This window comes from Candidatus Sodalis pierantonius str. SOPE (assembly GCF_000517405.1).
Lineage (GTDB): Bacteria > Pseudomonadota > Gammaproteobacteria > Enterobacterales > Enterobacteriaceae > Sodalis_C > Sodalis_C pierantonii.
Map to the genome: position 1 here is coordinate 1,900,000 of NZ_CP006568.1, position 230,686 is coordinate 2,130,685.

A 230,686-nucleotide genomic window follows, 5' to 3' on the forward strand; every position below is an offset into this window, starting at 1 on the left:
TAGCGATAAATCGGCACAGATAATTTCATGTGTCGCGCTATCTACTGCCAGATGAAGCTTGCGCCATACTCTGCGCCTCTCAGCCCCATGCTGCCTGACTTTCCATTCGCCTTCGCCGAAGATTTTCAGGCCGGTGCCATCGATGACCAGGTGTGAGATTTCGCCGCGGGTTGGCGTTTTTATGCTGATGTCGACGGTTTTTGCTCGCCGGCTGACCAGAGAGTAATCTGGGCAGCGCAGCGACAGCCCCATCAGTTTAAAAATCGCGTCAACGAAACCCTGTAACGCCCGGAGCGAAAGGTTAAACACGCGCTTTATCATCAGAACCGTGGTAATGGCCATATCGGTGTAGTGAAGCGGCCGGCCACGATGTTCAGGGGGTGTACTCTCAGTCCATGCAGCAATGGCTGACTCATCAAGCCATACTGTCATGTCCCCCCGCTGCCTGAGCGCATTGTTGTATGCGGGCCAGTTGGTGATTTTAAACTTTTGCTTTGCCATGGGGACCTGATGTTGAAACGAATGTAGTGATCAGAGCCGCCAGTCACCTAAAAGTTCGATTTATTCAACAAAGCCGCGCAGAAAGACAAAGCCCGCGAAAGCCGTCAACTTTTCTCGGTGCAGAATCAGTTTCCCTATGGCCCAGAGCAGAAACTGAAATCCTACCTTTTCGATTTCTGCCCGCAATTCGACTGCGTTGATGACCCGTTAGAGGGCGTGGAATTCTAGTGCATCGGCACTATCTGTCATGCGCGCCCGTTCCCGTTTGGCTCGACGCTGGAATGCGTGAATGGGGAAGCGCCGAGCTCGGCGACGTTTGAGCCGGGGGAACGTTTTACGCAAAGGGAATGGGAAATCGTGTTTTTTGCTTTGCATAACCTGACCAGCAAGGAGACCGGACGGCGGCTGGGTATATCTCATCGCACGGTCGAGAACAAGCTTCAGGACATTTACCAGAAGACCGGAACGCATTGTAACAGGGGGCTGGCGATGTACTGCCGCGAAAACAGGACGGACTGCTATATCCCGCCGTCTTTGCTGTCGCCATCGAGCCACGTTCTGAATAACTACGGGGCGCAGTAACCTCGCGCCGAACTGACAGTAATGTAGCATAATGCACTAGCTTTATTTAAAACTGATTTTCAAAAATCAAAATCAATCCGGACAACATATTAGTATGTTGAACGGTCGTATTGAGGTATGACCAATGAAGAATGAGCATGATATTTTATCACCAGACGAATTAGTCCAGTTAACCGGACATCAATATAAATCAAGGTAGTGCCAATGGCTGAATGAGGCGGGGATCTGGTACAAGAAACGACGGGATGGTTCACCAAGTACAACGTGGTATCACATTGCCCATCCGTTGGCATATAGGCAATTTTCAACGGAACAAAAGCTGGATGAACCTAACTTCAGTGCTATGTGAGTTATAATAATGGTTGGCAAACGCAAGAATCCAGCAGATAACGCTCTGCCACCTCGTGTTTATCGGGAGAAAACACAATATGAATTTCATCCGGCTAGCGGTGGGTCAATATCATTATGTCCTCTGGATTCATTAATCCCTATCGTATGGGCCAAATACGAACAGGCAAACAATTATCGCAATGAGAGAAAAACCCTAGAACATGTGATAAGTCAGTTTTTTCTTTCTGCTGATTTTATGGCTCTTGCAGCAGAAACACAAAAAGACTATAAAAGAAATTCAACTAAACTTCTGTCCGTTTTTGGAAAAATGCATCCTGACAATGTTAAGCCTCAACATATCAGAAAATATATGGATAAACGGGGAACTAAAAGCAAAACACAGGCAAACCATGAAAAACACTTTTTATCACGTGTTTATCGCTGGGGTTATGAGCGAGGAATTACTAAGGGGAATCCATGCTCAGGTGTAAGACAATTTAAAGAAGAGGCTAGGGATCGCTACATTACAGATGCAGAATATGAAGCGTTGTATTCCGTTGCTCCCGATACTGTTCGTATAGCAATGGAGATCGCTTATTTATGTTGCGCTCGGCAGAGCGATGTTTTGTCATTGACTAAATCACAGTTGCTTAATGATGGGATTTTCATTTGCCAAGGAAAAACGGGCAAGAAACAGATAAAAGCATGGACTGAACGCTTAAAAAAAGTAATTGACTTAGCCGATAGCCTGCCAACATCACAAGGCGTTAACAGCATTTATGTATTGCATCAACCCAACGGCAACCGTTACACACGTGATGGTTTTAATTCAAGTTGGGCAAAAGCTCGAGCAAAAGCCTCAGCGTTACATCATAAGCTAACATTTGATTTCACCTTTCACGATTTGAAAGCAAAGGGAATATCTGATTTAAAAGGTTCGCTGTCAGAGAAACAAGCGATCTCGGGGCATAAAAGCATCGGACAGACGGCACGGTACAACAGAAAAACAGAAATAGTCCCCGTCGTCGGTGGTCAGAAAAAATGAATTTTTATTCAAATTGAAAAAATGATGTTAGGAATAGCTGATTTTGACACAAAAAAACCGCCTTGACGACGGTGACTAATATAGGACATTTTATTGATTATTATGGTTTTTCTGTTTGGTACCCGGAGCGGGACTTGAACCCGCACAGCCAGAAGCCGAGGGATTTTAAATCCCTTGTGTCTACCGATTCCACCACCCGGGCGTCGGGAAATCTAAACTGGAGGCGCGTCCCGGAGTCGAACCGAGGTGGACGGATTTGCAATCCGCTGCATGGCCACTCTGCCAACGCGCCTCATCTCATCCCTTGTCTTTGTCCTGCAGCGGGCTTTATCGGCGAATTGCCGAATCACTACCATGCAACTAACTGATTATAAAGACAATTCGTTTATTCCGTGTTTCGGAATGGACGCAATTATGGCTTGCCTGAGCAGCGATGGCAAGCCTTTTTTGGCTGGGGACGTTTAGATGGTTACATCACAGCCAACCGGGCAACGCCATAAGAATTGCCGTCTTTTCCTTACCTCGGACAAACCTTAATGATGGGGACAGTGCGACAACAAAACAATCCGTCCGCTGGCCAAGCGCACGACTGACTGGCTTTATTCCATCGCCAATCAGGTAAGTAATAGCTGTTGATGAGAGACCGTCCCTTGCCGACACCGCTTATGTTTAACCAAAGTGACCCCCTACCCCGCCGGAGTTGCCCCGCCAGCGGCCTTACGCCTCGCTGCCTCACGCCGAAGTCCGCGCGGCCAAACGGCAAGGGCAAGAGCGAGATGCCATGGACGCGAAGCTGGATACAAAATGCGAGATACCACATGCTGGATGCCAGGCGCCCGCCATTATCTCCTTAACAGCGAATCTTTGCGCCATGGCAACAATCTGTTTAACCTTGAAATGATAGTTGTCACCACCGGGCATCTCTCTCACCATTGGTATCTCGGGGCATAGCGCTATTCGCTCGGCGTTCGCTGTGCCCTAGGAAAGGATTGGCGTGAGACAACGGGGGGTATTGGGAGACAGAAGCCTTGGGTCTGATGGACAGTGCGTGAACCGGCAGCCGCAAGCGGCATAATATCCTGGGGCGAAACTGAGCGAGCGACAACAAAAAAGGACCCCTATGGGTCCTTTCAACGTCAACCGATGGATGAATGACACCGGCTAACTAAAATTTGGAGCGGGAAACGAGGCTCGAACTTAGAGCCTGTTTAGAAATTTGTGTATTTGCCTGATTTTGATATGTTCAATCCAACATCAAAAACAGGTTAATTTATGGACGAAAAACAGTTGCAGGCTCTGGCTAACGAACTGGCCAAAAATCTCAAAACCCCTGAAGATCTCAGTCACTTCGATCGGCTGCTGAAAAAAATCAGCGTCGAAGCAGCTCTCAATGCCGAAATGACCCATCACCTCGGCTACGATAAAAATCAGCCTAAACCGGGGACCAACGCCCGCAACGGCTATTCCACAAAAACCGTTACCACTGGCGATGGCCCGCTGGCGCTGCGTACTCCGCGCGATTGTGACGGTTCCTTTGAACCGCAACTGGTGAAGAAGAACTAGACCCGGATTACCGGGATGGATAACCAGATTTTATCGTTGTACGCCAAAGGGATGACCACCCGCGAGATCGCCGCCGCGTTCAAAGAGCTGTATGACGCCGATGTCTCGCCGGCGCTGGTCTCAAAGGTCACCGATGCGGTCATGGAGCAGGTTGTCGAATGGCAAAACCGGCCTATGGATGCAGTCTATCCCATTGTTTATCTTGACTATATCGTTCTAAAAGTCCGGCAGGACAGCCGCATCATCAACAAATCTGTGTTCCTGGCGCTCTGGGCATCAACATCGAAGGCCAGAAAGAGTTGCTAGGTATGTGGCTGGCCGAAAATGAAGGCGCAAAGTTCTGGCTGAACGTGCTGACAGAGCTGAAAAACCGCGGCCTGAACGATATCTTTATCGCCTGCGTAGACGGGCTGAAAGGTTTCCATGACGCTATTAACGCGGTGTATCCGGAGGCGCGGCTCCAGCTGTGTATCGTGCATATGGTGCGCAACAGCCTGCGGTTCGTCTCCTGGAAGGACTACAAGGCCGTCACCCGCGACCTGAAAGCTATCTATCAGGCCCCTACGGAAGAAGCCGGCTTGCAGGCGCTGGAAGCGTTCTCCAGTGCCTGGGACATCCGCTACCCGCAAATAAGTCGAAGCTGGCAGGCAAACTGGGCCAATCTGGCCACGTTCTTTTGGGTCCCAACGGACATCCGCAAGTTGATCTACACGACCTAAAACCCGAGAGTCGTTAAACAGCGTGATCCGGCATGTCATCAAAAAGCGCAAGGTGTTCCCGACCGACGACGCAGTGAAAAAGGTGGTGTGGCTGGCGATACAGGCGGCCTCACAGAAATGGACAATGCTTTTGAGGGACTGGCGCATGGCAATGAGCCGCTTTATTATCGAGTTCGGTGACCGCCTGGACGGTCACTTCTGAGAAAAGGCATTTACACAGAATCCGGTACGGGCTCCGAACTCGCGACCCCAACCTTGGCAAGATTGTGCTCTACCACTGAGCTATTCCCGCATGACTCTCAACAACCTGGTTTGCAACCTATCGGCAAACAACCGCGGTTGCTTTCGATGCGATGCATTCTACTGACCTCGACGTATGAGTCAATACAAAAATAGTCATCGCCGACGCGTTTGCTGTTTTTTACAGCGCTTCTCTCAATGCTCGAACAAATCGTGCCGGGCGGCATACAAATATTGGAACATTGACCAGAAAGTCAGCACCGCCGCGATATATAGCGCGACGATACCTATCCCCGATACGATGTCGTCTGGACGCCACAGCAGCGCCACCAGTGCCAGCATTTGCGCGGTGGTTTTCACTTTACCAATCCACGAAACCGCGACGCTGCTACGTTTGCCTATCTCCGCCATCCACTCCCGCAACGCAGAGATGATAATCTCACGGGCAATCATGGTCGCCGCGGGCAGCGTTATCCACCATGAATGAAAATGTTCCGCCACCAGCACCAGCGCCGTGGCGACCATCACTTTATCCGCGACGGGATCGAGAAACGCGCCAAAGCGGGTGGCTTGTTTCCAACGCCGGGCCAGGAAACCGTCAAACCAATCCGTCACCGCCGCCAGGACAAAAATGAGCGCGCAACTCAGCGGCGCCCATTTGAAAGGCAGATAAAAGGCCAGAACAAAGAACGGTATCATGACGACACGGAACAGGGTAAGCCAAGTCGGTATATTCAGTTGCATAGTGCTTTGTTAACTATCTGGCCGGAGTGGAAATAACAAGTATGTTGCTACATTGCCGCTAGTGTTTCAACGCATTAAATATTTTTTCTGCCAAGGCGCCTGAAATACCCGGCACTTGGGCAATTTCCTCCACGCTGGCATTGCGTAACGGCTGCAGACCGCCCATGTACTTCAGCAGTGACTGTCGACGCCGTGGCCCGACACCTTCAATCAATTCTAGCGCACTGGTATTTTTTACCTTAGCACGTTTATTGCGATGGCCGGTAATCGCATGGTTGTGTGAATCATCGCGGATATGCTGAATCACATGCAGGGCCGGCGAATCCGGCGGCAGCGCTATTCCCTCGCCATGGGGTTCCAAAAACAGCGTTTCGAGGCCGGCCTTGCGGTCTACGCCTTTCGCCACGCCGAGCAACACGACGCGCGATTTGTCCCAAGGTACGTCCAACTCCTCGAACACCGCTTTGGCCATACCCAATTGACCTTTACCACCATCGATAATCACCACGTCGGGGATTTTCTTTTCTTCGAGCGCCTTACCATAACGCCGGCGCAGGACCTGATCCATGGCGGCATAATCATCGCCGGGCGTAATACCTTTAATATTATAGCGGCGGTATTCGGCGCGTACCGGCCCGTTGCCGTCAAAGACGACGCAGGAGGCGATGGTCTGCTCCCCCATCGTATGACTGATGTCAAAACATTCCATCCGGTTGACCTGCTCAATACCCAATAGCTCTGCCAGCGCGGCTAAACACTGATGTACCGTCGACTGTTGCGACAGTTTAGTCACCAGCGCCGTCGCGGCATTGGTGCGGGCCAGCTTTAAATAACGAGCGCGGTCGCCGCGCGGCTGCGTCTGGATCTGAATTTTTCTGCCCGCCTGCTCGCTCAGCGACGCCGCCAGCAGCGTTTTTTCAGGCAGCGTGAAATCCAAAAGAATTTCGCCCGGAAGCGAGCGCATCTGACTGCCCTGCAAATAGAATTGGCCGACAAACGTTTGCACCACTTCCGCCAGTTCCGTGCCGGCCGGCACTTTGGGAAAATAACTGCGGCTACCCAAAACTTTCCCCTGGCGGATAAACAGTACATGGACGCAGGCCATACCGGCGTCAAACGACACGCCGATGACGTCCAGATCTTCCCGGTCGCCGGAAACGAACTGTTTTTCCGTCACGCGGCGCACCGCCTGGATCTGATCGCGCGCGCGCGCCGCATCCTCAAAGTTTAGCGCGCGGCTGGCCAGCTCCATCCGCTCCACAAGCTTGTTAAGCACCTGTTGATCTTTGCCTAACAGAAACAAGCGCACATATTCCACCTGCTGCTGATATTCCTCATCGCTGACCAGCCCCTGTACGCAAGGCCCCAGACAGCGACCTATCTGATACTGCAGGCACGGACGTGAACGGTTGCGATACACGCTGTCCTCGCATTGGCGAATGGGAAACAACTTCTGCAACAGGGCCAGCGTCTCTTTTACCGCATAACCATTGGGAAACGGCCCGAAGTAATCCCCTTTCGCATGTTTGGCCCCGCGATGGGACGCGATGCGGGGATGCGCGTCGCTGCTGAGGAAAATGAAGGGATAGGATTTGTCGTCGCGCAGCAATACGTTGTAGCGTGGCTGATACAGCTTAATGTAGTTATGCTCAAGCAGCAGCGCTTCGGTTTCCGTATGGGTAATGGTCACATCAATATGGTGAATGTTTTTCACCAGCGCTTCGGTCTTGCGGCTGGCAACCTGGGCACGAAAATAGCTCGCCAGGCGCTTTTTCAGATCTTTAGCCTTGCCGACATAAATCACCGTACCGGATGCATCATACATGCTATAGACGCCAGGCTGGCTGGTCATGGTGCTCAGGAATTGTTTGGCGTTAAAACTGTCAGTCACTACTTAATAAAATCTCCGTATTGAACAACCCGTGGCGAATAGCCAGATGGGTTAATTTTACATCACCGCTGATGTTTAGTTTACTAAATATCCGGTAACGATAGCTATTAACGGTTTTAGGGCTCAGATTGAGCTGCTCCGAAATATCGGTGACCTTTTGCCCGCGGGTAATCATCAGCATAATTTGGAGTTCCCGTTCGGACAAACATTCAAAGGGGGTTTCCGCCTGCGGCTCCAGCTGACTCAGGGCCATCTGCTGGGCGATATCGGACGCGATGTAGCGTTTACCGGCATTCACCGCGCGAATGGCGCAGATGACCTCGCGCGGAGCGGCGGCTTTGCTCAGGTATCCTGCGGCCCCGGCCTGCATTACTTTAGCAGGTAATGGGTTTTCTGTGTAAATGGTCAGCATGATAACTTTGATATCCGGCGAAAAGCGCACGATTTTGCGCGTGGCTTCCAACCCGCCGATGCCCGGCATATTCATATCCATTAACACGACATTGACGCAATTGTTGCGGCACCACTTTACCGCATCTTCGCCACAGTGTGCCTCGCCAACGACTTTGAAGCCTTTGATATCTTCAAGAATGCGTCGTATCCCTGCGCGCACCAATTCGTGGTCATCAACAAGAAAAACGCTTATCAAAGAGAAATTCTCCAAAAAGAGGGAGTGATGTAAAGCGAATTAAATATTTAAGACTTAATATTACAGCTTTTTAAGTAAATAAAGAAAAATGATTATTCGCTTATACTGGAAAAATTCAGCAGTGTCGCCTGCGCAAGCTCATTTTAGACAGATAGGTTATTGCACCGCAAGGAGATTTCACCAAAATTCCGTCGGGTATTGCCGATTTCCCCTCTTTTGTCACCCCGTCCGCACGTCCATCGCACGCCCTAAATTGTCTAAAAAACGAACAGAACCATATGCAATTTACTTAAAAATCAGTTCATTATGATTTTTCTTTCGATGAGGCAATATTATCATCAATCATTTCATATACATATTTTTAAAGAATAATCATTTATGCCTTATTACTTTTAGCGTACATTCAAACTTAAAAGTTAATTATAATATATTGCCGCTCCGTTTAATCCTCCTCGCCCGGCGAGAGCGGGACATCGGGGCATGAGTGGTGTTTTTTTAACCTGCTGCAATTTGCCGGAGATAAATGACCAACGTCAGTTAAATTTATAAAACAAAACCTGTTATAATCGGCGCACATGGCGTTGACCGCCGACGCGTATGGTACGCCAAGCGCGGCGCCAGTCTTAATAATCACTGATGACGGGGACAATAATGGGCAACGTTGAATTTACCACCGATAGCGAAACCGCGGTACTGGCACAAGAGCTCAACTGCATGAAGGCGATGATGTCGCTGCTGTTAAAAGCCATTGGGCAAGCCGATGCCGGCAAGGTCATCATAAAAATGGAGAAATACATCAGCCAGCTTGATGATCCCGAACAGCAAGCGGTATTTACCAGTACCGTAAAACAGATAACCCACGCTTATCGTCAATAAAGACCCGTCCCGCGCCGCGGGGTCAGGCCGGCTCAGCCGGTCGTGGCGATCGTTTACCCGCTTACCTATCCCGGCGGCACCGTGGTAGACTCATGCCACGGTTCCCCGACTTCATTTATTGTCATGACGCTGCTGTTCAAAGCCCTGCTGGGCGTATTAGTGGTGGTGCTAATCGCGCTGCTGTCCAAAACCCGTAACTACTATATTGCCGGTCTGTTGCCGCTATTCCCCACCTTTGCGCTTCTCGCCCGCTTTGTTGAATAAATCCGAAATTTGTGACGACTTCCTCCCTATCAGGGCGATTGTTACATGATGCGGACGCTGTTTGGCATTCCTAACAGCGTGATCCGGTTAAGCGCTTTGACCATTGCCATAGCCTCACCTACCTGCGCGTCATAGTCATGCAGACTCAGATGACCACCCAGAAGTGTTTTAAACCGGAACATGGCCGTTTCAGCCAGTGAACGCCGGTGATAACCTACTTTCTTTTCCAGGTTGCTGGTTCCGGTCACATCCGATCACTGATTCCGATTTCACCCGATCACTAATTCTGATTTCATCCGATCACTGATTCCGGTCGCCCGATCAGCGATTCCGATTCTGTCCGATCGCTCATCTTCTGTTCCGCCATACTCTGGAGACTTTTAGCTTCCGGGGGCATGGCATGGCACGTAAAAAGAAGAAAGCGAGAACGGAAATGTGCATCTATATTAATGTCTTACGTATGAAATTCGAGCAGCGTCGCTCGAATCGCACTATCGCAGCAGCGCTCGGCATAGGCTGTACTACCGTGCACGATATCCTCGGCCGATTCACGGTAGCTAACCTGGTCTGGCCATTGCCGGCGGAACTGTCCCCCGTCGACCTCGACCGCCTGCTCTATCCCGGCAAATCCGGAAAAGTTATCAATACCTTACCCAGCTGGCTTGATATCGATACCGAGTTAAGCCGCAAGGGCATGACCAAGCAGCTGCTCTGGATGGAATATCAGTCCGCCGTGGGCGGTGATGCCCTCGGTTACTCACAGTTTTGTGCACTGTTCCGATCGGATACGTCGGAATCTGCGACCCTGTACACGATTCTGTGTAATCAGAAGTGACCGTCCAGGCGGTCACCGAACTCGATAATAAAGCGGCTCATTGCCATGCGCCAGTCCCTCAAAGGCATTGTCCATTTCTGTGAGGCCGCCGCTTTGTTGAATAAATCCGAAATTTGTGACGACTTCCTCCCTATCAGGGCGATTGTTACATGATGCGGACGCTGTTTGGCATTCCTAACAGCGTGATCCGGTTAAGCGCTTTGACCATTGCCATAGCCTCACCTACCTGCGCGTCATAGTCATGCAGACTCAGATGACCACCCAGAAGTGTTTTAAACCGGAACATGGCCGTTTCAGCCAGTGAACGCCGGTGATAACCTACTTTCTTTTTCCAGGTATCGTTATTGCCGCTCAGATGCTGATTTGCCACCGCATGGTTACGCTCATGGTATCGAGCTGGCCAATATTGCGCACCACTTCGCGGTGGGATAAGCGGCTTTATTTTTTTCCTCAGCAGAGCATCATGACAGTAACGCGTATCGTAAGCACTGTCAGCCGACGCTTCCCTGATTTTCCGGTGGGTTTGGTTAATCAGCCCGGGCAGCGCCTGCGCATCTGTCGTACCACTTAGCGATAAATCGGCACAGATAATTTCATGTGTCGCGCTATCTACTGCCAGATGAAGCTTGCGCCATACTCTGCGCCTCTCAGCCCCATGCTGCCTGACTTTCCATTCGCCTTCGCCGAAGATTTTCAGGCCGGTGCCATCGATGACCAGGTGTGAGATTTCGCCGCGGGTTGGCGTTTTTATGCTGATGTCGACGGTTTTTGCTCGCCGGCTGACCAGAGAGTAATCTGGGCAGCGCAGCGACAGCCCCATCAGTTTAAAAATCGCGTCAACGAAACCCTGTAACGCCCGGAGCGAAAGGTTAAACACGCGCTTTATCATCAGAACCGTGGTAATGGCCATATCGGTGTAGTGAAGCGGCCGGCCACGATGTTCAGGTGGTGTACTCTCAGTCCATGCAGCAATGGCAGACTCATCAAGCCATACTGTCAGGTCCCCCCGCTGCCTGAGCGCATTGTTGTATGCGGGCCAATTGGTGATTTTAAACTTTTGCTTTGCCATGGGGACCTGATGTTGAAACGAATGTAGTGATCAGAGCCGCCAGTCACCTAAAAGTTCGATTTATTCAACAAAGCCTGAGGCCGCCTGTATCGCCAGCCACACCACCTTTTTCACTGTGTCGTCGGTCGGGAACACCTTGCGCTTTTTGATGGCATGCCGGATCACGCTGTTTAACGACTCGATGGCGTTGGTCGTGTAGATCACCTTGCGGATGTCCGTTAGGTAGGCAAAGAACGTGGCCAGATTGGCCCAGTTTGCCTGCCAGCTTTGACTTATTTGTGGGTAGCGGATGTCCCAGGCACTGGAGAACGCTTCCAGCGCCTGCAAGCCGGCTTCTTCCGTAGGGGCCTGATAGATAGCTTTCAGGTCGCGGGTGACGGCCTTGTAGTCCTTCCAGGAGACGAACCGCAGGCTGTTGCGCACCATATGCACGATACACAGCTGGAGCCGCGCTTCCGGATACACCGCGTTAATAGCGTCAGGGAAACCTTTCAGCCCGTCTACGCAGGCGATAAGGATATCGTTCAGGCCGCGGTTTTTCAGCTCTGTCAGCTCTGTCAGCACGTTCAGCCAGAACTTTGCGCCTTCATTTTCGGCCAGCCACATACCTTGCAACTCTTTCTGGCCTTCGATGTTGATGCCCAGCGCCAGGAACACAGATTTGTTGATGATGCGGCTGTCCTGCCGGACTTTTAGAACGATACAGTCAAGATAAACAATGGGATAGACTGCATCCAGAGGCCGGTTTTGCCATTCGACAACCTGCTCCATGACCGTATCGGTGACCTTTGAGACCAGCGCCGGCGAGACATCGGCGTCATACAGCTCTTTGAACGCGGCGGCGATCTCGCGGGTGGTCATCCCTTTGGCGTACAACGATAAAATCTGGTTATCCATCCCGGTAATCCGGGTCTGGTTCTTCTTCACCAGTTGCGGTTCAAAGGAACCGTCACGATCGCGCGGAGTACGCAGCGCCAGCGGGCCATCGCCAGTGGTAACGGTTTTTGTGGAATAGCCGTTGCGGGCGTTGGTCCCCGGTTTAGGCTGATTTTTATCGTAGCCGAGGTGATGGGTCATTTCGGCATTGAGAGCTGCTTCGACGCTGATTTTTTTCAGCAGCCGATCGAAGTGACTGAGATCTTCAGGGGTTTTGAGATTTTTGGCCAGTTCGTTAGCCAGAGTTTGCAACTGTTTTTCGTCCATAAATTAACCTGTTTTTGATGTTGGATTGAACATATCAAAATCAGGCAAATACACAAATTTCTAAACAGGCTCGTGTGGAGCAGGCCAAAGTTCTTCTTGATGTTTTGCTTGCTATGACTAATCGCAAATCAAAGCATATTAAGTGATGCGCTGGAAACTCCTCATGCTCGCCGCAATGCTTGCGACGATTGCCGCTCTTGCCATCGTGGTGAGACTCCAGTACGTCGAAATCACCCGCCTGAAGCAGGCCAATCAGTCGATGGTCGCCGAGCGTGACGCCGCCCGCGCACAGTTTACCCACTATGAACAAGCTATAGCGTTGTTCAACCAGATAGCCGGAGTGACACAGGATGCACATCAGCAAGCGGTGCAGGACTTCCAGCCGCGTATCATCCAGATACGTGAGGCCATGACGCCTGAGCGCTGTGCTCGTTTGCCTGTCCCTGCTGCCGCTGTTAACCGGCTGCGTACGCACACAGACAAAATACCTGCCCATCCCGCCCGCGCCGATACCGGCCACACTACTCGATGATTGCCCACCGCCGGTTATTCCTGAAAATATGACGTGGGGCGACAGCGTGATACTCAATGAGAAGCTGCTGCTGGCATTGGAGATGTGCAATCAGGATAAAGCTGCGTTGAGACAGGTTGAGGCAATGCGAAAATGACCGAATCCCGCATCTATGGCTCGCGTTGGGATAAAGCCCGTCGTGCCTTTCTTGCCCGCCATCCGCTGTGCGTGATGTGCCAGCAGCAGGGTAAGACGGTGGCGGCGACTGTGGTTGACCATATCACTCCGCACAAGCTGAAAGCGGCGTTGCAGTCCGGTAATACTGTTGCCATCGCGCAGGCACAGGGATTGTTCTGGGACCGGCGCAACTGGCAACCGTTATGCACATTGCACCATAACGCCACCAAGCAACGCATGGAGAAGCGCGGCGGGGGAATGGGGTGTGACCTTCAGGGTATGCCCTTGGATGGAAATCAATACTGGCCGCGGTAAGGTTTATTTAAAAATAAAGTATTCGTCTGAGATTTTATTTATTAGTTTCATTTCGTGATGGAATTAAATAATAAATTTTTCTGTGGAAGCTTCAAATAAAATAACGGTAAGGGGGAGGGATAAAACTCCAAATGAATTAAGCGAATTGACCGCCCTCTAATTTTTATTCTAACGCTAACCCGATTTTTTATATGTTATTCATGTAGATAGCCAATGGAAAATAAACGTACGCGCTCAGACAGCGCCACGGCGGCTATTCAGGCCATGAAAAATGCGTGCGAGGATACTCTCACGCCCCCACCGCATGCGGGTTTGGAGAAAAAAGCCGAACCTTTGTGGCATGACAATATTCGCTCAAAAGCACTGGACAGTTGGACGCCAGCCGACCTCCTGGCGGCGGTAGAGTTGGCGAATAATCAGCTCGAAATCACCCGTTTACGCCATGAATTACGCAAAAAAATGCGTGTTTCGAGCGAAGAGCGTGATGAAAAGGCCCTTGCCCTGTTGCGCAACGATATTGTCACGCTCCAGCGCACCGTACTGGCTCAGCGCCGGGATTTGCAGATCCATTCACACGCCAGCAACGGCGAAACCCGCGATCAGCGCAAGCGTAACGACAATGACCGAAAAGCCCGCAGCATTGTGGACGTGCATCAGGCTGAGGAAGGCAATCTGATCGCCTTCCCGCAACATTGACCGGAGGCCCCCATGACACGCGGCGAGCGGGTGATCGCCTTTATTGAACGCTACATCATCGTTCCCGAGGGGGCACGGCTAGGACAGCCGCTACGGCTGGATGACTTCCAGAAACGTTTCCTGCAGGGGGTCTATGATAACCCCCAGGGTACCGATAAAGCCTATTTGAGCATTGCCCGCAAAAACGGCAAGACGGGGCTGATTGCGGGGTTGCTGCTGGCCCATCTGGTAGGGCCGGAAGCGGTGCAGAATTCGCAGATTATTAGCGGGGCCATGAGTCGGGAGCAGGCGGCGATTGTGTTTAATCTGGCGGTCAAGATGATCAACCTGAATCCTGCCCTTCAACCGTTGGTGCATATTATCCCCAGCGGAAAGCGCCTGGTGGGCAAGCCCTGGAACGTCGAGTACAAAGCACTGGCGGCGGAAGGCAAAACGACGCACGGTCTGTCGCCGGTGCTGGCCATTCTGGATGAAGTGGGACAAATTCGCGGCCCGCAGAGCGATTTCATTGACGCTATTGTTACCGCCCAGGGGGCGCATGAAAACCTGCTGCTTATCGCCATCAGTACCCAGGCCGCCAATGATGCTGACCTGTTTAGTGTCTGGCTGGATGATGCTGCCACCTCGGGCGATCCGCATATCGTTTCCCATGTCTATCAGGCTGACAAAGAGGCGGATTTATCCGATCCGGTGGCGTGGAGGGCCGCTAACCCGGCGCTGGGCACCTTTCGCTCCCTCAAGGACATGCAGCGTTTAGCGGAAATGGCTGCCCGGATGCCCAGTGCGGAAAACACCTTCCGTAACCTCAATCTGAATCAGCGGGTCTCTACCGTCTCGCCCTTTATCTCCCGCTCGGTATGGGAGAGCTGCGGCAAAGCCGTGGAGCCGATTACCGGGCGCTGCTACGCCGGGCTGGATTTGTCTGAAAAGAACGACCTGACCGCTCTGGTGCTGATAGGTCAGACGGCGTCCGGGCGCTGGAGCGTTTTGCCGTTTTTCTGGACGCCCGAAAAACCGCTGCATGATCGGGCGAAGAAAGACAGGGTGCCGTATGACGTCTGGGCGCGCCAAGGTCTGCTTAATACGACACCCGGTGCCAGTGTGGATTACGACGTGGTGGCGCGGGATATCGCGGCGATCCTCGGGGATTACGCGGTGGACGCCATTGCTTTTGACCGCTGGCGTATTGAGATTTTTCGCAAGGCGGCCCAGGACATCGGGCTGAGCCTGCCCCTGAAAGAATTTGGTCAGGGTTTTAAGGATATGGCCCCGGCGATTGATCGCCTGGAATCCCTGTTGCTGAACGGGCAACTGCGCCACGGCATGCACCCGGTGCTGACCATGTGTGCCGCGAATGCGGTGATCAATAAAGGATGCGGCCGGTAACCGCAAGCTGGACAAGGCCAAGGCTACCGGACGTATTGATGGCATGGTGGCGATGGCGGACGGTGCCCTGAACGGTGAAATGGCGGCCTCTGGCGGCGATTTCGAGGACTTTCTTTCGCGACCTCTGAGCATGTAATGACTGAAAAAATGACAGTATCGATTTGCGCACCCATAACGGGCTGTGGGCACGGCTGGCGTCCTGGTTTGTTGGCGGACGCTTGGTAACCCCGGCGCAGGGCTCGCAAACCGGCCTGGTCTCTGCCAGTGGCACGTTGGGCGATTCGCCTGTCATTGATGAGCGCATTCTGCAAATTTCTACCGTCTGGCGCTGCGTCAGTCTGATTTCCACCCTGACCACCTGCCTACCGCTGGACGTTTTCGAGACTGACCGCACGGATAATCGCACTAAGGTCGGCCTGGATAATCCGCTGGCGCGGTTACTGCGCTATTCCCCTAATCCGTATATGACCGCGCAGGAGTTTCGTGAGGCGATGACCATGCAGCTCTGTTTTTACGGCAACGCCTATGCGCTGATTGAGCACAACCGGGCCGGAGACGTGGTCAACCTTATTCCGCTGCTGTCGGCAAATATGGATGTGCTGCTGGAAGGCAGACAGATTATCTACAAATACCAGCGTGACCATGAGTTTGCGCGCTTCAGGCAGCATGAAATTTTCCATCTGAAAGGTCTTGGCTTTAACGGTCTGGTTGGCCTCTCCCCCATTCCCATGCCGCCAAATCCGGCGGCGTGGCGGTGGAGCAGCAGCAGCGAGAATTTTACGCTAACGGCTGCAAGTCGTCCAAAATTCTTTCGGTCGGCGATCATGTATTGAGTGCCGAGCAACGCGACCAGGTTGAAGCCAACTTCCGTGAAATCGCCGGTGGTCCGGTGAAAAAGCGGTTGTGGATTTTGGAGTCAAACTTTGTCGCCCATGATATCGGCGTCAGTCCACAGGATGCAGAGACGATGGCGGCGCGCAAGTTTCAGGTTAGTGAACTGGCGCGTTTCTTTGGCGTCCCGCCGCATCTGGTGGGTGATGTGGAAAAGTCTACATCGTGGGGTACCGGTATTGAGCAACAGAACCTGGGCTTTCTGCAATACACCCTGCAACCCTATATCACCCGCTGGGAGCAGTGTATCCAGCGCTGGCTGGTCAGGCCCGCTGACGTGGGGCGACTGCATGCTGAGCATAACCTCGATGGCTTGCTGCGCGGGGATTCAGCTTCACGGGCCACCTTTATGAAGGCGATGGGGGACGCGGGATTACGCACCATCAATGAAATGCGACGGCTGGATAACTACCCGCCGTTACCCGGCGGTGATGTCGCCACGTGGCAATCGCAAAACGTTCCACTGGATGAATTAGGCCATGCACCCCGCGAACACGGGGTGTTGCGTTAATAAGGGGCAAGGTATGCCGAGCATTCAAAAAACACTCGCCTTTGAACAGGCAGAAATTAAATTTACCGGGGACGTGACCCAGGGGATTTTCGACGGTTACGCGTCGGTATTCAACCACACCGATGCGGATGGCGATGTCTTTCTGCCCGGTGCCTTCAAGAAGGCGTTATCCAACCCGTCGCGTCAGGTCGCCATGTTTTTTAATCACCGAACCTGGGAGCTACCGGTCGGGAAATGGACGGCGCTGGACGAAGATGCCCGCGGTTTGCGGGTCAGGGGCGAGCTCACGCCCGGTCATCGTGGCGCGCAAGATCTGATGGCGGCCATGAAGCACGGTAGTGTGGAAGGGCTGTCTGTGGGCTTTCAGGCTCGGCGTGAGGATTATGACATCAGCCGCACGGGGCGTATTTACAAGAACGTTGCCGCCCTGCAGGAAATCAGCATCTGTACCTTTCCGGCCAATGAACAGGCCAACGTGTCGTCCATAAAGAGCCTTGACGGCATTGACAACATTCGCGATGCGGAAAACTGGCTGAGAGACTCTGCCGGTTTGTCCAAATCGCAGGCCATAGGGCTGATTGCCCGCATCAAGTCGGCCCTTCGGAGCGAGTCTGAAGGCGACACACTCGCCGCGCTGTGTGAGCGCATCAAAGCTTTCCCTCTTCAATTAGGAAAATAATATGTCTGAGTTATCGGATATCCAGAAAGCGATAGAAGACTCGCAGAAAAATATGTCACAGCTGTTTGACGCGCAGAAAAACGAGATCGCGGAAACCGGTCGTGTATCCAAACAATTACAGGACGATCTGATTAAGGTGCAGGAAGAGTTAAAAGCCGCCGGGACCCGTCTGTTTGACCTTGAGCAAAAAGGCGGGCCGGGGGCAGATAACCCGACGGTACAAAAAGGCTTCGCTGAACGGGCAGCGGAAGAGCTTACCCAGTCCTGGAACGGCAGCAAGGGTCACTTTGAGGCGAAAACCTTCAATAAATCCCTGGGCAGTGATGCCGCTTCGGCCGGAACGCTGATCCAGCCTATGCAGGTGCCGGGGATTGTGATGCCGGGATTGCGGCGTCTGGTGATACGCGATCTGCTGGCACAGGGGCGCATTTCCAGTAATTCTTTGGAATATGTGAAGGAAAAGCTGTTTACCAACAGCGCGGCACCGGTCAAGGAGAAGGCGCAAAAACCGGAGTTCGATCTGACGTTCGAGAAGCAGAGTACGACGGTTATCACCGTGGCGCACTGGGTGCAGGCTTCCCGTCAGGTGATGGACTATGCACCGATGCTGCAATCCTACGTCAATAACCGCTTGCTGTACGGCCTGGCGCTGGTTGAGGAAAACCAGTTGCTGAACGGCGATGGCACGGCGGATAACTTGACCGGCATCAATCATGTCGCCACCGCCTATGACACCACGCTAAACGCCAGCGGCGATACGCGGGCCGATTCAGATAGCCCATGCGATTTACCAGGTGAGTGAATCGGAATTTAACGCCTCTGGCATCATCCTGCATCCGCGTGACTGGCACACCATTGCGCTGCTGAAAGACAACGAAGGTCGCTATATCTTCGGCGGACCGCAGGCGTTTACCAGCAATATTATGTGGGGCCTGCCGGTGGTGCCGACCCGTGCCCAGACGCAGGGAACCTTTACCGTCGGTGCCTTTGACCTGGCCTCGCAAGTCTGGGATCGCATGGATGCCGCGATAGAAATCAGCCGTGAAGATCGCGACAACTTCGTAAAAAACATGCTGACCATCCTGTGTGAAGAGCGGCTGGCGCTGGCGCACTACCGTCCTCAAGCGCTGATTAAAGGCAGCTTTACCCCTGCCAGTGGAGGCGGTGGTAAAGGCGGCAAGGGTGGCACCGGCGGCGGTGAGTGATCCACGCTCAGGAGGCGGGCGGGTTATCCCGCCCTGATTATCTATGGCGATTGCCGTAACCGACCTGGTGCCGATTGACGAGCTCAGGACGCATATTGAGTTTGACGCAGAGGACCGCAACGCGCTGATTATCCGCTATGCCCAGGCGGCGTTGGACTACTGCCTGCGTTGGTGTGACGAGCCGCGCTGGAAGACGGCGGCGGATGTGCCCACCCTGGTGGTCTCTGCCCTGCTGCTGGTCTTTGCCGATCTGTTTGAGCACCGTACCCGGCAAAGTGAGGTGCAGCTTTACAAAAACCGGGCGGCGGAGCAACTGCTGTGGCCGTATCACAACTGGCGCGGTCACGGGGAGGATACCTGATGGAGCCGGGACGACTTCGTCATCGCGTTACCGTGCAGCGGGAGTCCGACGCAAAAGACGCCTACGGGCAGTCGGTCGGGTGGGAAACGGTGTACACGCTACCGGCGGATATTCGTGCGATCAGCGGGCGGGATTTTATTGCCGCCAGTGCCGAGCGTACCACGGTGACCACGAAAATCTTTATCCGCTATCACGCCGATATTCGCCCGACGCTGTGTCGACTGGTGCATAAGCCGCCGACCGGACGGGGCGAAGTGTATCGCATTATCGCTGCATTGCCGGATCGGCATTGTCGCCGTCTGGAACTGCTATGTGAAGAGGAATTTCAACGTGTTACTGGCAATTGAACAAGCACTTTCACGCTTATTGGGTGTGAAGGTTTACCAACTGTTGGGGACTCAGCATGATGGCGATTTTGTCACGGTACAGCAGATAAGCGACAGGCCGGTTGATGGCGGTCTGGTGAGTACCGGCCTGGTGATCGGACGGTATCAACTGAGCTTTGTTTCCCGCCGTTTCGAGCGTGTGCTGGCGATGGATAATCAGGTCTGGGCCGCCTGGCGCACGGTAGTGCATGGCGATATAGGCGGATGCCCAGTTCAGTATATCGAGCGTTCGCACCTGTACGACAGCCTGGAGGACAGCAAGTGGTACCGCCGGGTACGTGATTATCTGATTTACCACCCGGAGATCGCCTCATGATGACCGTGAAGGTTGAAGGTCTGGCCGCGCTTGGACAGCAGTTTGAGGCGCTGGGCCGTGATATGTCGACAAAAATCCTGCGGCAGGCGGGCCGGGCGGCATTAGCGTCGGTGCAAGACGATATGCGTCAACATGCCGGTTTTGACGCTGAGAGTAACGATCCTCATATGCGCGACAGCATCACCATACGCAGCAGCACACGCGGGCGGGCACAGCTCACCTTACGGGTTGGCCCCGGTAAAAAACACCGCATGAAAGCGCTGGCACAGGAATTTGGCACCGTGAAGCAGGTTGCGCACCGTTTTATTGGCCCGGCGATGAAATACCAGACATCCCACGTTTTACGCTTGCTGGCGGCGGAAATCCGTCGAGGCATCGAGAATCGGTAGCCTCTGCTACCTCCACCTAAAGAGAGAGTACCCTATGTCAACCAAAACATCCCCTGAGTATTCCACGTTACCGGTGGGTACCGTGGTGAAGTTCGGCGCGGTCGGGGCGGCGGTAACCGCCATGAAAGCGTTGAGAAATTGTCGGGCGATTGGCGCGACCGGTCAAATCGGCGGCTATATCGACTGTACTACATTGATTGATACCAACAAGCAGTTTATCTCCGATTTACCGGAAGGCCTGGAAAAATCCCTGGTGTTTCTTGATAATCCCGAGGATCCAGACTTCTCTGCATTTTTGACAGCAGCGCAAAATCGGGAAACCGTGCAGTTTTACATTGAATTGCCGAATAAACGAACGGCCACCATGATATTGGCGTTATCGGGCTGGGAGATGAATGAAATTAGCGCCCCGGCCAATGAAGCCATTCAGATCACCGTCAAAGGTAAGCAAAACACGCTGACCTGGGGAACAAAGACAACGCCCCCATCTGGCGGCGGTAGTGGTGGTAAAGGCACGGGTGGTGCAGGAGAGGGCGTATGAAGCAGACTGTTTACACCGACAACCTGAAAATGTCGTTGCTCAAACCGCTGAACACGGCGCAGGAATGTGAATTGTTAGGCGGGCGCTATTTTATCCGCCGTATGTCCGCGCTGGCGTTGCTTGAGCAGGAAGAGAAAGCGACGCAGGCGTTTGAGGCGGGGGATATGCGTCAGGCGTCGTTGCTGAACGTGCAGATGCTGCTGGATTGCCTGTGTGATCCGGACGGACAGCCGATCCCCTCCGATGCCCTGCCAACGGCTGATGCACTGATGGCGGCGCACGATAACGGCACGTTGCTGGATGCCATTGCCACGGTCAAACGCCATGCGGTGGGGTCACTGGAGGACGCGCAAAAAAACTGACCGACTCGCCCTGACTCTATTTTCTGTTTCAACTGGCAGAGTGCCTGGGCGAGGCGGATATTCGTAAACTGGCGGCGCTACCCGCCGCTGAGCTTCTTCACTGGCAGGCGTATTTGCTGATACAGGCAGCACCGCGTGACCCCCTACCTGTAAACGAGACTTCCCCCCCCCCCCGGCGCAGCCTGCCGTCTCAAACGTTGAGGCACAATGTGCTGCCGTGATGCGAGCGTTAGGATAACGATGGCAGATGTTGCTTCTTTGGCCGTAGGCCTGTACCTGAACAATGCGTTTACGCCCCAGCTGACGGCGGTTTATCGTCAGGCGGGCGACCAGTCGCGTCGCTTTGTGCGCGGCGTGCAACAGGACACTAAAAAAGCCGAAGTGGCCTACCAGCATCTGGCGTCCACTATTGGCGGCGTGGCCTCGCGACTGGCCGGGCTGGCGGGTGTGGGGTTTGAGCAGCTGAATGCGGCCATTCAGGTGCTGGCCGAGCGTGAAGTCAAGGGCGGACAGGCAGGCACGGCGCTACGAAACGTTATTCTGACGCTTGAAAAAGGCACCGATAAAACGCTGAAACCCTCAGTGGTCGGGCTGGTTGGCGCACTGGATACTCTGGCGAAGAAAAAGCTTTCCACAGCACAGGCGGTCAAGCTGTTTGGGGTGGAGAACATCAATGCCGCCTCCATTCTGGTGGATAATCGCGACAAGCTGGAGGCGCTGACGCATGCGTTGACCGGTACCCAGACCGCGTACGAGCAGTCAGCTATTCGGGTCAACAATCTCAATGGTGACCTGATGGGACTCACCAGCGCGTTTGAAGGGCTGGTTATTCAGGTCGGCCAGTCGGGGAACGGGCCGTTACGCACCGGGATACAAAATATTACCCGCGCCACTAATGCCTTGGCGGATAATTTCACCACCGTGGCATCAGTCGCACTCTATACCCTGATCCCGGTGCTGACCACCCGACTTACCGCAGGCTTGCGGGAAAGCGTCGCAGGCTGGGTCGCACAACAACAGGCGGCCAAAGCCGCCGCGACACAACAGGCCGCAACCGCCCGTGCCACTCTCGAGCAGGCGCAGGCATCAAGACAGCTGGCACAGGAGCAGGCGCGTTATCTGGCGGCCCAGACGGCGGTAAACCGGGCGAACGGTATCCAGCTAAGCTAGCAGCGTGAGCATATCGCATTAAGCCGCACGTTACGCGGATCCCGTCTTGCCGAGGTACGGGCCACCGAGCAGTTAGCGGCAGCCAACGCACGACTGTCCGTCTCGGCGCGGGCGGTCTCGGCGGCAGTGTCCGTGGCACGCGGGGCGCTCTCCCTGGTGGGTGGCCCCCTGGGGGCGGCCATGCTGGCGGGCTCCGCCTTGCTCTATTTTCATCAAAAGGCCAAAGACGCCCGTGAGTCAGCGATTGGGCTGAAAGAGGCGGTGATGAAGACCATCGAGGCGCTGATGGCGCTGTCGTCAAAACAGCTGGATGTCAAGGTGCTGGATTTGTCGGCGCAGTATCAAAACCAAATCACCCAGCGTAACCAGCTGATGAAGGCGGTGCAGGATTACGACAGTCGTCTGGAAGGCCTGAGTGCCTTTGATCCTTTCGGCCAGCGTTCAGGGGTGGAGGCGGATAAAAAACGCGCCCTGGCAGATTTGGAAGCCGTCAATCAAGGGGCACAAACCGTTAAGACTTCGCTGGACAATGCGCACCAGGCGCTTGCGCGTCTGAAGGCAGGGGCGTACGGCCCCGTCAAGCCGAAACAGGCAACACCGCAGGAAACGCTCAAAACGCCCTGGTCCGGTCAGGACAGCCTCACAGAGAAATCGGATCAAAAACGGGCGCGCGATCAGTATCAGCAGTTGCGCCAGGAGATTGAACAAGCTCACGCCGGTAGTTTACAGCGCCTTGCCCTGCAAGAGCAGGCGGCGCAGTCACGGTTGCTGGCGTGCGCCAATGCCGCTGGGGCGGCACAGTCTGACCTCCAGCGCGTGCAGGGGATGCAGGCGGAGAATTATCAGCGGCAGCGCCAGCAGCTGGCTGAGCGCTATTCCCCGGTCAAAACGCAGCTACGCCACGAGCGGGACGCCAGCCGCGAACTGAACGCGTTGTGGGCGGCGCGCTTGCTGAGCGAGCAGGACTACCAAACGGCCCGCCGCCAATTGGCCTATACCCGTACGCAGGCGTTAGTAAAAGCACAGGCCGAGTCTGCCGCCGCCCCCCGTCTTAGTCTTGCCGGTGAGGTTGACCCCGTAATCGCCCTGCAAAACCAGCTGGTCCGGCAACAAAGTCTTCTGGATGCGTACTATGCCAATGGCAGCCTGAGCAAAGCCCAGTACGAAGCGCTGATGCAAAAAACCGCTCAGTACTCGGCGGACGCGCAATATCAGGCCGCATTAGCACTGTATGGCGGCCAAAGCCGGTTGCACAAGCTGTCCCTGTCGCTGGCGGAGACCCTGCGCGAACGGACAACCAATATGTTGACCGGCCTGCTGACCGGGGCCCGCTCTTTCAAGGAGAGTCTGTCGGGGTTGTTTGCCTCACTGGCGCAATCGGTCATCAAAAATCTGGTGGACATGGCGGCGCAGGCGCTTATCACCAAAACACTTCTCTCCTTGTTTATGGGCGGTTTTGGCGGCAACGGGAGTTCTGCGGCCAATGCGTTCAGCAGTGGAGCCTATAACGGGCTGACCCTGAACACTAAAGGCGGCGTCTACGTCTCCCGGAGTCTGAGCGCCTTTAGCGGGCAGGTGGTCAGTCAACCGACGCTGTTTGCGTTTTCCCACGGCGCGGGGCTGGTGGGGGAATCCGGCCCGGAGGCGATTATGCCTATCAAGCGTGGGTCAGACGGTCGGCTGGGCGTGCAGGCCGTGGAGAGGGGCGGACGCGGTGGCGATGTGATTGTGAATATGGGGGGCTTCGTTTTCACTACCGATGAACGCAGTGACAGCGCGGCCGGGGCGGGGATGGATGTTAATGGCATCGCGAACCAATTAAAGCCACTCATTATCAATGTGGTCAATGAACAGGCGGGCAGACAGGGCTCCCCCCTCTGGTATGCCATTAAGGAACGGTAAAGATGGACACATTTAGCTGGCCTGTCAGGGTAAACAGCAGTGAACAACTGAAGGTTGCGACGATTGAAGCGCAATTCGGCGAGGGTTATAAGCAGGTGAGCAGTAAAGGCATTCATGATGTCAGCGAAAGCTGGTCACTGAGTTGTAACGGCGATCGGGAGTCGCTGCTGGCTGTTCGGCATTTTCTGATAAATCACGTGACCCGGGCCTTCTGGTGGGTTAACCCCTGGGGGGAGAAAAAACGCTATCGCGTCAAGTCCGATGCGATCCGGACGCGATTTCTTCACGGCTCTCTGGTGGAAATGGGTTTTACTTTCGAGGAGGCGTTTTCGCCATGAATCTGACGCAGGATTTACAGTCGCTTGAGCCGGGATCGCTGGTTCAGCTGGTCGAAGTTGACGGCACGGCATTTGGTATGGATAGGGTGCTGCGCTTTCATGCCCATAATATCAATGTTGACGGCTGGGCCTCCTTTGCCGGGGAAAGCCTGCCCTCTATCCGCTGGCAGGGCAACGAGTACGATCCGCATCCTTACACCGTGACCGGACTGGCATTAACCAGTACCGGGTCGCAGCCACAGCCCGGGCTGTCGGTGGCGGACGGTTGTCGTCTGACTGCAAGCCGCGTTTTGGTCCCGACCAGCCTTTACCGTTCGGTGGTCAACCCGGCGCTAACCTCCAGGGGCGGTAACATGGATGAGACGCTGTTAGGCCCCATCCGCGAGCATGTGGCGTGGGAATACCCGAAAGAAGCATGCGGGCTGATTGTCCAGACGGCCCCGGGGGCATACTACCTGCCGTGTCGCAATATCCACCCGTCTCCGACGGACCATTTTACGCTTTCCCCGGACGATTATGCGCAGGCGGAAGTGCAGGGCGATATCGTGATGATAGTGCATTCGCATCCCGATGTAGTGCGGCTCCTTCCCTCAGAGCTTGACCGGCTACAGTGCGATTATAGCGGGGTGGAATGGGGCATTATGTCATGGCCGGACGGGGATTTTTGCACCCTGTCGCCCAGAGGGGAACGGCCACTGACGGGGCGGGCCTGGGTGCTGGGGTTTGATGACTGCTGGACACTGATTATGGACTACTACCGGCAGACGTACGGCATTCAATTGCCTAATTTCTCTGTGGCGTATGAATGGTGGACGGAAGGACAGGAAAACCGCTACGACGATAACTGGCAAGGGGCAGGTTTTGTCGAGGTTGCGCCTGAGACGATGCGCTCTGGCGACATTATCATGATGCAGGTATCGGCCCCGGTCACCAATCACGCTGCCGTCTATCTCGGGGATAATCTTATGCTTCACCATTTGTTTGGCAAACTGTCGGCACGAACGCCATATGGCCGCTATTACCGAGACAGAACGGTGCGCATCGTGCGCCACAAGGAGCGTTTACATGCTGAGAACCATTAAACTGAAAGGGACGCTGGGCAAACGCTTTGGCCGCACTCACCGTTACCATGTTGCCGATGTGAAAGAGGCTCTCCGGGCGCTTTGCGTCACGCTGCCCGGCTTTGAAAAATATATGAGCAACGCCCACCATGACGGTATTCGTTTTGCTTTCTTTAACGGCAAGGAAAATATCGGCATTGAGCAGTTTGATATGAGTAAGGGTGACCGGAATATTGCCATTATGTCGGTGATTGAAGGGGCCAAACTCGGAGGCTTGTTACAGGTGGTGTTGGGTGCCGCTGCGCTGGCCGGGGCCTTTTTTACCGCAGGAACGTCGCTGGCGCTGTTCGGCGTGGCGGCATCAACCCTGCTTACCGGCCTGGGAACCTCGATGCTGCTGGGTGGTGTGGTGCAGCTGATGACGCTGCAGCCCAATTACGGCGTCGGAAAATCATCAAGCGCTGATAATAAACCCAACTGGCGCACCTGTCAACACGGTGGCGATGGGCTACCCGGTGCCGGTGTTGTACGGCCAGCGGGAAATCGGCGGTGCAGTCATCAGCGCCGGTGTTTTTGCCAGCGACCAGCAGTAGGTAAACCATGCAACTGCTTAAAAATTTTATCCTGAGTGCCCCACCAGTAAAACAGCAAGCGCCGAGTGAAGACGAAATTAAACAGATATTGCGTGATGACCTCGATATTACCTGTCAATACCTCGATTGGCGCACGCCTTGTTGGAAAGAAAAGAATCGGGTTCATAACTGGCGAAACTATGCCACACCGCAGCTTATTGAGATATGGAGCACTTTTTCTGATGAACAAAAGCGTGTGATTGCATTCACATTGGATCGCATTGCAGAAGACGAGCATTGGGAATAAGGCTCAACGTGACTGAAAAGCAATCGTCTTGATGAAGTAATAGGTAAACCATGCAACTGCTTAAAAACGCAACAATAATCCAGGGGGCCAAAGGCGGCGGCGGTGGCGGCCATACGCCCACGGAACAGAGCGATAACCTGCTGTCGGTGTCGAAGCTTAAAATGCTGCTGGCCCTTTCTGAAGGTGAAATCCAGGGCGAGCTAACCGCACAAAATATCTTTATAGGCAATACCCCGCTGGCGAATGACGATGGGTCGTATAATTTTACCGGCGTCGTCTGGGAATACCGCAAGGGCACGCAAGATCAGGACTACATTCAGGGCATGCCGGAGGTGGATAATGAGGTAGCGGTCGGGATAAGCCTGTTTAGAAATTTGTGTATTTGCCTGATTTTGATATGTTCAATCCAACATCAAAAACAGGTTAATTTATGGACGAAAAACAGTTGCAGGCTCTGGCTAACGAACTGGCCAAAAATCTCAAAACCCCTGAAGATCTCAGTCACTTCGATCGGCTGCTGAAAAAAATCAGCGTCGAAGCAGCTCTCAATGCCGAAATGACCCATCACCTCGGCTACGATAAAAATCAGCCTAAACCGGGGACAAACGCCCGCAACGGCTATTCCACAAAAACCGTTACCACTGGCGATGGCCCGCTGGCGCTGCGTACTCCGCGCGATCGTGACGGTTCCTTTGAACCGCAACTGGTGAAGAAGAACCAGACCCGGATTACCGGGATGGATAACCAGATTTTATCGTTGTACGCCAAAGGGATGACCACCCGCGAGATCGCCGCCGCGTTCAAAGAGCTGTATGACGCCGATGTCTCGCCGGCGCTGGTCTCAAAGGTCACCGATGCGGTCATGGAGCAGGTTGTCGAATGGCAAAACCGGCCTCTGGATGCAATCTATCCCATTGTTTATCTTGACTGTATCGTTCTAAAAGTCCGGCAGGACAGCCGCATCATCAACAAATCTGTGTTCCTGGCGCTGGGCATCAACATCGAAGGCCAGAAAGAGTTGCTAGGTATGTGGCTGGCCGAAAATGAAGGCGCAAAGTTCTGGCTGAACGTGCTGACAGAGCTGAAAAACCGCGGCCTGAACGATATCCTTATCGCCTGCGTAGACGGGCTGAAAGGTTTCCCTGACGCTATTAACGCGGTGTATCCGGAGGCGCGGCTCCAGCTGTGTATCGTGCATATGGTGCGCAACAGCCTGCGGTTCGTCTCCTGGAAGAACTACAAGGCCGTCACCCGCGACCTGAAAGCTATCTATCAGGCCCCTACGGAAGAAGCCGGCTTTGCAGGCGTTGGAAGCGTTCTCCAGTGCCTGGGACATCCGCTACCCGCAAATAAGTCGAAGCTGGCAGGCAAACTGGGCCAATCTAGCCACGTTCTTTGCCTACCCAACGGACATCCGCAAGGTGATCTACACGACCAACGCCATCGAGTCGTTAAACAGCGTGATCCGGCATGCCATCAAAAAGCGCAAGGTGTTCCCGACCGACGACGCAGTGAAAAAGGTGGTGTGGCTGGCGAGACAGGCGGCCTCACAGAAATGGACAATGCCTTTGAGGGACTGGCGCATGGCAATGAGCCGCTTTATTATCGAGTTCGGTGACCGCCTGGACGGTCACTTCTGAGAAAAGGCATTTACACAGAATCGTGTACAGGGTCGTACAGGGTCGTACAGGGTCGTACAGGGTCGTACAGGGTCATGCATCGCACCATTTACCAGTGACGTCAGTATTTCCTCTTTCGGCAGCCCAGCGGCTTTGTTGAATAAATCGAACTTTTAGGTGACTGGCGGCTCTGATCACTACATTCGTTTCAACATCAGGTCCCCATGGCAAAGCAAAAGTTTAAAATTACCAACTGGCCCGCATACAACAATGCGCTCAGGCAGCGGGGGGACCTGACAGTATGGCTTGATGAGTCAGCCATTGCTGCATGGACTGAGAGTACACCACCTGAACATCGTGGCCGGCCGCTTCACTACACCGATATGGCCATTACCACGGTTCTGATGATAAAGCGCGTGTTTAACCTTTCGCTCCGGGCGTTACAGGGTTTCGTTGACTCAATTTTTAAACTGATGGGGCTGTCGCTGCGCTGCCCAGATTACTCTCTGGTCAGCCGGCGAGCAAAAACCGTCGACATCAGCATAAAAACGCCAACCCGCGGCGAAATCTCACACCTGGTCATCGATGGCACCGGCCTGAAAGTCTTCGGCGAAGGCGAATGGAAAGTCAGGCAGCATGGGGCTGAGAGGCGCAGAGTATGGCGCAAGCTTCATCTGGCAGTAGATAGCGTGACACATGAAATTATCTGTGCCGATTTATCGCTAAGCGGTACGACAGATGCGCAGGCGCTGCCCGGGCTGATTAACCAAACCCACCGGAAAATCAGGGAAGCGTCGGCTGACAGTGCTTACGATACGCGTTACTGTCATGATGCTCTGCTGAGGAAAAAAATAAAGCCGCTTATCCCACCGCGGAGTGGTGCGCAATATTGGCCAGCTCGATACCATGAGCGTAACCATGCGGTGGCAAATCAGCATCTGAGCGGCAATAACGATACCTGGAAAAAGAAAGTAGGTTATCACCGGCGTTCACTGGCTGAAACGGCCATGTTCCGGTTTAAAACACTTCTGGGTGGTCATCTGAGTCTGCATGACTATGACGCGCAGGTAGGTGAGGCAATGGCAATGGTTAAAGCACTTAACCGGATCACGCTGTTAGGAATGCCAAGAGCCTGTTTAGAAATTTGAGTATTTGCCTGATTTTGATATGTTCAATCCAACATCAAAAACAGGTTAATTTATGGACGAAAAACAGTTGCAGGCTCTGGCTAACGAACTGGCCAAAAATCTCAAAACCCCTGAAGATCTCAGTCACTTCGATCGGCTGCTGAAAAAAATCAGCGTCGAAGCAGCTCTCAATGCCGAAATGACCCATCACCTCGGCTACGATAAAAATCAGCCTAAACCGGAGACCAACGCCCGCAACGGCTATTCCACAAAAACCGTTACCACTGGCGATGGCCCGCTGGCGCTGCGTACTCCGCGCGATCGTGACGGTTCCTTTGAACCGCAACTGGTGAAGAAGAACCAGACCCGGATTACCGGGATGGATAACCAGATTTTATCGTTGTACGCCAAAGGGATGACCACCCGCGAGATCGCCGCCGCGTTCAAAGAGCTGTATGACGCCGATGTCTCGCCGGCGCTGGTCTCAAAGGTCATCGATGCGGTCATGGAGCAGGTTGTTGAATGGCAAAACCGGCCTCTGGATGCAGTCTATCCCATTGTTTATCTTGACTGTATCGTTCTAAAAGTCCGGCAGGACAGCCGCATCATCAACAAATCTGTGTTCCTGGCGCTGGGCATCAACATCGAAGGCCAGAAAGAGTTGCTAGGTATGTGGCTGGCCGAAAATGAAGGCGCAAAGTTCTGGCTGAACGTGCTGACAGAGCTGAAAAACCGCGGTCTGAACGATATCCTTATCGCCTGCGTAGACGGGCTGAAAGGTTTCCCTGACGCTATTAACGCGGTGTATCCGGAGGCGCGGCTCCAGCTGTGTATCGTGCATATGGTGCGCAACAGCCTGCGGTTCGTCTCCTGGAAGGACTAACAAGGCCGTCACCCGCGACCTGAAAGCTATCTATCAGGCCCCTACGGAAGAAGCCGGCTTGCAGGCGCTGGAAGCGTTCTCCAGTGCCTGGGACATCCGCTACCCGCAAATAAGTCGAAGCTGGCAGGCAAACTGAGCCAATCTGGCCACGTTCTTTGCCTACCCAACGGACATCCGCAAGGTGATCTACACGACCAACGCCATCGAGTCGTTAAACAGCGTGATCCGGCATGCCATCAAAAAGCGCAAGGTGTTCCCGACCGACGACGCAGTGAAAAAGGTGGTGTGGCTGGCGATACAGGCGGCCTCACAGAAATGGACAATGCCTTTGAGGGACTGGCGCATGGCAATGAGCCGCTTTATTATCGAGTTCGGTGACCGCCTGGACGGTCACTTCTGAGAAAAGGCATTTACACAGAATCGTGTACAGGGTCTGTTGACGCCATACTTATTCGGCGTTTTGTCTTTTTTCTGGCAATAGATATTAATGTAATTTGCTTTCTTTCCGTCCTCGGTTTCAACTGAAAACTCAATGGATTCTGCCCCGCTCTGGCTGGTCATATACTTCGCTTCCAGAATGGTAACGACGTAAGCGCCAGATTCAGTAATAAATTCGCCTTGACCGGCTGCCAGTGCTGCTTCTTGATTGTAAGTGAAGGTCACGTTATTCATGCTATTTTTTCCTTAATCGTGTGGATGTTATTGATGCCATAGTAAGCGCAGATAGCGTCATCAATGGCTTTAAGGTCATTGTCAACCAGTGTTTCGCTAAACATGCCCATAGGACTCTTGCAGCAGTCCTGCTCGTTGGTTTGCGTAGAGAAGAGGTAATTACCGTTATTGACAACGGCCCGCAATACAATGGTGAAATAACCTTCCGGGGTAATAACCTGGTCAACCATTTTTCCTACGGTTTTAACGTGTATACCTCCATTATCGTCAGTATGAGAATGCGTTAGAATGTAGACGCGGCGATGCTCTGCCAGCGCCCCGGCAAGATTAAATGTGTCCCATGCTATTTTCCCTATGTCGGTAAATTTGTCATAACCCCGTTGGGTCGCTCGTCTCATAAACTCATCAACAAGGACACTTTGAAAGTCATCAATAACAATGATATCTTTATTGTGCGCTCTTAATATATCTAATATCTTGACTGGGTCATTTGTCCTTGCGACGTTAAGCCCCACTTTCCAGCCAGAAGATTTAAATGGCAGTGGTTTATTGATGCACTGAATAATCCCTGTTTTTTCTGGGTCAAGATTTCTCAGACTGGTAGATTTGCCACTACCTGATTCGCCCAATACTAATGTTGCTATACTCATCGTTCACCTCAAAAAGGTTCGTTACCGTTCGGCATGAAGTATTTGATATTTAGCTTTGCGGTATGTGCATAATGCAATGATTACTTCTTGGCTTCATGCATGCCTAATCGACGATATTCAAGCGCCTGAATTAAGCAGAAGCGTCGCCATTCCTGATTGATTCGCAGTGTTTGCGGGAAGTCAGCCAGTTTACTTGATGAGCTCATTTCTCCTCCGTGCTTCATATATCTTGATGGTGATATCCCATAGCAACGCGTCGTGAAATCGTAGAGATTCGGCGATTTGCAGATTCCGACGTATCCGATCAGCTGTTCCGGCGACATCCGATCAGTTATTCCGATATTTTCCGATCACCCATTCCAGTGATATTCGATCACGTGTTCGCTCATCTTCTGACTCGGGTTTAGTCTATTTTTCCTGTGCTGGCTACTCCTTGCTCTTTGCGTAGTGATTCGCCTTTAAGTTCCAGTCTATAGCTGGGGGTGTACTAACCGATCGAGTAACGCGTCAGCTGTAGTGGGGTTTTCTATCAGTCCATACCATTTTTTCACCGGCAGTTGACTGATCAGGATGCTGCTGCTTTTGTCGTAGCGATCTTCCATCACCTCCAACAGCATCGTTGCCTACATCGGACTTATTGATTCTAGGCCCACGTCGTCCAAGATCAGTAACTCTATTTTTTCTAACTGCTTAAGCTGTTTTAGATAGGTCCCGTATACCTGACACTGGTGAAGATGGGCCAGCAACCGACCCACTCGCCAGTAACGCACGCTATATTGCTGCCGGCATGCCTGCTCACCAAGCGCACAACTGAGCCAGGTTTTGCCCGTACCTGTCGACCCCGTGGTGAGTATGCTTTTCTGATATTTCAGATATTGTCCCCCTAGCAGATCTCGCATCTGTTCCGGTGTCACTCCTCGGCTAGGGATATAGCGGATATCTTCCGGTTTTGCCTGCAAGCGCATTTGCGATTGCCGTCGCAGACGGCATATATGGTTGTTTTTTCTATGCAAATTTTCCGATTCTACCATCAGCGACAACCTCTCCTCGAACCCCAGCTCCCCATAACTCCCCGGGAGTTCGCGTTGCGTCTCCAACGCCTGGACCATTGCCGACAACTTCAGCTCTCGCAGAGCCATTAACAGTGTATCCATATTTATTCTCCTTAGTGATAACTGTCCGGACCTCGGAGGTTTTCGTGAACCAGCATTGATACGCCGGCTCCGTCCTGGGTGACCTCACTTTCACGACTGTGTTTCAATACGTTGGCTATGAAAGAGCGGTTAATGCACCCTTTCTCCAACGCCAGCGCGCAGGCCTTCTCCAGTCGCGTCGTCTCATAGCGCCGTTGCAGATTGAGTAGCCCCAGCACGGAGCGGTAAGCCTGCTCCGGATGGGCTTTGCTCTTTTGGATGGACTCGACCACTTTCAGTGTGCACACACCCACCGACAGCGCCCAACTGCACAGCCTTTCCGGCGTCCACTGACTCTGCCCCTTATGGTTAGCCGGCATGTGCGCCGCCTGAGTCGTGTGCCTATAGGCGTTATCGCTGCGAGGGTGCGTAGCCACGCAGACGCCCTTATGGTGGATTTGCACCAGCCGTTGGGTGGCGATGACGTCAACGCGCTCGCCAACCAGCGGATGCGGCACCGAGTACCAGTTTTTGCCGTAGTCTATGTGGTAATCAGGTCCCACTCGGGCAACGAGATACTCACTGTATTCCCATTGTGTGGGCGGTAGAGGCCCAAGAGCCGGTTTGTCCAGCTGCTCGAAGCGTTCAAGGCGACTTTGTCCGCCGTAATGACGCATCGGGCGCAGATTCAACTCATGATTGAGTTCTCGTATCACCTGGTTGAGTTCGGCCAGCGAGTAGAACCTACGTTTACGCAACCGGGCCAAAACCCAGCGTTCTACCAGCTGCACAGTTGATTCTGCCTTCGTCTTGTCTTTCGGTTTTCTCGGGCGCGCCGGTAGCACCACTGTCTCATAGTGATTTGCCAGCGCCTGGTAGCTCTGGTTCATGACCGGCTCATAGCGGTCAGGGGTGCTGACAGCGCTGCGCAGATTATCAGGTATCATCAGCTCCGGAACCCCACCCATGAAGTGCAGGCAGCGGCTATTGGCGTTGAGCCACGATGCCATGTCCTGGCCTTCGCAGGCTTCGATATACGCATAGCCTGACACGCCCATGGCAGCGACGAAGATAGCGACCTGGCGTACGCTACCGGTCGCAGGGTTGACGATAGGTACGGTGGGGCCACAGAAGTCGATGAAGAGCTTTTCGCCAGCCTTGTGCTCCATGCGCATGGAACGCCGCTGCTTTTTTTTCCAGTCACGGAACAGTACACAAAACTGTGAGTAACCGAGGGCATCACCGCCCACGGCGGACTGATATTCCATCCAGAGCAGCTGCTTGGTCATGCCCTTGCGGCTTAACTCGGTATCGATATCAAGCCAGCTGGGTAATGTATTGATAACTTTTCCGGATTTGCCGGGATAGAGCAGGCGGTCGAGGTCGACGGGGGACAGTTCCGCCGGCAATGGCCAGACCAGGTTAACTACCGTGAATCGGCCGAGGATATCGTGCACGGTAGTACAGCCTATGCCGAGCGCTGCTGCGATAGTGCGATTCGAGCGACGCTGCACGAATTTCATAACGTAAAACCGCTGTGTTGAATAAATCCGAAATTTGTGACGACTTCCTCCCTATCAGGGCGATTGTTACATGATGCGGACGCTGTTTGGCATTCCTAACAGCGTGATCCGGTTAAGCGCTTTGACCATTGCCATAGCCTCACCTACCTGCGCGTCATAGTCATGCAGACTCAGATGACCACCCAAAAGTGTTTTAAACCGGAACATGGCCGTTTCAGCCAGTGAACGCCGGTGATAACCTACTTTCTTTTTCCAGGTATCGTTATTGCCGCTCAGATGCTGATTTGCCACCGCATGGTTACGCTCATGGTATCGAGCTGGCCAATATTGCGCACCACTTCGCGGTGAGATAAGCGGCTTTATTTTTTTCCTCAGCAGAGCATCATGACAGTAACGCGTATCGTAAGCACTGTCAGCCGACGCTTCCCTGATTTTCCGGTGGGTTTGGTTAATCAGCCCGGGCAGCGCCTGCGCATCTGTCGTACCGCTTAGCGATAAATCGGCACAGATAATTTCATGTGTCGCGCTATCTACTGCCAGATGAAGCTTGCGCCATACTCTGCGCCTCTCAGCCCCATGCTGCCTGACTTTCCATTCGCCTTCGCCGAAGATTTTCAGGCCGGTGCCATCGATGACCAGGTGTGAGATTTCGCCGCGGGTTGGCGTTTTTATGCTGATGTCGACGGTTTTTGCTCGCCGGCTGACCAGAGAGTAATCTGGGCAGCGCAGCGACAGCCCCATCAGTTTAAAAATCGCGTCAACGAAACCCTGTAACGCCCGGAGCGAAAGGTTAAACACGCGCTTTATCATCAGAACCGTGGTAATGGCCATATCGGTGTAGTGAAGCGGCCGGCCACGATGTTCAGGTGGTGTACTCTCAGTCCATGCAGCAATGGCTGACTCATCAAGCCATACTGTCAGGTTCCCCCGCTGCCTGAGCGCATTGTTGTATGCGGGCCAGTTGGTGATTTTAAACTTTTGCTTTGCCATGGGGACCTGATGTTGAAACGAATGTAGTGAATCAGAGCCGCCAGTCACCTAAAAGTTCGATTTATTCAACAAAGCCACGTAACACATTAATATAGATGCACATTTCCGTTCTCGCTTTCTTCTTTTTACGTGCCATGCCCCCGAAAGCCGCTTTGTTGAATAAATCCGAAATTTGTGACGACTTCCTCCCTATCAGGGCGATTGTTACATGATGCGGACGCTGTTTGGCATTCCTAACAACGTGATCCGGTTAAGCGCTTTGACCATTGCCATAGCCTCACCTACCTGCGCGTCATAGTCATGCAGACTCAGATGACCACCCAGAAGTATTTTAAACCGGAACATGGCCGTTTCAGCCAGTGAACGCCGGTGATAACCTACTTTCTTTTTCCAGGTATCGTTATTGCCGCTCAGATGCTGATTTGCCACCGCATGGTTACGCTCATGGTATCGAGCTGGCCAATATTGCGCACCACTTCGCGGTGGGATAAGCGGCTTTATTTTTTTCCTCAGCAGAGCATCATGACAGTAACGCGTATCGTAAGCACTGTCAGCCGACGCTTCCCTGATTTTCCGGTGGGTTTGGTTAATCAGCCCGGGCAGCGCCTGCGCATCTGTCGTACCGCTTAGCGATAAATCGGCACAGATAATTTCATGTGTCGCGCTATCTACTGCCAGATGAAGCTTGCGCCATACTCTGCGCCTCTCAGCCCCATGCTGCCTGACTTTCCATTCGCCTTCGCCGAAGATTTTCAGGCCGGTGCCATCGATGACCAGGTGTGAGATTTCGCCGCGGGTTGGCGTTTTTATGCTGATGTCGACGGTTTTTGCTCGCCGGCTGACCAGAGAGTAATCTGGGCAGCGCAGCGACAGCCCCATCAGTTTAAAAATCGAGTCAACGAAACCCTGTAACGCCCGGAGCGAAAGGTTAAACACGCGCTTTATCATCAGAACCGTGGTAATGGCCATATCGGTGTAGTGAAGCGGCCGGCCACGATGTTCAGGTGGTGTACTCTCAGTCCATGCAGCAATGGCTGACTCATCAAGCCATACTGTCAGGTCCCCCCGCTGCCTGAGCGCATTGTTATATGCGGGCCAGTTGGTGATTTTAAACTTTTGCTTTGCCATGGGGACCTGATGTTGAAACGAATGTAGTGATCAGAGCCGCCAGTCACCTAAAAGTTCGATTTATTCAACAAAGCCCCCGAAAGCTAAAAGTCTCCAGAGTATGGCGGAACAGAAGATGAGCGATCGGACAGAATCGGAATCGCTGATCGGGCGACCGGAATCAGTGATCGGATGAAATCAGAATTAGTGATCGGGTGAAATCGGAATCAGTGATCGGATGTGACCGGAACCAGCACGATTAGCGCCTGAATTAATTTATTGGCATAGCTCATAGAGGATTGCCTTCCTGCCGGAGAATATCGATAAGTTTCCTGCATCCATTCCTCAGCCATTTTATGATTTTATCCAATTGGGTTTCTTCCGGGTGATAGCTCCCCATGAGGGCAGCATTACCCGCGAATGCGTAATTCATGGGGTGCTCCTGTTATTATATTGTTATTTGTGTATTGTATGTTGCGTGACTCATGGTTTTCCAACTCTGACCGTTATCTTTCGATAACATACGCCAGCAAAGGGAAAGCCGTATTGATAAATAGTCTGTTCGTCGGATACGTCTCGCGTGGATAAGACCTTCACGGTACAGGCGTTCAAATCGCTTCGCCCGCTCTCTTACCCCGATGGATATTTTAGGTTTCATGCTCTTTCTCCAGTTTACTGAGAATCTTCTGTAATGTTTCGGCCTGTACAAATTGCACAGCAATACATTCAAACGTCAGCCTGACGCCGAGCAGTGTCAGTAATGCCAATATACCGTCGGTGACTTGCATATAGGGCGCGGCTGTACCGCTGAACGATGCAAGGGCCAGCACCAGACAAGCAATGCATGAAATAATGAACAGCGTGTTGATAATCTTCAGTGTCCAGAATGTTTTAAACATGGGCATGCTCCATTATTGCGTCGATAAGCTCCTGGGCATCTACGGTAAATCGTTCCAGGGTTTTACAACCTCCAACTTTAGCCCCGGCCACTCTGCATCCGACATCGTCATCAGAAACGAGCAGAGAAAAACCACCTTCCTGATTGTGACTTATTTCTATGTGAACTTTCTTACCACGGAAATTATTCATCAATACTTACCTCCTGCGGGCATGGACGCTGCTGCAATGGTTCCTGCTGGCGGGCATCCTGAGTTTAATGTTTAAATATGTTATTCCGAAACTGCGGGGCGGCTGACGTACATCCTCGTCAACTTGTTCCCTTCCTGGTGTGCAGATGCTTCCAGTGCAAAACTGAACCAGAGGTTAATCATCGGCCTCTTCAAACTCGCCGTTTGCATTAAGCACATAGCAGGTATCCGGTTTCACGCCGTTATCACCCACCCTGCTGGCGCGGATGTGGATAATGTTGCCCTCACTATTGCGATAGCACAGTACAATTGCGCCGCCCTCAGCGGCTTTGGCCTTACCCTGCGCGCCGAGAGACGCGGCAACCGATCCGAAGCCGCTAACGCCTGCGGCTGACTGGTCGCCCGCATTGGTGGCGACGGACTGGTAGCCGGTGTTGGTGGCAACTGACCCGTCGCCAGTGTTGATAGCGGCTGACCCGCGGCCTGCAATGATCGTCTGTTCTGCGGACTTATCAATTTTACTTGCTATGCACTCGACGGCGCGGCCAACCATTTGGTGGAGGGACAGTTCCTTCTTAATGGTAATTGTGCTACTGGTGAGTTTGCCGCTTCCCGCTTCATGGGCGATATCGCCGGATACCTCAACCTCGGCAAAACGATGGTTTGCTGGCTCGTAGTAGCAGAAGACATCGAGCGGATATTCGCAGGCATGGAAACCTGAACTACAGATTTCTACCGCGCCCTCGTGCAGGTAGGTTTTCCCGATCTCGAACTGATAATCACGGCAAGTCATATCGGCGTTAAAGCCTTTGTAGGCGGTGATTTTGGTCATGGTGTTTATCCTTATGCAGCCTGAAGATATTTGTCGTGGGTGAATTCGCCGTTCCAGTCTTTCTTCATCGGAAGCTCGCCTTTCAGATAGTGGCGATAAAGCCATTTAGCACCGTCTTGTAACAGAATGACTTCATATAATTGCATGTCGCCTTTATATGATTTGATGGTATATGGTGATTCAGTGAAATATTTATCACGTGCGTGAGCTTTCACGCGCCATATATGGGACTTGTTCGTGTCTTTTTGCGCGTCGTAGAGAAAATTACGTTCGGCCAAAAACAGGCTGACACGGTTGATATTCACGCCGTTGAGTTGCTTGCAGAACTTGACCGGCGTCATTCCTGTTTGAAATAAGTTTTGTAAGCAATGAATCTCTTCTTCTTGCTTCTTGTTGACCAATGCCAGATGTTGTTTTTCCTCTGCAAGTTCGGCAGCGAGGCGCAGTGCATCGGGGTATGTTTGCGGAATAGCTGGCTTCTTGGCTTGTTCCTCCAGTTCACGCCAGCGCTTGACAACTTTATGGCGAAGCTCAATGCTGTATCCCATGACGAGTGTCATCGTTAAGTCCTGGTCAAGCAAAAACTCCTGATAGACGCGTCCTTTGCTGTCTTTGTAATCAGCCGAAAAGTCGGCCGATTGAATATTGAGCGCCTCGAACATTTTGCGGCAGTCCTCCAGCACGTGTTTATGCTGCTTTTCGGTCAACTCCGCAATTTCGCGGCTGGACATGGTTAATGTTTGTGCAATGGTTAAATTTTGCATGCAGATATACCTCGTTGGTTAAAACGATAATGGAACCCCGGCACGATACCGGGGCAGGATGAGTGATTAGTGGCGTTGCAGGAACTGGCTAACGTTCGCCTGTTGCCATTTTTCGAGCGCGTGGGTTATCCTTGTTTCTTATTTTTTACGGTGCCGCCAGTTAAGGCAAAAAACACCAGCCGGACCTGAAAGACAGAAAACAGATTATTTAAAGAGTAAAGGTTAAATTTGCTTTTTATTGCATCAAGCATCTTTTCAACTGTTACGTAAGCAACATCACGCGCTGCTGCAATCTCTTTTTTGGATAGGCCAAGAGAAAAGAGCATTGCTGTTTCAAGCTGCTCTATCGTGGTCAGCTCAGGGAAAACATCACGGAATTTCTCTACTTGCTTTACGTCGAAGGACTTCATGCTGCACCCTCAACTTTCAGTAGGTGGATACGCTGACGCGGGGTCAGATGCTTCGAGGCGAATGCAAAATGAACAATCTCGCTGTGGGTGAACGGTTGCACTTTCAATGCGCGTGCGGGCGCTGTACTCTTTTTCATAGCTCAAATCCTATGTTAGTAGGTTTTGGGTTAGGTGTCTGTTGGGATGTGTGGTCCCTTCAGGCACCGCCAGTTTTGTTGTATTTCACTTCTTGCGGGCTGCACAAAATCGCTGTAGCCCTTGTGGAATGCGGGCTCTTCTGCTCGCAAGCTCCATTACGCCGACGTCAAAAGCTTTATGAATGCCTCACGCATTTTTGCTGTGAGCTACCAACGGGCAGTGGTAACGCCCATTTCCGTGGGTTTCAGGATGATTCCGCCTCTCTCGCCAGAGTAGACCTCAAGGCCGGTGATACGCGGCTCCCAATGTTCAATACCATTAGGCACGATAAGCGTTTGGTTATAGTTCATGGAGGTAACTCCTTCCGTTGATGTGGTGGATACGCTACACTTGGCCTAAACAGGAGGATTACCCATGGGCCAAGTTGCATTTGATACTTTGCAGGCGTCAGAAGAGCTTCAAACCGCCGGACTTACCAGTGAGCAAGCCAAGGCGATTTTGCTCGTTGTACGCAAGTCTCACGAGGTGGCGGATGTGGCTACGAAGCGTGACCTTGAGGATATGCACAAAGATTTAACGGTTCAGATAACCGATGTTCGTAAAGATATGGACGCTCGCTTCGAGAAGACTGAAGCTCAGATCGCCTTACTCCGTAAGGATGTTGAACATACTGCGAATGGGTTACTGATAAAACTGAGTGCTGTGATGCTTGCTATCGCCGGTCTGGCATCAACCATTGTCACTGTGGTCATTAAGCTGCTTTGATTTTCAGCAACATACCTCCTGGAGCCCGTACCGGATTCTGTGTAAATGCCTTTTCTCAGAAGTGACCGTCCAGGCGGTCACCGAACTCGATAATAAAGCAGCTCATTGCCATGCGCCAGTCCCTCAAAGGCATTGTCCATTTCTGTGAGGCCGCCTGTATCGCCAGCCACACCACCTTTTTCACTGCGTCGTCGGTCGGGAACACCTTGCGCTTTTTGATGGCATGCCGGATCACGCTGTTTAACGACTCTATGGTGTTGGTTGTGTAGATCACCTTGCAGATGTCCGTTGGGTAGGCAAAGAACGTGGCCAGATTGGCCCAGTTTGCCTGCCAGCTTCGATTTATTTGCAGGTAGCGGATGTCCCAGGCACTGGAGAACGCTTCCAGCGCCTGCAAGCCGGCTTCTTCCGTAGGGGCCTGATAGATAAGCTTTCAGGTCGCGGGTGACGGCCTTGTAGTCCTTCCAGGAGACGAACCGCAGGCTGTTGCGCACCATCTGCACGATACACAGCTGGAGCCGCGCCTCCGGATACACCGCGTTAATAGCGTCAGGGAAACCTTTCAGCCCGTCTACGCAGGCGATAAGGATATCGTTCAGGCCGCGGTTTTTCAGCTCTGTCAGCACGTTCAGCCAGAACTTTGCGCCTTCATTTTCGGCCAGCCACATACCTAGCAACTCTTTCTGGCCTTCGATGTTGATGCCCAGCGCCAGGAACACAGATTTGTTGATGATGCGGCTGTCCTGCCGGACTTTTAGAACGATGCAGTCAAGATAAACAATGGGATAGACTGCATCCAGAGGCCGGTTTTGCCATTCGACAACCTGCTCCATGACCGCATCGGTGACCTTTGAGACCAGCGCCGGCGAGACATCGGCGTCATACAGCTCTTTGAACGCGGCGGCGATCTCGCGGGTGGTCATCCCTTTGGCGTACAACGATAAAATCTGGTTATCCATCCCGGCAATCCGGGTCTGGTTCTTCTTCACCAGTTGCGGTTCAAAGGAACCGTCACGATCGCGCGGAGTACGCAGCGCCAGCGGGCCATCGCCAGTGGTAACGGTTTTTGTGGAATAGCCGTTGCGGGCGTTGGTCCCCGGTTTAGGCTGATTTTTATCGTAGCCGGGGTGATGGGTCATTTCGGCATTGAGAGCTGCTTCGACGCTGATTTTTTTCAGCAGCCGATCGAAGTAACTGAGATCTTCAGAGGTTTTGAGATTTTTGGCCAATTCGTTAGCCAGAGCCTGCAACTGTTTTTCGTCCATAAATTAACCTGTTTTTGATGTTGGATTGAACATATCAAAATCAGGCAAATACACAAATTTCTAAACAGGCTCATTTTCAGCAATATACCTCCTGCGTCAGGCGCTTAACCTGCTTGCGTAGCCGCTTGTTGTCTTCGGCCATATACTCAATCACCGCCCTGAGCGTCTGCGTTTCCCAGTCTTCGTTAGGCTGCCTGCCCAGACTGACCAGATAGCGGGCATCGTCGATACATTCGCCGCCGTTGGTGATAGCGACGACTTCTCCCATATTGGGGTGCCTGAAAGTGAGCACCCGCGCGTTATCCAGTTTCATGATCCACGTTCTCCCCGGTATTTTTCCAGTTCAGCCGCCATGTAGTAAGCGGCTACCACCCAGATATCGTCATCTTCGCCTCGCCCATTCGGCTCTGCTGAAACTATCAGTAAACCGTCATGGAAATCGTCACTATCATCAGTGATGGCAATTGCATAATTATCATGATGCTGGCGTTTGTGAATAAGGACTTTTGGCTTATTGATTTTCATTAATCAATCCTCCGTTGGCTATCAAAATATTTCCGCTTCTCCCATTCTTCCCGGCATTCTTTGCAGCAAAAATTACCCTTGGTTGACTCTTCGCAATAATAGCAGTGGCCGGTAAGGGGTAATTTCTTTCCCTGGTGCTTGGCAATCACATGTTGGCGAAAGGCTTCTTCGTTCTGGCTGGCTAAATCGACATCATCTGCCATAAATCTATTTCATGCTCCTAATCGTTTAATAATTTCCGGGTATGGTCCGTAAGCGGTGCCTGATATTTCTCAACCATCCTCGCGGCATAAGCGAGTGCATCCTCTCGGTCGGAGAAGTCGCCGATGGCTTGCGTTGTACCGTCAGCTTTACGGAACATCGACGGTGAAAAAGTCAGCGCCATCATTCTCTTGCAACGTATAGCGGCTTTGTTGAATAAATCGAACTTTTAGGTGACTGGCGGCTCTGATCACTACATTCGTTTCAACATCAGGTCCCCATGGCAAAGCAAAAGTTTAAAATTACCAACTGGCCCGCATATAACAATGCGCTCAGGCAGCGGGGGGATCTGACAGTATGGCTTGATGAGTCAGCCATTGCTGCATGGACTGAGAGTACACCACCTGAACATCGTGGCCGGCCGCTTCACTACACCGATATGGCCATTACCACGGTTCTGATGATAAAGCGCGTGTTTAACCTTTCGCTCCGGGCGTTACAGGGTTTCGTTGACTCGATTTTTAAACTGATGGGGCTGTCGCTGCGCTGCCCAGATTACTCTCTGGTCAGCCGGCGAGCAAAAACCGTCGACATCAGCATAAAAACGCCAACCCGCGGCGAAATCTCACACCTGGTCATCGATGGCACCGGCCTGAAAGTCTTCGGCGAAGGCGAATGGAAAGTCAGGCAGCATGGGGCTGAGAGGCGCAGAGTATGGCGCAAGCTTCATCTGGCAGTAGATAGCGTGACACATGAAATTATCTGTGCCGATTTATCGCTAAGCGGTACGACAGATGCGCAGGCGCTGCCCGGGCTGATTAACCAAACCCACCGGAAAATCAGGGAAGCGTCGGCTGACAGTGCTTACGATACGCGTTACTGTCATGATGCTCTGCTGAGGAAAAAAATAAAGCCTCTTATCCCACCGCGAAGTGGTGCGCAATATTGGCCAGCTCGATACCATGAGCGTAACCATGCGGTGGCAAATCAGCATCTGAGCGGCAATAACGATACCTGGAAAAAGAAAGTAGGTTATCACCGGCGTTCACTGGCTGAAACGGCCATGTTCCGGTTTAAAACACTTCTGGGTGGTCATCTGAGTCTGCATGACTATGACGCGCAGGTAGGTGAGGCAATGGCAATGGTTAAAGCACTTAACCGGATCACACTGTTAGGAATGCCAAACAGCGTCCGCATCATGTAACAATCGCCCTGATAGGAAGGAAGTCGTCACAAATTTCGGATTTATTCAACAAAGCGACGTATAGCCCCAATCGTCGTAGGTGTCGCCGGAAAGGATTATATCAGTAACAATTGTCCCCGGTGCTATCAGGTGGTCGAATTCATCAATGAGCTTTTGCATGGTGGCCTCAATATGCGTCAGAATAAAAACGTATGCTCAGCCGGTAATATTACCTCGCCGATATTACTTTTGATGCTCTAAACCCCGCCTGAAATAAAGCCACATTCTCCAGGCAGCAAGACCCCTCCTCAAATTCCACAACCGCCCCGCGATGTGGATATCTGGCTTTTATGTGCTTCACGGCGGAAAGAGTGATTTGTTTTTGATACTTGGTCAGCATGCTTAAATCAAGCGGTGGTGCTGGTTTGCGTTTGCAGGCTAATTCTATTCGGGTAAGCGTTTTGCGCTTTTCTGGCTTCAGCCCCAACACCTTATCTATGCGGGATGCCACAAGTTCACGCTGGATTGCTTCTGCCTTGCGGCGATCTTTACGGCGTCCCGAAGCATGGGTGATCGGCCTGATCGTCTCACCATGTACGATAGTCGTCATACATCCTCCTGTTGATTTTTGGCTGTGCTGGCATCAGCACACTCAGAAATCAGCAAAAGGGTTGCACTTTGTCAGTGCCCGTAGAGCTTGAAGCTCGTTGTAAAGAGCGGTTAAATCAGAGCAGACTAATCAATCTGCTATCTCACCGTCGGGACCGTCTTGAGGCTGTCTGGTGGGTTGATGAGAGCTATGTAACTTAAGTTACCCTTCCGGTCAAGCGGAATGTTGCTTCTTTTACCTTTGTGGGCAAAAAAATACCCCGCATTCGCAGGGTGTTGGTTCTATCTCATAATAACTCTTGGATTATTTTAGTTACTCTACCTTTGATCACGTAGTCACCATTCACCTCGATAATCTTAAAGGATGGATTTAGTGGCAATAAGTACATATTAGGCCCATCTATCGACAATTTTTTTATAGTAGGCTCTGTTGAATTTGCCAGTTGGATCACGACAATTTTCCCATTTAGATCTTCTATTCTGCTGTATTCAGGGTCTACCAAGATTTTAGAACCATCGGGAATCGAGGGTACTCCGTAAGGATTTGCCATTGAATCCCCCTTCACAAGCATCATAAAGCCACTGGGTAATGTATCAGCCATGCTTTCCATCCATGTGTCTATATCATCCATTTCAACTATTGGGGTTTTGCCATCCCATTTGCTGACCTGCTCCCATGAGAGTAAAGGAAGCCTCCTCATTATTACCGAGGGTAGATGATATAGCTTGGAATCATCATAATTAGACGATTGTTCACCATAAAGCAGCCATTCAGCAGAGCAATTTAATACATTAGCCAGTAGATGCAGATGTTCTCCATCCGGTTTTGAATTACCATTTTCCCACTTAGTCACGGATACGCGGCTAATGCCCAGTATTTTAGCTACCTGGTTCTGCGTGAGCATTAGCTCTTTTCGTTTAGAGCGGATTCTGTCGTGAATATCTATCGTCATGTAACTAATGTTACCGTTTTCTATGGTAAAAAGTGTTGCCATTGGTGGTAACTAGTGTTACTATTTGCTGGCACCAAAGGAGGTTATAAGTGAAAAAAATTGATGTAATTAGATACGTTGGGGGCGTTTGTAGTACTGCAAACATGCTGGGCATTACGCATGTAGCTGTTTCACGCTGGCCACCAATCATTCCTGAAAAAAGAGCTATACAATTAGAACGGTTGACCAAAGAAAGTCTTAAATATGATCCATTTTTGTATAACGATCGTTCAACAACCTAACCAGTAGCACCACCTTCACAGCGGACATTCGTCCTACGGTCGCTGACAAAGCGAGAACTCAACATCCCACAGTACCAACTCACTGTGACTAGCTCACGGCATTGTCACGTCTAATGATTACCACACAAAGGATTATCACTTATGGATTATGCAAATCCAAGCAAACCTGACACACATGAGATTAACCGTGTTGAAACCGACCTGCTGCTGGCTATGTCAGCACTGACCCAACGCCAAAGCTGGCAGGGTGGAACGAATCCAAGATCAGCCGCTACAACCTGAGCGACATGGCGACTGCAATGGTGATTTTAGGTCAGGCATGAGCAGTAAGTCCAATCGCTCAGCTAGCGAAACAGGCGGTAGCTGCCGCGCTGGCACCTAAAGAAAACGCCTCCAACACGGGCATGCTGGAGGCTTAATAGCACAAAGATAGTCTATTGAGGTGCCACTTCAAGTAGCAAGGTAAATATGAGTCACAATTTGAAAAAATGCAAGCAAAGACATCATCACCCGCCGGATTATCCCGGCAACCTCGAACATATCGCCCGGCGCATCGGTAAGCGTCTGGTAGAAGAATTCCGCAAGTTGAAGGAGAGGTCAGAAAAATGAGCACTAGCCGTTTACTAATCCATGAAAATCCGTTGCAGGTGCTCCCGTCTCTGGCCTGCGCCATTGGCCTGAATGAGGCTATGGTATTGCAGCAAATTCACTACTGGCTGGGGCATTCTCGTCATGTTCACGATGATCGCAAGTGGGTCTATAACAGCGTTGCTGAATGGCAAACTCAATTTCCATTTTGGAGCGAAGCGACAGTTAAGCGGACACTTGCCAGTCTGGAAAGTCAGGGGCTTGTCGTTACTGGCAATTACAACAAAGACCGCCGCGACCGGACTAAATGGTACAGCATCAATTACGATGCATTGAAACGCCTGGAAAGAAAAAGTGACTTTACGACTCATGCATCATTTCAGGTTGGCCGACCCTGTACACGATTCTGTGTAAATGCCTTTTCTCAGAAGTGACCGTCCAGGCGGTCACCGAACTCGATAATAAAGCGGCTCATTGCCATGCGCCAGTCCCTCAAAGGCATTGTCCATTTCTGTGAGGCCGCCTGTATCGCCAGCCACACCACCTTTTTCACTGCGTCGTCGGTCGGGAACACCTTGCGCTTTTTGATGGCATGCCGGATCACGCTGTTTAACGACTCGATGGCGTTGGTCGTGTAGATCACCTTGCGGATGTCCGTTGGGTAGGCAAAGAACGTGGCCAGATTGGCCCAGTTTGCCTGCCAGCTTCGACTTATTTGCGGGTAGCGGATGTCCCAGGCACTGGAGAACGCTTCCAGCGCCTGCAAGCCGGCTTCTTCCGTAGGGGCCTGATAGATAGCTTTCAGGTCGCGGGTGACGGCCTTGTAGTCCTTCCAGGAGACGAACCGCAGGCTGTTGCGCACCATATGTACGATACACAGCTGGAGCCGCGCCTCCGGATACACCGCGTTAATAGCGTCAGGGAAACCTTTCAGCCCGTCTACGCAGGCGATAAGGATATCGTTCAGGCCGCGGTTTTTCAGCTCTGTCAGCACGTTCAGCCAGAACTTTGCGCCTTCATTTTCGGCCAGCCACATACCTAGCAACTCTTTCTGGCCTTCGATGTTGATGCCCAGCGCCAGGAACACAGATTTGTTGATGATGCGGCTGTCCTGCCGGACTTTTAGAACGATACAGTCAAGATAAACAATGGGATAGACTGCATCCAGAGGCCGGTTTTGCCATTCGACAACCTGCTCCATGACCGCATCGGTGACCTTTGAGACCAGCGCCGGCGAGACATCGGCGTCATACAGCTCTTTGAACGCGGCGGCGATCTCGCGGGTGGTCATCCCTTTGGCGTACAACGATAAAATCTGGTTATCCATCCCGGTAATCCGGGTCTGCTTTTTCTTCCCAGTTGCGGTTCAAAGGAACCGTCACGATCGCGCGGAGTACGCAGCGCCAGCGGGCCATCGCCAGTGGTAACGGTTTTTGTGGAATAGCCGTTGCGGGCGTTGGTCCCCGGTTTAGGCTGATTTTTATCGTAGCCGAGGTGATGGGTCATTTCGGCATTGAGAGCTGCTTCGACGCTGATTTTTTTCAGCAGCCGATCGAAGTGACTGAGATCTTCAGGGGTTTTGAGATTTTTGGCCAGTTCGTTAGCCAGAGCCTGCAACTGTTTTTCGTCCATAAATTAACCTGTTTTTGATGTTGGATTGAACATATCAAAATCAGGCAAATACACAAATTTCTAAACAGGCTCCACTGGAATGGGTGATCGGAAAATATCGGAATAACTGATCGGATGTCGCCGGAACAGCTGATCGGATACGTCGGAATCTGCACAGTTCGTTAGCCAGAGCCTGCAACTGTTTTTCGTCCATAAATTAACCTGTTTTTGATGTTGGATTGAACATATCAAAATCAGGCAAATACACAAATTTCTAAACAGGCTTCTGTAGTAGTCTCTGGTAATGGTTGGCTTTGTTGAATAAATCGAACTTTTAGGTGACTGGCGGCTCTGATCACTACATTCGTTTCAACATCAGGTCCCCATGGCAAAGCAAAAGTTTAAAATCACCAACTGGCCCGCATACAACAATGCGCTCAGGCAGCGGGGGGACATGACAGTATGGCTTGATGAGTCAGCCATTGCTGCATGGACTGAGAGTACACCACCTGAACATCGTGGCCGGCCGCTTCACTACACCGATATGGCCATTACCACGGTTCTGATGATAAAGCGCGTGTTTAACCTTTCGCTCCGGGCGTTACAGGGTTTCGTTGACGCGATTTTTAAACTGATGGGGCTGTCGCTGCGCTGCCCAGATTACTCTCTGGTCAGCCGGCGAGCAAAAACCGTCGACATCAGCATAAAAACGCCAACCCGCGGCGAAATCTCACACCTGGTCATCGATGGCACCGGCCTGAAAATCTTCGGCGAAGGCGAATGGAAAGTCAGGCAGCATGGGGCTGAGAGGCGCAGAGTATGGCGCAAGCATCGTCTGGCAGTAGATAGCGCGCCCTTGAGATTATCTGTGCCGATTTATCGCTAAGCGGTACGACATATGCGCAGGCGCTGCCCGGGCTGATTAACCAAACCCACCGGAAAATCAGGGAAGCGTCGGCTGACAGTGCTTACGATACGCGTTACTGTCATGATGCTCTGCTGAGGAAAAAAATAAAGCCGCTTATCCCACCGCGAAGTGGTGCGCAATATTGGCCAGCTCGATACCATGAGCGTAACCATGCGGTGGCAAATCAGCATCTGAGCGGCAATAACGATACCTGGAAAAAAGAAAGTAGGTTATCACCGGCGTTCACTGGCTGAAACGGCCATGTTCCGGTTTAAAACACTTCTGGGTGGTCATCTGAGTCTGCATGACTATGACGCGCAGGTAGGTGAGGCTATGGCAATGGTCAAAGCGCTTAACCGGATCACGCTGTTAGGAATGCCAAACAGCGTCCGCATCATGTAACAATCACCCTGATAGGGAGGAAGTCGTCACAAATTTCGGATTTATTCAACAAAGCGGTAATGGTTGGGTCAAACTGACCCTTTGTGCTGGGTCAAATTGACCTAATGCATCGTTCAGCGGCTGGCTTATTTTGACCTGCTCCATGGGGCCAACCGAGCCTGTTTAGAAATTTGTGTATTTGCCTGATTTTGATATGTTCAATCCAACATCAAAAACAGGTTAATTTATGGACGAAAAACAGTTGCAGGCTCTGGCTAACGAACTGGCCAAAAATCTCAAAACCCCTGAAGATCTCAGTCACTTCGATCGGCTGCTGAAAAAAATCAGCGTCGAAGCAGCTCTCAATGCCGAAATGACCCATCACCTCGGCTACGATAAAAATCAGCCTAAACCGGGGACCAACGCCCGCAACGGCTATTCCACAAAAACCGTTACCACTGGCGATGGCCCGCTGGCGCTGCGTACTCCGCGCGATCGTGACGGTTCCTTTGAACCGCAACTGGTGAAGAAGAACCAGACCCGGATTACCGGGATGGATAACCAGATTTTATCGTTGTACGCCAAAGGGATGACCACCCGCGAGATCGCCGCCGCGTTCAAAGAGCTGTATGACGCCGATGTCTCGCCGGCGCTGGTCTCAAAGGTCACCGATGCGGTCATGGAGCAGGTTGTCGAATGGCAAAACCGGCCTCTGGATGCAGTCTATCCCATTGTTTATCTTGACTGTATCGTTCTAAAAGTCCGGCAGGACAGCCGCATCATCAACAAATCTGTGTTCCTGGCGCTGGGCATCAACATCGAAGGCCAGAAAGAGTTGCTAGGTATGTGGCTGGCCGAAAATGAAGGCGCAAAGTTCTGGCTGAACGTGCTGACAGAGCTGAAAAACCGCGGCCTGAACGATATCCTTATCGCCTGCGTAGACGGGCTGAAAGGTTTCCCTGACGCTATTAACGCGGTGTATCCGGAGGCGCGGCTCCAGCTGTGTATCGTACATATGGTGCGCAACAGCCTGCGGTTCGTCTCCTGGAAGGACTACAAGGCCGTCACCCGCGACCTGAAAGCTATCTATCAGGCCCCTACGGAAGAAGCCGGCTTGCAGGCGCTGGAAGCGTTCTCCAGTGCCTGGGACATCCGCTACCCGCAAATAAGTCGAAGCTGGCAGGCAAACTGGGCCAATCTGGCCACGTTCTTTGCCTACCCAACGGACATCCGCAAGGTGATCTACACGACCAACGCCATCGAGTCGTTAAACAGCGTGATCCGGCATGCCATCAAAAAGCGCAAGGTGTTCCCGACCGACGACGCAGTGAAAAAGGTGGTGTGGCTGGCGATACAGGCGGCCTCACAGAAATGGACAATGCCTTTGAGGGACTGGCGCATGGCAATGAGCCGCTTTATTATCGAGTTCGGTGACCGCCTGGACGGTCACTTCTGAGAAAAGGCATTTACACAGAATCGTGTACAGGGTCTTCCAGTGATATTCGTTCACGTGTTCGCTCATCTTCTGACTCGGGTTTAGTCTATTTTTCCTGTGCTGGCTACTCCTTGCTCTTTGCGTAGTGATTCGCCTTTAAGTTCCAGTCTATAGCTGGGGTGTACTAACCGATCGAGTAACGCGTTAGCTGTCGTGGGGTTTTCTATCAGTCCATACCATTTTTTCACCGGCAGTTGACTGATCAGGATGCTGCTGCTTTTGTCGTAGCGATCTTCCATCACCTCCAACAGCATCGTTGCCTGCATCGGACTTATTGATTCTAGGCCCACGTCGTCCAAGATCAGTAACTCTATTTTTTCTAACTGCTTAAGCTGTTTTAGATAGGTTCCGTCTACCTGACACTGGTGAAAATGGACCAGCAACCGACCCACTCGCCAGTAACGCACGCTATATTGCTGCCGGCATGCCTGCTCACCAAGCGCACAACTGAGCCAGGTTTTGCCCGTACCTGTTGGCCCCGTGATGAGTATGCTTTTCTGATATTTCAGATATTGTCCCCCTAGCAGATCTCGCATCTGTTCCGGTGTCACTCCTCGGCTAGGGATATAGCGGATATCTTCCGGTTTTGCCTGCAAGCGCATTTGCGATTGCCGTCGCAGACGGCATATTTGGTTGTTTTTTCTATGCAAATTTTCCGCTTCTACCATCAGCGACAACCGCTCCTCGAACCCCAGCTCCCCATAACTCCCCGGGAGTTCGCGTTGCGTCTCCAACGCCTGGACCATTGCCGACAACTTCAGCTCTCGCAGAGCCATTAACAGTATATCCATATTTATTCTCCTTAGTGATAACTGTCCGGACCTCGGAGGTTTTCGTGAACCAGCATTGATACGCCGGCTCCGTCCTGGGTGACCTCACTTTCACGACCGTGTTTTAATACGTTGGCTATGAAAGAGCGGTTAATGCACCCTTTCTCCAACGCCAGCGCGCAGGCCTTCTCCAGTCGCGTCGTCTCATAGCGCCGTTGCAGATTGAGTAGCCCCAGCACGGAGCGGTAAGCCTGCTCCGGATGGGCTTTGCTCTTTTGGATGGACTCGACCACTTTCAATGTGCACACACCCACCGACAGCGCCCAACTGCACAGCCTTTCCGGCGTCCACTGACTCTGCCCCTTATGGTTAGCCGGCATGTGCGCCGCCTGAGTCGTGTGCCTATAGGCGTTATCGCTGCGAGGGTGCGTAGCCACGCAGACGCCCTTATGGTGGATTTGCACCAGCCGTTGGGTGGCGATGACGTCAACGCGCTCGCCAACCAGCGGATGCGGCACCGAGTACCAGTTTTTGCCGTAGTCTATGTGGTAATCAGGTCCCACTCAGGCAACGAGATACTCACTGTATTCCCATTGTGTGGGCGGTAGAGGCCCAAGAGCCGGTTTGTCCAGCTGCTCGAAGCGTTCAAGGCGACTTTGTCCGCCGTAATGACGCATCGGGCGCAAATTCAACTCATGATTGAGTTCTCGTATCACCTGGTTGAGTTCGGCCAGCGAGTAGAACCTACGTTTACGCAACCGGGCCAAAACCCAGCGTTCTACCAGCTGCACAGTTGATTCTGCCTTCGCCTTGTCTTTCGGTTTTCTCGGGCGCGCCGGTAGCACCACTGTCTCATAGTGATTTGCCAGCGCCTGGTAGCTCTGGTTTATGACCGGCTCATAGCGGTCAGGGGTGCTGACAGCGCTGCGCAGATTATCAGGTATCATCAGCTCCGGAACCCCACCCATGAAGTGCAGGCAGCGGCTATTGGCGTTGAGCCACGATGCCATGTCCTGGCCTTCGCAGGCTTCGATATACGCATAGCCTGACACGCCCATGGCAGCGACGAAGATAGCGACCTGGCGTACGCTACCGGTCGCAGGGTTGACGATAGGTACGGTGGGGCCACAGAAGTCGATGAAGAGCTTTTCGCCAGCCTTGTGCTCCATGCGCATGGAACGCCGCTGCTTCTTTTTCCAGTCACGGAACAGTGCACAAAACTGTGAGTAACCGAGGGCATCACCGCCCACGGCGGACTGATATTCCATCCAGAGCAGCTGCTTGGTCATGCCCTTGCGGCTTAACTCGGTATCGATATCAAGCCAGCTGGGTAAGGTATTGATAACTTTTCCGGATTTGTCGGGATAGAGCAGGCGGTCGAGGTCGACGGGGGGACAGTTCCGCCGGCAATGGCCAGACCAGGTTAGCTATCGTGAATCGGCCGAGGATATCGTGCACGGTAGTACAGCCTATGTCGAGCGCTGCTGCGATAGTGCGATTCGAGCGACGCTGCTCGAATTTCATACGTAAGACATTAATATAGATGCACATTTCCGTTCTCGCTTTCTTCTTTTTACGTGCCATGCCCCCGGAAGCTAAAAGTCTCCAGAGTATGGCGGAACAGAAGATGAGCGATCGGACAGAATCGGAATCGCTGATCGGGCGACCGGAATCAGTGATCGGATGAAATCAGAATTAGTGATCGGGTGAAATCGGAATCAGTGATCGGATGTGACCGGAACCAGCATTATGACTCCTAACGCCCACGAACTGGCCAAGACATCCTTTCTAGTTGAGTTAGAACGTCGAGCAGAACAATTCCAGAATGAGTAAACCCACCGCTGCTGGCACGCACCTTTCCGACCAATCTCAGATCTTGCTATTTTACGTGCAAAGAAAAGCCCCGTGTCGTAGACGCGGGGCTTTATGTCGAAGCGTAGTCAATATGTAGACGACAATTAGAATAAATCCTTTTATTCCAGTAGGTTAACTTCATGATTTCTTCACGTCCCCTGTCTTCGCCGTTTTCCAGCCAGTTGCGTACAATGTTGCCAACCAACGTGGCGTCCTCCATGATGACCACCAGTTGCTCCTCGTTGTAGTCCTGCCCATAGGCAGCCAGATTGGATGTTTTGACGCTGCTCACATCGGGCCGATCAGGTGCGTAGAACTCATACGGGCTTAAATCCCCGAGGCTTATCAGTTCGCGCATTGTGGTAGGCTTAATGAGCTTCTCGTAGCACTTTCCCATCCATGATGCGAACGGCGTACCCGATAGCCCCACCACCCTAATATCAGTATCCCGGATGATTTCCAGCAATTTTTTGCGGCGCATATGGGCTTCGTCAACAATCAGCAAATCAATATTGTCCGGGAACTGTCGGCGTATCAGCGTGTCGGCACTGGCAATCTGGATCAGTTTATCCGGATCATGCAATGGATGCTCACGCCACACATAGCTGATTTCATCGGCAGGCAGGCCGTACTCAACAAAGCGCGTCGCTGTTTGGTCAAGCAGCACTGTGAACGGGGCGACAAACATTACACGCATGCCGCGACTGACAAAACCGTCGGCGATGAATGCCGATATTGCTGTCTTACCGAACCCAACCGGCGCGGACAGCAGCAGCGTTCTGTACTGCTTCCAGTGCTGGCGGGCTTTGTTGAATAAATCGAACTTTTAGGTGACTGGCGGCTCTGATCACTACATTCGTTTCAACATCAGGTCCCCATGGCAAAGCAAAAGTTTAAAATTACCAACTGGCCCGCATACAACAATGCGCTCAGGCAGCGGGGGGACCTGACAGTATGGCTTGATGAGTCAGCCATTGTTGCATGGACTGAGAGTACACCACCTGAACATCGTGGCCGGCCGCTTCACTACACCGATATGGCCATTACCACGGTTCTGATAATAAAGCGCGTGTTTAACCTTTCGCTCCGGGCGTTACAGGGTTTCGTTGACTCAATTTTTAAACTGATGGGGCTGTCGCTGCGCTGCCCAGATTACTCTCTGGTCAGCCGGCGAGCAAAAACCGTCGACATCAGCATAAAAACGCCAACCCGCGGCGAAATCTCACACCTGGTCATCGATGGCACCGGCCTGAAAGTCTTCGGCGAAGGCGAATGGAAAGTCAGGCAGCATGGGGCTGAGAGGCGCAGAGTATGGCGCAAGCTTCATCTGGCAGTAGATAGCGTGACACATGAAATTATCTGTGCCGATTTATCGCTAAGCGGTACGACAGATGCGCAGGCGCTGCCCGGGCTGATTAACCAAACCCACCGGAAAATCAGGGAAGCGTCGGCTGACAGTGCTTACGATACGCGTTACTGTCATGATGCTCTGCTGAGGAAAAAAATAAAGCCGCTTATCCCACCGCGAAGTGGTGCGCAATATTGGCCAGCTCGATACTATGAGCGTAACCATGCGGTGGCAAATCAGCATCTGAGCGGCAATAACGATACCTGGAAAAAGAAAGTAGGTTATCACCGGCGTTCACTGGCTGAAACGGCCATGTTCCGGTTTAAAACACTTCTGGGTGGTCATCTGAGTCTGCATGACTATGACGCGCAGGTAGGTGAGGCAATGGCAATGGTTAAAGCACTTAACCGGATCACACTGTTAGGAATGCCAAACAGCGTCCGCATCATGTAACAATCGCCCTGATAGGAAGGAAGTCGTCACAAATTTCGGATTTATTCAACAAAGCGACGTATAGCCCCAATCGTCGTAGGTGTCGCCGGAAAGGATTATATCGACCCTGTACACGATTCTGTGTAAATGCCTTTTCTCAGAAGTGACCGTCCAGGCGGTCACCGAACTCGATAATAAAGCGGCTCATTGCCATGCGCCAGTCCCTCAAAGGCATTGTCCATTTCTGTGAGGCCGCCTGTATCGCCAGCCACACCACCTTTTTCACTGCGTCGTCGGTCGGGAACACCTTGCGCTTTTTGATGGCATGCCGGATCACGCTGTTTAACGACTCGATGGCGTTGGTCGTGTAGATCACCTTGCGGATGTTGTCAAAATAAGCCAGCCGCTGAACGATGCATTAGGTCAATTTGACCCAGCACAAAGGGTCAGTTTGACCCAACCATTACCGCTTTGTTGAATAAATCCGAAATTTGTGACGACTTCCTCCCTATCAGGGCGATTGTTACATGATGCGGACGCTGTTTGGCATTCCTAACAGCGTGATCCGGTTAAGCGCTTTGACCATTGCCATAGCCTCACCTACCTGCGCGTCATAGTCATGCAGACTCAGATGACCACCCAGAAGTGTTTTAAAGCGGAACATGGCCGTTTCAGCCAGTGAACGCCGGTGATAACCTACTTTCTTTTTTCCAGGTATCGTTATTGCCGCTCAGATGCTGATTTGCCACCGCATGGTTACGCTCATGGTATCGAGCTGGCCAATATTGCGCACCACTTCGCGGTGGGATAAGCGGCTTTATTTTTTTCCTCAGCAGAGCATCATGACAGTAACGCGTATCGTAAGCACTGTCAGCCGACGCTTCCCTGATTTTCCGGTGGGTTTGGTTAATCAGCCCGGGCAGCGCCTGCGCATCTGTCGTACCGCTTAGCGATAAATCGGCACAGATAATTTCATGTGTCGCGCTATCTACTGCCAGATGAAGCTTGCGCCATACTCTGCGCCTCTCAGCCCCATGCTGCCTGACTTTCCATTCGCCTTCGCCGAAGATTTTCAGGCCGGTGCCATCGATGACCAGGTGTGAGATTTCGCCGCGGGTTGGCGTTTTTATGCTGATGTCGACGGTTTTTGCTCGCCGGCTGACCAGAGAGTAATCTGGGCAGCGCAGCGACAGCCCCATCAGTTTAAAAATCGCGTCAACGAAACCCTGTAACGCCCGGAGCGAAAGGTTAAACACGCGCTTTATCATCAGAACCGTGGTAATGGCCATATCGGTGTAGTGAAGCGGCCGGCCACGATGTTCAGGTGGTGTACTCTCAGTCCATGCAGCAATGGCTGACTCATCAAGCCATACTGTCATGTCCCCCCGCTGCCTGAGCGCATTGTTGTATGCGGGCCAGTTGGTGATTTTAAACTTTTGCTTTGCCATGGGGACCTGATGTTGAAACGAATGTAGTGATCAGAGCCGCCAGTCACCTAAAAGTTCGATTTATTCAACAAAGCCAACCATTACCAGAGACTACTACAGAAGCCTGTTTAGAAATTTGTGTATTTGCCTGATTTTGATATGTTCAATCCAACATCAAAAACAGGTTAATTTATGGACGAAAAACAGTTGCAGGCTCTGGCTAACGAACTGGCCAAAAATCTCAAAACCCCTGAAGATCTCAGTCACTTCGATCGGCTGCTGAAAAAAATTAGCGTCGAAGCAGCTCTCAATGCCGAAATGACCCATCACCTCGGCTACGATAAAAATCAGCCTAAACCGGGGACCAACGCCCGCAACGGCTATTCCACAAAAACCGTTACCACTGGCGATGGCCCGCTGGCGCTGCGTACTCCGCGCGATCGTGACGGTTCCTTTGAACCGCAACTGGTGAAGAAGAACCAGACCCGGATTACCGGGATGGATAACCAGATTTTATCGTTGTACGCCAAAGGGATGACCACCCGCGAGATCGCCGCCGCGTTCAAAGAGCTGTATGACGCCGATGTCTCGCCGGCGCTGGTCTCAAAGGTCACCGATGCGGTCATGGAGCAGGTTGTCGAATGGCAAAACCGGCCTCTGGATGCAGTCTATCCCATTGTTTATCTTGACTGTATCGTTCTAAAAGTCCGGCAGGACAGCCGCATCATCAACAAATCTGTGTTCCTGGCGCTGGGCATCAACATCGAAGGCCAGAAAGAGTTGCTAGGTATGTGGCTGGCCGAAAATGAAGGCGCAAAGTTCTGGCTGAACGTGCTGACAGAGCTGAAAAACTGCGGCCTGAACGATATCTTTATCGCCTGCGTAGACGGGCTGAAAGGTTTCCCTGACGCTATTAACGCGGTGTATCCGGAGGCGCGGCTCCAGCTGTGTATCGTACATATGGTGCGCAACAGCCTGCGGTTCGTCTCCTGGAAGGACTACAAGGCCGTCACCCGCGACCTGAAAGCTATCTATCAGGCCCCTACGGAAGAAGCCGGCTTGCAGGCGCTGGAAGCGTTCTCCAGTGCCTGGGACATCCGCTACCTGCAAATAAGTCGAAGCTGGCAGGCAAACTGGGCCAATCTGGCCACGTTCTTTGCCTACCCAACGGACATCCGCAAGGTGATCTACACGACCAACGCCATCGAGTCGTTAAACAGCGTGATCCGGCATGCCATCAAAAAGCGCAAGGTGTTCCCGACCGACGACGCAGTGAAAAAGGTGGTGTGGCTGGCGATACAGGCGGCCTCACAGAAATGGACAATGCCTTTGAGGGACTGGCGCATGGCAATGAGCCGCTTTATTATCGAGTTCGGTGACCGCCTGGACGGTCACTTCTGAGAAAAGGCATTTACACAGAATCGTGTACAGGGTCCTGAGCGTTAACCCTTACCCGACTTTTTGCTGACGGCTGGCAAAGCGCTTTCGTAAAAATTCTTGCCCTTTTTCAGTTACGCCACCGGTAACCATCACCTTGGAGAACGTCAATCGTTCTGAAAAATTCTCAATGCCAAACTGGCACTGTTCCACCAGCTCTTCACTGTCCGCAAAACTTATCGCCTTAGCGATCTGCTGGAATTTTTCCATTGCTTCTTGAGTGCCCGCCTCGGGAGTAAACACCTTTTTCCCCGTGCAGATCTCTTCGAGAATTGTCTCAAGAATTAACCCTAGTGTTTTCATGATTATTAACCTGCTAATGAAAAACCACACGGTCTTGATGACCAAAATATTATGCTCGGAACAAGTATATTCATTGGTGCCAGGATTGCTCGCATAAATGCGCAATTAATTACTTTCAACTACAAAAAGGCACTATTTCAGACAGAAATACGAAGGCGTAGGCAGGCTATGAAGTATTATAGCAGAATGCAGGGTAGCGCGGGCTTCAAACAGTGGAAAAACTGATTAACATTATAGCGTTGCCGCGTCGCTAACTTTAGCGCTCGGCGAACGACAAAATAATTGACACAACGCAAATAAATGTCATGAGTAATTAATCTACTAGGTATGATCTGTGTAGCATTATCAAATTGACTTAGCACATCTTTGGGTAAAATTTATCGGCTCTGCTCTGTTGTGAATGCCCCTTAGCCGGCGGGAGAATGCCCGACCGGGGCCTTCATAGACTAGTGCCGGCGAGCTACCGCCGTGATTCGCGTAATATTATTATTGAGTAAATCAATATCCGCGTTGTGCCCGGCTTCAAGATTGCGCGGCAGATTCTTCATGGCCATATCTATCGAGCCGACCAGTTCGTTCAGTTTGTCAGGGGAGAGGGATGATATTAATGCTGCGACCAGGATTTCAAGGGATTGCACCAGCGCGAGCAGTTCCTTCTCCGCAGCCTATTTTTGAGCCTAACGGATCAGTAATTGTGAAAGTAAGCTGTTCATTGTGGCACCTGGAAAGGTAAAGTAACGGATTTGCCCTGACGGGCGAAAACTCAGCCATACAGCCCTTTTGCAGAGCATATAATAATTTATATCATTATTTAATACCAAGATAATATTAAGCATTGAATACAAGCCTGTTCTATCTAACTCAATGAAAGTTAGACAATAAAAAAAAGCTTCCGCCAGGAAGCCTTCTTTTTTCTGCACATTACTCGTGTCAGGATAATGTTCAACTGGCCAGCAGTAGCGCCTGTTTCTCCAACGCCGGCTGCGCAGCCATAGTCGTCATGAGGGTTTTCACCGCCGAGGCGGCGGGAGAAAGCGGCAAACGGGACGACGTGGTGAGCGTCAGCGGCAACGGCATGCCGGGGCTTGATGATACGCGCCATCCAGGCATTCGTCGTGCTGACCACCGTCGCGGCGGTCGATTCCGGCAACACCGCGTTGCCCATACCGCTGGCCGCCGCCGCCGTCAGTGTCGCAATGGAGTCTATTTCCCCAATGATCTTGGCGCTTAATCGGCGCAGGGAAAAGGCTTCATCCACCCTTTTGCGAATGGCGGAAAAATCTCGCGGCAGGAAAAGCTCGCGTATCGCCACATCGCTCAGCTCTATACTTCCGCCTGGATTGTCATGAGTTCCCACCAGAAAAAGATCTTCTTTCAGCAAAGGTACACTGTTGACGCCGCTAAATACCGCCGGATCATAATGTACGGCCATGTCCAACTGACCGCGGCTGACTTTTTCATTTAATGCGGCAGAACTGTTTTCATGCAGGTAGACAGTCATCTGTGGATATTGATCGCGCACTGCCTGTAATAATGGCCGGATAAGAGGGCTGGAGGAGGTGCCCGGTGCCAAACCGATGGATACCTGGCCGCTCACGATCTGCCCGAGATTGCCGACCGCCCTTTGCGCCAGTTCACATTGCTGCAGGATGGCACGGGCATGCGAATAGAGGACTTTCCCCGCTTCGGTGGGCGTCACACCGCGTTTGGTGCGCACCAGTAGTTTCTGATCAAGCTCGCTCTCCAGAGTGGCAACCTGCTGACTTAATGCCGGTTACGCTATATGCAGAACTTCCGCCGCCTGTGTCAGGCTACCGATATCGACGATTTTTACAAAGTACTTGAGTCGTCTTAAATTCATTTCTGCCTCCGTCGCAGCTGTGCCAGAATCAATGGGTTGACTAACGCAAATAGCAGACCAATCCGCGCATCGGCTCTGAAAATTACCTCGGAATGCAGAGTAAATAGTTAAATAAGAATAAGTTATGGCTGATTAGGACTTTTTACCTGGTCGCGTAAGTGGTGCTGCCGATCCCGGTTGAGACAAGGGGATGCACCATAACAAGGCATAAGTTGACCCTATGGGGACGATTGAAAATGGCTAAACCGTCGTCTTCACCTTGCAAGGACATAAGGCTAGGCCCCCGCAAGCTAAACCGCCGGGGTTGGGAGGAGTGGCTGATACCGCCGGCATCGGGTCATCAACACCTGTAATATTTTGGCGATGAAAAGAAATCTAAAAATTATCTTATGAAAAACATTCTTTACCAGATGACTACGGAATATATCGAATAGGTAGACAATGACTCTACTGATAAGACGCTTTGTTGAATAAATCCGAAATTTGTGACGACTTCCTCCCTATCAGGGCGATTGTTACATGATGCGGACGCTGTTTGGCATTCCTAACAGCGTGATCCGGTTAAGCGCTTTGACCATTGCCATAGCCTCACCTACCGAGCCTGTTTAGAAATTTGTGTATTTGCCTGATTTTGATATGTTCAATCCAACATCAAAAACAGGTTAATTTATGGACGAAAAACAGTTGCAGGCTCTGGCTAACGAACTGGCCAAAAATCTCAAAACCCCTGAAGATCTCAGTCACTTCGATCGGCTGCTGAAAAAAATTAGCGTCGAAGCAGCTCTCAATGCCGAAATGACCCATCACCTCGGCTACGATAAAAATCAGCCTAAACCGGGGACCAACGCCCGCAACGGCTATTCCACAAAAACCGTTACCACTGGCGATGGCCCGCTGGCGCTGCGTACTCCGCGCGATCGTGACGGTTCCTTTGAACCGCAACTGGTGAAGAAGAACCAGACCCGGATTACCGGGATGGATAACCAGATTTTATCGTTGTACGCCAAAGGGATGACCACCCGCGAGATCGCCGCCGTGTTCAAAGAGCTGTATGACGCCGATGTCTCGCCGGCGCTGGTCTCAAAGGTCACCGATGCGGTCATGGAGCAGGTTGTCGAATGGCAAAACCGGCCTCTGGATGCAGTCTATCCCATTGTTTATCTTGACTGTATCGTTCTAAAAGTCCGGCAGGACAGCCGCATCATCAACAAATCTGTGTTCCTGGCGCTGGGCATCAACATCGAAGGCCAGAAAGAGTTGCTAGGTATGTGGCTGGCCGAAAATGAAGGCGCAAAGTTCTGGCTGAACGTGCTGACAGAGCTGAAAAACCGCGGCCTGAACGATATCCTTATCGCCTGCGTAGACGGGCTGAAAGGTTTCCCTGACGCTATTAACGCGGTGTATCCGGAGGCGCGGCTCCAGCTGTGTATCGTACATATGGTGCGCAACAGCCTGCGGTTCGTCTCCTGGAAGGACTACAAGGCCGTCACCCGCGACCTGAAAGCTATCTATCAGGCCCCTACGGAAGAAGCCGGCTTGCAGGCGCTGGAAGCGTTCTCCAGTGCCTGGGACATCCGCTACCCGCAAATAAGTCGAAGCTGGCAGGCAAACTGGGCCAATCTGGCCACGTTCTTTGCCTACCCAACGGACATCCGCAAGGTGATCTACACGACCAACGCCATCGAGTCGTTAAACAGCGTGATCCGGCATGCCATCAAAAAGCGCAAGGTGTTCCCGACCGACGACGCAGTGAAAAAGGTGGTGTGGCTGGCGATACAGGCGGCCTCACAGAAATGGACAATGCCTTTGAGGGACTGGCGCATGGCAATGAGCCGCTTTATTATCGAGTTCGGTGACCGCCTGGACGGTCACTTCTGAGAAAATGCATTTACACAGAATCGTGTACAGGGTCATATTTTCCGATCACCCATTCCAGTGATATTCGTTCACGTGTTCGCTCATCTTCTGACTCGGGTTTAGTCTATTTTTCCTGTGCTGGCTACTCCTTGCTCTTTGCGTAGTGATTCGCCTTTAAGTTCCAGTCTATAGCTGGGGTGTACTAACCGATCGAGTAACGCGTTAGCTGTCGTGGGGTTTTCTATCAGTCCATACCATTTTTTCACCGGCAGTTGACTGATCAGGATGCTGCTGCTTTTGTCGTAGCGATCTTCCATCACCTCCAACAGCATCGTTGCCTGCATCGGACTTATTGATTCTAGGCCCACGTCGTCCAAGATCAGTAACTCTATTTTTTCTAACTGCTTAAGCTGTTTTAGATAGGTTCCGTCTACCTGACACTGGTGAAAATGGACCAGCAACCGACCCACTCGCCAGTAACGCACGCTATATTGCTGCCGGCATGCCTGCTCACCAAGCGCACAACTGAGCCAGGTTTTGCCCGTACCTGTTGGCCCCGTGATGAGTATGCTTTTCTGATATTTCAGATATTGTCCCCCTAGCAGATCTCGCATCTGTTCCGGTGTCACTCCTCGGCTAGGGATATAGCGGATATCTTCCGGTTTTGCCTGCAAGCGCATTTGCGATTGCCGTCGCAGACGGCATATTTGGTTGTTTTTTCTATGCAAATTTTCCGCTTCTACCATCAGCGACAACCGCTCCTCGAACCCCAGCTCCCCATAACTCCCCGGGAGTTCGCGTTGCGTCTCCAACGCCTGGACCATTGCCGACAACTTCAGCTCTCGCAGAGCCATTAACAGTATATCCATATTTATTCTCCTTAGTGATAACTGTCCGGACCTCGGAGGTTTTCGTGAACCAGCATTGATACGCCGGCTCCGTCCTGGGTGACCTCACTTTCACGACCGTGTTTTAATACGTTGGCTATGAAAGAGCGGTTAATGCACCCTTTCTCCAACGCCAGCGCGCAGGGCCTTCTCCAGTCGCGTCGTCTCATAGCGCCGTTGCAGATTGAGTAGCCCCAGCACGGAGCGGTAAGCCTGCTCCGGATGGGCTTTGCTCTTTTGGATGGACTCGACCACTTTCAATGTGCACACACCCACCGACAGCGCCCAACTGCACAGCCTTTCCGGCGTCCACTGACTCTGCCCCTTATGGTTAGCCGGCATGTGCGCCGCCTGAGTCGTGTGCCTATAGGCGTTATCGCTGCGAGGGTGCGTAGCCACGCAGACGCCCTTATGGTGGATTTGCACCAGCCGTTGGGTGGCGATGACGTCAACGCGCTCGCCAACCAGCGGATGCGGCACCGAGTACCAGTTTTTGCCGTAGTCTATGTGGTAATCAGGTCCCACTCGGGCAACGAGATACTCACTGTATTCCCATTGTGTGGGCGGTAGAGGCCCAAGAGCCGGTTTGTCCAGCTGCTCGAAGCGTTCAAGGCGACTTTGTCCGCCGTAATGACGCATCGGGCGCAAATTCAACTCATGATTGAGTTCTCGTATCACCTGGTTGAGTTCGGCCAGCGAGTAGAACCTACGTTTACGCAACCGGGCCAAAACCCAGCGTTCTACCAGCTGCACAGTTGATTCTGCCTTCGCCTTGTCTTTCGGTTTTCTCGGGCGCGCCGGTAGCACCACTGTCTCATAGTGATTTGCCAGCGCCTGGTAGCTCTGGTTTATGACCGGCTCATAGCGGTCAGGGGTGCTGACAGCGCTGCGCAGATTATCAGGTATCATCAGCTCCGGAACCCCACCCATGAAGTGCAGGCAGCGGCTATTGGCGTTGAGCCACGATGCCATGTCCTGGCCTTCGCAGGCTTCGATATACGCATAGCCTGACACGCCCATGGCAGCGACGAAGATAGCGACCTGGCGTACGCTACCGGTCGCAGGGTTGACGATAGGTACGGTGGGGCCACAGAAGTCGATGAAGAGCTTTTCGCCAGCCTTGTGCTCCATGCGCATGGAACGCCGCTGCTTCTTTTTCCAGTCACGGAACAGTGCACAAAACTGTGAGTAACCGAGGGCATCACCGCCCACGGCGGACTGATATTCCATCCAGAGCAGCTGCTTGGTCATGCCCTTGCGGCTTAACTCGGTATCGATATCAAGCCAGCTGGGTAAGGTATTGATAACTTTTCCGGATTTGTCGGGATAGAGCAGGCGGTCGAGGTCGACGGGGGGACAGTTCCGCCGGCAATGGCCAGACCAGGTTAGCTATCGTGAATCGGCCGAGGATATCGTGCACGGTAGTACAGCCTATGTCGAGCGCTGCTGCGATAGTGCGATTCGAGCGACGCTGCTCGAATTTCATACGTAAGACATTAATATAGATGCACATTTCCGTTCTCGCTTTCTTCTTTTTACGTGCCATGCCCCCGAAAGCTAAAAGTCTCCAGAGTATGGCGGAACAGAAGATGAGCGATCGGACAGAATCGGAATCGCTGATCGGGCGACCGGAATCAGTGATCGGATGAAATCAGAATTAGTGATCGGGTGAAATCGGAATCAGTGATCGGATGTGACCGGAACCAGCATTATGACTCCTAACGCCCACGAACTGGCCAAGACATCCTTTCTAGTTGAGTTAGAACGTCGAGCAGAACAATTCCAGAATGAGTAAACCCACCGCTGCTGGCACGCACCTTTCCGACCAATCTCAGATCTTGCTATTTTACGTGCAAAGAAAAGCCCCGTGTCGTAGACGCGGGGCTTTATGTCGAAGCGTAGTCAATATGTAGACGACAATTAGAATAAATCCTTTTATTCCAGTAGGTTAACTTCATGATTTCTTCACGTCCCCTGTCTTCGCCGTTTTCCAGCCAGTTGCGTACAATGTTGCCAACCAACGTGGCGTCCTCCATGATGACCACCAGTTGCTCCTCGTTGTAGTCCTGCCCATAGGCAGCCAGATTGGATGTTTTGACGCTGCTCACATCGGGCCGATCAGGTGCGTAGAACTCATACGGGCTTAAATCCCCGAGGCTTATCAGTTCGCGCATTGTGGTAGGCTTAATGAGCTTCTCGTAGCACTTTCCCATCCATGATGCGAACGGCGTACCCGATAGCCCCACCACCCTAATATCAGTATCCCGGATGATTTCCAGCAATTTTTTGCGGCGCATATGGGCTTCGTCAACAATCAGCAAATCAATATTGTCCGGGAACTGTCGGCGTATCAGCGTGTCGGCACTGGCAATCTGGATCAGTTTATCCGGATCATGCAATGGATGCTCACGCCACACATAGCTGATTTCATCGGCAGGCAGGCCGTACTCAACAAAGCGCGTCGCTGTTTGGTCAAGCAGCACTGTGAACGGGGCGACAAACATTACACGCATGCCGCGACTGACAAAACCGTCGGCGATGAATGCCGATATTGCTGTCTTACCGAACCCAACCGGCGCGGACAGCAGCAGCGTTCTGTACTGCTTCCAGTGCTGGCGGGCTTTGTTGAATAAATCGAACTTTTAGGTGACTGGCGGCTCTGATCACTACATTCGTTTCAACATCAGGTCCCCATGGCAAAGCAAAAGTTTAAAATTACCAACTGGCCCGCATACAACAATGCGCTCAGGCAGCGGGGGGACCTGACAGTATGGCTTGATGAGTCAGCCATTGTTGCATGGACTGAGAGTACACCACCTGAACATCGTGGCCGGCCGCTTCACTACACCGATATGGCCATTACCACGGTTCTGATAATAAAGCGCGTGTTTAACCTTTCGCTCCGGGCGTTACAGGGTTTCGTTGACTCAATTTTTAAACTGATGGGGCTGTCGCTGCGTTGCCCAGATTACTCTCTGGTCAGCCGGCGAGCAAAAACCGTCGACATCAGCATAAAAACGCCAACCCGCGGCGAAATCTCACACCTGGTCATCGATGGCACCGGCCTGAAAGTCTTCGGCGAAGGCGAATGGAAAGTCAGGCAGCATGGGGCTGAGAGGCGCAGAGTATGGCGCAAGCTTCATCTGGCAGTAGATAGCGTGACACATGAAATTATCTGTGCCGATTTATCGCTAAGCGGTACGACAGATGCGCAGACGCTGCCCGGGCTGATACCAAACCCACCGAAAAATCAGGGAAGCGTCGGCTGACAGTGCTTACGATACGCGTTACTGTCATGATGCTCTGCTGAGGAAAAAAATAAAGCCGCTTATCCCACCGCGAAGTGGTGCGCAATATTGGCCAGCTCGATACCATGAGCGTAACCATGCGGTGGCAAATCAGCATCTGAGCGGCAATAACGATACCTGGAAAAAGAAAGTAGGTTATCACCGGCGTTCACTGGCTGAAACGGCCATGTTCCGGTTTAAAATACTTCTGGGTGGTCATCTGAGTCTGCATGACTATGACGCGCAGGTAGGTGAGGCAATGGCAATGGTTAAAGCACTTAACCGGATCACACTGTTAGGAATGCCAAACAGCGTCCGCATCATGTAACAATCGCCCTGATAGGAAGGAAGTCGTCACAAATTTCGGATTTATTCAACAAAGCGTCTTTTGGTGAGAAATATAGCTACAACGGCTTTAATGATTTATGGACAAAAGCACGGAATGAGGCTGGTAAGAGGTTGGAGAAAAGCCTCGACTTTACTTTTCATGACTTAAAAGCTAAGGGCATCTCAGATTATCAGGGCTCGACGAAAGATAAACAACTTTTCAGCGGTCATAAGACGGAATCACAGGTTCTAGTCTATGACAAAAAGGTAAGCGTAACCCCATCTCTCGACCGCCCTTTGGTAAGCGATAAGTCGAAAATACGCTAACTCAACGCTAACAGCGTTTTTAGTAACATAAAAGAAACGCTGTAACTCATTGAAAAGTGGCGGAGAGACAGGGATTTGAACCCTGGAAGGGATTGCTCCCTTAATGGTTTTCGAGACCGTCCCGTTCAGCCGCTCCGGCATCTCTCCTTTTTTGCGGTTGCTATCATGCCCTGTTTTGCGGCATTTTAACAGTATTAATCCGCCCTCACGATTCAAGTGACGACTTATCGAGCAACATGATGATCAAATGGCCATGGCAAAGCACGCATCCCGCCAGCTCAGATGAAACGAACTGGGATCGGGCGGTATCAATCCCGCTATTTAGCCCGCTCTCGGTCAATGAGCCGCTTTGTTGAATAAATCCGAAATTTGTGACGACTTCCTCCCTATCAGGGCGATTGTTACATGATGCGGACGCTGTTTGGCATTCCTAACAGCGTGATCCGGTTAAGCGCTTTGGCCATTGCCATAGCCTCACCTACCTGCGCGTCATAGTCATGCAGACTCAGATGACCACCCAGAAGTGTTTTAAACCGGAACATGGCCGTTTCAGCCAGTGAACGCCGGTGATGACCTACTTTCTTTTTCCAGGTATCGTTATTGCCGCTCAGATGCTGATTTGCCACCGCATGGTTACGCTCATGGTATCGAGCTGGCCAATATTGCGCACCACTTCGCGGTGGGATAAGCGGCTTTATTTTTTTCCTCAGCAGAGCATCATGACAGTAACGCGTATCGTAAGCACTGTCAGCCGACGCTTCCCTGATTTTCCGGTGGGTTTGGTTAATCAGCCCGGGCAGCGCCTGCGCATCTGTCGTACCGCTTAGCGATAAATCGGCACAGATAATTTCATGTGTCGCGCTATCTACTGCCAGATGAAGCTTGCGCCATACTCTGCGCCTCTCAGCCCCATGCTGCCTGACTTTCCATTCGCCTTCGCCGAAGATTTTCAGGCCGGTGCCATCGATGACCAGGTGTGAGATTTCGCCGCGGGTTGGCGTTTTTATGCTGATGTCGACGGTTTTTGCTCGCCGGCTGACCAGAGAGTAATCTGGGCAGCGCAGCGACAGCCCCATCAGTTTCAAAATCGCGTCAACGAAACCCTGTAACGCCCGGAGCGAAAGATTAAACACGCGCTTTATCATCAGAACCGTGGTAATGGCCATATCGGTGTAGTGAAGCGGCCGGCCACGATGTTCAGGTGGTGTACTCTCAGTCCATGCAGCAATGGCTGACTCATCAAGCCATACTGTCAGGTCCCCCCGCTGCCTAAGCGCATTGTTGTATGCGGGCCAGTTGGTGATTTTAAACTTTTGCTTTGCCATGGGGACCTGATGTTGAAACGAATGTAGTGATCAGAGCCGCCAGTCACCTAAAAGTTCGATTTATTCAACAAAGCCTCAATGAGCAGCAAAAACTGGTGGCGCTGGCAAAGAAATTTCTGCGGCAAAAGAAACTCGTTCCCTTGCAGACACTGGAATTGCATGCCCAGCAGCGGGCGCGCATTGCGCTGTTATTTTCCTTACCGGTGCTTGAGTTGGGGCTGGAATGGTTAGACGGCTTCCATGAAGTATTGATCTACCCGGCGCCCTTCGTGGTGGCCGATAGCTGGCAGGATGATTTTGGCCTGGTACACCAGGGCGAGGTGGTTCATTCCCGGCAAAGCTGGGATCAAGGCCCGGTGGTCCTCAACTGGCTCGAAATTCAGGATTCCTTTGATTTGTCGGGTTTCAATTTGGTTATCCATGAAACCGCTCACAAACTCGATTTACGTAACGCGGGCGTCGTCAATGGCGTGCCACTTATCCCGTTACGGGAGATCGCCCGCTGGGAACAGCTGCTCCATGGCGCCATGGCGGACCTACAGGATGAGGTTGAGCTGGTTGGGGAAGACGCGGCCAGCATGGATGCCTATGCTGCAAGCGACCCTGCGGAGTGCTTTGCCGTATTGTCGGAATACTTTTTCAGCTCTCCCGAACTGCTGGCGGAGCGATTCGGCGATCTTTACGGCTATTTCGTCCGCTTTTACCGTCAGGACCCGCTTTCAAGGCTCACAGCCTTGCGCGCCGGTCGCAGGCAGGATGCGCGCAGCCTGACCCAGGCGCCGGATTAAGCCAGCGCAAGCCCGTGATGTGGGCGCGATGGCTAGGTCTCAACAGCGCCTCTTGCCTCAATCTGGCGCTGAAAATCACCAATTCGGCTAAGCCTTGCGCAATTGCGCGATTTCATTCGGTTATCCGTTGACACCCCTTCGGTGTCCCGCTATGATTCGCCCCTTTCTCGCGATTCCTCTGTAGTTCAGTCGTGTAGAACGACGGACTGTTAATCCGTATGTCACTGGTTCGAGTCCAGTCAGAGGAGCCAAGATTCTTGAAAAGCCCGCTTCAGGGAACTGAAGCGGGCTTTTTGCTTTCGCCGGTATCTGACCCTCGGTAAACAGCGAAAAGCGGATGTAGCAACAACTGATGCAGTTGGCGTTGACGCATGAATGTCACTCTAGAGTGTACGCGCTATAGGCTATAAAGCGTTGAAAGGGATGGCGTCTCCCGCTCTAATGTCGCGGCTACGCATTGAAGACGCAGCCGGCAAGAATGTTAACTTTGTTTGTTCTGGTAGAGATCCCAGCGGTTGCCAAAGAGGTCTTCAAATACCAGAGCCCGTACCGGATTCTGTGTAAATACCTTTTCTCAGAAGTGACCATCCAGGCGGTCACCGAACTCGATAATAAAGCGGCTCATTGCCATGCGCCAGTCCCTCAAAGGCATTGTCCATTTCTGTGAGGCCGCCTGTATCGCCAGCCACACCACCTTTTTCACTGCGTCGTCGGTCGGGAACACCTTGCGCTTTTTGATGGCATGCCGGATCACGCTGTTTAACGACTCGATGGCGTTGGTCGTGTAGATCCTTGCGGATGTCCGTTGGGTAGGCAAAGAACGTGGCCAGATTGGCCCAGTTTGCCTGCCAGCTTCGACTTATTTGCGGGTAACGGATGTCCCAGGCACTGGAGAACGCTTCCAGCGCCTGCAAGCCGGCTTCTTCCGTAGGGGCCTGATAGATAGCTTTCAGGTCGTGGGTGACGGCCTTGTAGTCCTTCCAGGAGACGAACCGCAGGCTGTTGCGCACCATATGCACGATACACAGCTGGAGCCGCGCCTCCGGATACACCGCGTTAATAGCGTCAGGGAAACCTTTCAGCCCGTCTACGCAGGCGATAAGGATATCGTTCAGGCCGCGGTTTTTCAGCTCTGTCAGCACGTTCAGCCAGAACTTTGCGCCTTCATTTTCGGCCAGCCACATACCTAGCAACTCTTTCTGGCCTTCGATGTTGATGCCCTGCGCCAGGAACACAGATTTGTTGATGATGCGGCTGTCCTGCCGGACTTTTAGAACGATACAGTCAAGATAAACAATGGGATAGACTGCATCCAGAGGCCGGTTTTGCCATTCGACAACCTGCTCCATGACCGCATCGGTGACCTTTGAGACCAGCGTCGGCGAGACATCGGCGTCATACAGCTCTTTGAACGCGGCGGCGATCTCGCGGGTGGTCATCCCTTTGGCGTACAACGATAAAATCTGGTTATCCATCCCGGTAATCCGGGTCTGGTTCTTCTTCACCAGTTGCGGTTCAAAGGAACCGTCACGATCGCGCGGAGTACGCCGCGCCAGCGGGCCATCGCCAGTGGTAACGGTTTTTGTGGAATAGCCGTTGCGGGCGTTGGTCCCCGGTTTAGGCTGATTTTTATCGTAGCCGAGGTGATGGGTCATTTCGGCATTGAGAGCTGCTTCGACGCTGATTTTTTTCAGCAGCCGATCGAAGTGACTGATGATCTTCAGAGGTTTTGAGATTTTTGGCCAGTTCGTTAGCCAGAGCCTGCAACTGTTTTTCGTCCATAAATTAACCTGTTTTTGATGTTGGATTGAACATATCAAAATCAGGCAAATACACAAATTTCTAAACAGGCTCGGTCCTGCGCAACGATAGCGTGCTGCGCGGCACGGCCATTGGCGCCATTATTCTCACCGATAGCCAGATCGATCACTGCGCCGGGCTGCTCAGTCTGCGCGAAGGATGCCCGCACGATGTCTGGTGTACGCACGAGGTGTACGACGATTTAACCGAGGGTTTTCCGGTATTCACCCTTTTGCAACACTGGAACGGCGGCCTGCGTCACCATGCCTTAACGTCAGAGCAGCCGTTTGCCGTTAAGGTGTGCCCGGCACTCCGATTTACCGCCATTCCGCTACTGAGCAATGCGCCGCCCTACTCGCGTTATCGCGACCGGCCGCTGCCGGGCCACAATATCACCTTGCTGGTGGAAGACAGCCGCAGCGGCAAACGGCTGTTTTATGCCCCCGGGCTCGGCGAACCGACGCCCGCCTTACTTGCCTGGATGCGTCACGCCGATTGCCTACTGCTGGACGACACGCTGTGGACGGACGATGAAATGCAGACCGCCGGCGTGGGCACCCATCGCGGTCAGGAGATGGGTCATTTGGCGCTCGGCGGCGAACAAGGCTTGCTGGCGATGTTCAGCGAGATGCCCGCCGAGCGCAAAATCGTTATTCATATTAACAATACCAATCCCATCCTTGACGATGCTTCGCCGGAGCGCCGGCGGCTTATGCAGCAGGGCATCGAGGTGAGCTGGGACGATATGCACATCGAATTATAGGAATTGCCCATGGACCAAACCCTAGCCGCCCCGCTTTCCCCTGATGCCTTTGAACAGGCGTTAAGGGATAAAGGGGCCTATTATCACATCCACCATCCTTACCATATTGCGATGCATAGCGGTCAGGCTACACGGGCGCAGATCCAGGGGTGGGTGGCAAACCGCTTTTATTACCAGGTTTCGATCCCCCTTAAAGACGCCGCCATCATGGCCAATTTCCCCGACCCGGCGGTGCGTCGGCAATGGATCCAGCGCATTTTGGATCACGACGGCCGCGAGGGCCAGGAAGGCGGCATGGATGCCTGGCTGCGGCTGGGCGAGGCGGTCGGTTTGGCACCGGAGGAGCTGCTGTCGCAGCGGCGGGTGTTGCCAGGGGTGCGTTTCGCGGTGGACGCCTATGTCAATTTTGCCCGCCGCGCCTGCTGGCAAGAAGCGGCCTGCAGCTCGTTGACCGAACTGTTCGCACCGCATATCCATCAGTCGCGCCTGGACAGTTGGCCGCAGCACTATCCCTGGATTGACGGCGCGGGCTACAATTATTTCCGCAACCGCCTGAGCCAGGCGAATCGCGATGTGGAGCACGGTCTGCAGCTGGCGCTGACGTACTTCCGTACCTACGAATCGCAACAGCGGATGCTGCAAATCCTGCAGTTCAAGCTGGACATTCTTTGGAGCATGCTTGATGCAATGAGCATGGCCTATGAACTCCATCGCCCCCCTACCACACGGTAACCGCACAACCGGTTTGGCACCACGGAGGGCTGGTATGAACCCGGTGGGTCGTGAGGCTGTGCCCGCCTTTCGCCACGGCTTTCGCCTGCAGTGGGAAGCGGTACAGAATTGCCATGTGGTGCTGTACCCGGAGGGCATGGTCAAGCTCAACGACAGCGCCGCCGCCATTCTGCTGCTGGTGGATGGCGAACGACGTATCAGCGAAATAATCGACCAGCTTGCCGCCCGTTTCCCGGCGGCGGGCGATATTGGCGCCGACATCGACGAATTTATGCAGAGGGCGTATGAACAAAAATGGATCCGCTTTAACGACTGAGGCGGCCGCACAGGTTAATCCACCGCTGTGGCTGCTGGCGGAATTGACCTTTCGCTGTCCGCTACAGTGCCCCTATTGTTCCAATCCGCTGGATTTCGCCCAGCAAGATCAAGAGCTAACCACCGGGCAGTGGATCGAGGTTTTTCGCCAGGCGCGCGAGCTAGGCAGCGTTCAGCTCGGCTTTTCCGGCGGGGAGCCGCTGGTGCGCCAGGATTTGGGCGAACTCATCGGCGCGGCGTCGCAAATGGGATTTTACACCAATTTGCTGACCTCCGGCATCGGCCTGAGCGAGAAAAAGATCGCCCGTTTCGCTCGCGCCGGGCTGAATCATATCCAACTCAGTTTCCAGGCCAGCGACGAGACGCTTAACACCGCGCTGGCGGAATCGGCAAAGGCGTTCCAACAAAAACTGGCGATGGCGCACGCCGTGAAAGCCCATGGCTATCCCATAGTGCTCAATTTTGTACTGCATCGACACAATATCGATCAGATCGATCGCATTATTGAACTCTGCCTGCAATTGGAGGCCGACGATGTCGAGCTGGCGACCTGTCAATTTTACGGCTGGGCCAAACTCAATCGCGCCGGCCTGCTGCCCACCCGCGAGCAAATCGAACGGGCTGAACAGGTGGTCAATCGTTATCGTACGCGCATGAAAGCCGAAGGCAATCTGACCCGGCTGCTGTTTGTGACCCCGGACTATTATGAAGAGCATCCCAAAGGCTGCATGGGCGGCTGGGGCGCGCTGTTTATGTGCGTAAAGCCCGACGGCACCGCCCTGCCCTGCCATAGCGCCAGGCAGCTCCCGGTCCGGTTCCCCTCGGTGCGCGAACATGACTTACGCCATATCTGGTATCACTCGTTCGGCTTCAATCGGTTTCGCGGCCAGGACTGGATGCCCGAGCCGTGCCGCTCCTGCGATGAAAAAGAGAAGGATTTCGGCGGCTGTCGCTGCCAGGCATTTCTTCTAACGGGCGATGCCGCCAATGCCGATCCGGTCTGCGCCAAATCGCCCCATCACGACAAAATCCTGGCCGCGCGCGAGGAAGCCTACACCACCAAAATTCGTATTGGCGAACTGAATTTCCGCAACCGCTCCACGTCGCAGCTGTTTGCCAAGCCGTGAGCGCCTCGTGATGAGCGCGTCTGTCTCCCGTGACGCGGCCTGTGCCGCCTGGCAATTGCCCAACGGCCTAGCGGTACGGGTGCTCAGCACGCCGGGGAAGCCGCGCGCCGCCGCCCTGCTATCCGTGGCGGCCGGCTGCCATAACGAACCGCAGGCGTGGCCCGGTCTCGCGCATCTACTGGAGCATGTCCTGTTCGGTGACAGCCAGCAGTACCGCGGTGCCGAACGTCTGATGCCCTGGACGGAAGCCGCCGGCGGCCAGGTCAATGCCAGCACCGAAGCGGCCAGTACGCAGTTTTTCTTTGAGGTGCCGGCAGCGGCGCTGCAGCGCGCTGCGCACCTATCATCAGCGCTTCTTTCATGCCACCAACATGACACTGTGGTTGCAGGGACCGCAAAGCGAGCAAGCCCTGCGCGCTATCGCCGTCGCCTGCGCCCCGGCACTTTTAGTGCGTCCCCCTGGCCACCCCCCTGCCGGTCCGCCGCCCTTGAATTGGCGCCTGGCCGGCCCGCTGACGCTCCGTTGTCCCGACATGCCGCGCCTGGTGCTGGCTTTTGCGGTGACGGACATGCCCGCAGGGGCATCCGCGCCGCTGCCGCTGTTTAGGCAATTGTTGCAGGATGAGGCCGCCGGCAGCCTGCTGGATCACTTGCGCGGGCGCGGGTTATGCGACGGAGTGCGGCTGCTGCCTTGCTATCAGAACGCCGATCAAGGGATCGTGGCGCTGGTGTTTTCTTTACTGCCGGGCGGCGTAACGCGTGGGGGAGAGATTGCCGCGCTGCGGCACTACGCCGGATTGGCGGACGCGGCGCTTGCACGCTTATCGCTGCGGCTGGGTGACGACGGCGCTACACAGTCGGCACCCCCCTCTGGCGCGCCGTCAGGGCACTCTCACGCGACAGCGGCAGGTCTAAAGACCGAATCACACCCGCCTCCCGACACCGCCTTTCGTTTTTTCCCCTTCCCGGCACCAAAAGCGCCTGTCCTACAGCCCGACCGCGCAGTCAGGCTGCGTTATCTCCCGGCGTCGCGCCGGCGCGCCGTGCTGTTGCTGTGCCCGTAGACGGCAGGACACTGGGACGAGCGCCTGGGCTACCGTATTCAGTGCGCCCTGCGACCAGTAGCGGGCGCGCTGGCGCATCGAGGAGGGCTGCTGTCGTTCCAGCCTGAAGCGGGCCGCTGGACGCTGCTGCTCAGCGCGGCGCCGGCGCATATGCCGACCGCGCTGGCGCACACCATTGACCGCCTGCGATCGTTGACGGCGTATGATATCCAACAGGGGCTTTGGAGCCGGCAGGCGCACCGGGGGCATATGGGGGCGGAAATACCGGCACGGGCATTGCTGCATGCGCTGTCGCTGTGGCTGAACGCGCCTTTGCCGGCGGCCGACGAGCGTCCGCTCACGCCGGGAAGCATCAGCATCGACGCAATGCGCTGGGAAGCGCTGCTCTACGGCGGCGAGTCAGACCCTGTGGCGCGTCTGCTCGCCAGGTTTCCTGGCAGCGTGGTCCCGCCTGTCCGTCCGGCCCCGGCGCCGCGGCCGCCGGCCTCCTGGCTTGAGGTGAACACCGCTAATCCCGAGGCGGCGCTGCTGCTATTTTGCCCGGCGCCGGCGCGGTCGATGCCGGCAAACGCCGCCTGGCGGCTACTGGCGCTGCTGTATCAGTCGCGTTTTTTCCAGCGCCTGCGGGTGGATCAGCAGATTGGCTATATTGTTAGCTGCCGGTTCTATACCGCCGCGGAACAGGACGGCAACGGCCCTCACCCCCCGAACGCTGCTGCGCTACCACCAGCGTCTGCTGCGGGAAAACGAACGTTGGTGGCGGCTGAGTAATCAGAGGTCATCCGCTTAGCCCTGGTGCGCGCCGACGTTGCCGTATCTCCTGCTGCGCCCCGGCAGGCAATTACCTCCCCGGCCATAAAAATAACCGCACGGCATCGCCGGTCACGAGATAAAAACGGGCCTGTTTTTCCCGTTCTGCGCTGCTGATGAGGGCAAAGCGCACCGCAGCCCGTTAACTCCGTACGCTAAACCCACTCGCGCCCTTTAAAGGTCGTCTTCGCTATTATCAGCCAGCACTGTCATTGATTAAATAGCTTATCAATTCCTCACGCTAACAAAGAAAGTAAAAGCACGGGAAAATAAACCAACAAAAAAATAAATGCATCCATTAAATGAGTACATAAGGTTTTTTATTTCCGCCGTCAAAACGGCTTTAGACAATATCCGTTACCGTTACAGACAAATTATTTACTTAATTTTAGGAATGTTTTAAGCAGCAGTTGAAAAAAAGGTATTCTTGCCTCAACAGGGCCTTGGCGAAAATGATTTTTACGCCACGCTGAACGATAGCGGGATAATTCTCCGCTGCCGGAGGAGTATTTAACCAATTCAGTGCGGCAACGCACGCTATTACCCGCCGCCCAATCTCTGCGGCTACGCTGTTCGGCTTTGCCACGGTGGCGCGCTCAATGAACGGTGGCGAGGAACGCGGTTTTATTGCATTCCCTGTCATTTAATTGGTAATTAATGTCGTATTGACAACATTACGCTATAACACTTTCGGCGATCGCTGCATCACGCCGTCAATATAAACACACTATAAGGTTAATACCCCATGAAAAGATCTTTGTTATTGATGACGCCGCTGTTGTTGGCCGGCATGAGTCTTTCCGCTTTCGCCGCCCAGCCTATTACGCGGCAGGACGCCGTAAATAAACAGGCCTTGGGCACCATCTCCGTCACCGGCGCCGCGAATTTAGATGAATTAGAGCGCAATATCGCGCAAAAAGCGGATCGGGCCGGCGCAAAATATTATGTGATTATCGCCACCACCGGAAAAAATCGGCTGCACGGCGACGCCTTGCTATACCAATAATAGCTTCGCTCCGTCATTCTTGGCAGCTTGATCGCAATCTGGCGATAGACCCGGCGCTGGCGCTCGCCCCTCCCGCGTCTTTCAGGTTATGATGCCCCAGAACTGTATCCACCCTAGAGGCGAAAATGACGGCATGGGATCCGGCGCTTCCGTGCTACATATGGGCACGTAATGATGCGCTCATGCGCGATTATCACGACACGGAATGGGGCGTGCCGTAGCATGACGGCCGCATGCTGTGGGAAATGCTGATGCTGGAAGGCTTTCAAGCCGGGTTGTCCTGGATTACCGTGCTGCGAAAACGCGCGGCTTTCCGCGAAGCGTTTTGCGGCTTTGACCCACGCCAGGTGGCCGCGTTCACCGAGCAGGGCGTACAACGCCTGCTGGCCGATGCGGGTATTATCCGCGCTCGCGCGAAAATTGAGGCGACGATCGCCGGCGCCCGCCTCTATTGCCACATGGCGGCCCACGGGGAATCATTCAGCGACTTTTGCTGGCATTTCACCGGCGGTCAGGTGCTGAAAGGCGACGGCGTCACGCAGGTCGCCTCGACGCCGCTTTCAACACGGATTTCCTCTGAGCTGAAAAAACGCGGCTTTAAATTTGTAGGGCCGACGATTGTTTACGCCTGGATGCAGGCCGTCGGAATAGTGAATGATCACAGCGCCGAATGCTTCTGCCGAGAGCGGCGGGCCCCCCACCGCTAATCCAGAGCATTGCCAACGGGGCGCTGTTCGCCCCGCATGGCTTGGGGTGACATCTTCGCAGGCGGCAAGCCCGCTATTGTCGCTGCAAATGGCTTGGAGCATCCTCCTGCTCGCACGGCGCCAGACGGTCCGCATGATAACCGCCGGCGCAAGCGGTTCAGCCGCAGGGTTAGCCTTGCCGGGCGCTTTGCACGCTCTCAGCCAACGCGCCGTCCAGCGCGCCCACCAACCAGTCGATATCCCCTGACTGAAACGCCAGCGGCGAACGCAATTTTAATACGTTGCCGTACGAGCCGGCCACAGACATCAGCACGAAGCGATCGCGCAATTTTTCAATGATATCCAGCGCCAACGCTTTATCCGGCGTTTTGCGCTCGCGATCGCTCACCAGTTCAAAACCGATAAACAACCCGGCGCCGCGCACGTCGCCTACGCAAGAGTATTTTGCCGCCAGCCCCCGCAGTTCCTCCTGCAGCCGGTTGCCGACGCGAAGGCTATGGGCCTGGAGATCTTCGCGCGCAATGACGTCCAGTACCGCCTCTGCCGCCGCCATCGATACCGGATTGCCGCCAAAAGTATTGAAATACGGAATGCGATCGCTGAATGCCGCCAGCACCTCACTTTTGGCCAGCAGGCCGGAAACGGGCATGCCATTGCCCATGGGCTTGCCGACGGTGACAATATCCGGCACGATGCCGTGGCGGCCGAATCCCCAGAAGGCTTCGCCGGTGCGGGCAAAACCGGGCTGAACTTCATCGGCGATAAAAATGCCGCCATTTTTATGCACCACCTCCACCACCGGCTGCAAGAATCCGCGCGGGCCGACCATTACGCCGTCCGAGGAGAAGATGGAATCCGCCAGCAGCCCGGCGAATTTGATGCCGTGCGCCGCCATATCGTCGATTTGCCGCTGAATTTCATTGGCGAACCAGGCGCCTAAATCCGGCGTCTCGACGCGATAACGATCCGGCGGCGCTACCAGCCGGGTGGTCGGCGCCAGCGGCTGCCCGCTGCCCAGCGCCGGGGATGCGCCAGAGGTGAGATCGCTGGTGCCATGGTAGGCTTCCTGGCTGACGATAATCCCCGTGCCGCCGCTCCAAGCGCGGGCGACCCGGATGGCCAGATCGTTGGCTTCGGAGCCGGTACACATGTACATGGCTACATGGCGCGGTCGATTTCCGCCGGCAGAGTGGCCAGCAGCCGTTCGCTATAATCAAGGATCGTTTCATGCAGATAGCGGGTATGGGTATTCAACTGGCTCATCTGCCGATGGACGGCGTCGATAACCGCCGGATGACAGTGGTCGATACTGGCGACATTGTTGTACGCATCCAGATATTGATGTCCGGCGGCATCCCACAAATATTGCCCCTTGCCGCGCACCAAATGCACCGGTTTGCGATAAAACAGCCGGTAGGATCCTCCCAGCAACCTGCCGCGCCGCTCGGTCAACCGCCGGGCGTCGTCATCCAGACCCGCCGCATGCTCCGCACGAAAACTGTTCGTATCCATGATGGTAGAACGTGACGCCATAATGCTTTCCTCTGAACGCTGTTAACCTTTTGCCGGCATCGCCCGCGCTGAAGACATTCGCCTTCGGGTCACCGGACAGTCATGATGCCTCTCATGATGAACGCTTTGCGGTAAAATGCAATAAAATCCACAAATGCAACCAAACGCACATCACGGCTATGCCCATGAGGGCAAGTTTGTCATAATGGTCGCGGTCCCCTACGCACCGGCGTCCGGTTGGATTGCGCAGGTCATGGCGCGGGCCGCCATCGGTTTAAGGTTGACTATGCTTCAGGAAACCCGTCTACATCGGATAAGCGCGCTGCTGGCGACGCTCGATCGCGTGATCACCGGCCGCATCAGTGAAGCGCTGGGTATTTCCCGCGAAACCGCGCGGCGGGATATCATCACGCTGGAGGCGCTCGGCGTGTTGCGCCGGGTACACGGCGGCGCGGTGGCGGTCAAACCAACATCCGAGCCGCCACTGGCCGTGCGCAGCGCGGTGCGCGCCAGGGAAAAACGCGCCATCGTCCGCGCCGCGGCGCGACTCTGATGCAGCCAGGGCAAACGGTTTTTCTCGACGCCGGCAGCACCACCACGATGCTGGCGGAAGAGTTGAGCGCCATGGCCGGTTTAACCATTTTCACCAACAGTCTGGATGCCGCGCGCAAGCTGGCGGCGGCCAGCGAGCAGACGCCCGGTGCGCATCAGGTGATCGTGATAGGCGGTGAACTTGCCCCCAGCGGCCATGCGCTAATCGACGCCGCCGCGATCGCCAACATTTATCGCTACCGGGCGGATTTCTCCATGCTCTCCCCGGTCGGTATCGATGCTAACGACGGCGCCAGCAGCTATGATCATCAGGAAGCCGAAGTGGCGCGGGCAATGACCCAGTGCGCGGCCAGACTGGTGATTCTGGCGGACCACGGCAAGCTTGGCGTGACCAGCCGCGCGGTTTACGCCCCGCCCGCCGATATCGCGCTGCTGATAACGGATAAAGCCGCGGTGGAACAGCCGGCATTCCAAGCGTTGAGTCGGGTCTTGAACGAAGCCATAATCGCCGAATAAATGTCATCGCGCGCCCCGGCGCCCTGTTTAGCGCCGGCGGACCGGCGCGCGGTGACGCTCACCGAGCCGGAGGCACAGCCCATGAACATCCGCAAACGGGATTTCCCCACCGAAAAGGCGCGTCAATACCTGGAGCCAGGCCCTATTGTGCTGCTCTCCTCGCACCGGCGCGGGCAAAACAATATCATGACGTTAGGTTGGCATACGATGTTGGAATTTTCGCCGTCGCTACTCGGCTGCGTCATTGCCGCCGGCAATCACAGTTTCTCCCTGGTGCGGGACAGCGGCGAGTGCGTCATTAATCTGCCCACCACCGACTTGACCGATAAGGTCGTGGCGATAGGCAATACCAGCGGCGCCAGCGTCGATAAATTTCGTGAAAATGGCCTGACGCCGGTCAAGGCAACGAAGGTCAGCGCGCCGCTGATTGCCGAATGTCACGCCAACTTCGAGTGTCGCCTCTACGATGACCAATTGGTGGACCGCTACAACTTCTTTATTTTCGAGATAGTCAAAGCCCATGTCGCCGCGCGGCCGCGGCATCCGCAGACGCTGCACTATACCGGCGAGGGGGTGTTTATGGTGGCAGGCGACATCATCAGCCGGCGCGGCCAATTCAAACCCGAGATGCTGTAGCCATATCCTGTGGTGCACGGCATGCGGCGTCCGCGCAAGGCAGGTATGACAGCCGGCGCCCGCGCTATCCCTTATCCATGCGATTAACTGTGCTGGTACCTTTGGAGGCGTACGCTGCCGCCCATCAAAGCGCGGGTCATAACGGCTATCTGTTTACCCACCTCGGCGCGCGTCGCCTGCACCACCGCCGTCACGTGGCACGGGATCACAGTGTCCACCGGCAGGCCGTCATAGACGATAAGAGACACACGCGCCAGCAGCCCCGCCTGTTGCAGCGCGTTGGCCGCGCCGTCGCCCAGCGCATCGCAGTCGGTAATGATCGCGGGGGGCGGCGCGGGCAACGCCAGTAGTTCACGGGTGGTCAGAAAGCCGGCCCGGCGATTGGCCTCTACCCTGCGCTGATACTCCGCCGGGCACGTCAGCCCGGCCTGGCGCATCGCCGCCAGGTAGCCCTCGAGCCGTTGCTGAACGTACATCTGGTGGTTACTGCTGCCCAGCCAGGCGATACGCCGGTGCCCCAGCCGTGCCAAAGGTTCCACCGCGAGCACGCCGCCCTGGTAATTGTCGAAATCGAACCAGGCATGCTGGCTCCCTTGACCGCTGTGCTGGTTCCGGTCACATCCGATCACTGATTCCGATTTCACCCGATCACTAATTCTGATTTCATCCGATCACTGATTCCGGTCGCCCGATCAGCGATTCCGATTCTGTCCGAGCGCTCATCTTCTGTTCCGCCATACTCTGGAGACTTTTAGCTTCCGGGGGCATGGCACGTAAAAAGAAGAAAGCGAGAACGGAAATGTGCATCTATATTAATGTCTTACGTATGAAATTCGAGCAGCGTCGCTCGAATCGCACTATCGCAGCAGCGCTCGACATAGGCTGTACTACCGTGCACGATATCCTCGGCCGATTCACGATAGCTAACCTGGTCTGGCCATTGCCGGCGGAACTGTCCCCCCGTCGACCTCGACCGCCTGCTCTATCCCGACAAATCCGGAAAAGTTATCAATACCTTACCCAGCTGGCTTGATATCGATACCGAGTTAAGCCGCAAGGGCATGACCAAGCAGCTGCTCTGGATGGAATATCAGTCCGCCGTGGGCGGTGATGCCCTCGGTTACTCACAGTTTTGTGCACTGTTCCGTGACTGGAAAAAGAAGCAGCGGCGTTCCATGCGCATGGAGCACAAGGCTGGCGAAAAGCTCTTCATCGACTTCTGTGGCCCCACCGTACCTATCGTCAACCCTGCGACCGGTAGCGTACGCCAGGTCGCTATCTTCGTCGCTGCCATGGGCGTGTCAGGCTATGCGTATATCGAAGCCTGCGAAGGCCAGGACATGGCATCGTGGCTCAACGCCAATAGCCGCTGCCTGCACTTCATGGGTGGGGTTCCGGAGCTGATGATACCTGATAATCTGCGCAGCGCTGTCAGCACCCCTGACGACTATGAGCCGGTCATAAACCATAGCTACCAGGCGCTGGCAAATCACTATGAAACAGTGGTGCTACCGGCGCGCCCGAGAAAACCGAAAGACAAGGCGAAGGCAGAATCAACTGTGCAGCTGGTAGAACGCTGGGTTTTGGCCCAGTTGCGTAAACGTAGGTTCTACTCGCTGGCCGAACTCAACCAGGTGATACGAGAACTCAATCATGAGTTGAATCTGCGCCCGATGCGTCATTACGGCGGACAAAGTCGCCTTGAACGCTTCGAGCAGCTGGACAAACCGGCTCTTGGGCCTCTACCGCCCACACAATGGGAATACAGTGAGTATCTCGTTGCCCGAGTGGGACCTGATTACCACATAGACTACGGCAAAAACTGGTACTCGGTGCCGCATCCGCTGGTTGGCGAGCGCGTTGACGTCATCGCCACCCAACGGCTGGTGCAAATCCACCATAAGGGCGTCTGCGTGGCTACGCACCCTCGCAGCGATAACGCCTATAGGCACACGACTCAGGCGGCGCACATGCCGGCTAACCATAAGGGGCAGAGTCAGTGGACGCCGGAAAGACTGTGCAGTTGGGCGCTGTCGGTGGGTGTGTGCACACTGAAAGTGGTCGAGTCCATCCAAAAGAGCAAAGCCCATCCGGAGCAGGCTTACCGCTCCGTGCTGGGGCTACTCAATCTGCAACGGCGCTATGAGACGACGCGACTGGAGAAGGCCTGCGCGCTGGCGTTGGAGAAAGGGTGCATTAACCGCTCTTTCATAGCCAACGTATTGAAACACGGTCGTGAAAGTGAGGTCACCCAGGACGGAGCCGGCGTATCAATGCTGGTTCACGAAAACCTCCGAGGTCCGGACAGTTATCACTAAGGAGAATAAATATGGATACACTGTTAATGGCTCTGCGAGAGCTGAAGTTGTCGGCAATGGTCCAAGCGTTGGAGACGCAACGCGAACTCCCGGGGAGTTATGGAGAGCTGGGGTTCAAGGAGCGGTTGTCGCTGATGGTAGAAGCGGAAAATTTGCATAGAAAAAACAACCATATATTCCGTCTGCGACGGCAATCGCAAATGCGCTTGCAGGCAAAACCGGAAGATATCCTCTATATCCCTAGCCGAGGAGTGACACCGGAACAGATGCGAGATCTGCTAGGGGGACAATATCTGAAATATCAGAAAAGCATACTCATCACGGGGCCGACAGGTACGGGCAAAACCTGGCTCAGTTGTGCGCTTGGTGAGCAGGCATGCCGGCAGCAATATAGCGTGCGTTACTGGCGAGTGGGTCGGTTGCTGGCCCATCTTCACCAGTGTCAGGTAGACGGGACCTATCTAAAACAGCTTAAGCAGTTAGAAAAAATAGAGTTACTGATCTTGGACGACGTGGGCCTTGAATCAATAAGTCCGATGCAGGCAACGATGCTGTTGGAGGTGATGGAAGATCGCTACGACAAAAGCAGCAGCATCCTGATCAGTCAACTGCCGGTGAAAAAATGGTATGGACTGATAGAAAACCCCACGACAGCTGACGCGTTACTCGATCGGTTAGTACACCCCAGCTATAGACTGGAACTTAAAGGCGAATCACTACGCAAAGAGCAAGGAGTAGCCAGCACAGGAAAAATAGACTAAACCCGAGTCAGAAGATGAGCGAACATGTGATCGAATATCACTGGAATAACTGATCGGATGTCGCCGGAACAGCTGATCGGATACGTCGGAATCTGCAACCGCTGCGCCCCAGCGCCAAAAACGGCAGAGCATGTTGCCGCAGGTGGCTCAACCGCTCGTCTTGCTCAAGGGTATGCGCCAGAGCCTGTTTAGAAATTTGTGTATTTGCCTGATTTTGATATGTTCAATCCAACATCAAAAACAGGTTAATTTATGGACGAAAAACAGTTGCAGGCTCTGGCTAACGAACTGGCCAAAAATCTCAAAACTCCTGAAGATCTCAGTCACTTCGATCGGCTGCTGAAAAAAATCAGCGTCGAAGCAGCTCTCAATGCCGAAATGACCCATCACCTCGGCTACGATAAAAATCAGCCTAAACCGGGGACCAACGCCCGCAACGGCTATTCCACAAAAACCGTTACCACTGGCGATGGCCCGCTGGCGCTGCGTACTCCGCGCGATCGTGACGGTTCCTTTGAACCGCAACTGGTGAAGAAGAACCAGACCCGGATTACCGGGATGGATAACCAGATTTTATCGTTGTACGCTAAAGGGATGACCACCCGCAAGATCGCCGCCGCGTTCAAAGAGCTGTATGACGCCGATGTCTCGCCGGCGCTGGTCTCAAAGGTCACCGATGCGGTCATGGAGCAGGTTGTCGAATGGCAAAACCGGCCTCTGGATGCAGTCTATCCCATTGTTTATCTTGACTGTATCGTTCTAAAAGTCCGGCAGGACAGCCGCATCATCAACAAATCTGTGTTCCTGGCGCTGGGCATCAACATCGAAGGCCAGAAAGAGTTGCTAGGTATGTGGCTGGCCGAAAATGAAGGCGCAAAGTTCTGGCTGAACGTGCTGACAGAGCTGAAAAACCGCGGCCTGAACGATATCCTTATCGCCTGCGTAGACGGGCTGAAAGGTTTCCCTGACGCTATTAACGCGGTGTATCCGGAGGCGCGGCTCCAGCTGTGTATCGTGCATATGGTGCGCAACAGCCTGCGGTTCGTCTCCTGGAAGGACTACAAGGCCGTCACCCGCGACCTGAAAGCTATCTATCAGGCCCCCACGGAAGAAGCCGGCTTGCAGGCGCTGGAAGCGTTCTCCAGTGCTGGGACATCCGCTACCCGCAAATAAGTCGAAGCTGGCAGGCAAACTGGGCCAATCTGGCCACGTTCTTTGCCTACCCAACGGACATCCGCAAGGTGATCTACACGACCAACGCCATCGAGTCGTTAAACAGCGTGATCCGGCATGCCATCAAAAAGCGCAAGGTGTTCCCGACCGACGACGCAGTGAAAAAGGTGGTGTGGCTGGCGATACAGGCGGCCTCACAGAAATGGACAATGCCTTTGAGGGACTGGCGCATGGCAATGAGCCGCTTTACTATCGAGTTCGGTGACCGCCTGGACGGTCACTTCTGAGAAAAGGCATTTACACAGAATCGTGTACAGGGTCTATGCGCCACGATAAGCGCATTCACTCGCTGACTTTCGATAAGCCGGATATAGGCCGGCGGCTGCGTCTCGCATTTGTCGGACACCAAGAGCAGATCGATATTGCCGTGCGCCAGCTCGCTGCTAATGCAGCCTATCATTTCCAGAAAGGCGGCATTATTCAACACCCGCGGCTGTAGCGGATACACCAACCCCACCGCCTCGGTCCTCCCCATCTTCAACCGCCTGGCGAGCGCGTTGGGTCTGTATTCCAAGCGGTTCGCTTCCGCCAGCACCCGCTCGCGCGTCGAGGCAGAGACATCGCTATAACCGTTGATAGCGCGGCTGACGGTGGTGACGGATAACCCGAGCGTTTTGGCAATGGCTTTCAGCGACACGGCGTTCCGTAAGGGTGAACGGAGATAAGAACGTTAATCTAAAAGATTTCCATAACAAACGCTAGCCGCGGCGACGATCAATTTCAGCGCGCGCGCGTTCGCGGCACGATAGCGCCGGGCGAAGGGTGTAACTTTTAACCAGATCACATTTCCAAAACGTTTCCGCTACATCCGAAACGTTTCGGTTCTATCTTTTACTCACCTTTTTATCGCGTCAAGTCGTCACCCCTTCGAGGTCGTCATCATGCAGGTACCGCTTCAGGTTAGCCATTTGCGTAATGGCGCGTTCTGGCTATTTGCCCTGTTTCTGTTCGACTATTTTTTTATCATGGCGGCTTATTACCCTTTTTTTCCCTTGTGGCTGCACGACATCAATCAGTTAAGCAAATCCAATACGGGTCTGGTCTTCGGCAGCATTGCCCTGTTCGCACTGGCGCTCCAACCGATTATGGGGTCTCTTTCGGATAAATTAGGGCTGCGCAAAACGCTCATCGCCATCATCGTGGGCTTGCTGGTGTCATCCGCACCGTTTTTTATTTATGTTTTCAGCCCGCTGCTACACAAGAATATCAAGCTCGGGGCGCTGGTCGGCGGCGCCTATTTGGGCTTTGTCTTTACCGGCGGATCGCACGTTTTAGAAGCCTATGTGGAAAAAGTCAACCGCCACTGTGGATTCGAGTATGGCAAGGCACGGCTCTTCGGTTGTTTGGGTTGGGCGCTGTGCGCATCGGTGGTCGGCATGTTGTTCAGCGTTAATTGCCAATGGGTGTTCTGGCTGGCGTCGGGTTGTGCGCTGATCCTGGTGGTGCTGCTTTGGCTTGCCAGGCCGGATCATGCCCCGGGCAGGGTCAACCCTGCGCCGACGCCCTCCCCCCCTACTCCAGCGTTTAGCCTGAAAACCGCCGCCGATCTGCTGAAAAAGCCAGACGCTTGGTGGTTCATGCTTTATATAATCGGCGTCCCCTGCGTCTACGATGTTTTCGATCAGCAGTTCGCCAACTTTTTTACCTCGTTTTTCACCACGCACCAGCGCGGCACGCAAATTTTCGGTTTTGTCACCACCGGCGGCGAAGTGCTTAACGCCCTGATTATGTTTTTTACCCCGTTTATTATCGGCAAAATCGGCAGCAAAAATGCCCTATTGCTGGCGGGCGGGATTATGGCGTTTCGTATCATTGGCTCAGCCTTCGCCACGAGCGCTGTCGAAGTTATTCTCCTGAAGATGCTGCATATGCTTGAGGTCCCTTTTTTATTGGTGGGATCATTTAAATATATTACCCGCGTGTTTGAGGTGCGTTTCTCGGCCACCGTTTATCTTATCGGCTTCTGTTTTAGTAAACAGCTGTCGATGATCTTCATGTCCTATTTCGCCGGCCGTCTTTACGATCTTATCGGTTTTCGATCCACCTACCTGATATTGGGGGGCGTGGTGTTGACCTTTACCCTTATCGCCGCCTTTTTTCTCAACGGCCGTTCCGCCGCTACCGAGGCGTCTGGCCGCCACCGCGTTCAATAAGGAGCTCGTTATGGAAAAGTCGCTGGTCCAATTGCAAAGCCCCCGCGTGACGGTCATCATCCGTTGCCTGCCGTTTCCGGAATTAATTTACTGGGGGCGCTCACTCGCCCACGGCGATGCGCATCGAATTGACCTTGTGCAAAGAAACCGGCGTGCTGCGCACTCGCCAGCTGCTGACCAACGGCGGCGAGGAAGACTATTGGGCTAATCGCCTTGCGGTCACCTTGACCTTACCCGATCGCGCCCGCGAGGTGATGGCGTTCCACGGGCGCTGGATAAGCGAATTCCGCCGCCATCGCCTCAACCTGGCGCACGGCGGCTTTGTACAGGAAAACCGCCGCGGACGGACCTCCCATGAATACTTTCCGGCCCTGGTGATAGGCCAGCCGGGTTTTAGCGAACAGCAAGGCAAGCTCTGGGGCCTGCATTTGGCCTGGAGCGGCAATCACCGCCTGCGGGCGGATTGTAAAAGCGACGGACGCCGGCAGATGCAGGCCGAAGCGCTCTATTTCCCTGGCGAAATCGTTCTGGCGCCCGATGAATCCCTCAGCACCCCCTGGGTCTACACCACGTGGTCGGGAGAGGGTCTTAACGGTATGAGCGCGGCCTTTCATCGCTACTTGCGCCAATCGCGCCTCCCGGCGGCGGTGGCGTCGCCACGCCCGGTGCATCTTATATACCTGAGAGGGTATCTATTTCGATCATCAGCCGGACTATATTGAACAAATGGCGCAACGGGCGGCAGCGCTGGGCGTAGAGCGATTCATTATCGATGATGGCTGGTTTCGCGGCCGCAACAGCGACACGACGGCGCTGGGGGATTGGTATACCGACCCGGAAAAATACCCACAGGGCCTGACGCCGGTCATCGACGCGGTCAAGCGCACCGGTATGCAGTTCGGCATTTGGGTAGAGCCGGAAATGATAAGCCAGGACTCGTTGTTGTTTCGCAAACACCCGGACTGGGTACTGGGACTGGCGTCCTATCCCCGACCGCTCGGACGGAATCAATGGGCACTGGATTTGTGCAACGAAGCGGTGTATCGCTACTTGTTGGCGCGCCTGAGTTGGCTTTTGGGCGAGCACGATATCCGCTATGTAAAATGGGACTTCAACCAGCTAGGTGGTGCAGCCCGCCCATGGCGGACAGGCCAGCATGACCCGTCAGACCCGTCAGATGTATCGCCTGTTTGATGAGTTAAACCAGCGTTTTGGGCAGGTGGAGTTTGAATCCTGCGCCTCGGGCGGCGGGCGGATGGACTACGCCATGCTGAAACGCTGCTGCCGTTTTGGCCCTCAGACAGCAATGATGCGCTGGACCGACAACAGATTCAGCGCGGCGCCAGCTATTTCTTTCCCCCCGAGGTGCTCGGCACGCATATCGGCGATTCACCGTGTCACGCCACCGGCCGGCGACACACGCTACAGTTCCGCGCCCTGACCGCACTGTTTGGCCATATGGGCATTGAACTTGATCCGGTGCGGGCCGACGCCGAACAGCAGGCCAGCTTTGCTCACTATATCGCGCTGTATAAACAGCTGCGCCCGCTGCTGCATCACGGTCGTGCGTTCCGTATTGATGCTGAGCAGCCGGGGCAGCTGATTCACGGGGTGATAGCGGAAGACGCCTCTACAGCGGTAGTGCTGATAAGCCAGCCGACATTGCCGGAATATGCGTTGTGTGGGCAACTGCGCGTTCCCGGGCTGACCCCCGCGCGCCGGTATCGGGCAAGGTCTGGGATAAACCCGACAGCCTATGCCAACCGCGCAACAGCGCGATGAAACGCTACCCCGCCTGGCTAACGCATACCCTGACCCTCAGCGGCGACTGGCTCGCCGAAGTCGGCCTGGCGATGCCGGTGCTGGAGCCCGAATCCGCCCTGCTGCTGGGATTTATCGCTGAATAGCCGCCGGCGCCGCCCGACCGTGCGTTGTTTCGCTGTGCTGGGTCGGCAGGCGCGGTCTGATCTCGCGCAGAGACGAATATGATCGACGTTGAGCGTTACCGGCGATATAATGTGGCCGCTCCGGCATGTCAGTCACCCGACGCCGCCACATCGGCCCGGCCGAGGACGTTCGCACTTATTTGGTGCTTTGGCACCAGAATGGTGAAAATGCCGCACCGCATTATCGCAACAGCGCGCAGCGTTAATGCCTGCGGGACCGATATGCCCGTTGAGAACCTGATTAATCACGCTTAATCGGGTTTTTTCTGTCCTGCGCCGGTGTCCGAAGAGTGGCATAACGATTGCTTGGGCAGTGCAGACATCTTCTCAGAGATTAAAAACACATGTTGGAAAAACTATTTAAATTGACGGCCCACCGCACCACGGTACGTACCGAGATTGTCGCGGGCCTGACGACCTTTTTGGCAATGGCTTATATCTTGTTTGTCAACCCGACTATTCTCAGCGCCACCGGTATGGACAAAGGCTCGGTGTTTGTTGCGACCTGTCTTGCGGCGGCAATCGGCTCTATGTTGATGGGGTTTATCGCCAACTACCCGATCGCCCTGGCGCCCGGCATGGGGCTGAACGCCTTTTTCACCTATACCGTCGTGTTGCATATGGGGTATACCTGGCAAATCGCGCTGGGTGCGGTGTTCCTGTCGGCGTTGATTTTCTTTGCGCTGTCGATTTTTAAAATCCGCGAATGGATCAGCACCAGCATTCCCCTGCCGCTGCGTTCGGGTATTGCCGCGGGTATCGGTTTATTTCTGGCTATCATCGCGCTACAGGGCGCCGGCATCGTGGTGGATAATCCGGCGACGCTGGTCGGCCTGGGCGATCTCACCCGGCCGGGACCGCTGTTTGCCATGCTGGGCTTCATTGTTATCGTGGTGCTGGAAGCGCGGCGCGTGCCGGGCGCGGTGTTAATCGGTATTCTGGCGATTACTTTTCTGTCCATCGCGGTAGGCATCAGCCCGCTTGCCGGCGTCGTCTCCATGCCGCCATCAATCGCCCCGACCTTCCTGCGGCTGGACATCCGCGGCGCTTTGGATATCTCGCTGGTGAGCGTCATTTTCGCCTTCCTGTTTGTGGACGTGTTTGATAACTCCGGCACGCTTATCGGCGTGACCAAACGCGCAGGGCTGGCGGATGAACAGGGCAATATCCCTAAAATGGGCAAAGCGCTGGTGGCCGACAGCGCCGCGGCGCTTTTTGGCTCGCTGTTAGGTACCTCCACCACCACCAGCTATGTCGAATCCGCCGCGGGCGTCAGCGCCGGCGGCCGCACGGGTCTCACGGCGATTGTCGTCGGTACCCTGTTCCTGCTCAGCCTGTTTTTCGCGCCGCTGGCCTCAAGCGTCCCCGCGTTCGCTACCGCGCCGGCGCTGCTGTTCGTGGCGGTGCTGATGACCTCCGGGTTGGCAGAAATAGACTGGAGAGATATCACCGTGTCGGCCCCGGTCACCGTTACCGCCCTGACCATGCCGCTGACCTACTCGATTGCCAACGGCATCGCCTTCGGTTTCATTACCTGGACGCTGGTAAAACTGCTGACCGGCCGTTATCGCGATCTGAACGTGGCGCTGATTGTGCTGTCGATTCTGTTTGTCATCAAGCTGGGCTGGCTCAGCGCCTAATGCCGTATACGGACCGCCCGGCGAGCGCCGGCGCGGCCCGTTCACCGCCAATACCCCCGCGGTTGCCGAAACGTCCTTTCCCCCTTTCAAAGACCGCTACGGGCCGTATTACCCGGTCCAAGACTGCATGCTAAACGAGGTCCGCCGCGCGGATAAGCGGCGCCTGCGGCGGCATAGCCCGCTATCGCGGCAACCGGTGCCGCGGGTCGGCGTCGCATTCATTGATGATAAGACGCCGCGCGGCCATGATCTGGCGCCGGCCCCGGCGAAGTTTAGAGCGCCGCGGGTTTGACTGCCGCCAGCCCCGCCGCATAATCCGGCGTAGACATGGCCCACAGATAAAACGACGCGATGCTGCCATAGGGGGCGTAGCGGCGGCGATACCGCTCGAATCGATCCCGCGGCAGCGTTTTGTGACGATAAAGATGCATCATGCCGCGCCGGATGGCCAAATCTCCCCAGCTCAGCACATCAGGCCTGCCCAGGGAGAAAATCATCAACATCTCCGCCGTCCAGACGCCAATGCCCGGCAGGCGGGATAAGGTGGCGATCACCTGTTCATCGCTGGCCTGATGAATGGCGCTCAAATCCAGCTCGCCGCTCATGGCGGCACTGGCGGCGCCCTTGATATATAACGCCTTTTTCATCGACATTCCGCAGCCTTGAATCGCCTGCGCCGGCAGCGCTTCCAGCCGTTGCGGCGTCACCGAGCCGGCTAGCGCCAGGAGACGGGCGTTGACCGTCAGGCCCGCCTTGGTGGATATTTGCTGGTCGACAATGTTTCTGACCAGCGCGGCAAACAAATCCGGCATCATCCCACGCCGGAGTATGCCAAAATGTGCAATGGCCTGCGCCATGCGCTTATCCCGCCTGGCCAGCCAATCGGTTTCTTTGCTGTCGTACTCGAAAAACATTGCCGTCATGATCCCCTCGCGCTCACGTCATGGCAGTAGATGCCGCGATAATCATATCATCTTGTTAATAGTGATATTATTCATTTACTATGGCAGGGTTAGACGGCGCGTGGCCTGGCTACCGCCGGCATTTTTGACAAGAGGACGTTTTATGAAACCACGCAAAGTCATGATCATCGGTACCGGCAATGTCGGCGCGTCCGCCGCCTATGCTCTGTTAAACCAGCAAATCGGCGAAGAACTGATTCTGATGGACATCAATCAGGCGCGGCTGGAAGGCCAGCACAAAGATCTGGCCGATGCGGCGGCCTATATGCCAAGCCGGGTGACGGTCAGCAGCCGCAGCGCGGCGGATTGCGCCGATGTCGATATCGCCGTCATTACCGTGTCAGGAGGCAGTCTGAAACCGGGCCAGACCCGGCTGGATGAGCTGGACGCCACTGCCGGAATCGTCGGGCAGATTGTGCCGCAAATGATGGCGGGCGGCTTTAACGGTATTTTCCTCATCGCCACCAATCCCTGCGATATTATTACCTATCAGGTATGGAAACTGTCGGGATTGCCCCGCCATCGCGTCCTGGGCACCGGCGTTTGGCTGGATACCACCCGGCTGCGCCGCCTGTTGGCGGAGCAGTTGGATATCGCGCCGCAAAGTATCGACGCGTTTATTGTGGGGGAACATGGCGACAGTCAATTTCCGGTCTAGTCCCATTGCGCGGTATACGGTATGCCCCTAGAGGAATTCAGCCGCAGTAAAAACGGTCAAACGCTGGATTTCGCCGCGCTGGCGGAACGTACCCGCAAAACCGGCTTCGACATTTATGCCCAGAAGGGCTGCACGGAATATGGCGTCGCCGGCACCATCGCCGAGATTTGCCGCAACCTTCTAACCGGCAGTCACCGCGCCCTGACGGTCTCCTGCGTGCTGGATGGCGAATACGGCCAGCGCGGTCTGGCCATCGGCGTACCGGCGGTGATGTCGCAAGACGGCGTAGCGCAAATTATCGAGCTGGATTTCACGCCGCAGGAGCGGCGCCAATTTGAGACATCCGCGGCGGTCATTGAGCAAAACATCCGGCGGCTGGCGGTGATGCACCATTGAGCTGCGGTCAACGGCGGCCGGCCTCCGCGCGCCGGCCGTTGCTTGCGGATCGCTTTCGGCGCAGCGTCACTCGCCCCTAAGCCGGGGCCGCCATGGCCGTTAACGTTCACAGCGTACCGGGAAGATCTCTTCGCAATAATAATGCCGTTGCGGGCGGTTTTATATTAACGCCAAGGTTGAGAATTAATTCGACACGCCGTTTTAATTGGCCGAGTTGATTTTAGTAACTGCCTGATTTCGCGTTTTAGTATTTTTTTCATATGGCTGAAAAAAATTATCTTCTTCTGCTTTATCCGACAATACAGCTTTTGACAGCATACGCTGACGGGGGTGAATTTTGCCCGAGGCCAGCCGGTGGCTTGCCCATTGCCCTGCGAATAGTTCGGTATCTGAGAATAGATCGGATCCGCTGCGGATAGCATGGCCCCCGTTGCCCCCGCACCGTGGTCAAGGGCGCGGTGCGGCGCGGTGGGGAGGGCTTCGGCCGTATCACATACCCCTCCACCTTTTTTTTCCGCAGGGGAAAATGTGCCAGGCAATTTGCCTAACCAATAGAGTAATACCACCAATAGAAATATTAATACAACCTGACGTAATATTATACCTGGATCATATTTATATACGGTCATGAGAGAACTTATCCGCCTTGAACCCAGGCCGCCGCTGACGCCCTTTTTTACCGGTAAAAATCCTGTCAGGCTCAGAAACTTCCATTTGCCCCGGTCATCAATACAAAAAATAGTAATGAGATTCATAATAAATAAATAATTTAATTCAGTGGCTTAGTCCCATTATTCTCTGCCCTGACGCCTGGGTAGTGATTAAACTAACAGGCAAGGTGATAATGCTATCATCATTTTCGCCGCGGCGTTATTTTATTTATCTGCATCAGCTATATATATTTAATGATTAACAATTAATAATCATAATATATTATAAGCTATATTTTCAAAAAAAAAAGGCCGGGGAAACCCCGGCCAGCGCTCGCTTTCTCAACATTCTATGCGGCAGGCGCCGCGGTTAGGGCTGCCTATCGGCAACGAAATTGAGGGCTTTGACTTCCCCAATCGCCTTCAGTTTTTTCGACAGCTCGCGCCGCTCTTTCGACAGCTCGGCGTTTTTAATGATGTAGTCATCGACGCGATCTTCGTAATCGGTACGCATATTGCTAATAATCGCCTGGATTTCTTCAATGGACATACCCGATTTAACGTAGTCGTTCAGGTTGTCCAGCAGCAGCACGCGCTTCTGGTTGTCGCGGATTTTCTTCTCATTGTCGGCAATCTCGCGCTGCAGCTTGTTCTTACGGCGAAACATGCGCACGAATTCCAGGACATCGTGGAATGAAGGCTTAATGTGATCCATTTCAGTTTCCTTGCTTAGTTGATAAGTTAAATTCTTTGCAATGCTGCATGTTAACAGAGTAGCAGCTATGCACCACTTGGCATGCTCCCATTCTACCCGCTTTTTGGCGCTGACAAAAATCTTCACGCGCGGCCGCGGTTAGGGCATTGGCCGGCGTAACGCGATACATAGAAGCTGCGCCAGTTTCAGACTCAGCCATACATAGCCGTAGATAGGCGCCTCGATCTGATTACAGATTCCGACGTATCCGATCAGCTGTTCCGGCGACATCCGATCAGTTATTCCGATATTTTCCGATCACCCATTCCAGTGATATTCGATCACGTGTTCGCTCATCTTCTGACTCGGGTTTAGTCTATTTTTCCTGTGCTGGCTACTCCTTGCTCTTTGCGTAGTGATTCGCCTTTAAGTTCCAGTCTATAGCTGGGGTGTACTAACCGATCGAGTAACGCGTCAGCTGTCGTGGGGTTTTCTATCAGTCCATACCATTTTTTCACCGGCAATTGACTGATCAGGATGCTGCTGCTTTTGTCGTAGCGATCTTCCATCACCTCCAACAGCATCGTTGCCTGCATCGGACTTATTGATTCTAGGCCCACGTCGTCCAAGATCAGTAACTCTATTTTTTCTAACTGCTTAAGCTGTTTTAGATAGGTCCCGTCTACCTGACACTGGTGAAGATGGGCCAGCAACCGACCCACTCGCCAGTAACGCACGCTATATTGCTGCCGGCATGCCTGCTCACCAAGCGCACAACTGAGCCAGGTTTTGCCCGTACCTGTCGGCCCCGTGATGAGTATGCTTTTCTGATATTTCAGATATTGTCCCCCTAGCAGATCTCGCATCTATTCCGGTGTCACTCCTCGGCTAGGGATATAACGGATATCTTCCGGTTTTGCCTGCAAGCGCATTTGCGATTGCCGTCGCATACGGCATATGTTGTTGTTTTTTCTATGCAAATTTTCCGCTTCTACCATCAGCGACAACCGCTCCTCGAACCCCAGCTCCCCATAACTCCCCGGGAGTTCGCGTTGCGTCTCCAACGCCTGGACCATTGCCGACAACTTCAGCTCTCGCAGAGCCATTAACAGTGTATCCATATTTATTCTCCTTAGTGATAACTGTCCGGACCTCGGAGGTTTTCGTGAACCAGCATTGATACGCCGGCTCCGTCCTGGGTGACCTCACTTTCACGACCGTGTTTCAATACGTTGGCTATGAAAGAGCGGTTAATGCACCCTTTCTCCAACGCCAGCGCGCAGGCCTTCTCCAGTCGCGTCGTCTCATAGCGCCGTTGCAGATTGAGTAGCCCCAGCACGGAGCGGTAAGCCTGCTCCGGATGGGCTTTGCTCTTTTGGATGGACTCGACCACTTTCAGTGTGCACACACCCACCGACAGCGCCCAACTGCACAGCCTTTCCGGCGTCCACTGACTCTGCCCCTTATGGTTAGCCGGCATGTGCGCCGCCTGAGTCGTGTGCCTATAGGCATTATCGCTGCGAGGGTGCGTAGCCACGCAGACGCCCTTATGGTGGATTTGCACCAGCCGTTGGGTGGCGATGACGTCAACGCGCTCGCCAACCAGCGGATGCGGCACCGAGTACCAGTTTTTGCCGTAGTCTAAGTGGTAATCAGGTCCCACTCGGGCAACAAGATACTCACTGTATTCCCATTGTGTGGGCGGTAGAGGCCCAAGAGCCGGTTTGTCCAGCTGCTCGAAGCGTTCAAGGCGACTTTGTCCGCCGTAATGACGCATCGGGCGCAGATTCAACTCATGATTGAGTTCTCGTATCACCTGGTTGAGTTCGGCCAGCGAGTAGAACCTACGTTTACGCAACCGGGCCAAAACCCAGCGTTCTACCAGCTGCACAGTTGATTCTGCCTTCGCCTTGTCTTTCGGTTTTCTCGGGCACGCCGGCAGCACCACTGTCTCATAGTGATTTGCCAGCGCCTGGTAGCTCTGGTTTATGACCGGCTCATAGCGGTCAGGGGTGCTGACAGCGCTGCGCAGATTATCAGGTATCATCAGCTCCGGAACCCCACCCATGAAGTGCAGGCAGCGGCTATTGGCGTTGAGCCACGATGCCATGTCCTGGCCTTCGCAGGCTTCGATATACGCATAGCCTGACACGCCCATGGCAGCGACGAAGATAGCGACCTGGCGTACGCTACCGGTCGCAGGGTTGACGATAGGTACGGTGGGGCCACAGAAGTCGATGAAGAGCTTTTCGCCAGCCTTGTGCTCCATGTGCATGGAACGCCGCTGCTTCTTTTTCCAGTCACGGAACAGTGCTCAAAACTGTGAGTAACCGAGGGCATCACCGCCCACGGCGGACTGATATTCCATCCAGAGCAGCTGCTTGGTCATGCCCTTGCGGCTTAACTCGGTATCGATATCAAGCCAGCTGGGTAAGGTATTGATAACTTTTCCGGATTTGCCGGGATAGAGCAGGCGGTCGAGGTCGACGGGGGACAGTTCCGCCGGCAATGGCCAGACCAGGTTAGCTACCGTGAATCGGCCGAGGATATCGTGCACGGTAGTACAGCCTATGCCGAGCGCTGCTGCGATAGTGCGATTCGAGCGACGCTGCTCGAATTTCATACGTAAGACATTAATATAGATGCACATTTCCGTTCTCGCTTTCTTCTTTTTACGTGCCATACCATGCCCCCGGAAGCTAAAAGTCTCCAGAGTATGGCGGAACAGAAGATGAGCGATCGGACAGAATCGGAATCGCTGATCGGGCGACCGGAATCAGTGATCGGATGAAATCAGAATTAGTGATCGGGTGAAATCGGAATCAGTGATCGGATGTGACCGGAACGAGCCTGTTTAGAAATTTGTGTATTTGCCTGATTTTGATATGTTCAATCCAACATCAAAAACAGGTTAATTTATGGACGAAAAACAGTTGCAGGCTCTGGCTAACGAACTGGCCAAAAATCTCAAAACCCCTGAAGATCTCAGTCACTTCGATCGGCTGCTGAAAAAAATCAGCGTCGAAGCAGCTCTCAATGCCGAAATGACCCATCACCTCGGCTACGATAAAAATCAGCCTAAACCGGGGACCAACGCCCGCAACGGCTATTCCACAAAAACCGTTACCACTGGCGATGGCCCGCTGGCGCTGCGTACTCCGCGCGATCGTGACGGTTCCTTTGAACCGCAACTGGTGAAGAAGAACCAGACCCGGATTACCGGGATGGATAACCAGATTTTATCGTTGTACACCAAAGGGATGACCACCCGCGAGATCGCCGCCGCGTTCAAAGAGCTGTATGACGCCGATGTCTCGCCGGCGCTGGTCTCAAAGGTCACCGATGCGGTCATGGAGCAGGTTGTTGAATGGCAAAACCGGCCTCTGGATGCAGTCTATCCCATTGTTTATCTTGACTGTATCGTTCTAAAAGTCCGGCAAGACAGCCGCATCATCAACAAATCTGTGTTCCTGGCGCTGGGCATCAACATCGAAGGCCAGAAAGAGTTGCTAGGTATGTGGCTGGCCGAAAATGAAGGCGCAAAGTTCTGGCTGAACGTGCTGACAGAGCTGAAAAACCGCGGCCTGAACGATATCCTTATCGCCTGCGTAGACGGGCTGAAAGGTTTCCCTGACGCTATTAACGCGGTGTATCCGGAGGCGCGGCTCCAGCTGTGTATCGTGCATATGGTGCGCAACAGCCTGCGGTTCGTCTCCTGGAAGGACTACAAGGCCGTCACCCGCGACCTGAAAGCTATCTTATCAGGCCCCTACGGAAGAAGCCGGCTTGCAGGCGCTGGAAGCGTTCTCCAGTGCCTGGGACATCCGCTATCCGCAAATAAGTCGAAGCTGGCAGGCAAACTGGGCCAATCTGGCCACGTTCTTTGCCTACCCAACGGACATCCGCAAGGTGATCTACACGACCAACGCCATCGAGTCGTTAAACAGCGTGATCCGGCATGCCATCAAAAAGCGCAAGGTGTTCCCGATCGACGACGCAGTGAAAAAGGTGGTGTGGCTGGCGATACAGGCGGCCTCACAGAAATGGACAATGCCTTTGAGGGACTGGCGCATGGCAATGAGCCGCTTTATTATCGAGTTCGGTGACCGCCTGGACGGTCACTTCTGAGAAAAAGCATTTACACAGAATCGTGTACAGGGTCTAAAAATGAGTTAAAAGCCTCCCAAAGATGATTGTTAATACATCTCTTTTGTGCAAAATTGATCGCAAGAAATAACATTATTACTCATTTTGTTAATCGTTGTGCAAAATTATCAAAATCTCCCTCAAGCCACGTCCTGATTGACCTCCGCCTTGTTTTTTATCAATCCTTCGTAGTGCAGAATTGATCACCTCCCCACAATCAAACTAATTATAGTGCCAACCTATTCACCTATCCGCCTACTCACCTGCGGGACGGAAGCCGCCGGGTCGGGGAGGAGTGACCCGCTGGCGGGATCCGCCTTAATCCGCAGCGCGGCAGGGGAAAACCGCTGTAGAGACGATAGCCTGCCACAGGCAGGCGCCACCGTGGGACGGTAACCTTTAATCGCGGGAACGGTAGCCTGCACCGCCGCGTGAACCACGGCCTGCAACAGCGGGGACGACGGCCTACGACAAGCTAGCACCGTGGAGGGAAGCAAATGTTGCGCCGGTTATGCAAAAGCATTGCGTCGTCGCGCCGTCAAACGTCTTTTGGGCGGGCGTTCGGCCACCAAGCAAGTCGGCCGCGCTGAGAAAGCGAGGATGGCAACGGTTAGACGGTGGGATGGGTACGGGCAAAAGTAAAATGTCTGCTGGCACCGGTTATGCCCTTTAATGATAAAAAAGGCCAATCGCTGTTAACAACGACAACGACGATGCCGTTTTTTCTCTGGGGAAAAATAACTTTAACGTAAACAGCCATTGTCAAAAGGTCGTTAAGTCAGTTTAATAATAGTCTCACTCGCAATAAAAATCTTTGTCGTTTCATGGGGAACCGCCATTGCCCGGCGGATGGGCTATCATCTTCATCTTTTCACCTTGTCTATTTTAATACTCGCTTTTCAGGATTGTTATTTGATATTCAACTGCGGTTTAAGTCGGTATGTTTATGATGTCGACCTGTAAGCCGTATTTCCGGCATAGGACATTCCATTTTGGTTTAAGTTGTTATGCACCCCATACATAAATTACGGAATTGAATCTTAATGACCCACTATATTGCTTGGCGGAGGTATTTATTATCTGTTTATTATTTTGGATTATTGTTGTTGCTCTTATCCTCCGTTGGCTGGCCTGAAATCAAGCACTTATTTGCAAAGCGCCGCGGTGACCCGTACCCATAATGGATATCATCAGGCTTTCCTTTAGCACTCGGCCGCGACTTTTAACACCGGCTCAATTCCGCTCTCTATCCGATATCGCCTCCTGTATCGACAGGGTTTGATTCCCCGTCGGTAGCGCGGCGCAGTCGGCATCGCGGTAGTGGTTCCGTCACGCGGACAGGCCTTAATCGATCTCGCCCATCATTTTGACCAGCGGGCTGCCCGATCCCGGCAGCGCGGCGGCGGCATGGTGTGCTTGCGGCGCACTGTTGCGCCAGATTTCCCGGATCAGCAGCCGGGCGGGCCCCAGCGTGACGCTGGGTTGTTCAATTCCGCGTGCTGTCACCGCCAGGTGTATCTGTACGGTACTGGACAGCATTGCCGCTCCCCCCGTCTCCAGCGGAGTGATATCACAGCGGGAACGGGGGCCATAGCGCACAATAGGCCAGCTCAGCGTCGCGTCGATATTGACGCCGTCCTCCGAACTCACCTCAAAGCTTACCGTCGGTTTCGCCAACTGTAACCATAGCCCCTGATAACATATCCGGTCGGGCTGGCCGCCATCGAATGGCGACAGGATGCGCTGCCCCAACGCCTGCACGATGCCCGCAGGATTAAGCAAGCGGGTAACGGCCAATAACCCCAGCGCATTGCCTTGCACCAGCGCGGACAATCGCGCCAGCGCGTCGTCACAGCTTGGGGCGGCCTTGGCGCCGCCGGCGCCTTGCCAAGCGCTGTGCCACGCCCGCACGCCCTTTTGCACCCACAGCCGCAGCTCATGCTCCGCCGGGCGGATGACAAGCGTCATATCCTCATCCCACGCCCGGTCGAAACCGGGATCCACCGCCCATTTGCCGCGCATGACCGGATGTTTTACCGGCAGCGGGAAACCGCAGCGCTTGTCAAGGGGACGTTTATCTGCCGGCGCGATTTCCCGCGCTAAAGTGGCGGTCACCGCGGTGATTTCATCCGGCAGGCCGGCGGTGGCGGTAATTTCCGCGTCCGGCAAACGGTCGATGAACGCCAAGATAGTGTCCCGCTGCTGGCGGAAATCCTGGCCGACCGACGTCGGCAGCGTGGCCAACGACGTCTCAAGCGCCGGCAAACAGCCGCTCACATAGGCTTTCAGCACCAAACGGGTCAGCGCCGCCGGCGTCATGTCGGCGGTGGCTTTGATCGTGCAAGTGAAGCCTTGGACAAACAGAGTCCCGATATCGCTCGCCGCCGGCTGGATGCCCAGACGCTGATAGAGGAGGCCCTTTTGTCGATACAGCGAACGGAATAAGTCTCCCCCCGACGCGATAAGCCAGGCGCTGACGGGCGGACTCAACGGGCTGTGATCGTCAGGCGTGAGCAACCGACGTAAATACCAGGCGGCCGCATGATGGCCATAAAACGTGGGCAGATACTTACCATTATCCAGTATTGCCCGCTTTAACGCCGACATTAACGGCGCGGTGAGCAGGCGCCCCCCCCCCCCCCGCCAACGCATTGCGCAGTCCCATTCTGAGCACCGCCTCGCCGTTCTCCTGGCGGCTCAACGCCGTCAGAACCCGTTCCAAGGGATAATCCGCCACCTCCGGCGACAGCAGTTCGGTGAGGGAAGCGGCCACCGTCTGGAGCCAAGGTTGACAATCGCGGGACGCCAGCAGACGCCGCACGAAATTCGCTGCGCCATCTTTAAATTACTGGTGGGTTTCAGCCAACAAGGCCGAGCGACCGAACGCTACCAGCTCGGCGTCGTAATCTCTAAACGTGGGGGTTTGGTGTAGTGCAGCGCCGCCCAGATGCATCATGTCGGCAACCAAGCGAGAAGCCAGGCGATCTCGGTTCAAGCTACCGCGCGAGATACGGCTCGCCAACGTATCCAGCCAAGTCGCCTTATCCAGTAGGGCATAGGTGGCGCTGCGCAGAACAAAACCGGCGCGGGAGACAGGTTCCATACTTACCTCGGTGCAAAGTGGTTTGCCGGCCGCGGAGCACCACCTTGAGCACCAAGGTGGCAAGCGATATCGGGCAAGGTTTTGAGCCAGTAATGGGATTGGTCGATCAGATTCTCGATATTTTCCAGCGCGCTTTGTGCGCTGTTGTAAGCCAGATCCATCAGGAAAAACAGGATAATACGCTGGCCGCCCACATCATAACCAAACCAACAGCGGTGCGTGGCAATACCAAATAGCTGTACCTGTAACAAAGAGGCGAAAAACTCCCCCGACAATTCACCGGTGATTGCCATGACCGGCGAGAAAATATAGACGCAGCCATTATGATGCTCCAACGTCACCCGGATATTCTTATCGAATTCCAACGTGCAACCCCCGCTGTCAATCGCTTCGTCGAGATTTAAATGGGTTTCCACAGAGAGCACCTGTAATAATTGTTCAAACGTCATCATTATCACCCTTTATTTAGCAGCGGACACGGGCATCTCGCGTCCAAATCGGTTGAAGAATAGGTAATATTCCGTTTTTATGCTGACGCGTTGTTTTATTTCCTGCGGTTCCTTCCGGGCGCACTGTAGTTATCGTGCTCCGGCCAGCACCAGCCCCGCTCAGAGACCCTAGCCACCGAAGACCGTCTATTAACTATAAAGTAAATGCCCGGGGATGAAGCTAGCGCCGGCATAAATCGGGTTAATGTAAGTTGTCCTGCAGGTGAATCCACCCGGTACGCCGCGACAACAGACTGATTAAATTAAACTCGCGGGGAAAACATTGCCCGATGGCCTCGCAAAAGGTAATACGAGTCTCTCTGTGCTGTTAAGCCCTCCCTCCCGGCGTGCCGAAAGAATATAATCAGTACAGCGAGAAGCTGGGCGACCGCGGTACACTTCCTGCCGATAAGAAAACGGTAACGCGACCCCTCTTTTTAGGTCGGGCTCAGGTTCACTCTTCTCATCCGGGTCTTCGGCCATGCCTGAGGGTAACGCGGTCATCGATGGAACATTTTCTGGGTTTATATCCATTGGCTTGCCTTGGCTTGTTAATTTTGACGCTTTACTGTCGCTGATTAGATAATTACCCGTTATCCGGTCAACGCCGCATTACACACCAATCCATAGGATAAACCGCTTTGTTGAATAAATCCGAAATTTGTGACGACTTCCTCCCTATCAGGGCGATTGTTACATGATGCGGACGCTGTTTGGCATTCCTAACAGTGTGATCCGGTTAAGTGCTTTAACCATTGCCATTGCCTCACCTACCTGCGCGTCATAGTCATGCAGACTTAGATGACCACCCAGAAGTGTTTTAAACCGGAACATGGCCGTTTCAGCCAGTGAACGCCGGTGATAACCTACTTTTTTCTTTTTCCAGGTATCGTTATTGCCCCTCAGATGCTGATTTGCCACCGCATGGTTACGCTCATGGTATCGAGCTGGCCAATATTGCGCACCACTTCGCGGTGGGATAAGCGGCTTTATTTTTTTCTTCAGCAGAGCATCATGACAGTAACGCGTATCGTAAGCACTGTCAGCCGACGCTTCCCTGATTTTCCGGTGGGTTTGGTTAATCAGCCCGGGCAGCGCCTGCGCATCTGTCGTACCGCTTAGCGATAAATCGGCACAGATAATTTCATGTGTCACGCTATCTACTGCCAGATGAAGCTTGCGCCATACTCTGCGCCTCTCAGCCCCATGCTGCCTGACTTTCCATTCGCCTTCGCCGAAGACTTTCAGGCCGGTGCCATCGATGACCAGGTGTGAGATTTCGCAGCGGGTTGGCGTTTTTATGCTGATGTCGACGGTTTTTGCTCGCCGGCTGACCAGAGAGTAATCTGGGCAGCGCAGCGACAGCCCCATCAGTTTAAAAATCGAGTCAACGAAACCCTGTAACGCTCGGAGCGAAAGGTTAAACACGCGCTTTATCATCAGAACCGTGGTAATGGCCATATCGGTGTAGTGAAGCGGCCGGCCACGATGTTCAGGTGGTGTACTCTCAGTCCATGCAGCAATGGCTGACTCATCAAGCCATACTGTCAGGTCCCCCCGCTGCCTGAGCGCATTGTTATATGCGGGCCAGTTGGTGATTTTAAACTTTTGCTTTGCCATGGGGACCTGATGTTGAAACGAATGTAGTGATCAGAGCCGCCAGTCACCTAAAAGTTCGATTTATTCAACAAAGCCGGGATAAACCCCCTACTTTCGCCGACATCTGGGGTAATTCGATATATTTCCGGCGCGTACCCGCATCGGGAGCGTGATCTGAACGACGGAGGTTAAGGTCTTTCATTTTTTCAGCCATGCCGTTAGCGTTATTGTCGTTTACTCCATCACTCTGCGATTAGGGGTGCCTAGCGCCCGTACCAGGTGATCCCTATTGCCTCGGCACCTTTGCGACGCTTTGTTGAATAAATCCGAAATTTGTGACGACTTCCTCCCTATCAGGGCGATTGTTACATGATGCGGACGCTGTTTGGCATTCCTAACAACGTGATCCGGTTAAGCGCTTTGACCATTGCCATAGCCTCACCTACCTGCGCGTCATAGTCATGCAGACTCAGATGACCACCCAGAAGTATTTTAAACCGGAACATGGCCGTTTCAGCCAGTGAACGCCGGTGATAACCTACTTTCTTTTTCCAGGTATCGTTATTGCCGCTCAGATGCTGATTTGCCACCGCATGGTTACGCTCATGGTATCGAGCTGGCCAATATTGCGCACCACTTCGCGGTGGGATAAGCGGCTTTATTTTTTTCCTCAGCAGAGCATCATGACAGTAACGCGTATCGTAAGCACTGTCAGCCGACGCTTCCCTGATTTTCCGGTGGGTTTGGTTAATCAGCCCGGGCAGCGCCTGCGCATCTGTCGTACCGCTTAGCGATAAATCGGCACAGATAATTTCATGTGTCGCGCTATCTACTGCCAGATGAAGCTTGCGCCATACTCTGCGCCTCTCAGCCCCATGCTGCCTGACTTTCCATTCGCCTTCGCCGAAGATTTTCAGGCCGGTGCCATCGATGACCAGGTGTGAGATTTCGCCGCGGGTTGGCGTTTTTATGCTGATGTCGACGGTTTTTGCTCGCCGGCTGACCAGAGAGTAATCTGGGCAGCGCAGCGACAGCCCCATCAGTTTAAAAATCGAGTCAACGAAACCCTGTAACGCCCGGAGCGAAAGGTTAAACACGCGCTTTATCATCAGAACCGTGGTAATGGCCATATCGGTGTAGTGAAGCGGCCGGCCACGATGTTCAGGTGGTGTACTCTCAGTCCATGCAGCAATGGCTGACTCATCAAGCCATACTGTCAGGTCCCCCCGCTGCCTGAGCGCATTGTTATATGCGGGCCAGTTGGTGATTTTAAACTTTTGCTTTGCCATGGGGACCTGATGTTGAAACGAATGTAGTGATCAGAGCCGCCAGTCACCTAAAAGTTCGATTTATTCAACAAAGCCCCTTTGCGACGCTAGGGCTGAACGTGATCGGGAAGCGTTATAGGAAGCGGTACAGAAAGCCGAACGGGCAGGCAGAGACGGTGGCCAAGGTTGTGCGTCGGGCGCAAACGCTTTGCCGCTCGGTGTAGCGTCTGCGGCAAACGACATAAAAATCAGATGATGGGATCACGGCAGCGCCGCGGGACGCGAGTCAACGTTTCAGCCATCACCAAAGATGCGTTACCATGACGGAAGATCAAGGTGATTACCGACTTGCGCCCCCCGTCGATGGTAGCCCTGGTGACCGGGTCCGGGAGGCGCAATGATCTCAACATCAACACCACGCGACAGGGAACCCCGTGTACATACTGGACGTCTTAAACATGACCGATGAAGGAAGCCACTACCCTAAAAGGAGGGGACCACGCCATGGCTAATCCGTTAGCACAGCCCACATTTCTGGTCCACGATTATGAAACGTTCGGTAAACACCCTGCCCTAGACCGTCCGGCGCAGTTCGCAGGTATTCGCGCCGACAGCCAGTTCGAGACCTTAGGCGAGCCGGAAGTGTTTTTTTGCCGACCGGCCGACGATTATCTACCGGAGCCGGAGGCGGTGCTCATTACCGGGATCACGCCTCAGCAGGCGTTGCGTGACGGCGTCACCGAAGCGGAATTTGCCCGTCGTATCCACCAATTATTTAGCGTGCCCGGTACCTGCATACTGGGTTATAACAATGTGCGCTTCGACGATGAAGTCAGCCGCAACCTGTTTTACCGCAACTTTTACGATCCTTACAGCTGGAGCTGGCAGCAGGGGAATTCCCGCTGGGACCTGCTGGATGTCGTGCGCGCCTGCTACGCCCTGCGTCCCGACGGCATTGAATGGCCGTTGAATGACGAGGGGCTGCCCAGCTTTCGCCTGGAGCATTTGACCCGCGCCAACGGGATTGAACATGCCAATGCCCATGACGCCATGGCCGATGTCTACGCGACCCTGGCGATGGCCAAATTGCTGCGCCAGGCGCAGCCGAAGCTGTTTGATTATCTTTGCCGCCACCGCGGCAAACATCAGTTAAAGACGCTGGTGGACATTGCAACAATGAAACCGCTGGTCCATGTGTCTGGTATGTTCGGCGCCACCCGGGGCAATACCGCCTGGATTGCGCCCCTGGCCTGGCATCCCGATAACCCCAACGCGCTCATCGTCTGCGATCTCAGCGGCGATATGCAGGTCTTCGAGGATCTGGATAGCGATGCGTTGCGTACCCGGCTGTACACGCGGCGCGGCGCGCTGGGGGAAGATGCCGCGGTACCGCTCAAACTGGTACATCTCAATAAATGCCCGGTGCTGGCGCCCGCCAACACCCTGCGGCCGATGGATGCTGAACGGCTTGGCATCCATCGCCAGCGCTGTCTGGATAACCTTACCTGGCTGCGGCGCCGCCCGGAAGTCAGGGAAAAAGTGGTGGCGCTGTTTGCCGAAAGCGCGCCCTTTCCCCCTGCGGACGACGTGGATGCGCAGTTGTATGACGGTTTCTTTAGCGATGCCGATCGCGCCGCGATGAATATTATCCAAGCCACCGCCCCGGAAAATCTGCCGGCGTTGGATATCAGCTTTGTCGACTCGCGTCTTAAGCCTCTGCTGTTTCGCTACCGCGCGCGCAATTTTCCCCACACGTTGGATCACGATGAGCAGTTACGCTGGCTGGAGCACCGCAAGACCCGCTTTACCGAGCAGCGGCTGGAGGCCCATGTACATCAATTGGAGACACTGTATCAGGCCCATGAAGGGGATGAGCAAAAAGCGCGGCTGCTGCGCGCGCTGTTTGACTATTTGCAAACGTTGTAACGGCAAGGCGGGGGCGAAACGTTACCCCGCCAGCTCTTCACGGTACTGCGGCACCGCCCGGCGAAAACCGCGCGTCATCAACAGCAGATACGCCACGCCCGCGATGCCCCAACAGAGCCCGAGCATCATGGAGCTGGCCTCCAGGTTGAGCCACAGCGAGCCGACCGTCAACACACCGACCAGCGGCAGCAGCAAGTAGTACAGGTGATCGCTTAACCGGCGCCGCCGCCGCTCCCGCAACCAGAATTGGGCGATGACCGACAGGTTGACGAAACTGAATGCCACCAACGCGCCAAAATTAATCAGCGCGGCCGCGGTCACCAGGTCAAACGACACCGCCGACAGGGCAATTAGGCCCACCAGCAGCACGTTTAGGGCCGGCGTACGCCAGGTGGGATGCACGAAACCAAAAAATCGCACCGGAAAAACGCCGTCGCGACCCATGACGTACAATAAACGCGACACCCCCGCATGGGAGGCCATACCGGAAGCCAGCACCGTGACGCAGGAAAAACACAGCACCACCGGCTGGAACAGTTTACCCGCGACATACAGCATAATTTCCGGCTGCGATGCGTCTGGATGCTGAAAGCGCGCGATATCCGGGAAGAACAGCTGCAAAAAGTAGGAGACGATAATAAAAATCACGCCGCCTATCAGCGCGGTGAGGAAAATCGCCCGTGGGATCACCCGTCCGGCATCCGGCGTTTCTTCAGACAATGAGATGATGCCGTCAAATCCCAGGAACGAGAAGCACAGGATCGTGGCGCCGGTAATCATGGGAATGACATGCGCATTTTCAGACCAAAACAGTGCGATGCTCACTAAGGTGCCGCGGCCTTCCCCCTGCATCACCCCGTGGATCACCAGGCCCAGGAATACCACCATAATCGCCACCTGCAGCACCACGATCAGGATGTTGAAATGGGCGACCAAGCGGATGCCGCGTAAATTGAACAGCGTCATCATCGCCACCAGCCCGGCGACGAAAATCCAGGTCGGCACCGACGGGAATAGTGCCTGAAGGTAAATTTTCGCCAACAGAATGTTGATCATCGGCATGAAGAGATAATCGAGCAGCGACGACCAGCCCACCACAAAATCTACGCCAGGGCTGATGGCTTTCTGGGCATAAGTATACGCCGACCCGGCCGAGGGGAAGCGGCGCACCAGTTTACCGTAGCTGAGCGCGGTAAAGAGAACGGCGCAAAGCGCCACCGCATAGGCGGTGGCCACATGCCCATCGATCGGTCAGGCCGGAGACAATGCCGAAGGTATCAAACAACGTCATCGGCTGCAGGTAGGCCAGGCCTATCATCACCACCTGAAACAGGGTCAGGGTTTTTTTCAACGTGGCGCGTTGGCCTGGCGCCTGCCCTGCCACAACTTTCTGCCCCATACTCATTTACGTCCTCATGCACGCGCGAGGGTGCCTCATCGGGTGACGGTCATGTCGCGCGCGTGCAACCTTTGCGCGTAACAGCGATGAAAAAACCGGCACCTTTCGGCGCCGGTTGTTTTTGCGGGAGGTATTTTGCTACAGCGATGGCAAGATGGCAAGACGCGCCGTATCAGGCGTTGTTCAGCATCCAATCGATTTCGGTGGCCGTCACCCGTCGCTCGAACTCGCTCAGTTCGGCGGTTTTGCAAGTATGGAAGAGTCGGCAAAAACGCTCACCGAGCAGGGCGGGCAGGCGAACATCGTCGGCGAACAGGGCCAGGGCTTCGCATTGGCGCAGCGGCAACGGCGCATTGCCGTCCAGCCCGTGCACTATACCGGCCAGCAGGGCCACCGCCACCAGATACGGGTTGGCGTCCGCCCCGGCGACGCGATATTCCAGGCGATAATTCTCGGCATCGCTACAGGGGATACGCACGGCCACCGTCCGATTGTTAACGCCCCAATTGGCGCGCAGCGGGACATAGCCGCCCGGCTGAAAGCGCCGGAAGGCGTTGACGTTGGGCGCCAGCAGCGCCATCGACGCGGGCAGCAGATCCAGCACCCCGGCGATAGCGCGCGCCATCAGCGGCGACGGGCGTCCCAGGGAGTCCAGTAAACCGTTATTGCCCGCGGCATCCCGCAAACTGAGGTGGATGTGCAGGCCGCTGCCGGTCCAGGCTTCATAGGGTTTGGCCATAAAGGTGGCAGTCAGGCGCTGCTGCTCCGCCACCCGGCGCACCAGCCGTTTCAACTATAGCGCCTGATCGCAGGCGTGTAGCACCTGGTCGCTATGGGCGAGGTTAATCTCGAACTGACCCGGGGCAGACTCCGCCACCGCGCCCTCTGTCGGCAGTCCCTGAAGGCGCGCCAGCCGGGCGATATCGTCAAGGACTGCGCCATAGTGGTCCAGTCGGTCCAGGGAGTAAACCTGGCGCTGATTTTCCGGCTGCCGGCCGTCGGGTTGGCGAGGCGGTTGCGGCATCTGCGCCCCGTTACGCCGCCGGTCCACCAGATAAAATTCCAGCTCCGCCACCACCACCGGAAAGATGCCGTGCGCACGCAGCTGTTGCCAGAGGCGATTTAGCACGTTGCGCGGTTCAACGTCATAGGGCTGGCTGTCGCGATCACGCATGGTTAGCTGTAACTGCGCGCAGTGCGTGGGATCGGCGGCGGAGGGTTTGAGGGTGCCGGCGAGCGGCAGGCACAGCAGGTCAGGTTCGCCGTCCTCGCCGGCCAGGCCCGCCGTTGCGACCGTCTTGCCGGTCACGGTCATGGCATACACCGAAGCGGGGAAATAAAAACCGCGCCGCAGATGGCGCACGCTGGAGAGGGCAACACGTTTACCGCGAAAACTACCGTTAAGATCCGTCAGCAGGAGATCCACCTGCCGGGTATGGGGATAGCGTTCCAGATACGCCTCGACTTCGCGCTGGAACGCGCTGGTTCGACTCACTGTCGGTCCGGGGTCGAAAACCGCCGGACTATCTGCCAGATTTTCCATAGGTCACCTCAGAGGCCTGTGGCCGTCGCGCGAACGCGAACCGAGCGCGGCGCAACAAAAAACCACGCCCCTCATCAACCATAGCGGTAAGGCCGCCGGCTGGCAAATCTGCGCCGGAGGACGAGTCGTCAGGCCATCGGCAGCATGGCAGCATGGCAGCATTGTAATGCATAAAAACTATGAATATCAATAGATTAAATGCCGAAATTGTTCAAAAAATAAGACCCTGTACACGATTCTGTGTAAATGCCTTTTCTCAGAAGTGACCGTCCAGGCGGTCACCGAACTCGATAATAAAGCGGCTCATTGCTATGCGCCAGTCCCTCAAAGGCATTGTCCATTTCTATGAGGCCGCCTGTATCGCCAGCCACACCACCTTTTTCACTGCGTCGTCGGTCGGGAACACCTTGCGCTTTTTGATGGCATGCCGGATCACGCTGTTTAACGACTCGTTGGCGTTGGTCGTGTAGATCACCTTGCGGATGTCCGTTGGGTAGGCAAAGAACGTGGCCAGATTGGCCCAGTTTGCCTGCCAGCTTCGACTTATTTGCGGGTAGCGGATGTCCCAGGCACTGGAGAACGCTTCCAGCGCCTGCAAGCCGGCTTCTTCCGTAGGGGCCTGATAGATAGCTTTCAGGTCGCGGGTGACGGCCTTGTAGTCCTTCCAGGAGACGAACCGCAGGCTGTTGCGCACCATATGCACGATACACAGCTGGAGCCGCGCCTCCGGATACACCGCGTTAATAGCGTCAGGGAAACCTTTCAGCCCGTCTACGCAGGCGATAAGGATATCGTTCAGGCCGCGGTTTTTCAGCTCTGTTAGCACGTTCAGCCAGAACTTTGCGCGATTCATTTTCGGCCAGCCACATACCTAGCAACTCTTTCTGGCCTTCGATGTTGATGCCCAGCGCCAGGAACACAGATTTGTTGATGATGCGGCTGTCCTGCCGGACTTTTAGAACGATACAGTCAAGATAAACAATGGGATAGACTGCATCCAGAGGCCGGTTTTGCCATTCGACAACCTGCTCCATGACCGCATCGGTGACCTTTGAGACCAGCGCCGGCGAGACATCGGCGTCATACAGCTCTTTGAACGCGGCGGCGATCTCGCGGGTGGTCATCCCTTTGGCGTACAACGATAAAATCTGGTTATCCATCCCGGTAATCCGGGTCTGGTTCTTCTTCACCAGTTGCGGTTCAAAGGAACCGTCACGATCGCGCGGAGTACGCAGCGCCAGCGGGCCATCGCCAGTGGTAACGGTTTTTGTGGAATAGCCGTTGCGGGCGTTGGTCCCCGGTTTAGGCTGATTTTTATCGTAGCCGAGGTGATGGGTCATTTCGGCATTGAGAGCTGCTTCGACGCTGTTTTTTCAGCAGCCGATCGAAGTGACTGAGATCTTCAGGGGTTTTGAGATTTTTGGCCAGTTCGTTAGCCAGAGCCTGCAACTGTTTTTCGTCCATAAATTAACCTGTTTTTGATGTTGGATTGAACATATCAAAATCAGGCAAATACACAAATTTCTAAACAGGGCTCAAAAATAGGCGACAAAACACAACAAAGCACGACAATACACGACATTTTTATCAATAAGTTACCGCTCATTTCGACCTGTCGACTACGCCAGAATCGCCAAAATTTGACCGCCCAACTCCCCGTATTTGACGAAGGAAATCCCATGCGCTAATAGTCGCTTTGCATCTGCAAATTCAGGTGCCGGGATTCCAACCCCGCCGGAAGTAACCGCGACAGAATGACACGCCGCGAGCGTGTTTTTTTATGTCGCAATCTAGCCGCCCTCAATGGTGAGCTGGATAGGGCAGCCGCAAGGCTGGCCGGCGGTTACTCCGGTAGTTGGAACCCTGTTCAGCTCGCCACCAATATAGCGATTCCAGCCTCTAGGTGGTGATTACATCAAAGTAACCATCGGAGGTCATCATGACACTTCCAGTATCAGCCATTACTCCATTTTATTTTGAACGCCACGAAGTACGAACCATCATGCTTAATGGTGAACCGTGGTTTGTTGCTCAAGATGTTTGTGCCACTTTACAAATTCAAAACGTTACACAAACTATTGAAAAGTTAGATGATGATGAAAGGTCTATGTTTAACATAGGGCTTAGTCATCGGGACATGTTCGATAATCGAGTTCAAGAAATCAACATCATCTCCGAATCCGGCATGTTCACCCTGGTATTACGCTGCCGCGATGCAGTGAAGCAAGGCACCCTGCCCCATCGCTTCCGCAAGTGGGTAACGAGTGAAGTGCTTCCCTCAATCCGCAAGACTGGCAAGTACGAGCATCCCGTCTATAAACCCGAGTCACACGAACTCTTCACCGCTAACGATACCTCTAATCTCGCCCGCCTGATTTGGCACATGAGCCATAACTTCCGCTTCAAGCAGGCATGGAGCAACGGCATATGGCACGCGTTACGTGAAGTCACCGGCGTTCCCTCACCCCAGCCAATGGAAGTCCTCCATATCCCGCATATTGCCAGAGAATGCGAACGCATATGGGCTGTGATTGAACGCCTGCAATCTGCTATGGTAGAAGCTGAGAGGAGAACCATTCGGCAGCTTGTACGCAAGCGTGAGAACGTGGATAGCGTGATGGGTGAAATCGATAGCTTGCTCACTGAAGCCAGCCAGAGTAACGCCTTCATGCTCACCGATACGCTGACCCGCTGGCACAAGTCCGAACCCGGTCAGTTCGCGCAGAGGCACTGATAGCTGCCCCGGCTCGTCGAGGGGCTGGGGTTGACTAAGCGCCCAATCAGTGCTTTAACTGGAGTGTCTGTCTTAGTCAATACAATAAAAGGAGTCGCATTATGCTAGCATGCTTCGATGTGGCAGATTACTTCCTGACCCAAAGCAATGAAATGATGAGAACAGTGGCGATTTTTTGTCTAATCTTAAGTTACAGAAGCTTGTTTACTACGCGCAGGGCTTTTCTCTTGCTCTGCTCAACAGGCCATTGTTCAATGAAGAGATAGAGGCATGGATGCATGGCCCCGTTGTTCCTGAACTCTACCGAAAATATAAGGATTTTAAAAACCAAGCGCTTCCATTGCCGGAAAATGATATAGACTTTAGTAAGTTCTCTGAAGATGAAAAGGAACTACTTGACGAAGTATATCGTGTCTATGGTCAGTACTCAGCATGGAAGCTTCGTGATATGACACACAGCGAGCCACCATGGGCAAATTCATATATCGAAGGGTACGGAAAATCTCCTATACCTCATGATTCTATGAAGTCATTTTTTGACACCAGAATTAATAAATAGCAGGGTGAAAAAATGAAATGCAAGCCACCTGGAAGGCTTAAACCAATACAAGATACACAATCAGCAAGAATCAGTGCGCATGTTGAGTTCAGTTCACCAGCAGAGCAAAGGCCACCTGAATTCTCCCTGCGTTATATGCAACAGGACTACTGTGTGGGATGTTGTGAAAAAGAAGAAAAAGCGGCCCTGGCCGACACGTTATTCAAGCTCAGCAGGGAGCCTGTTTAGAAATTTGTGTATTTGCCTGATTTTGATATGTTCAATCCAACATCAAAAACAGGTTAATTTATGGACGAAAAACAGTTGCAGGCTCTGGCTAACGAACTGGCCAAAAATCTCAAAACCCCTGAAGATCTCAGTCACTTCGATCGGCTGCTGAAAAAAATCAGCGTCGAAGCAACTCTCAATGCCGAAATGACCCATCACCTCGGCTACGATAAAAATCAGCCTAAACCGGGGACCAACGCCCTCAACGGCTATTCCACAAAAACCGTTACCACTGGCGATGGCCCGCTGGCGCTGCGTACTCCGCGCGATCGTGACGGTTACTTTGAACCGCAACTGGTGAAGAAGAACCAGACCCGGATTACCGGGATGGATAACCAGATTTTATCGTTGTACGCCAAAGGGATGACCACCCGCGAGATCGCCGCTGCGTTCAAGGAGCTGTATGACGCCGATGTCTCGCCGGCGCTGGTCTCAAAGGTCACCGATGCGGTCATGGAGCAGGTTGTCGAATGGCAAAACCGGCCTCTGGATGCAGTCTATCCCATTGTTTATCTTGACTGTATCGTTCTAAAAGTCCGGCAGGACAGCCGCATCATCAACAAATCTGTGTTCCTGGCGCTGGGCATCAACATCGAAGGCCAGAAAGAGTTGCTAGGTATGTGGCTGGCCGAAAATGAAGGCGCAAAGTTCTGGCTGAACGTGCTGACAGAGCTGAAAAACCGCGGCCTGAACGATATCCTTATCGCCTGCGTAGACGGGCTGAAAGGTTTCCCTGACGCTATTAACGCGGTGTATCCGGAGGCGCGGCTCCAGCTGTGTATCGTGCATATGGTGCGCAACAGCCTACGGTTCGTCTCCTGGAAGGACTACAAGGCCGTCACCCGCGACCTGAAAGCTATCTATCAGGCCCCTACGGAAGAAGCCGGCTTGCAGGCGCTGGAAGCGTTCTCCAGTGCTGGGACATCCGCTACCCGCAAATAAGTCGAAGCTGGCAGGCAAACTGGGCCAATCTGGCCACGTTCTTTGCCTACCCAACGGACATCCGCAAGGTGATCTACACGACCAACGCCATCGAGTCGTTAAACAGCGTGATCCGGCATGCCATCAAAAAGCGCAAGGTGTTTCCGACCGACGACGCAGTGAAAAAGGTGGTGTGGCTGGCGATACAGGCGGCCTCACAGAAATGGACAATGCCTTTGAGGGACTGGCGCATGGCAATGAGCCGCTTTATTATCGAGTTCGGTGACCGCCTGGACGATCACTTCTGAGAAAAGGCATTTACACAGAATCGTGTACAGGGTCGCCGGTTGATAACCTACTTTCTTTTTCCAGGTATCGTTATTGCCGCTCAGATGCTGATTGCCACCGCATGGTTACGCTCATGGTATCGAGCTGGCCAATATTGTGCACCACTTCGCGGTGGGATAAGCGGCTTTATTTTTTTCCTCAGCAGAGCATCATGACAGTAACGCGTATCGTAAGCACTGTCAGCCGACGCTTCCCTGATTTTCCGGTGGGTTTGGTTAATCAGCCCGGGCAGCGCCTGCGCATCTGTCGTACCGCTTAGCGATAAATCGGCACAGATAATTTCATGTGTCGCGCTATCTACTGCCAGATGAAGCTTGCGCCATACTCTGCGCCTCTCAGCCCCATGCTGCCTGACTTTCCATTCGCCTTCGCCGAAGATTTTCAGGCCGGTGCCATCGATGACCAGGTGTGAGATTTCGCCGCGGGTTGGCGTTTTTATGCTGATGTCGACGGTTTTTGCTCGCCGGCTGACCAGAGAGTAATCTGGGCAGCGCTGAGACAGCCCCATCAGTTTAAAAATCGCGTCAACGAAACCCTGTAACGCCCGGAGCGAAAGGTTAAACACGCGCTTTATCATCAGAACCGTGGTAATGGCCATATCGGTGTAGTGAAGCGGCCGGCCGCGATGTTCAGGTGGTGTACTCTCAGTCCATGCAGCAATGGCTGACTCATCAAGCCATACTGTCAAGTCCCCCCGCTGCCTGAGCGCATTGTTGTATGCGGGCCAGTTGGTGATTTTAAACTTTTGCTTTGCCATGGGGACCTGATGTTGAAACGAATGTAGTGATCAGAGCCGCCAGTCACCTAAAAGTTCGATTTATTCAACAAAAAGCCCCGCGACACCAGAGGTTCAGAGTGGATAGAGATATAATTATTTCGATCGAATTTCGAGTAATTTCGAACGATTGATTATAACTCTTTGAATTTAAATACCCTAATTTTACATCACACCATCGGCATCATGGCTGCGTAAAAATACATAAAACTCATAAATATCAATGCATTGATTGAGTGCATTGCTCAAAAAATAGGAGACAAAACACAACAAAACACGACAATACACGACATTTTTATCAATAACTTGCCGCTCATTTCGACCTGCCGATAACGCCAGAATCGCCCAAATTTGACCGCTGAACTCCCCACATTTGACGAAGGAAATCCCATGCGTTGTGCCCAACATTTCAATACTCCTTGCCTTTAGATAAGCAGAAACGGTAAGGTGCCGCACTCTGTGTCAAAGTCGGTGTAAATATGGCTAAATCCTCACTATCCCAACATGACGCCCTGTTCAAAAAGTTCCTCGGCGATATAGCTGTAGCCCGAGACTTTCTGGAAATCCATCTGCCGCCGCACCTGCGGGAGCGCTGTGATTTCAGCACTCTGGCGATGGCCTACGGCTCGTTTATCGAAGACGACCTCAAGGCCAGTGCTCGGATATGCTCTACTCGATGAAGACCACGACGGGCCATGATGGCTACGTTTACTGCCTTATTGAGCACCAAAGCCGCCCGGAAAAGCTGATGGCATTTCGCCTGATAAGGTATGCCATCGCGGCCATGCAACGGCACCTCGAACAGGGCAATGACTCTTTGCCGGTGGTGATTCCGCTGCTGTTCTATCACGGCACCACATCGCCCTATCCCTACAGCACACAATGGTTCGATTGCTTTACTGACCCTGAACTGGCAGAATCAGTCTACAGGAAAGCATTCCCGCTGGTTGATATCACAGCTATGCCGGATGATGAAATACTGTCTCATCGGCGGGTAGCGCTGCTAGAGTTAGTGCAGAAGCACATCCGAACTCGCGATATGCTGGAGTTTGCTAATGATATAGCCCGGTTGCTGAATTTATGGGCGATACCAAAAGAGCAGTTCCGTAGCCTGATGTACTATATTGCAGAGCGGAGAAATACTTCGGATGAATCACAATTCCTACAGCATATTGCTGTCAAAGCCACTGATTACCAGGAGGACATTATGACCATTGCAGAGCAGCTTGAAGCTAAAGGTGAGCAAAGGGGCATCCAAAAGGGCATCCAGCTTGGCGAGCAGAAAGGCATAGAAAAAGGTGAAAAATCTAGCCTCGCTCAAGATCGCCCAACAGCTGTTGGCTAACGGGGCTGAGCTAAATCTTATCAAAATCGCTACCGGCCTATCCGATCATGAGCTGGCTTCTCTATCCAAATAGGAATGAATTTTGCCGAAAATAGCACTCGCACAAATTGATACGGTTTTGGGTGATAAACAAAAAAACTTATCACATATAAAAGATTACTGCCGAAAAGCAGCCAGTAACCAAGCTAATATCATTTGCTTTCCAGAGTTAGTAACGACTGGTTACTCTCTTGATATATTAGGAACTGAATTATGGACTTTTAGTGAACTGCGCGGTGGTGAAACAGATCAATTGTTAAGTAGTTTGTCAACAAAATTCGACTTGACAATTATTTGTGGTTTTATCGAGCGGGGCGGATCATTAGGGGAGATTTATAATTCTTCAGGAGTATGGGTACCGGGAGGAAAAAGTTGGAAAGGGACATTTAGGAAAATACATCTGGTTGATAGTGAGAGAAACTGGTTTTCGTCTGGAACTAATATTCCGGTTTTTGATACTCCAATGTGCAAAATTGGTATCATGATCTGCCACGATGCAGGTTTCCCTGAGATAGCTAGGATTTTAACGTTGAGTGGTGCGGATATTTTGTTTCTTCCTGCTGCATGGTGCATACATTATAAGGATGTTTGGAATATAAATTGTGCTAGTAGAGCTTTAGAAAATGGTATTCACTTAGTTGCTGTAAATCGTTGTGGAAAAGAGGAAAAAATTAATTTCTTCGGCGATAGTCAACTAATTAGCCCGCGAGGCAAACCATTGACATCAACACTAGGAGATGACGAAGGTCTTGTGTTCGGTTATGTAGATTTTAACCTGCAGGCTAAAACAAGATTAGAACTACCTTACCTTCGAGGGCGGCGAAAAGATCTTTACAATATTGATCACTCTCTTATTGTTTAAGGAGTGCCTTCAAATTTCTGTCGTGACTCAGATTTGTTGATACTTTTAGAAAATACGATCTCTTTGATGCTACAATCATCTGTAAGGCATAAAACAGCCTTATATCACACAACAGATCTGAGTCATGACCCAGAAATTTCTTAGTTTACTAGACACTACAAATAAACATGATATATCATCACGTAAAAATACAATTTTCTAGCCAGTTGGTTAATTCTTAAACAGGCTATACGCTTTGTTGAATAAATCCGAAATTTGTGACGACTTCCTCCCTATCAGGGCGATTGTTACATGATGCGGACGCTGTTTGGCATTCCTAACAACGTGATCCGGTTAAGCGCTTTGACCATTGCCATAGCCTCACCTACCTGCGCGTCATAGTCATGCAGACTCAGATGACCACCCAAAAGTGTTTTAAACCGGAACATGGCCGTTTCAGCCAGTGAACGCCGGTGATAACCTACTTTCTTTTTCCAGGTATCGTTATTGCCGCTCAGATGCTGATTTGCCACCGCATGGTTACGCTCATGGTATCGAGCTGGCCAATATTGCGCACCACTTCGCGGTGGGATAAGCGGCTTTATTTTTTTCCTCAGCAGAGCATCATGACAGTAACGCGTATCGTAAGCACTGTCAGCCGACGCTTCCCTGATTTTCCGGTGGGTTTGGTTAATCAGCCCGGGCAGCGCCTGCGCATCTGTCGTACCGCTTAGCGATAAATCGGCACAGATAATTTCATGTGTCGCGCTATCTACTGCCAGATGAAGCTTGCGCCATACTCTGCGCCTCTCAGCCCCATGCTGCCTGACTTTCCATTCGCCTTCGCCGAAGATTTTCAGGCCGGTGCCATCGATGACCAGGTGTGAGATTTCGCCGCGGGTTGGCGTTTTTATGCTGATGTCGACGGTTTTTGCTCGCCGGCTGACCAGAGAGTAATCTGGGCAGCGCAGCGACAGCCCCATCAGTTTAAAAATCGAGTCAACGAAACCCTGTAACGCCCGGAGCGAAAGGTTAAACACGCGCTTTATCATCAGAACCGTGGTAATGGCCATATCGGTGTAGTGAAGCGGCCGGCCACGATGTTCAGGTGGTGTACTCTCAGTCCATGCAGCAATGGCTGACTCATCAAGCCATACTGTCAGGTCCCCCCGCTGCCTGAGCGCATTGTTATATGCGGGCCAGTTGGTGATTTTAAACTTTTGCTTTGCCATGGGGACCTGATGTTGAAACGAATGTAGTGATCAGAGCCGCCAGTCACCTAAAAGTTCGATTTATTCAACAAAGCCCAGGCTATACTATCTCCCGTCGCTTTTTTACTATTAGTGTTATTATACAATACAAAACAGACGCAATGACTAGTGAGTTAATTGATTGAATTCCGATCTCTACATTTAGTCCACATATTACTCCCGCTATTGAAGAAATCAGTGCTGGGCTAAAAATCTTTTTTATTAAATGTGTCGATGATGGCGATATTTCCCCTTCTATAATTATTGTTTTTTTCTTAAAAAAATAATAATCGCATAATATTATACCCGTAATTGGAAGAAATATTACGCCAAGTAATGTTAGAAAGTCTGTAAATTTTTCCAAGATACCTAGAACATATAGCAATGTTCCTATTACCCCTAATATTATAGTGAGTATAATATAATTATATCTCTTCCCTAAAATATTTTCAGTTATGCAAGCTAAAGACAAAGTTGATGAATATAGATTAGTATTATTTATTTTTATGGTTGATAGAATCACAGACGCCAGCCCAAGCCATCCTGCCACTTGAGTCATAATAGTAACAATATCTTCTGTATTCAATGCTTGAGAGATTAGTACTGCAAAGCCATTTATGATAAATTCGCCAACAATAATGGATAATATGACCATCCAAAAAGCATGCCTTTCGTTTATACAATAACGACTGATATCCGGCATGGTTAGTGCTGCAGTTATATAACCTCCTGCAACAATAGTTGCCCCTTCTCCTACAGTTAGAATTATTTCACTAGGATATAACTCTCTTATTTTTGACAACCCGAATTCATTTAAAATATTGCATGCAATACAGCCAGTAACAATAAAAAAAAGAGGGATTGAAATTATGGCTGTAAACCCTAATACTCTAAACCCGAAAGAAACCATTACTGTTAACATAATCCCGGATAATAAAGCGGAAAAAGAAAAGCCAAGCTTATCATTTGTTAAGTAATTTAATGCATTAGCAAAAACGGAGTTTTGTATACCAAACCATCCCAATAAACTGATTATAATTGCAACAGTTACTAAGGTTGAACCGACATTTCCGAACCCACAGTAACGAATTAATAAACTTGTTGTTAGCCCTTCTCTAGCACCTATTATTCCTAGCCCTATACCTATAAATGAAAGAATTGCGCTACCAATAGCAGTCGATAACATTGCTTGAGAAAAAGTCATCGAATGACCTAAGGTGGCTCCCAACAAAAATTGTGATAATGTTGCCATGATGCCAATGTTGATCATGGTAACAGTGAATAAGCTAGCTCTTGCTGAATTAGGGACTCGTTCGTTAGTAAAGTCATTATTTATTTTCATGCTGTCACCTAAAGCGAAATGTAAATTCATTTAAGATTTATAATCTTACTGTATTGATGCATAAACTTTAACGGAAAATATTTATCAAAGCTTTTTTCTTCACAAAACTTAGTGAATTGCGTTAAAGAATTAACCCCCGCCTTACCATATATAACTTGTATACGATTTTCCACTGTTCTATGCGAAATTTTTAATATGTTTGCTATTGTTTTTGCCGACATTCTGCGAATCATAAAAAATATAATTTCAAGTTCTTTTTCGGTAAATAATTTTTCTGGCGGTGATAGCAATAATGAAAAAGGCGTTTTTTCTTGGAAGAAATCTATTATTGATAAAAAAGTTAACTTTTTAGCGTGATTGATAACTCCTATGCAGACACCACTTTTATCATAAAAAGGATATTTACTGCAAATAAAAAGCTGAATTATATTTTCTCGCCCATAAGGATGAACATCAAGTGATGACATGCTTTCTACCCTCTTTCTTACCGCGTTATCCTGTTGGTAAAAATGAGATGAAAATTCAGCACTTGGGTGTGGAATATCTTCATCACGCAAACCATCGATGTTGAACTTTCTTGGCAAGTTTAACATACAGAATGTAGCTCTATTTGCGTACACATAGTTCGATCTATTAATTTTTACCGACCATGCATCATTGCTATTTTCAAACATTAAAAGCATCTGCAAAGGGATACCGGTATATGTTGGACAAAAACCACACGTGTTAATCATTGAACCAGATCCTTCTGAATTATCTAATGAATGAACCAGCACTAACTTTTATGGTGGTAAGCTGAACAGGATTATAATAACCGAACGAACTGAACGACCAGCACCACAATCGCCTATCCTATATAGCCCACAATTGATTCTTGATGTTTCAAGGACTTCGGCTTAAGAACACGCCAAGCATTCTCATATCGAATCTTACCTACTAGGTGATAACTTTGCCCCTGTTTTCCTCAGGGGCATCTGTACACTACTCGTATCAATACTGTCCGTCAATAAACGATTACTCATGGAAAATAAATATCTAAATTAGGAGTTTATGAGTGACCTGGAACACTGGGTCATTTGAGTCTTTAAAATTTTTGTGTGAATAGCTCTTTCATTAGCATGAGAATAAATGATCGATCATGATGCGAATATGCACTAAAACGAAAAATCAAAGAATTAGCACAATAAAAAATAGTTGTATATAAAATTTTTAGCTATTTTATTTTTTACATGCTAACCTACAAATAAACCAATTAAAATATTCAACAACGCCGCATTGAAGTAAAGTTTTGAAAAACAGCCGCCCCGGCGAAGGCCGGGAATGACCCTGTACACGATTCTGTGTAAATGCCTTTTCTCAGAAGTGACCGTCCAGGCGGTCACCGAACTCGATAATAAAGCGGCTCATTGTCATGCGCCAGTCCCTCAAAGGCATTGTCCATTTCTGTGAGGCCGCCTGTATCGCCAGCCACACCACCTTTTTCACTGCGTCGTCGGTCGGGAACACCTTGCGCTTTTTGATGGCATGCCGGATCACGCTGTTTAACGACTCGATGGCGTTGGTCGTGTAGATCACCTTACGGATGTCCGTTGGGTAGGCAAAGAACGCGGCCAGATTGGCCCAGTTTGCCTGCCAGCTTCGACTTATTTGCGGGTAGCGGATGTCCCAGGCACTGGAGAACGCTTCCAGCGTCTGCAAGCCGGCTTTTTCCGTAGGGGCCTGATAGATAGCTTTCAGGTCGCGGGTGACGGCCTTGTAGTCCTTCCAGGAGACGAACCGTAGGCTGTTGCGCACCATATGCACGATACACAGCTGGAGCCGCGCCTCCGGATACACCGCGTTAATAGCGTCAGGGAAACCTTTCAGCCCGTCTACGCAGGCGATAAGGATATCGTTCAGGCCGCGGTTTTTCAGCTATGTCAGCACGTTCAGCCAGAACTTTGCGCCTTCATTTTCGGCCAGCCACATACCTAGCAACTCTTTCTGGCCTTCGATGTTGATGCCCAGCGCCAGGAACACAGATTTGTTGATGATGCGGCTGTCCTGCCGGACTTTTAGAACGATACAATCAAGATAAACAATGGGATAGACTGCATCTAGAGGCCGGTTTTGCCATTCGACAACCTGCTCCATGACCGCATCGGTGACCTTTGAGACCAGCGCCGGCGAGACATCGGCGTCATACAGCTCTTTGAACGCGGCGGCGATCTCGCGGGTGGTCATCCCTTTGGCGTACAACGATAAAATCTGGTTATCCATCCCGGTAATCCGGGTCTGGTTCTTCTTCACCAGTTGCGGTTCAAAGGAACCGTCACGATCGCGCGGAGTACGCAGCGCCAGCGGGCCATCGCCAGTGGTAACGGTTTTTGTGGAATAGCCGTTGCGGGCGTTGGTACCCCGGTTTAGGCTGATTTTTATCGTAGCCGAGGTGATGGGTCATTTCGGCATTGAGAGCTGCTTCGACGCTGATTTTTTTCAGCAGCCGATCGAAGTGACTGAGATCTTCAGGGGTTTTGAGATTTTTGGCCAGTTCGTTAGCCAGAGCCTGCAACTGTTTTTCGTCCATAAATTAACCTGTTTTTGATGTTGGATTGAACATATCAAAATCAGGCAAATACACAAATATCTAAACAGGCTCAAAGTTAACTCGGGTGTATGGCTGAAGCTATTTCAGCACTTTCAAAATAACGGTCATGAAGGCAACGGCAGCAATCAGCATCCCTTCGACACGAACAGTCATCTGTAATTCCAATTTATTGAACCTGTTAGCATATCCTTACGGACATCGGCTATCTCTGTGAATAAGTCCTTACGGACATCGGCTATCTGCGCGTCGGTCTTCTCGAATCGGGCATCAACTTTATCAAACCTGGCGTCAATTTCCTTACGAACGTCGTCGAGGTCACGCTTGGTAGCCACATCCGCCACTTCATGAGACTTACGGACAGCAATAGAAATCGCCTTAGCTTGGTCTTTTGGCAACCCGGCATTTTCTAGCGTCTCGACGAATTCTTGAGTATCAAATGCGACTTGGCCCATGGGAAATCCTCCTGTTTAGGCCAAGTGTAGCGTATCCACCACATCAACGGAAGGAGTTACCGCCATGAACTACAACCAAACGCTTATCGTGCCTAATGGCATTGAACATTGGGAGCCGCGCATCACTGGCCTTGAAGTCTACTCTGGCGAGAGAGGCGAAATCATCCTGAAACCCACGAAAATGGGCGTTGCCACTACTCGCTGGCCGCTCACTGCAAAAATGCGTGAGGCATTCATAAAGATTCTGATGCAGGCGTAATCCCACCCACCACCCTATCGAGGCTCAACCATGCAATTGCAAAATCGGGAGTTCGCGCTCCCTGCCCTCGCTGAGCCTGAAATCAGGCCAGCAGAGAGCGATATAGCCACCTTGCGCCGTCAGGTCATCTCTGGTGACTGGACGCCCATCAACAACGGCACATGCACGTTAACCGACCTTGGCTTGCGGCATAACGGTAACGGCCTTGTTTGGCTGCACTCTGGCGTCTCTGTCCATGAGGCTGATAGCGATGCCGCGTTGACGGGAAGTGATAAAATATCGCATGAGTATCACAGGGGCTTACGCCCAGACAATATATTGAAAAGTAATGGTTATTTTGGTTTTGTGCATCCACATAAAATCGATGATTACTACCTGAATATCCTAACTAATAGCGCCACACGTGCCATTTTTGAGCAACGAAAGGATGGTAAGCCACTGGCAACTTTTGCCTTACAGTTCTCCGTCAACGAACGCAAGAAAGCGGCTGATGGTTGGGCGCTTTACCGTAATCCTATCCAACCGGACAAGTACACCATATTCGATACAAAGCGTTATTCGGGGCTGGCTTCAGTCTACGAACGTAAAGGTTGGAATCGTGAACCTGTAAACTATTTCGCGAAGATCATTACGGGATAACGCCGAGTTCGGCAAGTTAATGGGGCGGCTAGGATATGTGCCAGTGCGGACTCGCAAAATTAACGGGAAGTGGGAAACATTTTGGTTATACCGCTCGTCGCGTAAAGAATTCGCTGGCAATACCCCCTTGCGAGCAGAGAAGCCCTTGCCACGTAAGGCTTTTATTCCATTTGTGCAAGCGTCAGAACGTGAGCGCTTCGGCTTCAAACGCATCCCCGTCGATGGTAAATGGCTGCATGTCTACGCCGACCATATCCGCTTTCTGACGAAGAAACGCATCCGCATCGATGGGCGACAATTAACCGGCTATACAGCCAAAGGCATTAGCATGGAAATGCTGGGCTAAGGGGTATGTGCAGAAAAGCCCGCATTCCACAAGGGCTACAGCGATTTTGTGCAGCCCAGCAAGAAGTGAAATACAACAACACTGGCGGTGCCTGAAGGGACGTGCAATCCCAACAGACACCTAACCCAAAACCTACTGTAATAGGATTTGAGCTATGAAAAATAGTACAGCGCCCGCACGCGCATTGAAAGTGCAACCGTTCACCAGCAGCGAGGTTGTTCATTTTGCGTTCACCTCGAAGCATCGGATCACGCGTCAGAGTATCTACCGCCTTAATGTTGGGGGTGTGCTGGTTCCGGTCACATCCGATCACTGATTCCGATCGCCCGATCAGCGATTCCGATTCTGTCCGATCGCTCATCTTCTGTTCCGCCATACTCTGGAGACTTTTAGCTTCCGGGGGCATGGCATGGCACGTAAAAAGAAGAAAGCGAGAACGGAAATGTGCATCTATATTAATGTCTTACGTATGAAATTCGAGCAGCGTCGCTCGAATCGCACTATCGCAGCAGCGCTCGGCATAGGCTGTACTACCGTGCACGATATCCTCGGCCGATTCACGGTAGCTAACCTGGTCTGGCCATTGCCGGCGGAACTGTCCCCCGTCGACCTCGACCGCCTGCTCTATCCCGGCAAATCCGGAAAAGTTATCAATACTTTACCCAGCTGGCTTGATATCGATACCGAGTTAAGCCGCAAGGGCATGACCAAGCAGCTGCTCTGGATGGAATATCAGTCCGCCGTGGGCGGTGATGCCCTCGGTTACTCACAGTTTTGTGCACTGTTCCGTGACTGGAAAAAGAAGCAGCGGCGTTCCATGCGCATGGAGCACAAGGCTGGCGAAAAGCTCTTCATCGACTTCTGTGGCCCCACCGTACCTATCGTCAACCCTGCGACCGGTAGCGTACGCCAGGTCGCTATCTTCGTCGCTGCCATGGGCGTGTCAGGCTATGCGTATATCGAAGCCTGCGAAGGCCAGGACATGGCATCGTGGCTCAACGCCAATAGCCTCTGTCTGCACTTCATGGGTGGGGTTCCGGAGCTGATGATACCTGATAATCTGCGCAGCGCTGTCAGCACCCCTGACCGCTATGAGTCGGTCATAAACCAGAGCTACCAGGCGCTGGCAAATCACTATGAGACAGTGGTGCTACCGGCGCGCCCGAGAAAACCGAAAGACAAGGCGAAGGCAGAATCAACTGTGCAGCTGGTAGAACGCTGGGTTTTGGCCCGGTTGCGTAAACGTAGGTTCTACTCGCTGGCCGAACTCAACCAGGTGATACGAGAACTCAATCATGAGTTGAATCTGCGCCCGATGCGTCATTACGGCGGACAAAGTCGCCTTGAACGCTTCAAGCAGCTGGACAAACCGGCTCTTGGGCCTCTACCGCCCACACAATGGGAATACAGTGAGTATCTCGTTGCCCGAGTGGGACCTGATTACCACATAGACTACGGCAAAAACTGGTACTCGGTGCCGCATCCGCTGGTTGGCGAGCGCGTTGACGTCATCGCCACCCAACGGCTGGTGCAAATCCACCATAAGGGCGTCTGCGTGGCTACGCACCCTCGCAGCGATAATGCCTATAGGCACACGACTCAGGCGGCGCACATGCCGGCTAACCATAAGGGGCAGAGTCAGTGGACGCCGGAAAGGCTGTGCAGTTGGGCGCTGTCGGTGGGTGTGTGCACACTGAAAGTGGTCGAGTCCATCCAAAAGAGCAAAGCCCATCCGGAGCAGGCTTACCGCTCCGTGCTGGGGCTACTCAATCTGCAACGGCGCTATGAGACGACGCGACTGGAGAAGGCCTGCGCGCTGGCGTTGGAGAAAGGGTGCATTAACCGCTCTTTCATAGCCAACGTATTGAAACACGGTCGTGAAAGTGAGGTCACCCAGGACGGAGCCGGCGTATCAATGCTGGTTCACGAAAACCTCCGAGGTCCGGACAGTTATCACTAAGGAGAATAAATATGGATACACTGTTAATGGCTCTGCGAGAGCTGAAGTTGTCGGCAATGGTCCAGGCGTTGGAGACGCAACGCGAACTCCCGGGGAGTTATGGGGAGCTGGGGTTCGAGGAGCGGTTGTCGTTGATGGTAGAAGCGGAAAATTTGCATAGAAAAAACAACCATATATGCCGTATGCGACGGCAATCGCAAATGCGCTTGCAGGCAAAACCGGAAGATATCCGTTATATCCCTAGCCGAGGAGTGACACCGGAACAGATGCGAGATCTGCTAGGAGGACAATATCTGAAATATCAGAAAAGCATACTCATCACGGGGCCGACAGGTACGGGCAAAACCTGGCTCAGTTGTGCGCTTGGTGAGCAGGCATGCCGGCAGCAATATAGCGTGCGTTACTGGCGAGTGGGTCGGTTGCTGGCCCATCTTCACCAGTGTCAGGTAGACGGGACCTATCTAAAACAGCTTAAGCAGTTAGAAAAAATAGAGTTACTGATCTTGGACGACGTGGGCCTAGAATCAATAAGTCCGATGCAGGCAACGATGCTGTTGGAGGTGATGGAAGATCGCTACGACAAAAGCAGCAGCATCCTGATCAGTCAACTGCCGGTGAAAAAATGGTATGGACTGATAGAAAACCCCACGACAGCTGACGCGTTACTCGATCGGTTAGTACACCCCAGCTATAGACTGGAACTTAAAGGCGAATCACTACGCAAAGAGCAAGGAGTAGCCAGCACAGGAAAAATAGACTAAACCCGAGTCAGAAGATGAGCAAACACGTGATAGAATATCACTGGAATGGGTGATCGGAAAATATCGGAATAACTGATCGGATGTCGCCGGAACAGCTGATCGGATACGTCGGAATCTGCAGGGGTGCTGTATGAAGGGACCCTGTACACGATTCTGTGTAAATGCCTTTTCTCAGAAGTGACCGTCCAGGCGGTCACCGAACTCGATAATAAAGCGGCTCATTGCCATGCGCCAGTCCCTCAAAGGCATTGTCCATTTCTGTGAGGCCGCCTGTATCGCCAGCCACACCACCTTTTTCACTGCGTCGTCGGTCGGGAACACCTTGCGCTTTTTGATGGCATGCCGGATCACGCTGTTTAACGACTCGATGGCGTTGGTCGTGTAGATCACCTTGCGGATGTCCGTTGGGTAGGCAAAGAACGTGGCCAGATTGGCCCAGTTTGCCTGCCAGCTTCGACTTATTTGCGGGTAGCGGATGTCCCAGGCACTGGAGAACGCTTCCAGCGCCTGCAAGTCGGCTTCTTCCGTAGGGGCCTGATAAATAGCTTTCAGGTCGCGGGTGACGGCCTTGTAGTCCTTCCAGGAGACGAACCGCAGGCTGTTGCGCACCATATGCACGATACACAGCTGGAGCCGCGCCTCCGGATACACCGCGTTAATAGCGTCAGGGAAACCTTTCAGCCCGTCTACGCAGGCGATAAGGATATCGTTCAGGCCGCGGTTTTTCAGCTCTGTCAGCACGTTCAGCCAGAACTTTGCGCCTTCATTTTCGGCCAGCCACATACCTAGCAACTCTTTCTGGCCTTCGATGTTGATGCCCAGCGCCAGGAACACAGATTTGTTGATGATGCGGCTGTCCTGCCGGACTTTTAGAACGATACAGTCAAGATAAACAATGGGATAGACTGCATCCAGAGGCCGGTTTTGCCATTCGACAACCTGCTCCATGACCGCATCGGTGACCTTTGAAACCAGCGCCGGCGAGACATCGGCGTCATACAGCTCTTTGAACGCGGCGGCGATCTCGCGGGTGGTCATCCCTTTGGCGTACAACGATAAAATCTGGTTATCCATCCCGGTAATCTGGGTCTGGTTCTTCTTCACCAGTTGCGATTCAAAGGAACCGTCACGATCGCGCGGAGTACGCAGCGCCAGCGGGCCATCGCCAGTGGTAACGGTTTTTGTGGAATAGCCGTTGCGGGCGTTGGTCCCCGGTTTAGGCTGATTTTTATCGTAGCCGAGGTGATGGGTCATTTCGGCATTGAGAGCTGCTTCGACGCTAATTTTTTTCAGCAGCCGATCGAAGTGACTGAGATCTTCAGGGGTTTTGAGATTTTTGGCCAGTTCGTTAGCCAGAGCCTGCAACTGTTTTTCGTCCATAAATTAACCTGTTTTTGATGTTGGATTGAACATATCAAAATCAGGCAAATACACAAATTTCTAAACAGGCTCGTATGAAGGTGTTCGACCCGACCCAGCACCCCGAGCTGCGCAACCTTTTTCCTGAACTGACGCCTGTTCAATTTGAAACATCGCTTCTTTTTTCTCTCGGTTGTTCACAGAAAGAAATTTCCTCATTTTGCTCAGTTGCTTACAAAGTCGTTAAACAAGCGATAGCAGAGGCAAAATCCAAATTTGAAACGCAATCATTAACGGGATTACTAACAGCATTTCATATTCGCTTAGTTCTATTTGCGTTATATGGTTGCCAAGGACAAAATGCGTCATACAAAAAAGGCTAGAAAAATATAGGTGTCTTTTAGGCACCTACGAATCCTTGCATAACAGCACAATACTGCCCACTCGTTAAGTAGTTAAATCTCTTTTCAAGGACGATATTTAATGAGTGGTACACGCCTAAAGCGGGAAGATATTTCTCCGCAGATCATACATATGTGTGAGAGCAACTCTAATCCCTGCCATATTCGTGATAGTGAATACCGCTATGTCTATATCAATCCGGCGATGGCTGAATTATTGGACTTGCCGAAAGGATTTAATATTGAAGGTAAGCTGATAACTGATATACCATCACTGGATGGCGGTCTTTTTAGAGGAAATTTACCGGCATGATAAAATCGTGATGAATAATAAAGCTACGCTATCTTTATTCATTACGAGCCTGTTTAGAAATTTGTGTATTTGCCTGATTTTGATATGTTCAATCCAACATCAAAAACAGGTTAATTTATGGACGAAAAACAGTTGCAGGCTCTGGCTAACGAACTGGCCAAAAATCTCAAAACCCCTGAAGATCTCAGTCACTTCGATCGGCTGCTGAAAAAAATCAGCGTCGAAGCAGCTCTCAATGCCGAAATGACCCATCACCTCGGCTACTATAAAAATCAGCCTAAACCGGGGACCAACGCCCGCAACGGCTATTCCACAAAAACCGTTACCACTGGCGATGGCCCGCTGGCGCTGCGTACTCCGCGCGATCGTGACGGTTCCTTTGAACCGCAACTGGTGAAGAAGAACCAGACCCGGATTACCGGGATGGATAACCAGATTTTATCGTTGTACGCCAAAGGGATGACCACCCGCGAGATCGCCACCGCGTTCAAAGAGCTGTATGACGCCGATGTCTCGCCGGCGCTGGTCTCAAAGGTCACCGATGCGGTCATGGAGCAGGTTGTTGAATGGCAAAACCGGCCTCTGGATGCAGTCTATCCCATTGTTTATATTGACTGTATCGTTCTAAAAGTCCGGCAGGACAGCCGCATCATCAACAAATCTGTGTTCCTGGCGCTGGGCATCAACATCGAAGGCCAGAAAGAGTTGCTAGGTATGTGGCTGGCCGAAAATGAAGGCGCAAAGTTCTGGCTGAACGTGCTGACAGAGCTGAAAAACCGCGGCCTGAACGATATCCTTATCGCCTGCGTAGACGGGCTGAAAGGTTTCCCTGACGCTATTAACGCGGTGTATCCGGAGGCGCGGCTCCAGCTGTGTATCGTGCATATGGTGCGCAACAGCCTGCGGTTCGTCTCCTGGAAGGACTACAAGGCCGTCACCCGCGACCTGAAAGCTATCTATCAGGCCCCTACGGAAGAAGCCGGCTTGCAGGCGCTGGAAGCGTTCTCCAGTGCCTGGGACATCCGCTACCCGCAAATAAGTCGAAGCTGGCAGGCAAACTGGGCCAATCTGGCCACGTTCTTTGCCTACCCAACGGACATCCGCAAGGTGATCTACACGACCAACTCCATCGAGTCGTTAAACAGCGTGATCCGGCATGCCATCAAAAAGCGCAAGGTGTTCCCGACCGACGACGCAGTGAAAAAGGTGGTGTGGCTGGCGATACAGGCAGCCTCACAGAAATGGACAATGCCTTTGAGGGACTGGCGCATGGCAATGAGCCGCTTTATTATCGAGTTCGGTGACCGCCTGGACGGTCACTTCTGAGAAAAGGCATTTACACAGAATCGTGTACAGGGTTTTCATTACCACTGCTTTTGGCCGCTTTGTTGAATAAATCCGAAATTTGTGACGACTTCCTTCCTATCAGGGCGATTGTTACATGATGCGGACGCTGTTTGGCATTCCTAACAGTGTGATCCGGTTGAGTGCTTTAACCATTGCCATTGCCTCACCTACCTGCGCGTCATAGTCATGCAGACTCAGATGACCACCCAGAAGTGTTTTAAACCGGAACATGGCCGTTTCAGCCAGTGAACGCCGGTGATAACCTACTTTCTTTTTCCAGGTATCGTTATTGCCGCTCAGATGCTGATTTGCCACCGCATGATTACGCTCATGGTATCGAGCTGGCCAATATTGCGCACCACTTCGCGGTGGGATAAGCGGCTTTATTTTTTTCCTCAGCAGAGCATCATGACAGTAACGCGTATCGTAAGCACTGTCAGCCGACGCTTCCCTGATTTTCCGGTGGGTTTGGTTAATCAGCCCGGGCAGCGCCTGCGCATCTGTCGTACCGCTTAGCGATAAATCGGCACAGATAATTTCATGTGTCACGCTATCTACTGCCAGATGAAGCTTGCGCCATACTCTGCGCCTCTCAGCCCCATGCTGCCTGACTTTCCATTCGCCTTCGCCGAAGACTTTCAGGCCGGTGCCATCGATGACCAGGTGTGAGATTTCGCCGCGGGTTGGCGTTTTTATGCTGATGTCGACGGTTTTTGCTCGCCGGCTGACCAGAGAGTAATCTGGGCAGCGCAGCGACAGCCCCATCAGTTTAAAAATCGAGTCAACGAAACCCTGTAACGCCCGGAGCGAAAGGTTAAACACGCGCTTTATCATCAGAACCGTGGTAATGGCCATATCGGTGTAGTGAAGCGGCCGGCCACGATGTTCAGGTGGTGTACTCTCAGTCCATGCAGCAATGGCTGACTCATCAAGCCATACTGTCAGGTCCCCCCGCTGCCTGAGCGCATTGTTATATGCGGGCCAGTTGGTAATTTTAAACTTTTGCTTTGCCATGGGGACCTGATGTTGAAACGAATGTAGTGATCAGAGCCGCCAGTCACCTAAAAGTTCGATTTATTCAACAAAGCCCCGGAAAAAGGCAAAATCAGCAGCTCCGGTTCCGAGGCGGGTTTGCAACCCCAGTACGGGGTTCCCCTATGGCGTGACCCTAGAGGCCTTTTTATCGCCCTTTGGTTTACCCTGCAAGCAGCCCGCCTGGGGCTATATCGCCGGTGTGGATCTGAAGACCCATACTATTGCCTGGAAGCACCGTATCGGCACGGTACGCGACAGTTCTCCGCTGCCGCTGCCTTTTAAAATGGGGATGCCGATGCTGGGCGGACCGATCGCCACCGCCGGTAACCTGTTGTTTATCACCGCAACGGCGGACAATTACATCCGCGCGTTTGATGCCACCAGCGGTAAACCGCTGTGGCAAGACCGTTTGCCGGCCGGCGGCCAGTCCACGCCAATGACCTATGAGGTCAACGGTAAGCAATATGTCGTCACCGCCGCGGGGGGACACGGTTCTTTCGGCACCAAGCTGGGGGACTATATCATCGCCTACGCGCTGCCGGACGAGAAATAAGCGCCTGCCTAAGCCAGTGAAAACACCGGGGCCGATAGCGATATCGGCCCTTTTTTCATCTGTAAAGGCGCAAGTCGCCGGTGCGCGCACTGCCCCGCTGCACCGTGGCGGTGGCTGGCACGGCATGCCGGTCCTTGCGCCTCCTGAGGCACACCCGGCACGCGTGTTGCAGGTTTTGCACGCGCAGGCCGGACCTTTCACCCGTCCTGGCGCCGATTTTCCGGCCGCGGAGGGCAGCAGGTTGCAAAAATCGCTTACGCTGCCCGAGACGCGGCACGCCCTCGTCCTACGCGCGTCCCGTCGTGGATTATAGTTAAAGGAATCAGCGGGTGAACCAGCGGGCGATGCCGGACGGCGGATCACCTTATGTCGCGCGATACCGCGCAAAAAGCGCAAGGGTACCCTGGCGTCTGGCGCTGTTGGGCCTACAACCCGCGCCGCGCAGCCCGCCCGTAGCGGTATAGGCAATTGATCGTGGCAGTGTGCGAGTGTATGCTCAGGGCAATTTTTTTACCGTAACTCTTTTAGCTTGCCTCAAAGATGAGGGTAGCTCGGTTTAGGCGCGCGACGTTAGCCTGACGAGCCTCGTCCATCCTATGGCGAAAAGGATGTATGTTACTTCCCGTTATTATGGCCGGTGGAACCGGCAGCCGTCTGTGGCCGATGTCACGCGAGCTTTATCCCAAGCAGTTTCTCACCCTGCACGGCGATCATTCCATGTTGCAGGAAACGGTGCTGCGCCTGGAAGGGCTCAATACCCGCCAGCCGTTGGTGATTTGTAATGAGGAACACCGTTTTCTGGTGGCGGAACAGCTGCGGCAAATCGACAAGCTGTCGCAAAATATCATCTTGGAACCGGTGGGGCGCAATACGGCCCCGGCCATCGCATTGGCCGCTTTGAGCGCCATCGTTGACGGTGATGATCCGCTGCTATTAGTGCTGGCGGCCGATCACGTGATTGAGGATGAGAAGGCGTTTCATCGCGCTATTCAGCAGGCGCTCCCTTACGCCCGCAACGGCAATCTGGTGACGTTCGGTATCGTGCCCAGCGCGCCGGAGACAGGGTACGGTTATATTCAGCGCGGTGAGGCACAAAACGATGCGGCGGTTTTCCAGGTGCATCGGTTCGTGGAAAAACCGGATCGGGCGACGGCGGAACGTTATATCGCCAGCAGCGAATATTACTGGAATAGCGGCATGTTCCTGTTTCGCGCTAAAAAATACCTCAGCGAGCTCGGTAAATTCCGCCCAGATATTCTCGCTGCCTGTGAAAAAGCCATCGAATCGCCGCAGGCGGATAGCAATCAGGAGTTTATTCGCATCGACAAAGACGAATTCATCACCTGTCCCGATGATTCGGTGGATTATGCGGTGATGGAAAAAACCGCCGACGCCATGGTGGTACCGCTGGATGCCGGTTGGAGCGATGTGGGATCCTGGTCGGCGCTGTGGGAAGTCAATCAAAAGGACGACAGGCAAAATGCCCTTACCGGCGATGTTTTTCTGCACAATACCGCCAATTGCTACATCAATACCGATGAGAAAATGGTGACGGCCATCGGCGTGAACAACTTGGTGATTGTGAACACCAAAGATGCGGTGTTGGTCGTCGATAAGGATAAGGTGCAGGACGTCAAGAAAGTGGTGGAATATCTGAAAACCCACGCCCGCAGCGAATATCGCCGTCATCGTGAGTCCTATCGCCCGTGGGGACGCATTGACACCGTGGTCAATGAAGCTCGCTACAACGTCAATCGCATTACCGTCAAACCGGGCGGGATGTTTTCGCTACAGATGCATCATCACCGCACCGAGCACTGGGTAGTGCTATCCGGCACAGCACGGGTGACGGTGGAGGACAAGTCTTATTTACTGACCGAGAACCAGTCCACCTTCATTCCCGTCGGGTCGGTACACAGTTTGGAAAACCCGGGGAAAATTCCGCTGGAACTCCTGGAGATCCAATCCGGCTCCTATCTCGGTGAAGACGATATCATCCGTCTGCGCGATCCTTATGGCCGCTGCTGATTGCAGGCGCCGCGGCGGCGGCGACGGATTTCAGGATTAATCTGCTGTCTGGCCGGGGCGCCCTGTTTTACCCTCGTGCCTGCGGAGCCACGGAGCCGATAGTGGCAATGCCCTGATAAAAGAAATGCCGTATCTCTTTCCTGCGTGTTTAGGGGACTATCTCGCCGTTCATGCCCGCGGCTTTCGGGCGATTCGCGCGCGGGCGGCAGGGGTGCGACTCGGTGAGGGCAGGGACGAGAAACCAACGCCGATAAAGGCGCCGTCCGGCGGGCAGCGAGAAATCCCATCTGGTGACGCTGTCGCGGTAGATGATAGAATTGATTGAATGATACTGCTGTCGAAAACATTTTGAGGGAAACATGGCTGTTTTATCCTGCTTTAAGGCCTATGACATTCGGGGAAGATTGGGTGCAGAGCTCAATGAGGATATTGCTTATCGCATCGGCCGCGCCTACGGCGAGCTGCTCAAGCCGCGCAGTATGGTCATCGGCGGCGATGTGCGCTTGACCAGCGAGGGTCTAAAACAGGCCCTGGCGCGCGGATTGAACGATGCCGGCGCTGACGTCCTGGATATCGGCATGAGCGGTACGGAAGAGATTTATTTCGCCACCTCCCATTTGGGGGTGGACGGCGGGATTGAGGTGACGGCCAGCCATAATCCGATGGACTATAACGGCATGAAGCTGGTGCGCGAGCAGTCCCGTCCCATTAGCGGCGATACCGGCCTGCGCGACATCCAGCGTCTGGCCGAAGAGAGCGCGTTCGGGCCGGTGGCGCAGGTGCGCGGCAGCCTGTGCCGCGTCGATGTGCTGTCGGCCTATGTAGATCACCTGCTGGGGTTTATTGACCTCGCCCGGTTTCGTCGCCCGATGACGTTGGTCATTAACTCGGGCAATGGCGCCGCGGGGCATGTGGTGGACGCACTGGAGGCGCGGTTCCAGGCCGCGGGCGCGCCGGTGTCCTTTGTGAAACTGCATCACCAGCCGGACGGTCATTTTCCCAACGGCATTCCCAATCCGCTGCTGCCTGAATGCCGCCAGGATACCACCGACGCCGTGAACGCCGCTGGCGCCGATATGGGCATTGCTTTCGACGGCGATTTCGACCGTTGCTTTTTATTCGATGAGCAGGGGGGGTTTGTTGAAGGCTATTACATCGTCGGTCTGCTGGCGGAAGCCTTTTTACACAAGCATCCCGACAGCAAGATTATCCACGATCCCCGCCTGACCTGGAACACCGAGGATATCGTTACCCGCGCCGGCGGCACGCCGGTGATGTCGAAAACCGGCCATGCGTTTATTAAGGAACGCATGCGCGCGGAGAATGCGATTTACGGCGGGGAAATGAGCGCCCACCACTATTTCCGCGATTTCTTCTATTGCGACAGCGGGATGATCCCGTGGCTGCTGGTGGCGGAGCTGATGGCGGTGCGGGGGCAATCCCTGAGCCAACTGGTGGGCGAACGTATGCGCGCCTACCCGGCTTCGGGTGAAATCAATCGCCAGTTGGTCGATGTGCCGGCGGCGATTGCCGCGGTGCTGGATCATTACCGTGATGCGGCGCTGGCAATCGATCGCACCGATGGCATCAGCGTGGTGTTTGCCGATTGGCGTTTTAATCTGCGCAGTTCCAATACCGAACCGGTGGTACGGCTGAACGTCGAGTCGCGGGGCGACACTGCCCTGATGAAGGATAAAACCCGGGAAATTCTTGCCATACTGACTGGAACGCACTGATGCTCAATGCCCTATTCGGTAGCATTTCCCGCTACCGCGGCTTTATTATTGATAGTATCCGCCGGGATTTTCAGTCTCGCTATCAAAAAAGCAGCTTTCTCGGTGCGCTATGGCTGATTTTGCAGCCGGTGGCCATGATTTCGGTGTATACGCTGGTGTTTTCTTCACTGATGCGCGCGCGTATGCCCGATATGAATACCCCCTTCGCCTATAGTATTTACCTGTGCTCGGGCGTGCTGACCTGGGGATTGTTTACCGAGACGTTAAACGGCTTGGTGAATGTGTTTCTCAATAATGCCAACATACTTAAGAAACTCAATTTTCCACGTATTTGCCTGCCGATCATCGTGTCGGTATCGTCGTTAATCAATTTTTTGATTATCTTCGCCCTTTTCGTGCTGTTTATGGTTGTTTCCGGCACGTTTCCCGGCTGGATCTTCTTTGCCATTATCCCCGTGCTGTTGGTACAGATGATGTTCACCGTGGGTTTGGGAATTATATTAGGCGTGATGAATGTGTTTGTGCGCGACGTGGGGCAGTTTGTCGTCATTTTGCTACAGTTCTGGTTTTGGTTCACGCCCATCGTTTACGCCGCGCGTACGCTTCCCGAATGGGCCCGCGCCACGATACGCTTTAATCCGATGGCGACCCTGGTGGAGTCATATCAAAATGTCCTGCTCTATCATCATATGCCTGACTGGTTGGCGCTGGCGCCGGTTACGGCTGTCGCCCTGGTGTTGTTTGCCATCGGCTGGCGGATGTTTCAGCGACATGCGGCCGATATTGTGGATGAGATTTAATGACCCGTATTGAAGTCACTCAGGTCGGCAAGGCCTATAAATACTACGCCTCAAAATGGCATCGGTTAGTGGAAAAACTGGGGCCGCTTTCCGTCGAGCGCCATAGCAAAAAATGGGTGCTGAAAGATATCTCCTTTACCGTACAGGCCGGCGAGTCGGTAGGCATCGTCGGCGTTAATGGCGCCGGCAAAAGCACGTTGCTGAAGCTGCTTACCGGCACCACGAAACCCACTACCGGCAAAATTACCCTGCACGGGCGTGTCGCGGCGCTGCTGGAATTGGGGATGGGATTTCATCCCGATTTCTCCGGCTGGCAAAATGTCTATATGTCCGGTTTAATGATGGGCTATAGCCGTGAAATGATAACGAGCCTGATGGCGGATATCGAGAAATTCGCCGATATCGGCGACTATATCGATCGGCCGGTGCGCATCTACTCCAGCGGTATGCAGATGCGGCTGGCGTTCGCGGTAGCGACCGCGTCGCGGCAGGATATTCTTATTGTCGATGAGGCCCTGTCGGTCGGGGATTCTCGCTTCCAAGCCAAATGTTTTGCCCGGATCGCCGACTTTAAGCGTCAAGGCACCACGCTGTTGCTGGTTTCCCATAGCGCCGGCGATATCGTCAAGCATTGCGACCGCGCTATTTTTCTCAAAAATGGCGCCATCGAGCTTGACGGCTCAGCCCGTGATGTCACCAACCGCTATTTGGATGAGCTGTTTGGTAAACAAGCCGACGCAGCGGTGGAACCGGTGCCGGCGGACAGTCCGTTGGGATTGACGTTGACCGCCCAAGGCGATCTCTTCGCCAGCCGCCGCGGTTATCGCGCGGAAGAGTATCGCTGGGGGCAGGGCGGCGCGAAAATCATCGATTTCGATATTCAGGCGGGTGGCGAACATTACCCCGCCGCCATTGATAGCACTAGCCAGACGGACTTACATGTCAAAGTGTTGTTTGAGCGGGACTTTGACAGCGTAGTGCCGGGTATGCTGATAAAAAGTCTTGAAGGGCTATTCTTATACGGCACGAATTCATTTCTTTGCTCTCAGGGCCGAGAGCATATTTCGGTGAAAGCAGGGGAAGTCAGAGTGTTTACTTTTAGTTTCCTGATGAATCTCAATCAGGGCGACTATTTACTCTCTTGCGGGATCTCTGCCGGTAATCCTCTCGGCGAGATGGTGCCATTAGATCGGCGATATGACGCGATCATGTTGCACGTCAGCCGCAAGGTGGAATTCTGGGGTCTTATTGATCTGGCATCGACATTTAAAAGTCATTCATAAAAAGGCTATGTGAAAGCAATGAGTAAAAATGTGCAGCAGCTGGTGGTGGAACTGCCTGAGGTGTATCAGACCATTTATGGGCATCCGGAATGGGCGCAGGCGGCGTCGCGGGACTGCTATGATCGTATTGATACCCTTGGCGCCATCTATGATCAATTGGCCGCGAAGCTCGGCCGACCATTGCGGGTGCTGGATCTGGGCTGTGCCCAGGGCTTCTTTTGTTTGAGCCTGGCCGAGCGCGGCGCCACCGTCAAAGGCGTGGATTTCCAAGAGGAAAATATCGCGGTGTGCCGCGCGCTGGCCGATGAAAACCCACAATTGGACGCCTCTTTCGCCACCGGCCGCATTGAGGAGGTCATCAATGCGCTGGAGCCCGGTCAATATGATCTGGCTATCGGCCTGAGCGTGTTCCATCACATCGTTCATCTTCACGGCGTGGCGCGGACGCAGCGCTGGCTGGCCCGTCTCGCTTCCTGCACCGAAGCCATGATCCTGGAGCTGGCGCTACGCGGGGAACCGCTATATTGGGGACCTTCTCAGCCGGCGGACCCGCGCGAATTGCTGCGCGATTGCGCTTTCTTTCACGAAATCGCGCGTTTTAACACGCATCTCTCCGCTATTTATCGCCCGCTGTACGTGGTCAGTCAACATTGGCTGCTGCTAGAGGGACATTGTGAGGTCATCGAGCAGTGGCGTGATGCGCCTTATACCGAGGCACAGGAGGTCCACCACGGCAGCCGCCGCTACTATTTTGGCAAAAACTATTTCTGTAAGGTTATCAATTTCAACCTGGCTGACGGTAGCCTGCTGGAGGCGGAAAACCAACGCAATCAGGACGAACTGCGGCGCGAATGCGCCTTTCTTAGCGCACCGCCGTCGGGCTTCGTTGCGCCGGCTTTGCTCGGGCATGGCATAAGCGACAGCGAAGGATGGCTGATAACGGAACGGCTGGAGGGCGAATTACTGCGGGACCGGTTATTGCGCGAAGACGGGCTGGATAAGGCGCGTATCATCGGCGAGCTGCTGGAGCAACTGACGCTTTTGGAGCAGGCCGGTCTTTATCATGACGATTTGCGCAGTTGGAATGTCCTTATCAATCATAAAGACGAGGTGCGCCTCATCGATTACGGCTCGATTGGCGCCGAAAAAACCGATTGTGTCTGGCCATACGATCTTTTTCAGTCCTGGTTTATTTTTGTCAACGAACTGTTCAATCTGCCAGCGACAAAACTCGACCTGCTTCGCCCCTTTGCCCTTAGCCCGTTCAATGTGCCGGAACCCTTTCGCCACTGGCTGTTTGCCGCCTGGCGTCAGCCGGCGCAGACCTTAACCTTCGTCAAGCTACAGGCGCTATTTGCGCAGCGCGAACAGTTGCCGGCCTGTGCAGAGAACGAGACCGGCATGGAGCGCTGGGTGGCGGCTATGGAATCAGGTCTACAACAACTGCAACTGCATGTGCATCATCTGCCGGGTGACAGCGTGGCGCCGCCGCCAAGCAGCGATTTTGGCGCCCCTTTTGAAGACCTGTTACGCCGTACCGAGAGGCTCGAACAGCAAATGGCCGAGCAGCTTGAGCGCCAGCGGGACAGCGACGATCGGCTGGCGGCCGTTTTGAGCAGCCGATCTTGGCGTTTGATGCCCCCATATCGCTATGCGGGGTTGCAGTACCATTTGCTACGTCAGCACGGTGTCAAAGGCCGCGCCCGCCATGCCGCCAAACGGGCGTTACGAGCGGGTTATGCGCAGATTCACCGGCGTCCGGCACTGAAATCTTGGGTCATCAATACCCTCCATAAAAGCGGATACTACCCCCAGGCGCGGCAGCTTTTTCAGCGTTTATTTCCACTCTCTCATTCCGTAGAGGAAGGGATGCAGCAGGCAACACACGATGCCCAACGCGCGCGCTTATCGGCGCAATTGAACGAGATGGACAGCGTGCCCGAAGAGGTGCGAAATATTTATCAGCAGCTGAAAAAATAAAAGGTAACATCAGTGCACATTCTTATTGACGTCCAGGGTTTGCAGTCGGCAAGTAAATATCGCGGTATCGGCCGTAGCACGTTGGCGATGAGCCGAGCCATCATCCGCAATGCCGGCGAGCATCGGGTAAGTATTCTGCTCAATGGCATGTTCTCTCTGGATAATATCCGCGAAGTGCGTCAGGCATATCAAGATGTGCTGCCGGCCAGTGAAATTTATACCTTTGCCGCGCAGGGGCCGTTGGCGGCCTGCGATGCCGCCAACGCAGAACGCAACCGCGCCGCGCATATCAGCCGCGATGTCGCTATTGCCCATATCAATCCTGATGTCGTGTTCGTCATCAGTTTTTTTGAAGGGCATGTGGATGAATATATCGTATCGATCCCCGACTATCCGGTGACATGGCGCACGGTTTGCGTCTGCCACGATTTGATCCCGCTATTGAATCCAGAAACCTATCTGGCTGATATCAATTTCCGCCAATTCTATACCAACAAGCTGCATGAATATGAACGCGCCGACGCGATTTTCACCATTTCCGCCTCGGCGGCTGAGGAGGTGAAAGAATACACCGCTATCGATCTGTCGCGGGTAATCAATATCTCCTCCGCCGTAGAGCCGGAGTTTCGCGTGCTTTCGCTTACGCCAGAGCAAAAGCAGGTTTTTCGCCAGCGTTATCGCTTGCCGGACACATTTATGATGACGTTGGCCATGATCGAGCCGCGCAAAAACATTGAGGCGCTTATTGAAGCCTATAGTCAATTACCCGAACCGTTGCGCAATGACTGCCCATTGGTGCTGGCTTGTAAAATTCGTCCGGTCGAACTGGCTCAAATTCAACGGCTGTGCGCGAAATGTGGACTGACGTCCGAACAGGTGTTGTTTACCGGTTATGTGCCCGACAGTGATTTAATCACCCTGTACAACCTTTGTAAGCTGTTTATTTTCCCTTCACTCCATGAAGGTTTTGGTTTGCCGCCGCTGGAGGCGATGAGCTGCGGCGCGCCGACGCTTTCGTCGAATGCGACCAGCCTGCCGGAAGTGATTGGTTGGCCGGAGGCGATGTTTGACCCGACGAGTCTCCAAGCTATGCGCGATAGCATGCTACGTGCGCTTGAAGATGAGGATTTTTATCAGCGGTTGCAGGATCATGCCCTGACGCAGGCGGCAAAATTCTCCTGGGACCGCACCGCCCAACTGGCACTGGCGGGATTTGAACAGGTCATGACGCGCCAGGTACCGACGCCGGCGGCGGACGCCAGGCAATTCACTGCCGAAGCCATCCGCCGTTTAGCGGAAACGGTAACCCTGAACCCAGAGACCGACCGCTTGGGCGTAGCTTGGGCGCTGGCGCAGAATGCCTTCAGTGAGCAAACGCCACGGTTGTGGGTTGATGCCACCACGCTGATGACGCAGGGCGATACGGCGGCGACAGCCCAGACGCGCCGGCTGATATCGACATTGCTGGCGACAGAACCGTCGGATTACTCGGTACACGTCGTCTATTGCCTGCACAATAGCGGCTATCGTTATGCCGTGGTCAACCCGGACGGCGACCTTGCTCCCGCCCGTGCGCAAGATGTGCCGGTGATTTTCACCCAGCAGGATGTGCTGCTGGTGGCCGAACCACGGGACCCTGTGAGCGCCAGGCAGCAGGCGGAGCTGGATGCGCTCATTAGGGCAGGAACGCAAGTGGTGTTCTGGCTTCCCGATGACGCATTTGCCGCGGCGTGGCTTGCGGCCCCGCAAGAGGCATGTCCGCCGGAGGGGGCAGGGCTACGCGCGATGCTCCGCTATGCCGACACTATTTTTTGCCCTTCAGACGCTATTGCGGCGGAACTGGAGCGCCGCAGGGCGCAATGGGCGAACGAGATTGCCCTGAACGCGACGCTCAAGATTGACAGTCTGGAGGCTGACGCTATCCTCGCCGCCGGAGACGACATCCATCAGTTGATTGCTCGGTTACCGCTTGCTGCCCCGAGGAAATAAGTGCGGGCGCACGACGGCCGGCGCGGCGGGTAAAACGATTACTGGGTCAACGAAGCCAGCCCGGCGCCGATCGCTTTCAGGATTAGGATCTCACGCATGAAGATAATGTTTGCTACCGATGCGATAAAATATCCGTTAACCGGGATTGGCCGTTATGCATTGGGGCTTGTGCACCAGCTAGAGCGTATGCCGGAAGTGGAAGAACTGCGGTTTTTTAACCGACTGAAGGTTCAGACTTCCCTGCCGGACTACTTACCTGCGTTGGCTTCACCTTCCCGGCCTTGGCAACAATGGCTACAGCGGCGTAGCGCGTTGATAGAAATGTACCGGCTCGTGTTTCCGCTATGCCAAAGAGTGGGGTTGCGCAATTATCGCGATTACATTTACCACAGCCCGAACTATTATCTGCCGGTGGGCATGCCGCGTTCGCTTACCACTTTCCATGATATTTCCATTTTTACCTGTCCTGAATACCACCCGTCAGAACGGGTGCGGTATTTACGTAAAGCGATGCTATCCAGTCTGCGGCGCGCCAGCCGGGTGATTACCGTTTCCGACTTCTCCAAAAATGAACTGGCGGCGTATTTTAATTATCCGATCGAAAAAATTGATGTTACGCCCTTGGCCTGCGGCACGTCGTTTTATCCTCGCGTCGAGGATGCGGTGGCGCCGCTCTTGTCGCGGTTGGGAATAGGATATCGTGGGTATACTTTATTTACCGGCACCATTGAACCACGCAAAAATTTATCGGTGCTGCTCAATGCCTATGAGCAGCTTCCGCTAACGCTGCGGCAGCGTTTTCCGCTGGTGATAAGCGGTTATAAAGGCTGGGGTAGCGGCGCTCTACATCAGCGCTTTGAACGCGGCAGCCGCGAAGGTTGGGTTAACTATCTGGGTTATGTGGCGCAAGAGGAACTGCCGATTTTATTTGCCGCCGCCCGCTTATTTGTGTTTCCCTCATTATATGAAGGATTCGGCTTACCGGTATTGGAGGCCATGGCGTCGGGCGTGCCGGTGGTCTGCTCCAACGTCGCATCGCTGCCGGAGGTGGCGAATGATGCGGCGTTGACCTGTGATCCTCGGGATGTCGACGCCTTAAGCGCGGGGATCGCGCGGGGGTTGCAAGACGAGGCGTGGCGTGCTGAGGCCGTGAACGCCGGTCTGGCGCGCGCGCAAATGTTCTCCTGGCAGCGCTGCGCTCAGGATACGATTAAAACTTATTTTAAGGTTTAATGTGGTCTATGCTGAAAGTCTTACATTTTTATAAAACCTACTATCCCGACTCTTACGGCGGCATTGAGCAGGTGATTTTTCAGCTGTGCGAAGGCGCCCCCGCGTACGGTATCGATTCCACCGTGCTGGCGTTGAGCCCGCGCGGTCACTGTGAACCCAAGCCGCTGGGGCAGCATCATACCGCCTACAGCGCCGTCAATTTTGAATTTGCCTCGACGCCGTTTTCATTTGGTGCTATCGCGCGTTTTCGCCAGCTGGCGGCCGAATCCGATGTGGTCCATTTCCATTTTCCCTATCCTTTCATGGATATGGTGCATTTTTTGGCGGCGAATAATAAACCGACCGTGGTCACCTACCATTCGGATATAGTGAAACAAAAATTCATCCTGCAGATGTATACCCCCCTGATGCGCCATTTTCTCGGCGATGTCGATCGTATCGTCGCCTCGTCGCCGAATTATGTCGCCACCAGCCCCATTTTGCAGCGCTACCTGGCCAAAGTGTCGGTGATCCCGTTTGGTCTCGATCGCGCATCCTATCCGCCGGCAGACAAGGCGCGCGAGGCGCAGTGGCGCAACCGGTTCGGTGAGCGTTTTTTTCTGTTCATCGGCGCGTTTCGCTACTACAAAGGATTGCATACGCTGATCGAAGCGGCGCGCAGCGCGCCTTATCCTATTGTATTGATTGGCGTGGGGCCGATGGAGGCCGAGTTGAAAAAACGCAGCGCCGAATTGGGGCTGAATAATATCCATTTTCTCGGCGCCTTACCGGACGTGGACAAAGCCGCGTTGCTGGAGAGTTGTTATAGCGTGGTATTCCCGTCCCATTTACGGTCCGAGGCGTTTGGCATTACGCTCTTGGAGGGGGCGATGTACGGTAAGCCGCTCATCAGCTGTGAAATCGGCACCGGCACCACCTATGTCAATATTCATCGGCAAACCGGCCTGGTGGTGTCGCCGGCGGAGCTGGCCGATGCCATGCGTCAGCTTTGGCAAAATCCCGCCCAGGCGCGGCGCTATGGCGAACAGGCGCTCGAGCGTTTCAACGCCTTATTTACTTCAACGCGGATGGTCAGTAGCTATGCTGATATCTACCGCGAGCTGGTGGGCCACGACAAAGGATAGCGTTCCTATCGCACCAATCACTACCCGCGAGACACTTGCTTAGGTTAACATATAATATACATATAGACCTGTCCGCCGCGCGGCGGCGGCAGAGGATCATCCTTACTACAGGAGTTGCTTAATGTCCACACAACAGATAGGTGTCGTCGGTATGGCGGTCATGGGGCGCAACCTGGCGCTTAACATTGAAAGCCGCGGTTACAGCGTATCCATTTTCAACCGGTCGCGCGAAAAGACCGATGAAGTGATCGCTGAAAACCCGGGGAAAAAGCTGGTGCCCTATTATAGCGTAGAGGAATTTGTCAATTCGCTTGAGAAACCGCGACGTATTCTGTTGATGGTCAAAGCCGGGGAAGGCACCGATAAAACCATCGAGTCGCTAAAACCGTTTTTGGAAAAAGGCGACATCCTCATCGATGGCGGCAACACCTTCTATAAAGACACCATCCGCCGCAACCGCGAGCTGTCGGAGGAAGGGTTCAACTTTATCGGCACCGGCGTTTCCGGCGGTGAAGAGGGCGCGCTGAAAGGGCCGTCGATTATGCCGGGCGGACAGAAACACGCCTATGAGCTGGTGGCCCCCATTCTAGAGAAAATCGCCGCGTGCGCCGATGGCGAAGCCTGTGTGACCTATATCGGTCCCGATGGCGCCGGCCATTATGTCAAAATGGTGCATAACGGTATCGAATACGGCGACATGCAGCTGATTGCTGAAGCCTATGCGCTGCTGAAGAATGCGCTGGGTTTGAACAATGAGCAACTGGCCAGCACCTTTAGCGAATGGAACAAAGGCGAGCTGAGCAGCTACTTGATTAATATCACAAAAGATATCTTCACCAAAAAGGATGAGCAGGGCCAATTCCTGGTGGACGTCATTCTCGATGAGGCGGCTAACAAAGGCACCGGCAAATGGACCAGCCAGAGCTCGCTGGATTTAGGCGAGCCGCTGAGTCTGATTACCGAATCGGTGTTTGCCCGCTATTTGTCATCCCTGAAGCAGCAGCGCGTGGCGGCGTCCAAGGTGCTTACCGGTCCGCAAACTGAATCGTTCAGTGGTGATAAAACGGACTTTATCGAGAAAGTGCGCCGTGCGCTCTATTTAGGCAAAATAGTTTCCTATGCGCAGGGTTTTTCCCAGTTGAAAGCCGCCTCGGATGAAAATCAGTGGGATCTGAATTACGGCGAAATCGCGAAGATTTTCCGCGCCGGCTGCATTATCCGGGCGCAGTTCTTGCAAAAAATTACCGATGCCTATGCTCAGGATCCGGCGATCGCTAACCTGTTGCTGGCGCCGTACTTTAAGAAGATTGCCGATGACTATCAACAGGCGCTGCGCGATGTTGTGGCCTATGCGGTTCAGCACGGCATTCCGACGCCGACCTTCTCCGCCGCTATCGCTTACTATGATAGCTATCGTTCCGCCGTGCTGCCGGCCAACCTGATCCAGGCCCAGCGCGACTATTTTGGCGCCCATACCTACAAGCGTATCGATAAGGAAGGGGTGTTTCATACGGAATGGCTGGAATAAGGGCAACCTGCGCCACGCAGGCATGATAAGCGACTAACGAACGAAGCCAGGGCCGGGGATAATCCCTTGCCTGGTGGCATCTTGAACAGTGACACCGGCCGGTTATTCCGGCCGGTTTTTTTTGCCGCGGCGGCCGCGAAGGTGAATTGAAACGAGTCAATTAAGGTGAAACCGTGATATTTAAGGTCAACAGCCCTGGCTATACTGGCCGCCTTGGCCTGGAAAGGCCTTTAACAGAAAGGAATCATGCATGCTTAGCTCGTTTTTAACTTACCGCGGCGGCGCTCGGCATCACTCCGCACCCAGTGGCAGTGGGCCGGCAGAGCGTGGCGGTGGGGACGCCGTTATCACCGCGCACGCTGGAGAAAAAAAACCGCATATCAGTACGCTACGGGCTTTATCGTTCATGCTCACCGGCCATATCTGGCGCGTTGAACAGGGCAGCGCGGCGGGCGCTAGCGCGGGCGGTCACTTTCAGCGTGTAGCAGAGGGGCGAGCGGCGAGCGAGGCGCCGCTCGCTGAACGCGGTGGCCAGGCAGAAAGGGCGGCGGTTCGGCCATGGCCGCCGCAGGGGGAACGATCCGCTGACGCGCCTGCGCTGCCGGACAGGCGCATGGCTGACGGGGTTAGGCGGCGCCACCGGCTTATCCGGCAGGCCGACGCAGACGCCGTGCCAAAGGGCCCTGCGCCCGCATCGGTTAGCGCGTGTTGCGCGAAGAGCGGCGACATAGCCGGCCGTGGCACCACCAACGCACTGCTGGCAAAGGTGGCGTCCGTAGCGGGCCGCTCGGCCTCTCTGCCGATCCAGGGGACCTTCTGCGGTGACCGCGCGGCCACTGCCTCGGCCGGGGGGCGGTGTTGGCGGAGCGCGAGATTTCTCTGCTGGCCCACGGCGACGCTTTGTCGGGTCACCCCATGCCGTCGTCGAGCAACGCCGCTTTCCTCACCCGCACGGTAAGGTTTTCACCCGCCGTTAGCGGCGGGATCTCCCCGCCGACGATGGTTTGGTCGTTTTCCAGCGTGTGGTGGCTCTCAGCCGCGCTTCAGAACGGCCGATTTGTAGCGATGCAAAATATTTTGGACTAATTTGCAAGCAATTCTGGACTCCTTTAAACCCTAAAAAGTGGCCATTTTGGACAGTCCAGAATTGTTTGCAAAAAGGAAATCAGGCGAAATTGCGAATGATCAACTCGCGTCTGCTATGAGGGTTGTTGCCTAATGAGTATTTTAGGTCAACAACGTCGATATGAAGGTTTTTGAAGATGCTCCTCATTTCTGGGATATCATTAACTGAAATAACCATTCTTCCTGCTATCGAATGAGCCAGGCTATCAATGATGCTGTATTGCTCCAGGCCAAACGCCACGCCATAGCCTTGAGTCTTCCAATAAGGTGGATCAAGGTAGAACAATGTATGTGGCCTATCATATTTTTCAATACAAGCCTGCCACCCAAGATGCTCTATGGTTGCCTGAGATAAACGCAGATGAGCCTGTGATAGCTGTTCTTCGATTCTTAGGAGGTTCAATGCCTGTGATCGCACAGCGGAAGTACCAAAGTTCTGCCCGCTCACTTTGCCACCAAATGTGAGTTGCTGAAGATAGTAAAACTGGGCGGCTCGCTGTATATCGGTCAGCGTTTGTGGTGGTGTTTCTTTTAGCCAATCAAACAGCCGCCTACTGCTTAAAGCCCACTTAAACTGACGTATAAATTCCTCCAAATGGTACTTAACCACCCGATAGAGGTTTATCAAATCGCCATTGATATCGTTCAGCACTTCGACTGTGGATGGTTCCTTGCTGAAAAACAGCGCCGCTCCCCCACAGAATGGTTCAACGTAGCATTTGTGCTCAGGAAAGTACGATAGAAGACGTTTAGCCAGCCGCCGCTTTCCTCCCACCCAAGGTACGATTGGCGTACTCATTAATGCAATCCTCATGCGTTACTATAATTTCCACCGATCAATAATCAGCAATTGATCGTCAAGATAATTATTATTGTAGTTGTAACTCGTAAATACTGACTGAGGCGTAGTGGCTGTAAGTAATAACACGGAAAGAGAAATATTTTAATTTAAAATCAAAAAGTTAACCTGTAATGGCTAAAGAGGTAATCCAGCATTGATTAATCTATCGGCATAAATCTTAAGCTGGTAGTTCCCATAAACGAGTGTATTTAACAATGATGCAAAATACGTTAGGGTAAGGCTGCAGATGATCTGCAATGAACCGATTTTTATTGTAATTAATTGAAATATATATGATTTTAATGAAATACCGCGATGATATCGATGGCCTAAGGGCAATAGCCATCATTTTTGTGCTGGCTTTTTATGGTGGATTGACGGTTTTTCCATCAGGTTTTATCGGTGTGGATGGCTTTGTTGAATAAATCGAACTTTTAGGTGACTGGCGGCTCTGATCACTACATTCGTTTCAACATCAGGTCCCCATGGCAAAGCAAAAGTTTAAAATCACCAACTGGCCCGCATATAACAATGCGCTCAGGCAGCGGGGGGACCTGACAGTATGGCTTGATGAGTCAGCCATTGCTGCATGGACTGAGAGTACACCACCTGAACATCGTGGCCGGCCGCTTCACTACACCGATATGGCCATTACCACGGTTCTGATGATAAAGCGCGTGTTTAACCTTTCGCTCCAGGCGTTACAGGGTTTCGTTGACTCGATTTTTAAACTGATGGGGCTGTCGCTGCGCTGCCCAGATTACTCTCTGGTCAGCCGGCGAGCAAAAACCGTCGACATCAGCATAAAAACGCCAACCCGCGGCGAAATCTCACACCTGGTCATCGATGGCACCGGCCTGAAAGTCTTCGGCGAAGGCGAATGGAAAGTCAGGCAGCATGGGGCTGAGAGGCGCAGAGTATGGCGCAAGCTTCATCTGGCAGTAGATAGCGTGACACATGAAATTATCTGTGCCGATTTATCGCTAAGCGGTACGACAGATGCGCAGGCGCTGCCCGGGCTGATTAACCAAACCCACCGGAAAATCAGGGAAGCGTCGGCTGACAGTGCTTACGATACGCGTTACTGTCATGATGCTCTGCTGAGGAAAAAAATAAAGCCGCTTATCCCACCGCGAAGTGGTGCGCAATATTGGCCAGCTCGATACCATGAGCGTAACCATGCGGTGGCAAATCCAGCATCTGAGCGGCAATATGCTGGTTCCGGTCACATCCGATCACTGATTCCGATTTCACCCGATCACTAATTCTGATTTCATCCGATCACTGATTCCGGTCGCCCGATCAGCGATTCCGATTCTGTCCGATCGCTCATCTTCTGTTCCGCCATACTCTGGAGACTTTTAGCTTCCGGGGGCATGGCATGGCACGTAAAAAAAAGAAAGCGAGAACGGAAATGTGCATCTATATTAATGTATTACGTATGAAATTCGAGCAGCGTCGCTCGGCATAGGCTGTACTACCGTGCACGATATCCTCGGCCGATTCACGGTAGCTAACCTGGTCTGGCCATTGCCGGCGGAACTGTCCCCCGTCGACCTCGACCGCCTGCTCTATCCCGGCAAATCCGGAAAAGTTATCAATACCTTACCCAGCTGGCTTGATATCGATACCGAGTTAAGCCGCAAGGGCATGACCAAGCAGCTGCTCTGGATGGAATATCAGTCCGCCGTGGGCGGTGATGCCCTCGGTTACTCACAGTTTTGTGCACTGTTCCGTGACTGGAAAAAGAAGCAGCGGCGTTCTATGCGCATGGAGCACAAGGCTGGCGAAAAGCTCTTCATCGACTTCTGTGGCCCCACCGTACCTATCGTCAACCCTGCGACCAGTAGCGTACGCCAGGTCGCTATCTTCGTCGCTGCCATGGGCGTGTCAGGCTATGCGTATATCGAAGCCTGCGAAGGCCAGGACATGGCATCGTGGCTCAACGCCAATAGCCGCTGTCTGCACTTCATGGGTGGGGTTCCGGAGCTGATGATACCTGATAATCTGCGCAGCGCTGTCAGCACCCCTGACCGCTATGAGTCGGTCATAAACCAGAGCTACCAGGCGCTGGCAAATCACTATGAGACAGTGGTGCTACCGGCGCGCCCGAGAAAACCGAAAGACAAGGCGAAGGCAGAATCAACTGTGCAGCTGGTAGAACGCTGGGTTTTGGCCCGGTTGCGTAAACGTAGGTTCTACTCGCTGGCCGAACTCAACCAGGTGATACGAGAACTCAATCATGAGTTGAATCTGCGCCCGATGCGTCATTACGGCGGACAAAGTCGCCTTGAACGCTTCGAGCAGCTGGACAAACCGGCTCTTGGGCCTCTACCGCCCACACAATGGGAATACAGTGAGTATCTCGTTGCCCGAGTGGGACCTGATTACCACATAGACTACGGCAAAAACTGGTACTCGGTGCCGCATCCGCTGGTTGGCGAGCGCGTTGACGTCATCGCCACCCAACGGCTGGTGCAAATCCACCATAAGGGCGTCTGCGTGGCTACGCACCCTCGCAGCGATAACGCCTATAGGCACACGACTCAGGCGGCGCACATGCCGGCTAACCATAAGGGGCAGAGTCAGTGGACGCCGGAAAGGCTGTGCAGTTGGGCGCTGTCGGTGGGTGTGTGCACACTGAAAGTGGTCGAGTCCATCCAAAAGAGCAAAGCCCATCCGGAGCAGGCTTACCGCTCCGTGCTGGGGCTACTCAATCTGCAACGGCGCTATGAGACGACGCGACTGAAGAAGGCCTGCGCGCTGGCGTTGGAGAAAGGGTGCATTAACCGCTCTTTCATAGCCAACGTATTGAAACACGGTCGTGAAAGTGAGGTCACCCAGGACGGAGCCGGCGTATCAATGCTGGTTCACGAAAACCTCCGAGGTCCGGACAGTTATCACTAAGGAGAATAAATATGGATACACTGTTAATGGCTCTGCGAGAGCTGAAGTTGTCGGCAATGGTCCAGGCGTTGGAGACGCAACGCGAACTCCCGGGGAGTTATGGGGAGCTGGGGTTCGAGGAGCGGTTGTCGCTGATGGTAGAATCGGAAAATTTACATAGAAAAAACAACCACATATGCCGTATTCGACGGCAATCGCAAATGCGCTTGCAGACAAAACCGGAAGATATCCGCTATATCCCTAGCCGAGGAGTGACACCGGAACAGATGCGAGATCTGCTAGGGGGACAATATCTGAAATATCAGAAAAGCATACTCATCACGGGGCCGACAGGTACGGGCAAAACCTGGCTCAGTTGTGCGCTTAGTGAGCAGGCATGCCGGCAGCAATATAGCGTGCGTTACTGGCGAGTGGGTCGGTTGCTGGCCCATCTTCACCAGTGTCAGGTAGACGGGACCTATCTAAAACAGCTTAAGCAGTTAGAAAAAATAGAGTTACTGATCTTGGACGATGTGGGCCTAGAATCAATAAGTCCGATGCAGGCAACGATGCTGTTGGAGGTGATGGAAGATCGCTACGACAAAAGCAGCAGCATCCTGATCAGTCAACTGCCGGTGAAAAAATGGTATGGACTGATAGAAAACCCCACGACAGCTGACGCGTTACTCGATCGGTCAGTACACCCCAGCTATAGACTGGAACTTAAAGGCGAATCACTACGCAAAGAGCAAGGAGTAGCCAGCACAGGAAAAATAGACTAAACCCGAGTCAGAAGATGAGCGAACACGTGATCGAATATCACTGGAATGGGTGATCGGAAAATATCGGAATAACTGATCGGATGTCGCCGGAACAGCTGATCGGATACGTCGGAATCTGCACAATAACGATACCTGGAAAAAGAAAGTAGACCCTGTACACGATTCTGTGTAAATGCCTTTTCTCAGAAGTGACCGTCCAGGCGGTCACCGAACTCGATAATAAAGCGGCTCATTGCCATGCGCCAGTCCCTCAAAGGCATTGTCCATTTCTGTGAGGCCGCCTGTATCGCCAGCCACACCACCTTTTTCACTGTGTCGTCGGTCGGGAACACCTTGCGCTTTTTGATGGCATGCCGGATCACGCTGTTTAACGACTCGATAGCGTTGGTCGTGTAGATCACCTTGCGGATGTCCGTTGGGTAGGCAAAGAACGTGGCCAGATTGGCCCAGTTTGCCTGCCAGCTTCGACTTATTTGCGGGTAGCGGATGTCCCAGGCACTGGAGAACGCTTCCAGCGCCTGCAAGCCGGCTTCTTCCGTAGGGGCCTGATAGATAAGCTTTCAGGTCGCGGGTGACGGCCTTGTAGTCCTTCCAGGAGACGAACCGCAGGCTGTTACGCACCATATGCACGATACACAGCTGAAGCCGCGCCTCCGGATACACCGAGTTAATAACGTCAGGGAAACCTTTCAGCCCGTCTACGCAGGCGATAAGGATATCGTTCAGGCCGCGGTTTTTCAGCTCTGTCAGCACGTTCAGCCAGAACTTTGCGCCTTCATTTTCGGCCAGCCACATACCTAGCAACTCTTTCTGGCCTTCGATGTTGATGCCCAGCGCCAGGAACACAGATTTGTTGATGATGCGGCTGTCCTGCCGGACTTTTAGAACGATACAGTCAAGATAAACAATGGGATAGACTGCATCCAGGGGCCGGTTTTGCCATTCGACAACCTGCTCCATGACCGCATCGGTGACCTTTGAGACCAGCGCCGGCGAGACATCGGCGTCATACAGCTCTTTGAACGCGGCGGCGATCTCGCGGGTGGTCATCCCTTTAGCGTACAACGATAAAATCTGGTTATCCATCCCGGTAATCCGGGTCTGGTTCTTCTTCACCAGTTGCGGTTCAAAGGAACCGTCACGATCGCGCGGAGTACGCAGCGCCAGCGGGCCATCGCCAGTGGTAACGGTTTTTGTGGAATAGCCGTTGCGGGCGTTGGTCCCCGGTTTAGGCTGATTTTTATCGTAGCCGAGGTGATGGGTCATTTCGGCATTGAGAGCTGCTTCGACGCTGATTTTTTTCAGCAGCCGATCGAAGTAACTGAGATCTTCAGGGGTTTTGAGATTTTTGGCCAGTTCGTTAGCCAGAGCCTGCAACTGTTTTTCGTCCATAAATTAACCTGTTTTTGATGTTGGATTGAACATATCAAAATCAGGCAAATACACAAATTTCTAAACAGGCTCACCAGCAACATGGCGCCGATTTTTGATTGCAGCGCGTCGGCGTTGAGCGGGCCTTCCGGTTTGGCGGCGACCAGCAACACGTCGGCCAATTCACATAGCGGACTGTGCAGCGTATTGCTCAGCACGATCACTTTTGCCCGGTGCTCACGGGCGAGCTCTACCGCCGATAAAACATCGCGGGTAGATCCTGAACTGGAGATGGCAATGACCGCGTCTTCCGCGCCCAGGCTGACGGCGTTCATTGCTGCGCTGTGCATGTCATCAAAGGCATGGGCGGACTTACCCAGCCGCAGCAATTTATACTGCAGATAATTACCGATAATCGCACTGGCCGCCACGCCATAAATCTGCAGCGAACACAGAGTGTGCAGCATAACGGCGCCGTCCGCCAGCGCCTGGCGGTTAACCAATTTACCGGTATCCTGTAACGCGTTAGCGGCCTCAACGATTAATCCCTGCACGTCATCTGTTGCCGCCGACGCCGGCTCATCTTGCTGACTTGCTTCCAGGGCCAGCGCCATTTTAAATTCGGCAAACCCCTTACAGCCCAACATGCGGCATAGACGCGTCACGCTCGCCTCGCTGGTTCCGCTTTGCTCTGCCAGCTCGGTAATGGTGAGTAGAGCACCCGTTGGGTATGCTCGAGCACGAACACGCCGAGCTTTTGCAGCGTCGGGCTGAAACTTTCCAAGCTATGCCGCAGGTAAAGCAGCAGATTCACCGGCGCCGAATGTTTATTCACAGCAGACTCCTTGTTGTAGGGGCTTTGTTGAATAAATCGAACTTTTAGGTGACTGGCGGCTCTGATCACTACATTCGTTTCAACATCAGGTCCCCATGGCAAAGCAAAAGTTTAAAATCACCAACTGGCCCGCATATAACAATGCGCTCAGGCAGCGGGGGGACCTGACAGTATGGCTTGATGAGTCAGCCATTGCTGCATGGACTGAGAGTACACCACCTGAACATCGTGGCCGGCCGCTTCACTACACCGATATGGCCATTACCACGGTTCTGATGATAAAGCGCGTGTTTAACCTTTCGCTCCGGGCGTTACAGGGTTTCGTTGACTCGATTTTTAAACTGATGGGGCTGTCGCTGCGCTGCCCAGATTACTCTCTGGTCAGCCGGCGAGCAAAAACCGTCGACATCAGCATAAAAACGCCAACCCGCGGCGAAATCTCACACCTGGTCATCGATGGCACCGGCCTGAAAATCTTCGGCGAAGGCGAATGGAAAGTCAGGCAGCATGGGGCTGAGAGGCGCAGAGTATGGCGCAAGCTTCATCTGGCAGTAGATAGCGCGACACATGAAATTATCTGTGCCGATTTATCGCTAAGCGGTACGACAGATGCGCAGGCGCTGCCCGGGCTGATTAACCAAACCCACCGGAAAATCAGGGAAGCGTCGGCTGACAGTGCTTACGATACGCGTTACTGTCATGATGCTCTGCTGAGGAAAAAAATAAAGCCGCTTATCCCACCGCGAAGTGGTGCGCAATATTGGCCAGCTCGATACCATGAGCGTAACCATGCGGTGGCAAATCAGCATCTGAGCGGCAATAACGATACCTGGAAAAAGAAAGTAGGTTATCACCGGCGTTCACTGGCTGAAACGGCCATGTTCCGGTTTAAAATACTTCTGGGTGGTCATCTGAGTCTGCATGACTATGACGCGCAGGTAGGTGAGGCTATGGCAATGGTCAAAGCGCTTAACCGGATCACGTTGTTAGGAATGCCAAACAGCGTCCGCATCATGTAACAATCGCCCTGATAAGGAGGAAGTCGTCAAAAATTTCGGATTTATTCAACAAAGCGGTAAATGGTTTGAAAAAGCCCAGAGATTTGGCAAATCCTTTATGTTGCCCATTGCCGTTCTGCCGGCGGCGGATTTGTTGCTGGGTATTGGAGGCGCATTATCCAATGTGAATACGGTTGCCGCCTACCCCTTTTTGAATATTCCCTGGCTTCAGGATCTGTTTACCGTGCTGGCGGGTGCCGGCACCATTGTCTTTGCTAACTTGGCGGTACTCTTTGCCGTTGGGGTGGCGGTGGGGCTGGCGAAGACGGATAAGGGGACGGCCGGCATGGCAGCGCTGCTGGCCTAATTGGTGATGAATGCTACGATTAATGCCCTATTGCAGATAAGCGGCAAGCTGGCGGTCAGTAATCCCGGCGCTCACGGTCAGGGGATGGCGCTGGGGATCCAGACGCTGGAGACGGGCGTATTCGGCGGGGTAGTCATCGGTCTGGTGTCTTATTGGCTGCTTAACCGTTACAACAAGATTGTGCTGCCGCAATTTCTCGGCTTTTTCGGCGGCTCGCGCTTTGTGCCGATCGTTTGTTCATTCGCCGCGATTATTGTTGGCGCGGTGATGGTTGTCGTGTGGCCCTGGTTTCAGAAAATTATTTTCAGTCTCAGCGGTCTGGTGGACGCAACCGGCTATCTGGGGACCTTTATCTATGGTTTTGTACTGCGGATGCGCTTTGTTGAATAAATCCGAAATTTGTGACGACTTCCTCCCTATCAGGGCGATTGTTACATGATGCGGACGCTGTTTGACATTCCTAACAGTGTGATCCGGTTAAGTGCTTTAACCATTGCCATTGCCTCACCTACCTGCGCGTCATAGTCATGCAGACTCAGATGACCACCCAGAAGTGTTTTAAACCGGAACATGGCCGTTTCAGCCAGTGAACGCCGGTGATAACCTACTTTCTTTTTCCAGGTATCGTTATTGCCGCTCAGATGCTGATTTGCCACCGCATGGTTACGCTCATGGTATCGAGCTGGCCAATATTGCGCACCACTTCGCGGTGGGATAAGCGGCTTTATTTTTTTCTTCAGCAGAGCATCATGACAGTAACGCGTATCGTAAGCACTGTCAGCCGACGCTTCCCTGATTTTCCGGTGGGTTTGGTTAATCAGCCCGGGCAGCGCCTGCGCATCTGTCGTATCGCTTAGCGATAAATCGGCACAGATAATTTCATGTGTCACGCTATCTACTGCCAGATGAAGCTTGCGCCATACTCTGCGCCTCTCAGCCCCATGCTGCCTGACTTTCCATTCGCCTTCGCCGAAGACTTTCAGGCCGGTGCCATCGATGACCAGGTGTGAGATTTCGCCGCGGGTTGGCGTTTTTATGCTGATGTCGACGGTTTTTGCTCGCCGGCTGACCAGAGAGTAATCTGGGCAGCGCAGCGACAGCCCCATCAGTTTAAAAATCGAGTCAACGAAACCCTGTAACGCTCGGAGCGAAAGGTTAAACACGCGCTTTATCATCAGAACCGTGGTAATGGCCATATCGGTGTAGTGAAGCGGCCGGCCACGATGTTCAGGTGGTGTACTCTCAGTCCATGCAGCAATGGCTGACTCATCAAGCCATACTGTCAGGTCCCCCCGCTGCCTGAGCGCATTGTTATATGCGGGCCAGTTGGTGATTTTAAACTTTTGCTTTGCCATGGGGACCTGATGTTGAAACGAATGTAGTGATCAGAGTCGCCAGTCACCTAAAAGTTCGATTTATTCAACAAAGCCCTGCGGATGCTGGGCCCGTTTGGCTTACATCATATTTTCTATTTACCGTTCTGGACCACAGCGCTTGGCGGCAGCGAGGTAATAAACGGCCAGCTTTATGAAGGTACTCAGCGCATTTTTTTCGCGCAATTAGCGGATCCCAATACCCAGCATTATTATATCGGCACGGCGCGTTTTATGTCCGGGCGTTTTATTACCATGATGTTTGGGCTGCTTGGCGCCTGTTTAGCGATGTACCATGCGACGCGACCGGAAAACCGTAAGCGGGTGGGAGGACTGCTGCTGTCGGCGGCGCTCACTTCTTTCTTGACCGGTATCACCGAGCCTATCGAGTTTTCATTCTTGTTTATCGCGCCGGCGCTGTATGTGCTGCATGCCGTGTTCGATGGTTTGGCGTTTATGCTGGCCCATATTCTACAAATTACCATTGGCCAAACCTTCTCCGGCGGCTTTATCGACTTCATTTTGTTCGGCGTATTGCAGGGCGAGGCCAAAACCCATTGGCTGTGGGTGCCGGTAGTAGGGGTGCCCTGGTTTCTGCTTTATTACTTCTCATTCCGTTATCTGATTCGCCGTTTCGATTTCAAAACGCCCGGTAGGGAAGAGATGACCGCCGTAAGCGAGGCGACGGTCGGCAGCCAGCGGGCGGAGACGATTATCCAAGCGTTGGGCAGGCGGGAGAATATTGAGGAGCTGGATTGCTGCGCGACCCGTTTGCGCGTCACGGTACGGTCCCCGCAACGGGTGGACGACGCCTTGCTTACGCAAAGCGGCGCCCGCGGGGTGATTAAACGTGGCAACGGGGTGCAGGTCATCTATGATCCCCATGTGACGGTAATTAAAAATGAAATAGAGGAAGCGACTGCGTCATGACAGAATCCATGCTGACGACAGTTAAAGGCAAACTGGTGGTGTCGTGCCAGGCGCTGGAGCAAGAACCGCTGCACGGTGCCCAGATCATGGCACGTATGGCGCTGGCGGCACAACAAGGGGGGGCTGCTGCGATCCGCGCCAACGGTCTGGCGGATGTGGCGGCGGTGCGGCGGCAGGTCGCGCTGCCGGTTATCGCTATCATCAAACGAGATTATCCCGACAGCGAGGTGTTTATTACCGCTACGGTGCGTGAAATTGATGAGCTTATGGCGGCCCAGCCGCCTATGATTGCCATAGACGCCACCGATAGGCCGTGTCCCGGCGGCGGCTCGCTGGCGCAACAGGTGGCCTATTGCCGCCGGCATTATCCGCAACTGCTGTTGATGGCCGATATTGCAAGCGTAGCGCAGGCGCGAGCGGCCGAGCATCTGGGTTTCGATGTCATCGGCACGACGCTTTATGGTTACACCGACGCGAGCCGCGGACGCACGCTGGCCGAGCACGATTTCGTTTTTCTGCACGAGGTAGTGGCGGCAGTCAGCCGGCCGGTTATCGCCGAAGGCAATGTTTTGACGCCGGCAATGGCAGCGCGTTGCCTGCAACTCGGGTGTCATGCGGTGGTCGTGGCCGGCGCGATTACCCGTCCGCAGCAGATTACGGCGCGTTTTGTCTCTGCAATGGAAACGGGTAACGACGCGAGTGCGGGCAACGAGGACTAAGTCACGGTAGGGTCCCATCGATGCGCGGTGTTTAGCAGGCGCCGCCGCCGGGATACTCGCCGACGGGGATGGGCTACGACTATCGACCGACCGCCCAATAACAACTCAGCGGCAGGCGCGGCTGACAATTTGTTTTTGGCGCGGCGGGTGCAAGGTAACGGGGTCAGTTGCTCAGCGCATACAGGCTGTAGCCGGCGGCGGCGCCCGCCACGTCCCAGGTAAAGTCCTTCCAGCTCCAGCCTGTGCCGTTCGGTCGGTTGTCCCAGGCTTCTTTCAGCGCGCCGAAGGTAATGGCGAGGCCAAAACCAATATTACGACTGCGCGCCGGCGAGGCCGATTGATGTTCGGCGATCGCGCTGCCGGCCACCGCCAGCAGTGCGGAACCAACGAAGTGTTGGGCTTTGTCGCGGCCGGTCCAACTGTCCTGGGCCAGATGGCTGCAGCCAGCACACCAGAGGAGCGGCAGTAGCCACAAGAGCGATAAGCATAAACGGCGGTAGGTTGGCACCCTTGGGTGCCTTCTGGCTTCCGACGGCGTGGCCAACTTGTAAACGCGCCAGGGGAAAAAACGCATGCCTGTTCAGAGTATCCGGCTGATTAAACGGTCGATGCGGATACGGCGTAAACGACGGATAAGCTTACGCACTTTAACCGGATAGTCGGCGATGCTTTGCAGCTCGGTGAAGTGCCGTACCGCCCGGGTGTTGGTACGGATCAGCGCGAGTTCACGCTCGCGCTGCGGGCGCAGCGCCTGCGCGGGATCGTGGATCAGCAGCGCATTCTCCAGATCGAGCCGCCAGGCCCGCGGGTTCAGGTTGTTGCCGGTCAGAAATTGCCACTCTTGGTCCACCCAAACGCCTTTCAAGTGATAGCTGTTGTCGTCGTCTTTCCACAGACGCACCACCAGTTGACCATTGTCTACATAACGTTGCAAACGGCTAAGAAAGCGGCGCAGGTTGATTTCATACAGGTAGGGCAGGGCACCGATGATTTTAAACGGCTGATCTTCCGGGATATAAAAATCGTTGGCGGTTTTATCGCCGACAATGATCTCCACCTGCCTGCCCAGGCGCAGCAGCCCGATGAGATCGCGCACCAGCAGCGCGGGCAAATTGAAATAAGGGGTGCACAACGTCAAGGTATCGCGGGTCGAGCACAATAAATGATGGATTGTTTTGTTCAGCGGGCTTTGTTTGCCCAATCCCACCAGCGGGGTAATGGCCAATTCATCGGGGCCTGCCTCACCCTGATAACGATAGCCGGCCTCCCGTAGGGTCTGACGAAACAGGCGGGTATCGTTTTTTATTTCCAGGCTTTTCGGCCGGGCGGCGTTGTCCAGCCGGTTCACCGCCGGCGCCGTGAGCAAATGTTGTTTGATATAGTTGAGCAGCGTGTCCGCCAGCGGCTGATTGCGGATAATCTGGTAGCGATCGTAGCGGTATTTATCCTGCTGATGCAGATAGACATCGTTCAGGCTGGCGCCGCTGTAAATGACCTCGTCGTCGATGATAAAACCCTTCAAATGCAACACGCCCAACGCTTCGCGGGTATTGACCGGCACGCCATAGACCGGCACGTCCACGCCGGGATGGGCTTGCGCCATCCGGCAGTACCAGTCGGCGTTGGTGTTGGCGGCGGCGGCGCCGATGCGGCCGCGCTGCGCCCGGTGCCAATCAACGAGAATCGCTATTTCAAGCGTAGGGTCGGTGCGTTTGGCCTGATATAAGGTCTCAAGGATCCGTTGGCCGCCTTGGTCCTGCTCCAGATACAGCGCGACCAGATAAATCCGCTGTCGGGCGCCGGCGATGGCCCGTATGAGCGCTTGATAGAAATCTTCAGGGCTGAAAAGCGTTTTAACATCTGCAACCGTCTGGGGGATTTTTGGCAGTTGTGCAAGGTGTTGTTGGTGTTTGCTGCGTTTAAAAGTTGACAACATCACAGTGCGTTTCTTCTCTTATCATCGAAGGTTGGAATGACCCTGTGCAAACAGGTATTTGCGTTGAATCGGCCATAATACCACTACTTCTGTTGCTTGTGGGCATGTTTCAATTTGTCCGGCTAATCCTTGCCCGCTATCGGTGCAATACCCTCTGCAGACGGTTCCAGCGCCAGCGCGACGATACCGTCCTGCAATTGAATATCCACCGTGAAGCCTAATTTGCGCGCCAGCGTTATCATGCCGCGGTTGTTGGGCATGGTAATGGCGGTCAGCCGCTGTAGACCATGGGCGCGGGCGTAATCAATCATCTTCTCTAGCAGCATGCGCCCGAGTCCCAGTTTTTTCAAATCGGAACGCACCAGCACAGCGAATTCCGCATCGGTATTATCGGGATCCGCAATGACGCGGGTGACGCCGATGATGACTTCACGCTCTTGTTGCTGCGTGACCGCCACAAACGCCATTTCCCGATCGTAGTCGATTTGTGTCATATAGGCCAAATCTTCATGGGTAAATTCGCTAATTTCGCTGAAGTAGCGGTAATAAAGATCTTCGCGGGTCACTCGGCCGATGAAAGCTTTCAGCAGCGGTTCATCTTCCGGCAAAATCGGCCGGAACAAACAACGTTGCCCGTTATTGAGCGTGACCACCGACTCCAACTGGCGCGGATAGGGCCGAATGGCCAGCCGTGCGCCAGCGTCGCCATGGTATTCGCTTAAATGCAAACTGACATCCAGCGCCGTCATATCGCTACCGCAGGCCAGCAGCGGATGGATATTCAACGCGATAATTTCCGGGCAATCCACCATTAAATCGGACACCTGCACCAGCAGTTGGCTGAGCGCAGCGATATCCAGCGGGCGGTTATTGCGCAGAGCGCCCTTCTTTAATCCCTGCAGCACCAGGTGATGGGCCAGCGCCATATTAAGCGGCGACAGCGCTACCGCCATCGCCTAACAAAATAAGCGGGCCGAAGACGGGGTCCTGCTCTACGCTGATGCGCAGCTCCTGCGTGCCGGCGCGGCTCGCCATGCTCTGGACCGCCAGGCCTTCGATGCGCGAGTTCGGATAGGTGACCGCCGCCCGTTCCAGCATGGCGCTGGCCGCCTGCGCCACTTCCGTCGCATTGCGCAACGCAAGCATCACTCCCTGCACGTCGGATTTATGTGCGATATCGGCGGAGCGCAGCTTCAGCGCGACCGGATAGCCAAGCCCTTCACTAAGCCGGACCGCGTCGTCGCTGTCGGCGGCGATCCAGGTGGGCAAGGTCTTGATGCCATAAGCTTAAACCAGGGGCCTAACGTCATGGGTTTCCAGCCGGGTGATACCTTTATCCAGCGCCTGGCGGATCATTTGGTGGACGTGGGCGGCGTCGATGGTCAACCCGATCGGCAGCGCCGGCGTCTCCATCAACTGGCGCTGATTGCGCCTATACTCCGCCATATGCATGAAGGCCGTCACGGCCCCCTCCGGTGTGCGGTAGGTTGGCAGGCCCGCTTCGGTGAACAGACGGCGCGCCTGCTGTGAAGAAAACTCGCCGCTCCAGTTGGTCAATACGGTAACCGGCCGCGAGCGGGAAGCGCCGGCCAACGTGGCGATAACGTCGGTGGCGGTCTGACTACTGGGCGCGGCGGCGCTCGGAGCATGGATTATCAGCAGCGCGTCATAATCCTTACTGCCCAGGAACGCCAATAGCGCGGCGCGGTAACGTTCCGGGGTGGCATCGTCGGCAAGATCCAGCGGGTTGCCGGGCGTTAACGCCCAGGGGAACGCGCGCGCCAGCGCCGCCAGGGTGGTTTCGTCCAGCTCCGCCAGCCGGCCGTGACGGCGCAAAAGCTCGTCCAGCGCCAGCGTCGCCGGCGCAATACCGTTACTGATAATCATCAGCCGTTCGCCGCCCAAGGGGCGCATATGGCTTAAGGTTTCCACCACCGAAAACAGCTCGTGGGTGTCGCGCACCCGCAGCAGCCCGGCCCGCTGAATGGCGGCATCATAGGCGGCATCGAGGCCGGGAAGGTAGTTGAGCTGCCGCTGCGCCTGGATGGTGCGCCCGCTTTTGATGACCAGAATCGGCTTATTGCGCGCCGCGCCGCGGGCGGCGGAGAAGAACCGTCGGGCGTCGGAGAGATGTTCCAGATGCAGCAATATCGCACTGCTTTTACCGTCGCGCGCCAGGAAATCCAGCATATCGTCGACATCAATGTCGATACTGTCGCCGAGGGCGATAAAATAGGAAAACCCGATGGCGCGCTGCTGCGCCCAGTCGAGCACGGTATTGGAAACCGCCGCCGACTGCGAGATAAACGCCAGTTTACCGCGATGAATGGGAACCAGCGAAAAACTGGCGTTCAGTCCCTGCCAGGGGGCCAGCAGCCCCAGACTTTTCGGCCCCAGCAACCGCATGCCGAAACGTTGGGCGCAGGCGCGCAGCTCATCGAATTGCGCCGGAGGCGCCGACAGCACGATGGCCGTTTTACAGCCCCGTTCGCCGAGCGCGGTCAGCAGCGCTGTATTACGCCGGGCGTGGGTACACACCACCGCCAGATCCGGCGTCAGCGGCAGCGATGCCACCGAAGGATAGCTGAGCACGCCGCAGACCGCCGGATATTTCGGCGTCACTGGCAGCACCGGCCCGTTGAAACCGCCATCAAGCAGATTGCGCATCATCAGATTGTCGGCGCGGCCGGGCGTGTCCGATGCGCCGACCACCGCGATCGATTTTGGCCGCAGCAGCGCCTCCAGTCCCCGTAAACTCATCTACTGCATCCCCTTGCTGGTTGACGGGATAAGTGTACGCGTTTTATTTCATTCCTGCTATAACGGCAGCCCAGGGAGTCGTGCGGCGAAACGAGGGCGCATCGACGCGGACACGTTGTCTGGGTGGGACAGTGGCGCGCGCTGGGTGGACTAAGACGCGACAAACGCCATCGCCCCGGAGGGTCCGTTAGGAGGGCGCTAGGCGCGGCGCGTGGGATTTACCCGCCAGATAGCAGCTGCGAAAGAGGATAAAATGCGCCATCAGCGCGTTAGCAGCGGCCCTGTCTCCCGCTAGGGTAAGCAAGGCGGCGGCCACTTCCGCGGTACAATGGTGGCCCTCGCCGTGGTTGCCGCGCAGGCCATATTGCGAAACGCTGGGCAGATCCAGCGACAGTACCGGAAAATCCGCCAGCCACGGGCTTTTGCGAAACATTTTCCCCACCTCGGGCCAGGTGCCGTCCAGCAAAATAAACAGCGGCGGCCGGGCGTCGGGTAAAACATGATTGACCGCGCGTCGCTCCCCCGACATAGGGCCGGCGGGAAACACGACATACGGTTGACGGAGCGGATCGGCCACCGCCGCCAGCATGGCCGGATCCGGCTCGGTACGTGACCAGAGGAATGCTTGCGTCGTCGGCAGAATATCGGCGATTAACCGCCCGGTATTGCTGGGCTTGAGGGGTTCAGCGTCGAACATCACCAGACAGAATCGGCTGCTGGCCTGCTGCGGCATGATGGTGTCGCACAAACAGCGCCGGCGCGGCAGTAGACACCCTTCGCAGCGCAGCACCCGGCAGCCGCGGGCACGGAAAGGGCGCGTGGAGTGTTGCAAGCGCAAGTGGCGCAAGGCCAGTACGGCGTTTAAAGTCATGGCGTGGCCGGCGGTGGAAAAAGAGGATGAGTTTACCGGAGCGCTTAAGGGAAGGGTAATGCTTTTTGCCTCAACGGCCTGGGTTTTCTGGGCACATCGGCCTAATCGCTCAAGGCGGCTTGCTTGCGGCATAAGTTGATTTGCCTACGGCGCGGAAGCTTTGCTTACCCCATCGGGACCGTCCCTTGAGAAGGTCGTTTGACTGACGCTGACCCACTTTAACCCGAGGCGTCCCGACAGCCGCTAAACGCGTCTCCTTGACAGGCCCCGGAAAAGCCTACCCTGCACGGGGCGCCCCGCGGGCGATTAGGCGCAGACTTCAGGGCCTCTCACGGAAATAAGACTTACTCTTCAAAGGGGCCCGCGTGTGTTTAGGAGGTCGTGTCCTGGAGGGAGAGGTCTTCATCCAGCCACTCCTCGAATGGCGCTTTCGGCATTGCTCCATGCAGCGAGTTCACTTTCTGCCCCTGCTTGAACAACATAATGGTCGGAATACTGCGAATGCCAAAACGGCTGCTGAGCGCCGGTTCGGCTTCGGTATTGATCTTGATAAAACGCACTTTATCGAGACGTTCGCCAGCGACGGCATCAAACACCGGCGCGAAACCAACGCAGGGGCCGCACCACGGGGCCCAAAAATCGATGACGATAGGCATCTTGCAGCAGCTTGTCAAGCGTAGCGCCGGTGGCGTGAATAACCGAACCGTCCAGCAGCGGTTCACCGCAGCGGCCGCATTTGGCGGCATCATTGATCCTGTCGTCCGGCAGGCGATTGGTGGCCAGGCAGGATGCACAAACCGTGTTCATAATGTTGCCTCTGATGAGCGTAACCGCCGCGCCGGGAATTTTGCGACCGGCGGCATTCGCGCTTTTAGTGGGTCAGTTTTCAAAGTATGGTAAAAGAAATAACGGGTGACAAAATGGTTTGTTCAATGGTTTCGATAGTTGCCGGCTTTTACCTTAACCCGGTAGCTATATGGGCGGAGATCGGGTAATCTTCGCGCCCATCAGAGGGGGGAGGGCAATATGAGCGATAGCGATGCGTTAAAGGCTAAGAATGGCAAAGTCCGCGTGATGTATGTGCGCAAAGAGGAAGAGCAGGCGCCAAAGCGCCGCGCCGCCACCGATCGCAAGAGCGGTCAGCGCGATGAGGGCCGTAATCCGTGGAAGACGCCCGGCGACCGCGCCTGCGGCGGTGCACGTGCCGATCGCGCCTCCTCCTCAGGCGCCCCGCCCCGCGACGATAGCGCCGGCCGCCGGCCGCGCGGCGAAACCTCGGACTCGCCGTGGAAAACCTTCTACGCGGGGGATGACGCCGCTGTACCCGATCATGGGGGCATTAGCGGCAAAAGCCAGATTGATCCCGAACAGCTGCGCCGCCAGCGCGCCGAAGAAACCCGCGTTTACGGGGAAAATGCCTGTCAGGCGCTGTTTCACAACCGCCCGGACGCTATCGTTCGAGCCTGGTTCGAGCAATCGGTGACGCCGCGGTTTCTCGATGCGCTGCGCTGGATGGCGGACAACCGCAAGGCTTATCATGTGGTGGAAGACGATGAGCTGGCCAAAGCCTCGGGCACGGAGCATCACGGCGGCGTCTGTTTTCTGATTAAAAAACGTGCCGGTCTTGACGCTGACGGTTATCTGACCAGCGTCGCTGCAAAACAGCACGATTGCGTTATGGCGCTTGAGCAGATTAGCAATCCTCACAATCTCGGCGCAATCCTACGCAGTTGCGCGCACTTCGGCGTAAATGGCGTGATGGTGGGCGATAGCGCCCTACTGGAGTCCGGCGCCGCGGTGCGCACCGCGGAAGGTGGGGCAGAGCACGTCAAAGCCATTCAGTGCGACGATATGTTGCAGGACATGCAGCGTTTTCAGCGTGCCGGCTACACCGTGGTGACGCTGACCGGTAACGGCGGCACGCCGCTTTCCGAAGTGAAGATGCCCGCCCGGGCGGTGCTGGTATTGGCGGAAGAGGGCGGCGCGCGCTCACAAGCGGTACTGTCGCAGGCGGATATCGCGGTGGCCATCAACGGCACCGGTCGGGTACCCAGTTTGAACGTGTCCGTCAGCGCCGGCATTCTGTTGGCGGAGTGGTGGCGGCAAAACCGCGGCTGACGGTGGCGGGACGCAAAAAAAACGCCGCGGAGGATCCTTCGCGGCGTTTGCTGTGGCAAGCGGCAAAACTCACTTCAGCACATCTTCTTCCGAGATAAGCGTGTCCAGCTTATTTAACAGCTTGCGGGTCAGGCTTTCCAATTGCTGCTTTTCCGCTTCATTCAGCGTCGACCACAGGGAAAGCAGGCAGTTGTACTGCGGCGGCAAGAGATTATCAAGAAACGTCTGCCCGGCGTCTGTCAAATGCAGATGCAAACAACGGCGGTCATTTTTGCTCTCTTTACGTTCAATCCAGCCGCGCTTTTCCAGCTCATCGGCAATGCGGGTGGCGTTGGTACGGGAGGATCCCAGGGCCGAACTCAATTCTGACGGCTGAATACTGCGGCTGGCCTGGGATTCCAGGGTTACCAACGCCATAAACAGGGTTTCGTTGATTCCCTGGGCTTTCAGCATACGGTTGCGATTTTCCAGCAGTTTACCCTGCATGTGCATGCACAAACGGGTTAACAACACTTCCTGGAAAGGAAAATCGCTTTTTTGCTGCGCGCGCAGCGTTAACATTTGTTCTATCGGGGTGAACGAACTTTCCATCGTAACCTGCACCTCATTAGTTGCGGACTGTATAATAACTGATGTAATCACATATGTAAATATTGTCATGATGGAAAGTTTAGACGTCTATATAAGTGTTGATGTAATGTTAATTTACCCGTTTCTTAACTGCCCCGATCAAAATGTCAGCAGGCACTTGTACACCACGCCATACACCAGCGCGCTGGAGAGCGTCGCCATAACGATGCTGCGAGTGCGGTAAAACAACGCCGTTAACGTCAAAAACCCCGCCAGCGCAGGCCAGCTACGCTGAGGCTCCTGGAGGATATCGGGTAAGGTGGAGACCACCAGCAATGCACAAATGGCGGCAATACCGATACTGTCCAGTACCCGACCGAGGGGGCCGTTGCGCAGCGGCCAGTACCAGGCTTTGCCGGCGCTGGAAAGCGGCCAGTAGAAAACTGAGAAACAGCGCCGGTAGCATAAAGCCCAGTGCCGCCGAGACGGCGGGCCAATCATCGAGCAGACCATTGCCGGAACAGACGCCCGCCAGCGTGCCGGCCACCCACGATAGCCAAGCGCAGAGCGCGACGCCTAGCATCCAGTCTTCCGACCAGCTGCGGTTATCCCGGCTGAGGCGGCTGATGGCGGCGGCGAAGACTTCATCGGTCAGGCCGAAAGCCCAGAGGGCGGTTTTACGGGGCGCCAACGCGCCAGGGATGCGTTGGCGCAGCGCCGGTCCATACAATAAGTGACGCACGTCCATCGCCATGACCGTCAGCGCCGCTATCCACAGCGAAACGCCGGCGCTGAGCAGGGTAGTAATCACAAACTGGCTGGCGCCGGCGTAAATGATGCAGGAGATGAACAGCCCTTCCAGCGGCGTGAAGCCGAGTTTCACGGCATTCAGGCCAAAGGCGAACGCCACCGGCATATACCCGATGACAATCGGCAGGCTATCTTTGATGCCCTGACGGAATGTCGCGGGCGCGGTAGTGGCCGACAAACCGGCAATGTTAGACTCCATGATGAATCGCCTTCCTTTCCTTTGATGGCTTACAAGAGCGCGGCGCCACGCGCCGCGGTGGCGAATCTTATCAATACCATGAGACATCGCCCCGCGCCAGCGGCGAACGCGCGATCAGGCGCGGGGAAGGCCGGACTCTTCGTGACGGCTGCCGCGCAGCCACAATAACAAATTGATCAGGCAGAGCAGGCCGCCGGCGAGGCTGACGCCGTTCCAGCCGGCGCTTTGGTAGGCCGTGGCGGACACCAGCGACCCGAAGGCGCCGCCGGCGAAATAGCTGATCATGTAACCGGAGGTCAGGCGGTTACGCGCCTCCGGCATGCGACGGTAAATCACGCTTTGGTTGGTGATGTGCAGCCCCTGCACCGCCAAATCGAGGGCAATAATGCCGAGCACCAGCGACAGCCAATTATATTGGCCATACCACACCAGTACCCAGGAGAACAGCAGCAGCAATAGACCCCCCAGCGTGGTCATTTTGGCTTTACCTCGGTCTGCCAGCGCGCCGGCGCGGGTGGCCGCTAATGCGCCAGCGGCGCCCACCAGGCCAAACAGGCCGATTTTCGACTCACTAAAATGAAAGGGCGGCTCGGCCAGCAAAAACGCCATGGAGGTCCAAAGATTACTAAAACAGGCAAAGCTGAGGCAGCCCAGCAGAGCACGGTTGCGCAATACCGGCGATTGCCGGTAAATGCTGAAAATTGAGCCGAGCAGCTGGCGGTAATTCAGATCGGAGTACTGTTTATACCGCGGCAGGGCAAACCACAGTATTACCGCCATGACCACCATCAACGCGCTCGCCAGCCAGTAAACGGTTTGCCAGCCGCCGAGATCTGCCAGCGCGCCGGCAACGGTCCGCGCCAGCAGGATGCCGAGCAGCAGACCGCTCATGATGGTTCCCACCACCTTGCCCCGCCGCTCGGGATCGGCCAGCGAAGCGGCCAAGGGTACCAGGATCTGCGCCACCACGGAAAAAAAGCCGGTCAGGGCGGTGCCCAATAGCATCATCGGCAGGGATGGCGCCGAGGCGGTAATCACCATGCCGATGGCGGCCAGCACCGACATCACCACGATCATACTGCAGCGTTCAAATTTATCGCCGAGAGGCACCAGGAACATCAGGCCGCAGGCATAGCTGAGCTGTGCCGCCGTGACAATGAACCCCGCCTCGCGCACCGACAAATGGTAGGTCCTGACGATAGCATCCAGCAGCGGCTGGGCATAGTAATTGCTGGCAACGGCCAGGCCGGTGGCGATCGCCATGATAAGGATTAATGCCGGATTCAGGCTAGGATGATCTGTGGACGTTTTCATTAAGGATTCGTTTAACCAACGGGCGGGTATTATTACTGATTAACAACAAAAAAACGAGGGGTGAGTCCCCTCGCTGGTTTTTCGCCGGTGTTATGGCGGGGTTACGCCCGCATCGACGATCCGAACGGCGCAGTGTCACGCTTATTTGGCGGCGGCCGCGGCGGTGTTTACCCAACCGTCGAACAGGGCCTGATGCGCTTTGATCCAGCCGTCGGTCTGTCGTTCAATATCCGCTTCTTGCGCTTCGCCCTGGTGCATCCGCGCGTTCTGCGCGTTGATATCGGCAATCGGCAGCTTCATGATGGCGAAGAGCTTGGCCGCTGCCGGATTGGCTTCGGCCCACTGTTTGTTGGTGGCGATGCGCATGCTATTGACGGGGAAGCCATAGTCTGTGCCGTTGGGCAGCTTGGTGCTGATCCCTTTCTGCTCACCCGGTAGCGAGGAGAATGGCACCTGCAACCAAACCACATCGCGTCCCGGCACCAGTACGTCGCTTACCCAGTACGGCGTCCAGGTGTAATACAAAATAGGTTTACCTTCTTTGTAGCGGCTGATGGTATCGGCCATGATCGCCGCATAATTTCCCTGATTATGCTCGACGGTCGCGCTCAAGCCATAGGCTTTAATGTGATGGTTGATGACCGCCTCACAGCCCCAGCCTGGCGTACAGCCGGACAAATCCGCCTTGCCGTTGGCGTCGAACAGTTTGGCCAATTTAGGGTCCTTGAGCTGGTCGATGGTGGTAATGTGGTACTTCTCGGCGGTCTTTTTATCGATCAGGTAGCCTTGGGCCGCGCCTTCGACATAATTACCCTGGCGATAAAACTTTGCGTCACCGCCGGCGGCCTGGTACTGATCCGCGTGCAGCGGGTCCCAGTTCACCGCCATAAAAGTGGCATCGCCAGAGGCAATTGAGGTATAGGCCACGTTGTAGTCCACTTCCCGTGGCGACTGCACCGAGTAGCCCAGTTTTTCCAAGGCCTTATTCACCAGCAGGGTTTGAAATGTCTCTTCGGTAATGGTGCTTTGCACCGGCTGAACCTGGATGCCTTTCCCCGGCAGCTCGGCGGCAAAGGTGGTCTGTACGGCGAAAGCCGTGGTGAGCGCGAACGCCCCTAATGCTATCTTGCGCATGGGTTTACCCTGTGTTGGTCGTTGTAAGAATACGCCGCGGTGCGAACCGCGACGCCAGGTTATTGGGCCGCCGCCTGCGCCGCGCTTAACCAGCTGGCGAACTGCTTGGGATGAGCCGCTATCCAGCTGTCCACGTGGCGGGAGATCGCTTCAGGGGTGTTTTCCCCCTGATGCATACGCCGGTTCTGCGCGTTCACATCGGCCACCGGCAGTGTCATGACGGCGAACAGTTTGACGGCGGCCGGATTCTGCGCCGCCCACGCTTTATTGGCGACGATATGTTGGTTATTGACCGGGAAACCATAATTGCTGCCGTTAGGCAAACGGGTATCCTGATTGCCCGAATAGACGGACGCGGGACCTGCAGCCATACCACATCCCGGCCGGGCACCAGTTCGGCGCTCAGCCAATAGGGCGTCCAGGTGTAATAAAGCACCGGCTTGCCCTGGTGAAAGCGGGCAAGGGTATCGGCGATGATCGCCGAGTAGTTGCCCTGATTTTGCGTCACCGTGGATTGCAGGTTGAACGCCTTGATGTGCCCGTCGATGACATTGCCGCAGATCCAGCCGGGGTTACAGCCGGTAATATCGGCTTTACCGTCGCCGTCGGTGTCGAACAATTTGGCAAGCGCGGGATCGCGTAATTGATCCAGCGTGCGAATGTGGTACTTTTCGGCGGTTTTTTTATCGATCAAATACCCTTGGGCGGCGGCGGCGATATAGGTGCCCCGACGGTAGAATTTGCCATCGCCGCCGGCGTGGTCGTACATCTCTTCCATCTGCGGCTTCCAGTTCACCGCCAGATAGGTCGCATCGCCGTTGGCGATGGCGGTGTAGGCGACGTTGTAATCCACTTCATTAGTGGGCTGAACGTCGTAGCCCAGTTTCTGCAGCGCCCGGTTAACCAGCTCGGTTTGAAATGATTCTTCCGCCAGTGAGCTTTGCACCGGTTTTACCACCACGCCTTTATCGAGCAGCGCGGCGGCGCAGACAGACTGGGTGAATACGGCGATGGGCGCGAACGCACAGATAACGGTATGACGCATGGGGAATTCCTGTTCTGTTTAGGGCGGGCAGCGGCGCAATGCGCTGCCGTTGCCCGCCTTCGGGGAAAAGGTTATGCCTGCTTGCGAAACGGACGGGTTATCAGTCCCAGCGGGCCGTTGCTGTACCAGAGGCGGTTGCCGCGGCTGCGGCTGTCGCGGCCCAACGACTGCGTCAGACGATCGAGGATAATCGCTAGGATCACAATACCGACGCCGCCGACGGTGGCCAAGCCCATGTCGAGCCGGCCAATGCCGCGCAGCACCATCTGTCCCAGACCGCCGACCGCGATCATCGAGGCGATGACCACCATCGACAGCGCCAGCATCAACGTCTGATTAATCCCCGCCATGATAGTCGGCAGCGCCAGCGGCAATTGCACTTTGAACAACATTTGGCGCGGACTGGCGCCGAATGACTCCGCGGCTTCCACCAAATCCCCCGGCACCTGTTTGATGCCGAGGATGGTCAGCCGCACTATCGGCGGCAGGGCGAAGATAATCGTGACCACCACCCCTGGCACATTACCGATACCGAACAGCATGACGATCGGCACCAGATAGACGAACGCCGGCGTCGTCTGCATCGCATCCAGCAGCGGGCGGATAATCTTTGCCGCACCATTGCTGCGCGCCAGCCAAATACCCAGCGGTAGCCCGAGTACGATGCAGAACAATAGCGAAGTGAGCACCAACGCCAGCGTCACCATCGCCTGCGACCAGGCGCCGATGATAATAAGCGACACCAACGTGGCCACGCCCATGCCGAGCGTCGACATTTGCCAGGCTATCAGCGCGAAAATGATCATCGCCACGGGGGCCGGCAGGCCCAGCAGCAGATGTTGAAAGCCGCTTAGGATGAAGTCCACCGGGACGCGGATGCCCTGGAACAGCGGACGAAAATGCAATACTACCCAATCAATGCCTTCGGTGACCCAGCGATCGAGGGGGATAAGCGTTTGATGAAAGGGATCAAGCACATTGAAATGCGCGGGCGCGTCGGCCGGAGCAATGTTGAGCCAGTCAGCGCTTTGCTGCGCCGCGGTGCTGCTCCAGGGATCGGCGGCCTGGCCTGTGGCTTGCTGGCCGGCGGTCTGATGAGCGGGCGCTGCGTTGGTCGCCGCCCACGGATCGGTTGTGGTGTTACTCATTATTCATCCCCTCTTTATCCAGCGCCTGCAGCAGCATCCCTTTGGAAATAATGCCGATGTATTGATTATCTTCACCGACGACCGGTACGGCGCAGGGCGCCTGGGCGACGGTGGAAATCAATTCACTGAGCGGCGTCTCGGCGGGGATGGTGGCCGGCGATGACAGCAACGCGTCTTCCAGCGTACCGTTGGCGGAAAGGGCGGCCTTCAACGAATCAATGGACACCACGCCGATAAATTTCTGACCGCGTTCCAGCACGTAGCCGAAATCACGATCCTCATCTTGCAGCAGCCTCAGCGCGGAGCGCGGGCCGACGCCCGGGGTTTTACGGATCAGGGTTACCGGCCGGCGACGGGCGATATCTTTGGCGCTGAATACCTGCGAGATATCCACGCCGCGGAAGAAGGTGCGGACATAGTCGTTGGCCGGATTATTGAGGATCTCGTCCGGCGTGCCCACCTGCACTACCTTGCCCCCTTGCATGATAGCGATGCGATCGCCGATGCGCATTGCTTCGTCAAGGTCATGGGAGATAAAGATGATGGTGCGCTGGTGGCGGGACTGTAGCTTGATAAGCTCGTCCTGCATTTCGGTACGAATAAGCGGGTCGAGGGCGGAAAACGCCTCATCCATCAGCAAAATATCGGGGTTGATGGCCTGCGCGCGCCAGGCCGACACGCTGGCGCATGCCGCCGGACAGCTCGTCGGGCCAGGAATGCGCATGCTGTTCCAGCCCCACCTGCGACAGGGCTTCCAGCGCTTTGGCATGCCGCTGTTGCGGCGCCATACCGTCCAGCATCATGCCGAAAGCGGTATTATCCAGCACGTTCAAATGCGGCATCAGGGCAAAAGACTGGAACACCATACTGATTTTTTTACGTCGCACCTCGCGCAGGGCGGCATCGGCGATATTGGCGATGTTTTCGCCGTCAATCAGCACCTCGCCCCGTGTCGGCTCTATCAGACGATTGAGAAGGCGTACCATAGTGGATTTACCCGAGCCGGATAATCCCATAATGACGAATATCTCGCCTTCTTCAATGGCCAGACTGGCATTTTTCACGCCAACCGTCAGACCGGTTTTTGCAAATATGGTATCTTTGTCTTGCCCTGCGTTAATCAATTTTAACGCCCGCTCGGGGTGTTCACCAAATATTTTATAAAGGTTATTTACTTCAAGTTTTACTGCCATGAAATTATAGTTTTCCCGTGTGACATCTACCATATAAAATAATCCTGAACAAAATTAAAACGCCCTATACCCTAACATACTGAGATTCTGAGACAACCCCTAGCCGTCCTAAAGACAGAATATTCATGACGCGAAAAGGACCTATTCCGGCCGGATCCACTACGGCAGATAAGGGTTTGCGGCAAATATCACCTTGTGAAAAAAAAGCTATTTTGGGGCGATGGAGAGAGCGATATCAGCAGCGAAATGCGATGCGGAGCGACCGCTTGCGGATATATATCTGTTTCGGTATTGGTTCTTTTTTGTTCATATTCGGCGCAAGCGGATAATAGTGCCGGGGCTATAAGATGAAGCGTTTTATCCCGTCAATCGCCATGATGGAATATTTGTGCATTACGTTTAATATCGGGTCAGAAATCAGCCCAGTATTATGGCTTTGAGCAAAAGGAAATAAATACGGCATTGCCGATGCGGCGAAGAAGAGAAATAAGCAATGCGGGAGCACGGCTTATGCCTCAGAGGGGCTTTGTTGAATAATTCGAACTTTTAGGTGACTGGCGGCTCTGATCACTACATTCGTTTCAACATCAGGTCCCCATGGCAAAGCAAAAGTTTAAAATTACCAACTGGCCCGCATATAACAATGCGCTCAGGCAGCGGGGGGACCTGACAGTATGGCTTGATGAGTCAGCCATTGCTGCATGGACTGAGAGTACACCACCTGAACATCGTGGCCGGCCGCTTCACTACACCGATATGGCCATTACCACGGTTCTGATGATAAAGCGCGTGTTTAATCTTTCGCTCCGGGCGTTACAGGATTTCGTTGACTCGATTTTTAAACTGATGGGGCTGTCGCTGCGCTGCCCAGATTACTCTCTGGTCAGCCGGCGAGCAAAAACCGTCGACATCAGCATAAAAACGCCAACCCGCGGCGAAATCTCACACCTGGTCATCGATGGCACCGGCCTGAAAGTCTTCGGCGAAGGCGAATGGAAAGTCAGGCAGCATGGGGCTGAGAGGCGCAAAGTATGGCGCAAGCTTCATCTGGCAGTAGATAGCGTGACACATGAAATTATCTGTGCCGATTTATCGCTAAGCGGTACGACAGATGCGCAGGCGCTGCCCGGGCTGATTAACCAAACCCACCGGAAAATCAGGGAAGCGTCGGCTGACAGTGCTTACGATACGCGTTACTGTCATGATGCTCTGCTGAGGAAAAAAATAAAGCCGCTTATCCCACCGCGAAGTGGTGCGCAATATTGGCCAGCTCGATACCATGAGCGTAACCATGCGGTGGCAAATCAGCATCTGAGCGGCAATAACGATACCTGGAAAAAGAAAGTAGGTTATCACCGGCGTTCACTGGCTGAAACGGCCATGTTCCGGTTTAAAACACTTCTGGGTGGTCATCTGAGTCTGCATGACTATGACGCGCAGGTAGGTGAGGCAATGGCAATGGTTAAAGCACTTAACCGGATCACACTGTTAGGAATGCCAAACAGCGTCCGCATCATGTAACAATCGCCCTGATAGGGAGGAAGTCGTCACAAATTTCGGATTTATTCAACAAAGCGCCTCAGAGGTGAAATTGTCAGGTATCAACCCCAACCGTTTACAACTTGTCCGCGGGGAAAACCCGACCGGCGCCGCGATTTCGGCCTCGCCGAGCCGTCCCGTCCACGCCGCCGGTCACCAACACCTGTCGGCGTGGACGGCCATCGGCGTTAGAAGGCCCAATCCTCGTCTTCCGTATTGACCGCGCGCCCCATCACATAGGAGGAGCCGGAGAAGAAGTCATGATTCTCATCCGCGTTTGGCGACAGGGCCGAAAGAATGGCGGGATTGACGGCGGTCATCGAGGCCGGAAACAGTGCCTCATAACCGAGATTCATCAATGCCTTATTGGCGTTATAGTGCAGAAAAGCGGTGACGTCCTCGGTCCAACCGGCGTCATCATACAGCGCGGCGCTGTAGGCCAGCTCATTCTCATAGAGATCCTGCAACAGATCATAGGCGAACAGCTTGACCGCCTCGCGCCGCTCCGGGGTGGCCGCCGCCAGACCGCGCTGGAATTTATAACCGATATAATAGCCGTGCACCGCTTCATCGCGAATAATAAGGCGAATCAAATCTGCGGTATTGGTCAGCTTGCCGCGGCTGGAATAATACATTGGCAAATAGAAGCCGGAATAAAATAAGAATGATTCGAGAAAAACGCAGGCCACTTTTTTCTCTAGCGGATCATTATCCTGATAATGGCGTAGGATAATAGCCGCTTTATTTTGCAGAGCAGCATTCTCTTCGCTCCAGCGATAAGCGGCGTCCACATCCGCCATGGAACAGAGGGTGGAGAATATCGAGCTGTACGAACGGGCGTGTACCGCTTCCATAAAGCAGATATTGGAAAATACCGCCTCCTCATGGGGGGCCAGAGCGTCGACCATCAACGCCGGCGCGCTGAAGGTATTTTGCACCGTATCCAGCAGCGTTAGGCCGGTAAATACCCGGATCGTCAGCTGTTGCTCCTGGGCGGATAAGGCGTTCCATGACGGGACGTCATTGGACAGCGGCAGTTTTTCCGGTAGCCAGAAATTGGCGATCAAACGGTTCCAGACTTCCAGATCTTTGTCATCCTGGATACGGTTCCAGTTTACCGCCTGGACGCGCGAAGGCGCGGATTCGAGGATCATAGCATTCTCCTTGACCTTACAGGGCGCACGACACGCAGCCGGCCACTTCGGTACCTTCTAGCGCCAGCTGCCGGATGCGGATGTAATACAGCGTTTTAATACCTTTCTTCCAGGCGTAAATTTGCGCCAGGTTAATGTCGCGCGTAGTTGCGGTATCGCGAAAGAACAGCGTTAGCGACAGCCCTTGATCCACATGGCGGGTGGCGGCGGCGTAGGTATCAATAATTTTTTCCGGCCCTATCTCATAGGAATCCTGGTAATAGGCCAGGTTCTCATTGGTCATGTACGGCGCGGGATAATAAACCCGGCCGGTTTTACCCTCTTTACGGACCTCGATACGCGAAACGATCGGGTGAATACTGGAGGTCGAATGGTTGATATAGGAGATGGAGCCGGTGGGCGGCACCGCCTGCAGGTTTTGATTATACAGCCCGTGCCGCTTGACGCTGTCCGCCAGCGACCGCCAGTCCTCTTGTGTCGGTAACTGAATATGGCTTTTGGCGAACAAATCGCGCACGCACGCGCTTTTCGCTTCCCAAAGCTTATTGACGTAGGGCGTAAAATAGTCGTCGCTGGCGTAGCGCGACCGCGCAAATCCGCCGAAAGCGCGCCCGCGCTCTATCGCTAAGCGGTTGGAGGCGCGCACAGCGTGATAGGTCACCGTGTAAAAATAGAGATCGGTAAATTCCACAGCTTCCGGGCTGCCGTAATAAATATGCTCGCGCGCCAGATAACCGTGCAGGTTCATTTGACCGAGGCCGATGGCGTGGGAATGCTGATTACCCTCGGCGATCGAAGGAACGGAACCGATGTGGCTCATGTCTGACACCGCGGTCAAGGCGCGCACCGCCGTCTCTACCGTATGGCCAAAATCGGGCGAATCCATTGTGCGCGCGATATTCAGCGAGCCCAGATTACAGGAGATATCGCGCCCCACATGTTGATAGCTCAGGTCTTCGTTGTACTCGGTGGCGCTGTTAACCTGCAAAATTTCCGAACACAAATTACTCATATTGATGCGCCCGGCGATGGGATTGGCGCGATTCACCGTGTCCTCGAACATCATGTAAGGATAACCGGACTCAAACTGAATCTCGGCCAGCGTCTGGAAAAAAGCGCGCGCGTTGATGGCGGTTTTACGAATACGGCTGTCCGCCACCATCTCGTGATAACGTTCGCCGATCGCCAATTGTGAGAACGGCTGGCCGTAAATGCGCTCAACGTCATAGGGCGAGAAAAGATACATCGGCTGGTTGTCTCGCGCCAGCTGAAAGGTGATATCCGGTATCACCACGCCCAGCGACAGGGTTTTGATACGGATTTTCTCGTCGGCGTTTTCGCGCTTGGTGTCCAGAAAACGCAAAATATCGAGATGGTGGGTATGCAGGTAGACGGCGCCGGCACCCTGGCGGGCACCGAGCTGATTGGCGTAAGAGAACGTGTCCTCCAACATTTTCATCACCGGTATCACGCCGGACGATTGATTCTCGATACGCTTGATGGGGGCGCCCGCTTCGCGCAAATTGGTCAGCATAAAGACCACGCCGCCGCCGCGTTTCGACAGTTGAAGCGCGGCGTTGACCGCCCGGCCTATCGACTCCATATTATCTTCGATACGCAGCAAAAAGCAGGAGACGTATTCCCCGCGCTGCTGTTTACCTCAGTTGAGAAAGGTAGGGGTTGCGGGCTGGAAACGGCCGGAGAGCATCTCCGCCATCATCGCCCTGGCGAGGGTTTCGTCGCCGGCGGCCAGCGTCAGCGCCACCATGCATGCACACCCGATCCTCGAAATCTTCCAGATATTGCTTGCCGTCGAAGCTTTTCAACGCATAGCTGATGTAGAACTTTAGCGCGCCCATAAACGTCTGGAACTGAACCCGTTGCGCCCAGGCTTCGGCGAACAGCGAAGCGATAAACGCCTGGCTGTAAGGCGCCAGCACCTTAGCTTCATAATAGCCCTCGTCGACCAGGCAACGCAGCTTTTCCTCAAGGGAAGCAAAGCGACGGCTGTTCGGGATCACATGCTGTTGCCGGTAGCACTCCACCGCCAGATGATCCTTGTCGAACTGGATATGGCCCGCCTCGTCGTAGAGGTTGAGCATAGCATTGAGGGCATGATAATCCAGCGCCTGCAACGCGTGTTCAATTATGCTAAGTTCTATCGCTGTCAAAATTCGGTCACTCCCTTACGTACCTGTACGACATCTTCCGACGTCCCCAGAAGCTCAAAGCGATAGAGCAGGGGAACCTGACATTTTTCAGCGACGATATCGCCCGCCAAACAGAAGGCCGCACCGAAGTTCCGGTTGCCGGCGCCGATGACGCCGCGCAACAGGGAACGGTTTAACGGATCGTTGAGAAAACGGATGACCTGACGCGGTACGGCGCCGCGGGTCGAGCCGCCGCCGTAGCTCGGTAAAATAAGAATATAGGGGGCATTCGCTTTCACGCTCTCGCGCATCTCAAGAGGAATACGCAGCGCCGGCAGCCCTAATTTGCTGACGAAGCGGTGAGTACTTTCCGAACTGCTGGAAAAATAAACCAACGCGGTCATTACCGCGCCTTAGGCCGGGATTGCGCTGGCGGACATCAGGCTGATTTTGTCGGGACGAAAGCCGCTCCAGTGTTCATTGGCGGTCTGTACCACGGGAACCTGCTGATAACCGAGCGACCGGACATGATGCAGCGCTTGTTCATCGTCCAGCAGATCCACCAGCCGGTAATCGATGCCTTTACGGTCAAGCGCGCGGCAGGTGGCGTGACATTGGACACAATCCGGCTTAGTGTAAATAGTAATAGTCATGATTCGCATTTACCTCTCACAGTGTAGGTGTCGAGGGCTTGTGAGAGCGCTGCCGCCGCGTTGTGGTGCTGAACATGTAATGCATACTATATCTAGATATAAATCAGATCAACCATACAATATATAGTAATACCCCGCGGCGGACGCTAGCTTCTGAGCGAAAAAAAAGCAAATAAAAAACCCGCTCCAGGCGTGGAGCGGGTTCATTGCGGGTCATACGGAGGTAACGAAGCGGGAAAAAAATTTTCCTGGGACGCTTTAATTTGCTGTTTTACCGGCGTGGCGGCGTGAGGTGGAACCCGCGTCGCGCGCTGAATTAGGGGAGGATTTTGGCGACTTTTCGCTTGCGAAACAGCAGCGCTATTCTGGTGCGGATGTCTGACGCGGATGCGCTCGCGGACCGGCGCGAGCGCATCCGCGATGCTGTCTGACTAACGGCGCGTTAACAGAACTCCAAGCACGATCCCCACTGCAGTGGTGATGCCCAAGCTGTGCCAGGGTTTTTCCACGACAAAGTTTTTGGTTTGCACCGCCGCGTCGCGGGCGTACTGAGCGCCATCGCGGGCGTATTGACCGATGCGGCTGTTGCCGTTCAGTTTGGCGCGGGTGTCGCGCAATGCCGCCGGGCTTTCGCCTGCAGGTCACTCAGTTCTTCCTGGGTCGTTTTATCGGTTGTTTTCAGCAGTGAATCCAGGGTGTCTGCCAGCAGAGAAACATCGTCTTTAAAATCCAATTGGACGTCCTGTTTTTCGGTATTGGTAAACATGTGTTTCTCCCATTCAGTAGTAGGTTGTTTAATTATAGACCTATTTTTCACCACCGGCAGCGCAGGCACCGGGGATGAAACGGGAAAGTATCGGCTTTTTGGATTATTCTGAAAGGCGGGAGTGCGGCTTATCTCACTCCACCTGACCGATTACATTAGCTGTGATCACTTCACCGTGACTGAATCAATATAGTGTTTCTATGCTTACGAGATTTTATAAAATATGATTTTTAATCAGCATCTTAAGTTGGTTCTTGGTGACGTGTTGTTTCCATGCTTTTTGATGCTTGCACCATTTTGCAGTAAATTGAGCATAACAATTCGAGTAACATTTTGGAGTAATGTATGGCTGGAGAACTAAACAAGCTATCTGATAAAAAGCTGAAAAATCTATTGGGTGTACCTCGGGAGAAGTACGAATTCTTTGCCGATGGCGTAGTCTTGAGCGTCAGGGTATCGACGGTAGGCGGGATTAGCTGGACTTTCATCTATCGTAACAGCGGCACTATACAACGTGTGACCGGCTTTGTTGAATAATTCGAACTTTTAGGTGACTGGCGGCTCTGATCACTACATTCGTTTCAACATCAGGTCCCCATGGCAAAGCAAAAGTTTAAAATTACCAACTGGCCCGCATATAACAATGCGCTCAGGCAGCGGGGGGACCTGACAGTATGGCTTGATGAGTCAGCCATTGCTGCATGGACTGAGAGTACACCACCTGAACATCGTGGCCGGCCGCTTCACTACACCGATATGGCCATTACCACGGTTCTGATGATAAAGCGCGTGTTTAATCTTTCGCTCCGGGCGTTACAGGATTTCGTTGACTCGATTTTTAAACTGATGGGGCTGTCGCTGCGCTGCCCAGATTACTCTCTGGTCAGCCGGCGAGCAAAAACCGTCGACATCAGCATAAAAACGCCAACCCGCGGCGAAATCTCACACCTGGTCATCGATGGCACCGGCCTGAAAGTCTTCGGCGAAGGCGAATGGAAAGTCAGGCAGCATGGGGCTGAGAGGCGCAAAGTATGGCGCAAGCTTCATCTGGCAGTAGATAGCGTGACACATGAAATTATCTGTGCCGATTTATCGCTAAGCGGTACGACAGATGCGCAGGCGCTGCCCGGGCTGATTAACCAAACCCACCGGAAAATCAGGGAAGCGTCGGCTGACAGTGCTTACGATACGCGTTACTGTCATGATGCTCTGCTGAGGAAAAAAATAAAGCCGCTTATCCCACCGCGAAGTGGTGCGCAATATTGGCCAGCTCGATACCATGAGCGTAACCATGCGGTGGCAAATCAGCATCTGAGCGGCAATAACGATACCTGGAAAAAGAAAGTAGGTTATCACCGGCGTTCACTGGCTGAAACGGCCATGTTCCGGTTTAAAACACTTCTGGGTGGTCATCTGAGTCTGCATGACTATGACGCGCAGGTAGGTGAGACAATGGCAATGGTTAAAGCACTTAACCGGATCACACTGTTAGGAATGCCAAACAGCGTCCGCATCATGTAACAATCGCCCTGATAGGAAGGAAGTCGTCACAAATTTCGGATTTATTCAACAAAGCGCGTGTGACCTTGGGGCGTTACCCGGATATGAGTCTTAAGCTTGCAAGAACAAAACGTGATGAGTGCCGTACGTGGCTAGCAGAGGGCAAGGACCCACGACAACAACTAAAGTTGGGCAAAAAAGAATCTCTTAAACCGGTTACAGTTAGGGAGGCAATAGAATATTGGATAAGGCATTATGCGGTAGATCATCGAAGCCTGTTTAGAAATTTGTGTATTTGCCTGATTTTGATATGTTCAATCCAACATCAAAAACAGGTTAATTTATGGACGAAAAACAGTTGCAGGCTCTGGCTAACTAACTGGCCAAAAATCTCAAAACCCCTGAAGATCTCAGTCACTTCGATCGGCTGCTGAAAAAAATCAGCGTCGTAGCAGCTCTCAATGCCGAAATGACCCATCACCTCGGCTACGATAAAAATCAGCCTAAACCGGGGACCAACGCCCGCAACGGCTATTCCACAAAAACCGTTACCACTGGCGATGGCCCGCTGGCGCTGCGTACTCCGCGCGATCGTGACGGTTCCTTTGAACCGCAACTGGTGAAGAAGAACCAGACCCGGATTACCGGGATGGATAACCAGATTTTATCGTTGTACGCCAAAGGGATGACCACCCGCGAGATCGCCGCCGCGTTCAAAGAGCTGTATGACGCCGATGTCTCGCCGGCGCTGGTCTCAAAGGTCACCGATGCGGTCATGGAGCAGGTTGTCGAATGGCAAAACCGGCCTCTGGATGCAGTCTATCCCATTGTTTATCTTGATTGTATCGTTCTAAAAGTCCGGCAGGACAGCCGCATCATCAACAAATCTGTGTTCCTGGCGCTGGGCATCAACATCGAAGGCCAGAAAGAGTTGCTAGGTATGTGGCTGGCCGAAAATGAAGGCGCAAAGTTCTGGCTGAACGTGCTGACAGAGCTAAAAAACCGCGGCCTGAACGATATCCTTATCGCCTGCATAGACGGGCTGAAAGGTTTCCCTGACGCTATTAACGCGGTGTATCCGGAGGCGCGGCTCCAGCTGTGTATCGTACATATGGTGCGCAACAGCCTGCGGTTCGTCTCCTGGAAGGACTTCAAGGCCGTCACCCGCGACCTGAAAGCTATCTATCAGGCCCCTACGGAAGAAGCCGGCTTGCAGGCGCTGGAAGCGTTCTCCAGTGCCTGGGACATCCGCTACCCGCAAATAAGTCGAAGCTGGCAGGCAAACTGGGCCAATCTGGCCACGTTCTTTGCCTACCCAACGGACATCCGCAAGGTGATCTACACGACCAACGCCATCGAGTCGTTAAACAGCGTGATCCGGCATGCCATCAAAAAGCGCAAGGTGTTCCCGACCGACGACGCAGTGAAAAAGGTGGTGTGGCTGGCGATACAGGCGGCCTCACAGAAATGGACAATGCCTTTGAGGGACTGGCGCATGGCAATGAGCCGCTTTATTATCGAGTTCGGTGACCGCCTGGACGGTCACTTCTGAGAAAAGGCATTTACACAGAATCGTGTACAGGGTCGTCGCAGGGTTGATGATAGGTACGGTGGGGCCACAGAAGTCGATGAAGAGCTTTTCGCCAGCCTTGTGCTCCATGCGCATAGAACGTCGCTGCTTCTTTTTCCAGTCACGGAACAGTGCACAAAACTGTGAGTAACCGAGGGCATCACCGCCCACGGCGGACTGATATTCCATCCAGAGCAGCTGCTTGGTCATGCCCTTGCGGCTTAACTCGGTATCGATATCAAGCCAGCTGGGTAAGGTATTGATAACTTTTCCGGATTTGCCGGGATAGAGCAGGCGGTCGAGATCGACGGGGGACAGTTCCGCCGGCAATGGCCAGACCAGGTTAGCTACCGTGAATCGGCCGAGGATATCGTGCACGGTAGTACAGCCTATGCCGAGCGCTGCTGCGATAGTGCGATTCGAGCGACGCTGCTCGAATTTCATACGTAAGACATTAATATAGATGCACATTTCCGTTCTCGCTTTCTTCTTTTTACGTGCCATGCCATGCCCCCGGAAGCTAAAAGTCTCCAGAGTATGGCGGAACAGAAGATGAGCGATCGGACAGAATCGGAATCGCTGATCGGGCGACCGGAATCAGTGATCGGATGAAATCAGAATTAGTGATCGGGTGAAATCGGAATCAGTGATCGGATGTGACCGGAACCAGCACCCCGGCGATATCCAGCGACAACGACCGATATTGCCCGGTCTCGTCGATACGCTCATAAAGGCGAATGTAGCTCTTGCTGCTGACCACCTGCACCGCTTCCGCCAGCGCATCCATTGCCCGCAACCAGCGCGGGTCGGTGATATCATGGCGACGTAATTGTAGAATACGGGCCGGATTAATATCACCGTTCTTGTCGGTGGAAAACGCCTGGTCAATAATGGCCAGCAGCTCCAGGCGCGCATTCTGCGTCCATTCCGTCATGCAATCATCAATCAATGCCTTGGCGGCCTGAATATGCTCATCAAAGGTAATGCGGTTCTGCAGGGCGCGGATAACCTTGTAGCGGCCATCAAAGGAATACAGTGTCACATTGCCTTTTCTGCCGCCACGTTTTACCCCGTACTGCTCAATCGACAGGTCAATCAATGCCTGGATATCGACAAACGCGCGGTGTTTAAAATCTCTTAATGCCTCATGCAGCGGCCGGGCGCGCGCCACTATATCTTTAACCAGCGCGTCGCGCTCCTTATCAATGGGTTTTACCATGGCGTCGGGTATCAATACGCCTTTGGCGTCCTGCCAGTAGCCGGCGGGCACTGTATTGTCATGTGAGTTAGTGGACATGATAACCTCTCCTGTTAAATGCATTAGTAATAGAGCCTTTATTAATCGACTCGAAATCAGCTCGGCACGATAATACGGTGGCAAGTGCATCGTGAATAAACTGGGCTTCCTTCTTTTCAACTTCACTGCCCACACCGCTGGCATTGATATTCATATCAATGCCGAGGGGCGTTTGCTGAACAACGATTTTAATTTCAATTGTCATAAGAGCCTCAATGTAATGACGCTGACCAAATCACTCGGCACCCACCTTTCATAAACGCCCCTTGTTTAAAACCACCCAGTGCGTTTTTGCCAACGGAGATATAATCCGCCTGCCCCTGTTTTAATAACTGCTCACAGAGCGGATGGTGTTCAATACGGATAACGGGTTTGCAATTATGCAATATCACGCTTTTTACGCTCACGCCTCTTATCGTCAAATAATGAATAACGGCTCCTGCCTGCGTCATCGCGGCGATAAGATGAGTGTTGGTCGATGCCGCTTTATGATGGACTGACATACTTTCCTCCTTCAATGAATTAGCATTTCCGCATAGCGGTCGATTAACGTCACGGACATCCCCTGATTGCCGATAGCGCTTGTCCGGGCCACCCCACGCACCAGTTTAAACAGGCGGCGATAATTGCCCCGTGAATGCTTGCGAAAGGCGGCGGCAATTTCCGGCGCAAGCGGCTCGCCCGATGCTTCATCGTTCGATAGCAGACTGCCCAGAATGGCACTGAAATCCTCGGCTTCACTCTCTTTCCGACGAGACTCCAGGTCTAACGCCATGCCCACCCGGCTATAGAGCTGGGCGTACTCCCCGCGTGAGCCTTTCAGATTGAGTAGCAAACGCGGCATCCCCGCCAATACAATGGCCACCCCGGAACGGTCGTGAATGCGGCGCAGGACCTCAAGCGCCCGGTAGGGCAGCAGCTCGGCCTCATCAACCAGCACTAACCAGTGCTTGTCACATAGCCCCTGTACGCACTCCTCGACCAGCTCATGAATATTGCCAGTTTTTCGCAGACCCAGCCGGGCGCACAGCGCCTGCAATAACACCTTGGCGGTATAGCCGGGGTTGGCTTCAATCAGGATGACGCCTTTATTGGCGCTGTTGGCGCACACATACTCCTTCAGCACCATGCTTTTTCCCATGCCTGCCGGGCCGTATATCACGCCGATATCGCCGAAGTCGTGCGTGGCACTAATCAGGTCCAGCGCCACCCTGGCCAGATGGGTCGGCACAAAATGCACCTTGATGTCCCGCCGGTGGGCGCGCTCTGTTTCGCGGTCAAGAAAATCCCGCAGCGTACCCTCAACGTTATCAATATTGCCATTGTAAACCCCCTTTAAATATTGTGAAATGATTGCGACGCTTAATTCGGTTTTATCGGCCACCTTGCGCTGGGTGTAGCCTGACCGCGCCATCAGCTGGTAAATACGTTCTCGCGTTGTCATACAATATATCCTTACCGGTTATTACCGACCTGCTTGATATCGTGCTCATATTCAGATTCAAATAAATACACCTTCTCTTTTTCGAGTGCCGCTGCCTTGGGTACCAGCAGGCTGTAATCGCTTTCCCTGGGCGCATCAATCACCGGACGTAATTCGTCTTTCGCATCCTGAATCTTGCTTTCGGCCAGTTTAATGCGACGCTTGGCGCGCGCTTCCAGCGCTTTTTCCACTCTGGAGACCGGCACCGGCGATGCGGTATTGCCATTCCAGAGCGCAGTGCAGAGATAAGCACCGTCCATCTGGCGAATAATCACTTCGTTCGGATTGTGGATATCGTAGGCCACCCGCACCGTCTGGCGGTCTACCTCAATCAGCTCCCTGGCAAAATACTGGTTATTCAACAGCTCAACCCAGCCGCGTTGGGCCACCCGTTTCTCTTCTGGCATAAACATCTCGCGCAACTCGCCCGGCGTCAGGTATTCAATGTTGTCTCCTTCCTCAGCCAGCAGGGCCTTGCGGTAGGCGGCCGGCGTCATCGATTTACCGTTGACCTTCGGCAGCGCGCTGTGCTCGTGACTGTGGTTATAGCGCTGTACCTCCTCTTCGATGGCGTCTATCAGCTGCCGCCAGCTGGGCAATATCGCCAGCGTTTTCTGCGGAACAGGATTCAGCTCTTTACCCTGACGCAAGGCATTCGACAGACTCAGCAGTTTTTGCCCCTGTACCCGCACCCCGTTGGGGTCAGCGCTTAGCCCGTTATAGGTCTGAAAGCGCAGAGCCTGCCGGCGAGGGAGAACCCCGTTAAGCCGCTCAATAATGCCCCGCGCCTGGGGATTGCCGGGGATACCGGTAATATGCTCAATGCCCAGCCGGGGAAAAATCTCGGTGATATCCGCATCGAGCATCTTGTTGGTCTCGCCACCGCCGTTATCGGAGTAGGCAAACAGCGGCTTGCCGTGGTGCTGGATGGCATAACGCCACGCATCGGCCACCGCGATGGCGTTTTCCGCCAGTGACAGGCTCCAGCCCACCAGATAGCGGGTGCGCCCGTCGAGCACCAAAGTCAGCTCTGGGGTAAAGGGCCGCCCGTGTATCGGATGCGCCACTTTCATGTTCAGCGACTTACCGTCGGCTATCCAGCAGCCGTTCACCGGCATCTGTGCCCAATCCCGCTGCTGGTAAACCTGATACGCCTTAAGCGCCGAGCCGGTGACCCGGCCCTTGACCCGTCGGTGAGGTGCCACCCGCTTGACCATGCGATTGACCTTGTCGTAGGTCGGCAGGGCCGCCAGCATGGCAGGCTGGTCATGGTATTTCCCCTGCCAGTCCGCCTGAAACGCGCGGTAGGCTTCCAGCACCGTCGGGCCACAGGGTCGGGCATAATGCGGCCAGAACAGGGCGTAGAACCACGTCATATCCGCGGGACGCTGTTTCCTGGGTTGACACCCGGAGCCAGTATCGCCAGACGCTCCTGGGGCCGCTCAGCGCTGAGATAGAGACTGACCCATTCCTGCAGGCTGCTTTTGCCCACCCCCTGCCGGGTGCGGCCCTTTTTGGCGTTGGCCAGTGTGGCGGCGCGCTGCAGGGCCTCGGGCAATGTACCGACCTTTGACTCGTCGACGATAAAAGTCACCGCCGCAATGCGGGTCATGCCGGCCTACTGCAATCGGATCACTTCCTGTGCCAGCATCATGCGCGCATCGGCAATCTGCTTTTGGTGATCGTTGAGGGCCTGCACCTTGCGGTCGAGCAGGGCCGGACATTGGCGCATGATCGCCAGCTCATCACGCGACTTGATGGCGGTGCTGCGCTTGACCGACTCATCAACCGGCTGGGCCGGGGCTTGCGCAATTAGAGATTTATAGTGCCGCTGTTTGATGATCTCGCGTGTTTGTTCTGGCAAACAATCGATGTGATACTCGAAAGCCTTGGTACCCGAACGCTTACGGACTAAATCGGGTGAATTTGTAGATATTTTTTTGAGGGTTAACCTCATTCCCTGAGCGGTGCTTGGCAAACCAAGCAATCCAATTAATTCGTTAATGCTAACAAACATAATTAAGAAACCTTACGCATATAACTATTTTTTCTATAGCCATATCTGCTGGGCCAGATAATTGATGGATCAACACCTATAACCTCAGCAACAAGTTGTTCATATTTTGGACATGGCCTACTAAGAACAGTTTTTACTACGTCCTGTTTCACACCGGCTTTAATATCAAGTGCTCGAAAAGTTACGCCTCTCTTATGTAGTTCTGCCTTGATGATTTCACGATGCCAATCCGCCCGAGCATCTTCATTTTGATGTGTCATTGAATTATCCTACAAAGTTACCTGTACGGAGTACCCCCGCGGGCCGTCTGTACAGGTAACTTATCCCTCTAACAAAAGAAAGTCAATGTCTTTCTTTTGTTTGTTTTTTTTGATAAATATCCAATCAATTCAAATAAACTCAAGGAGTTAGGAGAAAAGAAAGTTGTGATTATAAAAGAGAGATCAATTTCTTTTGATGATGAAGAAAAGAAAGAGTTCAGGCTAAGACTAAAATCATTAATGCAAGGGCGGACTCTTGATGAAAATGCAAAAAGATGGGGGGTAAAAAAATCAGATATAAATAATTACTTGTATAGGGGGTCAGTTCCTAGGTTGGCTAAAATCAAAGCGATAGCTGATGTCGAGGGAGTTGACTTGGAATGGCTCTTGTTAAAAAAGTGTCCTTCATTCAAAGAGAATACAGATATGAATGATAAAGAAAGAGATGAAAAACTCCGACAACCTAATGCTATAGATGTACATGCAAGCTTACTTCGTGCATTAGAAAGCCTATCTGAAGAAGAACAAATAGCATTAGCTCACTTGTTCTCAAGGAAAGGCGTTGAAATCGCCTTACTGCTTCTTGATGAGCAGAATCGCACACTGATACAGCTTTCAGAGACTCTCAAAGAGCATATAATTACTGAGTATGTCACTGGAGATAAGCAGAAATCCATCGCTGACAACAACGTGTGTGCTCCTGCTGAGGAAGAAAGACACAACAGACCTAATTTAACACACAATCACAAGCAGGCCATTTAAACAAGCGGAAATTATTTGTTTATTTTTTGTTAAAATAGCAAGTGTAAAACGACCCTGTACACGATTCTGTGTAAATGCCTTTTCTCAGAAGTGACCGTCCAGGCGATCACCGAACTCGATAATAAAGCGGCTCATTGCCATGCGCCAGTCCCTCAAAGGCATTGTCCATTTCTGTGAGGCCGCCTGTATCGCCAGCCACACCACCTTTTTCACTGCGTCGTCGGTCGGGAACACCTTGCGCTTTTTGATGGCATGCCGGATCACGCTGTTTAACGACTCGATGGCGTTGGTCGTGTAGATCACCTTGCGGATGTCCGTTGGGTAGGCAAAGAACGTGGCCAGATTGGCCCAGTTTGCCTGCCAGCTTCGACTTATTTGCGGGTAGCGGATGTCCCAGGCACTGGAGAACGCTTCCAGCGCCTGCAAGCCGGCTTCTTCCGTAGGGGCCTGATAGATAGCTTTCAGGTCGCGGGTGACGGCCTTGTAGTCCTTCCAGGAGACGAACCGCAGGCTGTTGCGCACCATATGCACGATACACAGCTGGAGCCGCGCCTCCGGATACACCGCGTTAATAGCGTCAGGGAAACCTTTCAGCCCGTCTACGCAGGCGATAAGGATATCGTTCAGGCCGCGGTTTTTCAGCTCTGTCAGCACGTTCAGCCAGAACTTTGCGCCTTCATTTTCAGCCAGCCACATACCTAGCAACTCTTTCTGGCCTTCGATGTTGATGCCCAGCGCCAGGAACACAGATTTGTTGATGATGCGGCTGTCCTGCCGGACTTTTAGAACGATACAGTCAAGATAAACAATGGGATAGACTGCATCCAGAGGCCGGTTTTGCCATTCGACAACCTGCTCCATGACCGCATCGGTGACCTTTGAGACCAGCGCCGGCGAGACATCGGCGTCATACAGCTCTTTGAACGCGGCGGCGATCTCGCGGGTGGTCATCCCTTTGGCGTACAACGATAAAATCTGGTTATCCATCCCGGTAATCCGGGTCTGGTTCTTCTTCACCAGTTGCGGTTCAAAGGAACCGTCACGATCGCGCGGAGTACGCAGCGCCAGCGGGCCATCGCCAGTGGTAACGGTTTTTGTGGAATAGCCGTTGCGGGCGTTGGTCCCCGGTTTAGGCTGATTTTTATCGTAGCCGAGGTGATGGGTCATTTCGGCATTGAGAGCTGCTTCGACGCTGATTTTTTTCAGCAGCCGATCGAAGTGACTGAGATCTTCAGGGGTTTTGAGATTTTTGGCCAGTTCGTTAGCCAGAGCCTGCAACTGTTTTTCGTCCATAAATTAACCTGTTTTTGATGTTGGATTGAACATATCAAAATCAGGCAAATACACAAATTTCTAAACAGGCTCTGTAAAACTGTTTAAACGGCCTTCAAACTTACTCAAACTACGACCAATCCAGTCCAGAATATAGTGCAAAAAAATCATTTTTTGCTCATTTTTTTGCGACGAGTCCAGAATCCTTAAAATCGCTGTAAGCCTCGCCAGTAAAGGGCTTCCGGCTTAATCCATCGTTCCCCTTGAGAGTCCAGAAATGATTGCCACCCCACATCCTGCTCCTTTGCTGTGATTACGGTATCTGACATTTCAGCGTCCGATGCCCTGAGGCGGCAAGCCGGCCTGAGGAGAGACCCGCTTTAGGGACGGATTAGTCAAGCGAATTACCGTTAAAATAGCGTAATGTAAATAAACTGACACAAAAATGTTGCCGTTTTGAGAACCGTTGCGCACTAAAATGCGGTGCACGGCGGCGCCATGCCCATTATCGGTGCAGGCCCTGCACCGTGACGGCGCGACGGTTTACGCCCACGCATCACGTCGCCGCATCAGTACCCTCAACGAAATAATTGGCAGCAATATTCATGCCAGGTGAAACTATTTCCACGCTATGGAGCACGATCGTTTATGGCGCAAACAGGTTATCTGCCAGCGGTGGCGGGGAATCCACCGGCATGGAAAAGGCTCTCCAGAATAAGAACGGGGTAGTTCATGACCTGGCCGGCTGACGCGGATAGGCGGTGCCAGGCGCGGTAAATTCTGCTAATGGGGTTAGAGGCGCGGCGGCGGGGCCGGCGAGGAGAGGCAAGGTAAACCCCTTTGACGGCGGTGACGACATGGTTACGGGCCGGCGGCGTTAGGCGCAGTAAGCCCTCAGATTGGCAGTGACGGTTTCACGGCGATGAGGCCCGAGCAGGGACGGTCACGGAGGCGTTATGGCAACTGAGACCGTTTGCCTCGTTTGCTTACTGCGCCGCGCGCTGAGGGCGCTTTCGCTATTGCGCCGCCTTATGCAGGGCAACGTGCGCCTTGAACACCTCCAGCGCCTTCGGCAACTGCGCCGGATCGTGCTGTCTACCGCTTTCCCACAGACCGGCGAAGCCAATAGCGCGCACAGCGCCGGGTCCACGGAAATCTGCGCCCGGCCATTCACGCGAAAACACTCCGACCAGCCCGGAATCAAAAACAGCAGGCCGGCAAACGGGTGATGCAGCAGATTGGTCAAGCCATCCAGACGATTATTGCCCCCCCGATCCGGCAGTAGCAGCGTTTTGTCGTTCTTTACCTGGATAAATCCCGGTTCACCGCCCTTGGGCGAGCAGTCGAACCCACGGGGACCTTGGGTACCCAACACCACAAACGGCGACAGGGCGATAAGCCGCCGCACATGATCATCTAGATGATCAATCTGTTTATGCAGCACGCCGGGATGGGGGCGGCGTAATAGTCGCGCAACTGCGTGCTGTCCTGCAAAATATAGCGTTCATCAAGCAGCATGCCATGTCCTCAGGCGGGTCGGCGGCGATCAAACACCAGCGCGGTCAATCCGGCCAGCAGCGTAACAATCCATAGCGGCCAGGAGCCGGCACGGGCGTAGGGGGTCAGCCCCCGCGTCGGGGTGACGTGGACGTTGAGCACATCACGGGTGAATTGCGGCAATTGCGCCAGCGGCGTCCCGTCGGCGTTGATAACCGCGGTGATGCCGTTATTGGTGCTGCGCAGCAGCGGCCGCCCCAGCTCCAGCGAGCGCATGCGCGCCATTTGGAAATGCTGCCACGGGCCGATGGAATGGCCAAACCAGGCGTCGTTGGACACGGTCAGCAGGAAGTCGGTATCGGGACGGAAATTATCCCGCACCTGGCCGCCCAGGATAATCTCGTAGCAGACGGTGGCGGTAAGTTTCATGCCGGCCACCTGCAGCTGCGGCTGCAAATACTCTCCTTGGCTGAGGGAGGACATCGGCAGATTGAACAGCGGCGCCAGCGGCCGCAGGAGACGCTCAAACGGCACGGTTTCGCCCAAGGGTACCAGATGATGCTTGTTGTAGCGATCCCTCGAGGGATAACGGTAAGGCGTGTCTTCGCCCAACACCACGATGCTGTTGTAATAATCGTAGCCGTGCGGCGTAGGCCGCGCGTCGATGATGCCGGTGATTAAACGGGTATGCCCCTGCCGCAATTGTTCATCGAGCCGAGTCAGGAACGCGTTCTGGGCAATCTCGTCGTCGGGGATGGCCGACTCCGGCCAAATGACCATCTGCTCCTTGCCAAGGGCCGGCAGGGTACGCTGCAGGTAAATATCCAGCGTCGGGCCGACCTGACTGGCCTCCCATTTCATCCACTGGGCAATATTGCCCTGCACCAGCGCCACGTCAATGGCCCGCGCCGGCTGAGGCTGGTACCACTGTAACGAGCACAGCGGCCAGGGCAGCAGCAGCGCCAGCGCGCCCAGCGCCGGCAGCCATCGCCGCCGCGCCAGCGCAAAGACCGCCAGGCCGCTTATCATCATTAGCATGAAGGTGATAGCCTGTACGCCCAAGAGCGGCGCGATCCCTTTTAACGGTCCATCAATTTGACTGTAGCCAAATTCCAGCCAGGGGAAACCGCTCAATACCCAGCCGCGCAGAAATTCGGTGACCGACCACAGCACCGGCGCGCCGAGCGCCAGCCGCCACAGGCTGGTACGCGGCCACAGCCGTGCCAGCAGAGCGGCAAACAGCATGGGGTAGAGCGCCAGATAGGCGGCCAGCACCACCACCAGCGCCACGTTTACCGGACCAGGCAGACCGCCGAATTGCGCGATGCTGACGTAGACCCAGTTAACGCCGGTGCCGAACAGGCCAAAGCCCCAGACAAAGCCCAGCCAGCCGGCCTGCCGGCCGCTGCGGTTGAGCGTGACCGCCAGCAGGCCGCCGAGCGAGAGAATGGCCGCGGGCCAGAAATCGTACGGGGAAAATGCCAGGGTGCCGCAGGCGCCGGTAACGAGCGCCAGCAGCGCGCGGAGCCGCTGGCATGCAAACAGTGGGGGGATGGCCATTGGGAATTTAATCTTCCATGGTGGGTTGCGGTGAATTCTCGGGTATTTTGACATGCACCTGGATAATGCGTCGGCTGTCGGCCATCGCCACTTTGAAATTGTAGCCGTCGATGTCAATGGCCTCGCCGCGCGCCGGCAAATGACCAAAGGCCTGCATCACCAAGCCGCCGATGGTATCCACTTCCTCGTCGCTGAAGTGCGTATTGAAGACGTCGTTAAAATCCTCAATGGGGGTTAACGCGCGGATGGTGAAGGTGTGGCGGTTCAGTTGGCGGATATTCCGATCCTCTTCATCGTCGTATTCATCTTCGATTTCGCCGACGATAAGCTCCAGGATATCCTCGATGGTCACCAGACCGGACACGCCGCCGAATTCATCTATGACGATGGCCATGTGATAGCGCTGGGAGCGGAACTCCTTGAGCATGCGGTCCACCCGCTTGCTTTCCGGCACCACGACCGCCGGCCGCAAGATCTTCTCGATGCTGAAGGGTTCGTCGTGGCTGAGCATGAACGGCAGCAAATCCTTGGCCAGCAGGATCCCTTCCACATGATCTTTATCTTCGCTGATGACCGGAAAGCGAGAATGGGCCGATTCGACGATAACGTCAAGGCACTCCTGTAGGGATTGGTTTTTCATTAGCGTGATGATCTGCGAGCGGGGGATCATGATATCCCACACCCGCTGTTCGGCGATATCCATGACGCCTTCCAGCATATCGCGGGTATCGGGGTCGATAAGCTCGTTCTGTTCGGAATCCCTGATAAGTTCCAAAAGATCGTCACGGTTTTTCGGTTCACCGTGAAACAGCTGATTTAGCATCAGGGTAAAAAAGCCCTTCTTGGGACTGGGGCTGTCGTTGCTCTGCGAATGGTCGTCGCTCATAGCGTTAAGTTAGTTTCACTCTCTAATAATTAAAGGGAAAGGGAGATTACGCGTCTTTTTCCGCAAGATAGGGATCCGGGTAACCGAGCTTTTGCATAATCTCCGTTTCCAGCGATTCCATCTCCAGGGCTTCCTCATCCAGGATATGATCATACCCTAACAGATGCAGCGAACCGTGAACAACCATATGCGCCCAATGCGCCTCTAACGCTTTCTCCTGCTGCTGCGCTTCGCGTTCCACCACCTGGCGGCAGATAACCAAATCCCCCAGCAGAGGCAGTTCCACTTCCGGCGGGGCTTCAAAGGGAAAGGAGAGCACGTTGGTGGGCCTGTCTTTGCCGCGGTAGGTGAGGTTGAGTTCATGGCTTTCCGTTTCGTCCACCAGGCGCACGGTGACTTCCGCGCAGTCGCGAAACAGAGGCAACACGCCCTGCAACCAGCGCAGAAAATCTGCTTCGGCGGGTAGATCGCGCGCGTCATCGCAGGCCAGCTGCAGGTCCAGTATCACCTCGCTCATGCGTTATGCTCCCCGGCGGACGGCGAACCTGAACCGCCCTGTGCTGCGCCGTTACTCTGGCCCAAGGACTCGCGTTTACGCTTGGCGGCCAGCTGATCTTTGCGTTTCTGGTCAGCGCTTTCCCAGGCTTCATAGGCATTGACGATACGCGCCACCACCGGGTGGCGCACCACGTCTTCGCTGTGGAAGAAATTGAAGCTGATTTCCTCGACTTCCGCCAGCACTTCCACCGCGTGACGCAGCCCTGATTTCTGGTTGCGCGGTAAGTCTATCTGCGTGACGTCGCCGGTTATCACCGCTTTGGAATTGAAACCGATGCGGGTCAGGAACATCTTCATTTGTTCAATGGTGGTGTTCTGGCTCTCGTCAAGAATAATGAAAGCGTCGTTCAGCGTACGCCCGCGCATGTAGGCCAGCGGCGCGACCTCGATGACATTGCGCTCAATCAGTTTTTCCACCCGCTCGAAACCCAGCATCTCAAACAGCGCGTCGTAAAGCGGGCGCAGATAAGGGTCGACTTTTTGACTGAGATCGCCGGGCAGGAAACCCAGCTTCTCCCCGGCTTCCACCGCCGGACGGGTCAGGAGAATACGGCGGATCTCTTGCCGCTCCAGCGCATCTACCGCCGCCACCACCGCCAGATAGGTTTTACCGGTCCCGGCCGGACCGACGCCGAAAGTAATGTCATGATCGAGAATGTGGGCGATATATTGCGCCTGGTTCGGGGTACGCGGTTTAATGATGCCGCGTTTGGTTTGTATATTCACCGCGCGGCCATAATCGGGCACGCTATCCGCCGTTTGTTCCAGTACCCGGCTCTGTTTGATGGCCAGATGGATTTGTTCCGGCTCAATATCGGCAATGATGCCCCGTAGCGGCGCCGTGTCGACGTACAGCGAGGTGAGAATGAACGCGGCGGCGTCGACGCACAGCGGCTTGCCCACCAGCTTGAAAATATTGTCACGCCGATTGATCTCAATGCCCAACCGGCGCTCAAGTTGCTTGATGTTGTCATCAAACGGCCCACAGAGGCTCAATAGACGGTTGTTGTCTGCTGGTTCCAGCATGATTTCTTTGGTTTCGACGTTCAAATCTTTCCTCTCGGCACAAAAGCCATTACAGGGTGAACCACAGGCCGGGAGCCGGGGGGTCGGCACCGGGGCACATGGCTAATAAATGAAGCATCCCCGCCCATGCGTCAAGGGCAAAGACCATTATATGTATATTGGGGCACAATTAGTGCAATGCAACCAGGGCAATGGCGAGCCGCCCCGGCGTGATGGCGGGCAGGGGGGCTCACGGCTGGTAAATGCCCACGCCCATTTCGTTCTCTTTACGGGTGCGGGCAATGACCGACGCCGGGCTTTCATGGCTGCGCAATGCCATTTGATCTTCGGTGCGCAACAGCACGCCGCGCAGCGAATTGGGATAGACATCCACAATTTCCACATCGACGAATTTGCCTATCATGGACGGCGCGCCCTCAAAATTGACGACCCGATTGTTCTCGGTGCGTCCGGACAGTTCCATCACATTTTTGCGCGATGTGCCTTCCACGAGGATACGCTGCACCGTGCCCTGCATGCGGCGGCTGAACTGCATGGCTTGTTGCGTGATGCGTTCCTGCAAAATATGCAGCCGCTGCTTCTTTTCTTCTTCGCTGACGTCGTCCACCATATCGGCGGTGGGCGTACCGGGACGGGCGGAGTATATAAAACTGAAGCTCATGTCGAAATTCACGTCGGCGATAAGCTTCATCGTTTGCTCAAAATCATGCTGGGTTTCGCCCGGGAAGCCGATGATGAAGTCCGAGCTGATCTGGATATCCGGGCGCGCCTGGCGCAGCCGGCGGATGATTGATTTATATTCCAGCGCGGTATGGGCGCGTTTCATCATGGTCAGAATGCGATCGGAGCCGCTTTGCACCGGCAGATGCACGAAGCTGACCAGCTCCGGGGTATCGCGGTAGACATCGATAATATCGTCGGTGAACTCGATGGGATGACTGGTGATATACCGGATACGGTCGATTCCGTCGATGGCCGCCACCAGCCGCAGCAGTTCGGCGAAGGTGCAGATACCGCCGTCATAGCTGGCGCCGCGATAGGCGTTGACGTTTTGCCCCAGCAGGTTGACTTCGCGCACGCCCTGATCCGCCAACTGGGCAATCTCGAACAGAATATCGTCGCACGGACGGCTCACTTCCTCGCCGCGGGTGTAGGGTACGACGCAGAAACTGCAGTATTTGTTGCAGCCTTCCATGATCGAGACAAAGGCGGTCGGCCCTTCCGCGCGCGGCTCCGGCAGCCGGTCAAATTTTTCAATTTCCGGGAAGCTGATATCCACCACCGGGCTGCGGGTGCCGTTGACGTGATTAATCATTTCCGGCAGGCGATGCAGGGTCTGCGGCCCGAAAATGATATCCACATAGTTGGCCCGTTCGCGGATATGGGCGCCTTCCTGAGACGCCACGCAGCCGCCAACGCCGATAATCAAATCCGGCCGGGCTTCCTTCAGCATCCGCCAGCGGCCCAGCTGATGAAATACCTTCTCCTGCGCTTTTTCCCGGATGGAGCAGGTATTGAGCAGCAGGACATCCGCCTCTTCGGGATTGTCCGTCAACTGGTAGCCTTGGGTGCTGTCCAGTAAGTCGGCCATCTTGGATGAATCGTATTCATTCATCTGACAGCCCCAGGTTTTGATATGGAGTTTTTTGGTCATCAGCTTGCTATTACTCAATGCAGTATTAAAAAGCCCGCAGGCTTGCGCAGGGCGCGTATTGTAATCCTTTGCCGGTGTTGTGACCAGTCTAGCGCGCACGACGCCGCTATGAAGGGCCAATTTTGCGGTACACTACCGGAATCTGAAAAATAATAGCGTAGGCATTGGCCGAAATGAAGACGAGCGAAGCGTGCTATGACGTAGTGGTGGCCGGCGGCGGCATGGTGGGGGGGGCGCTGGCGCTGGCGCTGGCCCAGGCGGGATTTCGGGTGCTGGTTGTCGACCCGGCGTTGCCAACGTCCGTGGCCGACGACGCGCCGCCGGATTTACGGGTGTCAGCCATCAGTTGCGCCTCTGTGGCGCTGCTGCGTCGCATCCAGGCCTGGCAGCGCATCGACGACCGTTTTTGTGTACCGTACCGCCGCCTGGAAACCTGGGAGTGGCCGTCCTCGAGAGTGGCGTTCGATGCCGCCTCCCTGAGCCTGCCGGAGCTGGGTTTTATGGTGGAGAACCGCCGGCTGCAGCAGGCGTTGTGGCAGGGATTCGCCGATTGCGGCCCGTTGACGCTGCGTTGCACGGCCTCGCTCGACGCCATGGTCCATGAGGGCGGCCGCTGGCGGCTGACGCTGAGTGGCGGCAGTACCGTCACGAGCCGGGTCGTGGTCGGGGCCGACGGCGCGCAATCCTGGGTGCGGCGGCAGGCGGGCATCGCGGTCAGCGGCTGGCAGTACCGACAATCCTGCCTGCTGCTCAGCGTGGAAACCGAGGGCGAGCAACAGGACGTGACCTGGCAGGCGTTCCATCCCTCCGGTCCGCGGGCGTTTTTACCGCTCTACGGCCGGTGGGCGTCGCTGGTATGGTATGACGGCTCGGCGCGTATCCGCCAACTGGAGAAACTCTCGCTGCCGGCGCTGGCGCGGGAAGTGCAGGCGGCCTTCCCCGCGCGGCTCGGCGTGTTCACCCTGCATGGCGCGGCATCGTTTCCCCTGACGCGTCAGCATGCCCGCGACTACGTCAAGCCGGGGCTGGCGCTGGTTGGCGATGCCGCGCATACCATTAATCCGCTGGCGGGGCAGGGGGCCAATCTCGGCTTTCGCGATGCCGAGGCGTTGGCGGAGGTGTTGATCGAGGCTCGCCGTCGTGATGAACCCTGGGATACGCTGGCGGTATTGCAACGTTACCAGCGCCGCCGGCGCGGCGATAACCTGCTGATGCAGGCGGGAATGGATGCGTTCTATACGGCGTTCAGCAACGATCTGCCGCCGCTGATGCTGGCGCGCAACCTCGGCCTGATGCTGGCTGAGCACGCCGGCGGCATTAAGCAGCGGGTGTTGCGCTACGCGTTGGGTCTGTGAACCCCTGTCAGGAGTGACGCCCGGCGGTGTCGGCCGCCGGCATTGGGGAGCGGCTATCCCGCGCAAGCGCCTGGACGGTATGCCGTGCGGCCGCGACTTTTGTCTTTGGTAAACGACAATGCTCGCCTCACACACTGAAAAACCTTTCATCATTCTGCAAAAACACAATCTTGTGAGAATGCTGTCTGTAAGTAACAGCATTGCAACGGGTGTGCGAGCTGGCGACTCTCCCCACGGCATAGCTCAGTTTGAGCGCCTAAATGGAGTCAAAACGAAGGGGATAATGCCTATGACCAATTTGGACCCTGTACACGATTCTGTGTAAATGCCTTTTCTCAGAAGTGACCGTCCAGGCGGTCACCGAACTCGATAATAAAGCGGCTCATTGCCATGCGCCAGTCCCTCAAAGGCATTGTCCATTTCTGTGAGGCCGCCTGTATCGCCAGCCACACCACCTTTTTCACTGCGTCGTCGGTCGGGAACACCTTGCGCTTTTTGATGGCATGCCGGATCACGCTGTTTAACGACTCGATGGCGTTGGTCGTGTAGATCACCTTGCGGATGTCCGTTGGGTAGGCAAAGAACGTGGCCAGATTGGCCCAGTTTGCCTGCCAGCTTCGACTTATTTGCGGGTAGCGGATGTCCCAGGCACTGGAGAACGCTTCCAGCGCCTGCAAGCCGGCTTCTTCCGTAGGGGCCTGATAGATAGCTTTCAGGTCGCGGGTGACGGCCTTGTAGTCCTTCCAGGAGACGAACCGCAGGCTGTTGCGCACCATATGCACGATACACAGCTGGAGCCGCGCCTCCGGATACACCGCGTTAATAGCGTCAGGGAAACCTTTCAGCCCGTCTACGCAGGCGATAAGGATATCGTTCAGGCCGCGGTTTTTCAGCTCTGTCAGCACGTTCAGCCAGAACTTTGCGCCTTCATTTTCGGCCAGCCACATACCTAGCAACTCTTTCTGGTCTTCGATGTTGATGCCCAGCGCCAGGAACACAGATTTGTTGATGATGCAGCTGTCCTGCCGGACTTTTAGAACGATACAGTCAAGATAAACAATGGGATAGACTGCATCCAGAGGCCGGTTTTGCCATTCGACAACCTGCTCCATGACCGCATCGGTGACCTTTGAGACCAGCGCCGGCGAGACATCGGCGTCATACAGCTCTTTGAACGCGGCGGCGATCTCGCGGGTGGTCATCCCTTTGGCGTACAACGATAAAATCTGGTTATCCATCCCGGTAATCCGGGTCTGGTTCTTCTTCACCAGTTGCGGTTCAAAGGAACCGTCACGATCGCGCGGAGTACGCAGCGCCAGCGGGCCATCGCCAGTGGTAACGGTTTTTGTGGAATAGCCGTTGCGGGCGTTGGTCCCCGGTTTAGGCTGATTTTTATCGTAGCCGAGGTGATGGGTCATTTCGGCATTGAGAGCTGCTTCGACGCTGATTTTTTTCAGCAGCCGATCGAAGTAACTGAGATCTTCAGGGGTTTTGAGATTTTTGGCCAGTTCGTTAGCCAGAGCCTGCAACTGTTTTTCGTCCATAAATTAACCTGTTTTTGATGTTGGATTGAACATATCAAAATCAGGCAAATACACAAATTTCTAAACAGGCTCTACTCTTGAGGAATTCTATAGCCCGGCGCTTTCCTGCCTTTTTAATCCAGCCAGAAATCGGGCGACTATTTTCTCTTGGTCTTGATAAAAAACATATGGAAAAACTTTCCATTACTGAGCGTGCCGTGTCTGGTTTGGTCGGCGGTGTGCCGAATTAGTTAACGCCGTTAATTCGCGTTGAAATAATCTTTCATGCTCCATTGAGCTTGCATTTTTTTATGATGCACACATTCTCTTTCCAACACCCCCGAGGCGCTGCATCTGGTAAAGTTGGTCGATGTAGCAGATCGCTTGCGCCTTGCCATCAAACAAGCCGAACGACTGATCACCGCAGAACACTTCATAACGCGCGACGCGGTGCGCGGCGATTTTGGGGCGGTAGTGAATGACAAACCGAGCCTGTTTAGAAATTTGTGTATTTGCCTGATTTTGATATGTTCAATCCAACATCAAAAACAGGTTAATTTATGGACGAAAAACAGTTGCAGGCTCTGGCTAACAAACTAGCCAAAAATCTCAAAACCCCTGAAGATCTCAGTCACTTCGATCGGCTGCTGAAAAAAATCAGCGTCGAAGCAGCTCTCAATGCCGAAATGACCCATCACCTCGGCTACGATAAAAATCAGCCTAAACCGGGGACCAACGCCCGCAACGGCTATTCCACAAAAACCGTTACCACTGGCGATGGCCCGCTGGTGCTGCGTACTCCGCGCGATCGTGACGGTTCCTTTGAACCGCAACTGGTGAAGAAGAACCAGACCCGGATTACCGGGATGGATAACCAGATTTTATCGTTGTACGCCAAAGGGATGACCACCCGCGAGATCGCCGCCGCGTTCAAAGAGCTGTATGACGCCGATGTCTCGCCGGCGCTGGTCTCAAAGGTCACCGATGCGGTCATGGAGCAGGTTGTCGAATGGCAAAACCGGCCTCTGGATGCAGTCTATCCCATTGTTTATCTTGACTGTATCGTTCTAAAAGTCCGGCAGGACAGCCGCATCATCAACAAATCTGTGTTCCTGGCGCTAGGCATCAACATCGAAGGCCAGAAAGAGTTGCTAGGTATGTGGCTGGCCGAAAATGAAGGCGCAAAGTTCTGGCTGAACGTGCTGACAGAGCTGAAAAACCGCGGCCTGAACGATATCCTTATCGCCTGCGTAGACGGGCTGAAAGGTTTCCCTGACGCTATTAACGCGGTGTATCCGGAGGCGCGGCTCCAGCTGTGTATCGTGCATATGGTGCGCAACAGCCTGCGGTTCGTCTCCTGGAAGGACTACAAGGCCGTCACCCGCGACCTGAAAGCTATCTATCAGGCCCCTACGGAAGAAGCCGGCTTGCAGGCGCTGGAAGCGTTCTCCAGTGCCTGGGACATCCGCTACCCGCAAATAAGTCGAAGCTGGCAGGCAAACTGGGCCAATCTGGCCACGTTCTTTGCCTACCCAACGGACATCCGCAAGGTGATCTACACCGACCAACGCCATCGAGTCGTTAAACAGCGTGATCCGGCATGCCATCAAAAAGCGCAAGGTGTTCCCGACCGACGACGCAGTGAAAAAGGTGGTGTGGCTGGCGATACAGGCGGCCTCACAGAAATGGACAATGCCTTTAGGGACTGGCGCATGGCAATGAGCCGCTTTATTATCGAGTTCGGTGACCGCCTGGACGATCACTTCTGAGAAAAGGCATTTACACAGAATCGTGTACAGGGTCGACAAAAACCCCTTATAGCAATGCATGTAGCGATTTTTTCTGATTAACGTTTGCATCATGCTCTGGTGTCCGTCCGTTTCCTATGCCGTTCCACTGAGTCTTCTGGCGCTGCTTATGCGGCAACCTGCCATACTTGCGGCTCCGGCAGATGACCGGTGTAAAACTGTCTGATAATGCGGTCTATCTGCGCGGCGCTGTCGATATCTCCGGCGGCCCAGGCATCGTCTAATGCATCCTCCAGACCAATACTTAGCCAGTAAGCGTAATCGTCGTCTAACTACTGTTGCAACTCGGGCGGCGTGGCTGTCGCAGCGCGGAGGTTCGCCCGCTTGGTGTGATATTCCTGCACGAGTTCGTTTATCAATGTGGCGTAGGCCGGTTGCATTGGCTTTCTCCTACAAACGTTGGCGGGCGTAGCGCTCAACGGCTGCCTTGCGGGCTTGATAGGCTTTGCGCATGTCGTCGGCGCGTTTCTGCTGGATATGTTCTATCAGCCTGCTGAAAAGCACATAGAGCATGAAGCAGGGAAAGGGAAGAATGCCCAAAATGAAGATGATGTCTTTCATACAAAACCTTGCATGACGCATTTACCTTTCACCTGCCCATCCTCTCGACGTAGCGCTCAGCATTACGTTTAGCATTCAAATAAATAGCGTAAAGATTTACGCGCCGCTTGGCTCCAGGTCTAGTTTGGAGAATGGGAAGGTCACCAACATCCGCCTGAGTACGAACTATTTGCTTATTTTTCCCGATGCGTCTCGCATAGTAGGAGATTGACTCCTCCAAAATTTCACCATAGGGGTCGTCAGATGGGAGATCCTCCACCCTCACATGCATAAGCTTTTTTTGTCGGTTTTTACCCATAGTGATACCCTTTAAATTCACGCAGTTTAACGTTACTAAATGTCACCCATGGGTGACCTAACGCAGAGGATAGGATCCTTATGGTGACCTTGTCAATGGCGCATGCAAAAAAACTTAAAGTAATAAGACAAGCTGAGGGCATGACGCAAAGCGAATTTGCTGAAGCTCTGGGGATTGGCCTAGGAACAATCAAAAACTATGAATCAGGCATAAAAGGTGTTGGTGCATTGATTTTAGATAAAGTGACAAATCATCCACGATTTACTAAATACACGCTGTGGTTAATGACGGGAAACATAGCTCCGGAATCGGGGCAAGTTGACCCGGCTCTCTCCCCTGATGGGCACGTAAGCACATCCAGATCCCAAAAACTTCAAGAGGCTGGTTAATTGCTTGCCGGCTCAAAAAATCTTGGGGTAAAGGTGGAATGGTGACGTTAGGAGATCTTGTGCAATGAGCATTAAACCTCTCAATGGTGAGGGATACATGGTAGATGTTCGCCCACAAGGTCGGCAAGGTAGGCGCATTCGCAAAAAATTCAAAACCAAGGCAGAAGCACAGCAGTTTGAGCGCTGGATAATTGCGACGCAAAACAATAAGGATTGGGTGGCAAAACCAGCGGACCAACGAGCATTAACAGAATTGATAGAGCTCTGGTTTCAACATCACGGCCAAAACCTTAAAGATGGCTTAAAGACTGTGCACAAGTTGCGATTGATGGCGGCTAAGATGGGAGATCCCAAAGCCAGCCAAATTACAAAAGCTTCATTCTCTGACTATCGAGTGCTACGCCTTGCTGAAGGAAAAAAAGCAAAAACCATTAATCTTGATCAAGAAAAATTAGGAGCCGTATTCTCCGTTCTGATTGAGTTGGGGCATTACCATGGCGAGCACCCACTCAAAGAAATGAAAAAAATCAAGCTACCAGCTCAAGAAATGGGGTTCTTAACTCGTGAGGAAATTAACTCGTTACTCGCTAGATTAGAGGGAGATCAGCTTAAAGCTGTAAAGCTTTGCTTGGCAACTGGAGCACGTTGGGGAGAGGTGGTCAAACTTCGACGGGAAGAGGTGATAGGAAACAAGGTAACCTATCTCAACACAAAGAATAACAAAAATAGGACGGTTCCCATTTCCACTGAACTTTGTGCCCAAATTACAGACAGTATCCAGAACGATCGACTATTTGCAAATCTCAACTATCGATACATAAGAGACCGTATTAAGGAAATCGCCCCCAACCTTCCAGCAGGCCAAGCGGTTCACGTTTTGCGGCATACTTTTGCTAGTCACTTTATGATGAACGGAGGCAATATTTTAGCACTACAAAGAATTTTGGGACATTCAAGCATTTTGCAAACAATGGCTTATGCGCATTTCGCGCCTGATTATCTACAAGATGCAGTTAAGTTTAATCCGTTGATTGGAAATAATAATCATGAGTAACATAATAGGAAAAAGAGAAATATCGCTACATGAATCGTTATCCGAGTCGACAAAAAAAACGCTAAAAAAATGGTTTAATAAAATAGATGAAGTGCCAACTGAAAAAGAGCAGCTTCTTTTATTAAATCTTAGCCCTAAGCTTTTTGCTAATTTTCTTGATTCTAAAGGCGTAAGCAAGCAGTGTTTATCATGTGGGGCTCGTAAGCTTGTTGTTCCAACAGAAACAGCGCCAAAAGCTGATTCGGGAATAATGCTTCTTGCTTCAGACTCTCCAGAAACAATACAAAAAAAATTGATGATTCAACTTTTAAATATGTATCATTCATGTTAGTTGATCCTGATGGTCCTTATTTTATTTACAATTTAAAATATCGCGTAATATGCGAAAATTGCGGGTTTATTGCTAGTTACCTAATTAATTCTGTTATTGATTGGGTTACTAAAAATAATGACGCCAAGGAGAAAGAAGAATAATGAATGCGTTAGAGCAAAATGCATATGGAAAGTTAGTTCCACTATTCGCAGATGATTATGATACTATTAAAAAACAAGCTACTTTAGAAGTTGGTGGTGGTAACGGGGGAGGAGGTATGCAGGACAGATTAGAGAAACGAGTTGAACGCCTAGAGGCTGACGTAGTCCAGATCAAAATGGATTTGACAAAGCTTACTATCCGCTCTGAGGAATTTTCAACCAAAAGTGATTTGCTCTCTCTTAAAGCTGAAATCAATAAAGAATTTGGCTTGATCAACAAGGAGTTTGGCGCTTTTCACAAAGAATTCTCCACTATTCATCAACGGATTGCTAACCAAACGAAATGGATAGCAGGGATTGTATTTACCGCTCTTGGTTTAGGTATCGCAGTAATCAAGTACCTTTTTTGATGATCCACAAATTGCCCCAAACGTACACGCTATGTTCGTTTTAAGCACGCAGTTACAGGCATGTAAGTTGCTGATTTTTATTTAACTGTTTGTTTTTATTAGTGCCAAAATGGGGGCGAACTGGCCCGGTCCATAATAGATAAGGAAAATCTGCACCAGCAGCGGCGTACCGGTAAACAGCGTGATATACCCCGTCACCAGCGGCGAGAGCACCGGCGTACGCAGCGAGAGGATCAGGGTAAACAGCAGCGCCAGCAACAGCGCCACCAGCACCGCGGCCGCCGTCAGCGACAGGCTGACCGGTAGGCCGGGCAGCAGCGCCAGCAAATAACCGGCCATCAGGATGCCCTCTTGTCAAATCGCGTGGCGCGCCGTTCGCAGGCGCGCAGGACGGCCTGGCTGAACAGCGTAATCACCAGGTAGACCCCCGCCGCCAGCAGATACCAGGTAAACGGCCGTTGCGTAAAGCTGACGATACTTTTGGTTTGCAGCATCAGATCGTTAACGCTAATCAGCGACACCAGCGCCGTGTCCTTCAACAGCACCAGCCACTGATTTCCCAGACCGGGCAGGGCGTGACGCCACATTTGCGGCAGAATCACCCGAAAAAACGTCGCGCCGTTACTCATGCCCAGCGCCTGCCCCGACTCCCACTGACCCTGCGCAATGGCTTTCAACGCGCCGCGCAGGGTCTACGAGGCGTAGGCGGCGTACAGCAGCGCCAGCGCGATGACGCCGCAGAGAAAAGGACTGACATCGAAGTTGTCGATGGGCAGCGCGAGCGAGAAGCGCAATGACCCCAAAAGATAAGGTAACGCCATCCGCCAGCGTCACCAGCAGCTGCGAGGCGCCGAAAGTAGATAAACAGCACCACCAGGATTTCCGGCAGACCGCGCAGCAACGTGACCAGCGCGGTCCCACTCAACGCAAGCCAGCGCCAGCGCGCCGATTCCAGCGCGGCAAAGCCCATGGCCAATAGCAGACAATGACCAGCGCGCACAGCGCCAGGCCGAGGGTCGTGCCCGCGGCGGTGGCGATGGGGTAGAGTTCCGTCATCAAAGTAACTTACTGCTTAAACCATTTCTGATACAGGCTCTGATAGGTACCGTCCTGCTTGACCTTGTCCAGCGCCTGATTGAACTTATCCACCAGCGCCGTATTATTCAGCCGCACGGCGATGCCGAGGCCGGTGCCGAAATAGGCTTTATCGGTCACTTTATCGCCGACGGTCGCCAGGCAGGCGTCCTTCATCAGCCATTCGTTCACCACGGCGGTATCGCCGAACACGCTGTCCAGGCGGCCGTTTTTCAGATCCAGGATCGCGTTCTGATAGCTGTCGTAGGGCACCGAGGTGATTTCGGGGTGTTTATCCACCAGGTATTTCTGATGGGTGGAGCCGTTTTGCATCCCGACGCGTTTGCCGGCCAGGGACGCCAAATCGGCGAATTTGCCTTTCAGGGCGACAAAGACCGCCGAATTTTCATAATAGGGCTGGGTGAACGCGACCTGCTTTTGACGATCCGGGGTGATATCCATACCGGAAATCACGGCGTCAAAGCGGCGGAAGCGCAGGCTGGGGATCAGGCTGTCAAACGCCTGATTGGTAAACGTACACTCCACTTCCATCTGCTTACACAGCGCATTGGCCAGGTCGATATCGAAGCCCTGGATTTTATTGTCGGCCCCGACAAACTCGAACGGCGCATAGGTAGCTTCGGTGGCGAAACGCACGGTTTGCGCGGCGCTAACGCCGGTGGACACAACGGCCAGCAGCGCGGCAATAACGGTCTTTTTCATTGGTGTGATTCCCGAAAAGATTAATGCGAGAAATACTGCGCAAACGCGGAGGTTTGCGGTTGCGTGAAATGGCTGGCGTCGCCCTGTTCCACAATGCGGCCGTTTTCCATATACACCACCCGGCTTGCGGTCTTGCGCGCCACCTCCACTTCATGGGTGACGATCACCTGGGTGATGCCGGTCTGCGCCAGCTCACGAATGATGCTGACGATTTGCGCGGTGATTTCCGGATCCAGCGCCGCCGTCGGTTCATCGAACAGCAGCACCTGCGGCTCCATCATCAGCGCGCGGGCGATAGCCACACGCTGTTGCTGGCCGCCGGACAGATGCAGCGGGAAGCGATCTGCATAATCCTGCAACCGCAGGCGCACCAGCAATTTGTCCGCGCGGGCATTGGCCGCCGGACGGTCCAGGCCGCGGACCCGGCAAGGGGCTTCAATCAGACTCTGGCGCACCGTCAGATGCGGCCACAGATGGTATTGCTGAAACACCATGCCGACATTTTGGCGCAGCGCGCGGATAGACTTCACGTTCGGCGTGCGGAGAAAGTCGAAATGATTACCGGCGATATCCAGTTCACCGTCGCGGGGCATTTCCAGCAGGTTAAGCACGCGCCGCAGCGAGCTTTTCCCGGCGCCGCTCGGGCCGAGCAATACCAGCGTCTCACCCGCCGGGCAGGTCAGGGTGACATCGAACAGCGCCTGATACGCCCCATAAAAGCAGTTGATGCGGTTAAGTTGAATACTCATGCGAATAAACTGAATAGCCATTGGGGGGGGGCAGATGGTACCGTCGCGCCAGCGTCGATGCAATTCACCACATTGAAAATTTACAATTAGGAAGATAATAATACGAATGACAGTACAAAGCAGCAGCAACGGCCGTTTTTCCGTCGGGTTATGCTTCAGGCGGGCGCGAACGCGCTATAGCGCCCCGGTGCGCCGGGGCGAAACAGAAAGGTCAGCGTGTCTCCAGTGTTTGGCGCAGCGTGCCGGTCGTCGCGGGCGGCGCGGCCCCCAGGTAGCGCACATCGTCCAACACCCAGCAGGTGCCTTCACGGATCATTAGCGCTTCGGCCTGCCAAGCGACATCCGGCCGGTCGCCGGCCTGACGCCGCGACATAGCTACCCGCAGCGGGATATTTTTAGCGCCGGTATTGGGTATACGCGACGCGCTGCGCACCGTCACCGACGTAGGGCCCAGGCTGTCGCCGCTGAAAATGTCCATCGCCGGCAAACGCGCCAGCTTTTGCGTACCGTGGCCGTCCTCGGCCAGGCTTTGGTAGAGCGCGGTACTCAAATAGGGGCGATAGCGGGCCAGGGTGACGGCATCAGGTTTGCCCTGATTGCCCTGTTGCAGACGCAAATCATAGAATTGCTGCGCCACGCTATCGGGGCCGCCCTGCACGCAGGGCGCGCTGCGGCTGCCCACGTCATGATAGGCGGGGTCGACCGCGCTACACGCGCTGAGGGCCAGCATCACGGGAAACAGGACCAGCGATTTATTTTTCATTGTCGGCCTTAAAAGTGAAGTGTAAGGGAGCCTGTTCTTCTACAGTATAGATAATTATCAGGGGGTTGTAGCACCCGCCGTGCTATTGCGCACGTTGTCGCCCGCGCCGGTGGCCGCCCCCCCAGGCCCGTGAAATGAGGAACCTTATGTCACCCTTCTTCCCGCGCGCGCCGTGGCGCCCCCTGGGATTTACGCTGTTTATCGCGCTATGGCTACTGGCCGGCTGTCAGCCGCGCGACTACCGGCTGGACACGTCGCATCAGGCGCGCAGTCAGGATGACCGCATTACGGTGCTGGTGCTGCACTATACCGCTGGCGACTTCGATCGCTCACTGGCCACGCTGGCCCAGGGCCCGGTCAGCGCCCATTATCTGGTGCCCGTGCCGCAGGTGGCGGTGGTGGTGGCGCTGTGTCGCGACATTCTGCGCCGCCATCCCATCACGCCGCTCAATGTCGTGGGGCATAGCGACATCGCCTGGCGACGCAAGCAGGACCCAGGCCCGTTGTTTCTCTGGCAGCAACTGGCGGCGGCAGGTATCGGCGTCTGGCCGCAGGCGGCGCGGGTGCGCTACTTCCTGGCGGGACGCGACCCGCAGGCGTCGGTACCGGCGGCGGCGATACTGCGCGGTATGGCGCAACTGGGCTATGACGTCACGCCCGATATGCCGCAAACGCTGCAGCGTCGGGCGCTGCGGGCGTTTCAGATGCATTATCGACCCAGCGACTACCGCGGCTTGCCGGATGCTCAGACGCTGGTGGTCCTGCAGGCGTTATTGGAAATAGACGCCGGTGAGCGGCGCGGCGGCTAATTTGTCATGGTGGGCGAGAAACTCGTGCCAACAGTCAACCACTTTCTCCAGGTCCTGGCGGCTGACGTTGAGATGCGTCACCAGCCGGGTGAGGGTACCCGAGGCGATAATGATATCGTGGTCGCGCATCCAGGGCGTCAGTCTGGCCGATAAATCGGCGGACTGGCGGATAAACAGCATATTGGTCTGCGCGCCCGGCGCGACAATGTCGACCCCCAGTTGCGCCAGTTGCTGCGCCAGCCAGCGGGCGTTATCGTGGTCCTCCTGCAGACGGGTCACATGATGCGCCAGCGCGTAGCGGGCGCAGGCGGCCAGAATACCCGCCTGGCGCATGCCGCCGCCGCCCATCTTGCGCCAGCGTCTGGCGCGGGCGATGTAGTCTTCGCTGCCGCACAGAAGCGATCCCACCGGGGCGCCCAACCCTTTGGAGAGGCATATTGTCAGCGTGTCGTAATATTGGCTTATCTCGCTAAGGGCAATGCCCTGCGCTACCGCGGCGTTAAACACCCGCGCGCCGTCGATGTGCAGGGCCAACCGCCGTTCGCGGGTCAACGCCCACGCCTGGCGCAGATAGTCCTGGGGGACCACCTTGCCGTTGTGGGTATTTTCCAGGCTCAGGCCGGGTGCGGGCGAAATGAAAATCGTCCGGTTTAATGGCGGCGGCCACTTTGTCCAGCGGCAGTGTCGCGTCATCGGTAAAGTCCAGCGGTTGCGGCTGGATACTGCCGAGCACCGCGGCGCCGCCCGCCTCGAACAGATAATTATGGGCTTTTTGCCCGACGATATACTCTTCGCCGCGCTGGCAATGGGTCATCAGTGCCACCAGATTGGCCTGGGTGCCGCTGGGGAAAAACAGCGCGGCCTCTTTGGCGGCCAGCCGCGCGCCGTCGGCCTCGAGTGCCGCTACCGTGGGATCGTCGCCATACACATCATCGCCGACTTCAGCGGCGGCCATTGCTTGACGCATTGCGTCGGTGGGCAAGGTCACGGTATCGCTGCGTAAATCAATCATGCTAATCCCATCCTAACGTATTGGACCGAAGGCCGCTCAAGGGGGGGGGGGCGGCACTGCGGCAAACGGCAATCCCGGCCGGCGCTTAACGCAGCCAGTTGGTTTTGGCGAGCGCCACAATCTCATCGCCACGGCCGTTGATGATGGCGCGCAGCATATACAGACTGAAGCCTTTGGCTTGTTCAAACTTAATTTGCGGCGGCATCGCCAGCTCTTCTTTGGCGGTGGCCACGTCCACCACCACCGGACCGTCATGGGCAAACGCCTCTGTCAGCGCGGCGGATTTTTCCACCCGAAGACCTTTGATGCCCGCGGCGCGGGCGATGGCGGCGAAGTCGGGGTTTTGCAGATCGGTGCCGTCGGTCAGATAGCCGCCAGCTTTCATTTCCATCGCAACAAAACCCAGCACACTATTATTAAAGATAACGATTTTCACCGGCAATTTCATCTGCGCCAACGACAAAAAATCCCCCATCAGCATGGTAAAGCCGCCGTCGCCGCACAGCGCCACCACCTGCCGACCGGGACAGGTGGCCTGCGCGCCCAGCGCCTGCGGCAGGGCGTTGGCCATTGAGCCGTGATTGAACGATCCCAGCAGCCGGCGGCGGCCGTTCATCGTCAAATAGCGGGTTGCCCACACCGTCGGCGTTCCCACATCACAGGTAAAGACGGCGTCCTGGGCCGCCAGCCGGCTGATTTCGTGCGCGACGTATTGCGGATGGATCGCTTTCTCCCCGCTGGGCTGGGCCAGCGCATCCAGATCGCGGCGGGTGTCGCGGTAGTGCGCCAGCGCCTTATCGAGAAACGTCCGATCGGTTTTCTCGCGTAGCCGCGGCAACAGCACCGCCAGGGTGGACTTGATATCCCCCAGCAGCGCCATGTCCAGCTTACAATGGGCACCCAGGCTGCCCGGCGCGATATCGATCTGGATAATGCGGGCATCTTGAGGGTAAAAGGCGCGATACGGAAAGCGGGTTCCCAGTAGCACCAACGTATCGGCATTCATCATCGCCTGATAACCGGACGAAAAACCGATAAGGCCGGTCATGCCCACATCATACGGATTGTCCCACTCAAGATGTTCCTTACCGCGCAGGGCATGCACCACAGGCGCTTTTAACTGCTGGGCCAGCGCCACGACCTCATCATGTGCGCCAGCGCAGCCGCTGCCGCACATCAGGGTGACATTTTCGGCCTCGTTGAGCAGGGCGGCAAGCTTCGAGAGTTCGTCCACCGGGGGCACCGCCAGCGGCGCGCGCGGGGAGTACCAGTCAGGCCGTTGCCCTTCCGGCGCCGGCTTGAGTGCGACATCGCCGGGTAGGACAATCACCGATACGCCCCGATCGATAATGGCTTTGCGCATGGCGATGCCCAGTATTTGCGGCAGTTGTTCCGGATTGGACACCAATTCGCAGTAGTGGCTGCATTCCCGAAACAGCGACTCGGGATGCGTCTCCTGGAAATAGCCGCTGCCGATTTCACTGGAGGGAATATGGGCGGCGATAGCCAAAACCGGAACTTGGTTGCGGTGGCAGTCGAATAACCCATTGATAAGGTGCAGGTTACCGGGCCCGCAGGAGCCGGCGCACACCGCCAGCTCGCCGGTCACGTGCGCTTCGGCGCCGGCCGCAAACGCGGCGACCTCTTCATGACGCGTGCCCTGCCACGCTATCGTACCCATTCGGTTAAGGCTGTCGCTCAGACCATTGAGCGAATCGCCGGTGGCACCCCAAATCCGCTTCACCCCCGCCCATTCGAGGGTGTGGGCAATCATTGCCGCCACAGTGTATTTCATGCCTACCTCCGTAGAGAATGTCACGGCAGCACCGTGCTGGGCGACCGTCTGGTTATAGGGTAGACCTTATCGACGGCATGGGGGTAAGCCAATATGACCGCGCGGCGTGGTGCCCGCGGCCGCTTAGCCGCCGGCGTGCACCGAAAACAGGGCGATGAGGACCGGCGCCAGCAGACTGAGCAAAAAGCCCTGTACGATCGCCGCGGGCACGATTTCCATCCCGCCGCTGCGCTGCAGCACCGGCAAGGTAAAATCCATCGAGGTGGCGTCGCACAATCCCAGCGCCGTATGGCGTCGGCGTCGTATCAGCAGCGGGATCAGTATAATCGCCAGCAGTTCACGCAGCAGGTCGTTGAAAAACGCCGCGCTGCCGATAACCGGCCCGAATGCATCGGTCATCAGAATACCCGATAGCGAATACCAGCCATAGGCGGCCGCGAGAGCCAGCCCGGTGGTCAACGGCAGCCCCAGCAGCATGGCGGCCAGGGCGCTTAGCGCGACCACCAGCCACAGCAACAGGATCAGCAGCAGTTCGCTGGCCTGGGTCGCCAGGCTGAACCCGGACCAATGCGTGAGACCGAGCGCGAAGCCGGCGACCACCACGACGCAAAGCTTGAGCGAGTCTAGAACCATGCGCCAGCGTGAGGGCGGCGGCGCGAGAGCGGTGGCGGCGGGCCAAGGCAGGAGTTTTTCCAGCACTGCCAGCGCCAGCGCATTCATCGCCAGAATACATAGGGCGCTGACGGCGATAATCACGCCGATCCGCAGCAGGTTGCTGGCGAGATTGGGTAAAAACGCCAGGCTGGTGCCCATCAAAAACAGGATAACGTACACCATGGCGCTTAAGGCTCGGTTCACGGCCTGTAGCCAGCGGACGGGGCAGCAGATAGCCGATAATCAGCGGGACGAGAATGAGCAACAGACTGGCATACATGAACAGACCACTTCCTTATGACGCCGCGAGGCGACGGACCGCCACACGCTAGCGAAAAGCGCCGGCGCTGTAAAGGGCAGCGCTGTGGAAAAAACACCTCACCCTCCACGGGGGCCATAAGGGGGCGGCGATGGCGCCGCGTCGGGGGGATTTATCGCATAATTAAACTTGCGTCGTAAAAGAAAAGTGTTATAACTTGATAGTATGCAGGCGCAAGCGGCAAATAAAATGCCAGCGTTAGGCTGGCATTTCATGCGGTGACACCTTTAATTGTGAGGCGCGTTATTAGGCAACAGTCTCGGCTTCAACAGGCACAATCAGGCTCGCATGGTTCCCTTTGGGCCCCTGATGAACCTCGAATCTGACGACTTGCCCCGCTTTCAGCGTCCGGTAACCGTCCATCTGGATCGTTGAATAGTGCGCAAAGATATCCTCGCCGCCGTTTTCCGGGCAGATAAAACCAAAACCTTTGGCGTTATTGAACCATTTAACTTTACCCGTCTCCATATTTCTACATCCCTCGCAACCGAAGCTTTTATGTGATGAGGATAGTTGACGTCGTAAGCGGCTGATTACCCGCATCCGCTTATGCCTCTACACTCTAGAGGATAGCGATAAGAGATCAAGCGAAGGCTAAAGAGTTGGCTGACGACATTATCAAACTTTGAAGCAGTTAACGCTTTAACCCGTTTTTTCCGGACGGTTGCCGGCACACCCAAACAAAATTCTGACGCCGCCGGCGGCTATTTTGATTATCCAATGGTAAGATGAAAGAAAGGGGCTGCTCTAGCGCAGCGGTGATGATTTAGCGTTGGAACAACACGATGGGTAAGACAAGCGACAGGCTGGATGAGCGCCATCTAGCTGAAGAACAGGTGAAAGATGCGGTACAACCCCCGTCTATGTATAAAGTCATACTTATCAATGACGACTATACTCCAATGGAATTTGTTATTGACGTATTGCAAAAGTTCTTTTCTTATGATGTTGAACGTGCAACGCAACTGATGCTTAGGGTGCATTATCAGGGAAAGGCCGTTTGCGGTATCTATACCGCTGAGGTCGCGGAAACCAAGGCGGTTCACGTCAACCGCTACGCCCGGGAAAACGAGCATCCGTTGCTTTGTACGCTGGAAAAAGCCTGAAAGGGCAATCTATTTGGGGAGGTGCCAATGCTCAATCAAGAACTGGAACTCAGTTTAAACATGGCTTTCGCCAGAGCGCGTGAGCACCGGCATGAATTTATGACCGTGGAACATTTGCTGCTTGCCCTGCTCAGCAACCCTGCGGCGCGTGAAGCGCTGGAGGCGTGCACGGTCGATCTGGTGGCCCTGCGCCAGGAATTGGAAGCCTTTATCGAACAAACCACACCGACCTTACCCGCAAGTGATGAAGAGCGCGAAACGCAGCCCACACTCAGTTTTCAGCGCGTACTGCAGCGCGCGGTCTTCCACGTCCAGTCGTCCGGGCGTAGCGAAGTGTCCGGCACCAACGTGCTGGTGGCGATTTTCAGCGAGCAGGAATCCCAGGCGGCCTATTTGCTGCGCAAGCATGACGTCAGCCGGTTGGATGTGGTGAATTTTATCTCCCACGGTACGCGTAAAAAAGATGAGACGCAGGCACCCGGGCCTGAAACGCCGGTCAACGAAGAGCAGTCAGGCGGGGAGGAGCGTATGGAAAACTTCACCACCAACCTTAATCAACTGGCGCGCGTCGGCGGCATCGACCCGCTGATTGGCCGCGATCGTGAGCTGGAACGCGCCATTCAGGTCCTGTGCCGCCGTCGGAAAAACAACCCGCTGCTGGTAGGCGAATCCGGGGTGGGTAAAACCGCCATCGCGGAAGGGCTGGCCTGGCGGATCGTGCGCGGCGAAGTGCCCGAGGTGATCGCCGATTGCACCATTTACTCCCTGGATATCGGTTCGCTGCTGGCCGGCACCAAGTACCGCGGCGATTTCGAGAAACGGTTCAAGGCGCTGCTCAAACAGCTTGAGCAGGACCAGAACAGCATTCTGTTTATCGATGAAATCCACACTATCATCGGCGCCGGCGCGGCTTCGGGGGGGCAAGTGGATGCCGCCAACCTGATTAAACCGTTGCTCTCCAGCGGCAAAATCCGCGTGATGGGCTCCACCACCTACCAGAAATTCAGCAATATTTTTGAAAAAGATCGCGCCCTGGCGCGTCGTTTCCAGAAAATAGACATTACGGAACCGACGGTGGAGGAAACGGTGCAGATCCTGACCGGGCTGAAAACCAAATATGAAGCCCACCACGACGTGCGCTATACTGCCAAGGCGGTGAGGGCAGCGGTGGAGCTGGCGGTGAAATACATTAACGACCGCCATCTGCCGGACAAAGCTATCGATGTCATTGATGAGGCGGGCGCGCGTAGTCGACTGATGCCTGTCAGCAAGCGTAAAAAGACCGTCAACGTGGCGGATATCGAGTCGGTAGTGGCGCGTATCGCCCGTATTCCGGAGAAAACGGTTTCAGCGAGCGACCGCGACGTGCTGAAAAATCTGGGTGACCGGCTGAAGATGCTGGTTTTTGGTCAGGACAAAGCCATCGAGGTGCTGACCGAGGCGATCAAAATGAGCCGCGCCGGGCTGGGGCAGGAGCATAAACCGGTGGGATCTTTCCTGTTTGCCGGTTCCACGGGCGTCGGTAAAACCGAGGTGACGGTGCAGTTAGCCAAAGCGCTGGATATTGAGCTGCTGCGCTTCGACATGTCTGAATATATGGAGCGACACACCGTCAGCCGCCTGATTGGCGCGCCTCCCGGCTATGTCGGCTACGATCAGGGCGGCCTGTTGACCGATGCTGTATTGAAGCATCCCCATTCCGTGCTGCTGCTTGATGAAATCGAGAAGGCCCATCCGGACGTTTTCAATCTGCTGTTGCAGGTGATGGACAACGGTACGCTGACCGACAATAACGGCCGCAAGGCGGATTTCCGTAATGTGATACTGGTGATGACCACCAACGCCGGCGTGCAGGAAACCCAGCGCCAGTCGATAGGGCTGATTCAGCAGGATAACAGCACGGACGCCATGTCGGAGATAAAGAAGGTGTTTACGCCGGAATTCCGCAACCGTCTTGATAATGTGATTTGGTTTAACCATCTCTCTACCGAGGTTATCCAGCAGGTGGTCGACAAATTTATCGTCGAGCTCCAGGCGCAGCTGGATGCCAAGGGCGTTTCGCTGGAAGTCAGCGACGACGCGCGCAACTGGCTCAGCGACAAAGGCTACGACAAAGCCATGGGCGCCCGTCCGATGGCACGCGTCATGCAGGAGAATCTGAAAAAACCGTTGGCCAACGAGCTGTTGTTCGGTTCGCTGGTGGATGGCGGTTCAGTGCGGGTGGAACTGGACAAAGAGAGTCAAACGCTCAAATACCAGTTCTTCAGCGCGCAAAAACGTAAGGCCGAAGGGGCGGTGCACTAACTCCCGACGGTTGAGCCGGAGCAACGCAGGGCGATACCTCAGGGTATCGCCTTTTTTTATGCCAGCGCCGGGGCCTTGGCGATGTCCTGTCGGCGGCTTTCGCCTTGCTGCGCCGCTGGTATCGCGTTGCCGCAGCGTCGATACCCCGGACGGCATCGCCGGTTTCATCATTGCCGCACCGAGGTTTGCTGCATTGTTGCGCCGCCAGCGCCAGCGCGCAATCTGCTGCGCGTTGGCTGTGACAATGCGGTGGCGGTATAGGGCGCGATGCATAAGGGGATGCAGAAAGATTCCGGGGGCGAACGAAACAGCAGCTCAAGCGGAATACCGGCTCGGCGGCGAAGGACGGGCGGGTAAGCCGTGCGTCAGGGGGAAAGCGGGGCGGCACAACGCCCTCAAGCCGGAGAGGGGCGATAGCCCGGATAGCGCAGCCGGATAGCCGGTGCTGGGGTCATCGCCTTCTTCAGCCGTTATGGCGGGTAGAAATACTCACCGGCGTCGCGGCAGGGGGAATTATCGCGCATCATGCCGAGGATAATCGTCACCGGAACCGGCCGGGCAACGCGCTCAGATAATCTTAGGACCCTGTACACGATTCTGTGTAAATGCCTTTTCTCAGAAGTGACCGTCCAGGCGGTCACCGAACTCGATAATAAAGCGGCTCATTGCCATGCGCCAGTCCCTCAAAGGCATTGTCCATTTCTGTGAGGCCGCCTGTATCGCCAGCCACACCACCTTTTTCACTGCGTCGTCGGTCGGGAACACCTTGCGCTTTTTGATGGCATGCCGGATCACGCTGTTTAACGACTCGATGGCGTTGGTCGTGTAGATCACCTTACGGATGTCCGTTGGGTAGGCAAAGAACGTGGCCAGATTGGCCCAGTTTGCCTGCCAGCTTCGACTTATTTGCGGGTAGCGGATGCCCCAGGCATTGGAGAACGCTTCCAGCGCCTGCACGCCGGCTTCTTCCGTAGGGGCCTGATAGATAAGCTTTCAGGTCGCGGGTGACGGCCTTGTAGTCCTTCCAGGAGACGAACCGCAGGCTGTTGCGCACCATATGCACGATACACAGCTGGAGCCGCGCCTCCGGATACACCGCGTTAATAGCGTCAGGGAAACCTTTCAGCTCGTCTACGCAGGCGATAAGGATATCGTTCAGGCCGCGGTTTTTCAGCTCTGTCAGCACGTTCAGCCAGAACTTTGCGCCTTCATTTTCGGCCAGCCACATACCTAGCAACTCTTTCTGGCCTTCGATGTTGATGCCCAGCACCAGGAACACAGATTTGTTGATGATGCGGCTGTCCTGCCGGACTTTTAGAACGATACAGTCAAGATAAACAATGGGATAGACTGCATCCAGAGGCCGGTTTTGCCATTCGACAACCTGCTCCATGACCGCATCGGTGACCTTTGAGACCAGCGCCGGCGAGACATCGGCGTCATACAGCTCTTTGAACGCGGCGGCGATCTCGCGGGTGGTCATCCCTTTGGCATACAACGATAAAATCTGGTTATCCATCCCGGTAATCCGGGTCTGGTTCTTCTTCACCAGTTGCGGTTCAAAGGAACCGTCACGATCGCGCGGAGTACGCAGCGCCAGCGGGCCATCGCCAGTGGTAACGGTTTTTGTGGAATAGCCGTTGCGGGCGTTGGTCCCCGGTTTAGGCTGATTTTTATCGTAGCCGAGGTGATGGGTCATTTCGGCATTGAGAGCTGCTTCGACGCTAATTTTTTCAGCAGCCGATCGAAGTGACTGAGATCTTCAGGGGTTTTGAGATTTTTGGCCAGTTCGTTAGCCAGAGCCTGCAACTGTTTTTCGTCCATAAATTAACCTGTTTTTGATGTTGGATTGAACATATCAAAATCAGGCAAATACACAAATTTCTAAACAGGCTCAATCTTAGCGGCTGCGGAAGACAATGCGGCCTTTGCTCAGATCGTACGGGGTCAGCTCAACGGTGACCTTGTCGCCCGTCAGGATACGGATGTAGTTCTTGCGCATTTTACCGGAGATATGTGCGGTCACCACATGTCCGTTTTCCAATTCCACGCGGAACATGGTGTTAGGCAGCGTGTCCAGTACGGTGCCTTGCATTTCAATATTGTCTTCTTTGGCCATCGAATCCTCTAGGTGTGAATACCATAGTTTTTAACCGGCAAGATAATGCCGAAAAACCCTCATTATGTAAAGAAATGATGAAGAAAGCCGCATCATCTGCGGCTTTCAGAATCAGGAAGGACGGTAAAGAGGGTTTGCGGTTGCCAGCAGCCGGCCGCCAGCGATAAAGGTAGTAATTGCGTAAGCATAGCCAGAAAATCGCCGCGCGCAATATTATGCGCCCCGAACGATGCGGTATGCGAGTTCAATACTTGGCAGTCTACCATTTTTCCGCCCTGATGCATAAAATAACGGCAAAAACACCCCAGCGCCAATTTTGATGCGTTCGGCCGTCGGCTAAACATCGACTCGCCGAAAAACAGCGCCCCCTGCGCTACACCATACAGGCCGCCGGCCAGCGTCTCATCGTCCCACACCTCGATCGAGTGGGCGTGGCCGAGCTGATGCAGATGATTATAGGCGATTTCGACTTCGCTACCGATCCAGCTTCCCTCCGCGCCGCGTTCTGCGCAGGCGGAGACCACCTCGGCGAACGCCTGATTCAACGTGACGCACCAGCGGCAGCGGCGAACAAAGCGGCTAAAACTGCGGCTTTGATGGAACGCATGGGGAAACAGCACCGCGCGCAGATCCGGCGACCACCACAAAATGGCGTCGCCAGGGGAATACCAAGGGAAAATCCCCTGCCGATAGGCCGCCAGCAGCCGCTGTGGCGACAAATCGCCGCCGAAGGCCAGCAGACCGTTGGGCTCGCTAAGCGCCGTCTGCGGCGGTGGAAAATGCACAGAATCGGGTGAAAGACGGTAAAGTCGCATGCTGCCGTTAATTACTCCAATCCGTCTGAACACAATCGGCGGGGCGAGACCGACGGGCGTCGGCTATCCTCCGTCGAGTCTCTCTCTCTAGCGGCCGGTGATAGTGATAATAGAGTCCGCGCTGCGCCATCAGCGCCTGATGGCTACCTTGTTCAATCAGGTTACCGCGATCCATAATACAAATACGGTCTAAGCGTTCCAATCCCCGCAGCCGATGGGTGACGATGATAACCGTCCGCCCCTGGCCGAGTGTGGTCAACAATTGCAGTATCTGCTGCTCGGTGACGGCATCCAGCCCCTCGGTAGGCTCGTCAAGCAGCCATAGCGGCGCGGCGTGCAGCAGCGCGCGGGCGATGCCCATGCGGCGTTGTTCGCCGCCGGAGAGCGCGCGGCCGCCCTCGCCAAGCCAAGCGTTAAATCCCTCGCCCACCAGTAGCTTCTCCAGGCCGACCTGCCGCAGGACCGCGCACAGTTGTTCATCGTCGACGTCCTGCGCCGCCAGGCGAAGATTATCGCGCAATGTCGCGCTGAAAATATGCACGCGCTGCGGCACCACGGCGGTCATCTCGCGTAGCGCGCTTTCGCTCCACTCCCGCAGCGGCACGCCGTTGAGCGCGATATCGCCCTCCTCGGGATCCCAGGCGCGGGTCAATAATTGCAGCAAAGTGGATTTCCCGCTACCGGTATGGCCGAGGAGGGCGATATGCTCGCCGGCGGCAACCGTCAGCGACAGCTCATCGATGGTGGGCGCCGCCTGCCCTGGATAGCGAAACCGCACCCGGCTGGCGCTGAGGGCGACGCTCGCGGCCGGCGCAGGGCCGGCGGTGGGGAAAACCACTTCTGGCGACTGATTGATAACCACGTTAAGGCGCGCGGCGGAGGCCATCACCTGCCCCAGATGTTGAAACGCGCCGGCCACCGGACCCAGCGCTTCAAAGGCCGCGAGCGTGGCGAAGGCGAACAGCGCAATGAGAGGATCGGACGATCCATCGCCGCCCACGCCGCCGGCAGCGAGCCATAGCACCAACGTTAACGTCAAACCGGTCAGCAGTAGCAGCAAACTTTGCGCGCCGGCGCCCAGGCCGCTCTGGCGGCGCTGATGCCCTTGCCAGCGTTGCTCGGTGGCATCCAATTGTTTGCGGTAGCGCTCGGCGGCGCCGTAGAGCATGAGTTCGGCGTTGCCGGAAAGCCAGGCATTCAGCCGCAGGCGGTATTCGGCGCGTAACGCGGTCAGCGCTTCGCCCACCGGCTTGCCGGCGCGGTAAAACAGCGGCGGGAACAGCGCCAGAATCACCAGCATTACCGTGCCGAGCGCCAGTCCCGATCGCGGGTCCAGCAGACATAGGCCGGCCGTCACCGCAAGCGTTACCACCAGCGCCCCCGCCAGCGGAGAGATCACCCGCAGATAAAGATGATCGAGCGTATCCACATCCGCCACCAGCCGATTAAGCAGTTCCGCCTGACGGAAGCGGGCAATCGCACCGGGAGAAAGGGGAAGAATACGGCTGAAGGTATAAAGCCGTAGATGCTGTAGCACGCGGAAGGTGGCGTCGTGGCTGACCACCCTCTCCGCCCAGCGGCCGGCGGTGCGGGTAATCGCCGCGCCCCGCACGCCGGCGGCGGGCAGCATGTAGTTGAAGCTGTAGAGGCCGGCGGCGCCCGCCGTCGCCGCGCCGGCGAGGAACCAGCCGGAGAGGGTCAGCAGACCAATGCTGGCCAGCAACGTGACGATAGCGAGCGCAACGCCAAGGGCAAGTTGGCCGCCATGGCGGCGATAGAGGGTCAAATAGGGCAGTAAGGCGCGCATGGTTACAACTCCTGTGCTCGGGAAGCAATCAAATCGGCCAGCGGCCCGTCGCAGGCGGTCAGGTCGGCATAGCGGCCCTGTTGTGCGATGATACCGCCGGCCATCACCCACACGGCGTCGTAATCCGCGATGGCCTGTAGCTGATGCGTGACCAGCAGCGTGGTTTGGCGACGCGTGGCGCTGTCCAGCGTGCGCATAACCAGCCGTTCGCTGTGGACGTCGAGGCTGGCGGTGGGTTCATCCAGCAACAGCAGCCCCGGGGCGCGGATTAACGCGCGCGCCAGGGCGACACGCTGCGCCTGGCCCACGGACAGAAGACCGGCGTCTTCACCGACGGCGCTGTCCAGGCCGTCCGGCAGCCCCGCAAGGAACTCCGCCACATAGGCCTCCTCCAGCGCCTGCGCCAGCTGCGAGGCCGTCGCCGCCGGGGCGCCGAGCAGAACATTGTCGCGCAGGGTCGCCGCCGGCAGCGCCGGACTCTGACTGACCCAGCTTAACCGTTCACGCCACAGGCGCGGCGATAGTGCACGCAGCTCTAGGCCGTTGACCTGCAGCGAGCCGCGGTAGGGCAAGAACCCCAGCAGCACGCCGAGCAGGGAGCTCTTGCCCGCGCCGCTGGCGCCAACGATAGCCACACGCTGGCCCGCCACGAGGGAAAAATTCAGCGGCCCGGCGAGCTCGCTCCCGTCCGGCGCCAGCACCCACAGATCGCGGGCGAGTAAACTGACCGGCCCCGCGGCAGGCGTTTCCTGGCCGGCGCCCTGGCTTGCGTCGTCGTGTTCCAAAAAGGAAACCAGCGATTCCGCGGCGCCCACCGCCTGGGCTTTAGCGTGATAAAAGGTGCCCAGATCGCGCAACGGTTGGAAAAATTCCGGCGCCAGGATCAACACCAAAAAGCCGGCGAACAGCGTAACGCCGGTGCCGTAACTGCCGAAATGCAGCTCGCCCAGGTAGGAGAAGCCGAAATAAACCGCCGCGACGGCGATGGAAATCGAGGCGAAGAATTCCAATATGCCAGACGACAGGAACGCCAGCCGCAAGACTTCCATGGTGCGCTGACGGAAGGCCTCGGTGGCGCGGCGGATATCCTCCGCTTCCGCCTCGGCGCGAAAAAACAGCCGCAGGGTTTCCAGCCCGCGTAGCCGGTCGAGGAAATACCCCGACAGGCGCGCCAGCGCCAGAAAGTTGCGCCGGTTGGCGTCAGCGGCGCCCATGCCCACCAACGCTATGAACAGTGGAATCAGCGGCGCGGTCAAAAACAAAATCAGCCCGGCGGCCCAATTGAGGGGAAATACCACGATGAGGATCATTAACGGTACCAGTACCGATAGCGTCATTTGCGGTAAATAGCGGGCGTAGTAGTCGTGCATATCCTCGATTTGTTCCAGCAGCATGCTGCTCCAGCTACCGGCGGGTTTACCGCGAATCCAGGCCGGCCCCAGCCGCTCGAGGCGGTCCAGCACCTGAGCGCGGATTTGGCGGCGTAGCACGCTGCCGGCGATAAAGCCTACCCGCTCACGAACGTAGTTGACCGCCGCGCGCAGCGCGAATAACGCCGCCAGAACCACAAAGTGGCCGGTCAGGCTGGCGCGCGGGATATTTTCCATGATCAATGCCTGTAGCAGGGCGGCCAGCGCCCAGGCCTGGGCAACGATAATCAAGGTGCTTAGCAGGCCGAGCAGCATGGAAAGGCGCAGCCAGCGGTTCACCCGCTGACTTTGCGATCTGAGCCAGCGTACCAGGATGTGTTGTCGATTCTTATTCATTGAACGTCAGTTTCCAGCCGGAGCGGCAAGCGGTTAACATTGGAAATCCCATGCCGGGAAGCGAGACCGGAATGACCTTAAGCTTGCCGGTGCGCCGATATCTTACCCTGTTGCGCGCGAGGTGAAAATCATTGCCGAGCAATTACCGCGGATGGGGCCTTCAAGCTGCGCCGCGGTCGACGGATGGGGCATTGACCGTTCGGATAATCTTAACGCGCCACCTAGCGTTCCGCCGGCGCGCGCCAAGCGGCCGTGAAGATGAGCGCCCGGACCCGTTTATTGCGCCTTGGCGCATGCAACGCACAGGAGAGAGCACGGACGAGGGCGGTCGGGGCCGAGCGTAGGCGTGTTGTTCCGCCCAGGCAGAGATAAAGAAAAGGCGGCCGAGGCCGCCCTGCTAGCGAGGCGGCCATCGCATGCGCCACTCGCCATGCCGCACTCAGACGTTGCGGCGTTAGAGTGAGCCGGCCTGCGCCAGTCCGTCGAGATAACGTTCGGCGTCCAGCGCCGCCATACAGCCGGTCCCGGCGGAGGTAATCGCCTGGCGGTAGTTATGGTCCATGACGTCGCCGGCCGCGAATACGCCCGGAATCGAGGTGGCGGTCGCGTTGCCGTTAATCCCGGACTGCACGCGCAAATAACCGTTTTGCAACGCCAGCTGCGAGCCGAAAATGGCGGTATTGGGGCTGTGGCCGATAGCGATAAAGACCCCGGCGACCGCCAAATCTTCATGAGCAGTGCCGGCCACTTCTTTCAGCCGCACGCCGGTGACGCCCATTTCGTCACCCAACACCTCTTCCAGCGTCCGGTTGGTATGCAGGACGATATTGCCGTTATTGACTTTATCCATCAGCCGGTCGATGAGGATCTTTTCCGAACGGAAGGTATCGCGGCGGTGGATTAAATGCACCTCTTCGGCGATATTGGCCAGATACAGGGCTTCCTCCACGGCGGTATTGCCGCCGCCGACCACCGCCACTTTCTGGTTGCGGTAAAAGAAGCCATCGCAGGTGGCGCAGGCGGACACCCCTTTTCCTTTATACGCTTCCTCGGACGGCAGGCCCAGATAACGCGCGGAGGCGCCGGTGGCGATAATAAGCGCATCGCAGGTGTATTCGCCGCTGTCGCCGACCAGGCGGAACGGACGGTTGTGCAGATCCACCTGGGTAATGTGGTCGAAAATGATTTCCGTGTTGAATTTTGTGGCGTGGGCGTACATGCGCTCCATCAGCAGCGGCCCGGTCAACCCTTCGGGGTCGCCCGGCCAGTTTTCCACCTCGGTGGTGGTGGTCAGCTGCCCGCCTTGCTCCATACCGGTGATTAAAACCGGATTCAGATTGGCGCGTGCGGTATAGACCGCGGCGGTATAGCCCGCCGGCCCTGAACCCAATATGAGTAATTTACTGTGTTTCACCGTAGACATGTTTTCCTCGTTGTCATCGCCTCAATAACCAGGGCATTGTAAGAAAATTACCAGAGTTAAAAAAGGATGCAAAAAGTAGTTAACGATTTTTCCAATTAATCGCGGCTATCAATGCCGCCGGCAGGGCATAATCGGGGAAAAAACCCCGCTAAACCCGCCCCGTGGCGAAGGTTGTCGCTAACAATCAGTATGTTGTTCTGATTTTTAACGTTTTACTTTGACAATCGGCTGCGCTTTTGCGAAAACATCTAGGCGGGCAAATAAACGGGCCGAGACTGGCCGCCCGTGCTGGGCAGCACGGTGGGTTTGCGCTGCCGCGCACGTTAAGCCGTTACAGCGCGTCACGCGCTACCTGATGCCGTTTAGTATGTTGACAGATAGGTTCTAAATGGTTCCAGAAAAGGTTGACCATAAAAAAAACCGATAATAGGTCTTTAGACAACCCCTGATACAATGAAGTTAGTAAGGGTATGGCAAGTACAGGGAAGGAATTGAGAGAGACACTAATGATGGTAGACAATAAAAAGCGCCCGGGGAAAGATCTCGATCGTATCGACCGCAATATCCTGAACGAGCTGCAAAAAGACGGACGGATTTCCAATGTCGAGTTATCGAAGCGGGTCGGGTTATCGCCCACCCCCTGTCTGGAACGCGTGCGGCGCCTGGAGCGCCAGGGTTTCATCCAGGGCTATACCGCGCTGTTGAACCCGCACTATCTGGATGCGTCGTTACTGGTGTTCGTTGAGATTACGCTCAACCGCGGCGCGCCGGATGTGTTCGAGCAATTCAACGCCGCGGTGCAGAAGCTGGAAGAAATTCAGGAGTGCCATCTGGTTTCAGGCGATTTCGACTATTTGTTGAAAACGCGTGTGCCGGATATGTCCGCCTATCGTAAACTGCTTGGCGAGACGCTACTGCGCCTGCCCGGCGTGAACGACACCCGGACCTATGTGGTCATGGAAGAAGTGAAACAGAGTAATCGTCTGGTCATAAAGACGCGTTAAGGAGCATTCCAGGTGCAAATACGGTTTGTTTTGGTTACACTCCTGTGAATTCATATAGTCCCAGCGCCGGACAGCATCTCGGCGCTGTTATTATATCGGTTAACAGGAACCTGGAGAGCCTTTCTTGAGCCAGGAATATACAGAAGATAAAGACATCGCCCTCAAAAAACTCAGCAGCGGCCGCCGGCTACTGGAGGCTGTGCTGGTTGTTGTGGGTATTTTTGCGTTTTATTTGATGGTGGCGTTGGTCAGCTTCAGCGCCTCCGATCCGAGCTGGTCGCAGATCGCCTGGCATGGCCCGATACACAATCTGGGCGGCGGGGTAGGGTCGTGGTTTGCCGATACCCTGTTTTTCACCTTCGGCGTGCTGGCCTATGCGCTGCCGCCTATCATGCTGTTTTTCTGCTGGAGCGCTTTCACCCAGCGCGACAGACGTGACTATGTGGATTTATTCGGCCTGTCGCTGCGGCTTATCGGCAGCCTGGCGCTGCTGCTCACCTCCTGCGGCCTGGCCGCGCTTAACGTCGACGATCTCTACTATTTCGCCTCCGGCGGCGTTATCGGTAGCCTGCTGAGCAACGCGATTCTGCTGTGGTTCAACGGTATCGGCGCCACTCTCGCGCTGCTGTGCGTCTGGGCGTCGGGGCTTACCCTGTTCACCGGCTGGTCGTGGCTTACCATCGCCGAAAAAATCGGCGCGGTGGTGCTGGGCTGTCTGACTTTTGTCTCCAACCGCAGCCGGCGCGATGATGAAGAGGATGACGGTGGCCGCCGCTCCCGCGCCGCGCACGATGATGAGGACGATGCGCGCCACCTCGGCGGCGGCGGCGACCCGCTGTTGCGTCCGTACGCGGCGCAGGAAGCAAACCCGGATCCGCTGCTGCGGCCATCGGCCGCGGAGGACGACGGGCCGCGTCTGGGCGACTGGCAACGGGATCTGGATGCACCCCACACCCCTTATGATTTCACCGTAGAGCAGCAAAACAGCGGTGCGCTGGCGGCCAGCGCCGCCGCTGCGGGGCAAAGCGGCGCGCCGCTGACCTTCATGCCGGCTTTTTCCGCCAGCGGCAACGACTACAATCCGCAGGTAAAACAGGGCATCGGGCCGGAACTGCCGCGCCCGAAACCGGTGCGCATCCCGCCGAGACCGGCGTTCGCCTCCCCGGACGAAGCAGCGGCCTGGGATGAGCAGCAACGTCTGGCGGAAGATTTTGCCCAACAGCAGAGGCAGTGCTATCCCGGCGCCGCTCCGGCGAGGCACGACAGTGATCTTGACGACGGCGCCTCGCCGCTATCGACGGCGCCCGGCAATGACCGCGGCCCTGAGTCAGGGTTTGCGTCGGCGGGCGATGATGATCGCGGCCGTGAAGCGGCTGTTGCGCCGGCGGCCGGTATGGATCGCCGCCATGAGGCGGGTTTCGCGGCGCCGGACACGCGGTTTACGCCGTCCCGCCACGATGAACGCGGGCAATCCGCCGCTTATCCGAGCGATGACGATAGCTGGCCGGACGACGATGCTCCCTGGCACGACGATGATGCGCCGCCGCAGGACAACCCCTTCGGCCAGCCCGCGCCGCAGACGCCGGCCATGGACAGCCTGATTCATCCGTTCCTGATGCGTCAGGAGCAGCCGCGGCAAAAACCGTCCACGCCGCTGCCGACCATGGATCTTCTAACGCCGCCGCCGCGCGAGGAAGAGCCGGTGGACATGTTCGCACTTGAGCAGACGGCGCGTCTGGTGGAAGCCCGGCTGGCCGATTATCGCGTCAAGGCGGAAGTCGTGGGCATTTCGCCGGGGCCGGTCATTACCCGTTTCGAGCTGGATCTGGCCCCCGGGGTGAAAGCGGCGCGCATCTCCAATCTGTCGCGCGATCTGGCGCGGTCGCTGTCGGCGATGGCGGTGCGGGTGGTGGAAGTGATCCCCGGTAAACCCTACGTCGGCCTGGAATTGCCCAACAAACGGCGTCAAACGGTCTATCTGCGCGAAGTGCTGGATTGCGAGAAATTCCGCGACACCGCCTCGCCGCTGGCGCTGGTGCTCGGTAAAGACATTGGCGGTCAGCCGGTGATTGCCGATCTGGGCAAAATGCCGCATCTGCTGGTGGCGGGAACCACCGGCTCCGGGAAATCGGTGGGGGTCAATGCTATGATCCTCAGCATCCTGTATAAAGCGACGCCAAAGGAGGTGCACTTTATCATGATCGACCCGAAAATGCTGGAGCTGTCGGTGTATGAAGGCATCCCCCATTTGCTGACCGAAGTGGTTACCGATATGAAGGACGCCGCCAACGCGCTGCGCTGGTGCGTGGGCGAAATGGAACGGCGCTATAAGCTGATGTCGGCCCTCGGGGTGCGCAATCTGGCGGGCTACAATGAGCGTATTGAACAGGCGGACGCCATGGGCAGGTCGGTGCCGGATCCCTTCTGGAAACCGGGCGACGGCATGGCGGAAACGCCGCCGGTGCTGGAGAAGCTGCCCTATATCGTGGTGATGGTGGATGAATTCGCCGATCTGATGATGGCGGTCGGCAAGAAAGTGGAAGAGCTGATTGCCCGCCTGGCGCAGAAGGCGCGTGCCGCCGGTATTCATCTGGTACTGGCGACGCAGCGGCCGTCGGTGGACGTTATCACCGGTCTTATCAAGGCCAACATCCCGACGCGCATTGCCTTTACCGTTTCAAGCAAAATCGATTCCCGCACCATTCTCGACCAGACCGGCGCGGAGTCGCTGCTGGGTATGGGGGATATGCTCTACCTGGCCCCCAACTCCTCGCTGCCGGTGCGCGTCCATGGCGCCTTTGTCCGTGATGAAGAGGTGCATGCGGTGGTCAACGACTGGAAAGCCCGCGGACGGCCGCAATATATCGACAGCATCACCAGCGCCGGCGATGAGGGCGAGGGCGGCAGCCTGGGCGGCGACGAAGAGCTGGATCCGCTGTTCGACCAGGCGGTGGCTTTCGTTATCGACAAACGCCGGACGTCGATTTCCGGCGTGCAGCGCCAGTTCCGCATCGGCTACAACCGCGCCGCGCGCATCGTTGAGCAAATGGAATTGCAGGGCATTGTCAGCTCGCCCGGGCACAACGGCAACCGCGAAGTGTTGTCCCCGCCGTCACAGGAGTAGGTCTCACGCCGGAGCGCGCGTGCAAAGATGCGTAAACCGGGACGTTTCAGAGGATATTCCTATGGCGTCCCGCCCGTCTTCCGATAAAGTTAACGCTGTCGCCGCGCCTCGAAAGGGAGCGCGCGGGTTCACTCTTTCAAGGAATGCCCATAATGAAAAAACGGTTGATGACCGCTTGTCTGTTTACCGCCGTGCTGGCGGCCCCGGCTTTTGCCGACGATGCCGACGCGTTGCAAAGCCGCCTGAATCAGATTAATAGCTTCCACGCCAGCTTTACCCAGCGGGTGACCGGCGCCGAAGGCGGCGCGGTCCAGGAGGGTGAAGGGGAACTGTGGGTGAAACGGCCGAATCTGTTCAATTGGCATATGACCGCGCCGGATGAAAGCGTGCTGGTCTCCGACGGCAAAACCCTGTGGTTCTATAATCCTTTCGTTGAACAAGCGACCGCCAACTGGCTGAAAAACGCCACCGGCAACACGCCGTTCATGCTGATAACCCGCAACAGCGCCGCCGATTGGCGTCAGTACAACGTGAAGCAGCAGGGCGACAGCTTTTCGCTGGTGCCGAAGTCCGATAACGGTAATCTGAAACAGTTTACGATTAAAGTGACCGCCAACGGCACTATCGAAGGTTTCACCGCCGTGGAGCAGGATGGCCAGCGCAGTGCTTATGAGCTGAAAAGCCAAAAGAACGGCCCGGTGGAGGAGGCCAAATTCCACTTTACGCTGCCAAAAGGCGTGACGCTGGACGACCAGCGCCAGTGAGGTAACTATGGGTAACCTGTCCCTGGACTTTTCCCAAAACGCATTCCAACCGCTGGCGGCGCGCATGCGCCCGTCGACGCTTGAGGAGTATATCGGTCAGAGCCATCTGCTGGCGGCGGACAAACCGCTGCAGCGGGCGATCAAAAACGGCCAGCTCCATTCGATGATTTTATGGGGACCGCCGGGGACCGGCAAAACGACCCTGGCGGAACTTATTGCCCGCTATGGCCAGGCCGACGTGGAGCGCCTGTCGGCGGTGACCTCCGGTATCAAGGAGATCCGCGAGGCCATCGAACGGGCGCGGTGCAATCGCGATGCCGGGCGACGCACCATCCTGTTTGTCGATGAGGTGCATCGTTTTAATAAAGGCCAGCAGGACGCCTTTTTGCCGCATATCGAAGAGGGCACCATCACCTTCATCGGCGCTACCACCGAAAACCCCTCCTTTGAGCTGAATTCGGCGCTGCTTTCCCGCGCCAAGGTCTATCTGCTGAAAGGCCTGACGGCCGACGACATCGGCCTGGTTCTCGATCAGGCCATGCAGGACAACCAGTGCGGCTACGGCGGCCAGAATATTGTGCTGCAACCGGAAACCCGCCGCCTGCTGGCGGCGTGGGTGAACGGCGACGCGCGTCGGGCGCTCAACAGCCTGGAGATGATGGCGGACATGGCGGAAACCGACGCCGAGGGCCAACGGGTGCTCACGCCCGCGCTGTTAAACGAGATAGCCGGCGAGCGCAACACGCGCTTTGATAACAAAGGAGATCGCTATTACGACCTGATATCGGCGCTGCATAAATCGGTGCGCGGATATCCGCCCCCGATGCGGCGCTGTATTGGTACGCGCGGATAATCACCGCCGGCGGCGATCCGCTGTATGTCGCGCGCCGTCTGCTGGCTATCGCCTCGGAAGATGTGGGCAACGCCGATCCGCGCGCCATGCAGGTCGCCATCGCCGCCTGGGACTGTTTTACCCGCGTGGGGCCCGCGGAGGGGGAGCGGGCCATCGCCCAGGCGATTGTTTATCTGGCCTGCGCGCCGAAAAGTAATGCGGTCTACACCGCTTTCAAAGCGGCGATGCGCGATGCGCGCGAAAAGGCGGATTACGATGTGCCGGAGCATCTGCGCAATGCCCCGACCCGGTTGATGAAGGAGATGGGGCTGGGGGCCGAATACCGCTACGCTCACGATGAACCCAACACCTACGCCGTCGGCGAGGACTATTTTCCGCCCGAAATGGCGCATACCCGTTACTATCAGCCCAGCTCACGCGGGCTGGAGGGCAAAATCGCTGAAAAGCTCGCCTGGCTGGGCGCGCTGGATCAAAATAGCCCGACAAAACGCTACCGATAACCCCACCGTTGCGGTAAGGTTAGCAGTGCTGAATCCATGACGCGGCCCCGCCCTGGGCGCCGCGCGGCCATAGACTTACATCGTCAACGTACATCAGATAATCATAATCACAGGACTAGCATGCTCGATCTCAATCTACTGCGTAACGAGCTCGACGCAGTCGCCGAAAAATTGGCTCGCAGGAAATTCAAACTGGATGTGGCGACCTTGCGCCAGCAGGAGGAGCGCCGTAAAGTGCTCCAGGTGGAAACCGAAAATCTGCAGGCTGAACGCAATGCCCGCTCCAAGGCCATCAGCGCCGCTAAATCGCGCGGGGAAGATATTGAGCCACTGCGCCAGGAGGTCAATCAGCTGGGTGAGCGTTTGAGCGCCGCGAAGACGGAACTGGACGCCCTGCAGGGTGCGATCCGCGATTACGCGCTGTCGCTGCCCAATATCCCCGCCGACGAGGTGCCCGACGGCCGTGATGAAAATGACAATCGGGAAGTGTCGCGCTGGGGCGAACCGCGCCAGTACGATTTCCCCATCCGCGACCACGTGGAGCTGGGTGAAATGGCGGGCGGGCTCGATTTTGCCGCGGCGGTGAAGCTGACCGGCGCGCGCTTTGTGGTGATGCGCGGCCAAATCGCCCGCCTGCACCGGGCGCTGGCGCAGTTCATGTTGGACCTGCACACCGAGCAGCACGGCTATCTGGAGCACTATCTGCCCTATCTGGTAAATCACGCCTCGCTGTACGGCACTGGCCAACTGCCGAAGTTTGCCGAGGATTTGTTTCATACCCAGCCGCTCAGCGAAGAAGCGGAAACCAGCGCCTATGCGCTGATCCCGACCGCGGAAGTGCCGCTGACCAACCTGATGCGCGACGAGATCATCGAGGAAGACGCGCTACCGCTGAAAATGACCGCCCATACGCCGTGCTTCCGCTCCGAGGCCGGCTCTTACGGACGCGATACCCGCGGGCTTATCCGTATGCATCAGTTCGACAAAGTGGAAATGGTGCAGGTGGTCAAACCGGCGCAGTCGATGCAAGCGCTGGAAGAGATGACCGGCCATGCCGAAAAGGTGCTGCAATTGCTGCAACTGCCGTACCGCAAAGTGCTGCTGTGTACCGGCGATATGGGTTTCGCGTCCTGTAAAACCTACGATTTGGAAGTCTGGCTGCCGGCGCAGAATACCTACCGCGAAATCTCCTCGTGCTCCAACATCGGGGACTTCCAGGCGCGCCGTATGCAGGCGCGTTACCGCAGCCGGACCGACAAAAAGCCGCAGCTGGTGCATACGCTGAACGGCTCTGGCTTGGCGGTTGGCCGCACGCTGGTGGCGGTTCT

The 230,686-nt window shown here is 54.4% G+C and carries 175 protein-coding genes, 5 tRNA genes and 74 pseudogenes (2 of these 254 running past the window's edge); 124 read left to right on the forward strand and 130 right to left on the reverse strand.

The features are described 5' to 3' along the window. On the reverse strand, nucleotides 1–501 hold the 5' portion of the coding sequence (locus SOPEG_RS09715) for an IS5-like element ISSoEn1 family transposase (protein ID WP_025243926.1). Its footprint begins 423 nt before the window's first position; 501 of the gene's 924 nt are visible here — the first part of the coding sequence; its start codon is at nucleotides 499–501; the stop codon falls past the left edge of the window. Between the two features lie 285 nt (nucleotides 502–786). Between SOPEG_RS09715 and SOPEG_RS28755 the strand changes: the two genes are divergently transcribed. From SOPEG_RS28755 to SOPEG_RS24490, 3 genes are all read left to right on the forward strand, one after another. Further along, a complete protein-coding gene (locus SOPEG_RS28755; RefSeq protein ID WP_025245194.1) occupies nucleotides 787–1,083 on the forward strand; it encodes a helix-turn-helix transcriptional regulator in 297 nt (98 codons plus the stop codon). Between the two features lie 208 nt (nucleotides 1,084–1,291). Beyond that, nucleotides 1,292–1,432 (forward strand): hypothetical protein, encoded by a 141-nt coding sequence (locus SOPEG_RS30855; RefSeq protein ID WP_081743110.1) that lies wholly within the window; start codon nucleotides 1,292–1,294, stop codon nucleotides 1,430–1,432. A 9-nt stretch (nucleotides 1,433–1,441) separates the two neighbouring features. Further along, on the forward strand, nucleotides 1,442–2,458 hold the full coding sequence (locus tag SOPEG_RS24490; protein ID WP_071882163.1) for a tyrosine-type recombinase/integrase: 1,017 nt from the start codon (nucleotides 1,442–1,444) through the stop codon (nucleotides 2,456–2,458). Nucleotides 2,459–2,574: 116 nt separating this feature from the next. Here SOPEG_RS24490 and SOPEG_RS09725 read toward each other — a convergent pair. After that, nucleotides 2,575–2,660: transfer RNA gene (locus SOPEG_RS09725), tRNA-Leu, on the reverse strand. Between the two features lie 16 nt (nucleotides 2,661–2,676). Continuing rightward, nucleotides 2,677–2,750 (reverse strand) — tRNA-Cys (locus tag SOPEG_RS09730). Nucleotides 2,751–3,730: 980 nt separating this feature from the next. Here SOPEG_RS09730 and SOPEG_RS26245 point away from each other — a divergent pair. Further along, a pseudogene (locus SOPEG_RS26245) lies at nucleotides 3,731–4,942 on the forward strand (IS256 family transposase). Nucleotides 4,943–4,967: 25 nt separating this feature from the next. On the opposite strand, the gene SOPEG_RS09745 reads toward SOPEG_RS26245, so the two are convergent. From SOPEG_RS09745 to uvrY, 4 genes are all read right to left on the reverse strand, one after another. Then, nucleotides 4,968–5,024 (reverse strand) — tRNA-Gly (locus SOPEG_RS09745). 151 nt (nucleotides 5,025–5,175) lie between these two features. Beyond that, complete coding sequence (pgsA, locus tag SOPEG_RS09750) at nucleotides 5,176–5,724, reverse strand: CDP-diacylglycerol--glycerol-3-phosphate 3-phosphatidyltransferase (RefSeq protein WP_025245196.1); 549 nt, start codon at nucleotides 5,722–5,724, stop codon at nucleotides 5,176–5,178. Nucleotides 5,725–5,782: 58 nt separating this feature from the next. Further along, nucleotides 5,783–7,615 carry an excinuclease ABC subunit UvrC gene (gene uvrC / locus SOPEG_RS09755; protein ID WP_025245197.1) on the reverse strand — a complete coding sequence of 611 codons (1,833 nt, stop codon included), beginning with the start codon at nucleotides 7,613–7,615 and terminating at the stop codon, nucleotides 5,783–5,785. Continuing rightward, nucleotides 7,608–8,264 carry a UvrY/SirA/GacA family response regulator transcription factor gene (gene uvrY / locus SOPEG_RS09760; RefSeq protein ID WP_025245198.1) on the reverse strand — a complete coding sequence of 219 codons (657 nt, stop codon included), beginning with the start codon at nucleotides 8,262–8,264 and terminating at the stop codon, nucleotides 7,608–7,610. Before uvrY ends, uvrC begins: the two co-directional genes overlap by 8 nt. A gap of 651 nt (nucleotides 8,265–8,915) precedes the next feature. Between uvrY and SOPEG_RS09765 the strand changes: the two genes are divergently transcribed. Both SOPEG_RS09765 and SOPEG_RS24500 read left to right on the forward strand, forming a co-directional pair. After that, a complete protein-coding gene (locus SOPEG_RS09765; protein WP_025245199.1) occupies nucleotides 8,916–9,140 on the forward strand; it encodes a DUF2594 family protein in 225 nt (74 codons plus the stop codon). Nucleotides 9,141–9,263: 123 nt separating this feature from the next. After that, nucleotides 9,264–9,398 (forward strand): annotated as a pseudogene (locus tag SOPEG_RS24500) (GlpM family protein); the annotation flags it as partial. A gap of 47 nt (nucleotides 9,399–9,445) precedes the next feature. Here SOPEG_RS24500 and SOPEG_RS09775 read toward each other — a convergent pair. Then, a pseudogene (locus SOPEG_RS09775) lies at nucleotides 9,446–9,631 on the reverse strand (IS5/IS1182 family transposase); the annotation flags it as partial. A gap of 173 nt (nucleotides 9,632–9,804) precedes the next feature. Between SOPEG_RS09775 and SOPEG_RS09780 the strand changes: the two are divergent. After that, nucleotides 9,805–10,185: pseudogene (locus SOPEG_RS09780) on the forward strand (IS21-like element ISSoEn3 family transposase); the annotation flags it as partial. 199 nt (nucleotides 10,186–10,384) lie between these two features. Here SOPEG_RS09780 and SOPEG_RS09785 read toward each other — a convergent pair. Both SOPEG_RS09785 and SOPEG_RS09790 read right to left on the reverse strand, forming a co-directional pair. Beyond that, a complete protein-coding gene (locus SOPEG_RS09785; protein WP_025244427.1) occupies nucleotides 10,385–11,308 on the reverse strand; it encodes an IS5-like element ISSoEn1 family transposase in 924 nt (307 codons plus the stop codon). A 75-nt stretch (nucleotides 11,309–11,383) separates the two neighbouring features. Beyond that, nucleotides 11,384–12,511 (reverse strand): annotated as a pseudogene (locus SOPEG_RS09790) (IS256 family transposase); the annotation flags it as partial. A 145-nt stretch (nucleotides 12,512–12,656) separates the two neighbouring features. Here SOPEG_RS09790 and SOPEG_RS09795 point away from each other — a divergent pair. The 25 genes and pseudogenes from SOPEG_RS09795 to SOPEG_RS09905 all read left to right on the forward strand — a co-directional run bounded on the left by SOPEG_RS09795 (nucleotide 12,657) and on the right by SOPEG_RS09905 (nucleotide 30,616). Next, nucleotides 12,657–13,043 carry a hypothetical protein gene (locus SOPEG_RS09795; RefSeq protein ID WP_038468544.1) on the forward strand — a complete coding sequence of 129 codons (387 nt, stop codon included), beginning with the start codon at nucleotides 12,657–12,659 and terminating at the stop codon, nucleotides 13,041–13,043. Further along, nucleotides 12,937–13,179, forward strand: a complete 243-nt coding sequence (gene lysC, locus SOPEG_RS31170; RefSeq protein WP_038468547.1) for an Rz1-like lysis system protein LysC — start codon at nucleotides 12,937–12,939, stop codon at nucleotides 13,177–13,179. The genes SOPEG_RS09795 and lysC overlap by 107 nt, the downstream gene beginning before the upstream one ends. Beyond that, entirely contained in the window at nucleotides 13,176–13,514 is a 339-nt protein-coding gene (locus tag SOPEG_RS09805; RefSeq protein ID WP_025245204.1) for an HNH endonuclease signature motif containing protein, read from the forward strand. The genes lysC and SOPEG_RS09805 overlap by 4 nt, the downstream gene beginning before the upstream one ends. 213 nt (nucleotides 13,515–13,727) lie before the next feature. After that, complete coding sequence (locus tag SOPEG_RS09810) at nucleotides 13,728–14,210, forward strand: hypothetical protein (RefSeq protein WP_025245205.1); 483 nt, start codon at nucleotides 13,728–13,730, stop codon at nucleotides 14,208–14,210. A gap of 12 nt (nucleotides 14,211–14,222) precedes the next feature. Continuing rightward, on the forward strand, nucleotides 14,223–15,596 hold the full coding sequence (locus tag SOPEG_RS09815) for a terminase large subunit (protein WP_236851738.1): 1,374 nt from the start codon (nucleotides 14,223–14,225) through the stop codon (nucleotides 15,594–15,596). Nucleotides 15,597–15,751: 155 nt separating this feature from the next. Next, nucleotides 15,752–16,998 (forward strand): annotated as a pseudogene (locus SOPEG_RS09820) (phage portal protein). 13 nt (nucleotides 16,999–17,011) lie between these two features. Beyond that, on the forward strand, nucleotides 17,012–17,677 hold the full coding sequence (locus SOPEG_RS09825) for an HK97 family phage prohead protease (RefSeq protein WP_025245206.1): 666 nt from the start codon (nucleotides 17,012–17,014) through the stop codon (nucleotides 17,675–17,677). A gap of 1 nt (nucleotide 17,678) precedes the next feature. After that, nucleotides 17,679–18,882, forward strand: a pseudogene (locus tag SOPEG_RS09830) (phage major capsid protein). Nucleotides 18,883–18,925: 43 nt separating this feature from the next. After that, nucleotides 18,926–19,243, forward strand: a complete 318-nt coding sequence (locus tag SOPEG_RS09835) for a head-tail connector protein (protein WP_025245207.1) — start codon at nucleotides 18,926–18,928, stop codon at nucleotides 19,241–19,243. Then, nucleotides 19,243–19,590 (forward strand): phage head closure protein, encoded by a 348-nt coding sequence (locus SOPEG_RS09840; protein ID WP_025245208.1) that lies wholly within the window; start codon nucleotides 19,243–19,245, stop codon nucleotides 19,588–19,590. Before SOPEG_RS09835 ends, SOPEG_RS09840 begins: the two co-directional genes overlap by 1 nt. Beyond that, a complete protein-coding gene (locus SOPEG_RS09845) occupies nucleotides 19,574–19,945 on the forward strand; it encodes a hypothetical protein (protein WP_025245209.1) in 372 nt (123 codons plus the stop codon). Before SOPEG_RS09840 ends, SOPEG_RS09845 begins: the two co-directional genes overlap by 17 nt. Beyond that, a complete protein-coding gene (locus tag SOPEG_RS09850) occupies nucleotides 19,942–20,334 on the forward strand; it encodes an HK97-gp10 family putative phage morphogenesis protein (protein ID WP_025245210.1) in 393 nt (130 codons plus the stop codon). Before SOPEG_RS09845 ends, SOPEG_RS09850 begins: the two co-directional genes overlap by 4 nt. 34 nt (nucleotides 20,335–20,368) lie before the next feature. Then, nucleotides 20,369–20,875 carry a hypothetical protein gene (locus SOPEG_RS09855; protein WP_025245211.1) on the forward strand — a complete coding sequence of 169 codons (507 nt, stop codon included), beginning with the start codon at nucleotides 20,369–20,371 and terminating at the stop codon, nucleotides 20,873–20,875. Continuing rightward, nucleotides 20,872–21,237, forward strand: a complete 366-nt coding sequence (locus tag SOPEG_RS09860; protein WP_025245212.1) for a phage tail protein — start codon at nucleotides 20,872–20,874, stop codon at nucleotides 21,235–21,237. The genes SOPEG_RS09855 and SOPEG_RS09860 overlap by 4 nt, the downstream gene beginning before the upstream one ends. A gap of 240 nt (nucleotides 21,238–21,477) precedes the next feature. Next, nucleotides 21,478–22,323, forward strand: a pseudogene (locus SOPEG_RS31175) (phage tail tape measure protein); the annotation flags it as partial. Between the two features lie 216 nt (nucleotides 22,324–22,539). Beyond that, nucleotides 22,540–24,309 carry a phage tail tape measure protein gene (locus SOPEG_RS31180; RefSeq protein WP_051419608.1) on the forward strand — a complete coding sequence of 590 codons (1,770 nt, stop codon included), beginning with the start codon at nucleotides 22,540–22,542 and terminating at the stop codon, nucleotides 24,307–24,309. 2 nt (nucleotides 24,310–24,311) lie between these two features. Then, entirely contained in the window at nucleotides 24,312–24,647 is a 336-nt protein-coding gene (locus tag SOPEG_RS09870; RefSeq protein ID WP_025245213.1) for a phage tail protein, read from the forward strand. A gap of 77 nt (nucleotides 24,648–24,724) precedes the next feature. Next, nucleotides 24,725–24,898: pseudogene (locus tag SOPEG_RS29440) on the forward strand (phage minor tail protein L); the annotation flags it as partial. A gap of 102 nt (nucleotides 24,899–25,000) precedes the next feature. After that, on the forward strand, nucleotides 25,001–25,729 hold the full coding sequence (locus tag SOPEG_RS09875; protein ID WP_025245214.1) for a C40 family peptidase: 729 nt from the start codon (nucleotides 25,001–25,003) through the stop codon (nucleotides 25,727–25,729). After that, entirely contained in the window at nucleotides 25,713–26,336 is a 624-nt protein-coding gene (locus SOPEG_RS09880) for a tail assembly protein (RefSeq protein ID WP_417903439.1), read from the forward strand. Before SOPEG_RS09875 ends, SOPEG_RS09880 begins: the two co-directional genes overlap by 17 nt. Beyond that, on the forward strand, nucleotides 26,309–26,587 hold the full coding sequence (locus tag SOPEG_RS29445) for a hypothetical protein (protein WP_025245215.1): 279 nt from the start codon (nucleotides 26,309–26,311) through the stop codon (nucleotides 26,585–26,587). The genes SOPEG_RS09880 and SOPEG_RS29445 overlap by 28 nt, the downstream gene beginning before the upstream one ends. Nucleotides 26,588–26,637: 50 nt before the next feature. Continuing rightward, nucleotides 26,638–26,952: pseudogene (locus SOPEG_RS09890) on the forward strand (hypothetical protein); the annotation flags it as partial. A gap of 65 nt (nucleotides 26,953–27,017) precedes the next feature. Further along, nucleotides 27,018–28,227: pseudogene (locus SOPEG_RS09895) on the forward strand (IS256-like element ISSoEn2 family transposase). Between the two features lie 203 nt (nucleotides 28,228–28,430). Beyond that, nucleotides 28,431–29,354, forward strand: coding sequence for an IS5 family transposase (locus tag SOPEG_RS09900; RefSeq protein WP_025245217.1), 924 nt, complete (start codon nucleotides 28,431–28,433; stop codon nucleotides 29,352–29,354). A 52-nt stretch (nucleotides 29,355–29,406) separates the two neighbouring features. Continuing rightward, a pseudogene (locus SOPEG_RS09905) lies at nucleotides 29,407–30,616 on the forward strand (IS256-like element ISSoEn2 family transposase). On the opposite strand, the gene SOPEG_RS09915 reads toward SOPEG_RS09905, so the two are convergent. The 10 genes and pseudogenes from SOPEG_RS09915 to SOPEG_RS09945 form a co-directional block, all read right to left on the reverse strand. Beyond that, the gene (locus tag SOPEG_RS09915) at nucleotides 30,607–30,888 is read right to left on the reverse strand and encodes a hypothetical protein (RefSeq protein WP_025245219.1); all 282 of its coding nucleotides are present in this window, start codon (nucleotides 30,886–30,888) and stop codon (nucleotides 30,607–30,609) included. The pseudogene SOPEG_RS09905 and the gene SOPEG_RS09915 sit on opposite strands and share 10 nt — an antisense overlap. Continuing rightward, complete coding sequence (locus SOPEG_RS09920) at nucleotides 30,885–31,538, reverse strand: ATP-binding protein (RefSeq protein WP_025245220.1); 654 nt, start codon at nucleotides 31,536–31,538, stop codon at nucleotides 30,885–30,887. The genes SOPEG_RS09915 and SOPEG_RS09920 overlap by 4 nt, the downstream gene beginning before the upstream one ends. An 80-nt stretch (nucleotides 31,539–31,618) precedes the next feature. Continuing rightward, entirely contained in the window at nucleotides 31,619–31,861 is a 243-nt protein-coding gene (locus tag SOPEG_RS27360; protein ID WP_148297045.1) for a hypothetical protein, read from the reverse strand. Between the two features lie 80 nt (nucleotides 31,862–31,941). Further along, nucleotides 31,942–32,692 (reverse strand): annotated as a pseudogene (gene istB, locus SOPEG_RS09925) (IS21-like element ISSoEn3 family helper ATPase IstB). An 11-nt stretch (nucleotides 32,693–32,703) separates the two neighbouring features. Continuing rightward, nucleotides 32,704–34,194 (reverse strand): IS21 family transposase, encoded by a 1,491-nt coding sequence (gene istA / locus SOPEG_RS09930; RefSeq protein ID WP_025245221.1) that lies wholly within the window; start codon nucleotides 34,192–34,194, stop codon nucleotides 32,704–32,706. A gap of 66 nt (nucleotides 34,195–34,260) precedes the next feature. After that, nucleotides 34,261–35,184 carry an IS5-like element ISSoEn1 family transposase gene (locus SOPEG_RS09935; RefSeq protein ID WP_025245222.1) on the reverse strand — a complete coding sequence of 308 codons (924 nt, stop codon included), beginning with the start codon at nucleotides 35,182–35,184 and terminating at the stop codon, nucleotides 34,261–34,263. Nucleotides 35,185–35,388: 204 nt separating this feature from the next. Further along, complete coding sequence (locus tag SOPEG_RS09940) at nucleotides 35,389–36,312, reverse strand: IS5-like element ISSoEn1 family transposase (RefSeq protein WP_025243834.1); 924 nt, start codon at nucleotides 36,310–36,312, stop codon at nucleotides 35,389–35,391. Nucleotides 36,313–36,580: 268 nt separating this feature from the next. Next, nucleotides 36,581–36,724, reverse strand: a complete 144-nt coding sequence (locus tag SOPEG_RS27365) for a protease FtsH-inhibitory lysogeny factor CIII (RefSeq protein WP_148297046.1) — start codon at nucleotides 36,722–36,724, stop codon at nucleotides 36,581–36,583. Between the two features lie 15 nt (nucleotides 36,725–36,739). After that, nucleotides 36,740–36,949 (reverse strand): ParE family toxin-like protein, encoded by a 210-nt coding sequence (locus tag SOPEG_RS31185; RefSeq protein WP_071882165.1) that lies wholly within the window; start codon nucleotides 36,947–36,949, stop codon nucleotides 36,740–36,742. Next, entirely contained in the window at nucleotides 36,939–37,190 is a 252-nt protein-coding gene (locus SOPEG_RS09945; protein ID WP_025245050.1) for a hypothetical protein, read from the reverse strand. Before SOPEG_RS09945 ends, SOPEG_RS31185 begins: the two co-directional genes overlap by 11 nt. Here SOPEG_RS09945 and SOPEG_RS28235 point away from each other — a divergent pair. Further along, the gene (locus SOPEG_RS28235) at nucleotides 37,189–37,455 is read left to right on the forward strand and encodes a hypothetical protein (RefSeq protein ID WP_025245223.1); all 267 of its coding nucleotides are present in this window, start codon (nucleotides 37,189–37,191) and stop codon (nucleotides 37,453–37,455) included. The genes SOPEG_RS09945 and SOPEG_RS28235 overlap by 2 nt on opposite strands. Before the next feature lie 99 nt (nucleotides 37,456–37,554). Here SOPEG_RS28235 and SOPEG_RS09955 read toward each other — a convergent pair whose 3' ends face one another. The 3 genes from SOPEG_RS09955 to SOPEG_RS09965 form a co-directional block, all read right to left on the reverse strand. Continuing rightward, nucleotides 37,555–38,211: a DUF7666 domain-containing protein gene (locus SOPEG_RS09955; RefSeq protein WP_025245224.1), complete on the reverse strand. Its 657-nt coding sequence runs from the start codon at nucleotides 38,209–38,211 to the stop codon at nucleotides 37,555–37,557. An 11-nt stretch (nucleotides 38,212–38,222) separates the two neighbouring features. Next, on the reverse strand, nucleotides 38,223–38,975 hold the full coding sequence (locus SOPEG_RS09960) for a Rha family transcriptional regulator (RefSeq protein ID WP_025245225.1): 753 nt from the start codon (nucleotides 38,973–38,975) through the stop codon (nucleotides 38,223–38,225). Nucleotides 38,976–39,100: 125 nt separating this feature from the next. After that, nucleotides 39,101–39,385: a helix-turn-helix transcriptional regulator gene (locus SOPEG_RS09965; protein WP_025245226.1), complete on the reverse strand. Its 285-nt coding sequence runs from the start codon at nucleotides 39,383–39,385 to the stop codon at nucleotides 39,101–39,103. 552 nt (nucleotides 39,386–39,937) lie between these two features. On the opposite strand from SOPEG_RS09965, the gene SOPEG_RS09970 reads away from it, so the two are divergent. Further along, entirely contained in the window at nucleotides 39,938–40,288 is a 351-nt protein-coding gene (locus SOPEG_RS09970; protein ID WP_025245227.1) for a CCDC90 family protein, read from the forward strand. A 55-nt stretch (nucleotides 40,289–40,343) separates the two neighbouring features. Here SOPEG_RS09970 and SOPEG_RS09975 read toward each other — a convergent pair. The 5 genes and pseudogenes from SOPEG_RS09975 to SOPEG_RS28240 all read right to left on the reverse strand — a co-directional run bounded on the left by SOPEG_RS09975 (nucleotide 40,344) and on the right by SOPEG_RS28240 (nucleotide 42,466). Beyond that, nucleotides 40,344–41,553, reverse strand: a pseudogene (locus SOPEG_RS09975) (IS256 family transposase). Between the two features lie 76 nt (nucleotides 41,554–41,629). Continuing rightward, entirely contained in the window at nucleotides 41,630–41,866 is a 237-nt protein-coding gene (locus tag SOPEG_RS09980) for a hypothetical protein (protein WP_025245228.1), read from the reverse strand. Beyond that, a complete protein-coding gene (locus tag SOPEG_RS09985) occupies nucleotides 41,863–42,078 on the reverse strand; it encodes a hypothetical protein (RefSeq protein ID WP_025245229.1) in 216 nt (71 codons plus the stop codon). Before SOPEG_RS09985 ends, SOPEG_RS09980 begins: the two co-directional genes overlap by 4 nt. Further along, on the reverse strand, nucleotides 42,078–42,281 hold the full coding sequence (locus SOPEG_RS09990; protein WP_025245230.1) for a hypothetical protein: 204 nt from the start codon (nucleotides 42,279–42,281) through the stop codon (nucleotides 42,078–42,080). Before SOPEG_RS09990 ends, SOPEG_RS09985 begins: the two co-directional genes overlap by 1 nt. Nucleotides 42,282–42,298: 17 nt before the next feature. Then, on the reverse strand, nucleotides 42,299–42,466 hold the full coding sequence (locus tag SOPEG_RS28240) for a hypothetical protein (protein WP_158382372.1): 168 nt from the start codon (nucleotides 42,464–42,466) through the stop codon (nucleotides 42,299–42,301). 93 nt (nucleotides 42,467–42,559) lie between these two features. Between SOPEG_RS28240 and SOPEG_RS09995 the strand changes: the two genes are divergently transcribed. Continuing rightward, nucleotides 42,560–43,483 carry an IS5-like element ISSoEn1 family transposase gene (locus tag SOPEG_RS09995; protein WP_025243865.1) on the forward strand — a complete coding sequence of 308 codons (924 nt, stop codon included), beginning with the start codon at nucleotides 42,560–42,562 and terminating at the stop codon, nucleotides 43,481–43,483. A gap of 208 nt (nucleotides 43,484–43,691) precedes the next feature. Here the strand turns inward: SOPEG_RS09995 and SOPEG_RS22790 are convergent, their stop codons facing one another. Both SOPEG_RS22790 and SOPEG_RS10005 read right to left on the reverse strand, forming a co-directional pair. Then, complete coding sequence (locus tag SOPEG_RS22790; RefSeq protein WP_025245231.1) at nucleotides 43,692–44,072, reverse strand: transcriptional antitermination N peptide; 381 nt, start codon at nucleotides 44,070–44,072, stop codon at nucleotides 43,692–43,694. A 286-nt stretch (nucleotides 44,073–44,358) separates the two neighbouring features. Further along, entirely contained in the window at nucleotides 44,359–45,066 is a 708-nt protein-coding gene (locus SOPEG_RS10005) for a helix-turn-helix domain-containing protein (RefSeq protein WP_025245232.1), read from the reverse strand. Between the two features lie 47 nt (nucleotides 45,067–45,113). Here SOPEG_RS10005 and SOPEG_RS24530 point away from each other — a divergent pair, with 47 nt between their 5' ends. The 3 genes from SOPEG_RS24530 (at nucleotide 45,114) to SOPEG_RS27370 (ending at nucleotide 46,327) form a co-directional block, all read left to right on the forward strand. Next, nucleotides 45,114–45,305, forward strand: a complete 192-nt coding sequence (locus SOPEG_RS24530; protein WP_025245233.1) for a Cro/CI family transcriptional regulator — start codon at nucleotides 45,114–45,116, stop codon at nucleotides 45,303–45,305. A gap of 468 nt (nucleotides 45,306–45,773) precedes the next feature. Further along, a complete protein-coding gene (locus tag SOPEG_RS28245) occupies nucleotides 45,774–45,914 on the forward strand; it encodes a hypothetical protein (RefSeq protein ID WP_158382374.1) in 141 nt (46 codons plus the stop codon). Further along, nucleotides 45,911–46,327, forward strand: coding sequence for a hypothetical protein (locus SOPEG_RS27370; protein ID WP_148297047.1), 417 nt, complete (start codon nucleotides 45,911–45,913; stop codon nucleotides 46,325–46,327). Before SOPEG_RS28245 ends, SOPEG_RS27370 begins: the two co-directional genes overlap by 4 nt. On the opposite strand, the pseudogene SOPEG_RS22800 reads toward SOPEG_RS27370, so the two are convergent. Together SOPEG_RS22800 and SOPEG_RS28250 are read right to left on the reverse strand one after the other, a co-directional pair. Next, a pseudogene (locus SOPEG_RS22800) lies at nucleotides 46,318–47,525 on the reverse strand (IS256-like element ISSoEn2 family transposase). The gene SOPEG_RS27370 and the pseudogene SOPEG_RS22800 overlap by 10 nt on opposite strands. A 40-nt stretch (nucleotides 47,526–47,565) precedes the next feature. Continuing rightward, a complete protein-coding gene (locus SOPEG_RS28250) occupies nucleotides 47,566–47,718 on the reverse strand; it encodes a hypothetical protein (RefSeq protein ID WP_158382376.1) in 153 nt (50 codons plus the stop codon). Between the two features lie 171 nt (nucleotides 47,719–47,889). Between SOPEG_RS28250 and SOPEG_RS24540 the strand changes: the two are divergent. Then, nucleotides 47,890–48,813, forward strand: a pseudogene (locus SOPEG_RS24540) (IS5-like element ISSoEn1 family transposase). A gap of 226 nt (nucleotides 48,814–49,039) precedes the next feature. Next, nucleotides 49,040–50,248, forward strand: coding sequence for an IS256-like element ISSoEn2 family transposase (locus SOPEG_RS10035; protein WP_025244030.1), 1,209 nt, complete (start codon nucleotides 49,040–49,042; stop codon nucleotides 50,246–50,248). A gap of 80 nt (nucleotides 50,249–50,328) precedes the next feature. On the opposite strand, the gene istB (SOPEG_RS10040) is transcribed toward SOPEG_RS10035, so the two are convergent. Beyond that, complete coding sequence (gene istB / locus SOPEG_RS10040; protein WP_025245236.1) at nucleotides 50,329–51,078, reverse strand: IS21-like element ISSoEn3 family helper ATPase IstB; 750 nt, start codon at nucleotides 51,076–51,078, stop codon at nucleotides 50,329–50,331. 11 nt (nucleotides 51,079–51,089) lie between these two features. Beyond that, nucleotides 51,090–52,641: pseudogene (gene istA / locus SOPEG_RS22805) on the reverse strand (IS21-like element ISSoEn3 family transposase). 159 nt (nucleotides 52,642–52,800) lie between these two features. Here istA (SOPEG_RS22805) and SOPEG_RS29450 point away from each other — a divergent pair. Next, nucleotides 52,801–52,890: pseudogene (locus tag SOPEG_RS29450) on the forward strand (type II toxin-antitoxin system YafO family toxin); the annotation flags it as partial. Nucleotides 52,891–53,071: 181 nt separating this feature from the next. On the opposite strand, the pseudogene SOPEG_RS10050 reads toward SOPEG_RS29450, so the two are convergent. After that, nucleotides 53,072–53,722, reverse strand: a pseudogene (locus SOPEG_RS10050) (DEAD/DEAH box helicase); the annotation flags it as partial. 66 nt (nucleotides 53,723–53,788) lie between these two features. Between SOPEG_RS10050 and SOPEG_RS10055 the strand changes: the two are divergent. Further along, nucleotides 53,789–54,712: an IS5 family transposase gene (locus tag SOPEG_RS10055; RefSeq protein ID WP_025245239.1), complete on the forward strand. Its 924-nt coding sequence runs from the start codon at nucleotides 53,789–53,791 to the stop codon at nucleotides 54,710–54,712. 136 nt (nucleotides 54,713–54,848) lie between these two features. Here SOPEG_RS10055 and SOPEG_RS10060 read toward each other — a convergent pair. Both SOPEG_RS10060 and SOPEG_RS10070 read right to left on the reverse strand, forming a co-directional pair. Next, nucleotides 54,849–55,091, reverse strand: a pseudogene (locus tag SOPEG_RS10060) (transposase); the annotation flags it as partial. Between the two features lie 123 nt (nucleotides 55,092–55,214). Next, a pseudogene (locus tag SOPEG_RS10070) lies at nucleotides 55,215–56,139 on the reverse strand (IS5-like element ISSoEn1 family transposase). Between the two features lie 171 nt (nucleotides 56,140–56,310). Here SOPEG_RS10070 and SOPEG_RS10075 point away from each other — a divergent pair. Then, a complete protein-coding gene (locus SOPEG_RS10075) occupies nucleotides 56,311–57,519 on the forward strand; it encodes an IS256-like element ISSoEn2 family transposase (RefSeq protein WP_025245241.1) in 1,209 nt (402 codons plus the stop codon). 48 nt (nucleotides 57,520–57,567) lie between these two features. Here SOPEG_RS10075 and SOPEG_RS10080 read toward each other — a convergent pair whose 3' ends face one another. The 5 genes and pseudogenes from SOPEG_RS10080 to SOPEG_RS30865 form a co-directional block, all read right to left on the reverse strand. Beyond that, nucleotides 57,568–57,858: a hypothetical protein gene (locus SOPEG_RS10080; RefSeq protein WP_025245242.1), complete on the reverse strand. Its 291-nt coding sequence runs from the start codon at nucleotides 57,856–57,858 to the stop codon at nucleotides 57,568–57,570. Between the two features lie 446 nt (nucleotides 57,859–58,304). After that, complete coding sequence (locus tag SOPEG_RS10085) at nucleotides 58,305–58,508, reverse strand: sigma-S stabilization anti-adapter protein IraP (protein ID WP_081742974.1); 204 nt, start codon at nucleotides 58,506–58,508, stop codon at nucleotides 58,305–58,307. Between the two features lie 27 nt (nucleotides 58,509–58,535). Beyond that, nucleotides 58,536–58,778: a hypothetical protein gene (locus SOPEG_RS27375; RefSeq protein WP_148297048.1), complete on the reverse strand. Its 243-nt coding sequence runs from the start codon at nucleotides 58,776–58,778 to the stop codon at nucleotides 58,536–58,538. Between the two features lie 22 nt (nucleotides 58,779–58,800). Continuing rightward, a pseudogene (gene nac / locus SOPEG_RS10090) lies at nucleotides 58,801–59,719 on the reverse strand (nitrogen assimilation transcriptional regulator NAC). Nucleotides 59,720–60,234: 515 nt separating this feature from the next. Beyond that, nucleotides 60,235–60,315, reverse strand: a pseudogene (locus tag SOPEG_RS30865) (surface-adhesin E family protein); the annotation flags it as partial. A gap of 73 nt (nucleotides 60,316–60,388) precedes the next feature. Between SOPEG_RS30865 and SOPEG_RS10095 the strand changes: the two are divergent. Then, nucleotides 60,389–61,597 carry an IS256-like element ISSoEn2 family transposase gene (locus SOPEG_RS10095; RefSeq protein WP_025245244.1) on the forward strand — a complete coding sequence of 403 codons (1,209 nt, stop codon included), beginning with the start codon at nucleotides 60,389–60,391 and terminating at the stop codon, nucleotides 61,595–61,597. A gap of 98 nt (nucleotides 61,598–61,695) precedes the next feature. Here SOPEG_RS10095 and istB (SOPEG_RS10100) read toward each other — a convergent pair whose 3' ends face one another. After that, entirely contained in the window at nucleotides 61,696–62,445 is a 750-nt protein-coding gene (gene istB, locus SOPEG_RS10100; protein WP_025245236.1) for an IS21-like element ISSoEn3 family helper ATPase IstB, read from the reverse strand. A gap of 11 nt (nucleotides 62,446–62,456) precedes the next feature. Continuing rightward, nucleotides 62,457–64,009 (reverse strand): annotated as a pseudogene (istA, locus tag SOPEG_RS10105) (IS21-like element ISSoEn3 family transposase). 159 nt (nucleotides 64,010–64,168) lie between these two features. Here istA (SOPEG_RS10105) and SOPEG_RS29455 point away from each other — a divergent pair. Continuing rightward, nucleotides 64,169–64,258 (forward strand): annotated as a pseudogene (locus SOPEG_RS29455) (type II toxin-antitoxin system YafO family toxin); the annotation flags it as partial. Nucleotides 64,259–64,439: 181 nt separating this feature from the next. Here SOPEG_RS29455 and SOPEG_RS10110 read toward each other — a convergent pair. After that, nucleotides 64,440–65,090, reverse strand: a pseudogene (locus SOPEG_RS10110) (DEAD/DEAH box helicase); the annotation flags it as partial. 66 nt (nucleotides 65,091–65,156) lie between these two features. Between SOPEG_RS10110 and SOPEG_RS24555 the strand changes: the two are divergent. Both SOPEG_RS24555 and SOPEG_RS29460 read left to right on the forward strand, forming a co-directional pair. Further along, a pseudogene (locus SOPEG_RS24555) lies at nucleotides 65,157–66,078 on the forward strand (IS5 family transposase). A 59-nt stretch (nucleotides 66,079–66,137) separates the two neighbouring features. After that, nucleotides 66,138–66,435: pseudogene (locus SOPEG_RS29460) on the forward strand (site-specific integrase); the annotation flags it as partial. Between the two features lie 26 nt (nucleotides 66,436–66,461). Here SOPEG_RS29460 and SOPEG_RS10125 read toward each other — a convergent pair. Together SOPEG_RS10125 and SOPEG_RS10130 are read right to left on the reverse strand one after the other, a co-directional pair. Then, nucleotides 66,462–66,551: transfer RNA gene (locus SOPEG_RS10125), tRNA-Ser, on the reverse strand. 254 nt (nucleotides 66,552–66,805) lie between these two features. Next, nucleotides 66,806–67,729, reverse strand: coding sequence for an IS5-like element ISSoEn1 family transposase (locus tag SOPEG_RS10130; RefSeq protein WP_025245246.1), 924 nt, complete (start codon nucleotides 67,727–67,729; stop codon nucleotides 66,806–66,808). 26 nt (nucleotides 67,730–67,755) lie between these two features. Here SOPEG_RS10130 and mtfA point away from each other — a divergent pair, with 26 nt between their 5' ends. After that, nucleotides 67,756–68,517: a DgsA anti-repressor MtfA gene (gene mtfA, locus SOPEG_RS10135; protein ID WP_025245247.1), complete on the forward strand. Its 762-nt coding sequence runs from the start codon at nucleotides 67,756–67,758 to the stop codon at nucleotides 68,515–68,517. Between the two features lie 174 nt (nucleotides 68,518–68,691). Then, a tRNA-Asn gene (locus SOPEG_RS10140) sits at nucleotides 68,692–68,768 on the forward strand. A 323-nt stretch (nucleotides 68,769–69,091) separates the two neighbouring features. Here SOPEG_RS10140 and SOPEG_RS10145 read toward each other — a convergent pair. Next, nucleotides 69,092–70,299, reverse strand: a pseudogene (locus SOPEG_RS10145) (IS256 family transposase). A 76-nt stretch (nucleotides 70,300–70,375) separates the two neighbouring features. Here SOPEG_RS10145 and pqqB point away from each other — a divergent pair. From pqqB to SOPEG_RS10185, 9 genes and pseudogenes are all read left to right on the forward strand, one after another. After that, a pseudogene (gene pqqB, locus SOPEG_RS10150) lies at nucleotides 70,376–71,080 on the forward strand (pyrroloquinoline quinone biosynthesis protein PqqB); the annotation flags it as partial. A 9-nt stretch (nucleotides 71,081–71,089) separates the two neighbouring features. Then, a pseudogene (gene pqqC / locus SOPEG_RS10155) lies at nucleotides 71,090–71,850 on the forward strand (pyrroloquinoline-quinone synthase PqqC). A gap of 5 nt (nucleotides 71,851–71,855) precedes the next feature. After that, entirely contained in the window at nucleotides 71,856–72,128 is a 273-nt protein-coding gene (gene pqqD / locus SOPEG_RS10160) for a pyrroloquinoline quinone biosynthesis peptide chaperone PqqD (protein ID WP_025245249.1), read from the forward strand. Beyond that, nucleotides 72,097–73,254, forward strand: coding sequence for a pyrroloquinoline quinone biosynthesis protein PqqE (gene pqqE, locus SOPEG_RS10165; RefSeq protein WP_025245250.1), 1,158 nt, complete (start codon nucleotides 72,097–72,099; stop codon nucleotides 73,252–73,254). Before pqqD ends, pqqE begins: the two co-directional genes overlap by 32 nt. Before the next feature lie 10 nt (nucleotides 73,255–73,264). Beyond that, a pseudogene (locus SOPEG_RS30870) lies at nucleotides 73,265–73,528 on the forward strand (insulinase family protein); the annotation flags it as partial. Between the two features lie 97 nt (nucleotides 73,529–73,625). After that, entirely contained in the window at nucleotides 73,626–74,318 is a 693-nt protein-coding gene (locus SOPEG_RS10170) for an insulinase family protein (protein ID WP_025245251.1), read from the forward strand. A 48-nt stretch (nucleotides 74,319–74,366) separates the two neighbouring features. Then, nucleotides 74,367–75,089, forward strand: coding sequence for a hypothetical protein (locus SOPEG_RS10175; RefSeq protein ID WP_417903450.1), 723 nt, complete (start codon nucleotides 74,367–74,369; stop codon nucleotides 75,087–75,089). A 784-nt stretch (nucleotides 75,090–75,873) separates the two neighbouring features. Continuing rightward, nucleotides 75,874–76,134 carry a multiple stress resistance protein BhsA gene (gene bhsA, locus SOPEG_RS10180; RefSeq protein ID WP_025245253.1) on the forward strand — a complete coding sequence of 87 codons (261 nt, stop codon included), beginning with the start codon at nucleotides 75,874–75,876 and terminating at the stop codon, nucleotides 76,132–76,134. Nucleotides 76,135–76,259: 125 nt separating this feature from the next. Continuing rightward, nucleotides 76,260–76,841 (forward strand): annotated as a pseudogene (locus tag SOPEG_RS10185) (DNA-3-methyladenine glycosylase I). Between the two features lie 169 nt (nucleotides 76,842–77,010). Here SOPEG_RS10185 and SOPEG_RS10190 read toward each other — a convergent pair. Continuing rightward, nucleotides 77,011–78,374 (reverse strand): annotated as a pseudogene (locus tag SOPEG_RS10190) (aspartate aminotransferase family protein). A 265-nt stretch (nucleotides 78,375–78,639) separates the two neighbouring features. Here SOPEG_RS10190 and SOPEG_RS10195 point away from each other — a divergent pair. Together SOPEG_RS10195 and SOPEG_RS10200 are read left to right on the forward strand one after the other, a co-directional pair. Beyond that, nucleotides 78,640–79,421: pseudogene (locus tag SOPEG_RS10195) on the forward strand (DeoR/GlpR family DNA-binding transcription regulator). Nucleotides 79,422–79,502: 81 nt separating this feature from the next. Beyond that, nucleotides 79,503–80,057, forward strand: a complete 555-nt coding sequence (locus SOPEG_RS10200; RefSeq protein ID WP_038469949.1) for a flavin reductase family protein — start codon at nucleotides 79,503–79,505, stop codon at nucleotides 80,055–80,057. 83 nt (nucleotides 80,058–80,140) lie between these two features. Here the strand turns inward: SOPEG_RS10200 and SOPEG_RS10205 are convergent, their stop codons facing one another. After that, nucleotides 80,141–80,719, reverse strand: a complete 579-nt coding sequence (locus SOPEG_RS10205; protein WP_081742978.1) for a substrate-binding domain-containing protein — start codon at nucleotides 80,717–80,719, stop codon at nucleotides 80,141–80,143. Between the two features lie 104 nt (nucleotides 80,720–80,823). On the opposite strand from SOPEG_RS10205, the pseudogene istA (SOPEG_RS10210) reads away from it, so the two are divergent. From istA (SOPEG_RS10210) to SOPEG_RS10220, 3 genes and pseudogenes are all read left to right on the forward strand, one after another. Further along, a pseudogene (gene istA, locus SOPEG_RS10210) lies at nucleotides 80,824–82,375 on the forward strand (IS21 family transposase). 11 nt (nucleotides 82,376–82,386) lie between these two features. Then, entirely contained in the window at nucleotides 82,387–83,136 is a 750-nt protein-coding gene (gene istB, locus SOPEG_RS10215) for an IS21-like element ISSoEn3 family helper ATPase IstB (protein WP_025245257.1), read from the forward strand. 252 nt (nucleotides 83,137–83,388) lie between these two features. Beyond that, nucleotides 83,389–84,596 (forward strand): annotated as a pseudogene (locus SOPEG_RS10220) (IS256-like element ISSoEn2 family transposase). Between the two features lie 35 nt (nucleotides 84,597–84,631). Here the strand turns inward: SOPEG_RS10220 and SOPEG_RS10230 are convergent. Then, nucleotides 84,632–85,006, reverse strand: a pseudogene (locus SOPEG_RS10230) (LacI family DNA-binding transcriptional regulator); the annotation flags it as partial. Nucleotides 85,007–85,250: 244 nt separating this feature from the next. On the opposite strand from SOPEG_RS10230, the gene SOPEG_RS10235 reads away from it, so the two are divergent. The 3 genes and pseudogenes from SOPEG_RS10235 to SOPEG_RS10245 all read left to right on the forward strand — a co-directional run bounded on the left by SOPEG_RS10235 (nucleotide 85,251) and on the right by SOPEG_RS10245 (nucleotide 90,108). Then, complete coding sequence (locus tag SOPEG_RS10235; protein ID WP_051419615.1) at nucleotides 85,251–86,522, forward strand: MFS transporter; 1,272 nt, start codon at nucleotides 85,251–85,253, stop codon at nucleotides 86,520–86,522. A 116-nt stretch (nucleotides 86,523–86,638) separates the two neighbouring features. Further along, a pseudogene (locus SOPEG_RS26255) lies at nucleotides 86,639–88,429 on the forward strand (alpha-galactosidase). 383 nt (nucleotides 88,430–88,812) lie between these two features. Beyond that, the gene (locus SOPEG_RS10245; protein WP_025245267.1) at nucleotides 88,813–90,108 is read left to right on the forward strand and encodes an NCS2 family permease; all 1,296 of its coding nucleotides are present in this window, start codon (nucleotides 88,813–88,815) and stop codon (nucleotides 90,106–90,108) included. A gap of 272 nt (nucleotides 90,109–90,380) precedes the next feature. Here the strand turns inward: SOPEG_RS10245 and SOPEG_RS10255 are convergent, their stop codons facing one another. Continuing rightward, nucleotides 90,381–91,022 (reverse strand): DNA-3-methyladenine glycosylase family protein, encoded by a 642-nt coding sequence (locus tag SOPEG_RS10255; protein ID WP_025245268.1) that lies wholly within the window; start codon nucleotides 91,020–91,022, stop codon nucleotides 90,381–90,383. Between the two features lie 151 nt (nucleotides 91,023–91,173). Between SOPEG_RS10255 and SOPEG_RS10260 the strand changes: the two are divergent. Beyond that, a pseudogene (locus SOPEG_RS10260) lies at nucleotides 91,174–92,124 on the forward strand (L-lactate dehydrogenase). Between the two features lie 164 nt (nucleotides 92,125–92,288). On the opposite strand, the gene SOPEG_RS27385 reads toward SOPEG_RS10260, so the two are convergent. The 4 genes and pseudogenes from SOPEG_RS27385 to istA (SOPEG_RS10275) all read right to left on the reverse strand — a co-directional run bounded on the left by SOPEG_RS27385 (nucleotide 92,289) and on the right by istA (SOPEG_RS10275) (nucleotide 96,151). Then, nucleotides 92,289–92,879 (reverse strand): hypothetical protein, encoded by a 591-nt coding sequence (locus SOPEG_RS27385; RefSeq protein WP_148297050.1) that lies wholly within the window; start codon nucleotides 92,877–92,879, stop codon nucleotides 92,289–92,291. 265 nt (nucleotides 92,880–93,144) lie between these two features. Next, nucleotides 93,145–93,489 (reverse strand): PTS system regulator TmaR, encoded by a 345-nt coding sequence (tmaR, locus tag SOPEG_RS10265; RefSeq protein WP_025245269.1) that lies wholly within the window; start codon nucleotides 93,487–93,489, stop codon nucleotides 93,145–93,147. Between the two features lie 350 nt (nucleotides 93,490–93,839). Beyond that, nucleotides 93,840–94,589 (reverse strand): annotated as a pseudogene (gene istB / locus SOPEG_RS10270) (IS21-like element ISSoEn3 family helper ATPase IstB). Nucleotides 94,590–94,600: 11 nt separating this feature from the next. Further along, a pseudogene (gene istA, locus SOPEG_RS10275) lies at nucleotides 94,601–96,151 on the reverse strand (IS21-like element ISSoEn3 family transposase). Between the two features lie 235 nt (nucleotides 96,152–96,386). Here istA (SOPEG_RS10275) and SOPEG_RS10285 point away from each other — a divergent pair. Continuing rightward, nucleotides 96,387–97,596: pseudogene (locus tag SOPEG_RS10285) on the forward strand (IS256-like element ISSoEn2 family transposase). A 1,362-nt stretch (nucleotides 97,597–98,958) separates the two neighbouring features. Here the strand turns inward: SOPEG_RS10285 and SOPEG_RS10290 are convergent. From SOPEG_RS10290 to SOPEG_RS10310, 5 genes are all read right to left on the reverse strand, one after another. Next, entirely contained in the window at nucleotides 98,959–100,221 is a 1,263-nt protein-coding gene (locus SOPEG_RS10290; RefSeq protein WP_025245270.1) for a hypothetical protein, read from the reverse strand. A 238-nt stretch (nucleotides 100,222–100,459) separates the two neighbouring features. Continuing rightward, complete coding sequence (locus tag SOPEG_RS10295; RefSeq protein ID WP_025245272.1) at nucleotides 100,460–100,717, reverse strand: hypothetical protein; 258 nt, start codon at nucleotides 100,715–100,717, stop codon at nucleotides 100,460–100,462. Nucleotides 100,718–100,719: 2 nt separating this feature from the next. Further along, nucleotides 100,720–101,169, reverse strand: coding sequence for a type III secretion system chaperone (locus SOPEG_RS10300; RefSeq protein WP_025245273.1), 450 nt, complete (start codon nucleotides 101,167–101,169; stop codon nucleotides 100,720–100,722). Between the two features lie 729 nt (nucleotides 101,170–101,898). Further along, on the reverse strand, nucleotides 101,899–102,825 hold the full coding sequence (locus SOPEG_RS10305; protein WP_025245274.1) for an IS5 family transposase: 927 nt from the start codon (nucleotides 102,823–102,825) through the stop codon (nucleotides 101,899–101,901). Nucleotides 102,826–103,169: 344 nt separating this feature from the next. Continuing rightward, complete coding sequence (locus SOPEG_RS10310; RefSeq protein WP_025243834.1) at nucleotides 103,170–104,093, reverse strand: IS5-like element ISSoEn1 family transposase; 924 nt, start codon at nucleotides 104,091–104,093, stop codon at nucleotides 103,170–103,172. Nucleotides 104,094–104,576: 483 nt separating this feature from the next. Here SOPEG_RS10310 and sbcB point away from each other — a divergent pair, with 483 nt between their 5' ends. Then, nucleotides 104,577–105,998 carry an exodeoxyribonuclease I gene (gene sbcB / locus SOPEG_RS10315; RefSeq protein WP_025245275.1) on the forward strand — a complete coding sequence of 474 codons (1,422 nt, stop codon included), beginning with the start codon at nucleotides 104,577–104,579 and terminating at the stop codon, nucleotides 105,996–105,998. 21 nt (nucleotides 105,999–106,019) lie between these two features. Here sbcB and SOPEG_RS10320 read toward each other — a convergent pair. The 3 pseudogenes from SOPEG_RS10320 to SOPEG_RS26260 form a co-directional block, all read right to left on the reverse strand. After that, nucleotides 106,020–107,397: pseudogene (locus SOPEG_RS10320) on the reverse strand (APC family permease). Nucleotides 107,398–107,569: 172 nt separating this feature from the next. Next, nucleotides 107,570–108,940: pseudogene (locus SOPEG_RS10325) on the reverse strand (glutamine synthetase family protein). A 256-nt stretch (nucleotides 108,941–109,196) separates the two neighbouring features. Continuing rightward, nucleotides 109,197–110,404: pseudogene (locus tag SOPEG_RS26260) on the reverse strand (IS256-like element ISSoEn2 family transposase). Nucleotides 110,405–110,879: 475 nt separating this feature from the next. Here SOPEG_RS26260 and SOPEG_RS10340 point away from each other — a divergent pair. From SOPEG_RS10340 to SOPEG_RS10350, 4 genes and pseudogenes are all read left to right on the forward strand, one after another. Continuing rightward, a complete protein-coding gene (locus tag SOPEG_RS10340) occupies nucleotides 110,880–111,674 on the forward strand; it encodes a BRO-N domain-containing protein (protein ID WP_025245276.1) in 795 nt (264 codons plus the stop codon). A gap of 175 nt (nucleotides 111,675–111,849) precedes the next feature. Further along, on the forward strand, nucleotides 111,850–112,233 hold the full coding sequence (locus SOPEG_RS10345; RefSeq protein WP_236851740.1) for a Panacea domain-containing protein: 384 nt from the start codon (nucleotides 111,850–111,852) through the stop codon (nucleotides 112,231–112,233). 12 nt (nucleotides 112,234–112,245) lie between these two features. Next, the gene (locus SOPEG_RS27390; RefSeq protein WP_148297051.1) at nucleotides 112,246–112,461 is read left to right on the forward strand and encodes a hypothetical protein; all 216 of its coding nucleotides are present in this window, start codon (nucleotides 112,246–112,248) and stop codon (nucleotides 112,459–112,461) included. A 60-nt stretch (nucleotides 112,462–112,521) separates the two neighbouring features. Beyond that, nucleotides 112,522–113,729: pseudogene (locus tag SOPEG_RS10350) on the forward strand (IS256-like element ISSoEn2 family transposase). A gap of 42 nt (nucleotides 113,730–113,771) precedes the next feature. On the opposite strand, the pseudogene SOPEG_RS10360 reads toward SOPEG_RS10350, so the two are convergent. Then, a pseudogene (locus SOPEG_RS10360) lies at nucleotides 113,772–114,526 on the reverse strand (IS5-like element ISSoEn1 family transposase); the annotation flags it as partial. 183 nt (nucleotides 114,527–114,709) lie between these two features. Then, nucleotides 114,710–114,952 (reverse strand): hypothetical protein, encoded by a 243-nt coding sequence (locus SOPEG_RS10365; protein WP_025245280.1) that lies wholly within the window; start codon nucleotides 114,950–114,952, stop codon nucleotides 114,710–114,712. 71 nt (nucleotides 114,953–115,023) lie between these two features. Here SOPEG_RS10365 and SOPEG_RS10370 point away from each other — a divergent pair. Together SOPEG_RS10370 and SOPEG_RS24585 are read left to right on the forward strand one after the other, a co-directional pair. Next, nucleotides 115,024–115,962, forward strand: a pseudogene (locus tag SOPEG_RS10370) (Rpn family recombination-promoting nuclease/putative transposase). Between the two features lie 9 nt (nucleotides 115,963–115,971). Beyond that, the gene (locus tag SOPEG_RS24585) at nucleotides 115,972–116,790 is read left to right on the forward strand and encodes a nitrilase-related carbon-nitrogen hydrolase (RefSeq protein WP_071882171.1); all 819 of its coding nucleotides are present in this window, start codon (nucleotides 115,972–115,974) and stop codon (nucleotides 116,788–116,790) included. A 287-nt stretch (nucleotides 116,791–117,077) separates the two neighbouring features. Here SOPEG_RS24585 and SOPEG_RS10375 read toward each other — a convergent pair whose 3' ends face one another. From SOPEG_RS10375 to SOPEG_RS10395, 5 genes and pseudogenes are all read right to left on the reverse strand, one after another. After that, entirely contained in the window at nucleotides 117,078–118,001 is a 924-nt protein-coding gene (locus SOPEG_RS10375) for an IS5-like element ISSoEn1 family transposase (protein ID WP_025244151.1), read from the reverse strand. A gap of 79 nt (nucleotides 118,002–118,080) precedes the next feature. Then, nucleotides 118,081–119,391 carry a purine-cytosine permease family protein gene (locus tag SOPEG_RS24590; protein ID WP_071882172.1) on the reverse strand — a complete coding sequence of 437 codons (1,311 nt, stop codon included), beginning with the start codon at nucleotides 119,389–119,391 and terminating at the stop codon, nucleotides 118,081–118,083. After that, the gene (locus tag SOPEG_RS10380; RefSeq protein WP_148297052.1) at nucleotides 119,388–120,137 is read right to left on the reverse strand and encodes a helix-turn-helix transcriptional regulator; all 750 of its coding nucleotides are present in this window, start codon (nucleotides 120,135–120,137) and stop codon (nucleotides 119,388–119,390) included. Before SOPEG_RS10380 ends, SOPEG_RS24590 begins: the two co-directional genes overlap by 4 nt. Nucleotides 120,138–120,717: 580 nt before the next feature. Beyond that, nucleotides 120,718–121,927 (reverse strand): annotated as a pseudogene (locus SOPEG_RS24595) (IS256-like element ISSoEn2 family transposase). Between the two features lie 99 nt (nucleotides 121,928–122,026). Then, nucleotides 122,027–122,400 (reverse strand): annotated as a pseudogene (locus SOPEG_RS10395) (DUF1640 domain-containing protein). A 64-nt stretch (nucleotides 122,401–122,464) separates the two neighbouring features. On the opposite strand from SOPEG_RS10395, the gene SOPEG_RS10400 reads away from it, so the two are divergent. From SOPEG_RS10400 to istB (SOPEG_RS10420), 5 genes are all read left to right on the forward strand, one after another. Beyond that, nucleotides 122,465–122,659, forward strand: coding sequence for a hypothetical protein (locus tag SOPEG_RS10400; protein ID WP_025245283.1), 195 nt, complete (start codon nucleotides 122,465–122,467; stop codon nucleotides 122,657–122,659). Between the two features lie 30 nt (nucleotides 122,660–122,689). Further along, on the forward strand, nucleotides 122,690–123,298 hold the full coding sequence (locus tag SOPEG_RS27395) for a hypothetical protein (RefSeq protein ID WP_038468591.1): 609 nt from the start codon (nucleotides 122,690–122,692) through the stop codon (nucleotides 123,296–123,298). 145 nt (nucleotides 123,299–123,443) lie between these two features. Next, a complete protein-coding gene (locus tag SOPEG_RS27400; RefSeq protein ID WP_051419626.1) occupies nucleotides 123,444–123,644 on the forward strand; it encodes a hypothetical protein in 201 nt (66 codons plus the stop codon). Nucleotides 123,645–124,053: 409 nt separating this feature from the next. Next, a complete protein-coding gene (gene istA / locus SOPEG_RS10415) occupies nucleotides 124,054–125,604 on the forward strand; it encodes an IS21-like element ISSoEn3 family transposase (RefSeq protein ID WP_025245284.1) in 1,551 nt (516 codons plus the stop codon). Nucleotides 125,605–125,615: 11 nt separating this feature from the next. Next, a complete protein-coding gene (gene istB / locus SOPEG_RS10420; RefSeq protein ID WP_025245285.1) occupies nucleotides 125,616–126,365 on the forward strand; it encodes an IS21-like element ISSoEn3 family helper ATPase IstB in 750 nt (249 codons plus the stop codon). A gap of 171 nt (nucleotides 126,366–126,536) precedes the next feature. Here the strand turns inward: istB (SOPEG_RS10420) and SOPEG_RS10425 are convergent, their stop codons facing one another. Further along, a complete protein-coding gene (locus SOPEG_RS10425; protein WP_025245286.1) occupies nucleotides 126,537–127,745 on the reverse strand; it encodes an IS256-like element ISSoEn2 family transposase in 1,209 nt (402 codons plus the stop codon). Nucleotides 127,746–127,819: 74 nt separating this feature from the next. Between SOPEG_RS10425 and SOPEG_RS24605 the strand changes: the two genes are divergently transcribed. The 3 genes from SOPEG_RS24605 (at nucleotide 127,820) to SOPEG_RS10430 (ending at nucleotide 129,764) form a co-directional block, all read left to right on the forward strand. Continuing rightward, the gene (locus tag SOPEG_RS24605) at nucleotides 127,820–128,107 is read left to right on the forward strand and encodes a transcriptional regulator (RefSeq protein ID WP_071882173.1); all 288 of its coding nucleotides are present in this window, start codon (nucleotides 127,820–127,822) and stop codon (nucleotides 128,105–128,107) included. A gap of 100 nt (nucleotides 128,108–128,207) precedes the next feature. Beyond that, nucleotides 128,208–128,438, forward strand: coding sequence for a hypothetical protein (locus tag SOPEG_RS27405; RefSeq protein WP_148297053.1), 231 nt, complete (start codon nucleotides 128,208–128,210; stop codon nucleotides 128,436–128,438). Between the two features lie 117 nt (nucleotides 128,439–128,555). Then, nucleotides 128,556–129,764: an IS256-like element ISSoEn2 family transposase gene (locus tag SOPEG_RS10430; protein ID WP_025245287.1), complete on the forward strand. Its 1,209-nt coding sequence runs from the start codon at nucleotides 128,556–128,558 to the stop codon at nucleotides 129,762–129,764. 111 nt (nucleotides 129,765–129,875) lie between these two features. Here SOPEG_RS10430 and SOPEG_RS10435 read toward each other — a convergent pair whose 3' ends face one another. After that, nucleotides 129,876–130,799 carry an IS5-like element ISSoEn1 family transposase gene (locus SOPEG_RS10435; protein ID WP_025243865.1) on the reverse strand — a complete coding sequence of 308 codons (924 nt, stop codon included), beginning with the start codon at nucleotides 130,797–130,799 and terminating at the stop codon, nucleotides 129,876–129,878. 99 nt (nucleotides 130,800–130,898) lie between these two features. On the opposite strand from SOPEG_RS10435, the pseudogene SOPEG_RS10440 reads away from it, so the two are divergent. From SOPEG_RS10440 to SOPEG_RS27410, 11 genes and pseudogenes are all read left to right on the forward strand, one after another. Further along, a pseudogene (locus SOPEG_RS10440) lies at nucleotides 130,899–131,373 on the forward strand (outer membrane protein assembly factor BamB family protein); the annotation flags it as partial. A gap of 612 nt (nucleotides 131,374–131,985) precedes the next feature. Next, complete coding sequence (locus tag SOPEG_RS10445) at nucleotides 131,986–133,401, forward strand: mannose-1-phosphate guanylyltransferase/mannose-6-phosphate isomerase (protein ID WP_025245289.1); 1,416 nt, start codon at nucleotides 131,986–131,988, stop codon at nucleotides 133,399–133,401. A gap of 359 nt (nucleotides 133,402–133,760) precedes the next feature. Continuing rightward, nucleotides 133,761–135,137 carry a phosphomannomutase CpsG gene (cpsG, locus tag SOPEG_RS10455; protein ID WP_025245291.1) on the forward strand — a complete coding sequence of 459 codons (1,377 nt, stop codon included), beginning with the start codon at nucleotides 133,761–133,763 and terminating at the stop codon, nucleotides 135,135–135,137. Next, complete coding sequence (locus SOPEG_RS10460) at nucleotides 135,137–135,937, forward strand: ABC transporter permease (RefSeq protein ID WP_025245292.1); 801 nt, start codon at nucleotides 135,137–135,139, stop codon at nucleotides 135,935–135,937. The genes cpsG and SOPEG_RS10460 overlap by 1 nt, the downstream gene beginning before the upstream one ends. After that, entirely contained in the window at nucleotides 135,937–137,220 is a 1,284-nt protein-coding gene (locus SOPEG_RS10465) for an ABC transporter ATP-binding protein (RefSeq protein ID WP_025245293.1), read from the forward strand. The genes SOPEG_RS10460 and SOPEG_RS10465 overlap by 1 nt, the downstream gene beginning before the upstream one ends. An 18-nt stretch (nucleotides 137,221–137,238) precedes the next feature. Next, complete coding sequence (locus SOPEG_RS10470) at nucleotides 137,239–139,200, forward strand: methyltransferase domain-containing protein (RefSeq protein WP_025245294.1); 1,962 nt, start codon at nucleotides 137,239–137,241, stop codon at nucleotides 139,198–139,200. An 87-nt stretch (nucleotides 139,201–139,287) separates the two neighbouring features. Further along, entirely contained in the window at nucleotides 139,288–141,189 is a 1,902-nt protein-coding gene (locus SOPEG_RS10475) for a glycosyltransferase family 4 protein (protein WP_158382378.1), read from the forward strand. Nucleotides 141,190–141,285: 96 nt separating this feature from the next. Beyond that, complete coding sequence (locus tag SOPEG_RS10480; RefSeq protein ID WP_025245296.1) at nucleotides 141,286–142,422, forward strand: glycosyltransferase family 4 protein; 1,137 nt, start codon at nucleotides 141,286–141,288, stop codon at nucleotides 142,420–142,422. Between the two features lie 8 nt (nucleotides 142,423–142,430). After that, nucleotides 142,431–143,546, forward strand: a complete 1,116-nt coding sequence (locus SOPEG_RS10485; RefSeq protein ID WP_025245297.1) for a glycosyltransferase family 4 protein — start codon at nucleotides 142,431–142,433, stop codon at nucleotides 143,544–143,546. 121 nt (nucleotides 143,547–143,667) lie between these two features. Continuing rightward, a complete protein-coding gene (gndA, locus tag SOPEG_RS10490) occupies nucleotides 143,668–145,074 on the forward strand; it encodes an NADP-dependent phosphogluconate dehydrogenase (protein ID WP_025245298.1) in 1,407 nt (468 codons plus the stop codon). Between the two features lie 858 nt (nucleotides 145,075–145,932). After that, nucleotides 145,933–146,160, forward strand: coding sequence for a hypothetical protein (locus SOPEG_RS27410; protein WP_148297054.1), 228 nt, complete (start codon nucleotides 145,933–145,935; stop codon nucleotides 146,158–146,160). Nucleotides 146,161–146,239: 79 nt separating this feature from the next. On the opposite strand, the gene SOPEG_RS10495 is transcribed toward SOPEG_RS27410, so the two are convergent. Then, nucleotides 146,240–146,998 carry a DNA adenine methylase gene (locus tag SOPEG_RS10495; RefSeq protein WP_038468601.1) on the reverse strand — a complete coding sequence of 253 codons (759 nt, stop codon included), beginning with the start codon at nucleotides 146,996–146,998 and terminating at the stop codon, nucleotides 146,240–146,242. A gap of 344 nt (nucleotides 146,999–147,342) precedes the next feature. Here SOPEG_RS10495 and SOPEG_RS30380 point away from each other — a divergent pair, with 344 nt between their 5' ends. From SOPEG_RS30380 to istB (SOPEG_RS10510), 4 genes and pseudogenes are all read left to right on the forward strand, one after another. Continuing rightward, nucleotides 147,343–147,465, forward strand: coding sequence for a hypothetical protein (locus SOPEG_RS30380; protein ID WP_257720373.1), 123 nt, complete (start codon nucleotides 147,343–147,345; stop codon nucleotides 147,463–147,465). Nucleotides 147,466–147,525: 60 nt separating this feature from the next. Next, nucleotides 147,526–148,249 (forward strand): annotated as a pseudogene (locus tag SOPEG_RS10500) (IS5 family transposase); the annotation flags it as partial. 172 nt (nucleotides 148,250–148,421) lie between these two features. Beyond that, nucleotides 148,422–149,947: pseudogene (gene istA / locus SOPEG_RS10505) on the forward strand (IS21 family transposase). 11 nt (nucleotides 149,948–149,958) lie between these two features. Further along, complete coding sequence (istB, locus tag SOPEG_RS10510; protein WP_025245302.1) at nucleotides 149,959–150,708, forward strand: IS21-like element ISSoEn3 family helper ATPase IstB; 750 nt, start codon at nucleotides 149,959–149,961, stop codon at nucleotides 150,706–150,708. A 182-nt stretch (nucleotides 150,709–150,890) separates the two neighbouring features. Here the strand turns inward: istB (SOPEG_RS10510) and SOPEG_RS10515 are convergent. Both SOPEG_RS10515 and SOPEG_RS10520 read right to left on the reverse strand, forming a co-directional pair. Continuing rightward, nucleotides 150,891–152,100: pseudogene (locus SOPEG_RS10515) on the reverse strand (IS256-like element ISSoEn2 family transposase). After that, nucleotides 152,010–152,914, reverse strand: a pseudogene (locus SOPEG_RS10520) (MurR/RpiR family transcriptional regulator). The pseudogenes SOPEG_RS10515 and SOPEG_RS10520 overlap by 91 nt, the downstream one beginning before the upstream one ends. Nucleotides 152,915–153,009: 95 nt before the next feature. Between SOPEG_RS10520 and SOPEG_RS10525 the strand changes: the two are divergent. Together SOPEG_RS10525 and SOPEG_RS10530 are read left to right on the forward strand one after the other, a co-directional pair. Next, nucleotides 153,010–153,933, forward strand: a complete 924-nt coding sequence (locus SOPEG_RS10525) for an IS5-like element ISSoEn1 family transposase (RefSeq protein WP_025243834.1) — start codon at nucleotides 153,010–153,012, stop codon at nucleotides 153,931–153,933. A gap of 43 nt (nucleotides 153,934–153,976) precedes the next feature. Next, a pseudogene (locus SOPEG_RS10530) lies at nucleotides 153,977–154,654 on the forward strand (PTS transporter subunit EIIC); the annotation flags it as partial. A 56-nt stretch (nucleotides 154,655–154,710) separates the two neighbouring features. On the opposite strand, the gene SOPEG_RS10535 reads toward SOPEG_RS10530, so the two are convergent. Then, nucleotides 154,711–155,634 carry an IS5 family transposase gene (locus SOPEG_RS10535; protein ID WP_025245305.1) on the reverse strand — a complete coding sequence of 308 codons (924 nt, stop codon included), beginning with the start codon at nucleotides 155,632–155,634 and terminating at the stop codon, nucleotides 154,711–154,713. Nucleotides 155,635–155,694: 60 nt separating this feature from the next. On the opposite strand from SOPEG_RS10535, the pseudogene SOPEG_RS10540 reads away from it, so the two are divergent. Continuing rightward, nucleotides 155,695–156,582, forward strand: a pseudogene (locus tag SOPEG_RS10540) (PTS transporter subunit EIIC); the annotation flags it as partial. After that, nucleotides 156,579–157,301, forward strand: coding sequence for an N-acetylmannosamine-6-phosphate 2-epimerase (locus SOPEG_RS10545; RefSeq protein WP_025245307.1), 723 nt, complete (start codon nucleotides 156,579–156,581; stop codon nucleotides 157,299–157,301). The pseudogene SOPEG_RS10540 and the gene SOPEG_RS10545, both read left to right, overlap by 4 nt. A gap of 163 nt (nucleotides 157,302–157,464) precedes the next feature. On the opposite strand, the gene SOPEG_RS10550 is transcribed toward SOPEG_RS10545, so the two are convergent. The 5 genes and pseudogenes from SOPEG_RS10550 to trxC form a co-directional block, all read right to left on the reverse strand. After that, complete coding sequence (locus tag SOPEG_RS10550; RefSeq protein WP_038468605.1) at nucleotides 157,465–157,809, reverse strand: YfiM family lipoprotein; 345 nt, start codon at nucleotides 157,807–157,809, stop codon at nucleotides 157,465–157,467. A gap of 72 nt (nucleotides 157,810–157,881) precedes the next feature. Next, nucleotides 157,882–159,237: a CDP-diacylglycerol--serine O-phosphatidyltransferase gene (gene pssA / locus SOPEG_RS10555; RefSeq protein ID WP_025245309.1), complete on the reverse strand. Its 1,356-nt coding sequence runs from the start codon at nucleotides 159,235–159,237 to the stop codon at nucleotides 157,882–157,884. Nucleotides 159,238–159,359: 122 nt separating this feature from the next. After that, nucleotides 159,360–161,997, reverse strand: a pseudogene (locus tag SOPEG_RS10560) (bifunctional acetate--CoA ligase family protein/GNAT family N-acetyltransferase). A 187-nt stretch (nucleotides 161,998–162,184) separates the two neighbouring features. Continuing rightward, on the reverse strand, nucleotides 162,185–162,868 hold the full coding sequence (locus tag SOPEG_RS10565; protein ID WP_025245310.1) for a tRNA-uridine aminocarboxypropyltransferase: 684 nt from the start codon (nucleotides 162,866–162,868) through the stop codon (nucleotides 162,185–162,187). Between the two features lie 371 nt (nucleotides 162,869–163,239). Then, nucleotides 163,240–163,636, reverse strand: a pseudogene (gene trxC, locus SOPEG_RS10570) (thioredoxin TrxC). Here trxC and SOPEG_RS29475 point away from each other — a divergent pair. Beyond that, entirely contained in the window at nucleotides 163,526–163,768 is a 243-nt protein-coding gene (locus tag SOPEG_RS29475; protein ID WP_236851877.1) for a hypothetical protein, read from the forward strand. The pseudogene trxC and the gene SOPEG_RS29475 sit on opposite strands and share 111 nt — an antisense overlap. A 126-nt stretch (nucleotides 163,769–163,894) precedes the next feature. Beyond that, nucleotides 163,895–164,986 (forward strand): tRNA/rRNA methyltransferase, encoded by a 1,092-nt coding sequence (locus SOPEG_RS10575; protein WP_025245311.1) that lies wholly within the window; start codon nucleotides 163,895–163,897, stop codon nucleotides 164,984–164,986. Between the two features lie 69 nt (nucleotides 164,987–165,055). Here SOPEG_RS10575 and mprA read toward each other — a convergent pair whose 3' ends face one another. From mprA to proV, 8 genes and pseudogenes are all read right to left on the reverse strand, one after another. Next, nucleotides 165,056–165,577 carry a transcriptional repressor MprA gene (mprA, locus tag SOPEG_RS10580; protein ID WP_025245312.1) on the reverse strand — a complete coding sequence of 174 codons (522 nt, stop codon included), beginning with the start codon at nucleotides 165,575–165,577 and terminating at the stop codon, nucleotides 165,056–165,058. A 138-nt stretch (nucleotides 165,578–165,715) separates the two neighbouring features. Next, the gene (locus SOPEG_RS28760; protein ID WP_236851805.1) at nucleotides 165,716–165,886 is read right to left on the reverse strand and encodes an AzlD domain-containing protein; all 171 of its coding nucleotides are present in this window, start codon (nucleotides 165,884–165,886) and stop codon (nucleotides 165,716–165,718) included. Next, entirely contained in the window at nucleotides 165,843–166,565 is a 723-nt protein-coding gene (locus SOPEG_RS10585; RefSeq protein ID WP_148297055.1) for an AzlC family ABC transporter permease, read from the reverse strand. Before SOPEG_RS10585 ends, SOPEG_RS28760 begins: the two co-directional genes overlap by 44 nt. 114 nt (nucleotides 166,566–166,679) lie before the next feature. After that, nucleotides 166,680–167,879, reverse strand: a complete 1,200-nt coding sequence (locus SOPEG_RS10590) for an MFS transporter (protein ID WP_025245313.1) — start codon at nucleotides 167,877–167,879, stop codon at nucleotides 166,680–166,682. Nucleotides 167,880–168,020: 141 nt separating this feature from the next. Next, nucleotides 168,021–169,013 (reverse strand): glycine betaine/L-proline ABC transporter substrate-binding protein ProX, encoded by a 993-nt coding sequence (gene proX / locus SOPEG_RS10595; protein ID WP_025245314.1) that lies wholly within the window; start codon nucleotides 169,011–169,013, stop codon nucleotides 168,021–168,023. A 59-nt stretch (nucleotides 169,014–169,072) separates the two neighbouring features. After that, nucleotides 169,073–170,058 (reverse strand): annotated as a pseudogene (gene proX, locus SOPEG_RS10600) (glycine betaine/L-proline ABC transporter substrate-binding protein ProX). Nucleotides 170,059–170,129: 71 nt separating this feature from the next. Further along, nucleotides 170,130–171,206 carry a glycine betaine/L-proline ABC transporter permease ProW gene (proW, locus tag SOPEG_RS10605; RefSeq protein ID WP_025245315.1) on the reverse strand — a complete coding sequence of 359 codons (1,077 nt, stop codon included), beginning with the start codon at nucleotides 171,204–171,206 and terminating at the stop codon, nucleotides 170,130–170,132. Then, a pseudogene (gene proV, locus SOPEG_RS10610) lies at nucleotides 171,199–172,399 on the reverse strand (glycine betaine/L-proline ABC transporter ATP-binding protein ProV). The gene proW and the pseudogene proV overlap by 8 nt, the downstream one beginning before the upstream one ends. 597 nt (nucleotides 172,400–172,996) lie before the next feature. Here proV and SOPEG_RS10615 point away from each other — a divergent pair. Then, the gene (locus SOPEG_RS10615) at nucleotides 172,997–173,920 is read left to right on the forward strand and encodes an IS5 family transposase (RefSeq protein WP_025245316.1); all 924 of its coding nucleotides are present in this window, start codon (nucleotides 172,997–172,999) and stop codon (nucleotides 173,918–173,920) included. 206 nt (nucleotides 173,921–174,126) lie between these two features. On the opposite strand, the gene nrdF is transcribed toward SOPEG_RS10615, so the two are convergent. The 6 genes and pseudogenes from nrdF to SOPEG_RS29485 all read right to left on the reverse strand — a co-directional run bounded on the left by nrdF (nucleotide 174,127) and on the right by SOPEG_RS29485 (nucleotide 178,661). Next, nucleotides 174,127–175,092: a class 1b ribonucleoside-diphosphate reductase subunit beta gene (gene nrdF, locus SOPEG_RS10620; protein WP_025245317.1), complete on the reverse strand. Its 966-nt coding sequence runs from the start codon at nucleotides 175,090–175,092 to the stop codon at nucleotides 174,127–174,129. A 16-nt stretch (nucleotides 175,093–175,108) separates the two neighbouring features. After that, nucleotides 175,109–177,194: pseudogene (gene nrdE, locus SOPEG_RS10625) on the reverse strand (class 1b ribonucleoside-diphosphate reductase subunit alpha). Nucleotides 177,195–177,259: 65 nt separating this feature from the next. Then, complete coding sequence (gene nrdI / locus SOPEG_RS10630) at nucleotides 177,260–177,646, reverse strand: class Ib ribonucleoside-diphosphate reductase assembly flavoprotein NrdI (protein WP_038468608.1); 387 nt, start codon at nucleotides 177,644–177,646, stop codon at nucleotides 177,260–177,262. Nucleotides 177,647–177,655: 9 nt separating this feature from the next. Further along, on the reverse strand, nucleotides 177,656–177,895 hold the full coding sequence (nrdH, locus tag SOPEG_RS10635) for a glutaredoxin-like protein NrdH (protein WP_025245318.1): 240 nt from the start codon (nucleotides 177,893–177,895) through the stop codon (nucleotides 177,656–177,658). Nucleotides 177,896–178,326: 431 nt separating this feature from the next. Continuing rightward, nucleotides 178,327–178,512, reverse strand: coding sequence for a glycine zipper domain-containing protein (locus tag SOPEG_RS29480; RefSeq protein WP_051419630.1), 186 nt, complete (start codon nucleotides 178,510–178,512; stop codon nucleotides 178,327–178,329). Then, nucleotides 178,488–178,661, reverse strand: coding sequence for a hypothetical protein (locus SOPEG_RS29485; protein ID WP_236851741.1), 174 nt, complete (start codon nucleotides 178,659–178,661; stop codon nucleotides 178,488–178,490). The genes SOPEG_RS29480 and SOPEG_RS29485 overlap by 25 nt, the downstream gene beginning before the upstream one ends. 345 nt (nucleotides 178,662–179,006) lie before the next feature. On the opposite strand from SOPEG_RS29485, the pseudogene SOPEG_RS28255 reads away from it, so the two are divergent. The 4 genes and pseudogenes from SOPEG_RS28255 to SOPEG_RS10655 all read left to right on the forward strand — a co-directional run. Then, nucleotides 179,007–179,165, forward strand: a pseudogene (locus SOPEG_RS28255) (Arm DNA-binding domain-containing protein); the annotation flags it as partial. 93 nt (nucleotides 179,166–179,258) lie between these two features. Beyond that, nucleotides 179,259–180,182: an IS5 family transposase gene (locus SOPEG_RS10650; protein WP_025245319.1), complete on the forward strand. Its 924-nt coding sequence runs from the start codon at nucleotides 179,259–179,261 to the stop codon at nucleotides 180,180–180,182. A gap of 56 nt (nucleotides 180,183–180,238) precedes the next feature. Beyond that, a pseudogene (locus tag SOPEG_RS24615) lies at nucleotides 180,239–180,436 on the forward strand (Arm DNA-binding domain-containing protein); the annotation flags it as partial. 104 nt (nucleotides 180,437–180,540) lie between these two features. Beyond that, nucleotides 180,541–181,713, forward strand: a complete 1,173-nt coding sequence (locus tag SOPEG_RS10655; protein ID WP_148297056.1) for an IS256-like element ISSoEn2 family transposase — start codon at nucleotides 180,541–180,543, stop codon at nucleotides 181,711–181,713. Nucleotides 181,714–181,743: 30 nt separating this feature from the next. On the opposite strand, the pseudogene SOPEG_RS27430 reads toward SOPEG_RS10655, so the two are convergent. The 9 genes and pseudogenes from SOPEG_RS27430 to SOPEG_RS24620 all read right to left on the reverse strand — a co-directional run. Then, nucleotides 181,744–182,235: pseudogene (locus SOPEG_RS27430) on the reverse strand (IS21 family transposase); the annotation flags it as partial. A gap of 139 nt (nucleotides 182,236–182,374) precedes the next feature. Then, nucleotides 182,375–183,028: a DUF3164 family protein gene (locus SOPEG_RS10660; RefSeq protein ID WP_025245321.1), complete on the reverse strand. Its 654-nt coding sequence runs from the start codon at nucleotides 183,026–183,028 to the stop codon at nucleotides 182,375–182,377. Next, nucleotides 183,018–183,233: a hypothetical protein gene (locus tag SOPEG_RS10665; protein WP_025245322.1), complete on the reverse strand. Its 216-nt coding sequence runs from the start codon at nucleotides 183,231–183,233 to the stop codon at nucleotides 183,018–183,020. Before SOPEG_RS10665 ends, SOPEG_RS10660 begins: the two co-directional genes overlap by 11 nt. 7 nt (nucleotides 183,234–183,240) lie before the next feature. Beyond that, nucleotides 183,241–183,531: a hypothetical protein gene (locus SOPEG_RS10670; protein WP_025245323.1), complete on the reverse strand. Its 291-nt coding sequence runs from the start codon at nucleotides 183,529–183,531 to the stop codon at nucleotides 183,241–183,243. Nucleotides 183,532–183,542: 11 nt separating this feature from the next. After that, nucleotides 183,543–184,472, reverse strand: a complete 930-nt coding sequence (locus SOPEG_RS10675; RefSeq protein WP_025245324.1) for an AAA family ATPase — start codon at nucleotides 184,470–184,472, stop codon at nucleotides 183,543–183,545. An 11-nt stretch (nucleotides 184,473–184,483) separates the two neighbouring features. Beyond that, nucleotides 184,484–185,887 carry a Mu transposase C-terminal domain-containing protein gene (locus SOPEG_RS10680; RefSeq protein WP_236851742.1) on the reverse strand — a complete coding sequence of 468 codons (1,404 nt, stop codon included), beginning with the start codon at nucleotides 185,885–185,887 and terminating at the stop codon, nucleotides 184,484–184,486. After that, the gene (locus SOPEG_RS29490) at nucleotides 185,884–186,123 is read right to left on the reverse strand and encodes a hypothetical protein (RefSeq protein WP_236851743.1); all 240 of its coding nucleotides are present in this window, start codon (nucleotides 186,121–186,123) and stop codon (nucleotides 185,884–185,886) included. The genes SOPEG_RS10680 and SOPEG_RS29490 overlap by 4 nt, the downstream gene beginning before the upstream one ends. A 6-nt stretch (nucleotides 186,124–186,129) precedes the next feature. Beyond that, nucleotides 186,130–186,528, reverse strand: a complete 399-nt coding sequence (locus SOPEG_RS29495; protein WP_236851745.1) for a MerR family transcriptional regulator — start codon at nucleotides 186,526–186,528, stop codon at nucleotides 186,130–186,132. Nucleotides 186,529–186,530: 2 nt separating this feature from the next. After that, a complete protein-coding gene (locus SOPEG_RS24620) occupies nucleotides 186,531–186,788 on the reverse strand; it encodes a helix-turn-helix domain-containing protein (RefSeq protein ID WP_071882175.1) in 258 nt (85 codons plus the stop codon). A 96-nt stretch (nucleotides 186,789–186,884) separates the two neighbouring features. Between SOPEG_RS24620 and SOPEG_RS22860 the strand changes: the two genes are divergently transcribed. Next, nucleotides 186,885–187,550, forward strand: a complete 666-nt coding sequence (locus tag SOPEG_RS22860; RefSeq protein WP_025245325.1) for a helix-turn-helix domain-containing protein — start codon at nucleotides 186,885–186,887, stop codon at nucleotides 187,548–187,550. An 84-nt stretch (nucleotides 187,551–187,634) separates the two neighbouring features. On the opposite strand, the gene SOPEG_RS10690 is transcribed toward SOPEG_RS22860, so the two are convergent. From SOPEG_RS10690 to miaB, 7 genes and pseudogenes are all read right to left on the reverse strand, one after another. After that, nucleotides 187,635–188,843 (reverse strand): IS256-like element ISSoEn2 family transposase, encoded by a 1,209-nt coding sequence (locus SOPEG_RS10690; RefSeq protein WP_025244030.1) that lies wholly within the window; start codon nucleotides 188,841–188,843, stop codon nucleotides 187,635–187,637. Between the two features lie 995 nt (nucleotides 188,844–189,838). After that, nucleotides 189,839–190,340: pseudogene (locus SOPEG_RS10695) on the reverse strand (pyridoxamine 5'-phosphate oxidase family protein). Nucleotides 190,341–190,349: 9 nt separating this feature from the next. Further along, nucleotides 190,350–191,879: an apolipoprotein N-acyltransferase gene (gene lnt, locus SOPEG_RS10700; protein ID WP_025245326.1), complete on the reverse strand. Its 1,530-nt coding sequence runs from the start codon at nucleotides 191,877–191,879 to the stop codon at nucleotides 190,350–190,352. A 7-nt stretch (nucleotides 191,880–191,886) separates the two neighbouring features. Next, entirely contained in the window at nucleotides 191,887–192,765 is an 879-nt protein-coding gene (gene corC, locus SOPEG_RS10705) for a CNNM family magnesium/cobalt transport protein CorC (protein WP_025245327.1), read from the reverse strand. Nucleotides 192,766–192,811: 46 nt separating this feature from the next. Beyond that, complete coding sequence (gene ybeY, locus SOPEG_RS10710; RefSeq protein ID WP_025245328.1) at nucleotides 192,812–193,282, reverse strand: rRNA maturation RNase YbeY; 471 nt, start codon at nucleotides 193,280–193,282, stop codon at nucleotides 192,812–192,814. Beyond that, nucleotides 193,279–194,373 (reverse strand): PhoH family protein, encoded by a 1,095-nt coding sequence (locus SOPEG_RS10715; protein ID WP_025245329.1) that lies wholly within the window; start codon nucleotides 194,371–194,373, stop codon nucleotides 193,279–193,281. The genes ybeY and SOPEG_RS10715 overlap by 4 nt, the downstream gene beginning before the upstream one ends. A gap of 205 nt (nucleotides 194,374–194,578) precedes the next feature. Next, nucleotides 194,579–196,003: a tRNA (N6-isopentenyl adenosine(37)-C2)-methylthiotransferase MiaB gene (miaB, locus tag SOPEG_RS10720; protein ID WP_038468615.1), complete on the reverse strand. Its 1,425-nt coding sequence runs from the start codon at nucleotides 196,001–196,003 to the stop codon at nucleotides 194,579–194,581. 173 nt (nucleotides 196,004–196,176) lie between these two features. On the opposite strand from miaB, the gene ubiF reads away from it, so the two are divergent. Beyond that, a complete protein-coding gene (ubiF, locus tag SOPEG_RS10725; protein ID WP_025245331.1) occupies nucleotides 196,177–197,358 on the forward strand; it encodes a 3-demethoxyubiquinol 3-hydroxylase in 1,182 nt (393 codons plus the stop codon). 335 nt (nucleotides 197,359–197,693) lie between these two features. Here the strand turns inward: ubiF and SOPEG_RS10730 are convergent, their stop codons facing one another. Next, nucleotides 197,694–198,902 carry an IS256-like element ISSoEn2 family transposase gene (locus SOPEG_RS10730; protein ID WP_025245332.1) on the reverse strand — a complete coding sequence of 403 codons (1,209 nt, stop codon included), beginning with the start codon at nucleotides 198,900–198,902 and terminating at the stop codon, nucleotides 197,694–197,696. A gap of 539 nt (nucleotides 198,903–199,441) precedes the next feature. Here SOPEG_RS10730 and SOPEG_RS10735 point away from each other — a divergent pair. Then, a pseudogene (locus SOPEG_RS10735) lies at nucleotides 199,442–200,650 on the forward strand (IS256-like element ISSoEn2 family transposase). A 429-nt stretch (nucleotides 200,651–201,079) separates the two neighbouring features. On the opposite strand, the gene SOPEG_RS29500 reads toward SOPEG_RS10735, so the two are convergent. Together SOPEG_RS29500 and SOPEG_RS10740 are read right to left on the reverse strand one after the other, a co-directional pair. Next, a complete protein-coding gene (locus tag SOPEG_RS29500; protein ID WP_236851748.1) occupies nucleotides 201,080–201,250 on the reverse strand; it encodes a hypothetical protein in 171 nt (56 codons plus the stop codon). A 28-nt stretch (nucleotides 201,251–201,278) separates the two neighbouring features. Further along, the gene (locus tag SOPEG_RS10740; RefSeq protein WP_025245333.1) at nucleotides 201,279–201,548 is read right to left on the reverse strand and encodes a hypothetical protein; all 270 of its coding nucleotides are present in this window, start codon (nucleotides 201,546–201,548) and stop codon (nucleotides 201,279–201,281) included. An 80-nt stretch (nucleotides 201,549–201,628) separates the two neighbouring features. On the opposite strand from SOPEG_RS10740, the gene SOPEG_RS10745 reads away from it, so the two are divergent. The 4 genes from SOPEG_RS10745 to SOPEG_RS22865 all read left to right on the forward strand — a co-directional run bounded on the left by SOPEG_RS10745 (nucleotide 201,629) and on the right by SOPEG_RS22865 (nucleotide 203,875). After that, entirely contained in the window at nucleotides 201,629–201,937 is a 309-nt protein-coding gene (locus SOPEG_RS10745; RefSeq protein ID WP_038468619.1) for a helix-turn-helix domain-containing protein, read from the forward strand. Between the two features lie 64 nt (nucleotides 201,938–202,001). Beyond that, on the forward strand, nucleotides 202,002–202,991 hold the full coding sequence (locus SOPEG_RS10750; RefSeq protein WP_025245335.1) for a phage integrase: 990 nt from the start codon (nucleotides 202,002–202,004) through the stop codon (nucleotides 202,989–202,991). Beyond that, nucleotides 202,984–203,322, forward strand: a complete 339-nt coding sequence (locus SOPEG_RS27435) for a hypothetical protein (RefSeq protein WP_148297057.1) — start codon at nucleotides 202,984–202,986, stop codon at nucleotides 203,320–203,322. The genes SOPEG_RS10750 and SOPEG_RS27435 overlap by 8 nt, the downstream gene beginning before the upstream one ends. A 142-nt stretch (nucleotides 203,323–203,464) precedes the next feature. Beyond that, nucleotides 203,465–203,875, forward strand: a complete 411-nt coding sequence (locus SOPEG_RS22865; protein ID WP_025245336.1) for a hypothetical protein — start codon at nucleotides 203,465–203,467, stop codon at nucleotides 203,873–203,875. Between the two features lie 108 nt (nucleotides 203,876–203,983). On the opposite strand, the pseudogene SOPEG_RS10760 reads toward SOPEG_RS22865, so the two are convergent. The 5 genes and pseudogenes from SOPEG_RS10760 to SOPEG_RS10780 all read right to left on the reverse strand — a co-directional run. Continuing rightward, a pseudogene (locus tag SOPEG_RS10760) lies at nucleotides 203,984–204,214 on the reverse strand (ABC transporter permease subunit); the annotation flags it as partial. Continuing rightward, nucleotides 204,214–204,931: pseudogene (gene artQ, locus SOPEG_RS10765) on the reverse strand (arginine ABC transporter permease ArtQ). The pseudogenes SOPEG_RS10760 and artQ, both read right to left, overlap by 1 nt. 9 nt (nucleotides 204,932–204,940) lie before the next feature. Next, nucleotides 204,941–205,672: an arginine ABC transporter substrate-binding protein gene (artJ, locus tag SOPEG_RS10770; protein ID WP_025245338.1), complete on the reverse strand. Its 732-nt coding sequence runs from the start codon at nucleotides 205,670–205,672 to the stop codon at nucleotides 204,941–204,943. 20 nt (nucleotides 205,673–205,692) lie between these two features. Then, nucleotides 205,693–206,421 (reverse strand): arginine ABC transporter ATP-binding protein ArtP, encoded by a 729-nt coding sequence (artP, locus tag SOPEG_RS10775; protein ID WP_148297058.1) that lies wholly within the window; start codon nucleotides 206,419–206,421, stop codon nucleotides 205,693–205,695. A 211-nt stretch (nucleotides 206,422–206,632) separates the two neighbouring features. Then, complete coding sequence (locus SOPEG_RS10780; RefSeq protein ID WP_025245340.1) at nucleotides 206,633–207,184, reverse strand: lipoprotein; 552 nt, start codon at nucleotides 207,182–207,184, stop codon at nucleotides 206,633–206,635. Nucleotides 207,185–207,330: 146 nt separating this feature from the next. Between SOPEG_RS10780 and SOPEG_RS10785 the strand changes: the two genes are divergently transcribed. Beyond that, on the forward strand, nucleotides 207,331–207,993 hold the full coding sequence (locus SOPEG_RS10785; RefSeq protein ID WP_051419632.1) for an N-acetylmuramoyl-L-alanine amidase: 663 nt from the start codon (nucleotides 207,331–207,333) through the stop codon (nucleotides 207,991–207,993). Here the strand turns inward: SOPEG_RS10785 and ltaE are convergent. From ltaE to cspD, 4 genes and pseudogenes are all read right to left on the reverse strand, one after another. Further along, nucleotides 207,955–209,005: pseudogene (gene ltaE, locus SOPEG_RS10790) on the reverse strand (low-specificity L-threonine aldolase). The gene SOPEG_RS10785 and the pseudogene ltaE sit on opposite strands and share 39 nt — an antisense overlap. Nucleotides 209,006–209,090: 85 nt before the next feature. Further along, nucleotides 209,091–210,800: a ubiquinone-dependent pyruvate dehydrogenase gene (poxB, locus tag SOPEG_RS10795; protein ID WP_025245342.1), complete on the reverse strand. Its 1,710-nt coding sequence runs from the start codon at nucleotides 210,798–210,800 to the stop codon at nucleotides 209,091–209,093. A 123-nt stretch (nucleotides 210,801–210,923) separates the two neighbouring features. Then, a pseudogene (locus SOPEG_RS10800) lies at nucleotides 210,924–211,734 on the reverse strand (LysO family transporter). 285 nt (nucleotides 211,735–212,019) lie between these two features. Beyond that, nucleotides 212,020–212,241: a cold shock-like protein CspD gene (gene cspD, locus SOPEG_RS10805; protein WP_025245343.1), complete on the reverse strand. Its 222-nt coding sequence runs from the start codon at nucleotides 212,239–212,241 to the stop codon at nucleotides 212,020–212,022. A 317-nt stretch (nucleotides 212,242–212,558) separates the two neighbouring features. On the opposite strand from cspD, the gene clpS reads away from it, so the two are divergent. After that, nucleotides 212,559–212,879, forward strand: coding sequence for an ATP-dependent Clp protease adapter ClpS (gene clpS / locus SOPEG_RS10810; RefSeq protein ID WP_025245344.1), 321 nt, complete (start codon nucleotides 212,559–212,561; stop codon nucleotides 212,877–212,879). Nucleotides 212,880–212,906: 27 nt separating this feature from the next. Then, a complete protein-coding gene (gene clpA / locus SOPEG_RS10815; protein ID WP_025245345.1) occupies nucleotides 212,907–215,183 on the forward strand; it encodes an ATP-dependent Clp protease ATP-binding subunit ClpA in 2,277 nt (758 codons plus the stop codon). Nucleotides 215,184–215,798: 615 nt separating this feature from the next. Here the strand turns inward: clpA and SOPEG_RS10825 are convergent. The 6 genes and pseudogenes from SOPEG_RS10825 to trxB all read right to left on the reverse strand — a co-directional run bounded on the left by SOPEG_RS10825 (nucleotide 215,799) and on the right by trxB (nucleotide 223,113). After that, nucleotides 215,799–217,007, reverse strand: a pseudogene (locus SOPEG_RS10825) (IS256 family transposase). Between the two features lie 76 nt (nucleotides 217,008–217,083). Continuing rightward, nucleotides 217,084–217,302, reverse strand: coding sequence for a translation initiation factor IF-1 (gene infA, locus SOPEG_RS10835; RefSeq protein WP_002211347.1), 219 nt, complete (start codon nucleotides 217,300–217,302; stop codon nucleotides 217,084–217,086). A gap of 92 nt (nucleotides 217,303–217,394) precedes the next feature. Then, nucleotides 217,395–218,117, reverse strand: a complete 723-nt coding sequence (gene aat, locus SOPEG_RS10840; RefSeq protein WP_025245348.1) for a leucyl/phenylalanyl-tRNA--protein transferase — start codon at nucleotides 218,115–218,117, stop codon at nucleotides 217,395–217,397. A 7-nt stretch (nucleotides 218,118–218,124) separates the two neighbouring features. Beyond that, nucleotides 218,125–219,924 carry a heme ABC transporter ATP-binding protein/permease CydC gene (cydC, locus tag SOPEG_RS10845; protein WP_025245349.1) on the reverse strand — a complete coding sequence of 600 codons (1,800 nt, stop codon included), beginning with the start codon at nucleotides 219,922–219,924 and terminating at the stop codon, nucleotides 218,125–218,127. Between the two features lie 2 nt (nucleotides 219,925–219,926). Continuing rightward, complete coding sequence (cydD, locus tag SOPEG_RS10850; protein ID WP_025245350.1) at nucleotides 219,927–221,690, reverse strand: heme ABC transporter permease/ATP-binding protein CydD; 1,764 nt, start codon at nucleotides 221,688–221,690, stop codon at nucleotides 219,927–219,929. A 454-nt stretch (nucleotides 221,691–222,144) separates the two neighbouring features. Continuing rightward, nucleotides 222,145–223,113 carry a thioredoxin-disulfide reductase gene (gene trxB, locus SOPEG_RS10855; RefSeq protein WP_025245351.1) on the reverse strand — a complete coding sequence of 323 codons (969 nt, stop codon included), beginning with the start codon at nucleotides 223,111–223,113 and terminating at the stop codon, nucleotides 222,145–222,147. A gap of 509 nt (nucleotides 223,114–223,622) precedes the next feature. Between trxB and lrp the strand changes: the two genes are divergently transcribed. The 5 genes and pseudogenes from lrp to serS all read left to right on the forward strand — a co-directional run. Next, entirely contained in the window at nucleotides 223,623–224,117 is a 495-nt protein-coding gene (gene lrp / locus SOPEG_RS10860) for a leucine-responsive transcriptional regulator Lrp (RefSeq protein ID WP_025245352.1), read from the forward strand. 124 nt (nucleotides 224,118–224,241) lie between these two features. Further along, nucleotides 224,242–227,241: a DNA translocase FtsK 4TM domain-containing protein gene (locus tag SOPEG_RS10865; RefSeq protein ID WP_025245353.1), complete on the forward strand. Its 3,000-nt coding sequence runs from the start codon at nucleotides 224,242–224,244 to the stop codon at nucleotides 227,239–227,241. A gap of 152 nt (nucleotides 227,242–227,393) precedes the next feature. Next, nucleotides 227,394–228,005, forward strand: coding sequence for an outer membrane lipoprotein periplasmic chaperone LolA (gene lolA / locus SOPEG_RS10870; RefSeq protein WP_025245354.1), 612 nt, complete (start codon nucleotides 227,394–227,396; stop codon nucleotides 228,003–228,005). Between the two features lie 7 nt (nucleotides 228,006–228,012). After that, a pseudogene (locus SOPEG_RS10875) lies at nucleotides 228,013–229,358 on the forward strand (replication-associated recombination protein A). 120 nt (nucleotides 229,359–229,478) lie between these two features. Continuing rightward, nucleotides 229,479–230,686 carry the 5' portion of a serine--tRNA ligase gene (serS, locus tag SOPEG_RS10880; protein ID WP_025245355.1) on the forward strand. Its footprint extends 85 nt past the window's final position, so the window shows 1,208 of its 1,293 coding nt (coding positions 1–1,208); it begins with the start codon at nucleotides 229,479–229,481; the stop codon falls past the right edge of the window.

What these genes read in the sequence shown, in the direction of transcription:
- SOPEG_RS24490 (WP_071882163.1), top strand. Translation starts at nt 1,442, where the DNA reads ATGGTTGGCAAACGCAAGAATCCAGCAGATAACGCTCTGCCACCTCGT.
- pgsA (WP_025245196.1), bottom strand. Translation starts at nt 5,724, where the DNA reads ATGCAACTGAATATACCGACTTGGCTTACCCTGTTCCGTGTCGTCATG.
- SOPEG_RS09765 (WP_025245199.1), top strand. Translation starts at nt 8,916, where the DNA reads ATGGGCAACGTTGAATTTACCACCGATAGCGAAACCGCGGTACTGGCA.
- SOPEG_RS09785 (WP_025244427.1), bottom strand. Translation starts at nt 11,308, where the DNA reads ATGGCAAAGCAAAAGTTTAAAATCACCAATTGGCCCGCATACAACAAT.
- SOPEG_RS09795 (WP_038468544.1), top strand. Translation starts at nt 12,657, where the DNA reads ATGCGCTGGAAACTCCTCATGCTCGCCGCAATGCTTGCGACGATTGCC.
- SOPEG_RS09805 (WP_025245204.1), top strand. Translation starts at nt 13,176, where the DNA reads ATGACCGAATCCCGCATCTATGGCTCGCGTTGGGATAAAGCCCGTCGT.
- SOPEG_RS09810 (WP_025245205.1), top strand. Translation starts at nt 13,728, where the DNA reads ATGGAAAATAAACGTACGCGCTCAGACAGCGCCACGGCGGCTATTCAG.
- SOPEG_RS09815 (WP_236851738.1), top strand. Translation starts at nt 14,223, where the DNA reads ATGACACGCGGCGAGCGGGTGATCGCCTTTATTGAACGCTACATCATC.
- SOPEG_RS09825 (WP_025245206.1), top strand. Translation starts at nt 17,012, where the DNA reads ATGCCGAGCATTCAAAAAACACTCGCCTTTGAACAGGCAGAAATTAAA.
- SOPEG_RS09835 (WP_025245207.1), top strand. Translation starts at nt 18,926, where the DNA reads ATGGCGATTGCCGTAACCGACCTGGTGCCGATTGACGAGCTCAGGACG.
- SOPEG_RS09840 (WP_025245208.1), top strand. Translation starts at nt 19,243, where the DNA reads ATGGAGCCGGGACGACTTCGTCATCGCGTTACCGTGCAGCGGGAGTCC.
- SOPEG_RS09850 (WP_025245210.1), top strand. Translation starts at nt 19,942, where the DNA reads ATGATGACCGTGAAGGTTGAAGGTCTGGCCGCGCTTGGACAGCAGTTT.
- SOPEG_RS09855 (WP_025245211.1), top strand. Translation starts at nt 20,369, where the DNA reads ATGTCAACCAAAACATCCCCTGAGTATTCCACGTTACCGGTGGGTACC.
- SOPEG_RS09860 (WP_025245212.1), top strand. Translation starts at nt 20,872, where the DNA reads ATGAAGCAGACTGTTTACACCGACAACCTGAAAATGTCGTTGCTCAAA.
- SOPEG_RS09870 (WP_025245213.1), top strand. Translation starts at nt 24,312, where the DNA reads ATGGACACATTTAGCTGGCCTGTCAGGGTAAACAGCAGTGAACAACTG.
- SOPEG_RS09875 (WP_025245214.1), top strand. Translation starts at nt 25,001, where the DNA reads ATGGATGAGACGCTGTTAGGCCCCATCCGCGAGCATGTGGCGTGGGAA.
- SOPEG_RS09880 (WP_417903439.1), top strand. Translation starts at nt 25,713, where the DNA reads ATGCTGAGAACCATTAAACTGAAAGGGACGCTGGGCAAACGCTTTGGC.
- SOPEG_RS29445 (WP_025245215.1), top strand. Translation starts at nt 26,309, where the DNA reads ATGCAACTGCTTAAAAATTTTATCCTGAGTGCCCCACCAGTAAAACAG.
- SOPEG_RS09900 (WP_025245217.1), top strand. Translation starts at nt 28,431, where the DNA reads ATGGCAAAGCAAAAGTTTAAAATTACCAACTGGCCCGCATACAACAAT.
- SOPEG_RS09915 (WP_025245219.1), bottom strand. Translation starts at nt 30,888, where the DNA reads ATGAATAACGTGACCTTCACTTACAATCAAGAAGCAGCACTGGCAGCC.
- SOPEG_RS09920 (WP_025245220.1), bottom strand. Translation starts at nt 31,538, where the DNA reads ATGAGTATAGCAACATTAGTATTGGGCGAATCAGGTAGTGGCAAATCT.
- SOPEG_RS27360 (WP_148297045.1), bottom strand. Translation starts at nt 31,861, where the DNA reads ATGTCGCCGGAACAGCTGATCGGATACGTCGGAATCTGCAAATCGCCG.
- istA (WP_025245221.1), bottom strand. Translation starts at nt 34,194, where the DNA reads ATGAAATTCGTGCAGCGTCGCTCGAATCGCACTATCGCAGCAGCGCTC.
- SOPEG_RS09935 (WP_025245222.1), bottom strand. Translation starts at nt 35,184, where the DNA reads ATGGCAAAGCAAAAGTTTAAAATCACCAACTGGCCCGCATACAACAAT.
- SOPEG_RS09940 (WP_025243834.1), bottom strand. Translation starts at nt 36,312, where the DNA reads ATGGCAAAGCAAAAGTTTAAAATCACCAACTGGCCCGCATATAACAAT.
- SOPEG_RS27365 (WP_148297046.1), bottom strand. Translation starts at nt 36,724, where the DNA reads ATGAATTACGCATTCGCGGGTAATGCTGCCCTCATGGGGAGCTATCAC.
- SOPEG_RS31185 (WP_071882165.1), bottom strand. Translation starts at nt 36,949, where the DNA reads ATGAAACCTAAAATATCCATCGGGGTAAGAGAGCGGGCGAAGCGATTT.
- SOPEG_RS28235 (WP_025245223.1), top strand. Translation starts at nt 37,189, where the DNA reads ATGGGCATGCTCCATTATTGCGTCGATAAGCTCCTGGGCATCTACGGT.
- SOPEG_RS09945 (WP_025245050.1), bottom strand. Translation starts at nt 37,190, where the DNA reads ATGTTTAAAACATTCTGGACACTGAAGATTATCAACACGCTGTTCATT.
- SOPEG_RS09955 (WP_025245224.1), bottom strand. Translation starts at nt 38,211, where the DNA reads ATGACCAAAATCACCGCCTACAAAGGCTTTAACGCCGATATGACTTGC.
- SOPEG_RS09960 (WP_025245225.1), bottom strand. Translation starts at nt 38,975, where the DNA reads ATGCAAAATTTAACCATTGCACAAACATTAACCATGTCCAGCCGCGAA.
- SOPEG_RS09965 (WP_025245226.1), bottom strand. Translation starts at nt 39,385, where the DNA reads ATGAAGTCCTTCGACGTAAAGCAAGTAGAGAAATTCCGTGATGTTTTC.
- SOPEG_RS09970 (WP_025245227.1), top strand. Translation starts at nt 39,938, where the DNA reads ATGGGCCAAGTTGCATTTGATACTTTGCAGGCGTCAGAAGAGCTTCAA.
- SOPEG_RS09980 (WP_025245228.1), bottom strand. Translation starts at nt 41,866, where the DNA reads ATGAAACTGGATAACGCGCGGGTGCTCACTTTCAGGCACCCCAATATG.
- SOPEG_RS09985 (WP_025245229.1), bottom strand. Translation starts at nt 42,078, where the DNA reads ATGAAAATCAATAAGCCAAAAGTCCTTATTCACAAACGCCAGCATCAT.
- SOPEG_RS09990 (WP_025245230.1), bottom strand. Translation starts at nt 42,281, where the DNA reads ATGGCAGATGATGTCGATTTAGCCAGCCAGAACGAAGAAGCCTTTCGC.
- SOPEG_RS28240 (WP_158382372.1), bottom strand. Translation starts at nt 42,466, where the DNA reads ATGATGGCGCTGACTTTTTCACCGTCGATGTTCCGTAAAGCTGACGGT.
- SOPEG_RS09995 (WP_025243865.1), top strand. Translation starts at nt 42,560, where the DNA reads ATGGCAAAGCAAAAGTTTAAAATTACCAACTGGCCCGCATATAACAAT.
- SOPEG_RS22790 (WP_025245231.1), bottom strand. Translation starts at nt 44,072, where the DNA reads ATGACGACTATCGTACATGGTGAGACGATCAGGCCGATCACCCATGCT.
- SOPEG_RS10005 (WP_025245232.1), bottom strand. Translation starts at nt 45,066, where the DNA reads ATGGCAACACTTTTTACCATAGAAAACGGTAACATTAGTTACATGACG.
- SOPEG_RS28245 (WP_158382374.1), top strand. Translation starts at nt 45,774, where the DNA reads ATGAGTCACAATTTGAAAAAATGCAAGCAAAGACATCATCACCCGCCG.
- SOPEG_RS27370 (WP_148297047.1), top strand. Translation starts at nt 45,911, where the DNA reads ATGAGCACTAGCCGTTTACTAATCCATGAAAATCCGTTGCAGGTGCTC.
- SOPEG_RS28250 (WP_158382376.1), bottom strand. Translation starts at nt 47,718, where the DNA reads ATGGACGAAAAACAGTTGCAGGCTCTGGCTAACGAACTGTGCAGATTC.
- SOPEG_RS10035 (WP_025244030.1), top strand. Translation starts at nt 49,040, where the DNA reads ATGGACGAAAAACAGTTGCAGGCTCTGGCTAACGAACTGGCCAAAAAT.
- istB (WP_025245236.1), bottom strand. Translation starts at nt 51,078, where the DNA reads ATGGATATACTGTTAATGGCTCTGCGAGAGCTGAAGTTGTCGGCAATG.
- SOPEG_RS10055 (WP_025245239.1), top strand. Translation starts at nt 53,789, where the DNA reads ATGGCAAAGCAAAAGTTTAAAATTACCAACTGGCCCGCATACAACAAT.
- SOPEG_RS10075 (WP_025245241.1), top strand. Translation starts at nt 56,311, where the DNA reads ATGGACGAAAAACAGTTGCAGGCTCTGGCTAACGAACTGGCCAAAAAT.
- SOPEG_RS10080 (WP_025245242.1), bottom strand. Translation starts at nt 57,858, where the DNA reads ATGAAAACACTAGGGTTAATTCTTGAGACAATTCTCGAAGAGATCTGC.
- SOPEG_RS10095 (WP_025245244.1), top strand. Translation starts at nt 60,389, where the DNA reads ATGGACGAAAAACAGTTGCAGGCTCTGGCTAACGAACTGGCCAAAAAT.
- istB (WP_025245236.1), bottom strand. Translation starts at nt 62,445, where the DNA reads ATGGATATACTGTTAATGGCTCTGCGAGAGCTGAAGTTGTCGGCAATG.
- SOPEG_RS10130 (WP_025245246.1), bottom strand. Translation starts at nt 67,729, where the DNA reads ATGGCAAAGCAAAAGTTTAAAATCACCAACTGGCCCGCATACAACAAT.
- pqqE (WP_025245250.1), top strand. Translation starts at nt 72,097, where the DNA reads ATGAACAAAAATGGATCCGCTTTAACGACTGAGGCGGCCGCACAGGTT.
- SOPEG_RS10170 (WP_025245251.1), top strand. Translation starts at nt 73,626, where the DNA reads ATGACACTGTGGTTGCAGGGACCGCAAAGCGAGCAAGCCCTGCGCGCT.
- bhsA (WP_025245253.1), top strand. Translation starts at nt 75,874, where the DNA reads ATGAAAAGATCTTTGTTATTGATGACGCCGCTGTTGTTGGCCGGCATG.
- SOPEG_RS10200 (WP_038469949.1), top strand. Translation starts at nt 79,503, where the DNA reads ATGAACATCCGCAAACGGGATTTCCCCACCGAAAAGGCGCGTCAATAC.
- istB (WP_025245257.1), top strand. Translation starts at nt 82,387, where the DNA reads ATGGATACACTGTTAATGGCTCTGCGAGAGCTGAAGTTGTCGGCAATG.
- SOPEG_RS10235 (WP_051419615.1), top strand. Translation starts at nt 85,251, where the DNA reads ATGCAGGTACCGCTTCAGGTTAGCCATTTGCGTAATGGCGCGTTCTGG.
- SOPEG_RS10245 (WP_025245267.1), top strand. Translation starts at nt 88,813, where the DNA reads ATGTTGGAAAAACTATTTAAATTGACGGCCCACCGCACCACGGTACGT.
- SOPEG_RS10255 (WP_025245268.1), bottom strand. Translation starts at nt 91,022, where the DNA reads ATGTTTTTCGAGTACGACAGCAAAGAAACCGATTGGCTGGCCAGGCGG.
- SOPEG_RS27385 (WP_148297050.1), bottom strand. Translation starts at nt 92,879, where the DNA reads ATGAATCTCATTACTATTTTTTGTATTGATGACCGGGGCAAATGGAAG.
- tmaR (WP_025245269.1), bottom strand. Translation starts at nt 93,489, where the DNA reads ATGGATCACATTAAGCCTTCATTCCACGATGTCCTGGAATTCGTGCGC.
- SOPEG_RS10290 (WP_025245270.1), bottom strand. Translation starts at nt 100,221, where the DNA reads ATGTCGGCGTTAAAGCGGGCAATACTGGATAATGGTAAGTATCTGCCC.
- SOPEG_RS10295 (WP_025245272.1), bottom strand. Translation starts at nt 100,717, where the DNA reads ATGGAACCTGTCTCCCGCGCCGGTTTTGTTCTGCGCAGCGCCACCTAT.
- SOPEG_RS10300 (WP_025245273.1), bottom strand. Translation starts at nt 101,169, where the DNA reads ATGATGACGTTTGAACAATTATTACAGGTGCTCTCTGTGGAAACCCAT.
- SOPEG_RS10305 (WP_025245274.1), bottom strand. Translation starts at nt 102,825, where the DNA reads ATGGCAAAGCAAAAGTTTAAAATCACCAACTGGCCCGCATATAACAAT.
- SOPEG_RS10310 (WP_025243834.1), bottom strand. Translation starts at nt 104,093, where the DNA reads ATGGCAAAGCAAAAGTTTAAAATCACCAACTGGCCCGCATATAACAAT.
- sbcB (WP_025245275.1), top strand. Translation starts at nt 104,577, where the DNA reads ATGGCTAATCCGTTAGCACAGCCCACATTTCTGGTCCACGATTATGAA.
- SOPEG_RS10340 (WP_025245276.1), top strand. Translation starts at nt 110,880, where the DNA reads ATGACACTTCCAGTATCAGCCATTACTCCATTTTATTTTGAACGCCAC.
- SOPEG_RS27390 (WP_148297051.1), top strand. Translation starts at nt 112,246, where the DNA reads ATGAAATGCAAGCCACCTGGAAGGCTTAAACCAATACAAGATACACAA.
- SOPEG_RS10365 (WP_025245280.1), bottom strand. Translation starts at nt 114,952, where the DNA reads ATGTTGGGCACAACGCATGGGATTTCCTTCGTCAAATGTGGGGAGTTC.
- SOPEG_RS10375 (WP_025244151.1), bottom strand. Translation starts at nt 118,001, where the DNA reads ATGGCAAAGCAAAAGTTTAAAATCACCAACTGGCCCGCATATAACAAT.
- SOPEG_RS24590 (WP_071882172.1), bottom strand. Translation starts at nt 119,391, where the DNA reads ATGAATTTACATTTCGCTTTAGGTGACAGCATGAAAATAAATAATGAC.
- SOPEG_RS10400 (WP_025245283.1), top strand. Translation starts at nt 122,465, where the DNA reads ATGAACTACAACCAAACGCTTATCGTGCCTAATGGCATTGAACATTGG.
- SOPEG_RS27395 (WP_038468591.1), top strand. Translation starts at nt 122,690, where the DNA reads ATGCAATTGCAAAATCGGGAGTTCGCGCTCCCTGCCCTCGCTGAGCCT.
- istA (WP_025245284.1), top strand. Translation starts at nt 124,054, where the DNA reads ATGGCACGTAAAAAGAAGAAAGCGAGAACGGAAATGTGCATCTATATT.
- istB (WP_025245285.1), top strand. Translation starts at nt 125,616, where the DNA reads ATGGATACACTGTTAATGGCTCTGCGAGAGCTGAAGTTGTCGGCAATG.
- SOPEG_RS10425 (WP_025245286.1), bottom strand. Translation starts at nt 127,745, where the DNA reads ATGGACGAAAAACAGTTGCAGGCTCTGGCTAACGAACTGGCCAAAAAT.
- SOPEG_RS24605 (WP_071882173.1), top strand. Translation starts at nt 127,820, where the DNA reads ATGAAGGTGTTCGACCCGACCCAGCACCCCGAGCTGCGCAACCTTTTT.
- SOPEG_RS27405 (WP_148297053.1), top strand. Translation starts at nt 128,208, where the DNA reads ATGAGTGGTACACGCCTAAAGCGGGAAGATATTTCTCCGCAGATCATA.
- SOPEG_RS10430 (WP_025245287.1), top strand. Translation starts at nt 128,556, where the DNA reads ATGGACGAAAAACAGTTGCAGGCTCTGGCTAACGAACTGGCCAAAAAT.
- SOPEG_RS10435 (WP_025243865.1), bottom strand. Translation starts at nt 130,799, where the DNA reads ATGGCAAAGCAAAAGTTTAAAATTACCAACTGGCCCGCATATAACAAT.
- SOPEG_RS10445 (WP_025245289.1), top strand. Translation starts at nt 131,986, where the DNA reads ATGTTACTTCCCGTTATTATGGCCGGTGGAACCGGCAGCCGTCTGTGG.
- cpsG (WP_025245291.1), top strand. Translation starts at nt 133,761, where the DNA reads ATGGCTGTTTTATCCTGCTTTAAGGCCTATGACATTCGGGGAAGATTG.
- SOPEG_RS10460 (WP_025245292.1), top strand. Translation starts at nt 135,137, where the DNA reads ATGCTCAATGCCCTATTCGGTAGCATTTCCCGCTACCGCGGCTTTATT.
- SOPEG_RS10465 (WP_025245293.1), top strand. Translation starts at nt 135,937, where the DNA reads ATGACCCGTATTGAAGTCACTCAGGTCGGCAAGGCCTATAAATACTAC.
- SOPEG_RS10470 (WP_025245294.1), top strand. Translation starts at nt 137,239, where the DNA reads ATGAGTAAAAATGTGCAGCAGCTGGTGGTGGAACTGCCTGAGGTGTAT.
- SOPEG_RS10475 (WP_158382378.1), top strand. Translation starts at nt 139,288, where the DNA reads ATGAGCCGAGCCATCATCCGCAATGCCGGCGAGCATCGGGTAAGTATT.
- SOPEG_RS10480 (WP_025245296.1), top strand. Translation starts at nt 141,286, where the DNA reads ATGAAGATAATGTTTGCTACCGATGCGATAAAATATCCGTTAACCGGG.
- SOPEG_RS10485 (WP_025245297.1), top strand. Translation starts at nt 142,431, where the DNA reads ATGCTGAAAGTCTTACATTTTTATAAAACCTACTATCCCGACTCTTAC.
- gndA (WP_025245298.1), top strand. Translation starts at nt 143,668, where the DNA reads ATGTCCACACAACAGATAGGTGTCGTCGGTATGGCGGTCATGGGGCGC.
- SOPEG_RS10495 (WP_038468601.1), bottom strand. Translation starts at nt 146,998, where the DNA reads ATGAGTACGCCAATCGTACCTTGGGTGGGAGGAAAGCGGCGGCTGGCT.
- SOPEG_RS30380 (WP_257720373.1), top strand. Translation starts at nt 147,343, where the DNA reads ATGAAATACCGCGATGATATCGATGGCCTAAGGGCAATAGCCATCATT.
- istB (WP_025245302.1), top strand. Translation starts at nt 149,959, where the DNA reads ATGGATACACTGTTAATGGCTCTGCGAGAGCTGAAGTTGTCGGCAATG.
- SOPEG_RS10525 (WP_025243834.1), top strand. Translation starts at nt 153,010, where the DNA reads ATGGCAAAGCAAAAGTTTAAAATCACCAACTGGCCCGCATATAACAAT.
- SOPEG_RS10535 (WP_025245305.1), bottom strand. Translation starts at nt 155,634, where the DNA reads ATGGCAAAGCAAAAGTTTAAAATCACCAACTGGCCCGCATATAACAAT.
- SOPEG_RS10545 (WP_025245307.1), top strand. Translation starts at nt 156,579, where the DNA reads ATGACAGAATCCATGCTGACGACAGTTAAAGGCAAACTGGTGGTGTCG.
- pssA (WP_025245309.1), bottom strand. Translation starts at nt 159,237, where the DNA reads ATGTTGTCAACTTTTAAACGCAGCAAACACCAACAACACCTTGCACAA.
- SOPEG_RS10565 (WP_025245310.1), bottom strand. Translation starts at nt 162,868, where the DNA reads ATGACTTTAAACGCCGTACTGGCCTTGCGCCACTTGCGCTTGCAACAC.
- SOPEG_RS10575 (WP_025245311.1), top strand. Translation starts at nt 163,895, where the DNA reads ATGAGCGATAGCGATGCGTTAAAGGCTAAGAATGGCAAAGTCCGCGTG.
- mprA (WP_025245312.1), bottom strand. Translation starts at nt 165,577, where the DNA reads ATGGAAAGTTCGTTCACCCCGATAGAACAAATGTTAACGCTGCGCGCG.
- SOPEG_RS10585 (WP_148297055.1), bottom strand. Translation starts at nt 166,565, where the DNA reads ATGGAGTCTAACATTGCCGGTTTGTCGGCCACTACCGCGCCCGCGACA.
- SOPEG_RS10590 (WP_025245313.1), bottom strand. Translation starts at nt 167,879, where the DNA reads ATGAAAACGTCCACAGATCATCCTAGCCTGAATCCGGCATTAATCCTT.
- proX (WP_025245314.1), bottom strand. Translation starts at nt 169,013, where the DNA reads ATGCGCAAGATAGCATTAGGGGCGTTCGCGCTCACCACGGCTTTCGCC.
- proW (WP_025245315.1), bottom strand. Translation starts at nt 171,206, where the DNA reads ATGAGTAACACCACAACCGATCCGTGGGCGGCGACCAACGCAGCGCCC.
- SOPEG_RS10615 (WP_025245316.1), top strand. Translation starts at nt 172,997, where the DNA reads ATGGCAAAGCAAAAGTTTAAAATTACCAACTGGCCCGCATATAACAAT.
- nrdF (WP_025245317.1), bottom strand. Translation starts at nt 175,092, where the DNA reads ATGATCCTCGAATCCGCGCCTTCGCGCGTCCAGGCGGTAAACTGGAAC.
- nrdI (WP_038468608.1), bottom strand. Translation starts at nt 177,646, where the DNA reads ATGACCGCGTTGGTTTATTTTTCCAGCAGTTCGGAAAGTACTCACCGC.
- nrdH (WP_025245318.1), bottom strand. Translation starts at nt 177,895, where the DNA reads ATGACTATTACTATTTACACTAAGCCGGATTGTGTCCAATGTCACGCC.
- SOPEG_RS29485 (WP_236851741.1), bottom strand. Translation starts at nt 178,661, where the DNA reads ATGTTTACCAATACCGAAAAACAGGACGTCCAATTGGATTTTAAAGAC.
- SOPEG_RS10650 (WP_025245319.1), top strand. Translation starts at nt 179,259, where the DNA reads ATGGCAAAGCAAAAGTTTAAAATTACCAACTGGCCCGCATATAACAAT.
- SOPEG_RS10660 (WP_025245321.1), bottom strand. Translation starts at nt 183,028, where the DNA reads ATGTCCACTAACTCACATGACAATACAGTGCCCGCCGGCTACTGGCAG.
- SOPEG_RS10665 (WP_025245322.1), bottom strand. Translation starts at nt 183,233, where the DNA reads ATGACAATTGAAATTAAAATCGTTGTTCAGCAAACGCCCCTCGGCATT.
- SOPEG_RS10670 (WP_025245323.1), bottom strand. Translation starts at nt 183,531, where the DNA reads ATGTCAGTCCATCATAAAGCGGCATCGACCAACACTCATCTTATCGCC.
- SOPEG_RS10675 (WP_025245324.1), bottom strand. Translation starts at nt 184,472, where the DNA reads ATGACAACGCGAGAACGTATTTACCAGCTGATGGCGCGGTCAGGCTAC.
- SOPEG_RS10680 (WP_236851742.1), bottom strand. Translation starts at nt 185,887, where the DNA reads ATGACGTGGTTCTACGCCCTGTTCTGGCCGCATTATGCCCGACCCTGT.
- SOPEG_RS29490 (WP_236851743.1), bottom strand. Translation starts at nt 186,123, where the DNA reads ATGACCCGCATTGCGGCGGTGACTTTTATCGTCGACGAGTCAAAGGTC.
- SOPEG_RS29495 (WP_236851745.1), bottom strand. Translation starts at nt 186,528, where the DNA reads ATGTTTGTTAGCATTAACGAATTAATTGGATTGCTTGGTTTGCCAAGC.
- SOPEG_RS24620 (WP_071882175.1), bottom strand. Translation starts at nt 186,788, where the DNA reads ATGACACATCAAAATGAAGATGCTCGGGCGGATTGGCATCGTGAAATC.
- SOPEG_RS10690 (WP_025244030.1), bottom strand. Translation starts at nt 188,843, where the DNA reads ATGGACGAAAAACAGTTGCAGGCTCTGGCTAACGAACTGGCCAAAAAT.
- lnt (WP_025245326.1), bottom strand. Translation starts at nt 191,879, where the DNA reads ATGGCCATCCCCCCACTGTTTGCATGCCAGCGGCTCCGCGCGCTGCTG.
- corC (WP_025245327.1), bottom strand. Translation starts at nt 192,765, where the DNA reads ATGAGCGACGACCATTCGCAGAGCAACGACAGCCCCAGTCCCAAGAAG.
- ybeY (WP_025245328.1), bottom strand. Translation starts at nt 193,282, where the DNA reads ATGAGCGAGGTGATACTGGACCTGCAGCTGGCCTGCGATGACGCGCGC.
- miaB (WP_038468615.1), bottom strand. Translation starts at nt 196,003, where the DNA reads ATGACCAAAAAACTCCATATCAAAACCTGGGGCTGTCAGATGAATGAA.
- ubiF (WP_025245331.1), top strand. Translation starts at nt 196,177, where the DNA reads ATGAAGACGAGCGAAGCGTGCTATGACGTAGTGGTGGCCGGCGGCGGC.
- SOPEG_RS10730 (WP_025245332.1), bottom strand. Translation starts at nt 198,902, where the DNA reads ATGGACGAAAAACAGTTGCAGGCTCTGGCTAACGAACTGGCCAAAAAT.
- SOPEG_RS29500 (WP_236851748.1), bottom strand. Translation starts at nt 201,250, where the DNA reads ATGAAAGACATCATCTTCATTTTGGGCATTCTTCCCTTTCCCTGCTTC.
- SOPEG_RS10740 (WP_025245333.1), bottom strand. Translation starts at nt 201,548, where the DNA reads ATGGGTAAAAACCGACAAAAAAAGCTTATGCATGTGAGGGTGGAGGAT.
- SOPEG_RS10745 (WP_038468619.1), top strand. Translation starts at nt 201,629, where the DNA reads ATGGTGACCTTGTCAATGGCGCATGCAAAAAAACTTAAAGTAATAAGA.
- SOPEG_RS10750 (WP_025245335.1), top strand. Translation starts at nt 202,002, where the DNA reads ATGAGCATTAAACCTCTCAATGGTGAGGGATACATGGTAGATGTTCGC.
- SOPEG_RS27435 (WP_148297057.1), top strand. Translation starts at nt 202,984, where the DNA reads ATGAGTAACATAATAGGAAAAAGAGAAATATCGCTACATGAATCGTTA.
- SOPEG_RS22865 (WP_025245336.1), top strand. Translation starts at nt 203,465, where the DNA reads ATGAATGCGTTAGAGCAAAATGCATATGGAAAGTTAGTTCCACTATTC.
- artJ (WP_025245338.1), bottom strand. Translation starts at nt 205,672, where the DNA reads ATGAAAAAGACCGTTATTGCCGCGCTGCTGGCCGTTGTGTCCACCGGC.
- artP (WP_148297058.1), bottom strand. Translation starts at nt 206,421, where the DNA reads ATGAGTATTCAACTTAACCGCATCAACTGCTTTTATGGGGCGTATCAG.
- SOPEG_RS10780 (WP_025245340.1), bottom strand. Translation starts at nt 207,184, where the DNA reads ATGAAAAATAAATCGCTGGTCCTGTTTCCCGTGATGCTGGCCCTCAGC.
- SOPEG_RS10785 (WP_051419632.1), top strand. Translation starts at nt 207,331, where the DNA reads ATGTCACCCTTCTTCCCGCGCGCGCCGTGGCGCCCCCTGGGATTTACG.
- poxB (WP_025245342.1), bottom strand. Translation starts at nt 210,800, where the DNA reads ATGAAATACACTGTGGCGGCAATGATTGCCCACACCCTCGAATGGGCG.
- cspD (WP_025245343.1), bottom strand. Translation starts at nt 212,241, where the DNA reads ATGGAGACGGGTAAAGTTAAATGGTTCAATAACGCCAAAGGTTTTGGT.
- clpS (WP_025245344.1), top strand. Translation starts at nt 212,559, where the DNA reads ATGGGTAAGACAAGCGACAGGCTGGATGAGCGCCATCTAGCTGAAGAA.
- clpA (WP_025245345.1), top strand. Translation starts at nt 212,907, where the DNA reads ATGCTCAATCAAGAACTGGAACTCAGTTTAAACATGGCTTTCGCCAGA.
- infA (WP_002211347.1), bottom strand. Translation starts at nt 217,302, where the DNA reads ATGGCCAAAGAAGACAATATTGAAATGCAAGGCACCGTACTGGACACG.
- aat (WP_025245348.1), bottom strand. Translation starts at nt 218,117, where the DNA reads ATGCGACTTTACCGTCTTTCACCCGATTCTGTGCATTTTCCACCGCCG.
- cydC (WP_025245349.1), bottom strand. Translation starts at nt 219,924, where the DNA reads ATGCGCGCCTTACTGCCCTATTTGACCCTCTATCGCCGCCATGGCGGC.
- cydD (WP_025245350.1), bottom strand. Translation starts at nt 221,690, where the DNA reads ATGAATAAGAATCGACAACACATCCTGGTACGCTGGCTCAGATCGCAA.
- trxB (WP_025245351.1), bottom strand. Translation starts at nt 223,113, where the DNA reads ATGTCTACGGTGAAACACAGTAAATTACTCATATTGGGTTCAGGGCCG.
- lrp (WP_025245352.1), top strand. Translation starts at nt 223,623, where the DNA reads ATGGTAGACAATAAAAAGCGCCCGGGGAAAGATCTCGATCGTATCGAC.
- lolA (WP_025245354.1), top strand. Translation starts at nt 227,394, where the DNA reads ATGAAAAAACGGTTGATGACCGCTTGTCTGTTTACCGCCGTGCTGGCG.